Consider the following 207042-nt stretch of genomic DNA (forward strand, 5'->3'; position numbering starts at 1 on the left):
TATCCTGCCATCCGTGTGGATACAATCTAACGTAAGTCGAGATCCATAAAGGGTAATTTTAGCAGTGAGATTTTCATCTGCTTTTTCAAACGGCATTTTACCAGATAAATTATTATTTACGTTAGTAATTGCCGTTGCATTGCTGTCCGCTTTTGCCTTCACTTCATTGATAGCGGCAACCAAATTTGTCTTGGCTGCGGTTGTCAGGCTGGAAATGGTTCCTACTGCAGTTTTGATCGGTTTAACTCCGTTTGTCCAGAATCGATTTAGTAAATTAGCTGTTATAACCTTCATTTATCATCACTCCCTTACACAAATAATCCATTGATAATATTATCAATGTCTGCCGTCGTTGCAGCCGTAACATCAGCCTTTGTGGCATATCCACTCAGATCGATATTTACGGCCTTACTTGTAACTGGAAGGGCCGTATTGTTTACTTTTACGATCTCTATCACATTGCTCTGTCCTGCAGGTGTCCCCCATTTCCCATCTCCTCGGAAAAAACTTGTTTGTTCCCCTGCCGCCGGCGCCGGCACAAGTCCATGGGTTCCGGCTACCGATGAGGTTGCCCCTTTCATATCCGTGATACCCGCCAGCTTCGTCTTTTCCGCCGATGTATAGTCGTTACTGGACAATCCCTTTCCCGACTCTTTTGCCACAAATTTTCCCGTGATCTTCGTTACCAACCCCGCAGCGAAAGCTGTCAGGTTTTCAAGTGTTACATATTTAGCCATCTACTTCTTCCTCCTTAAAATAGACTATTTATAAGTTGCTCAATTTCCTGATCGGTGATTGCTACATCGTCAAATATGCCGCCATCCTCTCCGGTGTCTACGTAGTCCCCGGATATCATATTGTCAATATCCTCGTTGGTTGCCGTGTTGAACACTGCCGTAGTATCGTCAGTATCGATATAGACGCTGGCTATGATATTATCAATATCCTCAATACCCGCGACCGCATACAGGCGGATGATCATATCATTCAGTTCCGCCAGCTGCTTCCCGTCGATCCCGCCGGTATCAATGATCCTCTGTATGCTCTCGAACCACAGCACAAGGTCATCAGCCGTCTTATTGACCTCGCGGATCGCTGTGTCGGTATCCGCTTCCCTCTGTACCTCCGCTGTCTCACGCTGACTTTCAGCCGCCTGCCTTCCGTTTTCGGCTTCTACGCGTGCTGTTTCTGCATTCTTCCGGGCCGTTTCAGCCGCCTTCCTTGCTTCTTCTGCAGTATTCCGGATGGCTTCCGCTGCTTCTCTTCCTGCCTCGGTCTGCTCGATTTTAGGGATATTCTCCTGCGCCCACCGGACGAATTCTTCCAACACAACAAACTCATTTGTACTCTCTATCGCTCCGTCGTTTATATTGCTCGGCAGCACATCCAACATGGCGATCGGGCTGGATACAACACGGTTGTCTTTTACAGCCCGGATCTCCACCATAAGCTTACCTGTGACGGCAGACATTTGGCTCGTGATGTTAAAAACGGCCTCGTTATTCGAGACCGTTAATGCATTGTTATATACCAGGGTCCCATCTGGCTTTTTAGCAAAGATCCTGGTCTCTGCCCCTGTGATATCAAAAACCGTACCATTGTCCAACAGGCGAACACCGATCTGTCGGCCGGTATCGTACTGCTTGCATTTGATTATTGGGACGATCTCAGCCTTATACAGATCCACTGTTACATGTCTGACTGTTTCCACCTACATCACCTCTCTACATATCAGTTATAATCCCGCCTCTGACGGTGATCGTTCGCCCGTCAATAGTAAAAGATCCTGTTTTCCCCTGTCCGCTCCCGGTTGCAAATCCATCCTGCGCGGTGATGGTCCCCTCGCTGCGGATCGACGCCATATCGCCACTTTTCCGGACATTTATACTTCCGGCCATATCCAGCATGGGAGTATCCAAAAGCGTTGTCAGCTGGAAGATATAATTACCGGACGCATCCGCAACACGGATGTTACTTCCTACAATCTCTGTTTTCTTCCCGCTTTGCGACTGTACTCGGAATTTTGCACTTTTACCGTCATCCTCAAGGTTTATTTCTACTCCGGAAAGCTTACCCTTTTCAATGTCAATTCCGTTTACGTCCATGGTCACGATCGCAGTGCCGGCTGCATCCTTAAGCGTGATTGTGCCATCCTCATTGGCCTGGCCACCTGCGATTATGTCAGTACCTGTGATCGTGACCCCGGACAGGGTCCCACCGCTGATCCGCTCCGCCATCATCGTGCCGGCCACGATCAGATCGGCTGCAAAGCCTTTTCCTGTCCCAAACGTCCGCCAATCCCAATCACGATCATCTGCTGTCCGACCAGAGGCGATCTGGAAGCCCTGCGTCCCCAGGCACATGGCCCCAAAGGTCGGGCTGGAAGGATCCAAATCCTCAAACAAAATCGCCCTCACATCTTGCGCCGGCGCAATAGATTTTTGTGCCCTGAGCTGCGCCTTCATTGCGTCAATGACTCCGGTTATTTTTTCTGCCTTTACTTCTCCAGCGCCCGTTGTGATACCATCGATTCTCCCGGCAGTATCGCTTAGCCGGCCGAAATAATCCTCCTTAAAGTTTCCCAGCTCAACTTCGGTATTCCTCCGCCCGATGCAATCATAGACTACTCGGATCGCCTTTGCGTCTACATCAATGTCGATCCCCTTATGCCGGCAGTGTACCGTGTCGCCCAGGCCTACTGTTTCCAGAATGGCATAGTCTGCGTATTCGTCCGTGTTGGCCAGCTGGACCATATTCACCTTATAGTTTACTTCTGGTAGATCACATCCCGTCTCTGCGTACGTATCCCGTGCCCGCGCCCCAATCACACCCCGAACCTGGGAGAGAAACGGGTAAGCATCCTCATCGTTCGGATCGTCCTGCTGCCATTTGACATCCTCATATTTGATTTCACTCATATAGATATTTGCATACCGCCCGATATTCGGGCTATCCACCCATGGCGTCGCTCCGTCTAGCATCCGGCCGTTATAGGCGACCGGGACAATGCGCGTGACGATATTGTCATAGCTGATGTTCTCTTCTATGGCTTCCAGGTTCCGGCCGAACTCAACTCTGACTCCGTAATCGCCGCCGGCCCGGTCATTGATAACGACGGTATGGTTGTTGAAGATACATTCACCGCCCCAACGGTTCAAGAAACTGTTCTCGTCGTCACCCATCAGGGCATTGAGGATGTTCATCCTTACGTAATAGGCCGTATTGTGTATTGATATGTTTGAACTCCCGGTAAACTTTGTTCCAACCAGAATAATATTCAAAGCATTCTGGCCGTTTTTCCCGGTCGGTCTGACATCCAGCAGTATGGTATTCCGGCAATCAAAAAAGATCGGCCTAGCATATGCCGTTACGCTCTCCATATTCTTAACCGTTTGGTAAATCCGGAATAGCTGGCGTTCACCGACGAACGTCGGACAGCTGATCACATTGTCTGTTTTAATGTACTTCCAGCGCCCTTCATCATCGATCAGGTGCTCAAGAGTCAGTTCCCATTCTCCATTGAGGACAGCTTCCAAACTGCAGGCCACAGGTGTCAGCGTCAAATCACCGTTTTGCTCGTATCTCTCATTCTGTTTTAAATAAATCTGTATCATAGGCTCCTCCATCTCGGTTTCAATGTGACCAGAAATCCTACCGTTGTAGTGATCGTGTTCAGGCCAGGCTTAAGCCATAAATCGTCATAATCTCCGGTTGTCTCCGCATTCATAATCGTTTTGTCCTGCCGGTATGCAATCATCAGATCAGTATCGATCGTAGCATTCTGGCCAACATTGATGGATACTTCCTTCCCGTTCACAGCAATCCGGCATACGCCTTCCCCCTCAATGTAATAGATCGGATGCGATACCTCATAATTGTTATACAGATCTACTGCAGGTATTTCGTATTCCCCTTCGATTGCATAAATGTAAGGGCTACATGTGAATATTGCTGAAAACTCACCCATTTTCTTGATTGTCCGTTCCGTGTCGGTGATCTCCACGTATTTGGAAATTCGGAAGAAGTCTGGATCGTCACTGAATTGCAACCGGTTCACCCCAGGAGCCAGAAGCCATTTCCGGCATTGACGGAAGCGTTCCGCCCATTGATCCTTCGGTGCCCGGAATCCGAATGGTATTTCGATCTCTATGTCCTCATACGTTCCGGTATGGGCGATCAGTTCACCGTCTCTCCCAGGCACTCGATAGCTTTCTATGATCTCTACCGGCGCCGGGATATCCGGACGCCGGGTCACAATTATGCCTTTGTCCTTACCGGTGTAACCGGCATATTCGATATCAAACACCTGCTGTCACCCCTTTCGCCACCCAGCGATTGTTTTGTTTCCGAGATATCCCATCCCTGGCAATCTCCACGATCTCTGTCCTTGTGTACACTCCATTGTTATATATGGGCAACTCAATCACGATTTTCTCGCCTCCGGCCCCACCTGTATCACCTGGCACAGATCTCCTTCCTCTCCCGGGCGCCGCCTGGTAATCAAGTGATCTGCTGATTATCCGGTTTACATCCACCATCTTCGTTTCATATCCACGGCCAAATCCCTCCGCGGTGTATTCCCCGATTTTTGCAAATACTTTGGATGGAGACTGTATATCAAGTTTTGTCCTCGCAGCTCTAACGGCAGCATTGCACATATCCTCTACTGCTGCCACGACGCCTGATTTTCCGGCCCGGATTCCGTCTTCCAGTCCTTCCGCCATGTTTAAGCCGTCAGAATACAGACTCGGGATATTACTGGCCGCTCTATATGCATCGTTTGCAAGTTCTCTTGATGCAGTTACAGCCTTATTTCTGCCGGTGTTAATCCCCTGTCCGATTCCTTCCGGTATATTGCGCCCTGCAGGTGCGTACCGGTATGATGCACATGCCATCGTGGTGGTTGCAAACAACATATCTGTCACAGCTTTCATAGCATTCAGCACTTTATTCCGCGTGCCTGTAATCCCTTCTGCGATACCCGTCACCGCCGACACGCCAGATCCTCGGAGTCTATTGTTATCTAAGTTGATCTTCGCATTGTCAATGAGAGATTGTGTAACAGATTGGAAAGCTTCTTTTACGTCCTCCTTTCCATCGTTCAGTCCATTGATCAGCCCCAGATTCATGTTCCGACCTATCTCTGCTGTTTTCCACGATGGGGAATGCGTTCCTGCTCCTGTTGCGGTGCTATCTACAGCTGTCTGTCCCACACCTTCCCCAGCAGTTTTTACCTCCGATGTCTGGGCATTCATTGCATCAACAAGGCCCTGTACGGTATCTACTCCCATTGCCGCCATTGCCTGCGTAACATTTTCCTTTCCCCCGTTCAGTGCTTCCGTGTAGGATTCCAGCATCCCCTGAACGCTATCATCAACGCCACTTTTCATATCCAGGGATTCCGCCCACATGTCAGATGCTTTTTTAAGTTCATCATCCGACATTTTAGCGAACGCGGCCACGTAGTTGGCCCCTTCTGGCCCCATTTCTGCCAGATGTGTTAGAAGGTTATCGTTGATACCACGCTCGGACAGTTCGCCCATGTTGTCGGCCCATTTTGATACTCCGTCAATCTGTGATTGCATATTATCAAGAAGCTTTTGCGTAGAAATCTCTGCGCCGCCATTGAATTCTTCGAACATATTCATCTGGTTTTCAAGCACTCCTGACACTGTCTCCTGCATCCCGGTATAGGTATCCGCTATTCCCTGCGCTGCTGCCTGCATATTAGCCGCGGCCGTCTGCTGTGCTTCCGCCGCTATACCTGCAGCTCCGGCGTTCGTAGTCAGAGCGTCGGTGCTTCCGTTTACTGCTTCCGTATTCCCCGCTACGGATGTAGTGACGTCTCCAATAGTAATACCATACTCTGCAAGCTGCTCCTTCACCGCCTGTTCAGATACACCCAAATTATCCAGCGCCGCTTGATTGGTCAGCATAGCTTCTTCGTTTTTTTCCTGGGCCGCCGTCAGTTCTTTATAGGACTTTCGCGCATCACTTTTTCCGGTAATCCATGCTGTTACTGGTTCCATAGATGTAATGATCAGGTCATTTTCTTCTTCCAGTAGGCCGTTTACTTTACCTTGTATCTCTTCTTGCTGTTGCTGCAGCTTAATTTTTTCAATCTCAAGCTTCGTACGCTGTTTGATCATGTCTATGGCATATTCCTGCGCAGCCTGGACCTCGAGATCCTTTTTATTCAAAGAAATATGATCCCTGATTTCATCATTGGTCATATTAAGCTTTCTGGCCTGCTCGTCGTAAGCAAGATTCAAGTTTGGTACTAAGCTGTTCAATTCAGCAACATATTCCTTCATTACCGCTGTCTTTTCATTGCTGTTTTTAACATTCTTATCCAGATTTTCGATCCTTGCAGCAAGGGTTTCCGCATATTGTGACTGCGCTTGGATTTCTATTGAGTTATCAGCATATGCAGAAATCGAATCTCGTGTAGCATCCGCGGCCTGGTTCGCAGAATCGACCACCTTTGCATTTGCATCGGCCAACATCTGCACATCTGCAGAAGCCTCTCCCGCACTACTTGCATAGGCTACAACCGCTGTTGTCACTCCCACAATCGCTGTCGCAATAAGAACGTACGGATTTGCATTCGCAACCACGTTATATATCTTTTGTGCTGCTGTCGCTCCTTCGGTTGCCGTAGTCAATCCTTTTGTTGCTGTCACTACCGTACTGATTACACTGGCGGTCTCCCAGGTAGCATAGGCGGTACCAACGGCGGTAACGAGCGGAGCCAATTTATCTGTGTTGTCTATCAGAAACTCGATTCCATCTTCCGCCACCGGAAGGAATTTTTCCAGTAATGGTCTAACCACCTCTTTTTGAAACGTCCGGCCCAGCTGCTCATACTTACTTTCCAGCGTGTCATATTTTACATCTTTAATGCTTTCCATAGTACCCTTCACGTCATCATACTTGGTATTCACCTTATTCAGCGACGTGATCACCTTCATGGCGTTGTCCTCGCCTAATGCGCTCCACGTTGTGCTGGCAAAAGTTAGGGCTTTCTGTTGATTCTCTGCGTTTGCCAGATCATTGATGACAGAATAGAACACATCCCGGGCCGTTGCCTTGCCAGCTTGCCATTGCTTAAATAACCCCTTTGTCCCCGCTGAGAATGAATCCAAGTTTTCTTCAATCCGACCGTCAGAAAGTGAGATCGTAAATTCCTTCACGAAATCGTTGACTTTATCTAAGTTATAGGCACCGGAAGACAGGCCATTATCCAAGATCGCAAACATTTCTTTTGCTGAAAAACCAGCCTGTCCCCATAGTTGCCCATATTCTGTTATGTTGTCTGCAAGCTCTCCTGATTTATCCAGGCCGTTCTGTGCCCCGCTTGCCATCAGATCGAAAGCCTCTTCTGATGACAGCCCCATGTTTGTTACCAGGGAATCAACGCCGCGGATCGTCTCGCTTAGGTCCATCCCAAAAACATCATCCATGGCTATCCCGTTTTCGGTCATTTGCTTGATCTTATCCGGATCGATCTCGTTCGTGTACTGCCGGACCAGAGCCATCGACCGCGCCACGCTGTCCATACTGTCGCCGTAGTTGCTGCTGTAGATATCATCCATCACGGACCGATATTTCTTCATCTCGGCTGCGCTGGCTCCGGTACTGGCCTGCAACTGCTTCTGCGCAGATTCCAGCTGTGTTACTCCGGATAACGCTTCCCCAGTGACACTCTTTGCAAAGTCGGTCGCCGTATTGATCAGGTTCGTCTTGATGACGGTCCCATAGCTGATTGTAACTTCCTTGGCTTCCTCAACCTGTTTGCCAAATTCATCTATGCTCTTAGCACACTTATCTGTGGACTCTTCCGCCTCTTTCATGAGCGCGGCGTTTTTGTTAAGTTCGGAATTAGCCTTGATCGTCTGAGCCTTCGCTGTATTCAGCTTTGTCTCCCAGTCCTTGATCCGGCCTCCGGCCTTTTGATAGACTTGCTCACCTTTCTCTACAGCTGTGCTAAGGTCTTTTACTACTTTTTCCTGTTCTTGCAATTCATCAGCCGTACTCTCGGAGCTTTTTTTCATCTCTTCGAGCTTATCTTGGGCCGCCTTTAAATCCGTTTTATACTGCTGCAGTTTTCCGCCCACTGCATTATAGGATTCTTGGGCATGATCCAGGGCTTTCGTGATCTCGGATTCTTTCTGCTTCTGTTCGTCCAGGATTTTCCCCAGGACCGTGTGCTTCTTCTGCAGGGCTTCCAGGGAGTTTGCCTGTCCTTCACTTTCAGCCTTCACAAGACCCATTTCTGATTTTAAGGACGTCAGGCTTTTATTGCAGTTCGTCACTGCCGACTTAAATTCTTTTTCACCATCCAAGGTGATATAAGCGCCAACTTTACTTTGTTTCTTCTGCGCCATAGGCTTCCCTCCCGTAAAAATACATACAAAAAACCGCCTGCTTTCACAGACGGTTTAGATTCTTATTCGATTACTTCTTTCTTCGGTACACCGGCCTGGACATCAGGCGGCCGATCGGGCTACTAATCAGCATCACGATTCCGCCGAGCACGAACAAACTTCCAGCAGCTTTTATTGATACAAACAAGAGGACAATACAGATCACCAGCCATATACTCATGATCGGATGCATTTTCCACATCATTGACAAATATTTCATGTGATCACTCCTCCCCTTTTGTTTTATTATATCACGCCGGCGGCTATAAGTCACGCGGAGATACTCGCTTTTTTTCTTCTTCCCATAGCCCCTGCTTGGTCTTGAAATTGTGGAGTTTTCGGTACTCAGTAAATACCGCATACCACTTTTCATAATACATGTGGGAAACGTCTTCCTCTGTGTAACCCATGTCCATGGATACCGCCACTATCCACGCAAAGTTAACCTTCTGATCCTCTCCTTCCGGATCATCTGGGTCATCGTCATCCTCTACGTGGTTTCCTCGTTTTTTGGGTCTTCAAAACACCTGGAAAATTCGTCATGCACCAGATCCGCCAGCTTCATATATGGCATATCTACACAACGGAGTAGTTCTTCCCTTTTTATCTCCTTACAGGGTTCATTCTTTTTAGCCGCCTCGATATCCATACCTTCCGTGACCATCCAATACAGTGCGTCATTTACCGCCTTGACACTCGGCAGTTTTGACTTTACTTTTCGGATTCCGCTATCATTCAAGACCTCTTCTCCGTTTTCATCCAGCACTGGTTCCCATGAGATGATTTCACGCTCAAATTTTGCGATTGATCCATATTCATTCTGGATACGTTCCAGGACCAGCATATCGCACTTGATCGGGTATTCGACTCCGGACAATGTTACATGATTTAGCTTATCAAACATATTTCCTCCTTATTGGGCCGCCGATCCGACGGCCCGTAAGCATCGATTATTTTTTAGCCTGGAACACTGCATCCGCAAAGGTTAACCGGATCACACTGATGTTATCCACCCTGATCTCAAATGTATCGCCCTGCGTCACCCGGAACACATTGTATTCATCCCAGGGGATATCCTTCTTGGCCGGAGCACCATTTTTGTAGAAGGACATCTTCTCGCCCTTCTTTTCCAGACGGAACGGGAAGTAGTATCCTTCCTGCTCTTCGGCTTTCGAAGAGAATCCGGTATACCCGGTTAAATGTTTGAACGTTCCAGTGACCTTCCCATCTGAACCTACTTCCATTCCCGGCTCGATCATATCTGCAATGGACATGTCGTACAGAATCTTGGAACTGGCCGGGATCGTCACCATCCTACCAGACATTACATTCAGCCAGGAGATCGCTTCCGTCATGGTATCGAACGTTCTGACCTCTTTCCACCTACCGTCTGGCAGAGCCATAGCCTGCCCGGATACGCTTGGTGTCTGGTATTCGATATTATCACCCTTTGTACTGTAGGACTCTGCTCCCTCTGTGTATTTCGTCTTATAAAGCCACATGGCAGTATACTTCCGCTTCCCGTCTATCTTTTCTGTTACATAAAAACCAGTCCCGACAAACTCAGATTCGTCCTCTGCTCGATACGTTACACTTTGACTGGATTCATCTTCCGTAACTAAATGCCCAAACATTAGTTTATGAGCTTGCATAGGCAATGTGGATGTATTTAATGTTACTTCTGCATTCTTGAATTCTTTGTCATAATCAGCCATGATGTTGTCTGCTTGAAGGCTTCCTTCCGCATATTGCCGCGTAATTTCCACTCCTATTGCCTTTCCGCATATAAATGCATCTGTATATCTCGCCTCCTCCTCGTTTATCAGTTTTGCTATGATGGGCTTTGCTAATCCAATGTATGACATTACTTATTCCTCCATTTCTTCAATGTTACACGAGAAGCACAGATGGTAATACTTGCTGTCCTTCTCGTACATAGTTTCAATATCTGTTACCATGAACCCGGCTTTCCGCAGGGCCTTCCGGATCCTGACCCGCTGCTCAGAATAATCATGACGCGTATAAAGATGGACCTGCATATAGCAGGCCCATGCCAGGTCCTCATTATCGCCGTACACTACCGCTTCTTCAATCTCCGGGTTATAAACGATGAATTCATCCGGCGGACGTTCCTCCGGGCAGCACAGCGGCCAGATATCCGGTACGATTTCCTTTAGTGCCGTCTCGATCAGTTGATTTACTGTCACTTCCCTGTCTCCTTGTCGAATTCTTCCTGCATGATTTTTAAGCATTCCGGTTCTGCGATCTTAATTGTCTTCGTAAGTACCGCGGTCGCCGCCTGCTTCGATGTCCCATAGTGCAGATACGCCAGCTTCTCATTATTTCTCATGCCGTTCCGGTCTTTCCCTTCCGCCGACGCAGCCACATAATGCCCGCCTTTATAAGCCAGCGGCTTCCCTGCCTTAATAGAGTTCACAAGATCGCCCTTTGCGTATCCCCGGTTCGCCTCTTTTTTGACCTGCTTTTTCAGCTCGTCTTCCAGGGTTGGGACTGCTGCTGCCAGCATCTTCGGAGCGATCCGGTCGATCAGACCCAGGTTATATAGCTGCCTGGCCATATCATCAAATTTGTATGGCTCGAATCCCAAGGCTAACCCTCCTTACAAACGATCTCAATCATGGACTTCCCGGCCTTATAGGTACGTTCGATATCGTATTTCTGGCCATCATACAGTACCTTTGTTGCATATTCCGGAATTCCTGCAGCTGTCAGGTGCCTGGACAGCTCAAAGTCTTCCTGCCTCGTTTTCAGGACGGTCTTGATCTGGATCCCGGCCCTGGCCGCCTCGTAGTGTTCCGAACGTACTGCAGATTTTTCTTCCACATAGATATCTACCCGATGCTCTGTTTCAACCGGAAATCCGTTCGGGTTTTTACCACGTTCCACCCAGATCAGCGTTGCTTCCTCCATCGGCTTTTCCTCCCTGCTTATAGTCTCCGGACAGTGACATGGAATCACGGAGAGATTCATATGCTTTCTGAAACCGCTCCGCGTTATCGTCATACCCGTAGTTCCCTTTACAATACAGGCGGATCGCCTGCCGGTATAACGGATCTGTTTCATTCCCGTATATACCGACACGCATCATATCCTTCTTGCAGGACTCCACTAAATCCTTGATCTCTTCGTCCGCATCCCCTGACTTAACCCGTATATTTTTCTTTAATTTCTCTACCAGCTCATCCACGGTTTAACACCTCCAGTAATTTTGCCTTAGTCATGTTTCCGTATCCGGTTATTCCTTTGGCCTTCGCCACCTCTTTCAGCTGTGCTGCGGTGTATGAGCTGTCATAGGTTACGGTGCTATTGTTTCCCGCCGGCGCCGCACGGCTGGTTATTCCCCCGCCAAGTTAGAAGCTGGCGCAGGAGAATCCGCATATTTCAGCAGGACGTGTGCTTTGGATGTGACCATGGTTCCGTCCACAATGGCATAAGCGCAGTAGTCCGTCACCCGGTCTTTTACATGATCCTCAAGCGTTACCGTCAGTTCTTTATTTACGTTTGCCGTATAACCCCTGGACGCATTGGACATCAGGATCTCGCCATCCAGCATGGAATCGTCCTCTTTCACGGACATTCCCAGGACGTTGAACCCTCCGCCTTTGGTTACATCGGCGATCAGGATCGGCCGGCCGTTCTGGTCCTTTACATTTGCCAGCTCCGTCCAGATCGTTACCGAATTCGCATAGATGGACATTCCGCTTGTGTACCCGCTCTTTACCTTCGCCCTGGCTTTGATGATATCCGTATATCCAAGGGCGTCTTTGGTATATTCCACAATCTGCGGGGTACCGGTCTCTTTCCCCAGCGCTGTCACAATTCCCAGCGGCTCCGCCTTGAAAGTTTCTCCCGCCCCTGGCTGCCCCTTACCGTGAGTAGCGCCGTATCCGAGTGCTGCACCCATCTTCTCCGCCATCCGGCGCTGGATATACGGTAAGAATTCATCCATGGCCATTTCCTTGAGCTTCCAGGATACCGTAATCGCCCTGGACAGTTCGCACCCATTCAGGGTCAGTTCCTTAAAGGTTTCCTTCCCGTCATCTGTCTTCGTTGCTTCATCATACCAAGCTGCACCCGTGGACGTATCGGCCATAATCATGGTCAGGATCCCGTTCACGTAGGTTTTGCTGATGTCATTCCAGTACGGATACAGTTCCCCGATCTCCGTCCAGATCCCCGACGTTACCGTTTTCGGGATAACAATTCCGGTATTCCCCGTGGTATGAGTAAAAGCTTCATTGACCAGCTTATAAGCCTGGGTTTCTGCATCCGTCATGGATTTTCCCATCATGGACTTCGCCCATGCTGTTTTGTAGGACTCGGATGCATAGTCAACCGGATCCTGCTCTGTGTTGGTTCCATCCATCCGGACACCTGTACCTGTGATGGCAGGTGCCTGTACTCTTCCTTCCGCTGCAGCGTCTGTCAGGTTCTGCATATTCAGCGCCTTCGGTTCCCCTTCCAGTGCTTTCAGCTCTGCACTTGCCTTTGCTTCTGCCTCGAAGGACTCATCCAGATCTTTGATCTCCTTCATTTTCGTGTTGCCCTCTTCGATTTTCCCGGCGCTGATCAGCTGCTTTGCCTCATTCAGCATCGTGGATCGCTTGTTCATATACTCTTCTCTTGTCATTTTACTTCTCCTTCCAATTCCAATAATTTTAAGTTTGCGATTGCCTGTTCTCTTTCCGGCCACATGGCTAATGTTCTGGCCCGCTCCATCTGTTCCTTCGACGGAAGGCTGATCAATCCTGCCACCATTTGCACCGTTTTTTTCTGTTCAAACATCACTTTGTCTATCAGGCCCTTTTCCACCGCCTGCTGCGCGGTCATCCAGGTCTCGTGCTCCATCATGGCCAGCGCATCTTCTTTACCCATGCCAGACTTTTCCATGTACGCTGTGCAAAGTGCCTCATCTGCAGTTCTTAATAATTCTGCAGTATGTTCCATCTCTGTGTGATTTCCGCTTACGCTTGTGGATACACAATGCACCATCATAAGCGCTGTCGGTGACATTTCACTGTATCCCGCCATGGCGATTATAGATGCAGCACTGCAGGCCTCCCCAGTGATGTAAATCTTCACCCCTGGTCCGTGGCCGCGCAGCATCGTATATATTTCAGATCCAGCGCTTACAGCACCGCCCGGCGAATTAATATAGACCTCATGTTCTTCATGCGGTCCCTCCGTCAAATATTTCCGTACATCCTGCGGGCAAGTGCTGTCCATGCCAAATAGGCTGTAATACCATTTGTAATCATTCGGGATGATCACACCCCGGATGTCGATTCTCGCCACTTGTCTTTCCCTCCTTTCCTGCTGACAATAACTGCCGGATGATATCCGCCATCTCGTGACAGTTTTCTGTGTTCATCTTGTTCAGCGTTTCTTTTACCAGATTGACTACCTGGGTATCCAGACGCCGGATCGGTTCATCCCCGCCTTCCACCGGTGCCATGTTCATGGTCTGCCGCCATTCATTTGGTGTCATGGCTCCACGATCCACCATAGCCTGGAAGGCAAGCTTTGTGGTCAAGCTGGCACACTGCAGGTTCTTGGCCTCGTATACAATCCGGTTCCCGAACCCCCGCTCCTTCCGCGTAAACAGGCGGGTTGTATATACTCCGCCCAGCTGTACAACAACGGGTTCTATCTCCGCCTCGTAATAGGCATTCCACTCGTTTTCTGTGAAATCTGATTGAACGATCTTTTTATTCACATTAAAAAAAGAGTAGATCCTGTCGATTGTTTTGTCGGTCTGCGCGGCGTTTGGTACATAATCCTTTGGTTCGATCCTGATCGCGTCTGCTTTCGAATCTACACCGGCTGCGCCCATTGTTTCGCTCTCCACCGCCAGATAGTTTCTTACGAAATCTTCCACATTTTGCTTCACGTCTTCCGGCCTTAACGACTGCGTAAATTTTAATAACCACCGCACGATACCGCTGTTTTTAATTGCCTTAATGATTCCCTGGTCGATCGTTCCGATGACTTCCATCATCCCCTTAAGCGCAGGCGCGGGGCTTTCACCGAAAACATCGTGGCTATTGTAATCCTGCCGAAGATGTATGATATCCTCGTATGAGAATGTGCCGGTATTCCCATTTCGGTACTGGAATTTCAGATAAAGGTTCCCTTGCTTATCATAGATCGCTTCCGCATAAACACATGGTACCGGGTACAGCTGCACCGGCAGGCCGTTTTCGTCCCGGATAATCAGGATGAAGGCATTGTTATTTAAGCATAGCTGCGTCGCAATCTTCTCCTGCATCATCTGGCCAGTCATATATGGGTTTGGTTCTTCCAGTAGGAAGCGGATCCGCGCATCCGGATTTACCTTCAATCCATTTTTCGGGTCATCCCGTATATGCTTTCCAACCAGCTTCCCGATCGCCTTGACCTTCGGCCGGATGCAGGCCCGAACGATGTCACTTTCATATAGCTTTCCGTTCCAGGAGTAGTAATGCTCCTGGTAGGTGGTCAGCATTGCCAGCCGATCCTTTGCATCTACTGTCGGCTCCCGGTTCCGGTTTTTCCATCTGTCCATTAATTTCATCGGTATCCTCCTTTTTGGTACAAAAATAACGCCGTCTCAGGCGTCAGATCATTGACATATATTCATTGATGTGGTCTTCCAGCACCACATATGCATCCAGCAGGGCCGCGGTCCCATCAATCCTCCGACGTGGCTTACTGGTCTTAATTGGCTGGATGTTATCGTTTTTATCCACGTCAACCGCGGTATTGCATAGGCACCATTTATCGACCGGATTGTTATTGTATACAATCAGGTTGTTTTCCAGATCAGCCCCGAGGTTCTTCATGGGCTGCGACAAGGTTTTCTTGCCCTGGCTCACTGATATCATACTGTCGCGGCCGAAGTAATCCCGCATGTCCTCCACGAAATAGGACGCGCTCCATGCATCATATCCGATCCACGGCAGGTAAATGTCCTGCTGCTCCTGGATCTCAACGAACCACGCCTTTACATCCTTATAGGAGATCTTATTACCCTTACAGATACGGACGTATCCTTTTTCGATCCAGAAATCGTATGGAACTTTATCTTCCTGTACTCTCTTATCTACCAGGTCTTCCGGGATCCAGTACATTGAGAGCACATAGACATGTTCGTCATCCGGCACCTTAAACAATACTTTAGCTGCTGTCAGGTCCGTTGTAGCGGAAAGATCTGTCCCGCCTATACCGTAGCGCGGTTTCAGCACTTTCACATCGTAGGTCATGGTGTTATTTGCCTGTTCGAACGTCAGCCAGGCCTCCGAAGAAGTTTCCCGGATGTTAAATTCTTTACAAATCAAGTTCTTCACCAGGAGCGGGTTCTTCTTCGCCTTCTCCACTTTATCCCGCAGGGTCCCAATATTTTTGATAGTCCCAAGCCCAGGGTTCGCTTTTACCCAACACTTCGGGTCCGTCCACTCCTTGCGGCTGTCCAACTCGTAGATGAAAGCGATAAACCGTTCATCCTTATACCCATCCGGATCGAAATATCCGTTGATGACATCTGTGGCCTCATCATATTTCTGGTCGTAGATATCTTCCCGGATCGTCCCGGCCGTAGAGGTAATATAGACAAGCGGCTGCTCCCTGGCAGATACTCCGTCGGCCATGATATCGTACAGCGCCTTTCCCTGCTTCCATTGATGGATCTCATCCATGAGCACACAATGGATGTTCAAGCCATCCAGCGTGTCACTATCTGACGCCAGCGGCTTGAATACCCCATCATTAAAATCCGTATCCATTTCAGCCACCAGGGTACGGACCCGCTTTTTCAATGTCGGTGATTTATTGACCATCCGTTTGGATTCCAGCCAGATGATCTTACTCTGATCCTTTTTCGTGGCAACTGCATATACTTCCGGTCCCATCTCGCCGTCTGCGATCATCATGTAATTCCCGACGATGGATCCCAGCAGGGACTTTCCATTTTTCTTCCCGACAATCAGCAGTGATTCCCGGTATTTCCGGTTTCCTTCGATGTCGATAAAACCAAAGATGGCTGCCAGGTGAGCTTTTTCCCATAGTTCCAGTCGGACCGGCTTCCCACCGTATTTCCCTTTCGAGTGCCTGCAGTAATTTTCTGCAAACTCTAGGATGTGGTTCGCTCGTTTTGGGCTGTAAAAATATTCGTCCTGGTGTTCAATATCATAAGCCAACTTTTTGTATGTGCGCCGGATCTTATCGCACACCGTGATCTTACCAGACTGGATCCCCTCCCAATATTCCAGAATGGGGTTATAGTCTTCTGGATATTTAACCATCACGTCCATTCACAAAGTCCTCGAATCCATCCTGGTCTTCTTTCCCCTTCTGCCCTTTCGGAAGCAGATCCGTAAGCTGCTTGATGGTCCCCATGTAGTTCTTGATCATGGTATTGTAAACCTCAACCTCAGAGCATTTCTTTACCCCTTTTTGGTTCGCGCCATTCTGGTATTCTTCGGTATATCCCTTCTCGTTGATGATTTTACGCAGCTCATAAAGAGAAGCCGCCATGAAGGCAGCCTCGTTAATCAGGGAATCCGTCGATTTTTTTGTTTTCGCATCCAGCCTGGTATAAATCCCGGCAAGTTTTCGCTTTTCCGCGCTTATGATCTCATCCTTCGTCATTTCCTCATAGCTCTTTGCTTTACCCACTTAATCACCTTCTTTTCCAACCTGTATTTACCCGACACGCTCCGTTACCCGTGATTTTTCTCTTGATTTGCGCCATGGGGACCTACACCGTCGCATATGCTAACCCGTGTATTCTCTGGATGGTAGACAGTGGTCTCCAATCGAAAAAAATGAATGCTTTTTTCAGGGGGGAGTCACGGTTCGCGGCACAATCTCACCATCCACAAAGTCATATTCCACCAATCCCGGAACCTCATTAGACTGGGCATTCTCTTTTTGATGGCAGACATGACAGTCATACTTAAGATTCCGAAAGCTCAATGTAATGTCCGGATCATTGATGTTATCCGGTGTCAGCTCTGTCTTGTGGTGGACAATGTATCCAGGTTCATCATGGCAGCTCTCGCACATGCCGCCATCGATCGATACCCGATGCGCAATGTAGGCTGCCCGGCAGCGCTTCCATTGCTTACTGTTATAAAATACTTTGGCAAATTCTTTAGCCATTCTTATCATCCTTATGGCTTATCTCGAACTTTAGTTTCAATCTGCTGTCAACTATGACACACTTATGACCTGTTTTCTCTTCTAAGCGCTTTTCTTCTAAATCCCTGTCCTTTGGACTTAATGGAATCCTTGATTCAAACATTAAAACACTGTTAGCTTTAAATATCCTCTGTATGCTTAGTTCCTTTAGATAATCATACTTTTCTTCCATGACATTCCTCCCAAACAAAAAGAGCGACAGGATATCCCATCGCTCTCATACTTTGTACATAGTACCATTATAACTTTTAAATTTTACTATGTAAATGTCATCTTTTTTTCATATTTTTGTCACGATCCTGCTGCCATTACTACATCATCATTACAGCTTCAAAACCTCATATCCCCACAATAAAGGAGATAATTCTCGTAGAATACCGGTTACCCACCGGCGTGGTGAAGAATATCCACATTGTAACTCCTTCGCAATCACTTCATAAGTCTTTCCCTCAAAGAAATATAATTCGAATGCTTTATATTCTACCTCCCTCCCCTCCTGTTGCCTTCTTTTATAAATCTCATTCACCATGATATCAATATGTGAAGTCATCAGCATTGATTTAATCTTGCTACTTCTTATTGATTGGATATATGTGTGCTTTTGCGCCTCAGTCATTCCCTCTAATTTTAATTGCTCTCCTTCACATATACTTTTCTCAATATGTATAGCCACGTCTCTGTATATTTTCATAACTGCAAATGTATCATGATATTTGTCCTTCTTTTTTTCTTTAGCCTCTTCTTTTTTGTATTCTTTTATCGCCTGTTTAGCAGCCTCTTCGGCTATGTTTTTTAGTTCTTCTTTTGTCATCATCACCACGTTATTCATTTCCTCTCTCCTTCTGCTTATGCTACACATCTATTGAACATATATTGGATCTCTTCCGGCTCGATCGTAATGTAGCAAGCCTCTGTTACTTGGGTCGATGCGTGCCCCAGGATCTCTTTGATGTATTCCAGGCTGCATCCATTCCGATGCAATGTTGTGGCCAGCGTCTTTCTGAAGATATGCACCGTACAATTTTTCTGTATCCCTGCGCGGACTCCTAGGTTTTTGGTGATCTTCTCGGCGTTCTCCCGTCTCATCCGGCCGCACTTGCTCGGATCATCATAATTACGGACGAACAACGCCGGATTATTGTCCTTACGAATCTTAAGGTAGTTGATCAGATGCACCCGCGCTTTCGGGGTTAAGAACACGGTACGGTATTTCCGCCACTTCTCCCCGCAGACCTGGACCGTGTTATGGTTGAAATCAACATCCAGAATATCAAGATTAATCAGCTCTCCAACCCGAACCCCTGTCGAAAGGAGAAATTCCAGTAAAGCCCTCTCCAACTCGTTCCGACAAGCCGACCGAATATTTTCCTTTTCCTCTTCCGACAAATATATTTTTTTTCTTGCCTCTGGCTTGATATTTTTCAGGCATGCTACCGGATTAAATGATGCATACTTGTTTTCGATCGCCCAATTGTAAAAGCTTGATATGTACAGACGCTTGTTGGACTGTGTGGTAACCGATACCTTATCTTTTAGCATGTAAAAATACGCTTTTATATCCGATTTCTCCACCTGATCAAAATCCTTCTGCACGTAATCCAGCATCCGCCTGGTTTCATTGACATACTGCCTGATGCTCTTCTCCCTGACGTTCTCAAGCTTCTTGTCCGTCTCAAACTCGTGTATGATATATTCGTTTCGGCTCATACTTACTGTAGAAAGTTCTGTACACTCCTTCTCGATCTTCACCCCTTGCAGAGTTATGATCAGCACCTGTTCCAACTTCCTAAGATCCTGGTTTTCCAGTACAATCGACATAGCGGTCAGTATCTGCCTGATTATTTGTTCTTTTTCATTCATGCGCTTTTTCTCCTCTTTTGTATGTATTGCTTAAGGAGTATAAAAGTGCTATAATATCCTTAAGCAGTAGCTTGTGGTAGGTTTTCATCTTGGCGGGTGATCTACCACTATTTTTTTATTTTGTGTCCGAACATTCATTCGCAACATATGTTCGGTTCAGGCTGATTTTTTTGGTCCCAGGTAAACCGGGACCTTAGTTTTTATCCTGACATGGTTTAAGCATAACCTCTTGTTGAACCATGCTCTTCCCAAAATTCTCCATGATTTCCGAATTGGTATATTCTTCCGTTTAACGGGGATTCCGTTATTAGTAAGATTGTGCTGTCTTTCCATCCATTTTGTTTTGCCACATGTATTACCTCCTCAAATGTATAATCAAGACTTTTCTCGTTTCCAGGGAAGATCTCAACACATTTATCACTAAATATAATTTTTATATCATCTGCATATCCAATGCTGTCACAAAGGTTGATTTTACACATTATTTTTTCCTCGAAAAATTTCAGTTTAGTTAAGCAATCCATGCTTCCGGCGGCAACGCATCTGTATACCGTTCCCAGTCTCTGGATTCTTGACTCCAATCCTCTCTGGACCATCTGTCCGCACTGACTGCCTCATACAACTTTTCAATTTCTTTGACTGCCTGGAGAACCCCCGTGTTCTCATCCCGCAGAATATCAATCGCCGCTTTCAGACTGTCATACCTGCTTCGCAAACCAACGTATGCTTGATAGACCCTGAAACATTGTCTCGCCGCCGCTATCAATTCATCTTTTGTCATCTGCTTTAATTTTTTCTTCGTTTCATCCTCTGCGAAACTATCGGCACAGGATAGTCCAAAATAATCCTGTTCGAATGAATCCCATCCCAACAGACCTCCTCCTGATTCCCCGGCACCTATCGTAACAAAGAAGAGGTCAAAACAGTCTGGAACCCATTCCTCCTCTAAATCCCTTCTCATTTGTTCGCATTCAGCACACAAATCCCCAAAAGCCATTTTAAATTCATAAGCTTCATCCCCATCCCCATCAAGGGCATTGATAAGGGAATCTGCTCCATCTTCCGAATCCGTGTACCATCTAACATCTTCGCATTCACCCTGAATGTCCCATAAGTAATCTTTGATTTTGTCGATATTTAAGTCCTTTACGATTGGTTTCTTATACCGGAGATTCTTGGCTTTCAATCGACGTGTTTCCTCAGCATCTACCATGACATTTCTCCTTTAAATCTTAATATTTCTCCGTTAAAGACTTACTCCCATAAAGCAACAATTCCTTTAATATACACTGAAAATCAGCGTATAAATCAGCCAACTGTTCAAAATTCAGACACTCCGCAAATTGCTCTTCCATGAAAGCTCTGGTTTCGTCACTTACATATTGTTTCACAGTCTTTCATTTCCGGCTTATAGCCTAAACCCTAATTCTATTAGTTTACCCTTATCCAGCCAGCTAACACTTTGATTTCATCAGTCACCTCATCCCATTCTTTTACTAATCTCAAATAAGATTCTGTGATTTTTTCGCGGTTTATGATATCAACCACTGTCCCATAATTCATTCCCAAAGCATCAGCTATTGCCTTTTTAGTTGGCATTGCCTCAGATTCATAATATAGTTTTAATATCATTTCTTTTGTAGCTGGATGTGTTAACTGTCCTTTCATTTATCTCACTCCTTCAAATAACCATCGCATTCATCCAGGTACCTAAAACCAGGCTCTGCAGACTCCTGCTGCTGATCCAGTTCTTTTTCATCATCTAAATAATTTCTGCCAATCAATTTCATAAACTCCTGCCTGGTGTGTGTTACTTCGTAGAGTCTCTGAGCGTCCTGCTGCAATATCAACATATTCTCATGATTGTTGTGGACTGCTGCTGGCCCGCTAATATGGTGTTCCAGGCAGAGGAACACTTTCATACCCTCCGCCTCGGAGATCGCCCTGTTTGGTCCCCCGAAAATATGATGCTCATGGAGTACCTGGTATCTGCGAAAATCCTGATTAAGTTTCATACACAGATAACAGGTACCATCTTCGGTATGTAATATACTCGGCTTATGTCTCTTTCGTTTCTTCTTTTTTATCGGTTTTGCCAGTTTGGTCACTATGCTCATTTATTCCATTTCCTCTCAGACCATAATTTTGGTGGATTTTGGCATATAGTACAATTCCCGTCATGACAATATCCATCTTTCGCAAATATACACGGATTCCCATTTTCTGTATGCCTGCACTTGTTCTTTATGCTTCTGGCACACAAGGTTAAATATCCAGGAGAGTACAGGACGTTTCCATCCTGTGCAATCTCCTGTAGTGATTTTTTCTTTCTAAACCTCCTCAATAGTCCGGCCACGGTCATCCACCTCCTCATTCAGCCATGCTTCCCAAAATGATGTTTCGGTCATCATCTTCCATGTTTTTATTTTCATGGCCATATCAGCCAGCTCCTGTGCCATCCCGTACGCTGTGAGCGAATCTAAAAAGTCTTTCCTGCTGCCGAATGGCTTTTCAATGTTCTCTGGACTGTTCATAACCTCACATCCAGGTGCTATCTCTTCCTCTTGCGTAACTGCTGCCTCCTCTGCATCCTGTTCTCCGGTCCGATCAGCATGATCCACGCTGGAAATTTCCTTATGTTCAGCCACATTATCCTGCTCTTTTTCTAGGATTACCGCCGGTTTTTGCGCCGGCGCAATTTCCTCAGAGTGTCTCTCTTCTTCCGGTTCAGCGGCTTCTCTTGCTCCAGTGCCCTCCCCGCTGCTTTGGCTACTTTCTTTCCCTGCTGTATCATGTTCCTTTCCATCTCTTTCTCTCTCTGATCTGCTATCATCTGATTGTATTGGTTCGATGTTATCACTCCGATTTCCAGGATCTTCCTCGGACGGAGCTTTTTCACGTGTGCCTTCTTCTCCAATTCCTTTGGCGTGAGTTTCCTCCACATCTCCTGCATCACTCTCTCTGGGAGCCTCTGCGTCATCTTCTCCACCCCCAAAATAGTTCTTCCATGTCTTATGGCCTGCTGCCGCTTCTCCAAATATCTCCCGGGTGATAGAGAAGAACTCCGCCCACGTCATGGATTGTGGACTCATTCCGAATTTCTTTATCTTAATTTCTTGCTCGTACATCATCAGGAAGTACAGGCCTTTTTTGAAAGTCTTGTTCCCGCTTGGATTTACAATCTCCACCAACTTCTTTACTTCTCCCGTGGTATAGGCCTCGCTTGAAAACAGTTCATTCAACGTCTCCTGGTTCGTCTCAAAGAATTTTACAATCAACTCCCGGATGTCATCTGCAGTTCCCTCTACCGGAGTCTCCCGGTTGAATTGCTTCAATTCACGGATACCCTCCCTTGTAGCCTCCGGTCCAATCATCTCCAGATCCTGATCCGGCAGGGCTAACATCTCTGAGAGTTTACTGCTGCCCAGCTGCGCAAACTCTGGCCGGAGCTGATCGGAATACCCATCAATGGAGTATTTCTTGTTGATACTGATAAACCTTGATACGGTGGATGGGCTTAGGCCATATTCTGCCCCGGCAAATTCTGCAATGCTTTTATATCCATCCTGTTTATAGAGTTCCTGCTCCTCGATCTGCCGGAGCGTGTATCCGATCCGGACAAAGCTCTCCTGCACTCCTATGAGGTCTTTTTTCAGGCGTTCTTTCATGCTCATCCAATCGTCCAGTGTTATCTGTGTATATTCCATTAGTATCCCTCGCTTTCAGTCATTCTCGACAGTTCCTGTTCTGTTTTTCTAATCCTATTTGTTAGAATTTGTTCCATTATGTGGTCTCCCTTGGCTGTCCACATCTGCAGTTCCTTCGTATCTCTTTTGATTTTCTCTTCTAGTTCTTTTTTTGTCGGCTGTGTTCCTGCATCTATACTCATGTTCACTATTTTTGCTGGGATACCTCTGGCATTTAAACCATCTTGAATTCTTTCTAATTTGCTCATTCTCATTCTCCTTTACGCTATGGCGGCCACCTGGATTCTCACCAGAGCCTGCTGCCGTTTAATATTTTTCTTAAATTTCTCTAATACCTTGCTGATGATGGCTTGGTCCGGCTTTCGGTCAAATTCTGAATAATACTGCAGAATTGTATCATCTTTTAGGTTAATCTCTATGGTGTAATATGCTTTCTGCAGGTTTTCCTTTTTCCTCAAGAATAATATCCAGCTTTTCCCGTTTGCCATGCTCTCCATGTATTGGTCACTACTACCCACACAATGATGCAGCGTGCGCCCCTCTGTGACCAGTTCCTCACATTTTCCGGCCGGAATAATCATGTAGGTATCATCCTCCCAGAAATACCGCTTTACTTCCGGCAGATTCTTTCTGATTCTTTCATCCAATTTCTGGTATTTCTTCTTTTCCTTTTTCAGCCTTTCTGCATCCCGTCTAGCATTTATAAGCTCCACCAGCTGGTCATGCCTTGCCTTGAGGTCTTTCGGTAATCTTACAATATCGTCTGTGGTATCCATCCCCTCATCCCTGGCCATTCGGAGATAATCTCTCCATGTCTGGGCCAATGTCTTATGGCTTATATGCTGCTTTTTCATATAGTTCACCATACGGTTTACACTTCCAAGCTCTTTGAGGATATCCTCACAATCTCTCTTTGACACATCTTTTGCATTTAAGTACTCCAGAGACTCCTGGGAAATTTTAATCTTCTGGCCCATCTGCTCTCTTTCCTCCTCATACTGCAGCCATTCCAGAGTGTTCAGGCCACCATTGATCTGTTTCATCCGGTTTGTCCGATTCCCATCCAGCTGCAGAAGCCCTTTAACGCTTTCTGCATGTCCACATATGGCTTCTGGATTCCCCCACCATCCGTATTTCTCCACAATGTCTGCCACCATTTTCCCCAGTCCTGCTTTTGCCAGGTATTCCATCCAGGGGCGCTGATGGAATGTGGTAATGAATTTATTTACATTCAGCTTTTCTCTCTGCTTGGCCAGGAGATCCAATCCACTATTCTGCAGGTTTCCATATGGCAGCACTTCATCCAGATTACCTGGGTAGAGATAGGAACTCACAAAACGTTTATTGAGATTGTTTTTATCCCACCAGTCCTGTGCAAACTCATCCGCATCTGTCTCGGTTCCGTACCATACCTTTCCCCAACACTTTCCTTTAGGGATGATGGCCCGTCCCTCCTCGTAAAGCTGAATCTCTTTTGTCTCCCCGGCTTTCCATGTGCATACCGCCCTGAACTGCCGCTCTACCCATTCCTCCCCGCACGCCTGCAAGAGTATCACCGGGGTTTTTGCTGTCCGTTCCTGCTTTCTGCTGTACGCTTTCACGGATGCTCCACACTTCGGGCATGTGGTCATCTCTCCGTGTTTCCAGCCTTTTTTCTTCCAGCTGTGGCCTCCACAGGCTGTACAATGATAATCTGTTCTCTCCTTTCCCTTTTTGAAAAAGAGATAATTTCCAGGAAATATATCCTGCTGTACCCATTCCTCCATTTCATTCGGAACGCATGGTATTTTCTCCATCATCTCTTCTATACGCCGGCATTTTCTCTGGTAAGCTCTTTCGTATTTTACTTGATTCGCGCTTACTTCAAATGACGTTACATTGCATGTTCCCAGATATCCCAGTGCAGTCTGTTCGTCTTCCTTTGTTGCAAACTCCCAGTCATTCCCATAGTAATAGCTGTCACCTTTTATCGTGTCTAGGCTTTTGCATACTCTGGCCACATTGTTTATCATGCAGGTGTACCATTTCCCGTCTGCAAAGGCAGCATGGACCTTTTCTTCTTTGTCAGCAAAATATCTGCCTCTCAGCTGGCCCCCGTAGAATAGATCAATGTTCAGTATTTCTTTTCCATCAAATTCTACTACTTGGCTAACTGCCAGAACTTCATTACTACTCTTTTTAGGTGCAGCACAAGGCGGCGTATTCTTCAAAACCGCTGTCCGTTTCATCTGCTGCCACCTCCCGTGTAATACTCCCGGATGATTTTCTTTGCCCGGCCCATGCCTGGTATCCCTAAAGTGACTTTCCCTGCAGACACTCCGGCGGCCTTGATAATGTCCTTGTCCACTTCCTGCTGGTTCTTAAATGACCAGGCAAGAAGCTCCCCGATACAGTCTTTCAGGCTTCTGCCTTTCCTCCTCACATATGAGGCCAGTATCTCATCTTCCATACATTGTGCTTTCAGATATTCTACCCAGTCCTCCATGATCTCCTTTGGTTTCAGCGCCTTTGCCTCTACCTCGATCTTTCCAACTGCCGCCGTGAGTGCGTCACAGAGTACCGGCAGATCTCCCTGGACATACATTTCCACGAAGTCTTCCTGAATGCCGTTCTCCTTAGCCATCGCTTTCAGGCTATCAATATCTCCCTCGTTGAACAAATTTTCTGCTAACTCATTTATTTCTCTAAAAGAACTCAGTTCTCCAAATTTTTCAAACATTCCTGCTGCTCCTTTCGTCTATGTATTTCTGATGACAGCCATCCGGAATATACATGTTTTCCCGGTACTGTCAGAATCAGCTGTTTTTGCGCCAGCTGCCAGAGCTGAATCCATTCTTCCTGGTTTGCCACCGGCTTCCCCTTTGTTGTCAAGAATTCATTTTCGGCCCAGGTCTCCAGGTTTCGCTCAATCATGAAGAGAACAAACTCATCCTCTGTGTGCAGATACACCTCGCAGCTCTGGTTCAGCCGTCCCATGGCCTCTGTCATAGCCATGAGTATTGCCTGGTGATAGGTCCCCAGTATTTGGCCAAATCCCTCACGAGTTTCCGTCTTTCCGGATACCTCACATTCCAGTACATATCCAAACCACTTTGGCGTTGGCTTTGCGGATATGGTATCGACACCTATGTATGTGTGTACCTCAAACATGATTTATCCCTCCTGTTCAGCCGGATCATAGTGTACCTCCTGTATTTAAACCCTGTGGCTGGATTGATTCCCTCGTGGATCCTGGCAATGTAATACCCCTTTTTCGGTTTCGGATCCACCTTCCACCGGAACAGTATGTCCACATCCGGCTTTGGCAGCGGCATGTTCCGGCTGGTATTGTAGTTGGCTTCTTTCAGCCTGGGTTTTCCCGGAGTCCCGTCCGCTTTCTTATACTCATCCTTAGTCATGTAATTTGACAGCCGGCTGAAATCTTCATCATAGTATTTGCTGATCCGGATTTCTATGGACCAGGTCCCTCCCTTTTTCCATGCCCTCTGTAGAATACTGGCTGTATCTCCAATCTCATTTACGATTAGATGGATGTGCCAGGCCCCCTTTGTGCCTCTTTCTATGTTCCGGATCCAGAACAGCTCCCTGCCGCGCTTTTTGTATTCCTTTCTTACGTACCTCATCGCTTTTTGGAATTCTTTCAACGCCTCTCCCATGTTTGGCGGCCGGTTCTGAATTTCATATGTCCATGTTGCAAAACAGTCACCCGGGGAGAAATATTCCAGCATCCGCTGACGGCACCGCCTGGCTTTATTCTGTGCGTTGACCTCCCTCATCTGTTCTACTGTAGGCTTCGCTTTTTTATCTCTCTTCTTTCCGGGACCTCCGTATCTGCCGTCGTGGAACTCCTCCACATCCACTATGTCTCCATGCCTGAATCTGTATGTTTTTCTCTTTGTTGCCATAGTGCCTCGTGCCTCCATGTCCTAACTTTAATAGCTTTATCAAGCTTGAAACGGCGGCTTAATTCCCCCGTTTCCTTGACTTTTCAGGCCCACGGTGTTACTATGGTTTTGGGTTATTTCCATAGTTTTTATGGACCTGCTGGCATTTGCAGATGTCAGCTTTTTTTATCTGACGGTATCCTCTTTTTGGGAGGATACCGTTTTTCTTCTGTTTCTTTCTTATCCTGGCAATCGCATTGCTCTCCTGCATCCAGGTAAGCTCCACAATATTCGCAAATTTTAGGCGCCGTCATATTACTCCTTTCCAATTCTTTCTTCTGCTTTCCGGATCCGGCTCATGATTTCCTGGTGTCTCCGTTTAAATTCTTCATTGCCTAATTTCAACCGCTTTTCCTCGGCATCCATCATATCGTCCAGCTCCTGCTTAGTCATGCTATCATCCCCCTAACCAACCGCTCCTGGTATCACTCGGATGTATACTCTTTTCCGACCGTACTCAATACATTGACTCCTATTCTGTATGTACAGATCTACGATCCGGCCCTTAATCAATCTCCCTGTGTCCTGGGCCTCATAGATCCCTATCCACTCACCATCCTCATCCCACAACATCACCGCAGAACCGATCGGGATTACGTCGGGATCTACTGCCACCGTCACGCCCTCTCGTGGCCATTTTCCGGAGGCCGTCGGGTTCCCTGTCTCGCAGTAGGCCGTAGACATAAATGCCTCGGTGTCAGGCGGCTGATGGTCTTGTCCGGCATTTACCCGGATCGCGGCGGCGGCGATTATCATCAGAACGATGGCGATTATGATACCCCATTTAGTTTTATCCATTACTTTATCTCTTATCTCCTTATCTCTATTGAATCAGGCGAATAACTGGTTCCGCAACTCAACGAGCTTATCCAAACACTCGTTGAGTTGCTTTACTATTTCGAGCGTTGCTTTGCTATCTTCTCTAATAATTTGCAATGCTTCTTTGTATTCTTTTTCTCCCTCAATATAGATTCTTATTTTTTTATCCATCTTCTTCTCCTTACACAGCTTTTTTTCAGGTTTCTTATTGTCATTTCTTATTAAATCTCCTATACTTTAAATAAAATTTCTATAACTTTAATTATGAAAGGGGATACACCATGATTAATGCCCATTGCCGTAAATTTTTGAAATATTTAAGAACTAATTCCCCTGATTTTGAAGACCGTGTTTTTACCTATTCATATTTAGAAGCAAATTACGCGGAACCTATTGAATCGGTTTTCGCAATGGCTCGCTTTCTTAAAAAAGAAGGTTACATTGAAGTCGCCCTAAATCATGGAAATAGTTTCGGCGTTATCTTAACTGAGTTGGGGGCACATCCTCACCAATTTAAATGGGAAATTTTTAAATCTTTTTTGTTACGTTCTATCTTAGCCCCTATAGTTATTTCAATCATTACAACCTTACTAACACTGTGGATAAAAGGATTGTTATCAGGGCCGTGATCATACTCACAAATACCATCCATGCCCAATTAAATGTTTTAACATTTTGAATTTCTTCCCTTTTCGATTCGCTTATAGGTAGATAATATTTATCTATAATTGAATACGGATATCCATCACCTCTATGTTCACAAGATTCGCTAATCTCTTTTTCTGAACTGATATCTTTTTTGTGTGATATCATTCTTAATGTCTCCCAGTCATCCGCCATAAGGTCATCTGCCGTCGGATTCCAATGTCTACATGACCTTTGTTCTTCTCCATTTACAAAATGTTTAATAATACACGTATCATATGAATTTGTAGGAAGTATGGCACTTCTCCGCCCATTCGATCTACTCCAACCAGCACATTTCCTGTATATCAAAGCTCTTTCTTTGATAGCCATTTTTACCGCTTCTTGAATATTCACAATTTTTTCTCCTTAATATCTCTACTGGACTTGTTACTATTGAACCAGCAGTACAAAAGAAACTTATTTATCTAATGTTTCTGTACCCTTTTTCCCCCTTGATATAGTTCTTTATTTTTTATCCACTGCAATACACCTGCCCTTCTATTACACCGGCTCTAATCACTGGAACCCAGAATCCTGGGCTTTGTACAAATCCTAAAACTTTACCATCGTTAATAACGATAGATTTTCCCAGCCTCTTATGTAAGTCGATACAGTTTTCGATTGTAATCTGCTGCAAAGTCATGCGATATCCACTCCTCTAACCTGCTTTTTCAATTTTCTCATTCTCTTCTCTCTGCCGGAGCTGCTCCAGGCATGCTTCGGTGAAGCGCTTTTCAAATCCCTCGGTGTACGTCACCTTCACTTTGATTTCTTCTGGTATCTTCATACACTAGCCTCCTTACTAATTAATTTTCTATGTGGTCAATATCTATTACGAAATGTCGAGTGGCCTTTCCTTTAAGTTATACATTTACTATTTTTTTATTTTGTTGAGACGGTAGTCTCGGCTTTAAGAAGAAGTCCGTATTTACTCCCAAGACACCACACAAAAGCTCATATTCCTGGAATGTTAAACGTCTTTTTCCATTCAATGCAAGATTTAATTTGACCGGATCAATATTTGCTTCCTTACTTACATGTACTTGAGAAATTCCATTTTCTTCTAAATACTTTTTAATCTTCAAACCTACCTCCATATTAATTACCTCCTTTCTCACTTCGATTCAATCGAAGTTATTTTTATACTATACCGGTTATTTCGAAATGTCAATATGATTTTCCGGTTTAATCGAAATATTCATTTACAATTTCGAAATTCAGTGTTATACTCCTAATTACAGGAGGTGCTTTATGGAACTAACTTTTGGGAAAAAAATAAGAGAAGCTCGACAGGCTAAAGGTTTTACTCAAAAACAACTTGCAGAAAAAATAAAGGCAAAGCATAATTCTGTCAGTGATTGGGAAAACGATAAAAATAAGCCAGATCCTGATACAATAGAACTTTTGTGTGGAGTCTTAGAAATAACGCCTAATTATTTATTAGCAGCTTCTTCAAACGACTTTACTCCTAACGAAAAACTAATTATTGAAAAATATCGTCTTCTAGATGATTATGGTAAAGAAACGATGTCATTTGTTCTCGACCGTGAAGTTGGCCGAATTCAGCTCTTAAAAAAAGATGCTTCACCAAAAAAACAGGAGAACTCCATATATCAAGAAAATCCGAATACTCGTTTAATAACATACTATTATCGCCTGGCGTCCGCCGGAACTGGCCAAATTGTGTTTGATATGCCGCCCTCTAAATATATCGAAATCCCAGATCTGCCAGAATTCCGGCAGGCAGCATATGCTATCGGAGTAAATGGTAATAGTATGGAGCCAATTTATAATGATGGTGACATGTTACTTGTAGAAATGACAGAAGAGATCGATATTGGTGAAATAGGAATATTTATTGTAGATGGGGACTGCTTCGTTAAAAAATTAGGAGAAAATGTGCTTATATCACTTAATCCTAAGTATCCGAATATTAAGTTATGTGGATCTGTAAAATGTATGGGAAAAGTAATTGGAAAACTATAAATATTTCTTTTTTGATAGGGGGATGAATAGTATGAAAAAATATGTATTATTTCTTTTAACTATTTCTGTATTTTTATTTAGCGGATGTGGTAACGAATCTAATGTTTCACAGTCAACACCGACCACCGAATCTGAAACACCGGAGGCAGAAGAGGTTGAAATTAAGAAGGAATTTCCTGCATATTATCTAAATTTGGTAGCTCATTATAACAATATTGCAAAGGAAAACAATTTAACTTATGAGCATCCAGTGCATAAAATATTACATGAAGAAGATCCTGATAGTTCTTTCTCATATTCATATAACTTTGCAATACAAAGTACGAAAAGCGCTAAAGATTGTGAAACAGTTATGATTTATGAAAAAAAAGATGGAACATTGATAAAAAGTTTTAAGGCTAATTTTTCGGATGATTTTGATAATCAAACATTAAAAGATTTTTTATTTGCATCTATTAGTATAGCAAATAAAAATTTAAGTAAAGATAAAGCCCTAGAAGACATGCAAAGTTTGATTAATTCTTATGATGGTAAATCTATTAGTGACCTTTATCAAACTGATACCTATACAATTTTTCTCAGGCCAAGAAAGATTATAGATAATAACAATGTTGTATATATGTGTTATAATGAAGAACTTAATGTACGTGATGAATCAAAAAATTATACATCTGCAGATTTCGATATGATCTCATCTCCACTAAATTCAGGTATCGATGTAAACATAAATGCCACAGTTATATCGACAACTTATGCAAAAGATTTAGGTGCAGATATCTTAACAGTTGTTGATGAATCCGGAAATGAATTTTCGATCTATTATATGTACCAAAATTTTTGCTTTGATTTTAAAGAAAATGAATCTTATACATTCTACGGTACAATAACGAAGGATTCGGGATTACGATTAGATTATTTTGAATAGTTCGAAATTTATGCGTATTATGCGTATTTTGTCCTTGACTTTTATGCGTATTATGCGTATAATATAAAGTGTAAGGAGGTACTGGTAATGAGATTTAGAGAGTTGGAGAAAATAATTAAAAAGGATGGCTGGTATTTCATAAAACAAGTCGGATCTCATCACCAATATAAACATCCGACGAAGCCAGGCAAGGTAACGATACCAGAACATCCAGGAGATCTCGATATCAAAACCGTAAACTCCATACTAAAACAGGCGGGCCTTAAATAAAGGCCCGCGCAAGGAGGTAGATATAAATGAAATTTGTTTATCCGGCTTGCTTTTACCCATGCGAAGAACATTCAGGCTATACGGTTGTTGTACCGGATCTGCCAGGCTGTGTCACTGAGGGAAACAGTATTGCGGATGCAATCGAAATGGCTGTCGATGCTGCAAGCGGCTGGATCCTTGGCGAAATCGAGGAAGGAAACAGCTTCCCAGGACCCAGCGATTACAAAGATGTCCAACTCGATCCTGATTATGGAGATGGTTTTGTAAACCTCATTGTCCTGGATATGGATGCCTATACTGAAAAATTTGGTGACAAAGCAGTTCGAAAAAACCTTACGATTCCAGCTTGGCTAAATACGTATGCGGAGACCCATAACATTAATTTTTCAAAAGTCCTTCAGGATTCATTAATGGAAATGGCTAAAAAATAAAAAACCGCCCCGGGCGGCAACCCGGAACGGCTTATACCACTCTCCTTGCGGATAGCGATATAGATTTTACGCATTTTTATCTTATCGCACTTCCGTGAAATCTGCAAGGATTTCTTTTTTATACTCTTTTTTACCGGAGGTGCGACATGAGAAATAGAAAGAAAAAAAAGCTCCGAGCCGGAATATATGCCCGGCGTACTATTGACAGTGAGACATCAGATTCCATCCAAATGCAGGTTGATGCTTGTCATAAGTACCTTGATCTGGCCCGCCCTGGTGAGATCGAGTCAATAGTCGTTTACACCGATGAAGGATTCACCCGGCGGAATACGGATCGGCCAGACTGGGAACGTATGATGTGCGATATCGAGGCTAAAGCATTAGATCTTATCTGCACATACAAAATTGACCGGATCAGCGGAAACATGAGAGACTTTGCTCTGTTTTACACAAAAGTTGTCGATGATTTTGATATGCAGCTAATCTCTGTCAGAGAAGGTATAGATTCTTCCCTGCCTCTTATCGGAGAGGTAATGGCATACATTTCGGCCATGATGTCAACGTACGAAGTAAAGCAAGATTCTATCAGATCATTCGATAATTCCAGAAATCTTGCCGTACATGGTTTCTGGTTTGGTGGAAAGCCGCCCATTGGTTATACGCTCTTACCAGTAACAGTAAATGGTAAAATTCATAAAATCCTTGAGCCGGCTCCCGAGGATGTTGCATATAAAGAAAATCTGGTATCCATTTTCTTGAATAAAAACCTGACTCTTTCAGGTATGGAAGGATATCTAAGGCGTTCGGGAATCAAGACCAGAAACGGAAAGTTTTTTTCTACAACTCAGATATATGCATTGCTGACTGCACCTCAGTGCGTGGCAAATACACCTGAAATATATGATTATTTTGAAGGATTGGGTTGTGAAATGGAACAACAGTATTCTTCGCGGGAAAAATGGGATGGAAAACATGGAATAATCGTTTTTGGAAGAACCACAGAGCAAAAGGGGAAGCATAAAGTAAATCCGCCGGAGGATTGGTTAGTTAGTATCGGACTACACAAGCCCATCATGACTGCTGATATGTATTTACGTATCCGGGAACAGTTAGACTCCCATACTTATGTAAAGACTTGTAGCCATCCACCGGAGCTTTTGAAGGGAATACTCCGTTGTAAGTGCGGATCGATCATGAGAGTTAGTTACAAAAAAAAGGTTGATGGATCTTACAGTTCCTGGTACTACTGCCTTAGGCGAATGCGTCAAGGGGTTGAATATTGCGAAAGTCGTCAAATTAAAACAATCCTCCTGGATAATGAAGTGCTGAAAATATTCAAACAGATCAGTGCTGACCCAAAAGCAATAGACAAATATATAAACCAGGATGCAACTCGCAATAGTAAAACATCGGCTTCTAGACTTCGAAATCGAGAGAAGATATTGCAGGATAAGATTGGGAACCTGGTAGCCGCTCTTTCAAAAAACAGCGAGTCCTCAGCTTCAAAATATATTATTGAAGAAATGGAACACCTAGATCAAGAATTGAAGGAATGTCGACAACAAATTCTGTTTTCTGCCGCCGAGGAAAGAAAGGCTATTTTCGCCAAAAAGGATATACAGAAAAAACGTGAGGAAATTTGCAGTTTCATCCAGAACTTTGAACAGTTTACAATGCATGAAAAAAACGAGATAGTACGAAATGTCCTGAAGGAGTGTATTTGGGATGGCGAGGTGCTTAAAATTGTGCTTTAATTTTCCCTATATCATTCTGCGACCATCTGGTCTCATTCGGAGTGCCGCCCGGATGAGATCCCTGATCGTTATTTCATGAATCCCCTCCATATTTGCGCTTCTCGCCTCCAGCCGCACCAGGTTCTCCGCTCCCTGGATCTGTAATTCCGCGTTGTCCTCAATGACAATCAGTCTTTCATCCGCTGGGATATAACTGCTGAGCGCATTCAGAAATGTAGTTTTCCCAGATCCGGTTCCTCCGCTGATGAAGATGTTATAGCCGGCGGCCACCAGATTTTTCAAAAAGCCGGCAGCCTCTTTTGTGATGGATCTCCATTGGATAAGATCACTCATCGTTATGGCCTTATCCGGGAACCGCCGTATCGTCAAAATCGGTCCGTTGATCGCCACTGGCGGCAGCACCACATGTACCCTGGCCCCGTTTTCCAGCCTTGCGTCTGCGATCGGATTCGTTTCATTTACCATCCGGTTGGATTTTGCCACAATCTGCTGCACCACATCCTCTAACTTCTGACGGGACGCAAATTGTCTTCCCCATTTCGTGATTTTTCCATCTCTTTCGACAAAAATACAATCTGTCCCATTTACCATAATCTCCGTCACATTAGGATCGTCTACCAGTTCCTGAAGTACATCCAGCTTTCGGATCGTATGAAATATCTCCCTTCGGATTCCCTCCCGGGCAGACAATGATAGATAGGACTCTCTGCCGTATGCGACAATTACTTTGTCGATCAGATCAAGAACCTCCTCATCTTCGTATTCCCTGGACAAGTCCATCTCCGATAATACCCGCTCTCTCAGAGTCACTGTGTCCATATATTCCCCTCTTTCAAAAGCTCCCGGACATATTCCCCTATTTCACTGTGGGCCAGCTGTTCCGGCGGACATCCCCTGCTGCTGATCGTCGGAAATACAGGAAAATTCAGTTTTTCAGTTTTCGCCAGTAATTCCCCCTGATCTGCAAGCGTTAACAGTTTTTCGTATTGCTCAATTTTCGACGAAGACACCGGATCATCCCGGACCGGCATATAGATCTTTCCACACAGGTTCAATACGTGAAAGAGGTTATCCACACTCAACCCGAAATCAATCACAATCTTTTCGTATCCACTGTACAGGATCAGCTCATCCAGAAGATATTCCCATTCCCGATAGGATATTTCTCTTAAATCCATCACTGAGAGCATCGGAGGAATATAGTCCAGCGATCCGATTTTCTGCATCATACCGGTTATCCGATAAATCAGATTTGGCTTCTCCTGCCTTAAAAAATAAATCAGGTCAGACAGATTTTCCTGAAAATCCAGCCCCAAACGTTCCTGGAGGCCGGAGTATTCTTCCAGATTCAAATACAGGGTATGGTATTCCTCCGAAAGGATCTGTCCCAGAGTAATCGCAAAGGTTGTCTTAAGAGTTCTCCCGACAGGTGAATAAATTCCGATAATCTCAAGTTCTTTTCTGGCTACCGATGGCAGAACCGCATGTTCCGACTCCGAATAGCAGGCCATCACTTCCCTTAAGATCCTGCTGGCAGACTGATATTTGTACACGACAGGATATGTTTCTTTTTCCTGCGGATCGCTTCCATCCGACAACAGGATAAGTTTGCCCTGGGGGATACTCTCCACTTCCGGATTCAGCGAAGTTCCCCCGATCAGCAGAATCTCAACCGCCTGATCATCCGCAAAGACTTTCAGCTGTTCCGGATCAGAAAATGCCTGGATCTGAAACGGAAACATGGATTTCTGACTCAGGACATCCGACAGACGGCGCACATAAGACTCCTCAGCATCACAAATCGCCAAAATGCTTTTTTTCAATTAATTTCCCTCCATAAGATTTTCAATCCAAAGAAAAACGTTCCTCCTTCTGTCTAAATAATAAAAAATGGAAATCCGGTCCGAATCAGACCTTAAAGATAATAAAGCTTGTCTGCCTCTGGAACGAAGCAGCCGAAACATGTTTCTTGAATGAATTATATAGCAGTTCAATTGTGATGTCCATTGTAAAAATATCACAAAATTTGAACTGCCATAATTCCATAAAGTAACGCAAATCCAGGTATGCCGAGGCCTCCGACTGTCAAAAGGCTGGCCGGATTTAATCCCACGGCAATCGCAATATTTTGTGCCGCCAGAAACTGATTCACAAAATATATGCCGATAACCCCCATAACCATCCGCAGCAGAAAATTAACCAAAATCTCCGTGTTTTTCCGGAACATCACGATCACCAGTACAACACCACAAGCTCCCAGAATCCACCATAGTCCCTGCATCATATCCATATTTGTCACCAGGCTTGTAAATCTTCTTATTCCATATATATCACCTAACACCCGGAAATATTCTGATTTTTTATCGCTATGAGCACTTAGTGCCTGTATTCTAATGCACTTACGTGCGATGCATGAAAAATAGTCAGCAAGGTTTTTTACGAGCACTGCTATTTTTAAGTATAGATTTTCTATTTTTGACTATAATTAGTAAAAAGAGACTGTTGTAATTTTCCAGTATAAGAGAAAGTAGGGATTTGATTGAAAAACATTTTCAAAAAAGATGCGCCCGATAAAAGCCAGCTTCTGTACGATATTGACAAAACCAAGAACGCATTGGATACCGCCTATTCAAACTTTGAAAATGTAGTGGACCCTGATTTAATAGACTGTTACATTTATGAGGTGAATGCGGTACAGAAACGCTACAAATTTCTTCTGGATCAGGCCAGACGGCTTGAATTACAGGAATTGTAGATCTTATCCGGTTTATACAGAATCACCGGCCTGTTTTATAACCCATTAATTTCAGAATGTAATATACGCAGCACGGCTTTTAGTATTCACAAGGCCCTGCTGCGTATTAATTTTCTCTAATCTATATACTTTGAGGCTATATAACAGCCCTTTCCTGTGATGCACAGAAAAGAGTTTCGCTTACGATACTCTCCGCCTGCGGCGAGCCGCCTAAGACAGCTGTCGGTATTATCCCCGGCACCTACCCGATACATAAAACTGCACTGCTGTTTGCCTCCAGCCGCACTTTCCATGTACCGCTTTCCAAGGATACCTGCCCGCCCCGCACAGCATCTATACCAAAGGCAGCTGTTATCGGAATCGGTACGGATATTTCCGCGTCCTGCTCATCATTGTTTACTGCGATCAATACGGCTTTGTCATCTAAGATCCTGGCGAATGCGTACTGCCGGTTCGTTAAGACCAATTCCTTATAAATCCCATAAGAGAGCGCACGGTTTTCTTTTTTCATACGCCCAAGAGTGCGGATCCATTCCTCCAGCCCGTCTGCAGGAGCATTCCCCTTTATTTCCTCCAAATCCAGCCGGGGCCTGAGCGGATCATCATTCCCTCCCTCTTTTTTTCCCTCGATTCCCCATTCGGAACCATAGTAGATGGAAGGAACACCCGGCAGCGTGTATAAAAGTGTGTAGACAGGATTCAAATTCTCTTTTACCGTGAGCTTACTGGCCAGGCGGTCCACATCGTGATTGTCCACGAAAGAGTACAGCTTTGTATTCCGGTAAATCCCTCCGTTCTGGTCAAATTCGCGGCGGATCGTATGAGCGATTTCAAAATAGTTATGATCGTTATGCCCGGAATACAGCCCTTTATGGAGCTCATAATTAGTCACCGAATGCAGTGTTTCCGGGTTCGCCCAGCGGCTGTAATCCCCATGGATCACTTCTCCCATCAGCCAAAAATCTTCTTTTTCGGCTGAGGTTCTTCTGCGCATCTCTTTCATAAAATCAAAATTCAGGCAGTCCGCACAGTCCAGACGGATACCGTCAATGTCAAAGTCCGCGATCCATTCATGAATAACCTCATACAGATAATTACGCACTTCCTCATTGTCCAGATTCAAATTGGCCAACTCGTAACAGCCTCTCCAGGCCGCGTAAGAAAAGCCGTCATGATACGGTGTATTCCCACCAAAATTCAGGTCGCGGTACCAATATCGGTATTGGGAATTTTCACGATTCTGACGGATATCCTGAAAAGCAAAAAAATCCCGTCCTGTATGATTGAATACACCGTCCACCACAACCTTAACTCCCAGTTCATGGCAGGCTGCAACAAACTGGCGGAAGTCGTCATTGTCTCCCAGACGCCTGTCCACTTTTTTATAATCAATCGTATCGTAACCGTGTGTGGATGCTTCAAAGAGCGGACCTATATAAACCGCAGTACAGTTAAGCTCTTTTATATGATTCATCCAGGAGGAAAGCTCACGCATCCGGTGAACCACTTCTCCTCCTTCATTTACTCTGGGCGCTCCCAGCAGCCCCAACGGGTATATATGATAAAATATTGCCTCTTCATACCAGACTGACATTGATTTCCTCCTGCTGCTTCTATGATTCTTCTTCGAAATGCTTTTCTTTCAGAATGACTCTTTTCTCGTCATCATATCTCTTATTTCCGGCCAGGAATTTTCCGATTGAGAATTTGGCTTCTCTGTCAGTGGCCCGGTCCACCAGCTCCTTCACTTCTGCTACGGTCACATTATGGTCATCGGTCTGCCGGTTCCCGATCTCATTATACAGCGCCAGAATGCCCATTTCTTCAATGGAATAACCGATCTCATTGGCATAGTGTCTCGCAAACTCTATGAGCTCATCGTTATTAAATACCGGAATTTCAATGGTAGATATAAATTTTCTGGCAAACACCGGATTCTTCACCAGGCACTGATAAAGATCTTCCTTACTGTCTTCCAGCACGATCAAAGACTCCTCTGTCATGGAACACATCCACCTGTCCAGGTCATTGACTGTCTTCTCCGACATGGAGCCGGCCTGTTCGATGACCAGGGCTCCGCCGCGGATTTTTTTCATCACGTCCGCCACTTTTTTATTGTTCAATGACTTTGCCGTGATCTTCCCTACTTTGGCATCCTTCTTATTTTTGACCTGATAGATCGCTTTCACTACATCGATGGCGAGAACCGTCTTGCCTGTACCATGTTCACCGGTAATCAGAATATTTCCAGTTATCGAGGTGCCGTTTCTCTTCTTGCAGTTCCGCTCATTTTCCAGTACGGTTTCCAGCTGCTGCCGCATACCTCTTACTGGTATAAAATAGTTAAAAATGTCATGGTATTCTTTTGGCAGCGGTTTTAAGGCCAGTGGTTCTCTTACCTGTTTCATCTCCAGCTGCGCTCTCGCTTCCGTCTCCACCAGGGCCTCTATATCATCCGGTATGCTGTCTTCGATCTTCTCCTCCAAATCGTTTGCCGCATCGTCGTTCTCTTCCGGCAAAACGTCAAACCCGGGTTCCGCGCTCCCATCTTCCGTGCTATCCGCAGCATCCGCTAATTCCTGTTCCAGATCTTCGATGTCATCTGCTTTCTGTCTTTGGAGGAACTCTTCCTGATCCGGCTCATATTTTTCCAGCAGACTCTTCACATCATCCGGGATCTGAACCTGATAATCCTCATTGAGCATCTGGTCTATCTTCTCTTTTGACTCTTTGATCGCCGCGTGGGCCTGAAGCACAATGTCTTCGGACGCTTTCTCAAAGCGTTCACCCATGATCTCCTTTAAGTTATTGGCCAGTTCTTCCTCCAGCGCTTCCTCATCCAGCTTAGCGCTATCCGCTGATTTAAACGGATCAAACGCATGATGAACAACCGGCTCGGTCAATTCGTAATCCGGTTCCAGATCTATCTTCTTTTTCATGCGTTTTTTGCTGGCGGCCATCTCCACACGGCTTCTCCTGGGTAATGTCCGAAATGGATCGCTGGGAAGTCCCTCTGGCTTAGCGATAATATCCTGTGCAGCAGAATTCTCATGGCTGACAACCTGATCTTGATATGCAGTATCTGAAAAATCATCTGATACTTCCGTTGTATCCCCCTGGGAGATATTTTCGGACAGCTGTTCCTCTGGAGAATACTGCTCTTCCAATATATCGTTTTCCGCATCTGCCACTTCATCTATGTCAGTTATTTCTTCCTGATCCGCTACTTCTTCTATGTCAGTTATTTCTTCCTTACCTGTTACTTCTTCTGTATCTGTTATTTCTTCTGCTTCCGTCACTTCATCCGCAGCTCTATATTCAGATCTCACTAACGCTTCTAACTGTTCCACCCTCTGCGCATCCGCCTGCGCTTTAAAACGCTGCACTTCAGCGGCCAGATCCGGCAGTTCTATTTCTGGCTCATCAGCCGCTTCTTTTTTCTTTTTCTTCAAGAGCTGGAACTTTTGTGCCGGGATATCTTCCTCCGGGGCCAATTCTTCCCCGGGATCGTCCATAGACGGCTCCTGCACGGGGGCCGGAGCATTTTGAGATATCAAAGCCGCTTCATATTTTTCCTGCTGCAAAGGGGTCAGCGGTTTGAACATCTTCTTTAATTCCATGGCTTTTGTCACGAATTCCCCTTCGCTAAACCATAAAATCAGTTCATCACACTCTTCCACACACTTCTGTGTCATTCCCGCAGAAGCATAGAGCCTTGCCAGTTCAAAGACCCATTTTTCATCGTATTCATGCCGTTTATAGTCTTCCAGAATCTTAATCTGATCTTCAATCGCAGACCCTCTGGCCTGATATATCCTGTATTTTAAGATAAACCGGTCGGTATCATTGGGCGCCAGCTGCACAAACTCCTGAAAATAATCGATCGCTTGATCAATCTCCCCCAGCTTAACACTGAGCTCGGAAAGCCGGTATACGATTCGACGGCTGGATGGGGAATAATCATAGGCTTGTAGCAGAAGCTCACGTGCTTCTTCATATTGTCCGTTTTTTCTGTAAATCTCACTTGCCAGACAAAGCATGCGGGCATTCTTAACTCTTGTCCAATCTACGGTTTCTGCTATTTCCAAAGCGGACGTATAGTCCTTTAACTCTATTAATTTATTTATTTTTCCAACTTTTATTCGGTATTCGTTTTTATCCAACTGAATCACCTCTGCCGATTTTGCCTATTGTTTTTAGTTTATCATACTCGTTACGGGCTTGTCAAAATATTGAATAGGAAAATCCAGGTGTATTGAGCTTCATTTCACAGATCTGGGATGGTCTGAAGAGGGGCTGCTCCTTCTTTTCCCTGCATGGTGCAGGATGAATGGGGAAGTTATAGGAATGAACTGGTAAATTTTGTTATTTCATAGGTCTTTAACATCCTTGCCCCTCCATAAATTAAAATAGCCGTTATAGGTTTTCCTGTAACGGCTATTTTATATATTTAATTATATTATATTTTTATTTAAAACCGGAGGCTTTTTCGATTCTTGATTCTTGCATTTTATTTTACTGCTCTTGAACTATCTTTCTTCTTCCTTCTTCTTTTGTAACTTTTTCGTCTATGTCATCCAAAATTTCCAAAGATACTTTCTCGTCATATCTTCTTCTATAATTTCAACCTATATATAATGTATCAATCTTCTTAAAAAAACTGCTGCGGAAGACTTTCTATATTATATACGATTTACTCTTATCTTTTGATTCCCGTTTCTTTACACGTTTATCAAAAATTTTTGGATCACTGATGTGGTATTCCTTCAATATGTTGGCAAATTCCGAATCATTTTATTCTATTAACCAGATCTTTCTCTCCGATTTATTCTTATAACTTTCTCACTGGTTTATCTTCTTTTTACTATAAGGCCTTTCTCGCAAGAATTATTTGCCATACCACTAACATATTGAACCAGTTTTGTTTCTGACATGTCCACGGGACTCGACCTCCTATCCATTTCCATCAAATCTACTCATCCGCTATCGCATTCCTGATCAAAGATAAAATCTGAAAACCGAACTCTTGTCTGGTCTTACTTAAGATCTTATATCTTTCACTATGGATTACTGATCTTTCGTATCGACCAGATCACTTAACCTGCTGAATCATGACATATCATCTTTCATCATCAGTTACGAATCTAAATCTTTACTGCAAATCTCTCATCTTAGTAAACTCTTGATACTTGTGATCTTTCTTTCTGACCTTACTTCTTTTCTACTTTCTGATTCCTGTCCTTTCGTTACTGATTACTTATCCTACTGTTAGTGGAACTTTCATCTCTACTGCGGAATCTTTGATCTTTGACTGCTTTCGTAGATTTTTGATTTGAAGTTGCTGTTGTCTTTTGTTGTGATTATAGTAACACTCACCTGGTAATTTGTCAATACGTTTTCACACAATTTTAACATTTTTCTTTAATTCAAATACACTTCACATAATTCACTGTGAATTGTTCTAATTTTACGAATTTATCAGATAATTATGTTAATTGCAATTGTTCCTGCTCATAGGTAATCGGGATATATTCCAGTTCCGATTCATCAGTCTGGCTGCGATAGTCCACAACAACTGTCTGCTGCCTGCCGCTGACAAATTTCTGCCCGAGAATGTAGTTTACCTCAAACCTTCCGGTTATAGCGGGCGTCGCTCCACGGGCCGGCACGATCAACTGGACATGGTTGTTTTTGAGCAGCTGGAATATGGGTTCCCAGATGTAGATATCTTTTGCCGCACCGAATGGATTATCGATGAAAATCACTTTCCGCAGCTCTACCGGATCTGTGTTTCCCGCATAAATACTGGTGATATAATTTACAACTGCTACCAGGAACTGGATATAGATCCCCTGGGACTGTCCTGTACTCCCTACCGCTTCTTCATACCTAAGATACCGGCTTTGCTCAATCATCCGTTCCCGCTTGTAAAGGTTCAGTTTTATGGCGTCCATATCTGTTACGATGACAGCGAACAGTTTTTTCCAGGCCAGCTGGTTTTTGACATATTTCAGCCTTTCATTGGGGCTTTCTATGGCATCGGCATGCTCCGCGATCTGATCCACATATCTGGACATCGCTTCCTTGAACTGCTCTTCCTGCCGGTAAGGGATCTGGAGTGTCAGTATGGAAACCGGCTTTCCGTCCAGATTGATCTTGGAGAGTTTGGGCAGGCGCTCCAGCTCTTCTTTGATATTCATGCAGCTTTGGAGACATTGGTTTTCAAAGTTATCCTTGATTTTGGACATATCTTCTATCCCTTTGCCTACCCTGTCTTTTTCCAGCTCGATGCAGCGTATGGTCTGCCTAAGCTTTTCCGTCTGGGTGTCTACTTCCGCCGCGCTCTCGGGACTTCGGATGCTCTGCTTGATCTCCTGGGCCAGATCATAAGCTCCCAGGGTTGTCAGGATCTCGGCCAGACTGTTTTTCTCTTTCAGGAACTCTTCCTGCCGCAGCGTTTCTTCCCGTTTCATTTTCGCATATTGCTTTTTCAGATCGCGATATGTTTCTTTCAGAGAAATGCCGCTTTCCAGCAATTCCTGATTTTCCGACCGGTTGATGCCTTCGGTTTTCATCATCTGTTCCATGTCTTCCTGCATGGCTTCCAGCGCATAACACTGTGAGATCAGCTCTCTTAAGCTGTTCTCGTCTCGGACCAGATCTTCTTCCAGCTGCTTCGCTGCCTTTCTGTTTTCCGACACCAGCAGTTCCAGGCGTTCCTCCGGCAGCTCCATGTCTTCGAAAGTACCGTACTGCTGCTCTATCATGATACGGGCGTGCTGCACGCTGCCCTGCTTCTTATGGTAAGTTCCCAGATCCCTGTCCAGCTGCTTTTGCAGCTCTTTTACACGATCTTGAACCCCCTGCATGGTACTGCGTATTTTAAGCAAGTCTTCCTGACTGCTTCTTTGCATTCCCACCTCGCCGTATCTGGCATCCAGCTCTTCCAATGAGACGCTGCGGTAATGAATCGCTGCTTTTGCCCGTTCCATAACCGCCTGATAGTTTTCCAACAGCTTAAGCTTATCGGATGTGTCGGAAGATTCCGTCTCGTACGCTTCTTTTTTCCCCTTGAAAATCATCTCCAGCTCACGTCTGGTATGGGTAGGTATGGATACCTCCCCCTCCCGGTTATAAGATGCGTAGACCGCTGTCCACTCTTGCTGTATCCGGTCGAGCTCCTGACCGATATGCTCCTTTTGCTGCTGCTGATGGGTTAATTCTTTTCGAAGTTTACCTGTTTGCTCCTGAAGCTTCGTAAGTTCCACTGCCTTTTCCGCCGCCTGTTTTTCCAGTAGATAAATTTTATTTTCCCCGTCTTCCAGCGCAGCCTGCAGCTCTGTCAGGGATCTCAACCGGTTCACATCCCCGGCCAGGGATTCCCGCCTTGCTTCTTCCTCTTTGCGCTGCCCGTTCAGCTGCCTGATCCGGCTGTTCAGCTGCTCCTTTTGCAGAAGATTTTGTTCTCCCTGCTGGCGAAGTATGCGAAGCTCATGATTTAATTTTTCGAACTCTTTTTGTTTTTCCTCATAGTCGGAAACAGTCTCAAAGCTCTGCAGGAATTTCAGATCTTCTTCCATGGTCTGGGTCTGCGTTTCCATGCGCAGAAGTTTCCGTTCTTTTTCCTCCAACTCTTTCTCAAGCTTCGCAGCTGCCTGCTGCCTGCGCTCTTCGTCATAATACAGGCTTTCATCCTTCGTTACGAAGGAAATCCCACGGGCATTTGTCAGCTCCTGCCCTTTTTCAACCGCAGTCAGGGACAGCACCGGGATCGCTGTGTCTCCTATCTGTGAATATTTCAGGTTCTGATCCAACGCCACCTGATCGTATCCCTCTTTGACCAGCAGGCCGTAGGGCAGCAAAGGATAGCGTTCCAGCATCTCCTTCTGGGTTTCTTCCTCCAGTCCCCCCACATATTCACATCCGATGACGGTTTCGATGCCATGAATTCTCTCTATCTGCTCTTTCAATTTCAGAACCGCTTCGGAAGGAGTAACCGGCTGTTTGTTACGCAATGATGACAGCATTTCCTTCTGCGCTTCGAATTCGCTGCGCTTCCTCACACATACGGAGAGATTGTTCTGAAACGCTTCCCGCACCAATTCCTGCCCGTTTCCGTTTTCCGGTATCTGATATATTTCTTTTATTTTGTCCAGCTGCTGCTTTTTACCACGGTACCGGCGGAAATATCCCTGACATTCTTCTTGCCTGGAAGTCAGCGATTCTTCTTTGGAGCTCTGCTGCGCGTCGCTGATCCGTATCTTGGTCAGCTGCTCTTCCAGCGTTTTTATCTCCTCTGCCACATCACGGATACGGCGGAGAGCTTCCTGTTCCTCCGCTTGCTTTTTGGTCAGCTCCTCCCCCGCCTTTTCAAGCAATAGTAGATGGGACTCTCTGTAAAGCTCTTCTATCCTTTGCTGTGTCTGCCGGTTGTGTTCCTTTTGTAATATTCTGCTGTTTTCCAGTACGGCTGCCGCCCGGTCTGTCTCCCGTTCCCGGCGAAGTCCTGCCTGCAGCTGTTCTTCTTTTTCACTGACCTGGGCTTCCACCTGTGCCAACCGCTCTTTTAAGTCTGCCGTGTCACGGTCCATCAGGATCTTCATCTGACCGGCCAGCTCACAGAGCTGTTCTGCCAATCCCTGGTTCTGGCTCTGCATACTGTCGATCGCCACCCTGGTTGACTCGAAATGGGCCTTCGCGTCCAGATAGTCCAGGTAGTCGTTGGCGGACTCCTTCTCTGTCAACTGCACGCTCCATTCTCTTTGCTCTTCCTCCAGGCCTTCCAGTTCCTTTCGGTATTGGTCCATCTTTTGTTCCAGCTCTTTCAGTCCGCATATCTCCAGAGATACGGAGGCACTCTCCGCTTTTCTCATCAGCTCCTGCCTGCGGGCGGTTACGGATTCCCGGCGCTCCTGCAGACGCTCACGTGCCTGATTCTTTTCCTGTTCCCGGTGAAGGCAGGTATTATAGGTCCGGACCAGCTGATCTTCCAGGTCTGTCCTGGCATGGTAAATATGTTTCAAAGTACCCATCCATTTCACAAAACCCGCTATCATTTCAATCTGCCGGTCATAATTGATGATTTCATTTTTCTTGCGCGACAGCTCCAGAAGCTTGTCCCGGATATCCAACAGGGTCTGGGCCATGGACACCTCTTCTTTATTTCTGTCCATTCTGGCGAAAAAAGCCTTTTGAATGATTTCCCCGATCAGGAGGTCCTCCACTACCTTGCGCGTAGTGCGGTAATTGGTCTCAAAATAGGTTCTGACATGCCCCTCCGTTTTATTGATCCCCCGGATGATCTCCCACTCGCTCTCATAGATTCCATAATCAGCCACAAAGCTCTGATACTCTCCCTTGCGCTCGAACAGCTGTACCTGGAGACTGAAATCCTTTTTCTCCAGATCCCGGAGATAATTCTTTAGTCCCTGGTAGGTGATCCGCTCTTCCCCGCTGCAAAGCGGAAGATTGCGCAGATCATTATCATTGAATTCACGATAGAATATGCAGTAATTAAAGTATTCCACCGCGGCCGTATTCCTGTCCTGGGCAGCTTCACTGCCGTTCTCCCTGGCTTTTCTGGCACAGAATCCGGTGGTCATGTACTGAAAACCATTTTTGATATGGCAGGGATTTAATTTCCATTCCACCAGCGAGTGGATGACGGTGTTGTCATTCCCGGACCGGAACAGCTTCTCGATGGGCTGTTTCTCATCCAGTGTGCAGTTTGGCAGCATGTTCTGCAGTAAAAGAAGCATCAGCACACTCTTACCGCCGCCGTTTGCCAGGTCATAGATGGTGTTTTTACAGGAAAAACGCATGACAAAATCGTCGTAAAATTGGGTACCGAAGTTATATTTTACATTATTCACCCGAATCCGGTTGATCTGCGGCATCGTCCTCTTCCTCCTCCTGATTCAGTATCTCGTACAGCCTTCCCTGATGTTCCTCATAGTAGTTGGTAATCAGCGCCTTGAATCTGGCTGTGGGATAATAACGCTCTTCGGCCTCCGCCAGCAGCTCCTGGGAGACCAGAAAATTAAACACCAGCTTGCTATAACCCCTTTTGGAGTTTCTGGATGCACGGATACTGGTTCCCTCCTCACCGGTCATGAGCGGCAGTTCCTCCCACAGCAGCGCCAGGGTCCTGAAACTGTTCTCCTCCATCTCCTTTAACACCAGGATCTCCAGATCCGCAGTCAGCTTGGCAAAGGCCGAGTCCGTATTATGGATCAGCTCCTCGACGCCCATATATTCGATAAATGTCTCACTGGCCGAATCGTGGTAGAAGGCGGCCACCACCTGATATATCAGGAAATAACACAGATAAAGTTCCCGGTTCAGACGCAGGCCCAGCACCCGTTTGAGCTCCTCATTGGAATAACCGTAGACCCGGTTTCCCTCGCCTGCCGACACATAGATGCCGCCCTGATATTCATAAAGGCACAGATTCATCTTCCCCGCCATCAAATGCACCATATCGTAGACTTCAGCGTTGGACAGATATTCTTCATAGAGCCCTCTGTTCGCTCCCCTGTCCCTGTGAATTTCTTCATTTATTAATAACGAGGATATGATATCCATGGCTTTCTCAAGATTACGGCTGTCCATCATTGTCTCTCCTTTCGAATATCAGATTCGTCACCTCAAACAGGCCCAGGATCTGAAGGCTGGTACCGGAGTCCTTTCGCACAGCAAAGGCAAGGTCCTCATATAAGCGTTCCTCTCTCTTTTCCAGAAAAGCGTTCATCCGTTCTTCCAGAAAAGTATCGGGATTCTTCCTGATCTCCCGGACCTGGTATTCCTCCTTCAGACAGAGATGGACCAAAAATGTATAGTAGTCACCGTTTCGGAAAATCCGGTTCGTATATTTCTCTTCCAGATACCCGTTCCATTCCTTCAGGGTAAAGACCGCTTTCTGCAAAAGCCAGTGGAACAGCTCCGTCAGAAGGATTTCAAAATTCTCATGGATTCTTAGTTCTATGGCTTCGTCTAAATATATGTATGTCTCTTCGACCTGCTCCCCGATCTTCTCACCGGTCTCCTGCTGGTCCGGACGGTAAGTCAGGAGATTATCCAGGTTTGGCAGATAGAAGCTTTTCTGGATTTTCAGATTCACCAGCGGCCGGACCAGCTCCCCTAAAAGGTCGGCCCGGTCCCGGTCCATCATCCGGGACACGGCCTGCCTGAAGTCAAAAGAGCTCTTAAGGGACTGGACCCGGGCTTTTACGATCCGCTCATCGGCCTGCTTCTGAAGCTGGGTACAGGCACTGAGCAGCTCGCTGTGTTTTTGCACCGCTTTCTTTAGTTCCAGTTCCAACCCATAGATGTCATCCATGGCCCGGTAATACTGACTGTTATATTCCCCGGAGGCCTCATCCTGCGCCGCCCGTTCCAGGGCTCTGTGGATCAGTTCACTGTTTTTCCGGAACAGATGCTGCTCCTCCTTGAACCAGCGCATACCCGTGTCCAGGAATTCTTCGTAAGCCCGAATACCTTCAAATACATCCTGCCCCAGTATCCGCAGCACCTCATTTTTCCTGTTCTGCAGCCGGCTCACCTCATTGTTGATGCGGCGGACCACTTCTGCACCCTGCCGGAAGTTCTGGCTGTTGATCAGCTTTTCCAGCAATAGCTGCTCCACACTGATGGTACTTTCTTCCTTGATCTCTTTTGTGTCCAGATAGAATTCCACCGCTTCGGAGGTAATGGAATAGCGCACGACACCGTTCTGGATACTGCTCTTTAACAGGCGCATCCGGATCGTTTTCTGTTTCCGGTCTGCAGGGTCAAAATAGACATAACGAAACGGTTTCCCCTCGTTTGTGATTTTGTCAAAAATATAGGAAACCAGTTCCTTGTTTTCCTCTTCTTCCAGATAGCAATCAAAATCCCGGCGCAGCAGGGCCGTGACAAAAGTCTCGTATTCCGAATAGAGGACTTCTTTTTCTTTGAAATTATTCTCTTCTATAAAAAAACGCAGAACGGCCAGAAGTATATATCCCATATCCAGCTGGTTGAATTTTCCGTCTTTATATTGGGTAAAAGACGTCTCTGCCAGCTTAAAATACGGATAGTATTTACGTATATGGCCGATCCGCTCACTATGCTCTTCGATGATCTCATGCAGCATCATATGTGTGCCTGTCATTAAATGTTCCTCCTGATTAAAGCATGGCGATCTCCTCCATGGACGTTCACCGAAGCTTCGTTTCCCTTACCTTTTTGCGGACGCTCAATACCAGGCCCGGGGATACCGAAAGCTCATCGATTCCCATGTTCAGAAATGTCTCTGTCAGTGTGAGGTCAGCGCCCAGCTCACCGCAGATACCCACCCAGATTCCTTCCCGGTGCGCGTTATCCGCGACCATACGGATCAGGCGCAGAATCGCCGGATGGTGAGGGTCACACAGCTGCTCCAGTTTCGGATTCTGCCGGTCTGATGCCAGTGTATACTGCACCAGGTCATTCGTTCCGATACTGAAGAAATCCACTTTCCTGGCCAGCAGATCGCTGATCAGAGCCGCCGCAGGCGTCTCGATCATAATCCCCTGCTCCACATCTCCATATGGGATCTGCTGCCGCTTTAATTCCTCCTGCACCTCCCGGACAATCTCAGTGATCTGATCTACTTCCTCCACGGAAATGATCATCGGATACATAATAGATACTGTCCCGTATGCGCTTGCCCTGTAAATTGCACGAAGCTGTGTCTTAAATATCTCCGGACGGTCCAGGCAGATCCGGATCGCCCGGTATCCGAGAGCCGGATTTTCCTCCGGTTCCATCTGAAAATAATCAACCTGCTTATCTGCTCCGATATCCAGTGTGCGGATAATCACTTTACGGCCCGCCATACTTTCCGCCACTTTTTTGTATACCTGAAACTGTTCCTCTTCTGTGGGGTAATCCTCAGATTCCAGATACAAAAACTCACTTCGGAACAGCCCAATTCCGCCTGCATCATTCTGCAGCACAGCAGCCACATCCCCAAAGCTGCCGATGTTTGCGTAGATCTCTATCTTTCTGCCGTCCAGCGTAACATTTTCTTTGCCCTTTAGCTGCCAGAGCAGCTCCTGTTTCTTTTTCTCTTCCGCCTGTCTGGTTTCCAGTTCTTCTCTCACCTTGGGTTCGGGCTCCAGATAGATCTTGCCATGATAGCCGTCTACGATCCCCTCTTTTCCGTCTACGGCATCATTAAGCGGAATGCTGACTTGAAACAGCGCCGGTATATTCATCGTCCGGGCCAGGATCGCAGTATGAGAATTGGAAGAGCCATGTACGGTTACAAACGCCAGCACTTTATCTTTATCCAGCTGAACGGTCTCGCTGGGCGCCAGGTCGTCCGCGACCAGGATCACCGGTTCGGTAAGTTCCATCTGTGATCCGTTACGTCCGGCCAGTATGCCCACCAGCCGTTCGGAGATATCCCGGATATCCGCCGCCCGTTCCCGCATATAATCATCTTCCATCATGCTGAACATCTGGGAAAAATTATCGCCGGTAGAGGCCACTGCATAGGCCGCGTTCACTTTCTGGGTACGGATCATATTCGTGATGGATTCCACATAGTCCGGATCTTCTAACATCATCTGATGCACCTCAAAGATCGCGGCGTTTGCTTCCCCCACTTCCTTTAACGCTTTTTCATAAAGCAAGGTTAGCTGCCGAAGCGCTTCCCCCTTCGCCCTTTCGAAACGCAGCAGCTCTTCCTGTGTATCTTCCGCGTGCTCTCTTTTGATTTGCTGCTGGTCCTTTCTGTAGACCTTTATCTTCCCTTCTGCTATCCCGCGAAAAGCCGTTTTTCCTTCATATATCTGCATATACCGGCCACTCCTTTCGATTATTTTTATTCAGCAGGACGAGCGTTCCGGTTGAATAAAAATTTATTTAGATATATTCTTGCCGTTTTTCCGATTTTCTTCCATATAATCTTTCAAACTGGCAAGGGCATCCGCAAATTTTTTCGAAGAAGCGCTGGGATTTCGTTTCAGTATCCGGTTCTTACCTGCGTTCAGCTTTTGCTCCAGAACTTCATGTTCCGCTATAGCTTCTCTCAAACGCACACGCAGCGGCTCCCGGTCCGGCCCTAACTGCAGATCCTCCAGACGCATTTTCAATTCCTGTTTCCGCACGATCCATTGTTCCCTGGTAATCTCTTTTTTGATTTCCAGCTGCATGAGCAGATCCGACATCTCTTCCTTGGCACTGGTAATCATTTCCAGAATCTTCTTCATGCCCCATGCATCTATGATCGAAACTACTGTGTCATAGATAAAATAACCGGAAATACCAAGCGAAAGAATAATGGCGGCCATATTTGGGAGCATAAGTATCAGGTTTTCAATCGGTTTATGGATCACCTTGATCAGCAGAACCGATAAAGCGCCCCAGCAAAGCGAACTGCTCATACAGATATAACCCTTGTACTGGATCTTATGGCTGCTGTAATCCCAGTATTTCACTTTGAAAATAGACTCCATCAGGGCGCCGATGGCCAGTTCCAGCAAAGTAGCCCCGATCATACCCATTAAAAAAATAAGCGGGATATTATCCCTCACCGGCAGCGTCACGAACAGAATCATGATGGCGCCTTCCCCATAAATCGGTATGAAAGGCCCCCGCAGAAATCCCCTGTTCACAAACCGGCGCTTGCTGACGGATACTACGGTAGACTCAAACACCCATCCGAAAAAGCAGTAAAAAAAGAAAAATAAGAGCCATTCATATATTTTATAAGTATACATAATCCCTCTCCTTTTGTTCTGTGCACATGGCTGTTTTTTCGCTATGAATACTTTGCGGTATTTTAGCGGTCGATGCATGAAAATAGTCAGCGAGGTATATTCGAGCCGCGCTCCTATTCTTGTTATGTAATGTGTAGTCATTGTAATGCCAACTCGCATTTCATGTGCTTTCATTCTAACATAACAGCCAAAATTATACAATAAAACAGAATTTCACCCGGATGTTATGACTATGTATACTATTGTAAATCGTATCTTGAAGGTGAAAGTTCAGAAATATTTTTAACAGGTTCGGGTTACACTATCTGTGAGGTGATGATGATGTCATATGTAGCTCCCGCTCTCCAGGAAAAGTTTGAAACCCTTTCCGTAGATCTGAAAAATGCGATACTGGAGCGTAATGTTCAGCTCTACACTCTTCAGGATCTCATTAAATGTCTGGAAGACATTGTAAATGAGGCTGAAGGTTAATATTAAAGGAGCTCTAAAAAAACTCCCTAATTAAGCATCGCCAGTTCCGGCAAATGCCGATTCTGGCGATGCTTTGTTATCGTTAGTTCTGATGAGTCTTGCAATCATCATTCCTCTCCTGACAGCTTACATAGAAGCAAAGAAATAACCGCCGTGTCCCTGAGAAAGATCGGCGGTTATTTCTGCTAATTTTTTAACTGGGGCAACCGTCTATCGGTAGCACCTTTCATACCATTATAATAGCACTTCTACGTTTACACTGCAAGATTCTCCATAAACAAACAAGTTGATCAAGTTTAGTATTCAATTACAGATTGCGGAAACTCAAGAATGTGAATACTTGTTTTCGGCAAACTACGATGATATAATAAATACGGTGCTACCAATATCGGGTATGCGGTTAGCCCTCTTACAGAGGGACTGTGACCCTCTGATTACATAGAAACCCTCCTCACTTGTGATTAGGGAATTTGTACGAAAGAGGGTGTTTCCAATGTTGACACTTGAAGGTCTGATCGCTGTTATCGGTCTTGTACTGACAGCGTTCGGACTTGGATATGCCATAGGAAGCAATCATAAATCACAAAAATAACCGCCCTCACTGCAAATGATGCGGTTATTTTTGTAATAACTAAATCAATTTGTGGCTAACCGTATATTCGGTAGCACTTCTTTATATAACTATAATAGCACTTCTACATTCACATTACAAGATTTTACATAAACAAACTTTCCATGCCAAACAAGTTGATCAAGTTTAGTATTCAATTACAGATTGCGGAAACTCAAGAATGTGAATACTTGTTTCCGGCAAACTACGATGATATAATAAATACGGTGCTACCAATATCGGGTATGCGGTTAGCCCTCTTACAGAGGGACTGTGACCCTCTGATTACATAGAAACCCTCCTCACTTGTGATTAGGGAATTTGTACGAAAGAGGGTGTTTCCAATGTTGACACTTGAAGGTCTGATCGCTGTTATCGGTCTTGTACTGACAGCGTTCGGACTTGGATATGCCATAGGAAGCAATCATAAATCACAAAAATGACCGCCCTGTCCTGAGAAAACAAGCGGTCATTTTTGATTAAACTATTTTCTTGGGCTAACCGTATATTCGGTAGCACTTCTTTATATAACTATAATAGCACTTCTACATTCACATTACAAGATTTTACATAAACAAACTTTCCATGCCAAATTTTCATGTTGCTTTTTAATCTGACTTGACTTTTCCCTTTTCCCTGCTATACTAAAAAAGCCAAAGCCCTTACAAATACTAAGGATTCATGGCAAATAATCCGTGTGTTCGAGACCTTCCACACGTAAAACAAAACTAAAGGAGATTAAAAATGAAAAGCAAAAAGGTAGTATTTATCACCCAGGCGGCCATGATAGCCGCTGTCTATGTCGTGCTGACACTCGTATTCGCCCCGTTTGGTTTCGGGCAGGTCCAGTTTCGCATCGCGGAAGCTCTGACCATCCTTCCCATGTTCACCCCAGCCGCCATACCCGGCCTATTTGTGGGCTGTCTGCTTGGAAATATTCTGGCAGGTTCCATTCTCCCCGATATCATTTTCGGCAGTCTGGCTACGTTGATCGGAGCCGTGGGTTCTTATCTGCTGCGGAAACACCGCTGCCTGGTGCCTCTGCCGCCGATCCTGGCTAATATCCTGATCGTACCATTTATTCTGCGCTATGGGTATCTGATTATTTTACCGATCCCGTTTATGATGCTGACTGTGGGCATTGGAGAAGTTGCGTGTTGCGGAATCCTCGGTCTTGTATTAATGTTCGCACTGAACAAATATAAGCATCTGATATTTAAGAATATGTAAAGAATATTTAAGAATATGTAAAGAATATTTAAGAATATGTAAATGAACCGAGTGTCACCGGATACGTGCAAAATAATACAGCCCTGGTAAGCGGACTACATATCCTGACATATCGTTACTGCCGGACTGCCCTGCATCTTGTGAATAGGTTCCGGGGCTGTCGGGAAATAAAATTTGCCTGCCAGATATTGATGTGAAACCTGCAATCATATTCCATATCTGGTATGACTTGTTCATTTCCAGACAGCCCCGGAATTTTTTTCAATCAGATCCTCTCTCGGGGATATGTCTTACGCCCTGAAGATGTGTCTTACATCAGATTTTCCGGGTTTAAGCACTCCAGCTCGGGAAGCATGAACCTTCCGTCCTTACGGATCAGCATATCGTCAAAATAAATCTCCCCGCCGCCGTACTCCGGCCTCTGGATCAGAACCAGATCCCAGTGGATCGCCGACTCATTGCCATTGGGTGCTTCCTCGTAGCAGTTTCCCGGTGTAAAGTGGATGGACCCCATGATCTTCTCATCAAACAGGATATCCTTCATAGGCTCCAGCACATACGGGTTCACACCTATGGCGAACTCTCCCACATATCTGGCTCCCTGATCCGTATCGAAGATCTGGTTGATTCTGGTAGTATCATTGGCCGTGGCATTGATAATTTTCCCGTTTTTGAACTCCAGACAGACATTTTCGAAGGTAAATCCCTGATACGGCGAGGGGGTATTATAGGAAATCTTTCCGTTTACCGAGTCTCTGACCGGAGCGGTAAAAACTTCTCCGTCCGGGATATTCATCTCTCCGGCACAGGGGATCGCGGGAATATCCTTGATGGAAAAGCTTAAGTCCGTGCCAGGCCCCGTGAGACGCACCCGGTCGGTGCGATTCATCAGTTTTACCAGTTCCTGCATGGCAGTGAGCATTTTGGAATAATCCAGATTGCAGACTTTATAATAAAAGTCCTCAAAAGCTTCCGTGCTGGTATTGGAAAGCTGGGCCATGGACGCGTTGGGGTAGCGCAGGATCACCCATCGGGTCTTGGGAACACGGATTTCATGATGCACCGGGGTGGAATACAGCTTCTCATACAGTTTCATTTTTTCCGCCGGCACATCCGCCAGCTCTGATGAGTTGGCAGAACCCCGGATGCCGATATAGCAGTCCATTTTGGACATTTCCAGAGCATCCACCTCAGCCATCAGCTTCATCTGTTCTTCCGTACAGTTCAGCAGGATCTCCCGCTGTACGCGCTGTCCGGTGAAATGAGCGAAAGGGATTCCCTTTGCCTCATACACTTCTTTGATTACAGCCCGGGCCAGGTCTTCTGTGTCTTCTCCGATATAGTGAATATAGACCTTGTCATTTTCCTTTACCTTGCAGGAATACCGGACCAGATTCCGGGCCAGCTGTTTGATTCTTTCATCCATTTTAGTTATCCTCTTTTCATTCTTCCCACTCATATCTGCCTGCTAAAAATCAGGATACCCTGTAATGCCGCAGGCAGTCATTCGTTTTCATAGATACAGCCCGCAGTATTACTAGCTGGGTATTTCTCTGATCTATTATTTCACAGAACTGATAAATACATTCCCCGCAGCCTCAAACATTTCCGCTGAAGCCTTTAATCCTTTTTTCTCGATCGAACCGCTGGATGGGTTCATATAGCTTACACTCACCTCATCGTATCCCATCAGCAGCACCGCATTGGTCCCGTCGATCATGCCGATCACCGGCGCGCCGTTGCTGATATAATAAAAGGTCTCTTCCAGAGTACAGCCGGTCAGATCCACCGCGCGGTTTTCCAGCTGCTCGTTCAGAATATCTACCGTCGACTTCCCGCTGTTTATAAATTCCTGAGAATTAATATAAATCTCCTGTCTCTTCAGCATAACATCCAGGCATACGGAAAGGCTGGTTTTTCCCTCCTCGACCGTTTCCGCGGAAAGGTCGGAAAGCTGGGTCCGAAGCTTACGGTTGCCCCGCTCCCACACATATTTCTGATTATCCGCCACGACTACACCCATGATCTCATCCGCCAGACGAATCGCCGGACCTGCCTGCGCGCAGACGGCCTGCAGCCTGCCTCTTCCATAGACATAAAATCTGCTGCTGGGATCGGCCACTTCTTCCAGCACTACTTCTCTGGAATCTTCGAAAAGGACTTCCTTCGGGTGCAGAAGCTTGGGTTTTGTGTTTTCCACCGGCCACAGAAGGGAGATCTGATACACCGTCTCCTTTAATTCCGACACATAGCTGCCGGCATTTACTTTCTGTTCCTCCTGCGACGAATTGGTCATGATATAATCTTCATCCGTCCGGGTATATCCGCCCGCAGTGCGTTCCACCCGATACAGAGTGATTCTGTTGTTGTTCACAGCCGCATCCGAGATATACAGACCGGAATCACCATAATTCAGATCTTTGGCGACGGCACCCTTCTGTCCTGCTTCCTCATTCAGAATCACCAGCCGGTACATAGGGAACAAAATATTCCCGGTTACTTCCGTCTCCAGATCTTCCTGCCGGGCAGCTCCGTACATGAAATCCGTATCAACGAATCCAAGGGCCCGGATATAATCTCCTTCTTCCGCGTTTACCGTATGTTTGAACCCGTTTTCCAGATCCATAACCGTAATGCTGGTGGAGTGGTACGGATCGTTTTGTTCCTGCCAGGCGAACAGACGGTTGTTCTCGGACACGCTGTAACAGCCTTCTTTGATACCGGAAGCCAGTGTCTGACTATTTCCCGAAGCCAGATCGATCTGATAGAGGCTGCCGTTGATCATCAAAAACAGTTTCCCCGCCTTATTTACATAGGAAAGAACTCCCATATCCTGATCTAATAATTGATAGGATTTTGGACTGCTGATAAACGCGGTTTCCTCAATGGTATTCGACACACTGCTGAATTTGTAGACACAGACACCGGATTTCCCCTCATGGCGTCCCCGGTTCATGTATCCATAGACCATGAAATCCGTATTCCCTTCCTCGTCCACGTCTATGATCTTGATCTCATGCTGGTCACAGGAAGCCCGCAGGTCTTTTCCGTCATAGAAACTGAACACCCGTGACATCTTATCCTCGGTCTGATCATACTGCCACAGTTCCCGTTCCTGGACAAAGCTGATCTTATCTCCCTTTTCATTTGTTTTAAAATCTATCTCATGATCCCGGATTCCCAGATAAATGGACTGTTTCCCGAACTGGGCGCCTTCCTTGTCAAACACCTGCTCCATGGTCCGGTCATAGTCCAGCAGATACATCCTGTCCTGGGTATAGCGCACCCGGAAAAACTCGGACACATGATAACTCTCTGCGTTACCGTTTTCATCCGGGGCCGTTACCATATATTTTAAAACGGCCGAGGTGGCGGTGGGGCTGATCTCCTTTATGGACACTTCCACATCCCCGGTCCTTTCCGCTTCCATTCCTCCCCAGTTCACCTGCGCCAGCTTACTGTGAATGGTCACGTGCTGGAACGTGGAATTATCTCCCTGGGAATTCGGTTCCAGATATTTGGATATGTCAAAATCCGCCTCCTCTTTTTCAAAAGTGGCGTCACTAAAAGACTGCATAAAGTCCACACAGTCCTTTGCATGCATCTCCTCATCGCAGACAATGCGGGTATAGAAGTCCACCGTCGCATCTTCCGTTTCCACGATGAGTTTTAATATATATTCCTGTCCCTGCTCCAGCAGATCCTTGATCGGAAGAACCACCCGAAAATAACCGTCACTTTGGGAAAAATCCATGACCTGCGTATCTTCCACCAGACGGGTCGTGTCAATACTCCGCACTTCGTAGGAAACGCTTCTTATCTCATTGCCGTATTCCTGGATCAAAACGGCAAGCTTCCGGTCCTGGGGCAGCGGCGTGATGGAATCCCGGACATAATTGGCGTCCATCTCCTGGGTATAGCCCTGCATACGGTTCACCTGCATGCCCTCTACTTCCGTATATGCCACGGGCAACGTAGCCGACGCCATCTCTGCCGTCAGGCCGGCATTCCCTTTATCTAAAATGCTGCTAAACGCAACGATTCCACCTGCGAACACAAGCAGCAGCACGACGACCCGAATCAGTAAATTCTTCATTTGATCTTTCCCTTCACTTCAGATTGTTCACACAGCAACCTTTCCAAAGAAGGATGAACCCCCAGAAAATCCCGGCACGCCTCATACCGCTCCGGGCTATTCTCCATTTTACGCGTTTTCACAGCCCGAATCAACAGATTCTTCGGTGTATGTTCCATGTCGATAAACTCCAGAATCTGCACCCGATATCCCTGCTGCTCCAGAAGCTCTGCCCGCAGCGCGTCGGTAGCGAGCGCCGCGATCCGCTCCTTAATAATCCCGTACCGGAACAGCGGCTCCAGAACATCGCTTCCCATCTGCCCGTTCAGCTCATGCTGACAGCAGGGCACCGACAAAATCACCTTTGCGTTCCACCGGACTGCCTTGGCCAGAGCAAAATCCGTGGCCGTGTCACAGGCATGAAGGGTCACCACCAGATCCACTTCCGATACCCCTTCATAATCCGCGATATCCCCCGTCAGAAAATCCAGCTTGTCGTATCCGTACCTCCGGCTTAACTGATTACAATGGTCAATCACATCTTTTTTCAGATCCAGCCCAATAATCCGTATATCATATCCTTCCAGTTCTTTCAGATAATAATACATGGCGAAGGTCAGATAAGATTTTCCGCATCCGAAATCCAGGATCGTTAGCTGACGTCCTTTCGGCAGCTCCGGCAGCACATCCCGGATAAATTCCAGAAACCGGTTGATCTGCCGGTATTTATCATATTTGCTTTTAACCACGTTTCCTTCCCGGGTCATGACACCCAGATCCACTAAAAAGGGAACCGCCGTTCCTTCGGGCAGCACATACTGTTTCTTGCGATTATGGGACAGGTCCCCCTGCTCTTTTGCCTGTTTCAGACGCTGCCTCTTTACAGTTACCCTGCCCTTTTTGCTGACCAGTACACTCACGCTTTCCAGCTTCGTCTCCGCCTGCAGCTGCTTAAAACAATTCTCCATTTTTTCCAGGACATAGGCTCTCACCTGATCTACGTCCAGATTCTGATGGAACACCTGATGATTCCGAAATTCTTCTGCCTGAAAAAACAACTGCTCCCGCCGAAGCATCGGCCGTATTTTTATCTTTGTTAAGTCCTGCGTGCCCCTGGCTTGGCTCATCGTCACCTGTATCAAATCTATATTCATTATATCCTGCAAAACCAGCCTTAATTCCTCCATAAAATCTCCTCTGCTGTATCCTCCATCCAAATATTTCCACCATCTGAAATGATTCTTTTGCTCTCTATTGTAATAGTTTTCCCGAATTCTGTCTACTGGCGTTTTGCTTTGCGTGTTATGAGTGTTTTGTGTGTGTTTTGCTTTAAGATTTATTTTGGGATTTGTTTTCTATAGGACCGGTAAATCATGGAACCGTATAAGTACGCACTTCTGTCTGCCTGATGTTTCCGTAATTATCAGTCAGGATGCTTAGGATACGGATGGTATCACCTGTTTTGCAGTCGTTCAGCTGGTCTTGGAATTGAGCGTAGACATAGCAGTTGCTCATTACCGTTTCCTGGTAGTCGGCCGGGTTGATGTCCAGGGGTTTCTCCAGGATCGTGCGGTCGTTTTGCATCACGAGGATTTGCCATGCCGCGACCCCGCCCGAAGGGCATGCATTAAGGGATGCTGTAAAGTATACTTTTAGGCGCAGTGAGTTGCAGAACTAAAAAGCCCCCGGAATTGGATCTGCCAGTCTCCCGGGGGCAAAATAGGTTTAATCCGCTGTCTGATCACGCACCAGAACTTTTTGGATTTCCGCGATATACATGGTGTGGTAATCCTTGGCAGGATACCATTTTTCATCATTTTCCGGAGCATCAAAATTCTGCGGAGGCATCTCAGCGTGATAGAGACGTTTACAGACAAAAATCATATCCGCCTCTTCAAATGCGGCAGTCTGATCCATAAAACAGGGCGTCAGTCCGGCACATTTCACCTTGTCCTCCTCTCTGCCCGATACACTGCCGCAGATATTCAGCGCTTCCCGGTAATCTTCACTAAAAAATGCCACCGTAAAAGTGTCGCCGGCGTCCACAAATTCCTTCGTATATCTGCTCTCCCGGATGTAAACCGTAACGGTATTCTTTCCCCACAATACGCCCACACCGCCCCAGCTGGCTGTCATCGTATTAAATTTTTCTTCCGTTCCGGCAGTAATCAGCATCCATTCCTTCCCAATTTTCGTAAATGGATTAAACAATAGCTCCTCCGCTTTTATCTCCGTGAATCCCATTCTTCATCCCATCCTTTCCGGCTGTTACAATTTAATTTTTGATTTTATATTTTATTATATCATATCCCATTTATTTTCCAAAGCATTCCCGGTGAATCAGCCGCGAACCCATAACCGGCGGGGCCGATTTCATTTAGACTCCGCCTTTCCCCCACCAACTCCCAATAGACACTTCCGCCTTTTTCTGGTATCTTAGTAGATATCAGTAATCTGTAAATAAGGGGAGATTTCCATGCATACATCCGTTGAAACTCTGAACCTGGTCATCGATAGCAGTAAGGCAAAGGCATCTATGCCCTGGCGGAAGCTTCTGGCCTTAAGTATCCTGGCCGGAATCTTTATCTCCGTCGGAGCCGCGGCTTCCAATACCGTGTCCAGCACAATAGAAAATCCCGCGTTAGCCAGGCTTTTAAGCGGATTGGTATTTCCTGCGGGGTTGGCAATGGTGGTCATCGCCGGCAGTGAACTTTTCACCGGCAATCATCTGATGATGATCGGTGTACTGCAAAAACAGATTTCGCTCGGGGGAATGCTGAGGAACTGGGGGATCGTTTATCTGGGAAATCTGTTGGGTTCCCTCATCACCGCGTTTCTAGTCGTTGTCAGCGGACAGCTGAATCTGTTCGGTTATCAGACTGCCGTTGCCACCATCCGGACGGCAGCGGCCAAATGCGCCCTTGACGTACCCCAGGCGTTTGCCCTCGGCATTCTGTGCAATATCCTGGTGTGTGTGGCAGTCCTTATGACCTTCCGGGCAGTCCATGTCACCGGCAAGCTGGCGGCGTTATATCTGCCGATTCTGGTTTTTGTACTCTGCGGCTTTGAGCACAGTGTCGCCAATATGTATTTTATACCCGCGGGCCTGATGGCAGCATCTGATCCCGGGTATGCGCAGGCTGCACTGGCGTCCGGGGTATCCTTTGATTCTCTCACTGTGATGAACGGAATAAAGAATCTCATCAGCGTATCCCTGGGAAATCTGGCCGGCGGCGCAGGACTGGTCAGCTGCCTATACTGGTATTCTTACAAGCGCTGATCTTTCTTTTCCCGTTTTCCTTAATATAAGTGATAAAAGAAAAGGGCCGCCATAGCTTTCGGGAATACCGCTGCAACTTGTGGTTGCGCAGATTCCAGCCCCGCTTGGTAGCCCTTTTTACGATTATCTTCTATACTATTCTATAACTACAACAGATCGTCTGACTCATTTATAGCTGATTCGATCGATTGCCATTTAAAATATTTCCAAATTCCATTACAGGAGGATGACTCATGACTTTAGGCCAAAAGATACAGCAGCTCAGAAAAGCAAGCGGCATCTCACAGGAACAGTTAGCGGAGCAGTTAAATGTCTCACGACAGGCGGTCTCCAAATGGGAGTTGGATGACGCTGTCCCGGAACTTAGCAAAGTCCTATTGCTCTGCGATCTGTTCGCCATCTCCGCAGACGAACTCCTCAGGGATACTCCCCGGAACACCGGGCCTTCCCTTGAACCGGAGGTACCTGCATCTTCGGATACAGGTACGAATCCGTCCATCGGCAGCAGCCTGCTCTCACAGTTAGCCCACATCAATACCAGTCATCAGGAGATCCTAACCGGCTTTAAAACCATGATCCTGGGATTCTTTCTCCTGGTCATTGATTTTCTCCTCTGCTGGGCTTATCAGCTCAAAGAGCAGCTCGTTGATATGGAATGGATGCCTGACATCACCTTCTATTTCTCAAAGCAGCCTATGCCCGTGTTTTTCTTTCTCACTTCTCTGATCATTCTTGCGGGATTGATTCTTATGGGCTTTGGCTTATTACACAAGTATAAGGGAGCCCGGCCATAGTGTCATGCTCTCAGCCCTTTTTCCACCGGACCAGGGTTGCCGTGTGCCGGCCGTCCCCTTCTGACTCGATCACATATTCACCAAAATCAGCAGGAATTACCGCGGCCTGGTACAAGTTTATCTGAGTCGAATATTCCGGATTCTTTTTGCTGTAGATCCTGGCATTTTTCCCTGCGGTCAGGGTTATGATATGGCAGTATTTTCCTTGCGTATCATATTCCCCTTTGTTCTGATAGTGGATCCGCTCGATCTCAAAAGGCATCTCCGGCACGGAGGAATAGCGGTCGATATAGTATTCCCGGGTCCATTTTACCACGGAAGGTTTTGCCCGCAGTTTCTTATCCACATAATCCTCCCTGCGGTATTTCGAAACCCGGAAAGAATGGTCCAGCTGCATTTTCAGAGGCTTCCCTGTCATGGTTTTCGTCTTGTCATCCCAGGAATTTCTGGCAAAATCATAGCTGAAAAAAGAATATTCCGTGCCGGCGATAGACGGACAGGTGTCCAGTTCCAGAACCATCTGATTACCGCCATGTCCATGATCCGTGCCAGGCGGGATCAGATACAGATCGCCCACATTGGATTCCCAGTTGCAGACATAATCTTTCCAGTCCTCTATCACCTCCTGGTTATTGGACTTCCTGCATTTGGCCTCCCACTCTTCCAGATCCGCATCATTATAAAATCCCATCCAGGTGTTGGCTCCCTCGTAGGCTTCCGCGATATAATAGGTCTCATACCTTCCGATCGGCTCATTAAAGTTCGTTTTTACATAATCCGTACTCGGATGCGTGTGGATCGGCATGGAGATCCGCTCCGCAGGCTGTTTATCCGGAAAATATCCGTCATCCAGCCACGCGTCCAGCGGGAACAGGTGCGGATAAGTCTCGCTCAGATACCGGCCTAACAGCTTATCCGGGTACTGCATCAGATTCACAAACGGAAGATTCAGCTGCTCTTCACGGCCCACATCAATGAGGATGGATAATTCCGGCCCGGCCAGCTCATTCCAGGCATTACATTCCAACCCCGGGATGTCCCAGAAATCTTTATACCGATACGCGCCCCAGGGACCAGGCTGATAGATCTCTACTTCTTTTACCGGATATTTCAGCATCGTACGGATCACCTCATCATAAGCTGCTTTCGGCAAAATCTTTAATTCTTCCGTTTTAACGGCCTCCACATAATAGTCCATTTTTTCGATTATAAAATGTTTCTGGAAGTGCAGTAAATAGTAGTCACAATAATAATATTCCTTCCAGTCATATTGAGGGTCCGGCTGATCCAGGGCAAACGGAATTAATTTTCCGTCCCACATACTCCACAGTAAAGGTTGTCTGGTCATATCAAAATAGTAGGTACGCGCATAGGAATCATACAGCTCCGGAACCGCAGCGCCATACCCGTATACGACAGTTCCCTTGCCTAACCGGTTCTTTAAATCCTGTATTTTCTCAGGGTCCATCAAATCAGAGATTTTCCCCTCCCTATTACAGTAACCAAAAGAGGGGTCCTCCGTAATATATTCCTTTTTATACTCCCGTATCTTCTCCATGGGCAGATACATCGACTGTGCCGGTATAAATTCCACCTCCGGACACAATTCCTTCAGCTTATCCAGAATCTCTGCAAAATCCACCCCGTACCAGCCGTCCAGGGCCACGGCGCCTTCCGCTCCCAGTATCTCTTTTGCCATCCGGCAGATGCAGTTCTTCTCCCCCATCACAATGGCGTTTTTTGCATCCTGCGAAATCTGAATTTTGTTCGACGCGTTGTGTCTTCCTTCATATAATGGCATCTTGTTTTCCTCCTATTTTTTTTTTGTGATTTTTAATTTACTGAGCATTAAATTCCCGAACATGGGCATTCCCATAACCGTACAGACTTCTCCGAAGAGAAACAGGCCAGGGGACAATGTTACAATTTCTTTTTCCAGCATACCTTTTATTCCCGCGCACCCGAAAACCAATGAATCCGGCTCCTGATAAAATTCGTTTACCGCATGCTGGACTTCTTCCGGCCTGATGTATCGCAGCTGCATTTTTTCTTCCAGATTCCTTCCGCTGACGATCTCCCCGTTTTGTACACTCAAATGGGCATTCACACCGTCAAATGTGGTCAGCGTCATATGTTCGAAATCCGTTTCCGCAAGCCCTGCCTCCGCTTTCTTTTGCGCCAGCCAAGAGGCTGCTTTTGCTCCGTTGATCTGCAGCACTTTCCGCTTGCCGCCAAGTTCCAGACGGACCTCTTCCAGAACCTTCGGATATATGTTTTTCATGCTTACCTGATACTCATACCGGTCATCCGTTATCAAAAAGATATTTACCTCTGTGCCATGGCTGATCAGTCCGCTTCGCCCATGCGCATCCATAGCAGCGCCGCCGCCCACCGCCGGACAGTTCAGCACATCCGAGAACATTTCCAAAAACCATTCTTCCCTGCCTGCATTTCCAAACAGGATAATGGCAGCCTGAATCGAACTCTTTTCCGGTAATTTTTTAAGCTGTTCCATAGCTTCGGAATAGGTCCCGTAAATGTGGCAGCCAGCCAGATCATAGGGCAGCAACACCCTATCCGGCTCCCCGCCTTCGGATCGTCCGGTCATTCCAAGACTTGCGCATCCAAAGACTCCTTTCAGCGGTTCTTTGTCGGGCAGATAAAATCCTATTTTCATTTTTTTGTTCAACCTTTCCCCCTGGTATGTTTTATGTGTTGATAATCAAAATCGGTTCTTTGTTCATTGACTGGACCACATCCGGCAGTTCCTCACTTTGGAAGCCGCCGTCTGCCAGCACCTCATAGCCAAACTCCATGATACCGCAGCTGTTGCAGACGAAATTCGTATCCCATGTATTATCAAAGATCATAGACAAAAGCCGGTCCGGATGCTCCGGCAGCTGTGACACACGTTCCGCCACGTGCGGCTCTCCAAGCACCATCAGTGAGGTGTCTATCCCGTTAAAAAGCCAGCTGTGTCCCTCCTGCTCATACCAGGCAAATCCATCTGTCGCATAATAATCCATACAGCTTCCCGGCAGCTGTCCAACTCCCGGCAGATAAGGCAGATCTGCATTATAGAATAGCGGAATCGTATGGACCGGGGACTGAAAAGCCAGATAAAACACCTCGGGATCAAAAGATGATTTCCGGTTAAACTTCACGTTCAGCCTTGCCCTGTTCTCCTTCTTATATAAGATAAGCTCCCGCTGTCCCCATTCCAGGGAGGGATGACTGAATTCCTGCCGGTATGTGACCGTATATTCATTATCCTCCGTTTTGACCGCGTCCTTTGCCTTTGCCGTGATGGTCTCCAAGGATTGTTCTCTCATCCGGGCTCTTTGCTTCTCATCATCTGCCAAAAAGATATCCTTCAGCACCCAGCGGGGAGCAAAACCTTTCGGACGGCAGGACAAAAATGATCCAAATTCTCCTTCTACAACAACCGCTCCTTCCCGGCACACACGGCAAGGCCAGTGCCTGTGATCCAGCTCTATCTCCAATGGTGCCTCTGCCTCTTGTCTGCAGGTTATGTCCTCCTCTTCACCGGTCAGCAAGCGATATCCTCTCTCTTCAAACGGGTCAAGGCGATCCGCCCAGAATCTCGCCACCTGTCCGGGAACACAGTCGCTGAAGGTCTTTGAGACATTTTCTTTGCTCAGATGGGATTGTGCTTCCGGGCGTTTGAAGTTGGAAGGACCTTCTTCCAGAATAAACGGGTATTTCTTATGACTCTTCAAGTCTTCCACACCGAAATAATTTCCTCTGAGGCAATGATAAGGGAACCGGACCCAGTTACTCACCGGATACCTGCCGGGGTTGATCAGACAGACCTCTTTGGCTGTTTCCCTGTTTCTTAATAAATCCGCAGTCAGATTTTCCGATAGGGCCAAAGCCCGATAGGCAAATATATTTTTTTCCGCCGCCATCATTCTGGTATCCACGGAATACGGTGAGGCCACCGACTGCCAGGAACCGTAGGTATGCTCATGGAACATGCACAGCTGTTCAACCGCATCCTGATAGTCGTCAAACTGTTCCGGTGACATCCCCAGCGGTTCCTGCCACCCGGTATCCTGCTGTACTGCCGGTCCGTTCTTTGCCAGCATATCCACTGCTTTCAGATTCACAGCCGCCTTTTTTCCCACTGCCAGTTCCACCGGCGCACTGACCGTGCCGTTGGCCCACCAGTCGACCCATTCTCCTTTTTTCACCGGAATGTTATCTTTATTTTCCTCTTCCAGGCACCGCATCGCTTCTGTGGCTGTCGTCATCCGGATCTCAGGCTTTAAGCCCAGTTCCCTCCATTTCCGCACGAATTCGGCAATGGGGCCGAAAGGCGGGTCATTGTCAACCCGATAGTTGTTCGTCACCGAAACTAAAAGCCGTTCATAGGGGTATCCGCCATATATTTTATTCTGTGTGAACCCATCCCTGGACTGCTCCATGTTTTCACCGCTTTTTCCCTCCAGCAGCCGTATGGTTTCCACACACCGCCGGTGGGCCGAACGTACGGATTCCTCGTCGGCTTTCCAGATATCACCAGGACCGGGAGGACGGTAGCACAGATCCGACACGGCCGGTACCGGTCCGATCCGCCAGTTCTCGTTAAACAGGAAATAGCCATCGCAGTATCCGGAATTCAGCCACACGAACATTCTTCTGCCGTCCGGCATCTCCCAATAAAAAGCGGAGGGAGTGGGGCATGGCGGCAGCGCGTTATATGTGTTGGGCCCGATCCAGAGCGCGTTCATGCCCTGATCCAGCGCCCGTGTCAAAGCGGCCCGGGGCATACCGTTTACATCATTCTGCATAAGGGAGGCAGGCTTCCACCGCTTTGTTAATTCACAGGGCAGCCACTTTAAGATACGATCCCATTCCCCGGATGTGTGGAACGCAGTCGTATTAAACGCCATCCCGCATATATCCAGTTTCCCGGCCTGCAGCGCTGTGACCAGCCGTTCACGGTCACATGCGGCCGCGCTCTCCCACCAATCCGCTGCCGGAAGCGCGGTTTCCGCCGTCCAGTAAAAGTCGGGATCTTCCATAGCCAGCTCAAGCGCCCGGCCCACATATTCCTTTTGCAGCCTTCGCGCATATAACGGGTGATCCGTAAAACCAAAATCCGTATGAGAATGATGGATGATATCGATTTTTTGAATTGACATATGTACACACTTATCCTTTCACCGCTCCGGAGGTCATACCCTCGATAATATATTTCTGGCACAGGAAGTATACGATCAGCACCGGTATAATCGTGAGGATCACATCCGCGAATACCAGGTTCCATTCCGATGCGTATCTTCCGCAAAAATTATAGATCGTCATCGGCAGTGTCCATTTTTTCGGATCACTCATAAAATATAACGGCAGCTGAAATTCATTCCAGACCGACAAAAACACTGTTACAATGATTGTGGCGTTTACCGGTTTCAGAAGCGGAAATACCACCCGGAAATATACCTGCAGCGGATTACAGCCATCTATGACTGCCGCCTCGTCAATCGTGGTGGGGATCGACGGAAAGAAACCGTGATAAATAAAAATACAAAAGGATACCGATGTAGCTACTTCCAATAAGATCAGGCCGGCCAGCGTATTCATCAGATGAAGCGTCTGCATGATCTTAATCGTGGGTATCATGGAAATATTAAATATCAGCCCTAAAATCAGCAGATAATATAGAAAACGATTCATTTTTGACCGGTTTCTGGAAAGTACATAAGCCGCCATGGAGCTTAAGAGGACACAGAAGATAACCGCAGTTCCGGTTATGAGCATGCCGTTTCCAAAGGCCCGTAGCACATTTGCCTCTTCAAATACTTTTACATAATTTTCAAAATGCAGGCTCTGCGGCAGGGATATACTCAGCAGATCCGCTTCTGCCGACGTTTTCAGGGAATTAATGACTGCCAGAGCGATAGGGTACAGTACCGTCAGGGAAAGTATCCATAGAAATATCTCCAGAAGCACACGGGCAAACCGGCTTTTCTTCGTTCGTATGCCCATCAGAACTCCACCTCCCTTTTTTTCAGCAGGCTTAAGCCCGCGAAGGCAAATCCCGCAATCAGAATGTTCAGCATCAGCTCATAGGCCGTAGCCATACCGTATCTGCCGGATGACAGTTCCTTGTAAACCATGGTGGCCAGCACCTGCGTCTGAGTGCCCGGTCCGCCTTTGGTGATCGAGATAATCAGGTCGAAGATCTTCAGGCCGCCCACAAAACTCAGAAATAGATTAATTGTGACAGAAGAGATCAGAAGGGGCAGCGTGATCCGGAAGAACCTCTGTACTCCGCCTGCTCCGTCGATGGCAGCCGCCTCATAGTAGTCTTTCGGAATTCCCTGCAGCCCGGCGATATAGATTACCGTGGAGAACCCCACTCCCTTCCAGATGCCCGCCCAAAGAACACTGTTCATGGCGGTCGCCGGGTCCGCTGTCCACTGTCGGGCGAGACTGTCAAGCCCCATCCCCCTTAGCATCGTATTGATAATACCGTACTGGGGATTATACATTGCCGTGAACAGCAGGCCGATCGCCAGGGGGCACAAAACAACAGGGATAAAAAATACAGTTCTGAGCCATGTCTGTGATTTCAGACCCTTGTTCAGTGCCAGGGCCAGCATCAGCGCAATCACATTGGTAAGTACCAGTGTGCCTATGGCATAATAGATGGTGTTGCCGATGGACCTCCAGAAAACCCTGGACATGGACGGATCTGTAAATATCTGTATGAAATTGTCGATTCCGTTAAAATGGATCTCCGATACGTAGATATTCCAGTCCGTAAAGGCAAACACCTCCCCGAAAGTAATCGGTATCAGATAAAAAATACCATATAGCAGAAGAACCGGTATGGCAAAATACAGCGGGTAAATTCTGCTTTTCTTCACTCACAGCACCTCCTTTATCTGTTTTTCTTTATCATACCGATCCTGGCTTTTTTCTTAAATAGACAATCTGAAGGTCGATATGGACATTCTTAATTTATGCCCCCTATCCCCTATACTCCCTCCCGGACCATTGTTATAATATAGACAGAGTATTACTATAAGACTTACCCGCTGTACCGGTCACGCCGGCCAGAAACTGAGAATGGAGTGAAATGAACTTGAAGACGATCATGAAGAGACGGACACTTCGAAAAAATTTGTTCCTGTCGTTTGCGCTGATAGTTATAGCGATCGCAGGCTTGTACCTGCTGCTCTTTTTTGGCAGGGATTACAAAAATTCGAAAGAGCGGTATCTGAAGGATTGGGAAAGGCTTGTCTCCCAGATCGCAAGCCAGACCGATGATTATTTCACTTCCATGAACAATATTACAGTTCAGCTGGTATACAGCAATATCATCTATGAGTCCCTGGTCGCTGCCAATGCGGATGCAAGCAGCTCTAATTTCTTTGATGACAACTCCCAGATCAAGAAAAATTGTTCCCTGCTTATGTCGGCTTACAGTTCCATTACCAACCAGGCTTCCAGAGTGAGTATTTTTGGTATGCAGGGGGATTATTGTTCGGTAGGTTCATCCAGGCGGAATCTTCGTACATCCGATATCTTACAGCTGGATCTGTTGAAAGCTTCTGAAAAGAAGGGAGGAGCTCTGTGTATCCTCGGTCCGTTTCCCGACCCGCTGTCAGAGGACAGGAATGACGACAGGTACATCTACAGCGCTTCCAGAATCATGAAATATGGTTATGGTTCCTATGGTTATGTTGAGGTACAGCAGCCTTATGAAATATTAAATAAAATATGCAGTGTATCTCCGGATATGGAAATCTTTGTCTATGATGACAGGGGAAATATGCTGTATCCTGTGAATACCCGGACGCCGGACTCTTCGGAACAGGAGCTTTGCCGTCTCAGGCTGCAGAAGGTGAAACAGCAATTGGCTGCCGCGGATTCCTGCCTGTTAAAAACAGGGGATGAGATCCTGGGCGGAGCCAAGCTTAAGAATAACCTGATTCTGGTCGCCGCGGAAAAGCAGTCCATGCTGTTTTCCGATCTTTATCAAGTTCGGAACAATACCGTATTTTTTACATTGATCGTATGTTTTCTCTGCATCCTGATCGTGTACTCCGTAAGCGGCTATACTTCCAAGTCTGTGGAAAAATTAACCCGCGCCGTAAAGAATATTGATTTTCAGGATTATACGCTTCCCATAAGCCCGGATGAATGTACCACGGATGAGACAAGGCAGCTGGCGGAAGTAACCGGGCATATGTTACAGAAACTAAAGCAATTCGCCACGCTCACCTCCGAAGCCCAGGCCCGGGAACTTCAGGCTACGATAGCCGCGCTCCAGTCTCAGATCAATCCGCACTTTATGAACAACACACTGGCCGCCATCAGTTCCTCCGCCCTGGAAAGCGGAAATATGAACGTAGTCTATATGTGTTCCCACCTGTCACGCATGCTTCTCTACACCCTGGACGCGGAACAGGAATCCACTCTGGATACGGAGGTGGAGTATACACGGCATTATCTGGAGCTCATGCGATACCGTTATGACGGGGAGTTGAAATATGACATTGAAATTCCACCGTCCCTCCTGTCGGTCAGGGTACCGCGGCTGATTCTTCAGCCTCTGGTTGAGAACTGCATCTATCACGGCTTTGACTGTGACCGGGAAATCAGGATCATACAAATAAAAGGGGAGCAAAAGGACCAGCTCTGGACCGTCCGTGTGACGGACAACGGATGCGGTTTTTCCGGGGAAGCGCTGCAGCGGATTACCGCCGAACAGGAGAAAATCCGGGCGCTGCTGGACAGCGGCCGCTCTTCCTTTATGAGATCGGAAGAGCTGGGCGTCTTAAATACTTTTTCCCGCCTTTACATTCTTCAGAAAACCCATACGGTATTTGAGATACATTCGTCACCAGCCGGCGCAACGGTTATCATAGGAGGACAGATTCATGATTAAAGTATTTATCGCTGAGGATGAAAAGTTATTGTTAAACGGACTGATTACGTTTCTGAATTCGTCGGACGTGCCTTTGAAAATTATCGGCTCCGCCTTAAACGGGCAGGATGCATGGGAACAAATCCGGAAGAATCCCCCCGACCTGCTCATCACGGATATCCGTATGCCTGTGATGACCGGCCTTGAGCTGATTGAACGGGCCACCAGGGACTACCCCGAAATCATGACCATCATCATCAGCGGTTACAGCGACTTCGAATACGCCAGAACATCTCTGCGCCTGAATGTGTCCGATTATCTGTTAAAACCGCTGATGCCGGACGAGGTGATCCGCACACTGTCCGATGTGGCCGCTGTCATTGAAGGACGTAAGCAGCAGGAGGTCACGAATTATTTCCGGCTGGCATTTTCCCAGTCCACGCAGCCGCCCCGTATTCCCACTGCCCTGGACGCGATCCCCTTTTATCTGTGCGCCTATTCCTGCGCAGGTCCCATCGTGACAGAGGATCAGTTATCCATCCTGGAAGCGATTCCACAGTATACCGGACAATTCCGTGATATGGTACAGCAGCTGCTTTCGGATGCCGTATTCTGGATCGTCCGCGGCAAATATACCAACGAGAGCGTCATGATCCTGGGATTTGAAGCAGATCCTTCCGTCTATGAGGATACGCTTACGAAACTATGGGAGCGGCTTATGGCTTTTATCCCAAATAACACCATGGTGATTGGCCGTCCCCTTGTAGACAGTCATGGGATTCTGGATGAGATCCGCAGGCTGCGGGCCTCCCTGAAACAGCATATCATACTGGGCATCTCGCAGACATTATACTACGACTACGAATCCGACAATCTGGCCTATCCCTATCTTCCAAAAGATACGGAGTCCAGGCTGTCCTTTGCGATCTCCTCCAATCAACAGCAGAAATTTGCCGCGGAATATGCCCGGTTTCTGAAGAACTGCCAGGGTGAGCATTACTCTCAGCTTCAGATAGAGATCCTTCTGCGCCAGATTTTACATTTGTTCAAATTCAGTTCCACTACGCTGCATGCGGATCTGGAATTGGATCTGATGCAGGCGGTGAGCTCGTCTTCTTCCTTTCAGCAGCTTCTGGAGCAAACCAGCCGGATCTATCAGATCCCGTTCCAAAAAGATGAGACCGCGCCTTTATCCGCAGTCTCCTCTTATGATTTTGCTTTTCAGATTAAAAAGTACCTGGAAGAAAACTATAACAAGCCGATCTCATTAAATGACCTTTCCGAAAAATTTCATTACTCCGTAGGATATCTGTGCAATGCCTTCCGTAATGCCTATCATGTCACACCTCTGCGCTGCCTGAACCAGATCCGCATCTCCCATGCAAAGAAGCTGCTGAGCGGGAATATCGATATCCTCCTTAAAGATGTGGCGTCCTGTGTGGGCTTTGCAGATCCGCTTTATTTCAGCCGGCTGTTCAGGAAAGAGACTGGGATGTCTCCTACGGAATATCGGGACAAATGGGAGGGGGGGAATAAGTGGATGGGGCCGGCCGGAGCGGGCCGGGATTTTCTTTCTCCGCACCGGGAGGGGCCGGCTTTTGCGGGGGTGGGGCCGGGCGGCAATTCTCGCGGGTAGAAATCACTTCGGCCGGGCCTAAGAACAGGTAACTCCGATGGTGGGAGAACCTCTTATTGGCAGGGCCTGGAACAAACTCGCCAAAGGACGGCTCGAACAGTGTTCCAGGCCCTGCGAGGTTCTCCCATCATCTGCGTAACCTGTTCTAAGACCCGGTCTCAAGTGATTTCTACCCGCGAGAATTGCCGCCCGGCCCCACCCCCGCAAAAGCCGGCCCCTCCCGGTGCGGAGGAAGAAAATCCCGGCCCGCTCCTACTTTGGTGATGTTTTATTATACTTTAAGGGGAAACTGGGGGATGATTCATGGAGTTCTTGAATCTGGCTGTTATGCCTGTCTGGGCTGCGGTTTCATGGGGATAATTATAGTCACAGGGCTTTTTATTTATTGTATTGGAATGAATTTGATTTGTTTGGAATCGTTTTTCCTGCATGATGTTGTGGTAATGGATCGGGACTACGGTCTGATATATGATATTTTCCCGTACTTCTATACCGCCGCTGGCTTCATCCATATAGATGCCGCCGGGGAAGCCTTTTTGGCAGGTGTATTCTTCATGCTGGTGCCCTTTCCAGGAATTGTGGACCATTATTTCTTTTGGGTAGGAGGGGCCCTGGTAATTGCCCGCTATTAGATTGTGGGTTATTTGGGTGCCGGGCTGCAGTCCTAAGGTGTATATTCCGGCGCCGTCGTGCAGTTCTGTCAGCACGTGGTGGATGTAATTATAACGGACTTCATGTTCCCGGCAGACGCTTTCTTCGCTGTAACGCTTGAAATGGGGCAGCGGCTTGTAGGAATAGCGGGTGTCGGAATCGGGGTCTACATAACCCCAGCCCCAGCCGAGGGAGATAGCGGAGTAGGGAAGGTCGCACAGTTCATTGTGTATGATGTGGAGACTCTTCGCGTAGCCGCAGAGAATGGCTGCGGAGCCCTTGAACTCTGCTCCTGCGTTGTGGATATAGCAGTTTTCCACATGGTTGTCCCGCACGATCTCACGGCTGTCAGACGGATGGGCATCGGTCTCCTGAAAATCTCCGGCCTGGATGCCGTTTCCGCTTATATCGCTGATTTCACAGTAGGTAAGACGGTTATCTGCGGAGCCGTGCTGCAGGTCCACCGCTCCGTTTCCCAGATGTAAGAAACGGCAGCTGTCAAATAGAATTCCCTTTGCATGGTCCAATATGACGCAGGATTTCGTTTTTTTAAAATAGGAATAGGTGAGCTCGTCATCATCCGGGTCTTTTAAAATGTTGGCCTGTACGTCGGGATGTCCGTTGATTCCTGGATCGAGGAATGTCGTATATTGGAATGTAAGGTCCTGAAAGACCAGGTTTTTGATTGGTCTGTCTTTTTCTCCATGGATGACCAGCAATTGTTCGGCTATCGGAAGTTCTACTTTCCGTTCTGTTATGGGAACCCCCTTTGGATAAGCTACATAGAGAAGGTGCTCTTGTCTGTCCAGATACCAGTCGCCGCCTGCGCCCAGCAGTTCGTATAGGTTTTCTGCATAGCTGGGGCCGTCGATCTGCATGCCGATCTTGATTTGGCAGTCTTTAAAACACGGCTGTTTCATTTTCAGGAAAATACCTTCTTTTGTCTCGCTGACGGACTCTACCGGACAGATGGAGTGTGTCCAGCCCACGTCGTAGACAAATTCGATGTCCTGGGGATTTCGGCATGTGAGGAACATGGGGTCCTGTGTCAGGTATCCCTCGTAAATATCGCACTGCCGCTCTCCGTTATAATGGCTGCCTGTTTTCCGGTATCTTTGGAAGGTGTCCGAATGAACCGTTTCCCATGCCCTGTTTTTTTGTGTTCCGGTCCTGGTTCTGGCAGCCCGCTGCCCGTCTATGTAGAGATGTCTGGAATACACACCTTCCGGAACTTTGGCTTTCCATATGGTGTATTCCTCCTGTTCAGACGCCTTTTCCCAGCCGGAGATAGGGATGGAGCCCCCAATGCAGGGCTGTTCGCCCGGATATGCCTGGTAAGTGATTTTCGTTCCATCTATGGCGGAGTCATCTGCCGTGAAAATCTCCGGGGTCTGATACCGGTATTCCCCGCCGCGCAGATAGACGGTGATGTCGCAGCCGTATTCCTTCTGCAGGTCTTTCGCTTTTTTCTTTGCCGCGCTAAGGTCCGGGAACGGGTCTTCCTTTGTGCCTGCGGCACCCGGATTCGCTCCGGGTGCCACGTAGATTTCCAAATTCTTCACATTTAGCCTCCATGTATGCGAATTCTGTTACTATTAACCTCCAATGACAGAGGTGTTTATCTATAGGGGCCTTTGCCCGGGCCGCTGTCACCAGCCGGGAATTCCCTGTGCTTTGGCGTTCTTGGCTATCTCATCGTCGATGGCTTTTAACACGTCAGCAGGCCCGCAGTTGCCCAGGAACATTTCCTGGATCTGCTCGAAGGATGAATTCCCATAACTTGCCGGGATAAAGTCAAACCAGCTTACTCCGCTTTTGCCGCTGCGTACCGCTTCCTGTGCTTCTTTTATCTGGGGAAGCAGACTGTCGATCGATACATTGTCAAACCAGGGCGACTGTTGTTTCGCGGTATACATTTTCTCGACAATATCCGGCCGGGCCAGGAAATTGAATAATTGGAGCGCTTCGTCGATATGTTCGCTGTTCTTGTTGATGTACAGGGAATTCGATGAGGTGACACCATAACAATCGCTTCCGTCAACCGGGAAAGGAATAAAGCCGAGTTTTTCCGCATAATCCGGATATTTTTCCATTCCTTCGCCAAAACAGGAATCATTGAACACTAACATGGCTGCCGTTCCTTCATATAATGCGCTGTATTGGCCGCTCCAGGTATCCGACATGGCAGTCTCTCCGAAATATCCCTTTTTGTAAAAATCATTCTGGCGTTCCAGACATTCCACCGCCTCCGGCAGATCGGCAAGTTTTATCTTATTTTCCCCGTATTGTTCCCAGAAATCGGCAGTCTTTGCCGCTATGTAGGACCCCCAGTACGTATCCATCCATGTCTCTACCGGCCATACATCGCCTCCTGCCAGGTAAATCGGTGTGATTCCCTGATCTTTGATTTTCTGGCAGACATTTTCCAGCTCTTCAAAGGTCTTCGGAATCTCCAGATTCAGGTCTGCGAATATCTGCTTATTGTAATAGATTCCCCAATACTGCGCTCCCGCAATGGGGAAACCATAGACTACACCATCCCACTTGGAAAACTTATCCAAAAGATCCTGATTCACATTTTCAAGGCACGGATCACTGGTGATATCCAGGAAATTCTCTTCGGCCAGCAAAGCCGCCTCTCCTGTCCCGCCATTGTAATATTCCACGATATCCGGCAGCTCTTTTGTGGCGATTTTGGCTCCCATAATATTGTTATTCATATCATCAGGGTTCGTGATCAGCTCCACCTTGATTCCTGTCTCTTCTTCAAACTGCTGATAAACTTCGTTGTCCACATCCTTAAACCAGCTTTTAGAACCCATAAGTGTCAGTGTAACGCCGCTGCCGGCTGTCTGTGAATCTTTGGCCGCCGGCTGTTTGTTTTCGTTCGGCTGCCCCTCCTGCTGCGCGGATTCCTGTGACTGATCTTCCGGCTGCGCAGCAGCACCGCTGTTATCCGAACCGCAGGCGGTCAGAGAAAGGGTAAGGACCAGTGCCAGTAACATACTGCATGTTTTCTTCATTCATAATACCTCCCGTTTATTTGATGTGTTTATTATATCTGTTTTATTTTTAAAACCAAATGGATAATATTTCGATGAGTATAGACAATCTTAATATCCCTTATCCATTTGCTTTCCCATTGCCAAATGGCGTGCTATACTTGCGCTAACCTATAGTATGTGAGGAAGGGGAAAGGTATATGCAAAATACGCAGCTTCAGCAGCAGCTAAGTGAAGTCATCGATTTTATCTGTTGCCACGGCAGTTCCATCCGTTTCTTATCCTCCGGCGTCTGGGTGGACCGGGAGTGGGATACCCCGAGACAGAGCACCGGTCCAATGTTCGAGTTCATATATCTGATGAGCGGGCAGACAAGGATATACCTAAACGGTATCACCCATTCAGTCAAAAAAAATGATCTTCATCTCCTGGAGATCTCTGGCAGCAGTACGGGGGAAGGCGGACATTTTCAGATGTATTATCTGGACTTCTGCTTTGATAACCCCACTCTGGCCGACCGGTTTTACGGCTGCTGCAGCCGTCTGTCGGCATACTCGGAGTGTATGAATCTGGCAGGCCTGGAGTCCTATTTTCTGGAGATACATTTTGAAAATATCGCCGGTCAGGAATTCCGGCATCAGAAAATGCTGTGCATTCTTAAGGATCTGCTCATCTGCCTGTACCGCCGCTGCGCTGTCTCAACGGATCATTCCTCAGGCCGGACCGGCAGACAGCAGTTTCTCCATGATGTGCTGAATTATCTGGAACAGAACTATATGTACCCGCTATGTCTTAAGGATGTAGCGGATCTGGTACATCTGAATCCCAGATATTTAAGCAGGCTGTTCAAATAATGAGGTGTGATAGCGATAGCGGCAAAAAGCTAATAAAATCAATGGTTTTGCGGACAGCGGATAGACAGGGAATGTGTTAAAAACTGAATACGCACACAAACGGCGTTACCTTAACCCCTTTGGGGGAGAAAGTAACGCCGTTTTTTTATGCCCGCAGGAAAGGAGGTGCAGCCGGAATGTATTTCACAAAGGGCAAGCAGCGGGCGTTTGAATTGCTCATGCAGCAGAAGCCGGGATTTGACCGCTATCAATCCGGTTGTGCCGGAGATGATGAAGATTGCGGCACTTGCCGTTTCTACCGCCCCGGGTGGAAATATGAGTTTTGCGTTTTCAAAGAGTGTCCCTATTGCCCCGGCAAAAGGACGCGGAAAACGCACGCCAGCATGGACAAATAGACGGGCAAAAGCCCTTGTGCCATGCGGCTTTGCAGACGCGAAAACGGCAAAGGGCATATTGCAATACCAAAACAGCCGAAAACGGCTTTCTAATTGTCCACGCATACCAAGAGAGGAAGTGAGGAAATATGGCAGTTTTCAGAGTGGAGCGAAATACGGGATATACCGTTATGAGCAACCACCACTTGCGAAACAAGGAATTGTCCTTAAAGGCAAAGGGCTTGTTGTCGCAAATGCTTTCGCTGCCCGAAGATTGGGATTATACCCTTGCGGGCTTATCCCATATCAACCGGGAGAAGATCGACGCAATCCGCGAAGCGGTCAAAGAACTTGAAAAAGCCGGATATATCGTCCGCAGCCGGGAACGCGACGAGAAAGGACGTTTGCGCGGTGCGGATTATGTCATATACGAGCAGCCGCAGCCCAAAGAGCCGGAAGCAGCTACCAGCAGCGAACAGCCGCCTACATCGGATTTACCTACATTGGAAAATCCAACATTGGATAATCCAACGTTGGAAAAACCTACGTTGGAAAAACCTACGTTGGAAAATCCAACGCAATTAAATAAAGATATATCAAGTAAAGAACAATCAATTACTGATTTATCAAGTACCCATTCCATTCCTTTCCATTCCCTAAATCCCTTGCCTTATGAGCAGGACGAAGCGGCTACGCCGCCGGAAAGGAAAAGAACGGAAGCGAAAACAAACAGCGCAATAGAGATTTATCGGGAAATCATCAAAGACAACATCGACTATGACATTCTCATTCAAGACCCCAAAATGGATAAAGACCGTTTGGACGAGATTGTAGAAATCATGCTGGAAACCGTCTGCACAGCCCGAAAGACAATCCGTATCGCCGGGGACGACTACCCCGCCGAACTTGTCAAATCAAAGTTTATGAAGCTGAATAGCAGCCACGTTGAGTTTGTTTTGGACTGCATGAGGGAGAACACAACCAAAATCCGCAACATCAAGCAGTATCTAAAAGCGGTGCTGTTCAACGCACCGAGTACCATTGACAGCTACTATACCGCCCTTGTCAATCACGACTTTTACGGCAGCAAATGAGCATAGCCGCAGTTTACCGGGAAAGGAGTTGATACCTTGCAGGAGGAAGTAACCCAAAAAACGATTGCCCTATCCGTCAATGTGGGAAAAGGCGCGGCAAGGCTTACCGAACAGGCGTTGCAGAAAGCAATCAAGAAGTTTTTGGAGCAGAAAAGCAAAGCCCCGCATGGGAAACAGACCATGCGGCAGCTTATGAAGCAAAATGCGGGTGTTTCCAACATCGAGATCACCGACAGCAATATCAAAGCCTTTGAGAGTACCGCGAAGAAGTACAACATAGATTTTTCGCTGAAAAAGGTTAAGGGCGAACAGACCCGTTACCTTGTGTTTTTCAAAGGCAGGGACGCGGACGTTATGACCGCAGCGTTTCAAGAGTTTTCCGCAAAGAAGCTGAACAGGGATAAAAAGCCCTCTATCCGCAAAGCCCTTGCCGCAGCAAAGGACAAGGCGAAGCAGCTTAACGCCGCCCGCGACAAGGTAAAGAAAATAGACAGGGGGCGCGAGATATGAAGCAGATGAACTACAAAAAGTTGATAATCCCGAATATCCCCTATGTGTTCTTTGTCTATCTCTTTGATAAGGTGGGACAGGCGGTGCGGCTTGCCCCCGGCGCGGATATTTCCGAAAAGATACTCAATATCACACAGGGATTTTCCGAAGCGTTTTCAAATGCCTTGCCGAGCGTTCACCCGTTGGATTTGCTTATCGGCATTGTCGGCGCGGTGGTTATCCGTCTGATTGTCTATGTCAAAGGGAAAAACGCAAAGAAATACCGCAAGGGCGCAGAATACGGCAGCGCACGTTGGGGCAACGCCGAAGATATAAAGCCCTACATCGACCCGGATTTTCAGAACAACATCATTTTGACGCAGACCGAACGCCTTACCATGAACAGCCGCCCGAAGCAGCCGAAATATGCGAGAAATAAAAACGTCGTGGTGATCGGCGGCAGCGGCAGCGGCAAGACAAGGTTTTTCGTAAAGCCTAATTTAATGCAGCTTCATTCTTCCTACGTCTTGACCGACCCAAAAGGCACCGTCTTAATCGAGTGCGGAAAGCTCTTGCAGCGCGGCGGCTACAAGATAAAAGTGCTGAATACGATAAACTTCAAGAAATCCATGCGATATAACCCCTTTGTGTATATCCGCAGCGAAAAGGACGTGTTAAAGGTTGTCAATACCCTTATTGTCAATACCAAAGGCGAGGGAGAAAAAAGCGCGGAAGATTTTTGGGTGAAAGCCGAGAGATTATTATATTGCGCGTTGATCGGCTACATTTGGTATGAAGCCCCCGCCGAGGAAATGAACTTTACAACGCTGCTTGAACTTATCAATGCAAGCGAAGCACGCGAGGACGACGAGGAATACCAAAGCCCCGTTGATCTGCTCTTTGCCGATTTAGAAGAACGCAGCCCCGACCATTTCGCGGTGAAGCAATATAAAAAATACAAATTGGCGGCGGGCAAAACGGCAAAGTCAATCCTTATTTCTTGCGGTGCGCGTCTTGCCCCTTTTGATATAGAGGAACTCCGGGAACTCATGTCCTATGATGAATTGGAACTTGATACATTGGGCGACAGGAAAACCGCGCTTTTCCTCATAATGAGCGATACCGACGACACCTTTAATTTTGTTATCGCTATTCTGCAATCGCAGCTTTTCAATTTGCTTTGTGATAAAGCGGACGACGAATACAACGGCAAATTGCCTATTCATGTCCGGTTTTTGCTTGATGAATTTGCCAACATCGGGCAGATACCCCGCTTTGATAAGTTAATTGCGACCATTCGCAGCAGGGAAATGTCCGCTTCTATCATTCTGCAATCGCAGAGCCAACTAAAAGCCATTTACAAGGACGCGGCAGAAATCATACTTGATAATGCCGACAGCACCTTGTTTTTGGGAGGACGTGGGAAAAATGCAAAGGATATTTCGGATAACTTGGGACGGGAAACAATCGACAGTTTCAATACTTCCGAAAATCGCGGCACGCAGGTTTCTCATGGACTTACTTATCAAAAATTAGGAAAGGATATGCCATAATTCATGGTGACGAGTTCAGTTGCCTTGAATAACAGATGAACAGGGACACGATCAACTGGATTCGGATAAAACGAAAACAGGAGGTCGCTATGAAGAAATTGAAAAAGCATATCCATGATGACAGTAACGGTCTGGACTATGTTCTGGTCGGAGACTACTATATTCCAGACTTACAGCTGCCGGAGGAAAGCCGCCCAATCGGACGGTGGGGACGGATGCACAGGGAATATCTGCAAGAGTATTGTCCCGACCGGTACAATGAATTGCTTCTGTCTGGAAAGCTGTGGACATATCTTGCCGATCTGGATGAGCAGGCACAGAACCGTCTGGATTGTATCATTGCCCAGATAAAAGAAACAGAGGGAGTCACGGAGGAATTGAAAGCAAAAGACCAGCTTGCATGGGTCGGTCACATGAACAGCATACGCCACCGGGCAGAGGAAGTCATTCGGTCTGAGATGATTTTCGTCTGAGAAGGTGGAAAAACTGAGGCCATTCACTTTTATAGTGGATGGCCTTTTTGCTACCTGCGCTTTTTCTTTTTTGGCATATAATACGGCTGTGACTTGGCTTTTCCCCGCATATTGTTTGGGTTTTTAAGCAGTTTGGACAGGCTCAGTATCCGCAGAAAAGCCGAAAAGTCCTCGGATGAAATTTTTTCAAAAGGAATCTGCATTTTATCACAGAACTCATGGATCATAGCTTCTGTGTCGGTTCCCATCTGTATGGCCTGTTCAAAATTCTCTTTGACCTCATCCAGTGTTGGCTGTGGGTCGGCTGTGGTCTTGTCTTTCAAATGGGCTTCCCGTATATCCCGGACAATGCTGTCCAGATCATCATGAAGGATATGGCTGTAAAAATCGTTCTCCTGTACCTGACCCAATTCCAGCGTCCGCATATACAGATCATTTTCTCCAGGTGCGTGTTCTTTCAGAATGGTCTGCCGGGTAGCTTCCAGAATCAGATTCATCTGGTTCACCCGCATATCAGCGAGCTGGTCAATAAAGATTTCCATATCAACCATCAGCCGCAAAAAATTTGGATGAGTCGCCAGTTCACAAAGCAGGCGGTTGTTGATCTTTCCGCTGCTCAAAAGTTCCACCATAGCGTCACTCAGATGCAGAGCTTGAAGCTCCGTGTTTGGGTGATTTTTATTTTCTGACACGCCCATCAGATAATCAGTGGACACTCCGTAAAACTTTGCCAGTGTCGCAATCGCAAATGGGCTGATGTCTTTGTAGTCATCGCTCTCATATTTCCCCAGTGCCGACTTAGACAGGCCGGTCTGTTCTGCCAGCTGTTCCAGCGTCAGGTGCTTATCCACCACTCGCAGGTCTTTGAGCCGTTCCGGGATTGACAGTTTTGTGTACATCAAAGCACCTCCTTGCCATCGGTTTTTGTTTTTCATTATAGCACATTTCCGAGAGCGTGGAAATATGCGGTTTTCATGTGTTTTTCCTGCGTCTTGGACATACGGGAGCAGCCCTCTTTTTTCGGTAAACTGGTTCTTGTCAGGAGACATAGAACCTTGAAAAATGAATGACCGACTGCAAGGGGGACGACCTCCGGGGAAGTGACGCCACGATAAGAGCGCACCAAAGAGGACAATACGCTGGGAGAGAATCCGGGCAGGAATATTTTGCAGACAGACCGGCAGACAGAAAAATAAACGATGCGGAACATACCGCATCAAATGAATGGAGGTAGATCATTATGAAACTGAATATGAAGGAAAAGAAAATTCTTTACGCTTACGCCTGCCCCAGCCATCACAACACAGTGACAAGGCTGAAATGGCTGACAGCATTGACTGTTGACCCGGAGGCGAAAAGCCAGATGCTTCATCTTGCTCGTAAAATTGAGACAGAGACAGAGGAAAGGTGGTACGAAGCCTTTTACCATCATCTGCGTATGGAGATGGACGAATACCGCCGGATTAGACGCAGTCTGCGTGCGCTGAAAGCAAACACCGATTATGAGGAGGAACTGTATGAGGAAGCTGTCTAAATATGAAAAAGAAACCATCATCAACTGGAATGAGGGCGAGACGATTGCCAGTATCTACACCTTCAATGCCAGCTTGAAACGCAGACTGGAGGATTTCAGCCGGAAGTACCCTCTGCTGTGCCGCTTGGAACGCAGTACGCCGGAAGGTAGCGTGACCTATGTGATGGACAAGTCACGACTTTCGATCCGGCTGGTGCCGCCGTACAGCGAAGAACGGCTGGCAGCTGCAAGGGAGTACGCAAAAGAGCATGGCTTTCAGGTCATACAGACAGAAGAAAAAATCGCTTAAAATGAGGGCGATTTACGAAAAAATATCGGGTCTGCACCCGCTGTTTTGATCGGCAATTTCCGCAGGCGTATTCTGTATCCACTTCTCGCCTATGGGCGTAAATGTACGGATACGGAGCCGGTGAAACTGGCAAAAACCGCTTCTGCGGTGAAGGCCAGCTTCGCCGGTGCGGGAGTACAGAGGGCAGCCAGCCCTTTGTGCCGGGGTGCAGGGGCGGCAGCGCACTGCTGGGGTCAAGGGGCAATGCCCATTGGCGGGTTGAGGGCAGCCAGCCTCATCGGGTCAAGGGTGAAACGCCTTGCCCAGGGAAAGTTGATGCCTGCGTCAACTTATACTGGGTATTACCTGACGCAAAACTTCGCAGGTCTGGCGGCTTTGCCGCCCTCCCCAGCCCAGAACATCTTTGCAGGAAGGAGGAAAAATGTTTGAAATTAACAAGACACAATGGACGATCTGGGAAGCATGGCACTTACAATCCCCGGCACAATGACCGTCGGTTCGATGTAGAAAATAGCGAACACATTGACGCTGAGCGTGCCAGACAAAATGTGTACTGGGACTGTTACCGGGGCTTTACCACCCACGACTTTCGGGAAAACCCAGAGCAGCCGGATTTCAGCTTTGAGGAAATTGAACGGATGTATTACTACGAGCATTATGCCGACCATGTCAATGCTCAGAACGCCCGGAACGAGAAAACCCGGCACATTGAGCGCAATCGCACTGTGGATGATCTTTTGAAAAATAACAAGACCTGTCCAGAAGAAAGCATCTACCAGATCGGCACTATGGAAGAATCCGTTCCGCCAGAGACTTTAGCGCTCATTGTCAGTGAATTTTATGAGGAATTTGAAAACCGTTTCGGTTCTCATATCCACATTTTAGACTGGGCGCTCCATCTGGATGAAGGAACTCCGCACATCCATGAGCGCCATGTATTTGACTGTGAAAATCGGTATGGAGAGCTGTGCCCCCAGCAGGAAAAGGCGTTGGAGGAACTGGGTATCCCTCTCCCTAAACCGGAACAGCCAAAAGGAAAGCACAATAACCGGAAACAGACTTTTGATGCAGTCTGTCGGATAATCTTATTTGACGTTGCCAAACGGCATGGGCTGCATCTGGAACAGGAGCCGTCTTATGGTGGGCGTGACTATTTGGAAAAGCAGGATTATATCCTGATGAAGCAGAAGGAGCAGCTGGCGACACAGGAACAAAAGCTGGAGGAACTGACGCTAAAAATTGAGGATGTAGAAACCTTGCTGGAAGATGTTTCCGGTGCAGCCTATGACAAGGCGGTGGAGGTTGTGACCGACAAGGTTCGGGAACAAACCCAGCTTGAAGATATGGAAGTAATTGAGAAATATCGAAAGAGCGTGGTATCGCCCAATGCCAAAAATTCGCCAGAAGTTGTGAAGATAGCGAACACTCTGCTGAGTAGGGTGCGAGAAAAATTACAGCAGTCTGCTGAAAAAGTTCTCAAAAAGGTACAGGCGGTGCTGTTAAAACCGGAGGTCAAACAGGCTGGCAAAGAGCAGATCAAAAATAAAGCCAGAAAATCCATTAAGGAGAAGCTGGCACAAGGCAAACTGGACGCTGATCGGGAGAACCGGGAGCGCTGGGAGCGTGAAGGACGGATTGCTCCAACAAGAAAACAGGATATGGAATTGTGAGGCATCTGATTTTCTATGGAAACCGGATGCCTTTTGCATTGTTTGGAGGTGGAAGAAACGAATGTATTTGAAGCAGTAAAACAGTCTGTTACCACAAGGCAGGCTGCTTTGGTTTATGGAATTTCAGTAGGACGCAACGGGATGGCTTGTTGCCCGTTTCACGATGACAGGCATCCCAGCATGAAGGTGGACAGACGGTTCCATTGTTTTGCCTGTCAGGCAGATGGAGATGTGATTGATTTCACTTCCCGTCTTTTTGGACTAAGCAGTAAAGAAGCTGCCTTAAAGCTGGCAGAGGACTTCTCAATCAGCTTTGACCGCAAAGGCCACGATCCGCCACAAAAGAGAGTAATCAAAAGAAAAATCAGCGAGGAAATGCGATACCGGCAGGCAGAGCAGAAATGCTTTCGGGTGCTGTGCGACTACCTGCGTTTGCTGGAACGATGGAAAGAAGAATATGCGCCCAAACAACCGGAGGATGACTGGAATCCTTTGTTTGTGGAGGCTCTGCACAGGCAGCCATATATCGAATATCTGTTGGATCTTCTTCTGTCTGACAGCATAGAAGAACGAGCTTTTGTAGTTGCGGAGTATGGAAAAGAGGTGAGGAAAATTGAACAGCGAATATCAGAGTTTATCGCCAGCCACCCAGCAGGCTGTGATGAGCGCAGCCGAAGCCATAGCGCCGGAACAGAGCGTTGATAAGGTGCGGCAGAGCCTTTCTGTTACCGACAAGGGAAAAACAGCCAACACCATCGACAACTGCCGGATTGTGTTCTGCTGCGATCCACTCCTGCGGGATGCCATCCGGCTTAATCTCCTGACAGACCGGGTAGACATTGTACAGGACTTGGGCTGGCGCAGGAATACCAGCGCTCTGACGGATACTGATGTGAAATATCTTCTCCTCTATTTTGAGAGAAACTATGAGCTGACCAGTGAGAAAAAGATCACGGCTGCCCTTTCTATCGTAGCAAACGAAAATTGTTACCATCCAATTCAGGATGTGCTGAACAGTCTTGTCTGGGACGGTACACCACGCATCCGATCCTGTCTGCACCATTTTCTTGGTGCTGATGAAAGTGACTATGTGGAAGAAATGCTGAAACATTTCCTGCTGGGTGCTATACGCCGGGTATTCCGTCCCGGTTCCAAATATGAAGAAATGCTTTGTTTGGTGGGCGGTCAGGGTGCCGGGAAGTCCACATTCTTCCGACTGCTGGCGATCCGGGACGAATGGTTCTCTGATGACCTGAAGAAGTTGGATGACGACCGGGTATTCCAAAAGCTACAAGGTCACTGGATCATTGAGATGTCAGAGATGCTTGCCACCAGCAGCGCAAAGAGCATTGAAGAAATCCGTTCCTTTATTAGCCGACAGAAGGAAACCTACCGGACACCTTATGAATCTCAGCCTAAAGACCGGCTTCGGCAGTGCGTGTTCGGTGGTTCCTCGAATACCCTGGACTTTCTGCCGCTGGATCGAGCCGGGAACCGGCGCTTTCTCCCAATCATGATTTACCCGGAGAAGGCAGAGGTTCACATTTTGGAGGACGAGGACGCTTCCAGAGCGTATCTGTTGCAGGTATGGGCAGAAGCTATGAGCATTTACCACAGCGGCAAGTATTCCATGAAATTCAGCAAGTCCATCCAGCGTCAACTGGTGGAGGTGCAGAAAGACTTCATGCCGGAGGACACCGAAGCTGGACAGATACAGGGATTTCTGGAACACTACACCGGAAACATGGTCTGCTCAAAACAGCTGTTCAAGGAGGCGCTGGGACATACCTTTGATGAGCCGAAGCGGTGGCAGCTCCACAATATCAATGAGATCATGAACACGGTCGTGACCGGTTGGAAGCCTTTTTCCAATCCCCGGATGTTTGCCGGATATGGCAGACAAAAGGGCTGGGAACGGGACACTTCCGGCAACGAACTACCCAGCAACGAAGGTGGATTTGTAGAACTGAGTGAAGAAGAATGCCGTCAGCTGGAACTTCCGCAGGAGTGGATCGCCTGACAAGGACGGTCTGTTGCCGGGATAGTTGCCAGTTGGTTGCCGGGTTCGTTGCTGATAAATTTATGGTTTTGATATGGAAAAAGCCCGTAAATAAAGGATTTTTATTATCTATCTATGTTTCCGGCAACGAAAGCAACGAGATTTTACAAGAAAATTTGAAAAGTAAGAAATCAGGGTCAGACGATAGTTTACAGGTTTTTTGATGTCCGTTGCCGGACTTCGTTGCCACAGCTACCGTCTGATCCCCTATTCTATGGAGGTAGCCTATGGAGAAAAACAAGAAGCAGAATAAAAAAGTCCAGTTTGTAGTGGTTCGTGAGTTTTCTGGGGACAAAACCATGCGGGAAGCCTTTGAGCAGCTGATCGAGCGTCAGACCTGCGAACACTTCGAGGAATGGTTAGAGCATCAGGAAATGGCACGAAAAGCGGCGTAAAGCAGTTGAATCATGGACAGGGGCATGGTATTATAATGGTATCGTGTCCCTGTTCATAGAAGGAGAACACTATGAGCAGGAAAAAACAAGTGAATCAGAAAATCACAGCCCTTTATTGCCGTATCTCTCTGGAGGATGGCGGCGATAATGAGAGCATGAGCATCAGCAACCAGAAACTTATGCTCCGGGACTTTGCCGAAAAAAACGGAATGTTCCAGTATGAGTATTATGTGGATGACGGTTATACAGGCCGCAATTTCAACCGCCCTTCTTTTCAGCGCATGATTGCCGATATTGAGGCGGGAAAGATCGGCTGCGTTATCACCAAAGACCTGTCCAGACTGGGCAGGAATTATATCGAAGCTGGCAGCTATATCGAAATCTTTTTCCCAAAACACAATGTACGCTATATCGCCATTACAGACGGAGTGGACAGCCTGACCCGTCAGGAAATGGACATTACGCCGTTTAAGAATATCCTGAACGATATGTACAGCCGGGATATTTCCAAAAAGGTGCTGGCAGGGCGTATGACCCGTTCCCGGCAGGGGAAGTTTTGTGGTGGGCAGCCGCCCCTCGGTTTGATGCGTGACCCGGAGGATAAGGGGCATTTGATCCGTGACCCTGAGACAGCACCGGTAATCCGAAAAATCTATGATATGGCGCTGGATGGCTGGGGATGTATGCGGATTGCAAAGCAGCTCATGGATGATAAAGTCCCAATCACCAGAGTAAAAAGTAACACAGAATGTGATGTAAATTACTATTCATGGGGAAGTGCAAGAATCAGCCATATCCTGCGGAATCCCTTTTATAAGGGCGCACATCTGGTCTGCCGGACACATCAGAAAGGGATTCGCTCCAACACCTATGATATTATCCCTCGTGAGGACTGGGAAATTATCGAGGATTGCCATGAAGCAATCATCTCCCCGGAAGAATGGGAGCAGGTGCAGGAAATCATTGACCGCAGACCAACCATTATGAAGGGCAACTCCTGCCCCTTTTATAACCTGTTCCACGGTATCATTTATTGTGCGACTTGCGGAAAGTCCATGCAGGTGCGGTATGAAAAGGTTGGCAGAACCGGAAAGAACCGTTTTACCGGCGAACAGCGGGAACCGATTGATAAGGCGTATTATATCTGCCAGACCTATAACAGGCTGGGCAAGAACGCCTGTACCAGCCACAAGATCGAAGCCAGAGATTTATACAATCTTGTGCTGAAAGATATTCAGGAGCTGGCAAAGACTGCGCTCAAAGATGCCGATGCTTTTTATCAGCGGCTGAGCAGCCGGATGGAGCGCCGGTATCTTCTGGACGCTTCCCAGACACAGAAGGAATGTCAACGACTGGAAAGCAGGAATTGTGAAATTGATGAGATGTTTCTGAGCCTATATACCGATAAGGCAAAAGGAATCTTGACTGAGCAGCGTTTTATGAAGCTGACAGCAACACTGGAGCAGGAGCAGGAAGCTAACCAGAAGCGCCTGCGAGACCTGCTGTTGATGATGCGCCACTCTGACGAACAGGAAAATGAAGTCCGCACCTTTATCAAAGAAATCCGGCGTTATGCAGCCATTGAAGAACTGGATGAAGCGGTGCTGAACCGGCTCATCAGCAAAATTTTGGTGGGCGAAGTCAAGAAGATTGACGGACAGAAGGTGCAGGAAGTCAGAATCGTTTATAACTTTGTCGGAGAAATCCCGGAGATTACAGCATAATCATTTCGCCTCATCTCTCAATCAGCGAGGGATGAGGCTTTTCTTTTTGTAAAATTGCAATAGATATATTCATAATTTATTTACAATTAAATTCCTAGCCGTACAGCAGAAAAATGATGACGAAAGATCATGCAAATGCTATAATGTTTGCATATAGATATGACAATTTGACCATATCGGAATCTTTATTCAAACAGATGATTGGAGATATTGCTATTATGAGAAATCCATGGCCAATTTTCAGCATTGCGGCTCTCTCCGGAGCTGCGTGCTTGATTTATGATCACTTTTTTTCTTACGAGACTATGTGGATTGCTGTTGTAGTGTTCCTTGTGCTGCTGGCTCTATGCTTTTTCGCATATTGCAAATATGAACACTGGCTGGCAAAGAAACTTAACCCCTATGTGGTGGCATATCAAAGCGATCACAACCTTGAGAATTTGAAACATGGATTGGATCGCTGGCGTCCTTGGGCACTCAGCAAGCATTCCAAAAACATCATTACAGCGAACTGGTTCTCCGCTCTGCTGGAACAACAGCGCTGGACAGAAGCGGAAGAAACTTTGGAGCAGTTTTTGCATCGAGCAAAAAATACGCAGGATAAACTGGGGTATCACCTACTTCGTGAAGATTACGCAAGGGCGATCGGAGACACTGAATTAGAGAAGCAGGAACGACTTCTAAGCGAACAGCTAAAAACCCAGCTTGGAAATAAAAAGGGAGAATCAAGAATACCCGCAAGCGCCAAAGAGAGTAAATATGCTTTCTTTTGCTGGCTCTCTTTCAGCGTTGGTCTGGCACTGTTCGGAATCATCAGCAATATCGCCACCGGGGACTCAATCCTTGGATCGTTTGGAGCCGGAGTTTTTATTTTGGGCTTGTTCTCGTTCCCAGTCTGCTTGATCTGGCTGATTCTCTGGTTGATCCGGCGCAGAAAGGAGGCTGCTAAATGACTTATATCCTCCCGGTACTCTATGTAATTGTGTCTTATACATTCTTTCTTTTGGCAGTTCATTTTGGCAATGCAATCACATTGCAGATAGTATCGATCCTTCTGCCCTTTATTATGGGGATCGTCAATTTGATTGTTGTGCTGACCGTAGGAAGAAAGTGGTCGAGAAAAACATTGCTGAACTGCACTTTGATTATCAAGTATGGACTAATCCCGTTCTACCTGATCGGAGGGAGCATCACCGTATATGTAACGCTGATGGCATTCTTCCCATTGCCGCTGATGGCGTTGTTCGGACTGGTAACCATTGTTTTTTTGATTTTGGGATACGGGATTCTATTAGGGGCAGCTCCCTATGCTATCGCTTATCTGATAAAGTCATGCAAAGACGGCATACATCCGAAATGGTTGGCGGTTTTAGCTGGAATCTGCCAGTTCTTCTTTTCCTTTGATGTACTTGCAATGATGGTTCTGACATTAAAGGAGCGGCACAGGGTCAAAACGACGATTGCCGTTTTCTGTGCAATGTGTCTTGCGCTCCTGCTTATCGTACTCTATGTGGTCATGACGCTGATAGGGGCATAATCGACCTTTATATAGGATATGAGTTGTTCATACATAAAACAAATTTGATAGAATCGCAGAAAGGATTTACGCTTATGAAAAAACAATGGATTGCTTTACTGACAGGATGTGTGCTGGTATGCAGTATGCTGGCCGGATGCGGCTCAAAACCTCAGACATCAGCTCCGGCAGCTGCGGGCAGCGATAAAGGCTGTACGGATGAGGCCATTCTGTCTCAGCTGAAAAATGACGGGACACCTGAGTTCGTACTGGATGGTACTTACTATACGCTTCCTTTGGAAACTTCCCAGCTGATACAAGCCGGCTGGAGTTTGGAAACGGAAGAATATGATGCAGCAGAGGTTTCTCTGCAACCCGGCGAGCGTATTTATGGGGAACTTTCCAAAGACGATCAGGAAATAGATGTTGCAATCGTAAATGCCGGGACAGAGCCATGCAAGCCTGCTGAGGGCGGAACGGTGGTAGAACTGGAATACTCTGCCGATAAGGATCAACCAAATCCTGATTTCTTTGTAACGCTCAATGGGATCAACTGTGCGATGTCCAACGCAGCTTTACAAAAGGCGCTGGAAGGTGTAGACGGATATGAACTGAATTCCGCAGGAAATATCGACATCAATCGTACTGTTGATGATGATGAAATTGCTGTTTATAAAGTCATTCTGGATGATGACTACACAGCAATCACGCTTGCTTCGGACAATGTTTTTGAATACAAGGATTATCAGCCGCAAGAGGTAAAAGAACAGGCATCTAATGAAAAGATTGCCGCTTACAAGGATACTACAAAAGCCGAGATGGAGCCGTATGCTCAGGATTTCAATGCGATCATCGAGGGATATGAAGAAAATATGGTCGTTGGATTTTACAGTGAAGGTACTATTTGGGGCGAAGAAGTCGGTGAATATAAATCTATTGCCGGAACGCCACTCGCTACGGATGTGTCTCTCTATATCGCAGAGGATACAACCGGCCAGCTCTACTGTATTTCTAACCAGCTTTTGAATGAAGATGGTACTGTAAGCACTGCCATTGAGCTTGAGGAAGGCGATCAGGTCAAGGTTTGGGGTTATGCTTCACAGTATCTGGAATTGCAGGAAGGTCTGAAAATCGTCGTGGTTCAGCCTGGTATCATTGAACGCAACGGCGAACTGGTGATCCTGGACGAAAATTTGAAAGTAGACTAATGCTTTTGAAGAACGCCGGGTGCATATATCAAAGGATTGCATCCGGCGTTCTCAACTTAAAACAATAATCAGGAGGAACAATTATGCTTACAATGAATGAAAAAGATAAAAATGAAATGCTGGAAGCCATTTTGAAGAAAAGCGAAGCCTATCAGTGCAAGTTATGGGCAGTCATCATGGCCGGGGCTGATACCTATGCACTAATTGGGGGACTTTCTACACTGACGGGGGGTGCTGCCGCTGCATTGGGCGCACTGAGCAATGCTTACTGCTATCTGGGAATTACCGAGAAACACCTGAATATGGTCATTGTAAATTCCGTCAATGTCTCCAAAATTGAAAACCGGCTTTCTCTGCCCCTAAACAGCATAACAAAGGCAGAGGTCAAGGGTGGGTTGCTGCCCGGAAGAAAAGTCGTAATGCTGCATTTTGGAAAAGAGAAAATGAAAATTTCTTTGATGAACAATGCGATTGGCTCTGATATTCAGGGGCAGAAAGAAAATGTTGAGATGTTCTGCCAGATTGTTTCCAAACTCGGATAACCCGTATTATAAAGCGAGAGGAATCAGAGCATGAAAAAAATCTTAATTGTGTTATTAGCTATGGTGCTGCTCCTTGCTGGATGCGGTAAAAATGGGACTTCATCGCCACAATCTCCCTCTGATGAATCTGTGGCGGATCAGCAGGAACCTTCTTCTTCCGAAACCGAAATATCATCTGAAGATTATGCGATTCCCGGAAGTTATATCGTCCCGGATGGATGGGAGAAATCTGAGAAGCATTCTACTAATTCGCAGATTTTCTATATAGAGGAAGGCCACGAAAATGATGAAAAGCCGGACAACATCTCCATCCATGTAGGAAAGAACAAATATAGTCTGGATGAGCATGAGCAGTTTCGGGATGCGATCGTCCAACAGATTTTGATGCAGCTGGATGGTATTGAAGCACAACTGAACGGGGATGGAACCTATACCGAGCAGGGGGATCTGCTTTATATCTTTACTATCGACGAGGGCGATATTGTCACCACGCAATACTATATTGTAAAGGATTACGGGTTCTGCCTGATCCAGCTTACAAATTTCAGCGGATCAGAAACCACTGAACAGGCCGCCAGGGACATGGTAGATAGCTTTGTTTGGGATACAGAAGGATAAATTGATACAGGAACCGTGATTTTATAGGAAAACGACGAAGATGGAGAAACGAAAACTTTCAGGAAAAACAATTTTGAAGCTGGTAGGGGCACTTTTGGCTTTGGCTTATTTGGGATTTTGCCTCTATGCAGGTATTACCGGGAAATTTCCGAATATGCACAGAGTCGAACATGTGATGCGTTTTGGCGACCTTAAAAACTGGGTGTCCGGCGGAATATCGGCTGTGATGATTTTTGCCCTGTGCATTACTTCTGCTTTCAATGACCTAAATCTCCAGAAGGGACGCAAAAAATCATTTTTACCACTTTTTCTCACCATGATTCTGCCCATTATCCTTTTACTGCTTTTGGAGTCTTATCTGGATATTGGTTGGATCGGGATTGCCCTTTATGCCGGTATTGCAGTTTTTCTATTTGGCGTTGCATGGACTCCACAACTGTTGAATCAGTGGATCACCCGCCGACTTTTACGAAATGAACCGATGAGCGGCAAGCAACAAGTGCGGATCATTGAGTGGATTCATTTTCATCCACTGAAAAAGTTGCTGGTTTTCGGGTTGTGGGGCTTTGGCGTTGTACTGGTTCTGCGTGGCATCTGGGTAACGGCAACCGGGAAAATCGAAATGGATGGAGAGCTTTTTCTGTTTTTACTTGGCACAGCAGTTCTGGTTGTAGCGCTGTTTCAGAAAATGAGACGCTATATCTGCACGCCTTACCGGAACATACCGGTACTGAATCAGATTCTCAGCAAAAATCAGCTGGAACAGCTGCTGGATGGAGAACATTTTGAACCAATAGAGTTTGAAGATGAGGGCATGAAAAAGTATCTGGAAATATACCAAAGCCAGAACTGGATGCTGATTGGCGGTAAGCTACTCTCAAAAAAGCTGGCTTTATGGTTCACAATGAATCGGTTCAGGAACCATACTTCCCTGAAGGTACTTTACCTGAACGGCATGACTGCCAAAGCAAAGGTCGATCTGGATATTCGAGGGGACCGGTACACGGAGTTTACTGCTGTGCTGAAAGAATTGATTGGATACGAAGGCACACTTAAACTGTATGAAAAAGAAGAACAGCTGGCACAGAAATTTGCATCCTTTTTCCCAGAGCAAACTTCCGAACAGGACCGTGTCGCTGCTTTTCTTTCTCTGGATGTGACAGCGATCCGGCAGGACTATATTCAGACCTTCTCTCCACCGCCAGATCCCCGAAAGAAAAAACGGAGTAGACGGGAACGGGAATAAAAGGTTTTCTTCAATTTCAATAGAGAAAGGCTTACGAAAATAAAGAGGATATAACTTGGAGGTTACCTATGAACTATGATATGAATATGATTAAATACCGCAAAAGTGGGTTTTTCAGAATTGCAGCAGCTATTCTGATGATCTGTTTTACACTATTTGGGCTTACCGCTTGCGCCGGTACTACTGACAGCAAAGATAATAACGATGATAATGCACTGATACAAGGGACATGGGAAATAGATACCGGCTCTGGTGCTGGTTATAAATTCGTTGACGATAAGTTTATGTGGTTAAAATCCATCGAGAATGTTAACGATAACTACTGGTACGGAGATGTTGAGTATTATAAAGGTGCTGAAGCAATGGAAATAGCAGGACTAACAGAGGAGGAACTTCAAAGCAGCCTGCCAGGTCTTAAACCTGAAAACATTTTTGTAACAAAATTAGATCCCGAAAAAATCATTACCGATGGTGAGGATAAAACTGCTACCAATATGAATGACCAAACATTATGGACTCGCTTATGGCTTATTGAAGAAAATGAGGACAATGTTGTTGCGGTAGTGTTTGATTTGGAAACTTTTAGTATGGAGAGCTACACTAAAGTTGAGTAAAAACCAGAAATTAGAATTTGGAGTAAACTTATGGACTATATAATACGAGAAATGAGAAGCGAAGAATACTGTTTATTAAGTGGTTTTTTATACGAAGCGATTTATATTCCGGAAGGTATTGAACTTCCACCTAAATCAGTAATAGAATGTCCGGAATTACAAGAATATATCGTCGAGTTTGGAAATCGAAAACATGATAAAGCCTTAGTTGCAGAGATTCAGGGAAATGTAGTAGGAGCTATTTGGGTAAGAATTATGAATGACTATGGACACATTGATAATGATACTCCATCTCTTGCCATGTCTGTCTGCCCCCAATATAGAGGGTTAGGCATTGGAACTTCATTATTGAAACAATTATTACAAGTGGAAAGATTAGCTGGATATTCAAAAATATCCTTATCTGTTCAGAAAAGTAATTATGCAGTGAAGATGTACGAGAAAGTGGGATTTACTGTTGTTAATGAAAATAGCGAGGAATTTATTATGATTGTAAATCTATAACAGAAATTCCAGTTTGCATAACTGGCAACCCAACCACAATTAAATATTCACAGCTCTACTAAGCAGGAGATCCGAAAAGGTCTCCTGCTTTTTTGCACCCTAAATTAAATGTATCACAGCTAAAACTATCGAAAACAAAATAGGCAGATACCATAAAAGAAGTTTTTCTTTGGATAGTGCTTGTCTTTTTTGAATTCATCACTTGACATTGTGGCAAAGAGCTGATGACACAGGACGAAATAGCAGTTATGGACGGTGGGAAATGTATTTTGCAGCTACGCGGTGTGCGTCCCTTTTTAAGCGACAAATACGACATCACGAAACACCCGAACTACAAATACCTTTCCGACTTCGACAAAAGAAACGCTTTTGACGTGGAACGGTATATGTCTACCCGTCCGGCAATCGTAAAGCCCGATGAAGCCTTTGACATATACGAAATAGATTTGTCCGACGAGGACGCAGCCGCCGAGGAATAACGGCGGCATTTTCATTTTCAACAACTTTTTTTGAGCCGCACAGCGGCAGAAAGCGAGGTTTATATGGAGTTTTTCAACAGCGCAGTTGGTGTATTGCAGACTTTGGTTATCGCGCTTGGCGCAGGTCTTGGCATTTGGGGTGCCATTAACCTCATGGAGGGTTACGGCAACGACAATCCGGGCGCAAAGAGCCAGGGCATGAAGCAGTTTATGGCTAATTAAAGGGAACAAAAAGAAAGGAAAAGCACAATCCAGACGGTATCAGCGGCAGGATACAAGAATAAATTGTGATTACACAAGATTGGTGTTATAATAAGAGAAAAGTTCCTGCCGGGGCAGCCGCCCCGGTGGTATGGATAAAAAGGCAGGAAAACAATATGCACATCAGCTATAAACCACTCTGGCATACACTGTTAGAGCGTGATATGAGAAAAGAAGATTTAAGGCTTGCCGCCGGTATGACAACGAATATGATTGCCAACATGAGCAAAGAGGGAAAGCACATCAGCATGGATACATTGGCCCGTATCTGCGAAACGCTGAATTGTGAGATTACCGATGTGATTGAGTTAGTACCAGACGAGCCTGCTTCCACAGGAGGTAAGGAACATGAGCGAATTGAAACCAAGAATAACGGAAAACGGAATTGATTATATCCTTGTCGGAGATTACTATATCCCAGATTTGAAGCTGCCGGAGGAACACCGCCCTATCGGAAAGTACGGACGGATGCACCGGGAATATTTAAGAGAAGCCCACCCAGCCAGATTGAACACATTGACACTGACCGGGGAGTTATGGACATATCTTGCAGACCTGAACGAACAGGCACAGGAACGGTTAGACACCATCATGGAGCAGATGAAGGCTGCCGATGGTGTGACCGAGGAATTGAAGCGTACCCATCAAATGGAATGGGTGCAGCGTTGCAATAACATTCACAACCGGGCAGAAGAAATTATTTTGCAAGAGATGATTTATTCATAACGGTATGGTAGAATGATTATGACAAATCGAAAGTTGACAAGGAGTTTTGATAGCGTGAAAAAGTTTATGGAAGAAGTTTTAATTGATGATAATATGGTTTTTGATATTGATAATTTAAAAGGATTTCTTAATGATACCAGTTCATTTGGGTTTATAGCTAAAGAAAATAATAAAATTATAGGATTTGCATATTGCTATACACTTTTAAGACCTGATGGAAAAACAATGTTTTATTTACACTCAATAGGAATGTTACCTAACTATCAAGACAAAGGTTATGGTTCAAAATTATTATCTTTTATTAAGGAATATTCTAAAGAGATTGGTTGTTCTGAAATGTTTTTAATAACTGATAAAGGTAATCCTAGAGCTTGCCATGTATATGAAAAATTAGGTGGTAAAAATGATTATAAAGATGAAATAGTATATGTATATGATTATGAAAAAGGTGATAAATAAATGAATATAGTTGAAAATGAAATATGTATAAGAACTTTAATAGATGATGATTTTCCTTTGATGTTAAAATGGTTAACTGATGAAAGAGTATTAGAATTTTATGGTGGTAGAGATAAAAAATATACATTAGAATCATTAAAAAAACATTATACAGAGCCTTGGGAAGATGAAGTTTTTAGAGTAATTATTGAATATAACAATGTTCCTATTGGATATGGACAAATATATAAAATGTATGATGAGTTATATACTGATTATCATTATCCAAAAACTGATGAGATAGTCTATGGTATGGATCAATTTATAGGAGAGCCAAATTATTGGAGTAAAGGAATTGGTACAAGATATATTAAATTGATTTTTGAATTTTTGAAAAAAGAAAGAAATGCTAATGCAGTTATTTTAGACCCTCATAAAAATAATCCAAGAGCAATAAGGGCATACCAAAAATCTGGTTTTAGAATTATTGAAGATTTGCCAGAACATGAATTACACGAGGGCAAAAAAGAAGATTGTTATTTAATGGAATATAGATATGATGATAATGCCACAAATGTTAAGGCAATGAAATATTTAATTGAGCATTACTTTGATAATTTCAAAGTAGATAGTATTGAAATAATCGGTAGTGGTTATGATAGTGTGGCATATTTAGTTAATAATGAATACATTTTTAAAACAAAATTTAGTACTAATAAGAAAAAAGGTTATGCAAAAGAAAAAGCAATATATAATTTTTTAAATACAAATTTAGAAACTAATGTAAAAATTCCTAATATTGAATATTCGTATATTAGTGATGAATTATCTATACTAGGTTATAAAGAAATTAAAGGAACTTTTTTAACACCAGAAATTTATTCTACTATGTCAGAAGAAGAACAAAATTTGTTAAAACGAGATATTGCCAGTTTTTTAAGACAAATGCACGGTTTAGATTATACAGATATTAGTGAATGTACTATTGATAATAAACAAAATGTATTAGAAGAGTATATATTGTTGCGTGAAACTATTTATAATGATTTAACTGATATAGAAAAAGATTATATAGAAAGTTTTATGGAAAGACTAAATGCAACAACAGTTTTTGAGGGTAAAAAGTGTTTATGCCATAATGATTTTAGTTGTAATCATCTATTGTTAGATGGCAATAATAGATTAACTGGAATAATTGATTTTGGAGATTCTGGAATTATAGATGAATATTGTGATTTTATATACTTACTTGAAGATAGTGAAGAAGAAATAGGAACAAATTTTGGAGAAGATATATTAAGAATGTATGGAAATATAGATATTGAGAAAGCAAAAGAATATCAAGATATAGTTGAAGAATATTATCCTATTGAAACTATTGTTTATGGAATTAAAAATATTAAACAGGAATTTATCGAAAATGGTAGAAAAGAAATTTATAAAAGGACTTATAAAGATTGATTATATAATATATGAAAAGCTATTATAAAAGACATTAGTATTAAATAGTTTAAAAAAATGAAAAATAATAAAGGAAAAAAATATTTCTTAAAATTGTGATAGGGGTTGTTCTTGCTTGTATTTTATTTGTTTGTTTTCTTTATACGAACAATGAGATCGGCGTGACTTCATCTAAGCTGGAGGCAGATATTCGTTCGTCGCAGAAGATTAAGGATGATTGGACGGTCGATGGAAGCGTTTCCAGCACGATGGCTGCATATATTTCTTACCCTCAGGATTTGAGTGACCATTCTTTTTCCGTCTATGTCAATCGTCCAGGACTTTCCTTCGGATATTTTTTCCGTGGAGGTGGAACTCTTTCGGGGATTCAAAGAGGAATTGTGGAGTTTACTGTAGAGGGATATAATGAACGAGCATTTATTTCTATGAATCAACAGCAGGTGCAACAACTTGAAATAGATGATGGCAACACAATTCAAGTGGTTGATATTGACCGCAATAAACCTTTTGCGATTGTCTTGCCTATAAATGCGGGTAATATTACTTTTTATGATGTAAATAGAAATACTGTGGAATATTGGAATAATCCTCTTTGACAAATTCCAGTTTGTCGTGCTAAAAATTCAACTGAATAATCCCAGCAAAAACCGCTGCTACATGGAAGCCAACAAACCATGCAACAGCGGTTTTTCTTTATCGTTTTTTCCTCTGGCTGATAGGCGTTCCCATTTTCTTTGATTTTTTGAGAATCCGAATCAGCCAGCGAAATTCTTCATCTGACAGATTTTTATAGTTGATACCAAGCTGCTTACAGTAAAGGACAACCAGCTTTTCATCACGGCTGCCCTTGAAATTTTCAACCGCTTCCAGATTTTCTTTCAGTTCATCGGCAACGGTGGTCTGAGGTGCACTCTCGCTGTCCTTTTTATGGGCTTCCCGAATATCCCGGATAATCAGGTTGAGGTCATCCCGTACCATGTGACTGAAATATTCATCATCACTGATATGGGCGGCTTGCAACACTTTCAAATGGGGGTCATCTTCGCCGGGGCGATACCGTTCAATGATTTCATGCCGGACGGTATCGACAAGGGCGTTGAGGTTTTGAATCTGCATGGTGGCAATCCCATCCACATAAATCTCAATGTCCGCAAGAAACTTGATAAAGTCCTTATGGGTGGCAAGTTCGCACAGCAGACGGTTGTTAATCCGACCGCTTTTCAGAAGTGCTACCATCTCATCACTCAAATGCAGCTCCCTTAATGGCGTGTTGATCTCCGCCCGGTTCTCTGTCCGGCAAAAGAGATAATCGAGGGACACCCCATAAAAATCTGCCAGCAGGATAAGGTTGCCATGATTGATTTCCTTATAGTCGTCTTTTTCATAACTGCCAAGAGCCGATTTTGAAATACCCGTTTGCTCAGCCAGTTCTTCCAGTTTTAATCCTTTGTTTAATCGTAAATCTTTTAGCCGTTCCTGTATTGTAGTAGCTCCGTTCATTGAAGCAGTTCCCCCTTTCTAACGACATTTATAACCGTTGAATTGATTATACCATATCAATTCCGCAATCGTGGAAATTTCTGATTTTTACCCCGAATTCCTACTTTGTGGACATACGGCACAGGGCACAAAAATGTTCTATGATACAGGTAGTTCATCGATGGATTATTCCAATCGAATGACCAGCCTGTGTGGGATATGCTTCCCCGGCGATGTAGCGTCATGACTTTTGGCAGGGATATGGAGGAACCCTGACCAAAACGAGCGTACCAAAGGGAGCGATACGCCGCTGTGAGATTCAGGGGAGGAACGACACCGGGGAGAACTGGCGAACTGACACCGAAATGATACCGAAACACAACAATCTGATAGGGGGACAGTCTACCCTATCGCTGATACTTCGGGAGATTTTAAGCGGCTCTATGGCTGTAATTTTACCGAAAATCGCCCCGAAACCATACACTAAAACGGGAGGAAGCGCAATATGCCGAGAATGAGCAAAAAGAGGAAGTATGAGCTTTCCTTTTACCTCAATGACCGGGGGCGTGTCACTTACAACGAATTATGCCGGAAATGCCAGCATGGGTGCAAGCAGAGCTTCCGGGCGGTTGTGATTGACTGCCCCTGTTATTTATCCAAACGAGCAAAGAAAAAGGAGGAACACACAGAATGAATTTTGAATTTATGACGATAGACACACCATTGCCGCCCTGTATGCCTTTTCCCAGAGCGTTGACAGGATTTCCAGTCAGCAGCACCGCAAAGGTCATGTACTGCCGGATGCTGGACGCTATGCTCTCCAAAGGGCAGGAGGACGAGAACGGAATCCTCTTTGTCTGCTTCCCTGTCACAGCCATTGCCGCAGTCCTGTCCCGCAGCTCCATGACGGTCAAGCGTTCTCTGAATGAACTGGAAACTGCCGGACTTATCATGCGGGTGCGTCAGGGCATTGGAGAACCAAACAGGATTTATGTGCTGATACCGGGAAAGGAGGACGCTGCCCTTGCCTGATACATCAAAGCTGGAAAAACTCAATCGGGAGTTGGAAAAAAGCGAAAAGAAACTGCGGAAAGCCATCAATGATGAAAAGGCATTGCAGCATCAGCTGAAGCAGCTTACCCGAAAAGAACGAACGCACCGGCTCTGTACACGTGGCGGTATGCTGGAAAGTTTTCTGCAAGAACCGGAACGCCTGACAGATGATGATGTCATGCTGTTGTTGAAACTCATTTTTCACAGACAGGACACGCAGGAACTATTGAAAAAACTGCTGGAACGGGAGATGCCGGAACCCCCTTAGTTTACTAAGGGCGCAATTATACACCACCCAGAGGTTGGTGCATTGCGTTCTCCGAAGGCTCCTCGCCGGAGGGCTGTGATTTTCCGCAGTCATGGTCTGCTTCAAATCAAACAGGGGACGCTACGCTTCCCCTGCGCTGGCTGCCGCCAGCTACCCTTTTGTGAACTTGCCATCTGGGGACACCTTGCGTTGCAAGCTGTTCCCAGCCGACAAGTTTTACAAAATCTCTCTATACTTTGACGGTCGAATAAAGTATAATGAAGTCAACGACTAATCGGAATTTGTGGAGAGATTTCCTGAACTTTCCTTATTTTACAGGCTTTTCAGCCCATTAAATAGTGAAATGATATGTATTTTCCCTTATTTTTGCCCTTATGCGGAATCCGCAAGGGAAATAAGGGAAATTTTTAGTTAAGCATTGCTCGCTACTTTATCAAGAAGTCTTGCGGAATCCCGTTTTGCTTTTCTTGTTGAGTGAGCGTAAATATTCATTGTGGTACTGACATCAGAGTGTCCTAACAGTTCCTGTACATCTTTCGGTGCAGCTCCATTGGAAAGCAGATTGCTGGTATAAGTGTGACGCAACTGGTGAAAATGGAAATCTTCAAATCCTTCCAGCTTCTTTGCCACTGATCTGCATACAATGCTGAGTGTACTCGGCAGTTCCAAAGAGCCATCTGGTCGCAGGCAGACAAAGGAGATTTCTTTGTAATCTGTCGGGACTTCCTGTGTTCCGTCAAGATGATAGTATTCATAATATACCCTGTTTTTCACATGCACTTCTTTGTAGTAATTGCGGTGATATAATTCGCCATACTGCATCCGGTTTTTGAGCTGTTCTTTTCTGGCAGCTTTCAGTATTTCAGTCAGCGTATCTCCAAAATCAACAATCCTTACTTTTTTCCGTTTCGTTGGTCCGATAATATTTTTGTGTTTCATGCCGTCGTAGCGGATACTGCGTTTTATGGTCAGGCATTGTTCCTCAAGGTTAATGTCCTGCCATGTAAGACCACAGGTTTCCCCGATACGGAGCCCGGCATAATACGCAATTTGAATCGGAAGAATAGCAGGTGGATTTTTCTTTTCCAGATATTGGATAAGCCGTTCATAATCCTCATGTGAAATCGGCTGTGTACCTTCTTCCACTTCATCATCGGAAAAGAGGTCAACTTCCTCTGCCTGCTTTTTCAGCTTAATATACTGCATCGGATTGAAACTGATTAACTGTTTTGGAAATACTGCAAAACGGAATGACTGCTGTAACACTGCGGAAAAAGAATGGATATAATCTTTGCTGTATCCCTTTTTTACTTTCCCGTCTGGAAACTCACCACCGAATGTAAGCAGATCAAGAAATGCCTGTAAATGTTCGGCAGTAACTGTTTTCAGTTTGCGGTCTGCAATCGGGTGTTTTTTGATACATCGGATTGCACCAAGATAATTTTCCACTGTACCGTTGCTGAGTGTCCCAGTTTTCAGTTCTTCTTCTGCCCACATATCCAGAAGTTCCCCTACGGTAAGATTATCTGCCTTTGCAACAAACTTCTTATCTTCGTAGTCTTCCAGTGCCTTGCGGAGAAGCTTTTCCGTCTCACTTTTACTTTCGGTTCCGGCGTATTCTTTCTGAACCATTTTACCGCTTGCATCTTCTACATAGAAACGATAGTACCATTTTTTTCCTTTTTTTCTAACAGATCCTTTTGCCATAATCGTATGTCTCCTTTCGATATCAGACAATCGGAACTGCTGAAATGCTTCTTGCGTGTAGGCATCTTATGGACAAGTCCATAAGCCAATTCGCCGCTCGTCAAATCTGTAAACAGCTTGACTCGCTTGCGCTCATTGTATCATAACTCCGATTATCTTACTATACCGATTCAGAATCGTCATACATAACTTCGGATAAAAGATTTGCAAGCCTTTGTTCTGCCGCTTCCGGTTTCTTTGAATAGAGCCTTACAACATCTGCCATATCATTAAATGCGTTGACAGTATGTGTGATCTCCCTGAGAAACATAATCTCATTATATTCATCTTTCGATTCAAATCCCATTACTTTGGCAATGTCCGCATCTTTGGTACTGCCTTTGTAATTTTTACAGGCGAACTGAAACGAATCCAGAAACAGTTCATATTGCTTTAACATTAACAGCAGTAAGTCTTTAGAAAAAGCGTCTTCTGTTTTATTGAGGTCAAGAGGAAACTGTTTGAGAATGTCGCCCATCGCATCACGAATCTGCAATTCTTTCTTATCCGTAATATCAGTTTCATATTCATCGGTTTCCCCTTTGAGCCATTCAATCGATACATGAAGTGCTTCCGAAAGACCTTCCAGTACCATCTTTTTGGTATTGTCAATCGAACCATTCTCATAACGCAGGATTGTGGAAGCGGTAACTCCCATCTTCTCTGCGACATAAGGCTGTGTCAGATTTAATTCCAGACGGCGCTGTTTTGCCCTGCTGCCAATCAGCTTGCGTAGTTCTTTATCTTTCATGCTGATGTGCCTCCTTTTTCGGTATGTCATTACTATACCACGCAACAAAATATATTGCAATATGCAATTTTAAGAAAAGCAGAAAAATTTCATAATGCTTGACAAAGCAATATAAACACGCTATACTGACAGCACAAATGAAATTGCATAATGCAATTCGAAAGGAGGTGGTCATATGACGCAAAGAAAGATTGCCTTATCTATTGAGGAAGCTGCTGATTATACGGGAATTGGCAGGAACACCCTGCGAAAGTTGGTAGAGTGGAAGAAACTTCCGGTATTGAAGGTTGGGAGAAAAGTCCTGATCAAAACGGATATGCTGGAACTTTTTATGGAAGCCAACGAGGGCAGGGACTTGAGGGATAAGGGAAATGTGAAAGCAGTCACAAGAAACGGTTCAACTTAAAAAAGCGGTTCCCGAAGAAACCGCCAAAGGTTCTATCAGACCGGAGTCATGATATACCTACACGCAAGCAGATTATACCATGTACTTCGTCTGACAGACAACAGGAAACTTATGTTTGGAAAAAAAGAAAGGACGATGATATTTATGGCAAGATCAACAAAGAGTTATGAGGAGCGTATGCTCCAGTTGGAAAAGAAAGAACAGGAAAGCCTTGAGAAAGCAAAACAGTATGCAGCACAGAAACGGGAACTGAAGAAACGTCAGAAAGATGTGGAAACCAAAAAACGGACACACAGGCTCTGCCAGATTGGCGGTGCAGTGGAATCGGTACTGGGTTCTGCGATTGAGGAAGATGATATCCCAAAGCTGATCGGCTTCTTAAAAAGGCAGGAAGCAAATGGGAAATTCTTCTCAAAGGCAATGCAGAAAGAGCCAGTTGCAAATACGGAGGAAGTGTAATGCCGGAGGGAGTGGAGTTTCCATTCCCTTCATTGCTTTTTTATGAAGGGCGCACTTATGGACAACCAGAGGTCGTCCGTATAAGTTTGCCACAGGTGGCAACCGGTCTGCGCTTACGCTTGCCGGGCTCGTTCCGTCGGCGGGGCTTTCAGCCAGACCTGCTCATGCCGCAGGAGGCACTCTTCGCCAGAGGGGCACATTCCATGCAGGCTGTTATGCACAGGGCACTCTTACGCAGAGGGTGCTCCGGCAGATACCATTTTCTTTTAGGAAAAACGTTACCTGCCGGAAATCAAAGCCGGATACGGCAGAATGGGGGAAACGGAGCATGGCGATTTTTCATTATACAGTAAAGATTGTTGGACGCAGCAAAGGAAAATCCATCATATCGGCGTCTGCTTATCTCAATGGCGATGTGATGAAAAATGAAGAAACAGGCAGGATCAGCTACTATACTTCAAAAAAAGAAGTCGTTTATACCAGCCTGCTGATGTGTGAAAATGCACCACAGGAATGGCAGAATGTACCTGCTGAAAATATCAGACGGTTCCAGAAATCTGTCCGATATAAAAGGGCAGATAACCAAAATGCTGCACTGGAAAAATTCAAACTTACTTTTCAGAAGCAGCGTTTATGGAATGAAGTCTTGAGGATAGAAAAAAGTTCAGATGCACAACTCGGCAGGTCATTTGAGTTCTCACTTCCGAAAGAATGGAGCCGACAGGAACAGATTGATTATACAACTGAATATATTCAAAAGACCTTTGTAGATAAGGGAATGTGTGCGGATTGGAGTATCCACGATAAAGGAGATGGTAATCCCCATGTGCATTTATTGGTGACGTTGCGACCATTCAATTCAGACCACTCATGGGGTAACAAAGAAATCAAGGATTGGGAGTTTGTCAGAGATGAAAATGGAAATATTGTGGTGGATGAATCCCATCCGGACTGGTGGCAGGATAAAAAGAACCCTGACCGTCATGGAATCCGAATCCCCGTACTTGATGAAAATGGAGTCCAGAAAGTCGGGACAAGGAACCGCAAACAGTGGAAACGTGTATTAACCGATGCTACCGGGTGGAACAATCCGAAAAATTGTGAGCTATGGCGGAGCGAATGGGCAAACGTCTGTAATGCACATTTGAAAACGGAAAATCACATTGACCATCGTTCTTATGCAAGGCAGGGAAAATTAGAGATACCGACGATCCATGAGGGCGCAGATGCCAGAAAAATTGACGAGAAATTTCAAAACGGACAGACATCCTCTACTTCATGGAAAGTAGAGGAAAACCAGATCATAAAAAGACAAAATGCACTGCTGGATAAAATACAGATTTCTTTTGGAAAAGTATCCAGTGCATTAACACAATGGAAGGAGCGATTGCGTGACATTAGAAGAAAGCCGGGAAGTCATTCCCATGATGGAGACAATGATAAACCAGATCGAGGAACAGCAGAATCTTATGGCAGAGATGGTACAGGAATTGCAGGAACGGGACAGGCAGCTCCTGTCTTTTCAGGAGCAGAACCAGAGTTTAAAAAGCTTAAACAGCGAATTATCCAGGCTGCTAAATCTTTTGCCAGATACAGAAGAACTGCTCTCACAGATCGAGCAACAGAAAACCAGAATCGAACAGTTGGAAAACGAGAATCAGCAATGGCAGGAATTAACGCAGAAGCTGAACAACGAGAACAGCTTATTGCAGAAACAGAACAGCGAATTGCTGACCTTAAACAGCAGATAGAGAAAGCGAGGGAGATCGATGAGCGAATGCAGAAACTTAGAGAACGTCGGGCAGGTGGAAGAACTTCTGCTGATGACCGAACAGATGCAGGACGAACTGGATCAGAAAGACCAGACAATCCAGGAACTAAACAGGCAGCTAAGCGAATCGCTGACCTTGAACGAGAAATTGAACAGCGAAAACAGAGCCGAGAATATCGAAGCATTGCGGACAAGATTAAGGCAAACAGAGGAACGATTGACCAGCGAGACAGACAGCAGGAAAAGAGCCGACGCAGAAGCCGTGGCATGGAAATTTAAGTATGAAAAAGCAGAGCAGGAAAAACTTTATGCACAGACACACCAAAAGACGGTAGAGGTAGCTGTTGAGAAAAAAGTGCCTTATGAGAAATGTGAAAAATGTGACCGTACTGCTTACCGGAAAGCAAAAGAAAAATGCGATAGCCGTAAAAGCCAGTTAGAAAAGAAATATAAAAATATGACGATTGGTTATGAAAGTATCTTGTTTCTACTGGCATGGTACAGCATAACAACAACACTGTTTACTGCGATTCTTTCGCCGGTTTTCCTTAACGACTGTATCGTCTTTTTCGGTGCGTTAGGAAAAGGAATGGGAAGTTTATTTCGGGAGTTTGTGACAGGTGCAGACTCTTTCGGACAGTTAAGCAGTGGAATACCTAACAGTATTCTTTCCGGGATTGTGTACTGGCTGATTGCCGGTACTGTCATGGCAATTTTATTCGTAATAACCGGGTGGCTGATAATCGGGATTGGTTATCAGGTAGGAAAAATCTACCGGAAATATTGTTGGGATATCATCAGTATCGTGGTAGCGATAACGAGTACAGCTGTTGTAATTTACTTTGGAGAATGGATTAAAAACGCTAATCCGATAAATCTTATTGTATTGCTATTACTGTCGCATATTATTTATATTGGAATCAGATGTTATGTGAAAGACTGGATGGAAGAACGAGGATATTATTAAAAGAGGACAGGGAAATTTCATAATCTTCCTGTCCTTAGTAAGGGACTATTGATTGTTTATATAAAGAAAAAGTATATAAATAAATCTTGACAATTAGTACGAACTCGGACTATAATACAAAAGTCCGGATTCGTACTAATTTAAGGAGGAAAAAGATGAGAAAAGATAATAATATGATAATACAGTTGCAACGATATTATGCTTTATGGAAAGAATGTACAGCAATGTATGAGGAATGGTCAAAGGATCAGGGACTGTCTTCAAATGGAGTTTTTGCTTTGTATTCATTTTATGAAAGTAATGGAAGATGCACGCAGAAAATGATAAGTGAAAAATGGAATATACCTAAGCAAACGGTAAATACGATACTAAAAGATTTTCAGAAAAAAGGATACATCAATATGGTATCTGATGATTCAGACAAGAGAAATAAGCTGATATGCCTCACAGAATCAGGAATGGAATATACGAAAGATATCATAGAAAAACTGCACTCAAAAGAAATATATGTAATCGAAAAAATGGGATTAGAGAATATAGAAAGTCTTAATGATAATACAGAGCTGTTTATCAGACTTTTCAAGGAAGGAGATTGTAAGAAAAATGAATCATAAATCATTATTTTTTAAATATGTTATTCCATCTATTATAGCATTTGCATTATCAGGAATATATGCGATAGTGGATGGATATTTTGTAGGCAATACCATAGGAGATGCTGGACTTTCGGCTATTAATATTGCATATCCGATTGTGGCTTTGATTCAGGCTCTTGGAACAGGAATTGGTATGGGAGGAGCTGTTTATTACTCAATTAATGCAGCAGAAAAGAAAGGAAAACGGGCAGAAGAATTTATTGCTACAAGCTGGTGGCTTCTTGTAATAGTAAGTGTTATCAGTACCATAATTATTTACTCCTTTTCGTCTAAAATTTTAGGATTGCTTGGAGCAGATGGAATTATATTAACAAATGCGACAGATTATATCAAAATTATAGCACTTGGAGCAATATTGCAGATTCTTGGAACTGGAATGATGCCATTCATTAGAAATTATGGAAACTCTTTCTGGTCAATGTTTGCGATGGTTGGTGGATTCATAACCAATATTGTTCTGGATTTTATCTTTGTATGGATATATGAAATGGGCATGAAAGGTGCAGCCACAGCTACAATAGCCGGACAGGGTGTGACTGCAGCAATTGCAATCATATACGCATTATATAATAAAAAGTTTTATGTGTATGTATCCTTAAAAAATGTAAAAGAAATGTGTGGCGCTATATTCAGAGTAGGTCTTGCACCGTTTGGGCTAGCATTGACTCCTAATATTTCATTGGTGTTTATAAACCGATTCTCCGCTTCTTATGGGGGAGAAAAAGCTATTGCAACTTATGCATGTGTATCCTATATTATCTGTATCATATATCTCATATTGCAGGGCGTAGGTGATGGAAGTCAACCTTTAATGAGCCGTTTTTATGGTGAGAAGGATCAAGAAAGCCTGAGAGGAGTTCAGAGAATGGCATACATTTTTGCAATAATTCTTGCTGTTTGTGGTGGAATTATCATGTATGTAAACAGAGCAAATATTGGAGGGGTTTTCGGAGCTTCTTATGAAGTAAGTATTGAGATTTCTAAAATTGTACCTATATTTTTAGTGTCATTACCATTTGTTGCGATTACCAGAATAGCGACAGCTGGATTTTATGCTACTGAAAAAAGTGGATTGTCATACATTCTTACATTCATTGAACCAGTATTGATGCTGATATTTATGCTTGTTTTACCACCTTTATTTGGTGGACAGATTATGATATGGTGGAGTACGGTATTGGCACGTGTTTTTTCAGCGATTCTGGCATTCATACTAATAAAATATTGCGAAAAGGGAGATTTGCAATATGGAATACAGAAAATTTAACAATCAGATAGTAGCAAGAATAATCTAGGTTTATCTATTGTATTTTTAAGGACAGCCTCATAGCAATAGGGCTGTCCTTTTAAAATTATGAAGCTAATTTTTAATAAATTCTAGTAGATTTTGATTGGAATAATCATAACTCTAATGAATCTTCAGCATCTACCCACATCTGTAAATTCCCATCAAGATATAACCTTGCATATTCTAATGGCTCATCGATTGCAAGCGATGTCAAAGCACAATCAGATCCAGGTGTGGTTCTTAAATTTTTTTCTGCTTCCCAACAATCAATACGGAGTATATAGCCCGTATTAGTATATACATCAATGCTGTTGCACTGTGGATTGTATTCTGCAAATATTGTTCTCATCGTATCCCATCTCCTTATCATTTAATCAATCAGTAGTAGCAAAAATTAAGAAGCATTTCAATCAGTTCACCATGTCACTTTTATTTTGTGTTATACTGTCTTATAGATTTTTCTTGCCCTTGTATTTGCCCTTATCAGAGTGCATAAACACTGATGGGACGATATAACACAAGGGAAATAATAAGGGAAAGCTCACCTGCGACAAATCCAGTGTTTTCAAGGGGTTGCGAAGAATTTAATAATAAAATATAACAGTTATTAAATTTCTTAAAACAGGTGAAATCTCAATCGGAATTTGGAGGTAATATGCTTATGAAAAAATTTCTTTCTTTGTTTTTGTGTCTTACTTGTGTACTGACTTTAGTTGCGTGTGGAAAAAAGGTAGCTCCTATTACGTTACCTCAAACCGACGAGATTACATCTATTGATATAACTTTTGGGGAAAATACAGTAAGTCATTCAGACAAAACTTGGATAAGTGAAATAATCGCCGATATTTCCAGTTCTGAACCGACTAAGAAGGAAAGTGTTCAAGACTGTCCACAAGTGGAAAGTTATATCAAAATTGACTTCCAGTTTGAGACAGGAACAAGTACTATCTTTGCGTATGAGGATAGTGGTAAATACTATATTGAACAGCCTTATCAAGGAATTTATAAAATTGATAGCCAACTATTCGAAAGGTTACAAGAAACTGATTAATTCCAGTTTGCCACCCACACATCGGGTCAACTTGTCCCGAACTTTTACAACTAAATACCCGCCGCCCACACAGCGGCACACCGAGCAGGAAATCTGAAAAAGGTCTCCTGCTTTTTTTCTGCCCAAAATGGGGTGGCAAAACGCCACCCCATCCACCGATTACCGAAAGGAGTGATACGAAATGCCCTGTCCGCACAACGAAATCACGATTGTTCAGCGCAGCCAGCGACAGTCTGCTGTTGCCGCCGCTGCTTACCAAAGCGGCGAAAAGCTGTTCTGTGAATACGACCAGCAAGTGAAGCACTACCCGGAAAAGCGTGGTATCGTCCACAATGAAATTCTGCTCCCGGCAAACGCCCCACGGTCGTATGCAGACCGCAATACCTTATGGAACGCCGCCGAAGCGGTGGAAAAGCAATGGAACTCCCAGCTTGCAAGGCGGTGGGTGCTTACCATCCCAAGAGAGATACCACCCGACCAGTATGCTGTCCTTGTCCGGGAGTTTTGTGAGCAGCAGTTTGTTTCCAAAGGCATGATTGCTGATTTTGCAATCCATGACCCCCATCCGCCGGGACACAATCCCCACGCCCATGTCATGCTCACTATGAGGGCAATGGACGAACATGGAAAATGGCTTCCCAAGAGCCGCAAGGTTTATGACCTTGACGAAAACGGGGAACGGATCAAACTTCCGTCCGGCAGATGGAAAAGCCACAAGGAGGATACGGTGGATTGGAACGACCAGAAGTATTGCGAAATCTGGCGGCATGAATGGGAGGTCATCCAGAACCGCTATCTGGAAGCCAATGACCGCCCAGAGCGTGTGGACTTGCGTTCTTATGCCAGACAGGGGCTTGATATTATCCCTACTGTCCATGAGGGAGCTGCTGTCCGGCAGATGGAAAAGCGGGGTATCCAGACGAACATCGGCAACCTGAACCGGGAAATCAGAGCCGCCAACCGCCTGATGAAGTCTATCCGGCAGCTCATTCAAAACCTCAAAGGCTGGATTACCGAGCTGGGAGAAAAACGAAAAGAACTGCTTGCACAAAAGGCGGCGGAGGAAGCGACACTTCTTCCCAATCTGCTGATGAAGTATATGGAGATACGAAAGGAAGAACGGAAGGACTGGACAAGGGCTGGACAGAACCGGGGGACTTCACAGGACTTAAAGGCAGTCAGCGAAGCCCTGTCCTATCTCCGTCAAAAGGGGATTTCTACTGTGGAGGACTTAGAAGTATTTCTGGAATCTTCCGGGAAATCAGCCGCAGATTACCGCAGTCAGATGAAGCCAAAGGAAGCCCGCAGCAAAGTGATTGACGGGATTCTTGCCAGCCGGACAGACTGCAAGGAATGTAAGCCTGTCTATGAGAAGTACCAGAAGATATTTTTCAAGAAAACAAAGGAGAAATTCAAACAGGAACACCCGGAGGTCGCCCGGTATGCGAAAGCCACCGCCTACCTTGCCAAGCACCCGGACGATAAGGACAGCACCCAAAAGGAACTGCAACAGGAGCAGGAAAAACTTCTCAGCGAAATCGCAGAGCTGAAAGTACCGCTGACAGAGGTACAGGAGGATTTGAAGAAGCTGCGGGACATCCGCTACTGGGTACGGAAAGCCACCCCCGGCACAGAAGAAAGCAAAGAGCCGCCCAAGAAGCAGCCCCTCAAAGAAGTCTTGCAGGATAAGGCGGACGAGAAAAAAGCACAAAGAACTGCCCCGGTGCAGACAAAACACAAACAACAGGATATGGAACTTTAACAGGCACTTGCCATTTTCAGATTGAGAATGTCAGGTGCTTTTCTTTTTTTCAAGGAGGGATAGATTTGAATGTATTTGAAGCTGTGAAGCAGTCCGTCACAACAAGACAGGCTGCGGAGCATTATGGAATCCATGTAGGTCGGAACGGGATGGCTTGCTGCCCGTTCCATAACGATAAAACCCCAAGCATGAAGCTGGATCGGCGTTACCACTGCTTCGGCTGCGGTGCGGATGGGGATGTGATTGATTTTGCCGCCGCCCTGTATGGGCTGGGAAAGAAAGAAGCCGCCGTACAACTGGCACAGGACTTCGGGCTTTCCTATGAGGACTGGAAGCCGCCGGGAAAGGAAAAAAAGCCAAAGCCCCGGCAGAAATCCCCGGAGGAACAGTTTCAGGAAGCAAAGAACCGCTGCTTCCGTATTCTTGCTGATTATCTCCATCTGCTTCGGGCATGGAGAACGGACTACGCCCCACACTCCCCGGAGGAAGCCTTTCATCCCCGGTTTATAGAAGCCTTACAGAAGCAAGACCAAGTGGAGTATCTGCTGGATGTGCTGCTGTTCGGGGAAACAGAGGAAAAAGCGGCTTTGATTACGGACTACGGAAAGGATGTGATACAGCTTGAACAGCGAATGGCAGAGCTTGCCGCCGCAGACGCAGCAAGAACTAAAAAACACCATGAACGCCATGCAGCCACCCCAGAGCATTGAGGAAATCAAGGAGGGGCTGGAAACTACCGAGAAAGGCGGTGTCCGTCAGAGCATACGGAACTGCCTGACTGTATTCCAGCGTGACCCGCTGCTTTCCGGGGCTATCGCATACAACATCCTGACTGACCGCAAGGACATCATAAAGCCCATCGGCTTCCACAGGGAAAGCACCGCCCTGAACGATACAGATATGAAGTATCTGCTTCTTTATCTGGAAGAAACCTACGGGCTTACCAATGAGAAAAAGATTGATAACGCCATCGGGATTGTGGCGAATGAAAACAAGTACCACCCCATCCGGGATTATTTAAGTTCCCTTGTGTGGGACGGGACAGAGCGAATCCGCTTCTGCCTGCGGCACTTTCTGGGGGCTGACGCAGACGATTACACCTATGAAGCATTGAAGCTGTTCCTGCTGGGTGCAATCTCACGAGCCTTTCAGCCGGGGTGCAAGTTTGAAATCATGCTCTGTCTGGTCGGCGGTCAGGGGGCTGGCAAGTCCACTTTCTTCCGTCTGCTGGCAGTCCGGGACGAGTGGTTCTCCGATGATTTGCGGAAGCTGGACGATGACAATGTGTACCGCAAGCTGCAAGGTCACTGGATTATCGAAATGTCGGAAATGATGGCAACCGCCAACGCCAAGAGCATTGAGGAAATCAAGTCATTTTTAAGCCGGCAGAAAGAGGTTTACAAGATACCTTATGAAACCCACCCGGCAGACCGCCCCCGTCAGTGCGTGTTTGGCGGCACTTCCAATGCCCTGGACTTCCTGCCCCTTGACCGTTCCGGCAACCGCCGCTTTATCCCCGTCATGGTGTACCCGGAGCAAGCCGAGGTTCACATTTTGGAGGACGAAGCTGCTTCCAGAGCCTATATCGAGCAGATGTGGGCAGAAGCGATGGAGATTTACCGAAGCGGCAGGTTCAAGCTGGCTTTCAGCCCCGCCATGCAGCGCTATCTCAAAGAACACCAGCGGGATTTTATGCCGGAGGACACCAAAGCAGGGATGATACAGGCGTATCTTGATAAGTACACCGGGAGCATGGTCTGCTCCAAGCAGATCTACAAGGAAGCCTTGAACCATGCTTTTGACGAGCCGAAGCAATGGGAAATCCGGGAAATCAACGAGATTATGAACCAGTGCATTTCCGGCTGGAGGTACTTCCCGAACCCAAGAATGTTTTCAGAATATGGCAGACAAAAGGGCTGGGAGCGTGAAAACCCGGCAACGGACTTAAGCAACCCGTCTGAAAAAACGATGGACGGTTTTGTGGAGGTCACAGAACAGATGGAGCTTCCATTCTGAAAAGGACAGCCCGTTGCACCCCCTGTTGCTATCCCGTTGCCGAGCCGGTTGCCGGGGAAAAACCTTTATTTCCGGGCTTTTCTCCCTTATAACAACCAAAACAACAGAAAAATAAAAGAAAAGTATAAATAGTAACCATCGCCAGATTGAGATTGTTTGCAAGGTCTTTTGAAGCCCGTTGCCGGACTTCGTTGCCGACACCCTCTGTCTGGCTATTTTCATGTATGGAGGATAACTGCCTATGGCAAAAAACAAAACAGAGATTCATGTTACAACGGTGTTTGACGGGGAGCTGGACGCAACCGATGTGTTCGTCAGCCTGATTTCCCAGAAATACGGTAAGACAAATACGAAAGAATATCTTGCTAAAAAGAAAGATATGGGTTATAATGAAGATGAGGTTCAAAAGAGCCAGATACCGTCTGGATTGTGTGGGTAAATGGCTATGATGAACGAAATGGAATACAGAACAATCGGTTCGGCACTTGCCGGAGGGTATCGTGCAGCGGTCTATTGCAGGCTGTCAAAGGACGATGACCTGCAAGGCGAAAGTGCCAGTATCGCAAACCAGCGTGATATGCTGGAAAAATACTGCGAAAAGCAGGGATGGGAGGTTGTGGCAGTCTATCAGGACGATGGCTTCACAGGTCTTAATATGGAGCGTCCTGATTTACAGAGAATGTTGAGAGCCATTGAGCGCAGGCAAATCAACCTTGTCATCACGAAAGACCTCAGCCGACTGGGGCGTAACTATCTGCAAACCGGGCATTTGATTGAGGACTTTTTCCCAAGAAACGGTGTCCGCTATATCGCCATGAATGACGGTATCGACACCCTGCGGGATAACAACGATATTGCCCCGTTCAAGAATATCCTGAACGAGATGTACAGCAAGGATATTTCCAAGAAAGTCCATTCCTCTTATCTTCTGAAAGCGCAGAAAGGACAGTTTACCGGGTGTCTTGCCCCCTTTGGGTATCGGAAAGACCCAGAGGACAGAAACCATCTGCTCATTGACGAGGAAACCGCCCCGATTGTGCGGCTGATTTTCGGATATGCCCTGAACGGTCATGGTCCGAACTATATCCGCAGACGGCTGGAGGAAGAAAAAATCCCCTGCCCCACATGGTGGAACCGGGAACGGGGGCTTCGCAATACCCGCACCAAATGGGAAAAGAAAGACCCAGAAAACGGACGGTATATGTGGGACTTCTCCGTTATCAAAGACCTCTTGATGAATCCCGTCTACACCGGGGCGATTGCTTCCCAGAAAAAAGACTACCGTTTCAAAATCGGCACGATTGGAGAAAAGAAGCCGGAGGACTGGATTGTGGTGGAGGGACAGCATGAACCGCTGATTGACCGCATGAGCTTTGACATTGTGCAGAACAAGCTGAAATCCCGCCAGCGTCCGGGGCAGACCAATGAAATCAGCCTGTTTGCCGGACTGATAAAATGCGGCGAGTGTGGGAAGTCGCTGACGATACGCTACACAAACGCAAAACATCCCCAGCAGATTTATTCCTGCAAGACCTACAATGCCTTTGGAAAGAACCACTGCACCCAGCACCGGATTGACTATGACACCCTTTACAGCCATGTGCTGCGGAAAATCCGGGAATGTGCCAGAGCTGCCCTGATGGACGGGAAAGCGGTTGCCGACCGCCTGACTAATACCTGTGAAGCCGAGCAGCGGGAACAGCGGGAAGCAATGGAACGCTCCCTTACAAGGGACGAGGAACGGATTGAGGTTCTGGATAAAATGGTCATGCGGCTTTATGAGGATATGATTGCAGGGCGTATCAGTGAGCAGAATTTCAACACCATGCTGGAAAAGACACAGACCGAGCAAGCGGAGCTTAAAGCAAAAGTGTCCGAGGGCAGAAAGCGGCTGTCCGATGAAGTCCAGCTTGCCAATGACGCAAAACAATGGGTGGAAGCCATTCAGGAATACGCCAATATCACAGAGCTGGACGCAGCCACCCTCAACCGCTTAATCAAAGAAATCGTCGTGCATGAGCGCATTGACGAAGATAAAACAAGACACATTTCTATCGAAATTCATTTTAATCTCAAACCCATCCCAGAGGTGGAACAGGTCACTGCCTGACCTGTCCCGCCGGGACGGTTCTCTTAAAAACACCATATAGATTTTTTGTACGCCGCCGCCCGCCATCGAGCAGAGTTTTACACCTAATTGGGGATAAAACAGCTCATGGCGGGCGGCGGCGTCGCTTTGATCGGCGGCACCCTTGTTCCCCTGCTTTCTCAACTTTTTGGATAATGCCTAAAACAAATACCACCCGCCGCGCCCTCTCGGAAACGGGAGGGCGCGGGAAAGGAGGGATTAACTTTTGATATGGCAGATGATTGAAGATTGGTTTCGCGGCATTTTGACAGACGGGATTTTATCGAACCTTTCCGGCTTGTTTGACAGCGTAAATACAGAGGTTGGAGAAATCGCAACACAAGTCGGCACGACCCCCGCCGGGTGGAACGCGGGCATATTCAACATGATACGCAGCCTTTCGGAAAACGTCATTGTACCGATTGCGGGCGTTATCATTACCTTTGTCATGTGTTATGAACTAATCCAGCTTGTAATTGAAAAAAACAATCTGCACGATCTCGACACTTGGATTTTCTTCAAATGGATTTTTAAGACCTTTGTTGCGGTGCTGCTGGTAACAAACACTTGGAACATCGTCATGGGAGTTTTCGACGTTACGCAGAGCGTCGTCAATCAGAGCGCGGGGGTTATCATATCCGATACAAGCATAGACGTTACCACCGTCATTACCGACATTGAAGCAAAACTCGACGCTATGAGCGTGGGCGGTCTTTTGGGGTTATGGTTTCAATCCCTCTTTGTAGGGCTTACCATGAAAGCCCTGTCAATCTGCATTATGCTTGTGGTGTATGGGCGCATGATTGAAATATATCTTGTAACGAGCGTTGCCCCTATCCCTATGGCAACAATGGTAAATCACGAATGGGGCAGCATGGGACAGAATTACTTAAAATCTTTGCTTGCGCTTGGTTTTCAGGCGTTTCTGATCTTGGTGTGTGTCGGCATTTATGCGGTGTTGATACAAACAATCGCAGCGACCGACGACATTTCCGGCGCGATCTGGGCTTGCATGGGCTATACCGTCCTCTTGTGCTTTACGCTTTTCAAAACGGGAAGCCTTGCAAAGAGCGTCTTTTCGGCACATTAAGGGGGTGAGTTATGATTTGAAAATCGGTTTAATCGACGTTGACAGCCATAATTTCCCCAACCTCTGCTTGATGAAGCTATCCGCGTATCATAAAGCAAAGGGGCATACGGTGGAATGGTGGAACGCAAAGGGGCGGTACGACCTTGTATATAAAAGCCGCGTCTTTACGGACACCTATTCCAAAGACACGATAACCGTTACCAACGCGGAACAAGTTATTTTCGGCGGTACGGGCTACGACACGAAAAACCGCTTGCCGCCGGAAGTGGAACACAGTTACCCGGATTATTCTATCTACCCGCAGTTTTTCGGGATTGCCTACGGCTTTTTAAGCCGGGGTTGTCCGAGAAATTGCGGGTTTTGCATTGTCAGCAGTAAAGAGGGACGCAAAAGTGTTAAGGTTGCGGATTTGTCCGAGTTTTGGAAATGGCAGCCGGAAATAAAAATCATGGACGCTAATCTGCTTGCCTGTCCCGACCATGAAAATCTCATTGAGCAGCTTATACGAAGCCGCGCATGGGTGGATTTTTCGCAAGGGCTGGATATTCGCCTTGTGAACAGGGATAATGTCAGCCTGTTAAATCGGGTACGGATAAAAGCGGTACATTTTGCATGGGATAATCCCGACGAGGACTTAACCGGGTATTTCCAACGTTTTTTGGATTTGACCGCCATTAAGAGCAGCCGCCAGCGGCGCGTGTATGTTCTTACCAACTACGGCAGCACTCACGAACAGGATTTATACCGCGTGAACACCTTGCGGGCTATGGGCTTTGACCCGTATGTGATGATTTACGAGCGTCCAACCGCCCCGCCTGTTACCCGCCATTTGCAACGGTGGGTAAATAACAAACGGCTTTTCTATGCTGTCCCCCGTTTTGAAGATTACATTCCGGGCAGAAAGGAGGTTTGAAATGGCGTATGTAACCGTCCCAAAGGACTTAACAAAAATCAAAAGCAAGGTAATGTTCAACCTTACGAAACGACAGCTAATTTGTTTCAGCGCGGCGGTAGCAATCGGACTGCCGCTGTTCTTTTTGGTAAAAGACAGCGTTGGAACAACCACAGCGGCATTGTGCATGGTGCTTGCCATGCTGCCTATGTTTTTGCTTGCCATGTACGAGAAAAACGGGCAACCGCTGGAAGTGATTATTCGGCAATTTGTGGAAGTGAAGTTTCTTCGCCCCAAAGAGCGACCTTATCAGACCAACAATTTTTATGCCGCCCTTGCGCGGCAAGAGCAATTAGATAAGGAGGTACGGGCGATTGTCAAAGGAAAAGAAAAACACCCAAAACGAAAAGCGTAAACTTTCCCGACAGGAAAGAAAACAGATAGATACCCTTATCCGACAGGCAAAGGGCGACGGGAAGCCCCATACGGCGCAGGACAGCATACCGTTTGAGCGAATGTATAAGGACGGGATTTGCCGCCTTGCAAACGGGCGGTATTCCAAGTGCATTGAGTTTGAGGACATCAACTATCAGCTTGCGCAGCCGGACGACAAAACCGCCATTTTTGAAGCCCTTTGCGATATGTATAACTCGTTCGACGCTTCTATCAGCGTGCAGCTTTCCCTAATCAGCCGCCATGCGAACAAGGACGATTTCAAGAACAGTATCACGATTGCGCCGCAGAATGATGACTTCGACAGTATCAGAGCAGAATACACCGAAATGCTTAGGACGCAGCTTGAACGCGGAAACAACGGGCTTATCAAGACCAAGTTTCTCACCTTTACCGTTGAAGCAAAGGACATTAGATCGGCGCGGGCGCGTCTTGCCCGCATTGAAACGGACACCCTCAACCATTTTAAGGTGATCGGCGCGGCGGCGCGGGTATTGGACGGGAAACAGCGTCTTGAAGTGCTGCATGGGATTTTCCACCCGGACGGGGAACGCTTTAACTTTGCGTGGGAATGGCTACCCGCAAGCGGTCTTTCTGTCAAAGACTTTATCGCGCCGTCCTCTTTCCGATTTGGCGACGGGCGAATGTTTCAAATGGGCGGCAAGTTTGGCGTAGTTTCCTTTTTGCAGATCGTCGCGCCGGAACTCTCCGACCGTATGCTTGCCGACTTCATGGACGCGGAAAACGGGATTATCGTCAATCTGCACATTCAGAGTATCGACCACAACGAAGCAATCAAGACGATTAAGCGCAAGATTACCGACCTTGACCGTATGAAAATCGAGGAACAGAAAAAAGCAATCCGCAGCGGCTACGACATGGATATTATTCCGTCCGACCTTGCCACCTACGGCGGGGAAGCAAAAAACCTACTCCGCGATTTGCAGAGCCGCAACGAAAGAATGTTTCTGCTTACGCTGCTTGTCTTAAACCTTGCAGATACCAAGCAGAAATTGGATAACGAAGTATTTGGAGCGGCGGCAATCGCGCAGAAATACAACTGCATTTTGACCCGCCTTGACTACCGGCAGGAACAGGGGCTTATGTCCTCTATCCCGTTGGGGGAAAACCTTATCCATATCCAGCGCGGCTTGACGACCAGCAGCACCGCCGTTTTCGTTCCCTTTACGGTGCAAGAGCTGTTCCAAAGCGGCGAAGCATTGTATTACGGCTTAAACGCCCTTTCCAACAACATGATTTTGTGCGACCGAAAGAAGCTGAAAAATCCCAACGGCTTGATACTCGGCACACCGGGCAGCGGCAAAAGTTTTTCTGCAAAACGCGAAATCACAAACGCTTTTCTTATCACGTCCGACGACATTATCATTTGCGACCCCGAAGCCGAATATTACCCCCTTGTCGGACGTTTGAAAGGACAGGTTATCAAGGTTTCGCAGAACAGCACGCAGTACATTAACCCTATGGATATTAACCTCAATTACAGCGAGGGCGACACGCCCATAGCCTTAAAGAGCGATTTTATCCTTTCCTTTTGTGAGTTGATTATGGGAGGTAAAAACGGGCTGGAAGCTGTCGAAAAGACCTTGATTGACCGCGCTGTTATCAGCGTGTACCGCAACTACCTTGCCGACCCGAAGCCGGAGAATATGCCGATTTTGGGCGACCTCTACGACGAGATCAAGAAGCAGCCGGAAAAGGAAGCGCAGCGTATCGCGGCGGCATTGGAACTCTATGTAAACGGCAGCTTGAACATTTTTAACCACAGGACAAACGTTGACATTCATAATCGCCTTGTCTGCTTTGATATTAAGGAACTCGGTACGCAGCTTAAAAAAGTCGGTATGCTTATCGTCCAAGACCAAGTATGGAACAGAGTAACGGTAAACCGCAGCGAGGGCAAGGCGACGCGGTATTACATCGACGAATTTCATTTACTCTTGAAAGAGGAACAGACCGCAGCATACAGCGTCGAGATTTGGAAGCGTTTTAGGAAGTGGGGCGGTATTCCGACAGGTATCACGCAGAACGTCAAAGACCTTTTGACGAGCAGAGAAGTTTCAAACGTTTTTGAAAACAGCGATTTTGTCTATATGCTCAACCAAGCACAGGGCGACAGGGAAATCCTTGCAAAGCAGCTTAACATTTCGCAGCAGCAAATGACCTATGTAACCCATTCCGACGCGGGCGAGGGGCTTATTTTCTACGGCAACGTGATTTTGCCCTTTATTGACCGTTTCCCGCAGGATACGGAACTGTACCGCGTCATGACGACCAAACCCGGCGAGGTGTCGGCATGAGGATAGAAACGGACAAAATCTATTGCGGCGACAGCTTGCAGGTGCTTCAAACCTTGCCGGAAAACGCAGTTGATTGTTGCGTAACGTCCCCGCCCTACTATGCCTTGCGGGACTATGGCGCAGACGGGCAGATCGGACGGGAAGCAACGCCGGAAGAATATGTTTCCCGCATTACGGCGGTATTCCATGAGGTAAAGCGGGTGCTTACGCCGGAGGGGACTTGTTGGCTGAATATCGCGGACACTTATTGCGGCACAGGCAGCAAAGCCGACCACCAAGACCCCAAATATCCCAAAGGCAGGAACGGGCAGCAAGTGGCGTTCAACCACCGCGCCCCCGGCTGTAAGCCCAAAGATTTAATCGGTATTCCGTGGCTTGTAGCCCTTGCCTTGCGGGGCGACGGTTGGTATTTGCGCAGTTCTATCATTTGGCACAAAACAAACCCCATGCCAGAAAGCACGCGGGACAGGCCGACCCGCTGCTATGAATATGTGTTTCTGCTTACCAAGTCAAAGAAGTATTACTACAATTGGCAAGCAGTAGCCGAGCCGATAGCCCCCACAACGGCGGGGCGGCTGAAAAGCGGAGTTAGCAAAGGAAACAAGTATAACGTTACTGTTCCGGGGCAAAACCAGCCGCAGAAAATCAACCGCCCCCGCGAAAAGGGCGCATACGCCGACGAGTTGATTTGTCCCGTCCGCAGCCGTCGCAACGTTTGGCAGATCAACAATGTCGCGTATCATGGCGGGCATTTCGCAGCATACCCGCCCAAACTTGCGGAAACGTGCATTTTGGCGGGCTGTCCCGTGGGCGGGATTGTCCTTGATCCGTTTTTAGGCAGCGGCACCACCGCAGCGGCGGCAAAGCACCTTTCCCGCCGCTATATCGGCATTGAGTTAAACCCCGACTATTGCACCCTTGCAAAACAGCGGATTGGAGGTGATGAAGATTGAGCAAGGAATGGAAAGCCCCCGACAAGGTAACGCAGAAAATGACCCGCGACGGGGCGGTTGCGGAAAACCTCACGACGGGCGAAACAACGAGTATCAGCGAAAGGCCGCAGGAGGAAAACTATTCCCAAGCCCCTACCGCAGCGGCAGAAAAGGCTGTTGACCGTATCGGCGCAGAGGTTGAACGGCAAGCGGCAAAGGGCGCAGGGAAAAAAGCCCTTGACGCGGCGCAGCTAAAAACCCATACTTCCCGCTTGCAGTTTTCCGAAGCGGAACGGGCAACGCCGGAATTGCAGAAATCTATCCGTAAATCCGAGAAAGCGGCAGACCGTTTAGACGCAGCGCGGGCGGCTATCCCCAAGCAGACCAAAATCAAGAAAGAGCGCGTTTTTGACGAAGCGAAAGGCAAGGCAAAGACGCGCCTTTCCTTTGAAAAGACGGATAAGCCCCCAAACGGCAAGTTGCGGCATAACCCCTTGTCCCGTCCGGCGCAGGAGTTGAACAGCACCGTACATGGGAAAATCTACGAGGTTGAGAAAGAAAATGTCGGTGTGGAAAGCGGGCACAGGGTAGAACTTGCGGGCGAGAAAGCGGGCGGTATGGCGGCGCGGACGGTAAAGCGCGGCATACGCAGCCACAAGCTGAAACCCTACCGGGCAGCGGCGGCAGCCGAGAGAAAGGCGGTAAAGGCAAACGCCGATTTCCTCTATCAAAAGGCGCTGCACGATAACCCCGCCCTTGCGCACTCAAACCCGATTTCCCGTTTTTGGCAGAAGCAGCGCATTAAAAAGCAGTATGCAAAGACGCTGAAAGCGGGCGGCAAAGTGAAAAAGACCGCCGAAGCCACCGCAAAGGCGGCGAAGAAAACCGCGCAGGAAACCAAACGGGCGACGTTCTTTGTCGTCCGGCACTGGAAAGGCTGCTTGCTTGTGGGCGGGATTGCCTTTATCGTGCTTCTGCTTTTCGGCGGCTTGTCCTCTTGCTCCCTCTTTGGCGGCAACAGCGGCAGCGGCTTAATTGCGTCGTCCTATCTTTCCGAGGACGCGGATATTACAGGCGCGGAAAGCGCGTATGCCGCTATGGAAGCCGAGTTACAAGATATGCTGAATAATATCGAGCGCGAATACCCCGGCTATGACGAATACCGGGTGAACGCGGACGAGATCGAGCATGACCCCTATGTGCTAATCTCTATCCTTTCCGCGCTGCATGAGGGCGTGTTTACCCTTGATGAAGCGCAAAGCACCCTTGAAATGCTCTTTGAGAAACAGTATATCTTGACCGTTGAGGAAGAAGTACAGGTACGATACCGCACCGAAACGAGGACGGACAGCGAGGGCAACGAATATGAGGTTGAAGTACCCTACAACTATTACATTCTCCATGTGGATTTGGAAAACTTCAACCTTTCCCATGTCCCCGTCTACATCATGGGCGAGGAACAGCTATCCATGTACGCTATGTATATGTCGTCGCTGGGAAACCGCCCCGATTTGTTCCCGTCGTCCGGCTATGTGTCTAAATACTATGAAAACCCGCCCGCCGATTATGAAGTACCCGCCGCGCTGCTTAATTCCGATGAACAGTTTGCGCGGCTCATAGAGGAAGCGGATAAATACGTCGGCTTTCCCTATGTGTGGGGCGGCAGCACCCCGGAAACCTCTTTTGATTGCAGCGGCTTTGTGAGTTATGTATTGACGAACAGCGGCCTATACAATACGGGCAGACTTGGGGCGCAAGGGCTTTACAACATTTCAACCCGCGTTTCCAACCCGCAGCCGGGGGATTTGGTTTTCTTTACGGGTACATACGACACGCCGGGGGTATCTCATGTGGGTATCTACGTTGGCGAGGACGGGGACGGAAGCCCCGTCATGCTGCATTGTGGCGACCCGATACAATACGCAAAACTTGATACAAGCTATTGGCAATCCCATTTTTACGCCTATGGGCGGCTACATTACAACTGACTTTGAAAGGAGTTTATTTCTATGGCAAACACGAAACTTGACCGTATCGAAAGGGATATTGAGAAAACGAGGGCGAAAATCCTTGAATACCAAAAAAGGCTGAAAGACCTTGAAGCGCAGAAAATCGAGGAAGAAAACGCGCAGATCGTTCAAATGGTGAAAGCGGTACACCTTGACGGGGCGCAGCTTGCCGCGTTCCTCTCCGCTTACGCCAGCGGCGAAATTGCCTTGCCACAGCCGGACGCAGACTACACCGACGAACAGGAGGAAACCGAAGATGAAGCATAAAAAACTGTTCCGCAGCGTTACCGCTTTGCTTGCCGCCCTTGTACTCATGGGCGGCTTTTCTGTTACCGCTTTTGCGGGCGGCGGTGATGTGAGCGACGAGCCGCCTACCCCCGTAACCGAAACCGAGCCGGAAGAAACGACGGGCGGCTATGAGCCGCAGCCCTTAACGCCGGAGGGCAACATGAGCCTTGTGGACGACATAACGGGCGAAGCGTCCGGCGATAAGCAGTTTATTACCGTCGTTACGAAAAACGGAAACTATTTTTACATCATCATTGACCGCGCCGAGGACGGGGAAAATACCGTCCATTTCCTTAACCAAGTGGACGAAGCGGATTTAACCGCCCTTATGGAGGACGGGCAGACCGAAGCCCCCGTTTGTAGCTGTACTGAAAAATGCGTTGCCGGAAGCGTCAACACCGATTGTCCCGTTTGCAGCGTCAACATGAGCGAGTGCGCGGGCAAGGAAGCCGAGCCGGAGCCGGAAGAAACCGAGCAGCCGCCGGAAGAAGAAAAAGGCGGCGGCATGGGTATTCTGCTTGTCGTGCTGCTTGTTGCCGCAGCGGGCGGCGGCGCGTTCTACTACTTTAAGATTTTGAAGCCCAAAAAGGACGCGGCGAAAGGCAGCAGCAGCCTTGACGACCTTGATTTTGACGAGGACGACGAGGAAACGGAAGTAGTCGAAACCGAACAGACCGAGCAGGAGGACGATAATCTATGAAACTTGTAATTGCAGAAAAACCGAGCGTCGGGGCGGCGATTGCCGCCGTTATGGGCGCGAATGAAAAGCGCAGCGGATATTTTGAGGGCGGCGGCTACCTTGTGTCGTGGTGTATCGGGCATTTGATTAGCCTTGCAGACGCGGCGACCTACAATGAACAATTCCGTAAATGGAAGTACGACGATCTTCCCATTGTCCCGCAGGAGTGGCAGTTTATTGTTGCCAGCGGCAAGGAGCAGCAGTTTTCCATTCTCAAAGACCTTATGCACCGCAGCGACGTTACCGAGATTATCAATGCTTGCGACAGCGGGCGCGAGGGGGAACTCATTTTCCGCTTTGTCTATGAACAGGCGAATTGCAAAAAGCCCTTTTCCCGCCTTTGGATTAGCAGCATGGAAGCAAGTGCAATCCGCGAGGGCTTTTCAAATCTCAAAGACGGGCGCGGCTATGACAACCTCTATCAATCCGCGCTTTGCAGAGCAAAGGCCGATTGGCTCATTGGCATTAACGCGACCCGCCTTTTCTCTATCCTCTACCATAAAACATTGAATGTCGGCAGAGTGCAAACGCCCACCCTTGCTATGCTGGTAAACCGCGACTATGCAATCAGCAGCTTTAAGAAAGAGAAATATCATGTCGTCCGGCTGGACGTTGGCGGCGTTGCCGCCCTTTCCGAAAGGCAGGACGACGAAGCGGCGGCGCGGCAGATGAAAGCGGCTTGCGAGAAATCGCAGGCCGTTTGTACTTCCCTTAAAAAAGAGAAAAAGACCGCAGCCCCGCCGAAACTGTTTGACCTCACCGCCTTGCAGCGGGAAGCAAACCGTTTGTATGGGTTTACGGCGAAACAGACCCTTGACTATGCGCAAGCCCTTTATGAAAAACGGCTTTTGACCTATCCCCGCACCGACAGCAAATATATCACTTCCGATATGGAGGGCAGCACAAAGGAACTTATCACCGGCCTTTGCGCTGCTCTCCCCTTTATGCAGGGCGTGAAGCTGCAAGCCGACCTTGCGAGGATTTGCGACAACAGCAAAGTAACCGACCATCACGCCATTTTGCCGACAGCGGAGTTTGTGAAAACGGGCTTTTCTTCCCTTGCCGAAAGTGAGAAAAAGCTAATGACCCTTGTGTGCGCAAAACTGCTTTGCGCCGTTGCCGCGCCCTATGAGTATGAAGCGGTTACGGCGGTTTTCACTTGCGGCGGCTATACCTTTACCGCAAAGGGCAGGACGACGCTTTGCGAGGGTTGGCGCGAGATTGAAAGACTATCCCGCGCCGCGTCCGGGGAACAGGACGAGGACGCAGAGCCGGAAGCGGTTTTACCCCCGCTTGCCGAGGGGCAGACCTTTGACAATCCGGCAGCGGAGATCTCCGAACGTTACACGCAGCCCCCAAAGGCATTTACCGAAGATACGTTACTTTCGGCTATGGAGAGTGCGGGAAAGGAGGACACGCCGGAGGACGCGGAGCGCAAAGGGTTAGGCACCACCGCGACGCGGGCGGGTATCATTGAAAAACTCATTAGCGCGGGCTTTGCCGAGCGCAAGGGCAAAAAGCTAATCCCCACAAAGGACGGGTATAACCTTGTCGCTATTCTGCCCGACAGCCTTACGTCCCCGCAGCTTACGGCAGAATGGGAAACGCGCCTTACCGGGATTGCAAAGGGCAGCGACAGCCCCGCCGACTTCATGCGCGGGATTGAGGAAATGACAGCGGGGCTTGTCAAGACCTATTCCGCGATTTCCGAGGATAAAGCGAAGCTGTTTACCCCGCAGCGGGAAGCAATCGGCACTTGCCCCCGTTGCGGCGCGGCGGTTTACGAGGGCAAGAAAAACTTTTACTGCTCCGACAGGGCTTGCAGCTTTGTGATGTGGAAGAATGACCGCTTTTTTGAGCAGCGCAAAAAGGCTTTCACAAAGGCGATTGCCGCCGCCCTTTTGAAAGACGGAAAGGTAAAAATCAAAGGTATGTACTCGACCAAGACGGGAAAGACCTTTGACGGAGTTGTGCTGCTTGCCGACACAGGCGGCAAGTATGTAAACTTCCGCGTCGAGCAGAACCGAAAATGATAAGGCTTGATGAAAAGCAATACCGCGCCGTAAAGAAAATGACCCGCGCCGCTTGTGCAAACAACGATTGCGGGAATTGTCTGCTGCTGGACGACGGGGAAACTTGCGTTTGTGTGCAGAGTATCAGCTATTCGCTGCTATGCCGCTATTTCCGCGAAGCGGTATTACCCGCCGACAGGCAGCTTTGCGAACAGATCACCCGCAGCGGGGAAACCGATTTGAAGCGTTGCGCGGTATGCGGCAGCACGTTTGCGGCGGGCAGCAACCGGGCGAAATACTGCCCCGATTGCGCGGCAAAGATACGCCGCAGACAGAAAGCCCAAAGCGAGAGAAACAGGCGTTTACGGATAAAAACAACTACATAGCAAGCACAGCAAACGAGTACCCGTTTGCGAGAAATGCCCGCGCTTCCCATAGAGAGCGCGGGCATTTTGCTTGTTGGGATAGTCCCAAACCCTTATATGACCGAGAAAGGACGTGATGAAAGAATATGCCGTATTCCTCATACGACCATGACAAATTAGAAGCCGCCGAAACCATGCGGATAGAACGCCGGATATATTTTGAAGCAAAGGACAGGGAGATTGCCCCTTATGCTTCCTTGCCGATTGCGCAGCTACTTTCCATGCGCAGCGAAAGCGCGGCGGCAGAACAGGCGATTTTTGACGACCTTAAAGAACGCGCCGCCGCATGGGAAGAACAGGCGGGAAGAACGCTTTTGCTGGATAAAACACTTGAATATGTGAGAACGCCGCACGTCCAGCACACCGCTAACGAGTGGCAGACCACCGAGCATAACCGCCATATTCGCAGCAACCGGGTATATCAGATGAATTACCACATTTACGAAAACACCCGTTACGACAGGGAGAAGCAGCAAAGCGTCCCTTACTCCTATTCTCTCACATGGGGCGTTTATACCAACAGCCCGAACAGGAACGGGCAAGCGAAGATTGCCGGACAAGATAGAAAGGTTTTCACCGACAAGGCAGCTATGGAAAAGTATCTGAATGGGCGTATCAAAGCGTATGACCGCTTGTTTACGGAAATCTCCCCGCCTATCCCGCAGGAGTACGCCGACTATTTCAAAGTAAACGGTATGCTCATGCCGGACTACACCATAGAGGGCGAAGAACCCCCGCAGCAGCAACAGGCGGCAGCTATCCCCGAAAATACCGGGCAGGAAAAGGAGCGTGAACACATGAGCGAACAGTTTTCTATTATGATAGGCAACCGCAGCCGCTTTGACGCGGGCGACCCCGGCGGCTATTGGTTGGATATGCCCGCCACAAAGGAGCAGTTGCACGAAGCTATGCGGAACGTCGGCATTACCGCCGACAACCCGCAGGATTTTTCCATTCGCGGCTATTCCGACGACCCGGAGAAACATATTGCCTTGCCTTATGAAATGGTATGCGCCGCCGACGTGGACGAACTCAATTTTCTTGCGGCGCGGCTCGAACAGCTTGACCCCGCCGAGGTTGGCAAGCTGAACGCAGCTTTGCAGCAGAAAAACGGGCTTGCAAATATTGGACAGGTAATTGACTTCACCTACAACGTGGATTTTTACGTCCATATCCCCGAAGTACATAACTACCACGATTTGGGCGACTATTACTTAAATCAATCCGGCATGGTACAAATGCCCGAAGAATGGAAAGGCGGCATTGACCTTTCTACTTTTGGCAGGAACGCTGCCGCGCAGGAAAAAGGCGCGTTTACCGAGTACGGCTATATCGTGGAAAGCGGCGACGAGTGGGAACGGCAGTTTGAGGGGCGCGAAGTGCCGGAAGAATACCGCATTATGAGTTACCCGCAGCCGGAGCGCGGCGAACAGGACAAAGCCTATATGGACGCAGCCGAAACGCAGCAAGCAGACGCACAGGCCGCAGAGCCGCAGCAGCCCCGCCCCGTCGTCCCCATTATCCTTACTTCCGAAAAGCCCGCCGAAAAGGTAAAGGAGATCACCGCGCGTTTGGAACAGGGCGTACAGGCGATTTTTGACAGCGACCGCTACAAAGAGTTTCTAACCGCTATGTCAAAGTTCCATGATTATAGTTTGAATAACACTATCCTAATTGCTATGCAGGGCGGCAATTTGGTAATGGGCTTCCGTCAATGGGAAAAGGAGTTTGACCGCCATGTAAAGAAAGGCGAGAAAGGCATTAAAATCTTTGCCCCCGCGCCCTACAAGGTGAAAAAGCTGGTTGATAAAATCGACCCCGAAACGAGAAAGCCCATGCTTGACCGCGAGGGAAAAGTGGTAAAGGAAGAAAAGGAAATCACCGTCCCCGCCTTTAAGGTTATAACCGTCTTTGATATTTCGCAGACCGAGGGCAAGGAGTTTCCCGACCTTTCCGTTAAACCGCTGCTTGCCGATGTGGAGCAGTACGAGGATTTTTTCGCCGCCCTTGAAAAAGCGTCCCCCGTCCCGATTGCATTTGAGCAGATCACAAACGGCGCAAATGGGTATTTCAGTTTGACCGACAAGCGTATTGCAATCAAAGAGGGCGTGAGTGAATTACAGGCGGTAAAGACCGCCATTCACGAAATCGCCCATGCGAAGCTGCACGACGTAGACTTAAACGCCCCGCCGGAGCAGCAAAACCGCGTTGACCGCCATACCTGCGAGGTAGAAGCGGAAAGCGTCGCTTATACGGTTTGCCAGCATTTCGGCCTTGATACTTCCGATTACTCTTTCGGCTATGTGGCTGGTTGGAGCAGCGGCAAGGAAATGACCGAGTTAAAAGCGTCCCTTGAAACAATACAGACCACCGCAAAGGAACTCATTACCGAGATTGAGGGGCATTTTACCGAGTTGCAGCAGCAGCGGCAAGCCGAGCAGGAGCAGGGCGATACCTTTTCCATTTATCAGTTAAAGCGCGGGGACGAAACAAGGGACTTGCGCTTTGAGCCTTATGACCGTCTGCAAGCGGCTGGACTTACCATTGACCGGGTAAATTATGAACTCGTCTATACTGCACCGCTTACAAAGGATATGACGCTGGGCGACATTTGGGAAAGGTTTAATATCGACCACCCCGCCGACTTTAAGGGGCATAGCCTTTCCGTTTCCGACATTGTTGTGCTTCATCAGAACGACGAGGACACCGCCCACTATGTAGACAGTATCGGTTTTCAGCAAGTGCCGGAGTTTTTGCAGGAGCAGCAGACCCCCGTATTTGACAAGCTGCCGCCCGAACAGCAGCAAGCCTTGTCCGACACCGTACAAGACACTTTGCAAATGCTGGTTGACGCAGACAAGCGGATTTATGGCGACGTTACGGGCAAGACCCTTGAAGCAATCGCGGCGCAAGGATATTCCTACAAGGACGGGCAGCTTGAAAAGCAGCAGCCGGAAGCGACCCCCGACAGCCTTTTGACGGGTGAAACCGTTAGAACGCCGAGGGGCAATTTTCATATTACCGATATGAGCCGTGAACAGATCGAAGCGGCGGGCTTTGGTTTTCATCATGCGTCGGAGGACGGGAAGTATCTCATTATGGGAAATGGCACACAGGCTTATGCCATAGCCGCCGAGCAGCCGCAGCGGGATAATCCCTTAAAGCACGTCGAGGACACCATAGAGCAGAACGACAACAATTTTGACGGGCTTATCAATAATACGCCGCAAACGCCCACCGTCGCGGATTTTGAGCAGCGGGCAAAGGCGGGGGAAGCGATTTCCGTTACCGACCTTGCAAAAGCGGTAAAAGCCGAGAAACGGGAACAGCCGCAGAAAAAACCGTCCATTTTGAAGAAGCTGGACGAATACAAGAAACAGGCGGCGCAGCAGCCGAAAGATAAACAGAAAGAGCATAAAAAGGATTTGGAGGTTTGATAGCATGAATACCCGCTTTACCATTGAGGAAGAAAACATTGTTGCGATCTACGCCGAGGACAGCCGGGAAACAACGCTTGAAAATATCCTTGCCGCCATGCCCTACATGGACGAGGATATGCGCCAGCTTGCCGCCGCAGCGGTGAACAAGCTGCAAGCCATGACGGACAGCGAGTTTTCCGAAAGGGAGTTTATCTTGACCGACGAGGAATAGCCCATAGAGAACAGGGGCGCGGTTGCCGATTTCCGGCACCGCGCCCCTGTTCTTTTTTTGTCCTTGCGTGGACAATTAGAAAGCCGTTTTTGCGGGTTTGAATATACTTTATCGTCTATGTCGTTTTCATGCGCTGGAAGCCGCAGAAACACAGGCGTTTTCAGCCCTTAACATTCCACTTGCCACCCCATGTTTTGCGCCTTATCGCTCCTGCTCCCGCGCCCTGCTTTGGGACGGGTAAAGAATACTATCGACGTTCTTTTTGACAACGCCGTATTCCTGCATTTGCTTCTTGGCTTGCCGATAATCTTCATACAATTTGGTTTTCCTGTCGTTTAAGCTTCTATACTCCTTGCGCAGCGCGGCGAGATCGGGCAGCTTCTTTATCTGCATTTCCTTTAATGCCCTTGCCGCAGCTTCAAACAGGATAATTTCGCTTTCATGTCCCCGCAGATACTTTTCCTTGTCCGGCGATTTTCGGTATTCATCGTAAATCGGTTTTAACTGTCGGTATGTGGTGGTGTGCTTGATAAGCAGCGACAAATCAGACATACGCTGTTCCACTTCCTTAACCGCCTTTGCCGCCGCGTCATGGGCGGTCATAATATCCGCGATTTTGCTTTCAAGTTCGCTGTAATACTCAATCTTATTTTCGGTTAGGAAGTTCATGCTTTTAGCAGCCTGTTTCAGATTATGGATTTTCGCCCACCGTTCATAGCCCGCCGACTGTTGGGCTTTGATACTGTTTTCAAGATCAACGACAAGCCGGATTTTTTTATCTTCCCGCAGCGTTTTTGTTTTGGCAACATACACGCCCTTGATACGCTCCTTTATCGCTTCTTCCGTATAGGCCGCGCCGAGCGTCTTTGTGCGGGTAAACCGTTCCTGTCCGGCGGCGCGGAAAGAAATGTATTTGCCCTGTTTGATTTCATATCCCATTTCCTGCAAGCGGCGCAGCAGTTCGTCAAAATCTTTCACTCGGGGAATGAGGTTATCTATCGCCGTTTTCAGCTTGGCTTTATAGCTTGTACCTTGCTTTTCGGCGGTATATTCCGCATAGCTTTTCCCTCTGTCCTGTCCCGGCACGACGACGGATAGCCCATGCTCTTTACATATCCTGTCGCTGGTGCGCCGGATATGGTAATAGCTTTGTTTGTTGGAATGGTACTTTTTGTAGTCAACGAAGCTGACCGAGTTAAAAATCAAGTGATTATGCAGATGGTCTTTATCGACGTGAGTTGTCAAAACAAACTCATACTTGCCGCCTAATACCGCCCCGGCAAGTTCCATGCCGATTTTGTGCGCTTCTTCCGGTGTGGTTTCTCCCACCGCAAAGGATTGTATCAAGTGCCGCCCTAAATGTGTGCCGCGATCTCCGGCAGCTTCCCGCGTCCATGCAAACTCAATATCGGCGGTTTCCAGCCCGCAGCCGAAAGAGGACGCAAGCAGCTTCCCGTCTGTCTTTTCGGGATTTAAGATATAGTCTATCGCAGCCTTTAAGGTTGATTTAATAGGGTGCGTCTTTGTAACCGCCATATCTCGTCCACCGCCTTTTTAATGTCCTCTATATCCTGCCTGTAAACCGTCCCCGTCGCATTGGCGCGTTTTGCAATTTGGTTGATGTTCCGGCTCACCGCTTGCAGTTCCCGGATATATGCTTTTGTGTCGCTTCGGTCAACGACAAGAATATACCCGTCTATCGCCATTTTACGGAAGTATGCCCCATACTGCTTTATGGGAAGCTGCTTCATCTTCTCGTCGATCAGCCGCTTTTCTTCTTCCGTAACGTAAAACTTCATCTGTATATTTCTCTTTCGGTTTTCCATTTCCGCACCGCCTTTCGGTATAAGGGTTTGGGATTATCCCAACAAGCATTTTCCGCAAACGGGTACTCGTTTGCTGTGCTTGCTATCTACTCCATACCCCCACCGAAAGGCGGTATTTGTTGCGCGTTCCTTTGATTTTGGACGCAAAAAAAGATTGCAGCCGCCATGCGCTGCAATCTCCCGATTTCTCATATTGTGAGGTTAATCCTCTGCTTTTTCGACTTCCGTTATCTCCCTTGCTGTTGCGGTTACAATCCGTATGCCTTTATCGCTCATACCGTCCAGCAGCGCGTCAAGCTGCCGCCGCCCGGTGGATTTCTCCGCATTGCTGTTCGGGAAGAAAAATTGATCTACCGAAATATGATACCGGGTTACAAGGTCATAGAATACCTGTAAACTCGGCTGTTGTCCCTTGTTCTCGATATTCGCAAGGTAGCGCGGGGAAATATATAACTCGTCGCTTACCTTTTTGCGGCTCTCGCCGTATTCATTTCTCGCGGCTTTTATAGCTGCCCCGAAAGCCTTAAAGTCGTACAATGGTACGGGTCTTTTTGCCATTTTCATTCACCCTGTTACATTTTACAGTTCACCTTTCTTTTTGGATATGTCCACACAATTCATATCATTAGGTTAAATACTTCCTGTTGTGTATTGACAGTAGACTGATTTTCTGATAAAATAAAATTTATGTAAAAGGAGGCGGCGTTTATGTTGCATAGCATGCGTATTAGATAAGCATTGAAAAAAAGGATTTTCCCATTTTCAACATGGGCTTTTTTGTCATGCTTATTTTGCGGATGCTATACAAAAAACTAACGACGTATAGATATAGTATAGACATAGTGCAAGCTATGCCTTAGTTTTGTTGTACTGCTCTGTGCATTATAAATGCAGGTCAATGCTCATGTTGAGGATTGACCTGCATTTTTTTGTGTAAAAAGGACGAGTGAAATATAATGCTTAAAAAATATTGGATAAAATGTCCGATTTGTAACGGAAAGACGAGAGTTCAAGTATTTCATAATACTGTATTAAAAGATTTTCCTCTTTTCTGCCCTAAATGCAAATTGACGCATATCATTGATGTAGAAAAATTAGAGATTGTAATCAAAAATACAGAAAAACAAACTTTTATTATTTAGAAGAAAGGATATAAAAATGAAACGTTTACCTAAATATACGCCTGCGGAAGTACGGAATGATCCATACGGATTTACTTACAAAGAAATGTCGGAAGTTATTGGCGAGAATGAAGCAAAAGCCTTATATGAAGAATTATATAAGCAATTACCACGCAAAAAAAATCTATCAATGTTGGTAAAAAATATTTGCAAAAGCAGTGATACTGAAAAGTATGTTTACGAACTGAAAGACAACAAATACATTGAAACGGTTTTTATCAAGCGGCGAGATGGTGGAACTGTTTGCGTGAGCACACAAGTCGGTTGTCCTGTTGGTTGTATTTTTTGTGAGTCCGGGCGAAATGGCTTTGTTCGTAATCTAACATCGTCAGAAATCGTACAACAGATTATATTGTTGCGTCGAAAAGTAAACCGTATCGTTTTTATGGGTATGGGAGAGCCTTTATTCAATTATGACAACTTGATAAAAGCAATCCATATTCTCCGAGATAGATATGGGCTCAACTTTCCAACCGACGGCATTACCATATCAACAGTTGGTCCGGTCGATCAATTAAAAAAATTGCGCGAGGAACATCTTAAAATTCAGTTGACAATATCTTTACACGCAGCAACACAATCTGCAAGAAATCGTATTATTCCTCACATGCGCATATATGCTATTGAAGATGTTGTTAAGCAAGCCTTATCCTATTCTGAAAGGCATAATCGCAAAATTGTCTTTGCGTATTTGCTTTTACCGGGTATAAATGACCGGCCCTCAGATGTAAGACAACTTGCAAAATGGTTTCGGGGCAAAAAAGTTATGATTAACGTGTTACAATACAACCCAACAAGCAATTCAAGAATTAAAGCACCACAGAAACGGGAAATAGTTGCATTCAAACATCAATTAGAGCAAGCAGGACTTGAAGTTACTATGAGAGTTTCTCATGGCAGAGAGATTAACGCGGCTTGTGGACAGTTAGCTAACACATATAATAAATTCAAAAAAAAATGATTAAAAGTGCCAGACGCATAGACGCAGAGCCGATAACGCATTAGGTCAAAAAACCTATGTGTTATCGGCTTTTTTATTTAATATTGCGCAAAAGCCGCTGTTCCCTATTATAGAATGGATTGCGGGTAGTGTATTAAAGTCGCCCTTTTTTAAGGATACGGCGGTATCGGGGAGGTATCGCCGTGTCCATTTTTATTTACTGTAACCCGCCTAATGCTTTGCGGTCAAAAAAAGCTATGCTCCGCAAGCGGGATATTCCGGCTATGAATGTGAACTGTCAATACATTTAGCTACTGCTTACATTTCCTTTGCGCCCGTCCGCGTCTTGCGGACGGGCGCATTTTGCTTTTTTCAACTTTTTTCTGAAAAGCGCACTCAAGAGCCATCTCCCGAACGGGTACGGAGCGAAAGGGGCAGAGAGGACAAGCCCTTAACTCCCGTCCTCTACTCCACGCGGGAAGGAGGTGAACTCTATGGAGCTATCTTCTTCCGACAAGGAAAGAATACAACATCAGTACGACGCATTAGCAAAGAAAACTTTGGTCGGCGAAGCGAAAAGCCACCGCCGCACTCTTGCGAAACGCGCAGCACGCGAAGTTACTTTTTCGGATTTGAGCGAAAGCGAACTCGCGCAGCTTTTCACAACGGACGAATACGAAAGCGATTATTTCCGTTTTCAAGTGTCCGGCTTTGATGTACTCGTCAAAAATGAACTGCTTGCCGAAGCCCTTAACGCTTTGCCCGAAAGGAAACGCGACATTATCCTTTTGTCCTACTTCTTGGATATGAGCGACGCGGAAATTGGCGAACTGCTGAATGTTGTACGCACGACGGTTTTCCGGCACAGGAAATCCGCGCTTGCGAAAATCAAACAGTATTTGGAGGGAAAAGCAGATGATGAATACCGTTAGGAAGTCTGAAAATCTGTTGCCGTTCCCTGTCATTTCCGCAGCGGCAAACGGCGACACAACCGCCATGTGCGCGATCTTGAAGCACTACGAGGGTTACATAGCGAAACTTTGTACCCGCACGCTGAAAGACGACGCGGGCAATACCTATTCCTATGTGGACGAGGAAATGCGTAACAGGCTGCAAGTGCGCCTTATTACCCGCACCCTTGCTTTTCATGTAGGATAATCTTTTAGCCCATGCGGGGAGCGTGTCCCCTTTCCACGCTTTCCGTTATGGGCTATTTGTCGTTCCGCAAAAGCATATCCGCTGTTGATGTGCTTTTGCAGGCCGACAAAGCCTATTGTTCTTTGACAAAGAAAGCGGCCTTTGGTGCGCAGCATAACAGGCAAACGGGTACATTCCGTCTGTACCGAGCCAGTCGGCGGGTACGCCATGACAGCTTTTCCCCATAGGGGAAAAGCCGAGCGAGAACTACCGCGCCGTAAAACAGGTTTAGCAGCTTGTGGGCGACGACATACAAGGCGGCACAATGATACTCCCGCGTTGAACACCCTCAAAGTATTGCGCGGCGCACCCATAAGCATGGGCCGGGGTGAAACTCCCGTGAGGTTGCAGCTAACAACCGCCCGTTTTTGCCTTTTGACGAATATAGTTTATCCATACAGGAAAAGGAGGTTTTTCTAATGGATAAAAAACAGACAATTACAACCGAACGCAAAATAGGGAAAATCACCTATCTTGTTCAAGCGTTGCCGAGTGAAAAGGCAACCGATACAATCCATAAAAAGATTGAGAAACTCATTGTAAAGGATTTGCAGAAAAAGCCCGGAAATCCGGGATTTTTAGCGTCCGAGTAGTGCATTAGGCGGCGGGATATGGTATAATGATAGCAACACATTATACCTGTTTATTCGGCTGTCGGAAAGGAGGACTAATGTTACAGTCGAATAAAATCACCGCCCTTTACTGCCGTTTAAGTCAAGAGGATATGCAAGCCGGAGAAAGCGGAAGCATACAGCACCAAAAAATGATACTTCAACGCTATGCGGACGAACACCATTTTTTGAACACAAAGTTTTTTGTGGACGACGGATTTTCCGGCGTGAGTTTTGAGCGCGAGGGGCTGCAAGCGATGTTGCAGGAAGTGGAAGCCGGACGAGTGGCGACGGTCATTACCAAAGACCTTTCCCGTCTTGGCAGAAACTATCTGAAAACGGGCGAACTCATAGAGATTGTATTTCCCGAAAACGGAGTACGCTATATCGCGATCAACGACGGAGTTGACACAGCGCGGGAGGATAACGAGTTTACCCCCTTGCGGAACTGGTTTAACGAGTTTTACGCCCGCGACACAAGCAAGAAAATCCGCGCAGTTAAACAGGCACAGGCGCAAAAAGGCGAGCGCGTCAACGGGGAATATCCATACGGCTATATCCCAGACCCGAACAACCGCCACCACCTTATACCCGACCCGGAAACCGCGCCGATTGTCAAACAGGTTTTCGCTATGTTTGTTAGCGGCGTGCGTATGTGCGAAATCCAAAAATGGCTTGCGGAAAACAAAGTCTTGACGATTGGAGCGTTGCGCTATCAGCGTACAGGACAGGCGCGGTATCAGCGGGCAATGATCGCCCCCTATACTTGGCCGGACAAAACGCTCTATGACATATTAGCAAGGCAGGAATATTTAGGGCATACCATAACCGCGAAAACTCACAAGGTATCCTACAAGTCGAAAAAGACCCGGAAGAACGAAGAAGAACAACGCTATTTCTTCCCAAACACCCATGAGCCGCTTGTTGACGAGGAAACCTTTGAACTTGCGCAAAAGCGGATTGCTACCCGCCACCGCCCGACAAAAGCAGCGGAGATTGATATTTTTTCCGGCTTGCTGTTTTGCGCTGGTTGCAGACATAAGATGTATTACCAACAGGGCGTAAATATCGAGCCGCGCAAGTTTTCCTATTCTTGCGGCGCATGGCGCAACAGGGCAAGGACAGGCAGCGAGTGTACCTCTCATTATATCCGCAAAAACGTACTTCTTGATTTAGTGCTGGAAGATATGCGGCGGGTTTTGCGGTATGTTAAGGAACACGAACAGGACTTTATCTGTAAAGCTACCGAGTACGGCGACATGGAAGCGAGAAAGGCATTAGCGCAGCAGCAAAAGGAACTTTTCAAAGCACAGGCGCGTATGACCGAACTTGACACGCTTTTCCGCAAGCTGTATGAGGACAACGCATTAGGCAGACTGACAGATGAACGGTTTGTGTTTCTAACTTCCGGCTATGAGGACGAAAAGAAATCCCTTGCCGCAAGGATAGACGAGTTACAACAGCAGATCGCAACCGTTACCGAGCGAAAAAGGGATATATCAAGGTTTATTCAGATTGTCGGGAAATACAGCGACATACAGGAATTGACCTATGAAAACGTCCATGAGTTTATCGACCGTATTTTGATACATGAATTAGACCGGGAAACCAACACCCGGAAAATCGAAATCCATTATAGCTTTGTCGGACAGGTTGATACCGAGCAGGAGCCGACGCAAGTTGTCAACCATGACCGCCGCAACATGGTAGATGTAAAAAGTATCGCTATCTAACCCCAGCAAAGAAGCGACCGGACTGACCATGCAGCAATATCTCATCCGGCTGCGGATCGGAAAAGCCAAAAAACTTTTATGCGCCACTTCCCACAGCATAACGGATATCGCTTTGGAGACCGGTTTTTGTGACTGCCAGCATTTCTGCAAGGTCTTCAAACAACTGGAAGGGATCACGCCGACCCAATTCGGCCGCAGTGTCCCTTCCCGATAACATGTGATATCCTTTACTGCCCAAGGGCTTCCAGTTTTGCTTTCAGCTCAGCCCATTCTTCCCGTGTGGAGAAAAACCGGATGTCCAGCCGGCATACCACCTCTTCCTGTGGTTCCAGCCAGCGAAGCGTACCGTTTCGTTCTTCAGGCGAGGTTCCTCTGATATGATTGTTACACGGTTCCAGCGCCATAATATAATCCCTTTTTTTCGGATACATCCACTGGCCAAGATACGGGAGATTTGCCTGTTGATATCTTACTTCCACACCGCAGAAACTGTCCTCCCTCTCCTTCCACAGTAAAAAACCAGTGTTGCCTTCGCTGTCCGTTTGCAGCTCATGCAGATAAGTATAGTGCGATGCCTGGGCTTGCAAAGACGGCATGCCCTTCCTCTGTTCCATGTGCTGCTGCGAAAAATCATCCCAGCCCTGCGTATGCCGTGCCGGTATATAGATTCCGGTATCCGGACTCAAAAACGGATATCCGAAATTCATATGATACAGCAGCATAAAAGGGGTCCGGTCTGCGGACAAATTGCTGATTCTGTCCTCTAACTGTATGCGGCCGCTTCCCAGACTGGTCTTTACGGACCTTCTGACACTCATCTGTACTCCCTGGTGCCGGGTCTGATCAACCCTGCCGGCCACTTCCATCACATAGTCCTCCCCCTGCCAGTCCGCTTCACACCGTTCCAGTCTCGCGGGGAGGTTGGAAACCTGGCCGTGGAGGCCATAGGGCTGTCCTTCGAACACACAGGGATCCCCCACCTGAGTCAGGCCGCAAGTGGTCAGAAAGCCCCCGCCAAAGCTCTGCAGCCATTCTTCGCCCCGCTCATTGTAATACTGGGGGGCGGTAACGCCCGCGGCCGCCTGGAAAGTAAACCCACAGTCCCGGTACACCAGTCTTCCCAGATCCATACCTCTGTCGATTAAGACCGTGTAGCGCAGGCCGCATCCGTCATCCACGTCGACCGCTTCCACTCCCTTTGCCTTCCCCTCCAGCATCTGATAGCGTTTTATGCCGCCGATCTGACTGATATCCCCAAGATAATCCAACCATTTCCTGTACGCCATAATCAGTACTCCTCCTTATTCAAGGGGTTCTTCCGCAGATTTATTTTTCGAATTCGATCTCCCACAGGGAGGTACCTGTAGCAAACAGCCTGGCCCGCCGGCCTATCCGATCGTCATTGTCGTAATCTTCAGCCGGAAATACGCTGACATACCACCCGGTCATACTGCCGTCCGGCGCGGTTGCCTGTCTGGCTTCTTCCCCGTCCAGAACTTTTACCGGTTCAGACCATCCCAGCGGATTGGAAATATCGGGATTAAAGGATACATAATATCCTTCCATGTTCCAGGTCCCGTCATTTACCCGGTTCAGGAACATGACATAGGTGTTAAGCCAGGTATTCCAGTGGACAACCGGCCCCCAGAACGCGTTGGCCTGTTTGCTGTGCCAGTCCTCGAACACCGGAATGACCGGCTGGGCGTATCCGCCGATTCCCGGTTCCTGCCAGGCTCCGTCTCTCCATTTCCAGACCTTCCCTACCGGCTGATCCAGATCCTGAAGGCTCATCCGGGCAAATCCCAGCCCCTGATTCTCCTTTCCCCCGTAAAATGTGGTGATAAAAAAGTATACATACTCTTCTTCCTTATCCACACAGGTTCCAAAGTCTCCTTCGCCTCCAAAATACCAGGCATCCGAAGATTTGGTGGATACCAGGTCATCCGGCGCCGAAAGAACAAAGCCCAGATCCTTCCAGGTTTTTCCTTTGTCCTCCGATACCAGGGCGCCGACTTTGGGCTTCGTCGGGTACCGTTCAAAGAATTTGCTGCCCGGCGGAATACTCATCGTACGCAGCGTCTCTGTTTTTTCCTGCTGCACCTGGCTGCTATCGTAATAATCTCCAGGCTTTTGCAGGCCGTCCGGTTCCAGATGGTACCACCCATAGAGTTTCCCACCCGGAACCTTCCAGATCCCTTCCAGCCACTCGCCGCCGTTTTGCAGTACATCCAGGGTCACTGGCTCACTGGGCCCCAGTTCATCGAGGCTGGTTCCGGAAGTCCTCCAGGGCAGCTCCCAGGAATTAAAAATATACAAACGTCCTTCTTCTGAATCCCAGAATCCAGGACTGTGGCAGTCCGTTTGACTCTTATCATTTACTTCCGGCACTCTGGCTCCCGGGTAGACAATCTTCGGGGCAGGTATTACTTTTACTGATGGCATTTTCTACCTCCTATCTCTTCTTTTCTTCAGCCTTTTTTCCACCGCAGCTGTACCACAGTGCATCCGCCCGCTCCCTCGTTGACCAATTCATAATCACCAAAACAGGCCGGAACGATCACACTCTGCCATTTTTCAATCTGAGACTGGTACTGGGGATTCTCCTTGGATCTGATCACTACTTTATCCCCCACCGTCAGTGTCAGGATCTGCATATATTTTCCCCCGGTCGAGTTCTCCCCATGCTTCTCAAAATGGATTCTTTCAATATGAAACGGCATTTCCGGTACGGTATCATATTGATCCATGCTGTACTCTTTGTTCCAGTCCTGTACCCTGGGTTTTGCCAGCAGATGATCCTTCACCCATTTTTCCCTGCGGCACTTATCCATGCGGAATCCATGTTCGGTATGCATCTTCAGCGGCCGGCCCGTCATATCCTGTGTGGAATCCTCCCAGGACTTTCTGGCAAAATCATACAGGAAAAAAGAATATTCTGTTCCCGCATTGCTGGTACAGGTGTCCATCTCCAGGATCAGCTGGTTCCCGCCATGTCCATGGACCGTCCCCGGAGGGATCAGGTACAGATCCCCTTCGCTGCTGTCCCAGCGGGTGACATAATCCCGCCAGTTCTCAATTGGGGTCTGGTTCCCGGATTTCCGGCAGAGCCGCTCCCATTCCTCCATATCCGCATCCTCCCGGTAACCCAGCCAGGTATTCGCGTCCTGATAAGCTTCCGCCACATAATAAGTTTCATATCTCCCAAGGGGCTCTTTAAAATTACGGCGCACATAATCCGTGCTGGGATGCAGATGAATGGGCATGCTGGTGCGCTCGGACGGCTGAGGGGTATCAAAGTAACCGTCATTGAGCCAGACATCGAAAGGCAGGACACCGGGATAGGTCTCATGAATATAAGATCCGACGAACTCTTCCGGATACTGCATCAGATTCATCACCGGCATCTGAATCATTTCATCGTTCCCGATATCAACCAGAATGCTAAGCTCCGGGCCGGCCGTTTCATTCCACGCATTGCAGCCCAGGCCCGGTACATCCCACAGATCTTTGTACCGGTATGCTCCCCAGTTACCGGGCTGAAAGATCTTCACCTCTTTGACCGGATAGCGGACAAGCGTTTGGATGATCTCATCGTAACTCTCCCGGGGCATACATTTCGGATGCTTTGCATCCACACACTCCACGTAATAATCCATACGCTGCAGCGCGTAATCCTTTTGCCGCAGAAGGAGATAGTGATCTATGTAATAGTATTCCTTCCAGTTATAGTCCGGGTTACTGCTCTCGAAGCCAAAGGGTACCAGCTTGCCGTCCCACATTTTCCAGAGAAGAGGCTGCCTGGTGAAATCAAAATAGAAATACAAATCGTATAAATCATCCAGTTTCCTGCTGCCTGATCCGTATCCGAACACGAGGATCGCAGAGCAGTCCTCCGAACGCTGATCCCTGCGGATCATCAGTTTTTCCCGCAAGGCTGCACATTTCTCTTCGTCCAACAGATCCTCGATCACGCCGTCCTCGCACACGATGCCGAAACTGGGATCTTCTGTCAGATAAGGTTGTTTGTACTGCCCGATGCTTTCTTTCGATTGAAACAGGCCGGCTGCCGGAACCGGCTCCACCGCGATCTTCCTGCTCTTGCCCAAGCTGCTTAATTCCTGTAGAAGCACAGTCCAATCTACTCCGTACCATCCTTCCATCGCTACCAGAACCGTACTTTTTGAGGACTCATACTTTTCACGGATCTGGTCCAGAATAAAACCAGCGACCGCCCCGCTTCCACTGACAACAGACGCGGCTGTCTGTTCGGATACCCGGATTCGGTTTTCCGCATTGTGTGCGTATTCATATAATGGCATTTGTTTTACCTCCTCTGCTTTATCGATATATAGAGGATATAGGAAAACAGAATTTTTTTATTGAATCAGAGTGTATTTTTAGTGTATAAAAGTAACTCTTATGAATGAAGCGTCGGCATACGAAAAAAAAGACCGGCATATGAAAAAAAGACCGGCATCCGGCCATTGCCGGATACCGATCCATTTTTCTATGTTCTTTTAATACCATCCCCTGCAGTTTCTGTATCTGCAGCGTCTCCTATGCATTTCATTCACCAGCATAATAGCGATCATGTCTTCCAGCCAGTTATTTCTGGGGGGTCTCCGGTAGTTCATGGAAGTGACATCCTCTGTCTCTTCCGTCTGCACCTCAACCGCCTGCACTCCGCCCTCCAGATGTTTTACTCTGTTGTAAATGGTTCCGCAGATCTTCCGGAACATCAGCTGATCGGGATATTCGTCAAACATTACGCTGCCATCGTATTCCAGCTTATCGCATTCGTCCTCCACGACCGTCTGGACCTCTTTCGCCACATTCGGATACAGGTTCTTAAGTCTCTCCATATCCCAATCCTGCTCCAGACCCGCATAATTATATACCGGCTCCGGATAGTTCATATAAAAAGGGGTAAACTCCATGTTCATGAGAGAGCTCCTTCACACTAACATATACCTTACTATATGCAGCATTCCTCAAAAAGGTTCCCTCTTAAGACCACTGAAAATCTGCAGGGACATCAGGCTGCAGCTTCCGCAAGGAAGCCGGCCTCCCAACTACCGGCAGCCCTGACAGCTTCCCTCGATCACATGGCTCATATTGTACATCCCTGCCGGTTTGCCGGCCAGGAACTTCGCCGCCTGAACCGCGCCTTTTCCAAAGATAGCCTTGGAATAGGCGGTGTGTTCAAAGGTAATCACCTCATCCGTGCCGGCGAATATCACTTCATGCTCTCCAACAATCGAACCGCCCCTCACAGCCTGAATGCCTATTTCATGGGAATCTCTCTTTTCCCGTTTCTGGCTGCGGTCATATACATAGGTATATTCATCCGGAAGCGCGTCCCTTAAGGAATCGGCCAGGGCCAGCGCTGTCCCGCTGGGAGCGTCCACCTTCTGATTGTGATGTTTTTCTACGATCTCCATATCAAATCCCGCCGGCGCCAGCACTTTGGCCGCCTCCTGGATCAGCTTCAGCAGGATGTTGATTCCCATTGACATATTTGCGGATTTCAATACGGCAACTTTTTCACTGGCCGCATTTACCTTCTCCAACTGCCCGCCGCTCAATCCGGTGGTGCACAATACCACGGGAATCTGTCTTTCCACACTGTAATCAAGCAGCGCATCCACTGCTTTTGCCGATGCGAAATCGATGATCACATCCGCCTCCACATCACAGTCCTGTATGTTCTCAAATACCGGATACTCATTCGCAACTCCTGTAAAAGGGTCCACACCGGCCACGATCCGTGCCTCAGTGTCTCCTTTGAACAGTCCGGTGATCACCTGCCCCATTTTTCCATTACAGCCATGCATAATCACCTTTATCATGGTACGCTCCTCCTTACGCAAGCGGGATTCCGAATTCCTCCATCGCTTTTCTTAAATTCATCTGATGTGCATCTTCCATAACCGTCAGCGGCAGTCTTAAGCCTCCCACGTCAACCCCCATCATATTGACAGCCGCTTTAACAGGGATCGGATTCACTTCACAGAACAGCTGGTCAATTAACGGAATCGCTTTCAGCTGCATTTCCATGCTTCCCTTTGCATCGCCTGCCATATATTTCGCCACCATATCATGGGTAAAGCGGGGCGCTACATTGGACAGAACCGAGATCACACCCTTTCCTCCCAGAGATAACAGCGGCACTACCTGATCGTCATTGCCGGAGTACAGATCCACGGTAACTCCCTGCTCCCGGGCAAGACTCATGATCTTCGCCACCTGTGAAATATTGCCGCTGGCTTCCTTCACTCCCACAATATTATCCACATCCCGGATCAAATCCACTAAAGTGGACGGCTGGATGTTGACTCCGGTACGTCCCTGGATATTATATAGGATAACCGGAATCTTTACGGAATCCGCGACCGCTTTGAAATGCGCGTACAATCCCTTCTGTGTAGCCTTATTATAGTAAGGCGATACGACCAGCAGACCGTCCGCCCCTCGCTTTTCCGCTTCCTGTGACAGATAGACAGCCGTGTCGGTCCAGTTGGAACCGCTTCCCGCGATCACCGGCACCCGGCCGGCGACTCTCTCTACAGTATACCGGATACATTCCAGATGTTCCTCATGGGTCATAGCGGAAGCCTCACCGGTGGTACCGCAGATAATGATACTGTCGGTCCCGTTTTCGATCTGGAAATCAATCAGTTCCCCAAGTTTGTCGTAATTCACCTTTAAATCTTCTGTAAACGGTGTGATGATTGCCACACCTGCTCCTTCAAATAATGCCATGTAAATCCTCTCCTTTCTTATTTGGCGAATGAATTAAAATAGGGTTTCCCCTGCGGTATCTTCCTTTCCGCCGCAGTGCGATCCTGCGGAGCGTTTTTGATTTCATAGGCACACTTTCCCATGAAATCAAATAAGGCAGACTGATGAGTCTGCCTGTAAAGAAATCTACGCCGTAGAATAATCAACGACCTTGTTCTTTGGATAGCGCCCCATCTTTTACGATGACAGTCATATAACTCTTAATTATATGCCCAGGCAACAAATCATCAGGAAATCTGCCCCTTCGGCGTTCGTCCCTTTCCATACCTTCTTACGTGCCTGACCACAATCCGGTAATGTACTCATGAAAAACGCAACCTCTATCTAACCCGGTATTTAATTTAACGCTACTATAGCACAAGTTCCGCTCAGATGTCAATCACGGATTTGGAGTTTTAACGGTTTCTATACGATAAACCGCATCGGCGATACCGATCATTTTCTCGCAGGCATGGATACCTGTCATAATCAATTCCGTCTCCTCATCCATGGCATCGATCAGTACTTTCACATCATCCAGGCCTATAATCTCATGATCCAGCAAGCCCAGAATCTCATCCAGAATCAGAACATTACATTCCCCGGTAACCAAAACCTTTTTGGCAAAATTCATACCGTTCTTGATGTTCATGATCTCTTCATTTTTACTTTCCTCATCGAGCTCATCAAAACACACTTCATTCTTCTCAAACCGGAACAGCTTAATCTCCGGTTCAAGACGCCTGATAAAGTCGATCTCTTCTTCATTCTTCCTTTTCAGGAACTGGATTATAATCACGGATTTGCCTTGACTTGCTGCACGAATTCCTTGTCCCAGAGCTGCCGTGGTCTTTCCCTTGCCGCCACCGCAGTAAACCTGTACGAGTCCTCTATTCATAATGCACCTCTTCATTCCGTGGAAGTAAAACCTACTGTAAACATTTTCCCTTATGTTACTATATATTCACAGAATTTGCAAATCTTTTCTATTCGGCACACTCCGGTTTGCTATTCGATATATTCCAGTTTGCTGACGGAAACTTCATAGGCGATGCGTTTCTCCGCATCATTTTCATCTATTTTCTTCATATATTCCCGGCTCTGAATCCTGCCCCAGATCTCCACATGTCCTCCCACCTCAAACCCGGAGGCATACCTGGCATTTCTGCCCCAGCAGATACACGGAATATAGTCCGATTTACCATACGGCCTGTTGACTGCCAAAAGCAAATCCGCGATCTCCCTTCCCAGCGGCGTCTTGCGGTAAACCGGCGGTTTACAGATATAACCGTCCAGGAAAATCTGGTTCGTCTTGGCATTTTCAACTTCCTCAGAAATAAATTCCAGCTCTCTTACAAAAACGGATAAAACCAGTCTGTTCTTTTTCTCCTCGTGTCTGTTGTAGGATCGAAACTGTCCGGCCACCTGTATGGATTCTCCCCGATAATCCCTGGTCACATCAATGAGCCTTTCAGATACCATCAGCGGAATACAATCATAGGAATCACTGAGTCTTCTCACGTTCACATCCACCATGTAGAAGCCCTCCCCGAACACCTCATGGCTGAATGAAAAATCCGAAATAATCTCCCCTATAATAGTCACCTGATTGTTTTCGATTACCCTATCGATTACCTTATCTGTCATGAAATTTTACTCCCTTCCTCTTGGGACAGCATCACACTGTCCGACGATGTACCTTGTTTTTCTTATAGTTAATAGAATATATATGCCGTAAAATTTACCTTTAGAACTCAAATTACGAAATTTTTTACAATTATTTCCAATTTATTAAAGCTTATTCATCTTTTAAAAAATTATTACATTTCTCTTTCTATTTTTCCCTGGTAATTTTTACCATTTCCCTTCCGTGTCTCATTTCTAATCTCTCCTCTAAATCTTATATCCCTGCTCCAATCCATCAATTCCATCAATCTGTCTCCCCCGTTAAACGCCCCAAACTTAACCTTCTATATCCTCAATCTAATCTTCCAGTCCAACTTCCTATATAAATGTACCCGTTTCCCCCTTCCTCAAATTTTTACTTAGCAGCTGCACAGCATCCAACCCTAAGCCCGCAGGCAGCGTTCTTGCGCAGACCGTCAGATCCGCCCCCAAACCTCTCCCCGCAGTGCTTCCGGGTTTTCCGCCCCCGCGCAAAGCCTCCCTAAAATTTTCGACTTTATTACCGCAATGCCTTGTAATCTCGCCAAAATGTGGTAAACTAAGTAAGTTGCAATGCTTAATTTTGTTAATTAGTAAGAAAGAAGGACATTTTATGAAAACCAAACGTGAGGATATTCGGAATATCGCAATCATCGCCCACGTAGATCATGGTAAAACCACACTGGTAGACGAGCTGCTTAAGCAGAGCGGTATTTTTCGTGAGAACCAGGAGGTCGCAGAACGGGTCATGGACTCCAATGACATCGAGCGGGAACGCGGAATAACCATTTTGTCTAAGAATACCGCTGTTCATTATAAAGATACTAAAATCAACATCATCGACACGCCCGGACATGCGGACTTTGGCGGTGAAGTGGAACGTGTTTTAAAAATGGTGAACGGGGTTGTGCTGGTCGTGGATGCATTTGAGGGACCTATGCCTCAGACCAAATTCGTATTGATGAAAGCGATGGAGCTGAATCTGCCGGTGATCGTCTGTATCAATAAGATCGACCGCCCGGAAGCACGTCCGGATACTGTCATTGATGAGGTACTGGAACTGTTTATGGATCTGGACGCCTCGGACGAACAGCTGGACTGTCCGTTTGTCTATGCCTCTGCTAAGGCCGGCTATGCGATCCTGGACCTGACTGAGGACCCCCAGAATATGATTCCTCTCTTCGAGACGATTCTGGATTATATCCCGGCGCCTGAGGGAGATCCCGATGCGGATACTCAGGTTCTGATCAGTACCATCGATTATAATGAATATGTGGGCCGGATCGGCGTGGGTAAAGTAGATAACGGTTCCCTTAAGGTAAATCAGGAAGCGGTTCTGGTGAACGCCCATGAACCGGAAAAGAGAAATAAGGTTAAGATCAGCAAGCTTTATGAGTTTGACGGTTTAAACCGGATCGAAGTATCAGAAGCGGGCATCGGTTCGATCGTGGCGATCTCAGGTATCGCGGATATCCATATCGGGGACACGATCTGTTCTCCGGATAATCCGGTAGCCATTCCATTCCAGAAGATCAGCGAACCGACGATTTCCATGCAGTTTATCGTTAATGACAGTCCTCTGGCGGGACTGGAGGGTAAATATGTCACATCCAGGCATCTGAGGGACCGTCTGTTCCGGGAGTTGAATACGGACGTCAGCCTTCGCGTGGAAGAGACGGAAACCACGGAAGCCTTTAAAGTTTCCGGCCGGGGAGAGTTGCATCTGTCCGTATTGATTGAGAATATGAGACGGGAAGGTTATGAATTCGCAGTCAGTAAGGCGGAAGTAATCTACCATGAGGATGAAAAAGGGAAAAAGCTGGAGCCCATGGAGCTGGTTTATATCGACGTTCCGGATGAATTTTCAGGCAGCGTAATTGAGAAGCTGGGACAGCGAAAAGGTGAGCTGCGGAATATGGGAGCGTCTAACGGGGGGTATACCCGTCTGGAGTTTTCGATTCCTTCCAGAGGCCTGATCGGTTACCGCGGGGAATTCATGACGGATACCAAGGGCAATGGTATCATGAATACGATCTATGACGGCTATGGGCCTTATAAAGGAGATATCCAGTATCGTAAGCAGGGATCTTTGATTGCCTTTGAGACCGGCGAGTCGATCACTTACGGATTGTTCAACGCCCAGGAGCGCGGTACTTTATTTATCGGCCCAGGCGAAAAAGTATATTCCGGTATGGTAGTCGGACAGAATGGAAAATCCGATGACATCGAAGTAAATGTCTGCCGCAGGAAGCAGCTGACCAATACCCGCGCGTCCGGTTCGGACGAAGCGCTGAAGCTGTCGCCTCCTAAGATTATGAGTCTGGAACAGTGTCTGGAGTTTATTGACACCGATGAGCTGCTGGAGATTACTCCGAATCATCTGCGAATCCGTAAGAAAATTCTGGACCCCAAACTTCGGAAACGGGCCAGTCAGAAATAATAAAATCCCTTCCAAAGGTACGTTACGGTACCTTAGGAAGGGATTTTTTTCATGGTATGTTGTATGATCCGGTCATAGAGGGATCTTCGATCGGTTTCTAATATCGGTGTGTTCATGAAAATGTTCCTTTTCTGCGATCAGCCGCCGCTGCTATTTTTTATAAACCGTTTGAAGATCATGGGATACAGGACGATCACCCACATCACCAACAGGAAGTAACGTATACAATGTGCCGGAAGGGTGGTGCCAATCACCAGCTTAAGCCCGTTCTGCAGCATTATGGCTACGGCCAGCCCGATCAGCGCCTTAAGAATCTGCGCCGGAAGGGAAGCCCTGGTATCAAAATTGATAAAGCGCCTCTCGATGTACCATCCCACGGAAAAGCCCAGTCCTGCCCCGGCCGCCTTGCAGCAGTCTTGTGCATAGCGGAATTCCAATATCCCGCTGCCATACAGGAAAAGGGCATAGAGGATGATCACAACCGAGAATATAAACATAGCCGCCGATATTTTCAGATCGTTGCGGCGATTCAGCAGATAGCTGCCCAGCTCTTTATTTACCAGCCACGCAATCGCCAGCGACAGAACCATGGCCGTGAATACGTCCTTGGGCGTATGGACCCCCAGATACATGCGGGACAAGCCAATCATAAGAAACATGATTACGCACACGATTCTGATCCACTTCTTCTTTGAGGCAAGCGCAATGGTACCGAACAAAGATGTGCTGCCCTGGGTATGCCCGCTCGGGTAGGAATAGCCGGTCGCCGTTCCCACCGCGGATTCCACCGGTTTGAAATTCGGATCGATCACCCAGGGTCTGGGAACCCGGAATGTAATCTTCATAGCCTGCACCATCAGGCCTGCGGCGAAGTAGGAAAACGCCACTTTGTAGGCCAGAATCTTATCCACGCACCAGTAGAGCAGGCAGATCGCGGCGATCACAAACAGTTCCTCACCGAAAAAGGTGAAAAACTGGAACAACGCATTTAACACGGGATTCCTGATCCCTTCCAGAAAATATAAAAATGACATCTGTCTCTCCTACCTCCTCACTATAGAAGAAATCCTCTTCGATTCCTTCCTCCGCCAGTTACTTCATCCACCGTTTCAATTCAGCAGCAATCACTTCTCCCAGCAGCTGATAGCCCTCTGCATTAGGATGCAGGCCGTCCTCCAGGTAGCTGTCCGCATTGTCGGCCGTAATTCCGCTTCCATTATACAGATCGATCACCGGAATCCCGTAGCCGCCGCAGACCGCTTTCATCGCCTCCCCATAATCGGCCAGCATAAGACCTGCCTCGTTAGGTCCGGGACCATAGGCACTGGTTCTTTGAATCGGCGTGGCAAATACCAGAAGGGCGTCCGGATAATCCTGTCTAAGACCTGTGCACAGCACATTCAAAGCTCCGCAGAACTCCCCCGGATTCACCGAATCGGCCGCCCCAAGAGGAATATTCTGATAGAAATCATTGGTTCCGCCGAACACGAAGATCAGATCACTGTCCGCCGGAATACTCTGGTACCGGGCGTAAAACGGGTCCTTATCCGTGTCCGCGATGGTCGACTGGGCGATCCCAAGATTATACATCTCCTCAAAGGAAAGCTTCCCCTGCACCGCATCGATCCATATCCCGCCCCAATCGGTGATACTGTCCCCCAGGCAGGCCATCTTTACCCAGGACTTTGGAGCAGGCTTGACCGTAGGCTCAGGCGTCATCCCGGAAGGCTCAGGCGTCATCCCGGATGGCTTCGCTGTTTCTTTTGCCTCTTCGGAAGGCTTCGATGTATCCGCAGGTTCCGCCGACGGGGATATGCTGGGAATGGGCACCTCCGTTTCCGGCGGGGCCGGCGTGTTGGACGGTTGTACCCCCTCCCTGCCGCTCCCCTCCTGCTTAGAGCAGCCAACGGCCAGAAGGGCTCCCGCCAGAAGAATACTGACTGCTCCTATTCTGAAGTAATCCCATATTTTTCTTCGCATAATGTTCATTCCTCATTCGTATTTATATTCATTCTTGGATTATTTTAACACAAGGATAACCTGATGAAAAGCATAATATAGGAGCACCTTTCCACAAATATAGGCGCACCTTTCTATTATATAAAAAGAATGGACGCGGATTTTGCCGACATAGGTGAAGAGCACCCCGATAGTAAAATCGGGAAGCTTTGTATGGATAATCCGCTGTTCAGGCACAGGGGATAAAGATAACCATAGAATAAGCCTGAAATTACTCTGTGGAATCGGTTTTTTGTATTCCGGCAGAAGCAGTAATATCAGGCTTTCTTTATGATATTTATGATTTTCTCCTCAGGCTTAGCTCAACTCGGCAATCCTGGTGACACCCACGTAGATTTCCTGTATCTTAAACCAGGTTGCATAATCCGTGATACCGGTTTGGGGCAGCCCAAAGATGGACTGGAAAGTGCGTACCGCATTAGCGGTGGATTCCCCGTAGATTCCGTCTACCGCTACGGTGGGAATAGCGCTGTAGGTGGCGGCTATGGTATTCAGCTGTTCCTGGAGCTGGGTCACCTTCGGACCCGACGCTCCGATATCCAGGTTATAACCCGGCCAGGAGGAAGGAACTCCAGCGATCTCCTCCGCCACATTGATGTACATGTTGTCCCCGTAATAATAACGCAGTATCTCGATAGGCGTATACCCCTGATCGCCCAGGTACTTAGATCCCCACTGTGTCATCCAGTTTGGACAAGTGACCTGTCTTCCGTCACAGTACTGGGTCAGGATCGGCTGCTTTACATTGGGCCGGGACAGATAGGAGTTAAAGATCTCATCCACAATTACCGAAATACTGTCAAATGTATTGCGGCCAAAGATCCATTTGTGATCAAAGGCGGTAGACGACGTTATGGTGAAATCAAACCCTTTGTTCCGGTACCACTCGGTATAGACGCGGTTCAGGGTGAATGACATGATCGCCAGTACATTCGCGCGTATGGTGGCATCCGGCCAGGTGGCATAGATCTCACTGGATGCCACATTTTTAATGTAATCCTTATAACGGACCCAGTAGTCTGTAGCGGTAGTATCCCTGGGCGAACCGTCATGGACAATTACGAACTCCGGAACGACCACGCGGCTTAATACGATTTCACCGCTCTCGTTGACAGGTTTGATCTCAGCCTCCGCTATTTTCGGAGGATAATTCGCAAACAGGGTGTGCGGGCCGATCACGATCCGGTCCAATGCTTCCTGCCCCTCCATGGGGCGCAGTTCTATCCCCTGCAGGGAGGTGGTATCCGGCAATACTTCCGAACCGGCGACAGTGGCGGATTCATAACCGGGAGCCTCGACCTGAATCGTGTATTCGGCGTAAGGCTGATTGTCGCTGGGTTCCATACTGTATTCCAGGGGCGGGGCCGGCAGATCAAGCGTTTCTGTCTGACCGGAGCTGTTGGTGGTCAGATGTTCCACCGGGCTCTCGGGATCTCCGGTATAAGAAATACTGATAGTAGCACCAGTGATGGGAACCCGTCCGATGGTAGATGTCACCTGTACCTGCAGACGTCCGCGGTCAGGGGACTCGGTCTGCATACTTCTCAATGTCTGGTTTGACATAGGTACCTCGATAGATTTGGTGTTACTATCAGTATATGTAGTTGGGAATTCAGTTGTGCCTGTTTTTTTACAGGTATATGGCCTGCTTGTGTTACTCCCGTTCCCCTGTATTTCATATTACACTATTGGGAACTATTCCTGTACAGCAGCTGTTGCACGGTTCGTAACTATTCCTGTACAGCGACTATCGCGTTATTGGTAACAGTCATCGTTGGAATGTCCTGGTTATGGAGCTTATAGGAATATACAAAGCCAATGGCCATGACGGCGATGATACCTGCACAGATGATCAGTAGATTCATTTTATTTATCTTTCGGTCCAGATGTTCAAAATCATTTGCTCTGTTTCTCATACGATACCTCTTTTCTAAAGACCCGGATGGTCAACTATCATGTTCGCTTATTATTGTAACATTTCAGTGTGAAGATAGTTTTAACGAAAACAGTGTATTTTCTTAACTTTTTCTTATATTTTATAAACATTATGTGAATTGAGGCCGTATCATACTATGAAAAAGAGTTCCGCTGGAATAAGGAAGCGCCGTCCCCAAACCGATCATCCGGTTTGGAAACGACGCTTCTGTTTATTTCCAATCGTAGCGGGTCAGATGCCCCTCCATCTGCATATGGTCAAAATGGTTCTGGCGAAGAGCCTCATAGAGCACAATCGATACAGAATTGGCCAAATTCAAAGAACGGATCGTGGGAAGCATGGGAATGCGGATGGCGGTCTCCTGATTTTCCAGAAGAATCTCCTCGGGTATCCCTCCGCTCTCTTTTCCGAACATGAGATAGCAGTCCGGCTCATACCGGACTTCCGTGTAGACAGAGGGCGCCTTGGTGGTGGCCATATATACTTTGGCTCCGGGGTTCCTGTCACAGAAGTCCTGATAATTTATGTAACGGGTAACATCCAGGTGTTCCCAGTAATCCATGCCGGCCCGTTTGATGGATTTCTCGTTCAGGCGGAACCCCAGGGGTTCGATCAGATGCAGTCTCGTCCCGGTAGCCACGCAGGTGCGGCCGATATTGCCGGTATTGGACGGGATCTCCGGCTCGAATAAAACAATATTTAACTTTGCCATAATTCTTTTTCTTCCTTTAATCCCTTCTTGCCGGTTTAACGCCCCTGTGCAGCGCGGAGTCGCTGGATAAAGGAGCGCAGGCGACCGATGGCTATTTTCAGATTCTCCAGGGAATAGGCGTAGGAGATACGCAGGTATCCCTCCCCGCAGTCTCCAAAAGCTGTTCCGGGCACCACCGCCACTTTTTCTTCCTGAAGGAATCGGGTGGCGAATTCATCGGAGGTCATGCCGAATTCTTTGATACATGGAAATATGTAGAAGGCTCCGAAGGGTTCAAAGCATTTCAGGTTCATTTCACGGAATTCATGGATCAGGAAACGCCGGCGCTGGTCGTAGGCTTCGCGCATTTTCGCCACTTCCCCGTCCCCGTTCTTTAACGCTTCCACCGCTGCATACTGGCTGGTGGTTGGAGCACACATGATGGCAAACTGATGCAGTTTGATCATCTGCTCGATGATATTCGCCGGTCCGCAGGCGTATCCCAGTCTCCATCCCGTCATCGCATAGGATTTTGAAAATCCGTTGATCAGGATGGTGCGTTCTTTCATGCCGGGGAACTCCGCGATGGAAACATGATCCCCATGGTAACTTAACTCCGCATAGATCTCATCAGTCATGACAATCAGGTCATGCGCAATGATAAGATCCACGATGCCGGCCAGATCCTCTTTTGTCATGACAGCACCGGTGGGATTATTGGGGAAAGGCAGGATCAGTACCTTGCTCTTCGGGCTTAGGTGAGCTTCCAGATCAGCTCTGGTCAGCTTGAACTGATTCTCTTCCTTCAGCTCTACCGGTACAGGAACGCCGTCTGCCATGACGGTACAAGGCAGATAGGACACGAAGCTGGGCTGCGGGATCAGCACCTCATCGCCTGGATTAATCACACAGCGCAGGCCGATGTCGATCGCCTCACTTCCGCCGACCGTTACGATGGTTTCTTTATTCGGATCATAGGTGAGGTTCATCCGCCTTTTCAGATAGAGGCAGATCTCTTCTTTCAGCTCCTTTAACCCCGCGTTGGAGGTGTAAAAAGTCCGGCCCTGCTCCAGGGAGTAGATCCCCTCATCCCGGATAAACCACGGTGTATCGAAATCCGGTTCCCCCACACCCAGGGATATGGCGTCTTCCATCTCCGTAACAATATCAAAAAATTTGCGGATGCCGGACGGAGCAATGTTTACGATTTTTTCAGATAATGGATTTTTCACGGTGAGACTAACATCCTTTCATCTTTTGACATTTTTCCTATAATGGTTCCATGGTCTTTGTATTTTTTCAATATAAAATGGGTCGCGGTGCTGAGTACGGAGTCCAGCGTCGATAATTTGTCGGACACGAACTGGGATACATCCCGGATGGATTTCCCTTCCAGGATCACCAGCAGATCGTAGCCGCCCGAGATCAGATATACGGTATTTACTTCCGGGTAATTGAAGATCCGCTCGGCGATCTTATCGAATCCCTGGCCCCTCTGAGGGGTAACCTTTACTTCAATCAGAGCGGTCACTTTATCTGTGTCCGTTTTGTCCCAGTCGATCATCGTGTGGTATCCGCAGATAATCTTCTCCCGCTCCATGGCCGCCAGCTCATTTACTACGGCCGCCTCGTCAACTCCCAGGATGATGGCCAGTTCTTTCAGATCAAACCGGCTGTTCTTTTCAATAAAAGCTAAAATCTTCTCTCTCATGATTTCCTCCATTCAGTGCGTTTTTTTGCACATACAGGTATACCTTGACAGGTACTCTTAATACATGCCCTACGGGCGGGTTTGCAGCAAAGCTGCAAAACAAGGTATGGGTGAACATCTTTTGGTTCAACCGTTCCTCCATTCAGTGCGTTTTTTTGCACATGCCTATGTTTCATAGATTCGATACAGTTCATCCGTCTTGGGACGCTCCAGATATGTGATTTCGCCTTGATTCCGGACTATCCGGGCCTTGCCTTCCGTCACCTTTCCGATCACGGCGGCCGGGATACCCTCCTGCTTTAAGGCCCTGACCAGGCCATAACCGTCCGGGCCCGACATAAGCATACAGCCGCTGGAGATCAGATAGTACGGATTCAGGTCAAAATATTCGCAGATCTCTATGGTCTCCTGACGGACAGGGATATCCATCAGATCAATGTCCAGTCCGACACCAGATGCTTCCGCCAGCTCCCAGAGGGCCCCGTAGATTCCTCCCTCCGTCACATCGTGCATGGCACTGACACCGGACTTAAGCGCGACAGCCGCATCCCTCACCACGGAAATATATTGATCAAACTCCCTGGCTGTCCGGACCAGCTGTTCCGGATAGCGGGTCAGCAGCTGGGCTTCTTTTTCCTTCGCTATGATCGCCGTCCCCTCGATACCGATCCATTTCGTTACCACCACGTCATCACCCGGCTTCGCCCCGCCGGTGGTGATCAGGCGGTCTTTTTTTACTTTCCCCACACCGGTTACGGTGATCAGCGGCTGCTGTACCGCTCTGGTCACTTCCGTGTGTCCGCCCATCACCTGAATATGGAGTTCTTCACAGACTTCTTCTACCTGAGCCATCATCTCCCGGAGTGCCTCCTCTTCCATATCCTCCGGAAGAAGAGCCGTAAGCAGCATTCCCACGGGTTCGGCTCCTGCGGAGGCCAGGTCGTTGGCCGTGACATGCACACACAGACGCCCTACATCCTGAACCGTCCCGGTAATCGGATCTGTGGACAGCACAAATACCTCATCGGGTTCCAGCTGCATCACGGCGCAGTCCTCCCCCACGCCGGCTCCAACCAGTACCTCTGGCCTCTTTGTCTTTATTTGTTTAAACACGGAACGCTTTAAAACAGATTCCGGCACTTTTCCTATCTTCATAGTTTCCTCCATTTGTGCATCTTTTCAGCACATTTAGGTATACCTTGACAGGTACTCTTAATACATGCCCTACGGGCGGGTTTGCAGCAAAGCTGCAAAACAAGGTATGGGGGAACTGCTTTCGGTTCCACCGTTCCCTGCTATATTACGGACAGTATAGGAATGGAAGTCTGAGTACGGGATACGTACAATCAGACTTCCTCTGCCTGTCATTCTCAATTTTAGATCCGCTCTGTTATTCTCCGCCTCCGATACCACCGAGTACCGAGTTCAGATAAGCCTCGTCACTGACCGTGACTGCATCCTGCAGCTGCTGCGCCAGATTACCATCCTCTGTAGCCAGGCCGATGGTGATGTATTTGGGTGACGGCTGATATTTGCTCTTATTAAAGATTTCTCTTGAAACCTCGGTTCCGTTTTCATAGACAACCTTCCAAAGCTGCGCGGTACAGCCTCTGTGCGCGGACTGTGTGGTCTTCTTATAGCCGGCCGGAAGAGCGGGATCACCGATAATCTTAGTTCCCGGATCCACCGTTTCCAGCGTCTCGCTGACGAATTCAATCTTACGTGAGCTGGGTCGGTATTCCTCCCCGTAAATGTTAAAGGTAATGGTCTTGCCCTGGGTAAAGCCCTCGATGTAGATGGGGGCATCCGTATTATTCTTAAACTTCAAATCCTTGTAAGTTCCCGCGATAGCAGCGTCCATAGACGGCTGTACATAATCTACCAGCATGGAATGCGGAGAACGCTCCGTCACTTCCAGCTCGGCACGGATCACCGCGTTGTATAAGGTCGTCGACACCTGGCAGATACCACCGCCCAGACTGTCTACCACCATACCGTTCTCGTAAGCACCGGCCATCCGGTATCCATTCTTCTCCGTAAACGGGCTGACCGCCCCATACACTGAGAACTCATCCCCCGGATATATGACAGAAGCATTGATGTGCTTCGCCCCTGAGGATACATTAGTGACACGGTCCGAGGAGGAATTGGGGAAGCTGGTGCTAAATGATCCCAGCAGATCCTTAACCCGGCTCAGCTGTTCCGCCGTTCCCTTCGGCTCATCCACTTCCACTGCCAGTTCCAGCTGACCTGTCCCGTGATCCCATTCGTTGGAAATGTAGTCCAGTATCAAATCAACAGAAGTATCTACATCTACTTTCAGTCCCGTCTTTCCGGGAATTACATTAAACGTACTGCCATTCTTCTCTAATCCTGCGTTTTCCGCATCCACGTTGAATTTCGTGCATTCTTCTTCCACCAGCGTTTTTACGCTCTGCTCATCGGGCTCCACTCGCAGTTCATAGACTTTCTGCTCATGCTCCAGATCCTTTAAAGCCTTATAGCGCTGAACAATATTTCCGGATTTCCCGAGGCTTAAGGCCTCGTCCAGTATTTCCTCATTAGACAGCTTCAGCCCCAGCTGGCCGGCTGTAATCTTCATTTCATCTTCATTGATCCGGAGGGTGATCTCTTCCTTGTCCAGGTCCGCGATATAGTCGTCAATCGCGTCCTGTGCCTCCTGTTTGGTCATTCCTCCGGCATCGATATCTCCCAGAAATACTCCTTTATTAATGGTATCCCCGGAATCGCCTGCCGCATAAGCAGGTTTTTCCATTATTATGGTACAGGTCAGCGCCGCCAGCAAAACAGCGCCGGCCCCCAGTAGTTTCTTTATTTTCATTCTATAATCCTCCTGCAGCACACTAGTTACATCTTATTCCTGGTCTCACACTACGGACAGAATCATAGGCACCACCATTGCCAGTACAACGATTATGATGATGACGCTTGCAATGATTCTTCTCGTTTTGTTATCATTAAAATTGAACAATCCTATCACCTCGTTTTGATCTTTCCATATTCCAAAATGATCTTGTCGATCACACGGGACGCTTCGTTTTTAGTCAGGCTTTCTATCTGCAGACTTGTATCTATTTTATGATATTTTATCAAATCAATCAAGTATCGTTTTTGTGAATTTGTAATCGGTCCCTGTTTTTTAATCTGATAGACCAGAGGCCGGGGCCGGAACACCTCGGAATGCTCCGGATAAAACTGCTCCAGCAGTTTACCATAGAGACAGCTGCTGGCCTTCGCGTCCTCATATGCGCGGTGTCTCTTCTCCTGTGTTATATGATAGTAATCGCACAAATATTCCAGGCTTCTGCTTTCCAGATCAGGAAGCAGCTTTCTGGCTATCTTCAGTGTATCCACTCCCTGCTTGTCAAACACCATATCGCAGTTCACCGCGGTGCGCTTGATAAAGCTGTAATCGAAAATAATATTATGTCCCAGCAGATCCAGGTCCCCGCAGAAATCGATCAGTTCCCGTACCGCCTCTGCAGGCGGCGCTGCGTCCGCCGTCATCGTATCATCGATTCCGGTCAGTTCAAAGATCTTCTCAGGTATCGGAACTCCGGGATTAACAAACGTCTGATATGTATCGGTAATTCTTCCGCCGACCACCTTCACCGCTCCGATCTCCAGGATGCGGTCCCTCGACGGATTTAAGCCCGTTGTCTCCAGATCCAGGGCCACGTAATCCATTTTCATTTTATCCTCCGGGGCGCTCTTATTTTCGCCCGTTCTTCCTCTTTCCATTGTATTCCAGACAATAGTCCCTCAAAAAACACGCTTCACATTTCGGGCTTCTGGCAAAACAGATGGCCCTGCCGAATGTGATAATCTGTATATTATATAAAATCCAGTGGTCTTTTGGCAAGACTTTCATCAAATCATATTCGATTTTTTCCGGATCTTCTTCCTTTGTCAGCCCCAGCTTCCGGGAAATCCGCTTTACATGGGTATCCACAACGATGCTGGGCTCATGATAAATGTTCCCTCTTATCACATTGGCGGTCTTACGTCCCACCCCGGCCAGGGAAGTCAGATCTTCTATAGACTCCGGTACCTCCCCGCCGAACTCCTGCACCAGCCTTCTGGCACAGGCGATAATATTTCTGGCCTTATTGTGATAAAATCCTGTAGGCTTAATATCCTGCTCCAGCTCTTCCAGGTCCGCGTACGCGAATTTTTCCAGGGAATCGTATTTCCGGAACAGATCTTTCGTCACGATATTCACCCTGGCATCTGTGCACTGCGCGCTCAGCATCGTGGCGATCAGCAGCTGCCAGGGCGTCTCATGGTTCAGATAACACTTATATTCCGTAGTATATGTCTCATCCAGTAAATCCAGGATCGCTTTTGTTCTCTTAGTCATACTCTCTTCCATCCATATCCTCTACCTCCAAAACCAGAGCTTCGTTCGTCAGGGGATTCTTATGTTTATAGTCAAAAAGCAGCACTGTCAGCCCATTTTTCTTTTTTCCGGCCCCGTTCACTGGATAACGGAAGTACTCCAGATGAGTCATCCTGGCCATTTGTGCGGCATCATATCCCTCATAATCCCGCAGATAAGAACGCCTCTTCTCCTCCCGCCGGTAAAAATTACGGCTCTCCTGCTTCCATTGCTCCTGTGAGGGCGCCCATTTTGGACGGCTCTTTACATTTTCACGCAGATACAGGTCATATAATAAAAGTTCCCGGTACAAAGGCTCCCGCTCCGGATCCACGTTTACGGAAAACGCAAGCAGGATGTCATACTTCTGCAGCCTGGACTGGCTGACCCGGTCATACCCCTGTTCTTCATAATAATCTGCCAGGCCCTCATACAGGGCAAAAGGATGCTCAAAAACCGTAACCAATTCCTCCAGCACATGACGGAACTGCCCGCTGTTATAATAAGTCTCCAGCACCCGTTCCACAGCCTTCAGTCTCAAAACCTCTCCATAGGACAACCATCTGGTACTTAGCACCTCATATACGGGCTTCTTCTGATAGACCAGCCCATATTCCGCGGCCTTCTCGTGCATCCTCGAACCCTTCAGCACCTTCAGGAATCCCAGCTGCAGCTGTTCCGGCCGCAGTCCATACACATCGTTAAAGGAGCGGATAAAGCTCTCCATCCCTTCAAACGGCAGTCCCGCGATCAGATCCAGATGCTGATGAATGTTCCCCGCCTGTTTTATTCTGCGCACCCGGTCCGACACCTTTTGAAAATCCATACTTCTGCGGATCTCCCGCAGGGTATCCGGATTCGTGGACTGCACACCGATCTCCAGCTGGATCAATCCCGGCCTCAGCGTCTTAAGAAGCCCCATTTCCTCTTCTGTCAGAATATCCGCCGCGATCTCAAAATGGAAATTCGTCTTTCCCCGGTCATGCTCCGCCAAAAAGCTCCAGACCGCCATAGCAAAATCCGGTCTGCAGTTAAACGTCCGGTCCACAAACTTCACCTGCGGCACCTCATACCCGATCAATACCAGCAGCTCCTTCTTCACAAGATCCAGATCCCGAAACCGCAGCCGCTTATCCACCGAAGAGAGGCAATAACTGCAGGAAAACGGGCATCCGCGGCTGGCTTCATAATAGATGATCCGGTTCCGGAACCCGTTCCTATCGGTGTAAATAAACGGAATACGGTTCATATCCATAGGTTCTCCGGGCGGGTTCACCTGAATCTGCCGGTCCTTCCCGCGCCACACGATCCCCTTCAGCTCCTCAAGCTTACTGTTTCCTTCTATATAATGCCGGGCCAGCCCCCGAAAGATCTCCTCTCCCTCGCCGACCATGATCCCGGTAACTTCCGGCATCCGTTTAAGCTCCTGCACCGGATCAAAGGACACCTCCGGCCCGCCAAGCCACACCGGCACCTCCGGCATCACCTGTTTGAGATCCGCCACCAGATCCCTGATCAGATCCATATTCCAGATATAACAGGAAAACGCCAGCACATCCGGGCAGGCCCCATAAAGCCCGGCCAGAATATCCTCCCTGTAATGATTAATCGTATATTCCCGTATCTCTATAAATTCCTCATATTCCTTCGCATAAGCCTTCAGGCTATACACCGCCAGATTTGAATGGATATACTTCGCATTCACGGCCGCCAGCACTATCTTCATCTTTTTATTCAACCTTCATTACCCCTTATTATCACCTTAGTATATCCCATTCCCTTCTGATCCGCAATGGATATTTCCGGTAGAGCTGGGGGGGATTGGGCTAAGGGCCGGGATGAGAGGGAACGGGCGTACCCGGGCGGCACCAGGCGGCAATTCTCGTGGGGCCAAATCACTTCGGCCGGGCCTAAGAACGGCTAACTCCGAGGGCGGGAGAACCTCTTATTGGCAGGGCCCGGAACAAACTCGCCACAATACGGCTCGGACAGTGTTCCGGGCCCTGCGAGGTTCTCCCGCCCTCTGCGTAAGCCGTTCTAAGGCCCGGCCTCAAGTGATTTGGCCCCACGAGAATTGCCGCCTGGTGCCGCCCGGGTACGCCCGTTCCCTCTCATCCCTGCTTAACTAATGGCCTTTACCAGGTTCCGTTAGGGTTAGGAAGTGTCATACATGGTGAATGGCTGCTGCCTGTTCTGTTAAAATGAGAAGATTGGGAGATCGTATTTTATAAAATTTATAAGCCCTTGAATCCTGCGAACTGATTATTAAATATTACCGTGCTGTCCGGACCAGCTGTTCCGGATAGCGGGTCAGCAGCTGGGCTTCTTTATAAATACAAGTTATAGATGCTGGGAGTCGCAGTGACTGTGATAGCAGCGCGGATAGAAACCGTTTGATTCCCTCTCATTTCATCGTTCAGGCAGCTATCGCTCTGAAGATGACACGCATAGTATCCTGGAACATGGAACATGGCTTATAGTACAGCAGGGCTGAGCGGGGAGGGGCGTGTCTTTGGGTGCCGGGCGGCAAATCCCGCGGGGCCAAATCACTTGAGGCCGGGCCTTAGAACGGCTTACGCAGAAGGTGGGAGAACCTCGCAGGGCCTGGAACACTGTCCGAGCCGTCCTTTGGCGAGTTTGTTCCAGGCCCTGCCAATAAGAGGTTCTCCCGCCTTCGGAGTTAGCCGTTCTTAGGTCCGGCCGAAGTGATTTGGCCCTGCGGGATTTGCCGACCGGCACCCAAAGACACGCCCCTTCCCGCTCAGCCCGGCCCCACCTCAAACATCCCACCCCCCATAAACAGTAAATCGGCAGCCCAAAATACCATAAATTTGAAAAAATGTCTTGCACTTTAAAAAAAGCTATGGTATAGTATGTAACTGTCAGGACGCTGGTTCTGGTATGGATGGATTCCCGAGTGGCCAAAGGGGGCAGACTGTAAATCTGTTGGCAACGCCTTCGAAGGTTCGAATCCTTCTCCATCCACTGGTTTTGCCCAGATAGCTCAGTTGGTAGAGCAGAGGACTGAAAATCCTCGTGTCGCTGGTTCGATTCCGGCTCTGGGCATTGTGTTTTACGTTTTTTGGAATGATGCAGGTGTAGTTCAATGGTAGAACACTAGCCTTCCAAGCTAGATACGTGGGTTCGATTCCCATCACCTGCTTTTGAAAGCTTCCTATTTGTATGTAGTATTTGCGCGAGTGGCTCAGTGGTGGAGTATCGCCTTGCCAAGGCGAGGGTCGCGGGTTCGAATCCCGTCTCGCGCTTTTTTAATTGCTGAAATCGCCTTGTTTCTTGAGGGATTTCGGCTTTTTTGTTCTCATTGTTGACAACATTACAACATTATATAGATTTTTAAAATATATCGCTTGTTTATACAACAAAAAAGTTGTATAATATATTTGGATAATGAAATACTATATTAAGAGGAATTATATGAAAATACACAGTTACCTATCAGCTGGTGGAAAAGATTTAATAATGGAATATATTATGAATCTTACTGAAGATGAAAAAGTAGATGGACTATCAGTTCTTGAAGATATGGAGAATGGAAAAACTGATTGTTTAGTAATGAAAAGATGGGATGGGAAAATATGGGAAGTATACTTTAGAAAACATAATCGTATCTTCTATGTTACTGTCGATGGAATAGGATATCTACTTATTACATGCTTGCAGAAAACAAAAGAATAAAACAGAAAAGAAAGATAAAAGCATTATATTAAAAAGAGCGAAAGAGTTGGGTAAGCTCCTGAAAAAAACTTTTATATAATAGGAGGTGTGTACTATGCCCTTTGCAGAAATAAATATAAAGGATACAATAGTTAAAGAAGAGCAGCGTAATCCGGAATTTGCTAAAAAATGGAATGAAAGCAGAACCGAATACAAATTGCTCGCTGAATTAGTCCGGATACGGAAAGAACAAAATATGACCCAAAAGGAATTGGCAAAAATTACCGGAAACAAACAACAAGTGATATCAAGAATTGAAAAACGAGAGAATAGCCCCACGTTGAAAACATTCTGCGGATTATTAAATACTCTTGGATATGAGTTACAAATTGTGAAACGTAAAAAAGTTTAAGTGCTGTAGTTGCTTAGAGGTTGATAGAAAAACAGTTCTACCAACCTCTATTTATAAGGTGTTAGTTTTTATGTTGCAGACAGCCTGCGGCACAGAGGATAATGAGCGTTAAATGGTTAAGGACCTGATGGAATTGATATCCACCGGGTCCTTATTTCATCTTTATCTGTATTTTTTAGTATCAGCTGCCGGCCTATAGGAGGCTTTCCAGTTCCTGGTATAACTGGTTGATGTCGATTGGCTTTACCAGGTAGCTGTTGATGCCCGCTTCCTGGGCTTTGCTTCTGTCATCATCGAATGCGTTGGCCGTCATAGCTATGATCGGAATCGTGAGGGCGTCGGGACGCTCCATCTGCCTGATCATCCGGGAGGCTTCCAGTCCGTCCATAACAGGCATTCGGATGTCCATCAGGATGGCCATGTATTCTCCCTGGGCGGCATGCCGGAACGCTTCTACAGCGAGGACCCCGTTGACAGCTGTGTCTACTTTGATGTCCTTTAGTTCCAGTAAGGATTTGGCAATATCCAGGTTCAGCTCATTGTCTTCCACCAATAGAACTTTTTTTCCCTCCAGATGGAACTGCTGCTCTTCCCTCCTTTTTTCATGAGGGGTCACCCGCAGATTCAAAAAGGTATCACATATCGTGGACTCAAACAGGGGTTTGGATATAAAGCAGCTGGCTCCGGCGGCCCTGGCCTCGTCCTCTATACTATTCCAGTCGTAGGCGGAGATAATAATGATCATGGTGTCCGGACCCACCAGTTTGCGGATTTCTCTGGTGGTCTCTATTCCGTCCATTCCCGGCATCATCCAGTCGATCATGGCAATATCATAGACTTTGCCGTCTGTCAGGGAACGGCTGACCTCTTCCACCGCTTTTTTCCCGCTGTCTACCCATTTCGACGCCGCTCCGATGTCTTCCAGGATCAGGGCGGTCTGCTCGCCGATCATGGGGTCGTCATCCACGACCAGTATCTGTATTCCCTTTAAAAGTTCTCTGGTCTTTCTATCCGCTTCCGCATGCTCATCATCTTCCGTGAGCTCAAAGGGCAGTTCCAACCGGAAAGTGGTTCCCGCGCCCTTTTCACTTTCCACACTGATACTTCCGCCCATCAGCTGGGTCAGATTGTATACGATGGATAAGCCAAGGCCGCTCCCCACATTGTTTCTGGCAAAATCTCTGGACTCTTGCTCAAAAGGCTGGTATATTTTGTGCATGAAGTCTCTGGACATACCGATTCCTGTATCTCTCACAATGAACTTCAGGTAAGCAAAACCATTGGTTCTTCTGTCTTCTTCAATGGAGATCATTATCTTACCGCCGGCTGGTGTGAATTTTATGGAATTTGAGAGTAAATTCACCAGGATCTGATTCAGGCGCAGCGCATCTCCGATATAATACCGTTCCAGCGGCTCCTGGTGGTACACATCGAATATAAGGTTCTGGGCCTGAGCCTGGGGATAAATGATGGTATTGATTTCATTCATGAACTGCATAAAATCGAACTTTTCATGGGAAATGGTCATTTTTCCGCTCTCGATCTTAGACATGTCCAGGATGTCGTTGATCAGCGACAAAAGGTACCGGGAGGATGCGTCTATCTTTTCAAAACAGTCCTTTACCCGGACCGTGTTTTGTATTTTCAGCTGTCCGATCGTGCTCATCCCGATGATGGCATTCATCGGTGTCCGGATATCGTGGCTCATACGGGACAGGAAATCAGATTTTGCATTGTTCGCCGCTCTGGCCGATTCCAGCGCATCCCTTAAGAGCTGTTCCTGCTTCGCCTGTTCCGCCCGCTGTTCATCTAATACTTTTAACAGTAAAATAGCCAGCACATCATCGTTATAGGGATTATCCACATGAATCACATGCAGCGCAACCCAATGATACTCGCCGTCATCTCCCCTTTGGCGGATCTCAAGATAGCTCTCCTGATTTCCCTCCCGGAACCGTTTTATCAGCACTTCCCTGCTGAGCGCGCCGGCGAAATCCGCTTGATAGGAGGAATAGACCGTACTCTTTGTAAAGGCCATCAGATCATCAAAATTACCGCTGGGAATGGTTTGGATGATGAAATTGTCCTCTATAAAACAATCAAAGGTATTCTGTGTCAGATTCACACTCATAATAACCGGGTAAGCGGTACATATCGCCGCCCGTAAAGAACGGTTTTCTATCAGCCGCTCTTGTTCCTGCTCCAGCTGCAGCTTCTTGTTCTCCGTAATATCCACAAATACGGCCTGATTCACTTCCAGCCCATCCGTATTAATCACCCGGCCCACGGTCGCATTGATCCAGCATACACTTCCGTCTTTGCGCCGGCCCTCCCGGTTATAAGAGATCGTCTCCCCGTTCAGTTTGAGACCTTCCACAGCCTTCCGGGTTCTGTCCAAATCCGGTTTTTCTACCAGCTCGAAGGGGCTTTTAAAATTCTCCCAGTATTCCTCCCTGCTGTATCCGTAGATCTCCCAGGTCATACGATTGGCATATACTGTGCGGTGGCTGGGATCCGTGGTAAACTGCAGGATTCCGCAGGGTACGGTATCATACAGCCGGGTCAGGAATTGTGCCTGACGTTTTACTTCTTCATCTGCCTTCTGGATCAGGAACTCCTGCTCCTTACGTTTGGTAATGTCGGATATAAAACTGTAGATCACCTCTTCCCCGTCAGTGTCGGTTAAGTATTTCCCCTGCTCCAGAACCCAGATCACTTCTTTATTTTTCTTCAATACCCGGTATTCTACCGAGTAGGTATCGTCCTTTGCGAGGCTTTCATCCACCTGCTTTTTCATGGGAGCATAGTCCTCCTCACAGATAAACCCCTCACAGCAGAAACGGCACCCCGCCAAACACTCCTCCATCGAGGAATAACCCAGCATCCGGCTCAGGCTCTCGCTGATCCATTTAATCCCATAGGTGTCATTATTGTAACAGATCTGCATACCTCCGGGAAGCTGGTTCATCATCAGATCGATCTGCCGGTCTTTATTCACCACCATCTTCTGCAGCTCTTCGTAGGTTTCCTTCGCAGCCTGAATCGGAAACAGCTCATCATCCTTTACAGCCGAAAACGGAAGGGAATTGTGAATATGTACAGTCTGATAGGTATCTCCGGCTTTCTTAAAAATGAAGCTGATTCTCTGATGCACCTTCATCTTAGCCTCAAGTTCCGGCACGGTTTCCACCCAGCTCATACCTTCGCACAGATAATAGGAATCCCCCAGCGGAACCGTCACATACTCCGCATCCCACATCCGGCATCGCAGGAGATCCCCTTTTCCATCCCGGAAACATTTTGCGACATTGTCTTTCCCTTCCGCTTTCTGGAATTCTCCGCCGCCCAGCCATACGATTTCCGGTGCAAAAGTTGAAATCAGGAATTCCACATCACTTTCACAAAAATACTTGCGCAGCAGCTTATCGGCTAATTCTTCTACTTCCTGAATTTCCTTTGACTTCATTTCATTACTCCCTTTTCTTATTTCATCCATGCCGATTGATAAGAGGAGCAGAAATTCATAAGCTCCTCAAAAGGCACTGCAGGACTGTACAGATAGCCCTGGAACATTGTACATCCCAAATCCAGAAGAACATTCCGAATCTCTTCATTTTCCACCCATTCCGCCACAACACGGAAGCCCAGATTTTTACCCAGACTAATAATAGATCCCACGATCTCCCTGCATCTGGCATTGTCCACAATCTGACGTACCAGGCTGCCGTCCAGCTTCACATAGCGGAACCGGTTGGAGCGCAGATATTTGAGCGAGGTCTGACCCATACTGAAATCATCGATCGCCATAAAAATCCCATTTTCACTGAGCAATTCAATATTTTCTCCTATATACGGCAGATTCACCAGGGATGTCTCCTCCGTCACTTCCAGGATCAGCTGATTATTTACACCAAAATCCGCGGCCAAACGGATCATATTGCGGATCAGCTTTTCGTTATTCAGCTGTTCTGCCACAATATTCGCGGATATCTGGAAATCCGGCTCCACCTTCCCGCGAATCCGGTACAGATCATGGCATACGGTAGTCAAAATACACCAGGTCAGCGCTTCATAGCAGCCGTCCTCTCTGGCCAGGGCTATGACTAACGGCGGGTACACGGTCTCCTCCTTATATTTCCAGCGCAGAAGCGCTTCGGCTCCAATCACCCGTCCCCGATCATCCACCTGCGGCTGATAAAAGACAGGGACCGCTTTATTTTCCACATCACTTCTGAGCTGTTCCGCCATTGCCTTAGCTATCATACCAACACTGTCATTCCGCGAAAGATAGTTCATATCCGAACCTTCCTCTTCGCCGGTCCGGAAACACCTCGTCAGCTCAGCCACCATATACTGGCTTCCGTCCGCCTGCACTCTCTCCCACAGCTTTACAAAAGGCAGATAAATGCCGGTTCCAACCACCAGTATGATCAGCTGCACCAGCATTCCCCGCCAGGAACCCGTAGCCAGGTAACCGCTGAAAAAAACCGGAGTCGTCCAGGTAACCGACTGGGTCGCCGGCGGCATAAAACCCACCGTCACTGCGGTATAGGCGATAATGAGAGATAACACAGGCACCAGAATAAAAGGTAGGATCATAACCGGATTCAATACAATCGGCAATCCAAACACAAGTATTTCATTTATATTAAATAAACCAAGGGGGGCTGCAGAGTACACCAGATTCCGGTTACTCTTAACCTTTGAAATCAGGATCAGCGCAAGCAGAAGGCAAACCGTAGTCCCACTGCCGCCGATCACTGCAAAGTTATCCAGAAATGATTTTGATATAATCGTTTGTTCTCCTGTAAACACAGTCTGGGCGACCGTGTCCAATGCGTTTCCGCCATGGATTCCAAAAATCCACAGTAAATTCTGAAGAAAGGTAAACAGTACTCCATTCGCCAGTTCCCCATGCAGATTACCAAAAAGTGACTGCAGAAGGGTACTGATCAGATCGTTGAGATTCGCAACATGCAGAAGCGTATCCATCAAAAGATTACTCACCGCAAATACGGCGACACTAACCGCCATTGGAAGGATAGCGGTCATGGAACTACGGAAATGGATATCCACCCCGGCCGCGTAGGAGCGGAACCTCCGAAAGACATTTAATTCCATGGCAAAGAACAATCTGGTAGCCAGAATCGAACAAAGCATCGCAGTGAATACTCCGATTGTTCCAAAGCTCTCAAGCTCCAGTGAGCCGCTGGCTCCTCCAAAGGACGCAATGAAACAGGCCAAAGCCGTCGTCATAGCCATCAGCCGAAGCCCTGTATTCCCCGCCACAAATTCACCGGAATAATAATAACTGATTCCCAGTACCAGATACAGGGAAACAAATCCTGAAGTCGAATCAAAAATAAAGTTCATCAGGCGCAGCAAAAAGCCCCCACCAAACTCGGCGATCCATTCCTGAAACGCCGGGATCGGGAAGCTTCTGATCAGAAGCGCAAAGGAGCCGGTCAATACAATCGGTATCACCAGCAGAAATCCCTTCTTAACCGCAGCAAATACAGTATGATGCTCTAACGCATACATCCAGCCCTGTACTCTGTCATACATCTCTAAGTCCTCCCCAAAGCTCTGTCGATAACAGTATCCTTATCATAACATATTCTTTGAAAAGAAAAAAGAATTCTTTCGTGACAACTGGCTGGCTGCGGGTTGGCGCTCCTTATCCTACCAGATTTCCAAAAAGTACTGCATGCACAGGCTGACACAGGTGATTCCCACCCAGCAGCAGAATCCCATCAGGATCGGTTTTCCCCCTGTTTTTATCAGGCGGATGATGTTGGTATTCAGCCCAATGGCTGCCATGGCCATAATGATAAAGAATTTACTCAGGTTTTTGAGCGGGGATGTTACTATGGCCGGCAGGTTGAATACGGTTGTGATGACAGAGGCCAGGATAAAGAACAGAATAAAGACCGGAAAAATCTGTTTTAACTGGATGTTGGCTGTGTCCTTGTTTTTTTCGGTTTTCACACGGATAAAGGCCAGCATGAGAGAAACCGGGATAATGGCCAGTGTTCTTGTCAGCTTTACAATAGTGGCGGCCTGCAGCGTGTTGCTCCCGTGTATACCGTCCCAGGCGGAAGCGGCAGCTGTCACGGATGATGTGTCATTGATTGCCGTGCCGGCAAAGAGGCCGAAACCTTCATTGCTTAACCCCAGCAGATGGCCCAATGTGGGAAAGAGCAGCGCGGCAGCTATATTAAACAGGAAGATGACGGATATGGATTGGGCGATCTCTTCATCGTCCGCGCCCACGACAGGCGCAGCCGCGGCTATGGCTGAACCGCCGCAGATCGAGGAGCCTACCCCCACAAGGGCCGATATCTTATAAGGCATCTTCATCAGTGCGAACATCAGCGCCGCTATGATCAGTGACGTAGATATGGTCGCGATGATGATCGGCAGCGACTGTTTCCCTTTTAGCAGGATATCGGTCAGGTTCATGCCGAAACCTAACAAAATGACCGCGTATTGCAGTATCTTCTTCGATGTGAAGCCGATTCCAGGCTGTACCGCCTGCTTATCCTTCAGCAGAAGTGTAACAACCATACCGATCAGGATCGCGAACACCGGTCCTCCCACCACCGGAAGCAGCGTTCCCAGGAACCAGGCCGGTATTGCGATGAGCAGACATAAAAGTACCCCTTTTGCATTCTTTTTCATAATTTCCTCCCACACGCATGGAATGCGTCTAAACTTATTTCCTCATTTTTCCATTTTCACAAGGGAGAGTATATCATGGAATAAGAATAAGATAAAATTATATATATTTATCAAATGATAAATATATGTTATGATTAAACAAAGAGGTGATCTTATGTTGGATTTTCGAATCAATACGTTTCTGAGCGTATGCAGGCATATGAGCTATACAAAGGCCGCCGAGGAGCTCCATATTACACAACCGGCCGTCTCCCAGCATATCCATTGTCTGGAAATGGATTATCAAACGAAATTATTCCGGTACGCGGGCAAAAAGCTCAGCCTCACAGATGCCGGCAGCCTGCTTCTGAATACCGCGATTACGATGAAGCATGATGATGTACATCTGAGAGACCAGCTGCACCAGCTGCAGGCCGGGAAGTCGAGCCTGACGTTTGGGGTGACTCTGACGGTAGGGGAATTCCTGATTCCCCATCATATCGCTTCTTATCTGAAAAATCATCCGAACACATCGGTCAAAATGATCGTGTCCAATACGCAGGACCTGCTGGCCAAGATTAACCAGGGAGAGATTGATTTCGCTTTGGTAGAGGGATTTTTTAATAAAAGCGAATACGACTATCTGGTTTATGCCAAAGAGCCGTTTATCGCGGTCACCGCTTCTGATTACCAGTTTAAAAAACCAGTGCATTGTATTGAAGATCTGCTGGAAGAGCGGATTCTGCTCCGGGAAGCCGGCTCGGGAACCAGAGGGGTATTGGAACGTTATCTGGAAAGCTGTAACCTGACGGTCGGCGATTTTTCAAATACCGCACAGATCAGCAGCATCCGCGCACTCCTTTCTCTGGTAAGAGAAGGCTGCGGCATCACATTTTTGTATGAAGCCGCAGCCATGGAGGATCTGGAAGCCGGCCGGATGCAGCGCATCCCGCTTCATGATTTCCGGATCACTCATGATATTACGTTTTTATGGCGAAAACAAAGTATTTTTAAAGACTATTACGAAAATCTATTCCAGGAGCTGTCCGCTACAAAAGACCAAACTTCAGACAGCAATACCGATTATTAAATGCGATCCATGCAGGTGCTATAATAACCGGCTATGTCCGTCTTCTCAGGATTACGGAGGAAAATGGCGGCAGCCTTAATTCCAGCCTGCCTTCCATGGCCCTGTACCTCTCCGGTTCCGTCGTATGACCCTCCCGGGTGGTCAGCATCAGCCGTTCCAACTCACATTCCAGGGGAATCCCGGTCTCCCATACGGATATCTCCATGAGGGCCTCCTCTTCCCGGTTGTTCATGGCGATAACGATCTGCTGTCTGCGGTCGAACCTGGCATAGCTCACCATGTTCTGCTCCGCCGCCAGCAGCAGGATCGATCCAAAAGTCAGCACTTTATTTTCTTTGTGGATGCGGATCATCTCTTTGTGGAAATCAAGCAGCTCCAGATCCTCTCTTCCCCAGGGATAGGATCTGCGGTTATCCGGATCTGTAAATCCGCACAGCCCCGCTTCGTCCCCATAATAGATCGTAGGAGCTCCGGGCATGGTAAATTGAGCCACCACAGCTTCCCGGAATACGCCTTTATTTATCCCCTCTTCGGCCTTCTCATGTCCCAGGCGGCCCACACGGCCCACCACATGATTCGTGCGGGTCAAAAAGCGGGAATGGTCATGATTCGACAGCTCATTCATGGCTACCAGCATGGACGGCATCAGGAAATTGGACATATGGTGTTTTAACGCGCCCACCAGGTTTTCCGCGTTTCCCAGCATATCAGGCCGGAACTCATCACTGTGCTTTTCCATTCCCGTCAGAAACCAGGTAATCGGCTCCATAAACGCGTCATAGTTCATTACCGTATCCCATTCGTCGCCCTGGAGCCAGGCTCCGGGATTCCCATAATGTTCGGCCACGATCAGCGCCTGCGGATTCGCCTCCTTCACCACCCTCCTGAAATCCTTCCAGAACTTGTGGTTGAACTCGCCGGTATGACCCAGATCCGCAGCCACATCTAACCTCCAGCCATCCGCCGAGAATGGCGGCGACACCCATTTTACGGCCACTCCCAGCACATAATCATACAGTTCCCGGGATTGTTCATAATTTAGCTTCGGCAGTGTGTCATGCCCCCACCACCCGTCATAGTACGGATTATAGGGCCACTCATGCTCATTATTGAATTTAAAGAAATTCCGGTAAGGACTGTCCGCAGACACATAAGCACCGGGCGCATATCCCTGAGCCCCCTCATAGATCCGCTCCCTGTCCAGCCATTTATTAAAGGAACCGCAGTGATTAAACACCCCGTCCAGAATAATCTTCATACCCCGTCTGTGAATCTCTTCGATCAGTTTGATCAGCAGTTCATTGCTGGCCTCCAGGTTCTCCCTGTCAGTAACCCGCTGTATATATTTGGACGCTCTCGCATTATCATTCTCCCATTCAGGCAGCGGTTCGCCCCCGTCATTTACAATAACGCCGAAATGCGGGTCCACATAATCATAATCCTGGATATCATACTTGTGATTGGATGGGGATACGAAAATGGGGTTCAGGTAGACGACCTCCACCCCCAGTTCCTGCAGATAATCCAGTTTCTCCATAACGCCCTTTAAATCACCGCCGTAGAAGGATCTGACATCCATCGCGTCCGGAAGCTGGTACCAGTCGTCTACCTTCTTGGTTCCTTCTTTAATATAGATATATTCCCGGTTTTCCACATCATTGGAGGGATCTGCGTTGTAGAACCTATCCACGAAAATCTGGTACATCACCGCGCCCTTGGCCCAATCCGGCGTCTTGAAACCCGGCACGATGCTGAACATGTAATATTCCTGGAGATCTTTAGAAATCCCGCGTTCATTGTAAAAACACCGTATCCGTCCTGCATTAATCTCAAAGAAATAAAGAAGCGGCTCCTGCCCTACCGTTATTTCCACCTTATAGTAATCAAACGGCCCCTCCGTCAGTTCTTTTTCCATCAGCTGCCGCACCTGTCCGCTGATAAAATATACACTGTCCACATTATTTTTCCCCGTCCGGCACCGGATCGTAACAGTTTCCCCTGGCTCCGGCTCCATAGGATTCCGATAGGTAAGCGTCCCATCGCTGAAAATCGCTTTTTTATTCAAAATGGGATTCAGGCTGTTGATATATTTCTGCTTTTTCTCCAATATTTCCAAGTCTTCCAAATACATCCCGATACTCCTTTTATATCATTATATGTCAGCTTATATTACTTCTATTCTATAGCAGAGGATAGCTTTATGCAAACTTATTCTTTCCAAAGGAATACGCTTGCTCCAATCATTCCTGCAGCGGATACATCCTCCTACCTATCTGTAACCGGTAAACGGCACGCTCTAGGGATCACTCCTTGTCAAATAGTTTTACCAACCCAAATTTAAAATCAGTTATTGTATTGAATTATCCATTTTGCATGTTAATATTAAAGATAGTTATGATTAACGGGTCCCAAAAAACCGCAGTAATTATTTTCCCTTATTAATCAGGAAGTATGAGGGGGGCGTCAATTGAAATATTTCATTCGGGGTAAAAAATCTGTTGTTATTTTCTTGATCAGTTTTATTATTTTTAATTATCTTTGTAGTTTCCTGAAATATTATGTTTGTTTTACAGGTAAGATAGAATATAGCGGTTCTGTTTTAGAAGGTTTAAATTTTATTTACTTTTTTATTTTTATTATATTTCTTTATTGTAACTTCATAATATTAAAACTGTCTATGGCATCAGGTAATACGAGCATATATTTTGTTTTACTTTATTGGCTTATTACATTGATTCATCAAATTTCATTTCCTCTCAATGCTTTGGTTTCGAGCTTTCATTGGATTCCTACCAATTTAATATTTTTATATAAAGATATCATACAATTAATATCAACTATCTCAGTATTTATAAACTATTCATGGGAGTTGTTTAGCATTCCTGTATCAGTGAATATAAATTTATTTGGTTTTATAAATAATCCCTACGCAGACTATCTTTTAAGGATTTTTATCAATATATTTTTTATTGGCTATTCTGGTTATTATTCCATCAAAATTTTTAATAAAAAACGGCATATAAAATAGCGATGCCTAACTTAAGAAATACAGAGGTGTTAAAATGAAAAATAAAAAATTCACTGCGCTATTAGTCCTATTTGTTATATTTAATATAATAACAAGATATTGTAAATACGATTTAGATATAGCGGTTAATGATAATAAAGTTTTCGGTATACTGTTATTTATCGTATTTATAGTATGGAATATAGTTATCTTATATAGTTCGGTCAAATCTCAAAATTCCAGTATATATTTTATTCCTTTATACTGGCTCATTACAATTTTGGCGCAGTTTGAAAAATATGTTAGACATGCGCTATATCCCATGGAAGTCTCATTTATAGAATTTACCAGCAAGACAATATATCGATTAATTTTAGAACTCTCTGTCTTTATTAACAGTGCAGGTAAAGCGTTACATCTCACGAAAGAAATTAAAATTACTTTCTTTCGTGAGACTCTTGTATTGCCTTTCGATTTGTTTTTAAGATGTATGATTTTTGGTGCTTTTTTCGTCTGTTCTGTCTATTTTTCTGTTAAAAGATATTTGAATATGAAACAATCGGATATATCCTCTCAAGACTGATCGAGGGCTATTGAGCGCTTTTTTTACACATATAATATGCTATCCTTATAGTCTTTTATCAGATAAGTACTTCAAGAGCCAATCACGCATCCCTCTGATGTGACAGTAAATTTTACAATTAATAATTAAGTTAGAAATAGGACATTAAACTTGTACACTTTATCTCATATATATTTTAATATTATATAAACATGGAATCCCCCTCATCCCATTAAAACCCCAAAGTAAAGAAGCCAGCTGGCGCTGGCTTCTTTGGAGAAGGTATTTCTTTCTTATGGGGTGTAGCAAAAACTATATAATGTATTGGGGGGGGTTTTTACAATGATTATTATAGCATTGAGGGGCGGATAAGTGTGCACAAACTTTACAAAAATGGATATGTTTTTTTGTGAGAAATTGACAAGGGACTTTCGGCATTCTGACGAAAGTCCCCGTTTTATTGCACAGAATCAGGCTTCGGGCTGGAATAAAGCTTCAAATTCATCGCGGTTGATTTTTTCCTTTTCTAACAGGAGATCGGCACAGCGGTGCAGCACTTCTTCGTGCTCTTTGATGATTGCTTTGGCTTTCGCGTAGCACTCATCGATGATTCGTTTTACTTCATTGTCTATCTTCTGGGCTACGGACTCCCCGTAGGCTCTGGTGTGTGCCAGATCCCGGCCGATGAATACTTCGTCTTCATCATTGTCGTAGCTGATCAGGCCTACAGCCTCTGACATGCCGTACTTGGTGACCATAGATTTGGCGATTCCGGTGGCCTGCTTGATATCCTGTGAGGCTCCGGTGGTGATATCGTCAAAGATCAGTTCCTCTGCCACCCGGCCGCCCAGATCTACGATAATATCCTGGAGCATGCGGCCCTTTGTGTTGAACATCTCGTCGCTTTCCGGCAGGGGCATGGTGTAGCCGGCGGCACCCATTCCGGTGGGAATGATGGATACGGTGTAGACCGGGCCCACATCGGGCAGTACGTGGAACAGGATCGCATGGCCGGCTTCATGGTAGGCGGTAATGCGTTTTTCTTTTTCTGTGATTACCCGGCTTTTTTTCTCCGCTCCGATTCCGACTTTGACAAACGCACGGCGGATGTCCTGCTGGATAATGTAATCCCGCTCTTCCCGGGCCGCGAAGATGGCCGCCTCGTTTAAGAGGTTTTCCAGATCGGCCCCGGTGAATCCGGCGGTGGTCTGGGCTATCTGTTTTAAATCGATATCATCGCCCAGGGGTTTGCCCTTGGCGTGTACTTTCAGTATTTCTTCCCGGCCTTTTACATCAGGCCGACCGACTCCCACCTTACGGTCGAAGCGGCCGGGGCGTAAGATCGCGGGGTCCAGTATATCCACACGGTTGGTGGCGGACATTACGATGATTCCCTCGTTGACGCCGAAACCATCCATCTCTACCAGAAGCTGGTTTAAGGTCTGCTCTCTCTCGTCGTGGCCGCCGCCCATACCGGTACCACGGCGCCTGGCTACCGCGTCTATTTCATCGATGAAAATAATACAGGGGGCATTCTTCTTGGCTTCCTCGAACAGATCGCGGACACGGGACGCGCCCACGCCAACGAACATCTCCACAAAATCCGAACCGGAGATGCTGAAAAACGGAACCCCCGCTTCCCCTGCCACCGCCTTAGCCAGCAGAGTCTTACCGGTTCCGGGCGGGCCTACCAGCAGAACTCCCTTGGGAATCCTGGCACCTACCTGTATATATTTTTTCGGAGCTTTCAGGAAGTCCACGATCTCCTTTAACTCCTCTTTTTCTTCATCCAGACCGGCTACGTTCTTAAACGTTACCCGCACAGTGGAGTCATTGGCCATCTTGGCGCGGCTCTTGCCGAAGTTCATCATCTTCGTTCCGCCGCCTCCGCCTGCCTGCCGGTTCATCATCATAAACAGGAAAATGACCAGCCCTGCGGTTACCAGGATCGGCAGCCCGATGGTTAAAAATTTATTATCCCTGGCCACGTCTGTAAGAATCGGGTCGATTCCGTTGTCCCGAAGAAGCACTTCCGTCTCGTTCACATCTGATACGAACAGAGTCTTTACTTCGTTGGAATCCAGATACAGTTCCACCTTACCGGTAGGGACTTCCTGATTCTGCTGGATTCTGGCGTTCGTAACCTTGCCTTCCTTCAGGTCCGTGACCATCTGCTTATAGGTGTAGTCATCCGTACTGCGCATATTCTGGTTCAGCATCATGAATACGAACAGCACTGCCACAAGGATCAGCAGATAGAATCCCATCCCCTTTGATTGCTTATTCAAATGTCAAATCTCCTTTCACTGCTCAATTACTCCGATATAGGGGAGATTTCTATATTTCTGAGCGTAGTCCAGGCCGTAGCCCACCACAAATTTATCTGGAATATTGAATCCGACATAATCCACCTTCACATCCACTACTCTGCGCTCCGGCTTATCCAGAAGGGTACAGAGCCTTAAGCTCGCCGGGTTGCGCTTCTTAAGGATCTCCATCAGATAGTGAAGAGTCCGTCCGGAATCAATAATATCTTCTACAATTATCACATGCTTGCCTTCCAGCAGTTCATCCAGATCTTTCACGATCTTCACAACACCGCTGGAGCTGGTATCGTCTCCGTAGCTGGAGACATCCATAAAGTCCAGAGATACGGGCACGGTGATCCTCTTGGCCAACTCGCACATAAAGAATACGCCGCCCTTCAAAATACAGATCAGGTGAACGTCCTTACCTTCATAGTCCCTGCTGATCTGCATACCGATTTCTTTGATCTTGTCATCAACTTCCTGCTCCGTCAATAACACGCTTATTTTATCCGCCATCTCAATTCTCCTTTTCTACCTGTACTTCTAAGATTCTTTTTGTATCTTTGGTGATCTTATACCACTCGCTGATACGATATCCGATAATCCATATGATATGATCCGCATCCGCCAGAAGCGGGATGCTGTCCCTATTCTCCCTGGGGATCTTCCGGTCGATAAAATAGGATTTCAGTTTCTGGTGATCCCCCCCCGAATTGACAATCATGTAATCTCCCGTCTGCCTGGTCCGGATCCGGACACCATTTTTTATTTTATCATAATCAAACCATTTCGTATAGTTCTTTTCCGGAAAAGCTTCGGAATTCTCGCATTTCCTGACCTTAAACAGGAAGCGGTAACCCGGTAATTTTAAAATTCCACGCTCCTCCGGATCAACCGCCACTCCGCCCGGAACCCGATAATCAAATGCCGCCGGCACCGCGCCTCGCATCTGAACGCGTTCCCTGCTATCAGAATGGTCGAATTGGGGTTCTGTAAGCGGCATGATCCGGACCAGATCGATGTGATCATAACCACGCCGTCCGATGATCCCGTAAGGCAGATGTACTTCCTTCCCCACCCCCGCTCCTGTAAGCTGATCCAGCATCTCAATATGCCTGGCAGTGATGTCCTTCATCTGTCCAGCCAGCAGCTCCGCTGCACGGCGCAGCAGGAGGCGGCGGATCACAGGTTTTTCCGCAGACATGGCTGAGACATCCAGCCTCACGGTCCTATCCGCACAGTCCTTATGATCCTGTATCGCAGCACAGGTTTTAAAACGCTCGCCGGCATAGGACTCCAGAAACTCCTGGGCTTCCCTTATCTGACCGGCAGCCTTTACGATATGCTCTACTGCCTTTGTATTGATTTCACGTGCAGCATAAGGCAGTATATTCAGGCGGACCTTGTTCCGTACATACTCCTCCGTAAGGTTGGTCGCATCTGTGCGGTAGGCGATTCCACGCTCTGACAGATACTGCTCGATCTCCTGTCTGGAAACGCACAGCAGAGGACGGATGATCTTCCCTCTTACCGCCGGGATTCCGGCCATTCCCTTAAGTCCGCTTCCCCGGAACAGATTTAACAGCACAGTCTCCGCGTCATCATCCATATGGTGTGCCACTGCTATTTTATTCGCTTTATACTCCCGGCATGCCTCTTCAAATGCCTGATAGCGGAGTTCCCTTCCGGCTTCCTCCACGGACTGCTTTTTTTCCCTGGCGATTTCAGCCACACGGTAACAGTATTTCCGAAAAGGGATATCATATTCCTGACAGAGCTGTTGTACATACCGCGCATCCTCCTCGGAATCCGCGCCCCGGATACCGTGCTCCACATGTACCGCCACCAGTGTCAGCGGAATCTCCCTGCGAATTTCCATCAGCGTAAAAAGCAGGCATACGGAGTCCGCTCCTCCAGATACGCCTACAATTACCCTGTCATTGGCCTTCAGCATGTCATTTTCCGTGATATATTTCCATATTTTGTGTATCATGTCCCGAAGCTCCTTCTCATCCTTTAAATATATAGAGTTCCGGCAGAAAATGCAAGCTGGCTTTTCCTTTTTCCCTCCTCTTTATTTTTTCCAGATTCCGATAGCCAGAACCGTCATATCGTCTCTGGCCTTATTGTCATTATATTCTTTTGCACGCTCCAGAATGCGCCTGGACAGCTCTTTTGGATTATTTGTATCCGCTTCCATAATAATCTCCCGGATCAGCGTATCCTGCTCCTCGATGGGCAGAGCGTCCAGCACGCCGTCAGTGACCATAATGACAAAGTCACCGTCATACAGTTTTTTATTCGTCGAATCAAAATCCAGCTGATGGAAAACACCCATGGGAAGACTGGTGGAGGTGATGGCCTCCACCCAGTGGTCCCGTTTAATAAAGGTTGTGGAGGCTCCGACCTTCAGGAACTCACACACCCCGCTATATAAGTCAAATGCGCTGATATCGACCGTGGAGAAGGTCTGTGCATCGGTCCGTATGACCAGCGCAGAATTAATTAATTTAATGGCTGTCTCTTTGCAAAACCCAGCCTCCAGGAACTGCTCCAGCAGTTCGATCACCTGCTCACTCTCCTGGCAGGCGGGGATACCCGATCCCATACCGTCGGACAGACTGACCACCAGCTGTCCGTTCTCTGTTTGAGTAAATGCGAAATTATCTCCGGAGATCTTTTCGTCTTCTCTGGTAGACCTGGCCACCCCGTACAGCACTTTGAAATTTGTATCCTCCACAAACTGAGTCGTCCCATATTCCTGCCCTACGAAATTCCGGCTGTCCCTGGCCGGCACCATGGGCTTCTTTATCACTTTGGATAGCGCATTTGCGATCTCTTTGGTCGAGATACATTTTCCCCGCTGTTCTTTCATGGTCAGGTACACCTCCTGCCGTTTTTCCCTGTTCTCCAGCATGGAGACGGAAGAAACCGACACTCTCATACTTCTTAACTTTTTTCGGATCATATCCTCTAAGTCTTCATTCTGCTGTTCCCCCTCCTTCATATCGTCCGCGACCGTGACCATGATCTGGGCCACCTCGCTTAGCTGCGCCGCTACGGCCTCTCTGTTTTCCATCAATTTATTATTCCAGAGCAGGTTCTGCCTGGCTCTCTTAAAAATATCCACGGTCTCTTTCAGGAACCGCTTGCTGTGGATACAACGGTGGGAAAACTGCTGCTCTATGCCCGGGCTTAGGCGTTCCCCATTTTGTTCGATATCCGTAAAGATCTCGTATGTAAGCTTGTACGTATCCAGAAAATCATTTTTCCAGCATTTCTGCTTCCGCTCGCAGTTCTGGCAGATCCGGTCCGCGATCTCATCAAACATCCGTCCCACGTCCTGCTCCGATAAAGTCTCCTGGTAGCTGGGCATCTGGGAAACCGTGCTGGCCAGATTCTGAAAGGACTCTGCCAGGCCCTTCATCTTCTCCCGCACCGGATTATACTCTTCCACGTTCTCTTCTTTCTTCCGAAAGGAAAAATATAAAAACTTGCCGATCATAATATCAAAGATAACCGTCAGTGAGAATACAAGGACTCCCTCGCAAATGCCCCGAATCAGGTCGCCAACCGGCCGTACCATCAATAAATAATCGGTAAACTCCATTGCAGCGATCCCGGCTCCGGCGAAAAAACCCACTGCCCACTTTCCGACCCGTTCTCCTCCATTTTCCAGAAGGTTGGTCAATACCACGACGATCACCATACAAAGTCCATACTTTGCCACCTGCAGCAGCGTCCCCTGGGTAGCAATTCCAATCAGTACCGCCGGAAAAATCAGGGCCCGGTACGCGTTCTCCAGATATACCGCCGAGAACCAGGCCAGTCCCACTGGGAAATACCCCATCACCGCCAATCCTCCCGCACCAAATCCTGCCACCTGCAAAGCCAATTTCCTCCAAGATACTTTTTTCATGACGATCAGCCTCCCCTTTCCATGTTTCATACGATAACTCTTTCTTACGATATGCTGGTTCTTACAATATGCTGTTTTTTGAGTCATGCTCACCCACGTCCCATCCCCGGGCCGCAGCCGGCATCTATATGTAGTTGTCCGCATTTCCACACCTCTTTGTACCGCTTTCCCGTGTCGTGTACGCTATGCGTTGTGCTCTTCTTTCCTGGCACCATTTGTTCCGTGCGATACGTGCGCTGTGTCATGCGCCTGTTGGATCAGCGGCAGATGTACACCGTCATCCCTCCGGCGTTATGCGCTGATACTGCGGTATTATAGAGGCTCCCATCTGAAATCTTTGTCAAACGGAAGACCGATTTTCAAAAACTTTTAGACAAATATTTTCGGTTTTGCCTGACAAAGTCGGATGGAGGGACCTCATTCTTTTTAGGAAATTAAATTAAAACGACGCATAATCGCCCGTATATGCCTCGGGGAAAACCTTTGAACATCGGATTTCCCGGAGGCATATGCGGGCGATAAAGCATCGCTTACGCTTACTTTTATTTCTAAGATAAATATGATAATTGTTCGATTCCTCAATCTATCGTGTCAATTCACAATGAACACGCACGTATTCCGTCACTGCCTAATTATGTTCCTTTTCAGGTATGCTTATACTTCCCATAGAAATCGAAATCCGCAAAATAAAAAGCCCTTCTCAATCCACATAATTGTTGATTTCGAACGGCTTGTGAAACAAAAATATAATGTTGTTAAAATATGGAAAAACTCCTCTGCTGAAAACCTATCAGGAACATTGGTCGTTCCAGCAGCTGCAAGCATGCTATTTGCTGTCTTCCGGCTTGAAGATAATCTCGTCATCATAGACGAGCCCAAGCTTGTCCTTAGCTACCTCTTCGATATACTTTTTGGTATTCACGTATTTCTTCAAGTCTTCAATCTCTTTTGTCCTTTGCTTTTCTTCATCTATCTGTGCGTTGAGCTGATCGGCACGTTCCTGGTATGTTCCGCTTTTCGCACGCAGGTTCATACTGTTCGCATTGACCACTACCACGAGTGCCAAAACGACTACCGCGACGATTCTCATTCCGATTTTGTTTTGATTTCTTCTTTTCTTTCTTCTCCTGGCCATATGTATACCTCGCTGTCTGAAAACCCTGATTAATGTCTGCGTATTACTATTTTAACTTCTTTGCCCAGTTTTTTCAATCGTTTCCCAAAAAACTTTCTAAGTTTTTTCAGACGTTTTCCGACATGTTTTACCGGCTTGGCCGCCGTTCTTCCCATCCAGCGGAATGGACGCAGAATCAGGCCTATGATTTTTAGTATGGTGCGGACGATAAAGTTTAACGCGGCTGAGATGTATTTCACGAAGAATGGGCTGATGCTTATGTTGTAGAGGAGCATTCCCAGCACAATGGCAGCTATGGAGAATCCCCGGATGATTCCGTCGTTTTCCGTATAGAGCATCTTAAAAATCAGCAGCCCGCTCATGACCCAGAAGCACAGGTCCTCAAAAGCAGTAAAGATTACTCCGTGTTTCACCACCCGCCGAAAGATCCTCAGCACATCATAAATGAATACGATAAAAACTCCCGACAGGACGCAGTTTAAGAAAAAACGGGTTTCCCGCATGATATCCTGACTCATAGGCCGCCTACTTGAACAGTCTTCCGAGCAGGGATTCACCCTTATTTGCATAACCACTGACGTCGGAATAGGTCAGGCTGTCGATCTGCCCCTCGATATCGACCTCCCCTTTTTCCAGTGTCAGTCTGTTCACGTGCAGATCGTTTCCCTTAATCATCAGCATACCCTGGTCTGTCTCTAACAAAATTTCCTTAATATCAAAGGACAGCACGTCCGAAACACCACTAATCGTTCCCGATTTGCGGTTGTTTAAGATTACTTTGTGAGCTCTTTGCGTCTGTCTTTCTTCCACGATAGGACCCCCTTTTATTAAGATAAGAATTTCACTCGCGTAGCTTTCCGCCTGTGACGGGCCGCGCAAGCGGCATATTCGTCTTTCGTAAATTCTATGAAAGGGGACGTCCATTTATAACCTGATTATAAATATTTAAACAACTCAGCGGCCTCGTCCTTCTTAACCGTTTCCTGCACATCCAGAACTTCTATCTTCACATTCCTGGTTCCGAACTGGATCTCAATAATATCTCCAGCCTTGATGTCTACACTGGCCTTTGCCACTTTCCCGTTCACACTGACCCTGCCCGCGTCACAGGCTTCATTGGCCACGGTTCTGCGTTTGATCAGTCTGGATACCTTCAGATATTTATCTAATCTCATATTGTCTTCTCCTGTCTGCTTCCTGTTTTTTAACCCGTACTACTTTTATACCATATCATATACCATACCACATTATATCCCGATCCATCAACTCCTGGCAAGGCACTCTTCCTGCAGCCAAGCTCATCCTAAGGTTTATTCAGACAGTTACCGCCAGGATTTCCATATCACCGTCCAGTAGATAGGTTCCTTCTCCCGATTCCAGGAATAAACTGTCCCCTTTCTTTAACGGATATTCCTGTCCTTCCGACAGGAGTAAGCCCTTCCCTTCGATACACATGAGTGCGCAAAAAGAATCCGGCGATAAGTTTCCACATAATTTCCCCTGAACCTGATATTTATCCAATACCTGACGTCCTCTTTTATTCAGGTACTCCTCCAGGGGTAACCCGGTATAAGGCCCCCCTCCGGACACGGTTCATTCCGTGGCGGAAAAATGCGTACTACACGATGTTCTCACCCAATAAAATTTTGGGCATTGTGGTTAGGCAGCGGTTCCACCTTTTATAAAATTGCTCTAATCCAAGTTTTGAAACACGGGCATGAGTTTCTTCGTCCTCAAGTGTCCAGTGCAAAATATATGTGACTTTACCTACCCATTTTGTCAAGCGAATGGGTGGTTTTCCTTCCCTGACAGCGTTGAAACTCTCTTGCCGGTGTGTTCGTTTGATATACTTCACATCGATTACTCCGGGTTGCGAAAGATAGAACTCGGCAACCTCTTTCATTAAAGTTTCAATTTCCTCTTGTTTATCAATTTTTGCTTCATAAATGCAAATTTCATTAAACATCCCAATCCCCCCCTTTTTATAGCTATGAACACTCCTGGCTCATGATTGCATGAGTAATTAATTCAACCGCTTTGTCCACTCCGCCCTCTGCCTGTATTTTTTTTGATATTTCCTCCGCCTTTTTCCTCTTTTCATCATAAACCTGCTGCATTTCATTTATTGCCCCGATAATACGTTCTTCACTTAAATCCTTTGATCGTATCGGTTTTACAGAAACATCAAGTTCACTCAGCCGCATAGCAAATCCCATTTGGTCGAGTACATGCGGCACCGGTATCGATGGGATTCCATAGATCAGGGATGCTGATGCCGTTCCAAAACCACAATGATGGATAACACAATAGCCTTGCTTAAACAGCCAACTGTGCGGAACCGACCCGCATGCTATCATAGTATCCGGCAATTTGTAATTTTGTAACGATTTCTGGAATCCCTGGATAACAGCTCTTTTTCCACACGCTCTGAACGCGCGGATAAACATCCCGAGTTTTTCTCTTTCTTCTTTATCTTCAAAAGCCATTGCCCCGAGCGCAAGAATTATGGGCTTGTCTCCGTTTGCCAGGAAATCAGCCATTTTTCTTTCAGGTATATAATTTTTTTCATCCTCATACCAGTATCCAGTTAATATGTGGTGGCTTTCCCAATAGGGGTTTCTCTCTGTTACATACTTACTGATCGGTATCATATTTAATTTTTTAGACATTATTTCGTCTGATGATTTCACTTTAGGCAGTCCATAAACTTTTCTGATTTTGTTATATGGTTTTGCCATCTGTACACTTATCAGATTACCAACTAATTTGCCTGCCCACTTCTGTTTTTTCAGTTTCTCAGCAATCATTTCGGTCTGTAGGGTTACATTTACTGTAGGTATGCCGAGCGCTTCTGCTTCCGTCGCGCCCATTTGACTGTGTGAAACGATAATTAAATCGTTTCCTTTACATGCTTCATATATTTCATTTGTTGAATTTCGTATTATTTTAAAAACAAAATTCATTGTCTTCAACATGCTAACTATAGGATTCGAATTTTTACCCCGTATAATAGCTGCCGTCTTTTCTATATTTATATCAGGCCCGATTGGCTTAAAAGTAATTCCTCCGTGTTCTATTAACTCCTTCCAACATGGATGTGAACCAATTAGCGTTTCATACCCATATTTATTTAAAGCCCTGGCCAAGTAGATATATGGTTGTACATCTCCTCTTGTTCCCATAGTAAACATGGCTATTTTTTTCATAGTATTCCCCCGCAAACTAAAATTGTTTTTAAAATTATACCATACTCTTATCGAAGGAGTTATTCTTTTATTTGTTCAAAGTTCTGCTGGATCTTAGGCTGCGATCCTTCGGCCTCAGACTATCAGGTGCTGAAATATCTGTTCCAGGCTACCAGAAGGCACCCATTACCCCAAAAAAGGGCTGTCCACACTTTCGTGTGACAGCCCTGATCAGTTCAAATCCTGAGGTAAACAGAATTATGCGTTTACAGCATCTTTTAAAGCTTTACCAGCTTTGAATTTCGGCATTTTGGAAGCCGGGATGGTCATGGCCTCGCCACTGCGGGGATTACGTCCTTCTCTGGCTGCTCTTTCAGCAACTTCGAAAGTTCCGAAGCCTACTAACTGAACTTTTCCGCCTTTTACTAATTCTTCAGATACAACATCGATAAACGCTTTCACAGCTTTTTCTGCATCTTTTTTGGATAATCCTGTTTTGTCGGCCATAGCCGCTACTAAATCTTGTCTGCTCATGGATGAACTCCTCCTCTGATTTCTTACTGCAATAGTAGTATTAAAGCTATAAACACTTCAAAATTAGTTATAACTGTTTCCGCCCTATTTGTCAAGGAAATTCGTGATGTTTTGCCGCTTTTGCGGCCTTTTCTGCTTTCTTGATCTCTTCCCAGTTTAAAAGGACCTCTGCGGATGTGTCGGCATGTCCATTGCCAAATACATGCGGATGCCTTCGTACCATTTTCCGGGATATCCCGTTGATGACATCATCGATGGTAAACCGGCCTTCTTCTTCTGCAATCTGGCTGTGCATCAGGACCTGTAACAGTACATCCCCCAGTTCCTCACACAGGTTCTCATCATCCTTATTGTCTATGGCCTGCAGCACTTCTTCACATTCTTCCGTCAGACATGGCTTCAGGCTCTCGTGAGTCTGCTCCCGGTCCCAGGGACAGCCGTTCCCGGATCGCAGATGCCGGATGATATCCACCAGTTCCGCAAATGAGTAATTTTTCTCCATAGCTTCCATCATACCTCTCATAGGATAACCGCTTCCGTGCGAATGTTATGATTCACGGCCCCGCTGCCTCGGTTCTACAGCATGCATTCTACCATGGCCAGCACTTCTTTGCCAAGAGCTTCCGACTTCTGATCGGCGTCTTGCATGGAGCTTCCTTTGATCCCATAGTAGAATTTGACCTTAGGTTCCGTACCGGACGGGCGGACACATACCCACGCATCGCCCTCCAAATCGTAGTATAGGACGTTCGATGCGGGCAGGCCTGTGCCGGTAACCTCCCCGGTTTTCATATTCCTGACCGTGTCCAGCTTATAGTCTCTGGCGGATAATACCTGATAACCGCCGATGGCGGACGGAATCTCCTTGCGCAGATTTTCCATGATCTCCTGGATCTTCGCCAGCCCTTCGATCCCTTTGAGGGTAATGGACTTGACGTCGTCTTTGTAGTAGCCGTATTTCTCATACATATCGATCATGGCATCCCACAGGGTCTTACCCTGCGTCTTATAGTAGGCGGCCGCTTCGCACAAGGCCATGGTGGCGACGATGGCGTCCTTATCCCTTGCATGGGTGCCGATCAGGCAGCCGTAGCTTTCCTCGAAGCCAAAGAGATAGGTTCCTTTGCCGCTGTTCTCAAATCCCAGGATCTGCTGGCCGATGAATTTGAATCCGGTCAGCACCTCAATCAAGCGGATGTTGTAATATTTAGCGATCGCGTCTGCCATATTGCTGGTAACGATCGTCTTGATCAGGGCGCCGTCCGCGGGAAGGCCTCCGTTTTTCTCCCTGCGCTGTCCGATCTCGTATTCTGCCAGCAGGCAGCCGGACATATTTCCGGTAAGGGTGATGTATTCCCCTGTTTTGGTGTCTTTTACATAGACGCCCAGCCGGTCGGCATCCGGGTCGGTGGCCAGGACCAGATCCGCGTCCAGCTTCGCCGCCAGATCCAGCGCCAGCTTAAATGCCGCTTTATCTTCCGGATTCGGGTAGCTGACCGTAGGGAATTCTCCGTCGGGCAGTTCCTGTTCCGGTACCACGTAGACATTTTCAAAGCCCAGCTCCTTTAACACTCTTCTGGCCGGGATATTGCCTGTCCCATGAAGGGGGGTGTAGACGATCTTCAGATCCTTCTGCGCTGCTTTGATCGCTTCCGGATGGATCACCTGCTTTTTCAGCTCTTCAATATAGGGGTCGTCCACTTCACTTCCGATGACCTGATAGAGGCCGGCTGCCTGGGCGGCATCCTTGTCCATGGTTTTCACGGTGCTGTAATCGGTCACTTTCTTCACTTCCGCCATGATTCCGGTGTCGTGGGGCGGGGTGATCTGGGCTCCGTCTTCCCAGTATACCTTATAACCGTTATATTCCGGGGGATTATGGCTGGCCGTGATGTTAATTCCGGCGATGCAGCCCAGTTTCCTGACTGCGTAGGACAGTTCCGGGGTGGGACGCAGTGTTTCAAATATGTAAGCTTTGATGCCGTTGGCTGCCAGGCACAGCGCTGCTTCCTGGGCAAATTCCGGGGACATTCTCCTGGAGTCATAAGCAATTGCCGCTCCCTTGTCCTGAGCGCCGATACCGTTGATGTAATTGGCCAGTCCCTGGGTGGTTTTACGCACCGTATAAATATTCATACGATTGGTTCCGGCTCCGATTACTCCGCGAAGTCCGGCCGTTCCGAATTCCAGATCGGTATAAAACCTCTCCTTAATCTCATTTTCATCGTCAGCAATACTCTTGAGTTCTTCTTTCGTAGCTTCGTCAAAATAAGGATTTGCAAGCCACTCCTGATACAATTCCTTGTAATCCATGGTAGAACCTCCTTTATGATCTCTTACTCCTCCCGCACTGTCCGGCGGAGTATATAGAAAGGTGCCATCGAAGGTTCTGGCTCATCGATGGCACTTCCCTGCTAGAGACATTATATAATAAAAAAGCAAAAAAAGAAACTCTTTCATCGCGAAACTCAGGAAAATAGTTCCTGCAAAAACCGCTCCCGTTCGACATTCTGACGGACCAGAATCTCCAGTTTCTCTGTATTTTTATCCGGTATCCACGCCTTGTTGCCATTGTAATAATGATTGGCCACCTTCCAGAACTTCTCCGGATAGGAAAGCCGCAGCCGCAGATTCTGAAGCTCACTTTTATCCGTTGACCTCACCTTCACATACTGATCCACCATCTTGCTCCCAAGGGAGGCGTCCCAGTCATGCTTCTCCAGGATCTTCCGCATGAAGTGATAGAGATCGCTGATCTGCAGGTCCACACAGCATTTGTCAAAGTTGGTCACGATCACACCCTCCCGGCAGTAGACCAGGTTATGGTGGTTAAATTCTCCGTGGCAGACTTTTCCCTCGTTTAAGGCGTTCTCCCACAGTTTTTCATACCCTGAGTTCTTTATCTGATCGAGAATCTCCTCTCCTTGTTCGTAGAATTCCTGATAATGATTCAGGTAACACAGTTCAAACTGGGACTTCCTTCTCTTGCTGCGTATAAAGTTCCGGACTTTTTTCAGTTCTTTGTTATGCCGGTCATATTCCAGGATCAGGTTTTCCGCGCACAGCCTGTTCCGTTCTTCCAGGTTTAAAGTCTCAAACTCTTCAAACTTCATATACTTATGTAGGGCGGCCAGCTTCTTCACCGCAGCCAGAATGTCCTGCTCACTCTTGGTGTCGCACTCCCGGCCCTCAAACCATTTTTTAACGATATAGGGGGTTTCGTCACGATCTAAGGATATGAGTTCTCCTTCTTTATTTTCGACCAGGGTATCCACCGGAAATCCTTCAGCTTCCAGGTTCCTTAACATCTTCTGCTGATATCCCAGCTTAAACCTGGACCCCTGAAATTCTTTCAAAAGCTTATTTCCCTGATCAGTCTCACAAATGAGGGCCCCTCTTCCCCTGCGAGTCGTGAAAATCTGTAAATCATATTGTTCTAATACGCTAAGGCCCCTGTCATTCACTTTCCATCCCCCCGTTGTTTTCCTTCTAAGGTGTTCTTTCTATTCTATGAAAGGGCGGGGAAAAGTATGCAGACTGGGAAAGGAATAGATCTTCATGCAGCCGTCTGCCTGGCTGATCCTGACACATATGTACCGCCAGACGATAAAGCGGCAGATTCAGATCCCAACTCAGATCCAAAAGTACCGAAAAATCCACATACTTGTATTGTTTTGTGCATGGTTTTTCCTGTATTGCCGATATATACTAAGTATAAAACAGCGGTTTGGGCCGGTCCCACAGGCGGATAAAATTCCTCGCGGCCAGTACCTCCCGCATAAAAATGGAACCTCTGAAGGAGTTCAATCTATGATAAAGATCAAAACACGCTTACTGCTTCTCCCCCTGACCATGATATGCCTGATATCCTCCGGCTGTCAGAAACAGTCTCCCGGCACACGAGACACAGATGCACACAAAGCGGAAACCATCACGTTAATGGCCTCACGGAACTGGATCAGGGATGTCGATCTTGAATTATTTGATAAATATAAAGAAGAAACCGGTGTTACCGTCACCGTACTCACTCCGCCGGATCACGGCTACGACTCACTGCTCATCTCCTCTCTGTCAGGAGGTACTACCGCGATCGACATGTTCATGTTCCACAGCGGATCTGTCGCCCGGTCAGCGGGAATTCCCTCTATCGCGTTAGATCTGAGCGGGGAACCCTGGGTAGGCCGTCTGGAGGAATGGGCCAGAAGTACGAATACCCACGACGGCAGGCTCCTTGGATTCAGCACCTGGGGGATTGATTACGAAGGGATTCTATATAATAAAACATTCTTTCAGGAAAATGATCTGGCTGTGCCGGATACATGGGACGGCTTTCTCTCCCTGTGCGGACAGATCAAAGCACTGGGAACATATCCGTTATATGAAAGTATCAACAGCAACTGGCACGCGCAGGAATGGTTCTACGCCGCCACCCCCATACTCAACCGGGAAAATCCCAACTTCGTTCACCAGCTGAATCTTTCCGTGGATAACAAATTTTCTGAACTCTCCGGGCTCAAGCCCGCGCTGGAACAGATTCGCGCTCTGATGGCCGACACTTCGCTGTATACCCATGAAGATACAGCCGACGACTGGCTCGGCAGCTACCGGGCTTTGAAAAACCGGGAAGCCGTGATGATGGCCTCATACTCGGCCATCGCCTCGGAACTGGTGGATGATTACGGGAGTGAAGACGAATGGGGAATGTTCCCGATTCCCCTCTGTGACAATACCGTCGCCGTATCGAATGGAGGCGGTCCCTCCAAATATATTAACAAAAACAGCCAAAATATCGACATCTGTCTTGATTTTCTGGATTTCATGGCACGGCCTGAGAATCTGGAGATTTATTACGAATCCAGAACAGACCTGGTAAGCGCGGCGTTTCAAAATGTAAAGGCGGCAAAACCCACCACCGCAACTACGGAAATACTGGAGCGTTCCACACAGACTCCCCAGACCATGATGATGAAAGAACTCCTCCACTGGGATCCCAACATATATCAATATATGCAGGGCTTTGCCAATGAAACTTTGAGTGTGGACGAATTTATTGATCATATTGACAGGTACCGTGCTTCGATGCTGAAGACCGATACGGGGACAACATTTAAAAAGCTATATTAAAGGAGGAGATTATGGCAAAAAAGCAATCTATTTCCTCCCGGCTGTTCCGGCCTTATGCACTGCTGTTCGGTCTGTTTTTTGCCGTTCTGGTCGTTATATTTATCATCTATACCACATACAGCATCGAGGGGAAGCTGGTGGAAACCCAACGGCAATTATCCGATAATATCCGGGAGAACATTGAGAATTATTTCATGAATATGAATGACTTTTCCATCTCTTTGATGAACTCCACGGAATTCTGCCAAATTGCGGTTCAGGATCTTCCGCAAGCCTACGTCTCAGGTCAAAGCGATCTGACCGGAATTCTGTTCAGTGAACTGTATCTTCGGGCTTATCAGATGTTTGAGCGGGGCTATCAGATCGGTATCCGGACAGATTCCGGGTATTATATCTGGATGGGCAACACGTATTTTATCAGTCGTATCGATGGTGACATCCCTGACATTTATCAGGATTATGACGGCAGCAGCCATATGATGCTGATGAAACTTGACGCCAATCCCTATCTGCTCCGGGAAATCGAACACTCGGATGACAAATATCTCACCGATCCCGGGCCTGTCATCACCTTATCCCGAAGCATCAACAGCCTGAATGTATTCGGTTACAGGCAGGCGATGCTGGAGATCCAGATCCCGGCCGGGGAGCTGGATCGTCTGCTGGCACGGCTGGTGGTTCAGTCCCAAAACGGACTGAAGGTGAACCTCTATGACGCTTACGGGGATCCCATTTATGAGCAGCTTCCCATGAAAGACCCAAAGCTGGTGGATGGACTGCTCAAACAGAAACAGCATAATCTGGGAGAAAATATTGTGGAGGTTATGCCGTTGCTGGACGGAAATCTGTACATGGTGTCCTTCATACCGGTATCCCAGCATTACGCCAATATGGCCCGCTTTCTGGCGTTGGCCATCCTGATCGGCGCCTCCTTGATCCTCCTTATGCTCTTTATCACCTATAAGATCTCCAGCCGCATATCCGGACCCATAGGAGAGATGTGCCGGCAGATACAGAGGCTGGATTATGAAGTGGCGGATACGGACAGCCTGAAAAAGGTTTCTACGGATATCCATGAACTGGATTTTCTGGCCCAGACGATCAGCGGTCTGCATCATAAGCTCCGTGAATCGCTGGGACAGATCGTTCAGCTGGAATCTTACGAGATTCAGTCACAGCTGCTGGCTCTTCAGGCGCAGATGCAGCCCCATTTTCTGTACAATACGCTCATGACCATGTCTGCGATCGCACAGTCCAACGAGGATTATGAGGTGACACAGATCTGCTATAATCTCACTGGTATGCTCCGGTATATGGCGGAAAAAAACAGCGACGGCGTATCTATCGCAATCGAACTGCAGCACCTGGAAAATTACATCCAGATCATGAGAATCCGTTTCCCGAACCTGGATATAGATGTCCGCATCCCAATGTCCATGATGGCAATTCAGATCCCAAAGCTGATTATACAGCCGTTAGTTGAAAACAGCCTGAAATACTGTAACCGTGAACAGTGCCGGATCGAGCTTAAGGGCAGCGTGTCCGAAGGCCGATGGCGAATCCGGATCTGTGACAATGGAATTGGCTTTACCGGGGATAAAATCCGGCAGTTATATGAACAATTTGACAGGATAAGCCGCGACCATACATTAGCCAGCCGGAAAATCGGGGGGCTGGGGTTGGAAAATATCTATATGCGTCTTAAATTATTCTATAAAGAAGACATGCTTTTTACCATCGCCGACCGCCCGGAGGGCGGAGCCTGTATCGAAATCGGCGGATTAACAAAAAAGGAGAATGGCCAATGAATTATAACCTGCGAGTCATCGTTGCGGAGGACGAACAGCGGATCCGCGCTCATATTACTGAAACGCTTCAGCGCGCCTGCCCGGAAGTCCGGCTGGTAGCAGAGGCGGGCAACGGAGCAGACGCGCTGAAGCTGGCGGCAGATCTGATGCCTGATGTCATCTTGACGGATATTAAAATGCCGGTCATGGACGGACTGGAATTAGCCCGGCAGCTTCATATGAGATACCCAAAGATTATCGTTGTCATTATCAGCGGTTATTCGGAATTCGAACTGGCACAGCAGGCCATGCGCTTTGGCGTGTTTAACTATCTGCTCAAGCCTTTGGAACCGGATAAACTAAAGGATACGTTTCAGGATATTCAGGAAGAATGGCTGTCCAGCCATTCCCGGCGAAAACGTTCCTTTTTACTGCCGGAGGGAGTGCGCACGGGTCAATCCGGAACCGATCTGTTAAATCATGACCGCTACCTGATGTGTTTAGTCTGTATCGGCAATCTTTGCAGTGTGGGATATGACGCAACGTTAGATGACTATTTTGAGGATCTCTTTATGCACATCGATTGGGATGGTGTGCTCGGGTTCGATCCTTCCCTGACCGGGTGGATCTTATCCGATGAGCCCGCAGTAAACCAAAAGTGTCTGATGATCCCCCACGATCCGCAAAATCATATCAATGTCCTGCTGTTTGTACAACGTCTGCAAAAGGCTTTGAGACAGACCCTTGTATACAGTAACGTCACCATATGCTTCACTCCCGCACCCGTGCCGCGCGGCGAAGTGTGGATGACCGCCCAGCGTCTGCGCCATGTGATCCAGAATCATCTGGTATTGGGCGGGTCAGGTCTTTTTACCGCGGACCAGCCGGACCCAAAGGAGATTACCGAATTATATAACATCGCCCGAATCCGGGTCGAGAGTATTATCCGTTCCGCGATCCGCACGACGAACCTCCAGCAGCTGCACATAGAACTTCAGGAAGTTTTGGATTTTGCGAAAGATAATCATTTTCCGCAAAAACAGTATGAAAAACTCTTTATGCACACCTTCCATATCCTGGAATTTTCCATGAGGCGATATGATACCGGCACCGTCGAAAAGTTGATGGAACAGCTGAAGCAGGAACTGTGCCTCGAAATGGAATCAGAGACCATCGATCAGCTTTTTTTCCATTGCGTCGACAACTTTCTGAAATCGCAGGTTCCCTCGATGAACAAGGAAGAAATGCAGCTGTCCCTTTTAAAATATGTGGAGGATAACTATCAAACCATCGAGAACGTGGAGGACCTGGTATCCGTATTTAACTACAGTTATACCTATATCACCCGCATTTTCAAACAGTTAACCGGCGTTACCGTGAACAAATACATTACGGATAAGCGGATCACTGCCGCGAAAAAAATGTTTGACTGCAATCCGGATATCAGCATCAAGGATGCGGGAAATTGTGTGGGCTATCATGATCAGCACTATTTCAGCCGCATCTTCAAACAGGTCTGCGGTATCAGCCCAAAACAATATAAAGCGGAAACCTTGCAGGACCGTGACCCGGCAGCCGCCCTGCTTCAGGCAGGTCAGGATCAACTCACCTGATGATACCGGATTGTCCACATAAGATTGCCGGATAATGCATAGAAAAGATCTGAGGTGAATGCTACTATATTGGCGTATACAATCTATGGTTCTCAAATTCAGGAAAAGTAGGAACTTTCCATGATCAGTTACCATAGGAAAAATGAGGAGGAAAATGTACATGGTTAAGGTACGATGGAAAAAACTGATCGTCATGCTTATGGTGATCTCATTGCTCCCCTGGGGTACTGTGCAGGCGAAGGCCAAAGGAAATGCGGCGCCGGATAACTGGGAACAGCTGAAGGGAATGCTGGCGCAGTACGGCGGTACATGGGAACAGCCCGACTTTAGCGGGGCAATCACTAATTTGATGCCAACAACCGCTCTGCTGGGAAATGGCGATATGGGAGCCGTCTCCTATGGGAATTCGCGCGAAAAGACTTATCTGATTACGAAGGGGGATTTTTGGAACTGCGGCGATCTGTCTACCAACCAGTTAAGCGGGACCAATCCCAAGAGAATTTCCCCGCTGACGGTTGGGGGACTTTCGATCCGGGAAAAAAGCGGCGAAGATATTTCGTTGGAGCCAACGGTTACGGCGTGCGGATTTATAGACGATTCTGATCCCGCCTGGAGATACAAGCCGGAAGGTATTCTCGACGGCAAGATGAGCGCGGATAATGAAACATGGGCATGTAAAGAAAATCATGGAGTTTCAGGGGAACATTGGTTTCAAATCGACTTAAAACAAATCAAAAAATTATCTTCTTATACGCTGTATCATCAGGGAGCATTTAACGCAGCCGGAAGCGCCCACAATACGGTGGACTTCACAGTAAAAATCAGTACAAATGGCGAGGATTGGACGGAAGTACAGAAAGTAAACGGGAACACCTCCAAGGTAACACAGAAGGATTTTGATGAACCCGTTGAGGCGAAATATGTAAGGGTTGAGATAACAAAACCCTCCTCAAGAGATCATACTGCGAGAATACCGGAAATGAAGCTCGTGACAGAAGAAGTGCAGGTTTCTGTCGACGCATGCGGCTTTATAGATGATCCGAATCCTAACTGGCAGTATAAACCAACCGGTATTATCGACGGAAAATGGTCCGCAGACAATGAACTGTGGGCTTGTAAGGAAAATCACGGAACCCTGGGAGAGCACCATTTTACCATTGATCTCGGTTCCGAAAGGGTATTGAAAAAATATACGATCTATCACCAGGGCACCTTTAGTTCTGCGTCCACGGATCGGAATACCAGAGATTTTACAGTTTCTGTCAGTACGAATAAGGAACAGTGGACCGAAATTGAGAACGTAACGGGCAATGAAGCTAATGAGACGACGAATGTCTTACCGGAAGCCGTCAGGGCCAGATATGTCAAAGTGCATGTTACGGATCCGGCTGCCAGAGAGGGAGATGAAACGGTCCGTATATGCGAGATGAAGCTCTATGATGATGAGGGGACCAACCTTATTACCGGCGAAAAAAGCGATTCGGCATTTCAGGAGCATCAGGACATTACAAATGGGGTACTGACTACGGACATGACATTTTCAGATGTTCCGGTTACGATGAACACGCTGGTGTCGGCAAATGAGAACCTGATGATAACGGAAGTGACATCAAACGGCGATCATCCCATCGAGCTGGAATCAGAGATCTGGACAAACAACGACGTAGCTTTATTCCCGACAGAATCCAATGTGGATGGAAATCGTATCTGGGCTGCCAGAAAAAGCTCCAATCAGGCAAAAGAGAACGAGATATCCTGGACGTCTGAGGTGGCTCTGTACGCACAGGTACTGAACGCCAAAAATGTGCAGGCCGTAAAGTGTGATGAATCCGGCTCCAAACTGACCTTTACTCTGGAACCAGGCAACACGGTATATCTGGTAACTTCTGCCGGAGGCGGCGGTAAGACATACAATCATCTGGATGAGCTGGCTGGACCGGATCCAAAACAGGAAGCCGCGGATCTGCTGGATCGTGCGGGCACTGAGGACGCGGTTGCAGACATCAGGCAGAACAGCTTCAACTGGTGGCAGGACTATTGGATGAAATCCTACATCAACATAGGGGATGATCTGTTACAAAAATACTATTATGGTTCTCTCTACCAACTGGGAGCCGGCGCAAGGGGCGACAAACTGCCGCCCGGTATATTCGGAATCTGGAACACCACGGACGGAGCCATGTGGAATGGCGATTATCACATGAATTACAATTATATCGCCCCGTTTTATGGAATATATTCCAGCAACCGCTGTGAAATAGCAAGATCTGTGAAAGACCCGCTGCTGGATTATATGGAAGAGGGAAAGAGAAGAGCGAAGACAGATATTGCCAAAATATTCCCGAACTACATAAATGGCGGGGCGGGAACTGCCGATTCCGGCGTGACCTTCCCGGGCAGAGAGGATCTGAAAGACGGAATCGACGATGCGGTCCTCTATCCGGTGTCGCTTGGGCCCTGGGGAACATCCGCATGGCAGGATGCCAACGGCGGATATCTGATGCAGATGTATAACGCTCCTTTTTCCAGCCAGGCAATTACCGCGTATTATACCTATACGCAGGATGCGGCATATCTTCAGGAAGTTTATCCGCTGCTGCTGGCGGAGGCGAATTTCTTTGAGAAATGGTGTGAAAAGGAAGAGCTTGATTCCGGTGAATACCGGTATAATATCTGGACAGGCGCCCATGAAGATACGTTTGACTTAAACGCGCCTACGGCGACGGGAACCGTCAAAAACATTTTATCCTGTCTCCTTGAGGGGACGAAAGCGGGTGCGATCGATCCTCCCGCTGATAAGGTGGCCGTATGGGAAGATATGTATCAGCATATGGCCGATATACCCATTGAGACTTATACAAACGGAAGCTTCAGCAAGCCGGTCATCCCCTTAAGTGAAAAAGGGGTAAAGCTGTGGCCCGGTTCTGCAACCGTTAATCTGGAATTTATCCATCCGGGCGAGCAATTGAATTTTGACTCTTCTCCGGAGCTGTTGGAAGCCGCCAGGAATTCCGTGGAACAAAAAGAACTGGTCAATTCCAATATCTGGAACCAGATTAATAACACGCCCAAGATTTATGTTCAGGCCATCCGGGCCGGGTATTCTCCTTCCTATGTCATGGAGAAATTCAAAACCCACCTAAACGCGATGGAAAAGAACTTTGCGGTGGTAGATGGGTATCACGGGATCGAAAAAGCCGGAGGCATCGAATTTATAAATAACATGCTGCTGCAAAGCGCTGACGGGATTATCAAAGTATTTCCGAACTGGACAGGAGCGGATGCCGGTTTTACCTCTCTAAGGGAAAAAGGGGCATACCTGGTGTCATCGTCTCTAACAAATCAGACGGTCGACTATGTGGATATCATCAGTGAAACCGGAAATCCGATACAACTGATATGTCCCTGGGAAGGCGCGCAGGTCACGGATGAAAATGGTGGCATTGTAGAATTTGAATATCTGGAGACGGGGAATTCGAAGGAAAAATATATAAAATTCCAGGCAGAAGCCGGTAAGAGCTATCATGTAATACAGGGTGATACGCCTGTCGTACCGGACAAAACCGCTTTACAGGATTTGTACAATTCGTCGCTTGAGAAAAACGAAGAGACCTATACCGGACAGAGCTGGTTGGATCTCATCGCTGCCAGGGAAGAGGCGGAGAATGTCCTTTCTAATCAGGACGCGGACCGGGACATGATCACAGCTGCATATGACAAACTGGTAGAGGCGATACAGGCACTGATCGAGAGAGCGGATCTGACCGAACTGCAGGGCCTTTATGACCAGCATCTGCCGAAGCTGGACGAAGAAAAATATACGCAGGACAGTCGAAACATCCTCCGGGAAGCGTTGGAAAATGCGGCGAATATTATAGGAAAAGGAATCGAGGCCGGCAGAAAGGAAGCGCAGGAAGCTGCAGCCGGTATAAGACAAGCCGTTCTGGATCTTGAGTTTCAGGATATTGACTATGAAGCATTGCAGGAAAAGATAAAGGGGGCGGAAGAGATTCCGCAGGATAAGCTGACCGCCGGCTCTCTGGAGAAACTATTGGCCGCTTTGGAAGAGGCGAAGAAGATCGTTCCGGAAGCTGCTAAGGAAGAGCTGTGGAATGCGGTGAACAGTCTCATGTCTGTCGTCAACGAATTAGAGTATATGGCCGACTTAAAGGGACTGCAGGCACTCTATGATAAACTCTTTGCAGAGTCAGGGACATGGACGGATTATACCGATGAGACTGTGGCGATCCTGCAGGGATTCATGACGCAGGCGGAAGCTCTGCTGAGCCGAACGGATCTCACCTCAAAAGACCAGGCAAATATCGATGATATAGCAGCGAAATTAGAGCAGAGCGCCAAGGGGCTGATTCTCAAGCCCGCGGATAAGGCGGTTCTGGAGGAAGCTATATATAGAGCGGAGTCCATCGACTACACGATCTATACGAGTTCTTCCGTGTCAAAAGTGAGCGCTAAGTTAAAAGCGGCGAAAGAGCTGTTCATCAATACCGAACTGACGATCCGGGACCAGCAGAAGGTTCAGGATATGGCCGATCAATTAAACATTGCCCTGGATGCGCTGGACAAAAGAGCGGATAAGGCAGCGCTTAACAAGCAGATAGCGCGGGCAGAGTCGCTTTCTAAAGATGAATATACAGCAAATTCATGGAAACTGTTAAGTGATGCACTGGAAGCCGCCAGAAATATTCACAATGATGACTCCATCGGAGAGTCCGGCCAGGACCGGGTGGATCAGGCGGTTCAGCAGCTGACTGATGCTATAGATGGTCTTAAGAAAAAGCCCCTGGAGCCGGAACCGACTCCCACCGTGAAACCGGAACCTTCTGTACAGCTGGAGATCCAGCACGGTAACAACGTACCGGCTCTAAATCTTGGCAAAGACGCCGATCTGTCCAGGGCATTTCTGAGCGAAGAGGAGCAAAAGATGATGGCGCAGGGCGTCAGCGCGACAGTCCGGATCCTCATTGAAAATGCCAATACCAAAGCGGAAGAATTAGAGCAGCTCAACCGGGTCCTGGGTGAAAACAATCTGGCAGATATCTGGAATATTCAGATCCTCAAGCGAATCGGGAATGGCCAGGAAAGCGGGGTTCATATACTCAATCATCCGATAAGATTCACGCTGGAGATTCCCGAGAACCTCAGAACCGGTACCGCTTCACGTAAATTCTATCTGTACCACCTTACAGAAACAGGTATCGATATACTGGAAGATCTGGATCAGGATGCCAATACGATCACAGTGGAAAGCGGAGAATTTTCCCTATATGCACTGGTTTACAAGGATGATAAGCAGAAGGAGGAAACCACCGATGACAAACCTGTATCCAACGACAGCGGTTCAGGGGATAACAGCGCCGTTGATCCGGCTCAGACCGCGGATAACTCACCGCTCCTTATCTATATCATTTTGATGGCGATTTCCATACTGGCCGCTGCTGCCTGTTATATCACCAGAAAAAGTCATAAAATAAAGGAAAAGTATTGATAGGTGTTTGGGATATCTAATCCTTCCCGCCGTAGTGCGATCCCCGCGGAGCGTTTTATTTCATAGGAGCACTTTCCTATGAAATAATATTCCCACAGGAATCAAGGATTTGTTATACTTGATACTCCTGTGGGAATTTTCTTTTCTCTAAATAATCTTCTGTCCAGCGTCGGCTATGGCTTCCTTAAACGGCAGCGTCGGCTCTCTGAAAGGAAGGATAGCGCTGTTGTAAATTGTACTGTTAGGTTTACTGCCGGATATCCACCAGGCCCATGTCCAGACTGGAGTCTGAGAATTCATAGGTACCGCCATAGGTGTCCAGGTTCAGATACAGCATACCCAGTTCGTTTTCGTTAACCACGTATGCGATATGGACGGTTGCGGTCTCACCTGGTTTGATGCTGTTGATATAGTTTTTGTTTTCTGATCCGCCCAGGACATCATGGTAGGGCATTTCCAGATTCTGCAGCGGGCTGGTCCCGGAGCTTACGTTCCATTGGTCGCCGTCCTTGGGCGTCTCACCCTGGTAGATGGCGTAGTTGTCTGTATTTTCCTGTATTTTCATAAGGCTTGCGAAATACAGGACGTCCTTTAGCTCGGTACCACCGGTATTTTGGTATTCTACCGTAACATACACCAGTTTTTGAGGGACTTCCCGGGTTTCTATGATTTCGTCCAGGGAATCTACGCCATTTCCGGTTTTTATATAGTTGATCGTGTTGGGAAGCAGCTTCCCGCCGGCATCAACGGCTCCGTCGAATGCGCTGTCCATGTAGGCCGGTTCCAGAAGGCTTACATCGTCTGTAATCTGTACATCGGTTACTTTAATCTTCAGATTAGACGCCAGTTCAGAATCCAGGGAATCTGAGGGAGAGAAGGAATCACCTATTTTGTGGACGTTCTGCATTTTTTCTTTGGGTACGGTAAGGCACATCTCCCATTCGCCGGATTCGCTTAATTCTTCGTTCTCCTTCACGGAAGCGGCATAGTCGCTCCATGCAAGAGCAGATGTACCTTCACTTCCGTCTTCGGCCGGGGTCAGACGGATTCCTTCGGCTATCTTCAAGGCCTCTTCCCTGGTTACATCCTCACCTACGAACATCTGGACAACGTGATGGACTTCCGGGAAGGAAAGGTAGATTCTCTGGTTAAAATTAATACTGCCGTCGTTTCCTTTCTGCATTTCCAGGTAAACACCATCATGTCCTCCGGCCAGGATATTCTCACTGTTCAGGACCCCTGTATCCAGTACCCGGAATGCGTCGTCTCCCTGGTCCATACTATAAAGGACAATACTTACCCCACCGATATGCAAAGTATCGGCGTAGCTGTATTTCCCTTCTTCCGTCCGGACCATTCCTTCGGGGAGATAATCGACTTCTAATGTTACAGAAGGTATATTAAGCGGAGTGGACTGACCCTGTGCCTGTGTTCCCGCTTCCGTCACGTCCGCCTTCTGAATCGTGGTCTCTACCGCATATTCTCCCGCCGCTTCCCGGTTCATCTGGTATAGCTTAACTCCCGCGAATACGGTGGTTCCCAGTATCATCACGGCTGCTGCGGATGCTACTGCGATCTTAGCGACCGAAAAATGGGGTTTCACGGTTTTTATCTGCTTTGCTACTTCCCGTTCTACCATAGCTCTCATATCTACCGGCATTTTGGGGAATTCCTGTTTCATGTCTTCTAATCTCATCACAGCGCCTCCTTAGCTTCCAACTCATTTTTTAATCGTGCTCTCGCTCTGGCCAATCGGTTTTTGACTGCACTTTCCGAGAGATCCAGCAGCTGCGCAATCTCACGGACGTTATATCCATCTACATAATACAGGATGATGGTCAGTCTCGCGTCCCTGGGCAGCAGGCCGACTGCCTCGTACAGATCGGAGTAATCCCTGGTCTGTGCCTCCATATCTTCCGGCATATAGCTTTCCAGCGAGACGATCCGTTTTTCTGTCCTCATAATCTTGTAGCATTCGTTGATCAGAATTCGGATCAGCCAGGTCCGGGCATAGGCATCTGATTTCAATGCGTGTAATTTTGTAAATGCTTTCACGATTGCTTCCTGTATGGCGTCCGCACAGTCCGCGTCGTTGCGCAGCAGCGTCCGCGCCACATGATACATGGTGTCCTCGGAAGCAATGATCAGCTCTCCTAATTGTTCCTTCTTCATGTTTGTCCTTCCTGCCGGCCGGCATTTCTTTTTGTTTCATAAGTTAGATGCACGAAGGGGGGATTCGGTCCCATGGATTTTATTATTTTTGACTTTTATGGTCCGGGAAGAACCCTGGGGGCGGGATGGGGGACTCCTGTTTCGGGCGGCGGGGCGGGCTTCTGGCCTTTGGCGGGCGGAGGGCTGTTTGCTGGCAGCTGCTAAGTGGAATCCGGCGGGCAGACTCAGGACCCGGTCCAATTCACCGGAAACGCATGATGCGTTTCCAGTTCAGTGGACCTTGCCCGTCGGACGTGAAGTCCGCCGGGCATCCTGAGTCTGCCCGCCGGATTCCGCTAAGCAGCTGCACAGCCGCCCTATGCCCGCCAAAGGCCAGAAGCCCGCCCCGCCGCCCGAAACAGGAGTCCCCCATCCCGCCCCCAGGGTTCTTCCCTGCATTGGTGAAGGCTAAGTAGTTAATGCGTAATATTTTTACATGTTGATCTCATAAGTTTGTTCATGTTAGGTCGTATTTTTAGGGATTTGCCCTGTAGCAGTATTAGATTCTGCCTTTTACGTCCGTGTATGATATCTGCCAGCTTATCAGGGATTTGCTATTTGGGCTGCCAGTTCCAGCAGTTTTTCTTTGTCGTTATAGTCCGGATTATCCAATACTGTGTTTAATAATCTGCGGAGGGTTTCTCCGACAAGGCGGCCCTGGGGATAGCCAAGGGCCAGCAGGTCTTTTCCGTCTACCGCCAGATCTTTTAGAATTACACATTGGCCTTTGGCCAGAACTGTATGATATAGTCCGGTGATCTGGGCTAGTTTTTCCAGGCGGGCTTCGATAAGCGAAGGGTTCTGAGACAGGTAGTCGGCCTTCCTTACCTGAAGGAAAAGAGGAAAATATTCCGGGCCGATCTGGTTCATCGCCCTGCGGACACTCCTGGCATTGGGGGCCAGCTGATAGTCGTGGTATTTGACCAGATGGGTGACCGTGTGTACCGTGTCGTTGTCAAAGCGAAGACGGTTCAGGATCGTTCTGGCCATGCGCTCTCCCTGGACGGCATGTTTGTAAAAGTGATCGGTTCCGTCGGCATCCGTAGTTTTGGTTACCGGTTTGGCGGCATCGTGGAGCAGCATGGTGAGGCGAAGTACCTTATCTGCCGGAACCATCTGGATCGACTTCAGAAGATGTTCTCCTACATTATAATTATAGCCGGGATGATTCTGTACCGTTTTCATACAGTTGTCGAATTCCGGCAGGATCACGGCTGTAATCCCCATGTCATAAGCCTGCCGGAGAGTCTCCGGATGGTCGGAGACCAGCAGCTTGACCAGTTCGGTCTGGATTCGCTCCACACTGATATAGACCAGGTTCGAAGCCATACTGCGGATGGCGCGGCAGGTGTCCTTCCCGATATGGAATCCAAGCTGAGCCGCGAAGCGGACCGCTCTTAAGATGCGCAGGGCATCTTCGGTAAAGCGTTCCGCGGGATCGCCTACACAGCGGATGGTTTTATTTCTAAGGTCGTCAAGGCCGCCGAACAGGTCGATCAGGCCGGCTTCCTCATTGTAAGCCATGGCGTTGACCGTAAAATCCCGGCGTTTCAGATCTTCTTCCAGTTTTTTGGTAAATTTTACTTCTTTGGGGTGGCGGCTGTCCTCGTATTCCCCGTCGATGCGGTATGTGGTGACCTCGAAATTCTCCTTATTCAGACGCACCGTAACCGTACCGTGCTGTATGCCCGTATCTATGGTGCGTTCGAATATCTGCTTCACCTGAAAAGGAGTCGCAGACGTGGTGATATCCCAGTCTCCCGGCTCCTTTCCCAAGATAGAATCCCGGACACAGCCGCCTACGGCAAAGGCTTCATGGCCCTGTGCCGCCAGTGTTTGCAAAATCGTGCTTACTTTTGCAGGCAGTTGTATCTTCATATTCAATTACTCCTATATGATTCTCTTACTTTTCCTTATTATAGTTGATTTTTACCTGGATAAACCGGAACTAAATTTTTAATACGCTTTGCCCCAGTATACCATGGTTTTTGCGGGTTTTCCGCAGCATACGCAGGTGTCCGCGATATGCTCCTGCTCGAAAGGCATGCATCTGGAGGTGGCGGTGGTGTCTTCCTTGATCTTCAGCTCACATGCCTCGTCCCCGCACCACATGGCTTTGACAAAGCCAGGTTTGCTGGCGATCAGGTCTTTGAATTCCTCGTAGCTGGCTGCCTGATAGGTATGAACATCCCGGTGGGCTCTGGCACGCTCCAGCATTTCCTGTTGCATAATTTCCTGAACCTGGACGAGCTTTGTCTCGATCTCATCTAATGATACTACGATCTTCTCTCTGGTATCCCGGCGGACGATAACCGCCTGGTTGGCTTCCAGATCCTTCGGGCCGATCTCGATCCGGGTGGGGATGCCGCGCATCTCCTGTTCGCTGAACTTCCAGCCGGGGCTCTTATCAGAATCGTCTACCTTTACGGAGAAGGTCTTAGCAAGGCGGTCTCTCAGTTCATAGGCCTTGTCCAGAACACCTTCCTTGTGCTGGGCGATGGGTACGATCATGACCTGTACGGGAGCAATTCTGGGCGGCAGAACCAGGCCGCTGTCATCGCCGTGTACCATGATGATCGCTCCGATGATTCTGGTGGACATTCCCCAGGAAGTCTGGTGGACATACTGGAGTTTATTATCCTTATCCGTATACTGGATATCAAAGGCATGGGCGAAACCGTCACCAAAGTTATGGCTGGTGCCGGACTGCAGCGCCTTGCCGTCGTGCATCAGGGCCTCGATGGTGTAGGTGGAGTGGGCGCCGGCGAATTTTTCTTTGTCTGTTTTCTTCCCTTTGATCATCGGGATCGCCAATATCTGCTCACAAAAATCCGCGTATACATTCAGCATCTGGATCGTACGCGCTTCGGCTTCTTCTTCGGTAGCGTGAGCCGTATGGCCTTCCTGCCACAGGAATTCCATGGAACGCAGGAACGGTCTGGTTGTCTTCTCCCAGCGCACTACCGAACACCACTGATTGTACAGCTTGGGAAGATCCCGGTAGGACTGGATGATATTGGAATACATATCACAGAACAATGTTTCGGAGGTGGGGCGCACACACAGGCGCTCCTGGAGCGGTTCCATGCCTCCATGGGTTACCCAGGCTACTTCCGGCGCAAATCCTTCTACATGGTCTTTTTCCCGCTGCAGCAGGCTTTCCGGAATGAACAGCGGCATATATACATTCTCAACGCCGGTTTCTTTGAACCGCCGGTCTAATTCTTTCTGGATGTTTTCCCAGATGGCGTAACCATTGGGGCGAAGGATCATACAGCCTTTTACATTGGAATATTCTATCAGCTCCGCTTTTTTTACTACATCGGTGTACCATTGCGCAAAATCTTCCTCCATGGAGGTGATGGCTTCCACCAGTTTCTTTTCTTTCGCCATGATCTTTTCTCCTTTATAAGTTCTCCTTCCTTTAATTATTACTATCCGTTAAGATTTGTCAAGTTCTTTCAAAAGAAATTGATGCGTTTTTGTTATCATTTATGATTAACTTTGGTAAGTGGGGAGTATTTGACAAAGGGTCGGGATGGGAGGGATGGGGTACGAACCTTAGTATAATGGGAAAGGGGACATGTCCATTTCGGTTTGGCCATGTCCCCTTTTGTCATTCAGTATAGACTGGCTGCATCACAGCCTGTGATGATTCTTATACCAGCTCATAGAGGCCCGGTTCTGCATTTTTCCATTGTGTAAAGACCCTGCTCGTCCAGGACTTTTCTATTATCCTTGTATGTATAACCCATTTTTTAAAATTGGCAGACGGTTATGGATGCGCCGATTTCTATTCGCTTGGCTCTCCGAAACGGCTCATCCTGCTCCAATGTATCAATGATAATTCTTCCAATGCCCTGCCCCTGGTATTCCGGAAAAACAAAGATGGTCACCAAACCGCATTCCTTCAAACTTCCATCCAGACTTTTAATAGACCGGTGCCTATAAGGTTAGGACGACTTTTTTGTCAAAATATCTCCGGATCTATTCCTGCGGTCCGGCCGTCTTATGCTTGGAAAGCGGCATAACGTGAATATTAGCGCGCTGCTCATTCTCTGCCCAGTAGATATCGTCTGCCATCTTGGCTTCCGGATTGAACTCCACACCTTCGAAGATATGCTTCACAAAGGTTTTGTATCCGGCCCGGTCGATCAGATGGCCGCCATGCAGGTATTCCGGTTTGTAATCCAGAGCCCAGGCGGAGAATTTCTGCCAGTTGGCGAACATGCCCAGCAGCACATCTTCCGTCACCCAGTTCAGGAACAGCTTCCCGGCACGGGGATTCTGCTT

195 protein-coding genes, 4 tRNA genes, 4 pseudogenes and 1 riboswitch are annotated in these 207042 nt (G+C 47.1%); of the genes and pseudogenes, 88 read left to right on the top strand and 115 right to left on the bottom strand.

Annotated elements, in window-relative coordinates:
- From ABC831_RS08150 to ABC831_RS08320, 35 genes are all read right to left on the bottom strand, one after another.
- The coding region (locus ABC831_RS08150) for a hypothetical protein (RefSeq protein ID WP_343247719.1) at window positions 1-294 on the bottom strand (294 nt) is incomplete at its 3' end.
- Between the two features lie 14 nt (window positions 295-308).
- Window positions 309-737: a hypothetical protein gene (locus ABC831_RS08155; RefSeq protein ID WP_343247720.1), complete on the bottom strand. Its 429-nt coding sequence runs from the start codon at window positions 735-737 to the stop codon at window positions 309-311.
- Between the two features lie 14 nt (window positions 738-751).
- Window positions 752-1711: a BppU family phage baseplate upper protein gene (locus tag ABC831_RS08160; RefSeq protein WP_343247721.1), complete on the bottom strand. Its 960-nt coding sequence runs from the start codon at window positions 1709-1711 to the stop codon at window positions 752-754.
- Window positions 1712-1724: 13 nt separating this feature from the next.
- A complete protein-coding gene (locus ABC831_RS08165; RefSeq protein ID WP_343247722.1) occupies window positions 1725-3614 on the bottom strand; it encodes a phage tail spike protein in 1890 nt (629 codons plus the stop codon).
- Complete coding sequence (locus tag ABC831_RS08170; protein WP_343247723.1) at window positions 3611-4306, bottom strand: distal tail protein Dit; 696 nt, start codon at window positions 4304-4306, stop codon at window positions 3611-3613. Before ABC831_RS08170 ends, ABC831_RS08165 begins: the two co-directional genes overlap by 4 nt.
- Entirely contained in the window at window positions 4299-8387 is a 4089-nt protein-coding gene (locus ABC831_RS08175; protein WP_343247724.1) for a phage tail tape measure protein, read from the bottom strand. The genes ABC831_RS08170 and ABC831_RS08175 overlap by 8 nt, the downstream gene beginning before the upstream one ends.
- Before the next feature lie 70 nt (window positions 8388-8457).
- Window positions 8458-8646: a hypothetical protein gene (locus ABC831_RS08180; protein ID WP_343247725.1), complete on the bottom strand. Its 189-nt coding sequence runs from the start codon at window positions 8644-8646 to the stop codon at window positions 8458-8460.
- 270 nt (window positions 8647-8916) lie between these two features.
- Window positions 8917-9330, bottom strand: coding sequence for a hypothetical protein (locus ABC831_RS08185; RefSeq protein ID WP_343247726.1), 414 nt, complete (start codon window positions 9328-9330; stop codon window positions 8917-8919).
- Window positions 9331-9376: 46 nt separating this feature from the next.
- Complete coding sequence (locus ABC831_RS08190) at window positions 9377-10291, bottom strand: major tail protein (protein WP_343247727.1); 915 nt, start codon at window positions 10289-10291, stop codon at window positions 9377-9379.
- Window positions 10292-10294: 3 nt separating this feature from the next.
- Window positions 10295-10633: a hypothetical protein gene (locus tag ABC831_RS08195; protein WP_343247728.1), complete on the bottom strand. Its 339-nt coding sequence runs from the start codon at window positions 10631-10633 to the stop codon at window positions 10295-10297.
- A complete protein-coding gene (locus tag ABC831_RS08200) occupies window positions 10630-11034 on the bottom strand; it encodes a hypothetical protein (RefSeq protein ID WP_343247729.1) in 405 nt (134 codons plus the stop codon). The genes ABC831_RS08195 and ABC831_RS08200 overlap by 4 nt, the downstream gene beginning before the upstream one ends.
- A gap of 2 nt (window positions 11035-11036) precedes the next feature.
- Complete coding sequence (locus ABC831_RS08205; RefSeq protein ID WP_343247730.1) at window positions 11037-11357, bottom strand: hypothetical protein; 321 nt, start codon at window positions 11355-11357, stop codon at window positions 11037-11039.
- On the bottom strand, window positions 11320-11634 hold the full coding sequence (locus ABC831_RS08210) for a head-tail connector protein (protein ID WP_343247731.1): 315 nt from the start codon (window positions 11632-11634) through the stop codon (window positions 11320-11322). Before ABC831_RS08210 ends, ABC831_RS08205 begins: the two co-directional genes overlap by 38 nt.
- A 147-nt stretch (window positions 11635-11781) precedes the next feature.
- Window positions 11782-13077, bottom strand: coding sequence for a phage major capsid protein (locus ABC831_RS08215; protein WP_343247732.1), 1296 nt, complete (start codon window positions 13075-13077; stop codon window positions 11782-11784).
- Window positions 13074-13742 carry a head maturation protease, ClpP-related gene (locus ABC831_RS08220; protein WP_343247733.1) on the bottom strand — a complete coding sequence of 223 codons (669 nt, stop codon included), beginning with the start codon at window positions 13740-13742 and terminating at the stop codon, window positions 13074-13076. Before ABC831_RS08220 ends, ABC831_RS08215 begins: the two co-directional genes overlap by 4 nt.
- Complete coding sequence (locus tag ABC831_RS08225) at window positions 13702-15000, bottom strand: phage portal protein (protein WP_343247734.1); 1299 nt, start codon at window positions 14998-15000, stop codon at window positions 13702-13704. The genes ABC831_RS08220 and ABC831_RS08225 overlap by 41 nt, the downstream gene beginning before the upstream one ends.
- A 43-nt stretch (window positions 15001-15043) precedes the next feature.
- The gene (locus ABC831_RS08230) at window positions 15044-16735 is read right to left on the bottom strand and encodes a terminase large subunit (RefSeq protein WP_343247735.1); all 1692 of its coding nucleotides are present in this window, start codon (window positions 16733-16735) and stop codon (window positions 15044-15046) included.
- The gene (locus ABC831_RS08235; protein WP_343247736.1) at window positions 16719-17099 is read right to left on the bottom strand and encodes a hypothetical protein; all 381 of its coding nucleotides are present in this window, start codon (window positions 17097-17099) and stop codon (window positions 16719-16721) included. The genes ABC831_RS08230 and ABC831_RS08235 overlap by 17 nt, the downstream gene beginning before the upstream one ends.
- Before the next feature lie 162 nt (window positions 17100-17261).
- Window positions 17262-17585, bottom strand: coding sequence for a hypothetical protein (locus ABC831_RS08240; protein WP_343247737.1), 324 nt, complete (start codon window positions 17583-17585; stop codon window positions 17262-17264).
- Window positions 17578-17796 carry a hypothetical protein gene (locus ABC831_RS08245; protein WP_343247738.1) on the bottom strand — a complete coding sequence of 73 codons (219 nt, stop codon included), beginning with the start codon at window positions 17794-17796 and terminating at the stop codon, window positions 17578-17580. The genes ABC831_RS08240 and ABC831_RS08245 overlap by 8 nt, the downstream gene beginning before the upstream one ends.
- A gap of 150 nt (window positions 17797-17946) precedes the next feature.
- Entirely contained in the window at window positions 17947-18453 is a 507-nt protein-coding gene (locus tag ABC831_RS08250) for a hypothetical protein (protein WP_343247739.1), read from the bottom strand.
- Window positions 18454-18470: 17 nt separating this feature from the next.
- Window positions 18471-19484 (bottom strand): tyrosine-type recombinase/integrase, encoded by a 1014-nt coding sequence (locus tag ABC831_RS08255; RefSeq protein ID WP_343247740.1) that lies wholly within the window; start codon window positions 19482-19484, stop codon window positions 18471-18473.
- Window positions 19485-19699: 215 nt separating this feature from the next.
- Window positions 19700-20008 carry a hypothetical protein gene (locus tag ABC831_RS08260; RefSeq protein ID WP_343247741.1) on the bottom strand — a complete coding sequence of 103 codons (309 nt, stop codon included), beginning with the start codon at window positions 20006-20008 and terminating at the stop codon, window positions 19700-19702.
- Window positions 19996-20697 carry a hypothetical protein gene (locus ABC831_RS08265; protein ID WP_343247742.1) on the bottom strand — a complete coding sequence of 234 codons (702 nt, stop codon included), beginning with the start codon at window positions 20695-20697 and terminating at the stop codon, window positions 19996-19998. Before ABC831_RS08265 ends, ABC831_RS08260 begins: the two co-directional genes overlap by 13 nt.
- A 218-nt stretch (window positions 20698-20915) precedes the next feature.
- Window positions 20916-21152 (bottom strand): hypothetical protein, encoded by a 237-nt coding sequence (locus ABC831_RS08270; RefSeq protein ID WP_343247743.1) that lies wholly within the window; start codon window positions 21150-21152, stop codon window positions 20916-20918.
- Window positions 21153-21157: 5 nt separating this feature from the next.
- Window positions 21158-21601: a hypothetical protein gene (locus ABC831_RS08275; RefSeq protein WP_343247744.1), complete on the bottom strand. Its 444-nt coding sequence runs from the start codon at window positions 21599-21601 to the stop codon at window positions 21158-21160.
- A gap of 213 nt (window positions 21602-21814) precedes the next feature.
- Window positions 21815-23191 (bottom strand): hypothetical protein, encoded by a 1377-nt coding sequence (locus tag ABC831_RS08280; protein WP_343247745.1) that lies wholly within the window; start codon window positions 23189-23191, stop codon window positions 21815-21817.
- The gene (locus ABC831_RS08285) at window positions 23191-23439 is read right to left on the bottom strand and encodes a hypothetical protein (protein WP_343247746.1); all 249 of its coding nucleotides are present in this window, start codon (window positions 23437-23439) and stop codon (window positions 23191-23193) included. The genes ABC831_RS08280 and ABC831_RS08285 overlap by 1 nt, the downstream gene beginning before the upstream one ends.
- A 12-nt stretch (window positions 23440-23451) precedes the next feature.
- A complete protein-coding gene (locus ABC831_RS08290) occupies window positions 23452-25419 on the bottom strand; it encodes a PcfJ domain-containing protein (protein WP_343247747.1) in 1968 nt (655 codons plus the stop codon).
- A complete protein-coding gene (locus ABC831_RS08295) occupies window positions 25416-25910 on the bottom strand; it encodes a hypothetical protein (RefSeq protein WP_343247748.1) in 495 nt (164 codons plus the stop codon). The genes ABC831_RS08290 and ABC831_RS08295 overlap by 4 nt, the downstream gene beginning before the upstream one ends.
- The gene (locus ABC831_RS08300) at window positions 25886-26341 is read right to left on the bottom strand and encodes a ribonuclease H family protein (protein ID WP_343247749.1); all 456 of its coding nucleotides are present in this window, start codon (window positions 26339-26341) and stop codon (window positions 25886-25888) included. Before ABC831_RS08300 ends, ABC831_RS08295 begins: the two co-directional genes overlap by 25 nt.
- Window positions 26317-27096: a rolling circle replication-associated protein gene (locus ABC831_RS08305; RefSeq protein ID WP_343247750.1), complete on the bottom strand. Its 780-nt coding sequence runs from the start codon at window positions 27094-27096 to the stop codon at window positions 26317-26319. Before ABC831_RS08305 ends, ABC831_RS08300 begins: the two co-directional genes overlap by 25 nt.
- Before the next feature lie 294 nt (window positions 27097-27390).
- Window positions 27391-27528, bottom strand: a complete 138-nt coding sequence (locus ABC831_RS08310) for a hypothetical protein (RefSeq protein ID WP_343247751.1) — start codon at window positions 27526-27528, stop codon at window positions 27391-27393.
- A 12-nt stretch (window positions 27529-27540) separates the two neighbouring features.
- Window positions 27541-27933, bottom strand: coding sequence for a 3D domain-containing protein (locus tag ABC831_RS08315; RefSeq protein WP_343247752.1), 393 nt, complete (start codon window positions 27931-27933; stop codon window positions 27541-27543).
- Between the two features lie 33 nt (window positions 27934-27966).
- Window positions 27967-28125: a hypothetical protein gene (locus ABC831_RS08320; RefSeq protein WP_343247753.1), complete on the bottom strand. Its 159-nt coding sequence runs from the start codon at window positions 28123-28125 to the stop codon at window positions 27967-27969.
- 110 nt (window positions 28126-28235) lie between these two features.
- On the opposite strand from ABC831_RS08320, the gene ABC831_RS08325 reads away from it, so the two are divergent.
- Complete coding sequence (locus ABC831_RS08325; RefSeq protein ID WP_343247754.1) at window positions 28236-28583, top strand: hypothetical protein; 348 nt, start codon at window positions 28236-28238, stop codon at window positions 28581-28583.
- On the opposite strand, the gene ABC831_RS08330 is transcribed toward ABC831_RS08325, so the two are convergent.
- The 3 genes from ABC831_RS08330 to ABC831_RS08340 form a co-directional block, all read right to left on the bottom strand.
- Window positions 28534-28995, bottom strand: coding sequence for a Thoeris anti-defense Tad2 family protein (locus tag ABC831_RS08330; RefSeq protein WP_343247755.1), 462 nt, complete (start codon window positions 28993-28995; stop codon window positions 28534-28536). The two genes, ABC831_RS08325 and ABC831_RS08330, sit on opposite strands and share 50 nt — an antisense overlap.
- A 304-nt stretch (window positions 28996-29299) precedes the next feature.
- Window positions 29300-29428, bottom strand: coding sequence for a hypothetical protein (locus tag ABC831_RS08335; RefSeq protein ID WP_343247756.1), 129 nt, complete (start codon window positions 29426-29428; stop codon window positions 29300-29302).
- Between the two features lie 76 nt (window positions 29429-29504).
- Entirely contained in the window at window positions 29505-29738 is a 234-nt protein-coding gene (locus tag ABC831_RS08340; RefSeq protein WP_343247757.1) for a helix-turn-helix domain-containing protein, read from the bottom strand.
- Between the two features lie 154 nt (window positions 29739-29892).
- On the opposite strand from ABC831_RS08340, the gene ABC831_RS08345 reads away from it, so the two are divergent.
- The 5 genes from ABC831_RS08345 (at window position 29893) to ABC831_RS08365 (ending at window position 34007) form a co-directional block, all read left to right on the top strand.
- Complete coding sequence (locus tag ABC831_RS08345) at window positions 29893-30627, top strand: XRE family transcriptional regulator (protein ID WP_343247758.1); 735 nt, start codon at window positions 29893-29895, stop codon at window positions 30625-30627.
- A gap of 31 nt (window positions 30628-30658) precedes the next feature.
- Entirely contained in the window at window positions 30659-31552 is an 894-nt protein-coding gene (locus tag ABC831_RS08350; RefSeq protein ID WP_343247759.1) for a hypothetical protein, read from the top strand.
- Between the two features lie 87 nt (window positions 31553-31639).
- The gene (locus ABC831_RS08355; protein ID WP_343247760.1) at window positions 31640-31822 is read left to right on the top strand and encodes a type II toxin-antitoxin system HicA family toxin; all 183 of its coding nucleotides are present in this window, start codon (window positions 31640-31642) and stop codon (window positions 31820-31822) included.
- Window positions 31823-31848: 26 nt separating this feature from the next.
- The gene (locus ABC831_RS08360; protein WP_343247761.1) at window positions 31849-32253 is read left to right on the top strand and encodes a type II toxin-antitoxin system HicB family antitoxin; all 405 of its coding nucleotides are present in this window, start codon (window positions 31849-31851) and stop codon (window positions 32251-32253) included.
- Window positions 32254-32399: 146 nt separating this feature from the next.
- Complete coding sequence (locus ABC831_RS08365; protein WP_343247762.1) at window positions 32400-34007, top strand: recombinase family protein; 1608 nt, start codon at window positions 32400-32402, stop codon at window positions 34005-34007.
- Between the two features lie 6 nt (window positions 34008-34013).
- On the opposite strand, the gene ABC831_RS08370 is transcribed toward ABC831_RS08365, so the two are convergent.
- The 3 genes from ABC831_RS08370 to ABC831_RS08380 all read right to left on the bottom strand — a co-directional run bounded on the left by ABC831_RS08370 (window position 34014) and on the right by ABC831_RS08380 (window position 36453).
- Window positions 34014-34826, bottom strand: coding sequence for a TadA family conjugal transfer-associated ATPase (locus ABC831_RS08370; RefSeq protein ID WP_343247763.1), 813 nt, complete (start codon window positions 34824-34826; stop codon window positions 34014-34016).
- Entirely contained in the window at window positions 34814-35830 is a 1017-nt protein-coding gene (locus ABC831_RS08375) for a P-loop NTPase family protein (protein WP_343247764.1), read from the bottom strand. Before ABC831_RS08375 ends, ABC831_RS08370 begins: the two co-directional genes overlap by 13 nt.
- Window positions 35831-36024: 194 nt before the next feature.
- Window positions 36025-36453 carry a pro-sigmaK processing inhibitor BofA family protein gene (locus tag ABC831_RS08380; RefSeq protein WP_343247765.1) on the bottom strand — a complete coding sequence of 143 codons (429 nt, stop codon included), beginning with the start codon at window positions 36451-36453 and terminating at the stop codon, window positions 36025-36027.
- 93 nt (window positions 36454-36546) lie between these two features.
- Here ABC831_RS08380 and ABC831_RS08385 point away from each other — a divergent pair, with 93 nt between their 5' ends.
- Entirely contained in the window at window positions 36547-36762 is a 216-nt protein-coding gene (locus ABC831_RS08385; protein ID WP_158342088.1) for a YaaL family protein, read from the top strand.
- Window positions 36763-37003: 241 nt separating this feature from the next.
- On the opposite strand, the gene ABC831_RS08390 is transcribed toward ABC831_RS08385, so the two are convergent.
- The 7 genes from ABC831_RS08390 to ABC831_RS08420 all read right to left on the bottom strand — a co-directional run bounded on the left by ABC831_RS08390 (window position 37004) and on the right by ABC831_RS08420 (window position 51509).
- On the bottom strand, window positions 37004-38356 hold the full coding sequence (locus tag ABC831_RS08390; protein WP_343247766.1) for an alpha-amylase family glycosyl hydrolase: 1353 nt from the start codon (window positions 38354-38356) through the stop codon (window positions 37004-37006).
- A 19-nt stretch (window positions 38357-38375) separates the two neighbouring features.
- Window positions 38376-40925 (bottom strand): tetratricopeptide repeat protein, encoded by a 2550-nt coding sequence (locus ABC831_RS08395; RefSeq protein ID WP_343247767.1) that lies wholly within the window; start codon window positions 40923-40925, stop codon window positions 38376-38378.
- Window positions 40926-42248: 1323 nt separating this feature from the next.
- Window positions 42249-46658: a coiled-coil domain-containing protein gene (locus ABC831_RS08400; protein ID WP_343247768.1), complete on the bottom strand. Its 4410-nt coding sequence runs from the start codon at window positions 46656-46658 to the stop codon at window positions 42249-42251.
- On the bottom strand, window positions 46627-47373 hold the full coding sequence (locus ABC831_RS08405; protein ID WP_343247769.1) for a DUF6063 family protein: 747 nt from the start codon (window positions 47371-47373) through the stop codon (window positions 46627-46629). Before ABC831_RS08405 ends, ABC831_RS08400 begins: the two co-directional genes overlap by 32 nt.
- The gene (locus ABC831_RS08410; protein ID WP_343247770.1) at window positions 47360-48913 is read right to left on the bottom strand and encodes a hypothetical protein; all 1554 of its coding nucleotides are present in this window, start codon (window positions 48911-48913) and stop codon (window positions 47360-47362) included. The genes ABC831_RS08405 and ABC831_RS08410 overlap by 14 nt, the downstream gene beginning before the upstream one ends.
- A gap of 46 nt (window positions 48914-48959) precedes the next feature.
- A complete protein-coding gene (ptsP, locus tag ABC831_RS08415) occupies window positions 48960-50585 on the bottom strand; it encodes a phosphoenolpyruvate--protein phosphotransferase (protein ID WP_343247771.1) in 1626 nt (541 codons plus the stop codon).
- Window positions 50586-50648: 63 nt separating this feature from the next.
- Window positions 50649-51509: a putative ABC transporter permease gene (locus ABC831_RS08420; RefSeq protein WP_343247772.1), complete on the bottom strand. Its 861-nt coding sequence runs from the start codon at window positions 51507-51509 to the stop codon at window positions 50649-50651.
- 321 nt (window positions 51510-51830) lie between these two features.
- On the opposite strand from ABC831_RS08420, the gene ABC831_RS08425 reads away from it, so the two are divergent.
- Both ABC831_RS08425 and ABC831_RS08430 read left to right on the top strand, forming a co-directional pair.
- On the top strand, window positions 51831-51980 hold the full coding sequence (locus ABC831_RS08425) for a molecular chaperone GroEL (protein ID WP_343247842.1): 150 nt from the start codon (window positions 51831-51833) through the stop codon (window positions 51978-51980).
- A 1354-nt stretch (window positions 51981-53334) separates the two neighbouring features.
- Window positions 53335-53820 carry a QueT transporter family protein gene (locus ABC831_RS08430; protein WP_343247773.1) on the top strand — a complete coding sequence of 162 codons (486 nt, stop codon included), beginning with the start codon at window positions 53335-53337 and terminating at the stop codon, window positions 53818-53820.
- 310 nt (window positions 53821-54130) lie between these two features.
- Here the strand turns inward: ABC831_RS08430 and ABC831_RS08435 are convergent, their stop codons facing one another.
- The 5 genes from ABC831_RS08435 to ABC831_RS08455 all read right to left on the bottom strand — a co-directional run bounded on the left by ABC831_RS08435 (window position 54131) and on the right by ABC831_RS08455 (window position 60139).
- Window positions 54131-55246 (bottom strand): aminopeptidase, encoded by a 1116-nt coding sequence (locus tag ABC831_RS08435; protein WP_343247774.1) that lies wholly within the window; start codon window positions 55244-55246, stop codon window positions 54131-54133.
- Window positions 55247-55381: 135 nt separating this feature from the next.
- Entirely contained in the window at window positions 55382-57916 is a 2535-nt protein-coding gene (locus ABC831_RS08440) for a hypothetical protein (RefSeq protein ID WP_343247775.1), read from the bottom strand.
- Window positions 57913-59082 carry a class I SAM-dependent methyltransferase gene (locus ABC831_RS08445; protein ID WP_343247776.1) on the bottom strand — a complete coding sequence of 390 codons (1170 nt, stop codon included), beginning with the start codon at window positions 59080-59082 and terminating at the stop codon, window positions 57913-57915. The genes ABC831_RS08440 and ABC831_RS08445 overlap by 4 nt, the downstream gene beginning before the upstream one ends.
- 184 nt (window positions 59083-59266) lie before the next feature.
- A complete protein-coding gene (locus ABC831_RS08450; RefSeq protein WP_343247777.1) occupies window positions 59267-59479 on the bottom strand; it encodes a hypothetical protein in 213 nt (70 codons plus the stop codon).
- Window positions 59480-59620: 141 nt separating this feature from the next.
- Window positions 59621-60139, bottom strand: a complete 519-nt coding sequence (locus ABC831_RS08455) for a flavin reductase family protein (RefSeq protein ID WP_343247778.1) — start codon at window positions 60137-60139, stop codon at window positions 59621-59623.
- Window positions 60140-60371: 232 nt separating this feature from the next.
- On the opposite strand from ABC831_RS08455, the gene ABC831_RS08460 reads away from it, so the two are divergent.
- A complete protein-coding gene (locus ABC831_RS08460; RefSeq protein ID WP_343247779.1) occupies window positions 60372-61175 on the top strand; it encodes a formate/nitrite transporter family protein in 804 nt (267 codons plus the stop codon).
- Window positions 61176-61408: 233 nt separating this feature from the next.
- Window positions 61409-61969 (top strand): helix-turn-helix domain-containing protein, encoded by a 561-nt coding sequence (locus ABC831_RS08465; protein ID WP_343247780.1) that lies wholly within the window; start codon window positions 61409-61411, stop codon window positions 61967-61969.
- A gap of 10 nt (window positions 61970-61979) precedes the next feature.
- On the opposite strand, the gene ABC831_RS08470 is transcribed toward ABC831_RS08465, so the two are convergent.
- The 5 genes from ABC831_RS08470 to ABC831_RS08490 are packed head-to-tail and all read right to left on the bottom strand — an operon-like array spanning window position 61980 to window position 68865.
- The gene (locus ABC831_RS08470; protein WP_343247781.1) at window positions 61980-63770 is read right to left on the bottom strand and encodes a hypothetical protein; all 1791 of its coding nucleotides are present in this window, start codon (window positions 63768-63770) and stop codon (window positions 61980-61982) included.
- Between the two features lie 12 nt (window positions 63771-63782).
- Window positions 63783-64658, bottom strand: coding sequence for a hypothetical protein (locus ABC831_RS08475; RefSeq protein ID WP_343247782.1), 876 nt, complete (start codon window positions 64656-64658; stop codon window positions 63783-63785).
- Window positions 64659-64677: 19 nt separating this feature from the next.
- Window positions 64678-67137, bottom strand: a complete 2460-nt coding sequence (locus tag ABC831_RS08480; RefSeq protein WP_343247783.1) for a glycoside hydrolase family 38 N-terminal domain-containing protein — start codon at window positions 67135-67137, stop codon at window positions 64678-64680.
- 10 nt (window positions 67138-67147) lie between these two features.
- A complete protein-coding gene (locus ABC831_RS08485) occupies window positions 67148-67981 on the bottom strand; it encodes a carbohydrate ABC transporter permease (RefSeq protein ID WP_343247784.1) in 834 nt (277 codons plus the stop codon).
- Window positions 67981-68865, bottom strand: coding sequence for a carbohydrate ABC transporter permease (locus tag ABC831_RS08490; protein WP_343247785.1), 885 nt, complete (start codon window positions 68863-68865; stop codon window positions 67981-67983). Before ABC831_RS08490 ends, ABC831_RS08485 begins: the two co-directional genes overlap by 1 nt.
- A gap of 230 nt (window positions 68866-69095) precedes the next feature.
- On the opposite strand from ABC831_RS08490, the gene ABC831_RS08495 reads away from it, so the two are divergent.
- Window positions 69096-70892, top strand: coding sequence for a sensor histidine kinase (locus ABC831_RS08495; RefSeq protein ID WP_343247786.1), 1797 nt, complete (start codon window positions 69096-69098; stop codon window positions 70890-70892).
- Window positions 70885-72507 carry a response regulator transcription factor gene (locus ABC831_RS08500; RefSeq protein WP_343247787.1) on the top strand — a complete coding sequence of 541 codons (1623 nt, stop codon included), beginning with the start codon at window positions 70885-70887 and terminating at the stop codon, window positions 72505-72507. Before ABC831_RS08495 ends, ABC831_RS08500 begins: the two co-directional genes overlap by 8 nt.
- A 278-nt stretch (window positions 72508-72785) precedes the next feature.
- Here ABC831_RS08500 and ABC831_RS08505 read toward each other — a convergent pair whose 3' ends face one another.
- Together ABC831_RS08505 and ABC831_RS08510 are read right to left on the bottom strand one after the other, a co-directional pair.
- Window positions 72786-74720: a right-handed parallel beta-helix repeat-containing protein gene (locus tag ABC831_RS08505; RefSeq protein WP_343247788.1), complete on the bottom strand. Its 1935-nt coding sequence runs from the start codon at window positions 74718-74720 to the stop codon at window positions 72786-72788.
- 87 nt (window positions 74721-74807) lie between these two features.
- Window positions 74808-76181 carry an ABC transporter substrate-binding protein gene (locus tag ABC831_RS08510; RefSeq protein WP_343247789.1) on the bottom strand — a complete coding sequence of 458 codons (1374 nt, stop codon included), beginning with the start codon at window positions 76179-76181 and terminating at the stop codon, window positions 74808-74810.
- Window positions 76182-76360: 179 nt separating this feature from the next.
- Between ABC831_RS08510 and ABC831_RS08515 the strand changes: the two genes are divergently transcribed.
- Window positions 76361-77014, top strand: coding sequence for a hypothetical protein (locus ABC831_RS08515; protein ID WP_343247790.1), 654 nt, complete (start codon window positions 76361-76363; stop codon window positions 77012-77014).
- A gap of 110 nt (window positions 77015-77124) precedes the next feature.
- Here the strand turns inward: ABC831_RS08515 and ABC831_RS08520 are convergent, their stop codons facing one another.
- The gene (locus ABC831_RS08520) at window positions 77125-77514 is read right to left on the bottom strand and encodes a hypothetical protein (protein WP_173018957.1); all 390 of its coding nucleotides are present in this window, start codon (window positions 77512-77514) and stop codon (window positions 77125-77127) included.
- Window positions 77515-77537: 23 nt separating this feature from the next.
- Between ABC831_RS08520 and ABC831_RS08525 the strand changes: the two genes are divergently transcribed.
- From ABC831_RS08525 to ABC831_RS08540, 4 genes and pseudogenes are all read left to right on the top strand, one after another.
- Window positions 77538-78482, top strand: a complete 945-nt coding sequence (locus tag ABC831_RS08525; RefSeq protein WP_055143522.1) for a DUF6017 domain-containing protein — start codon at window positions 77538-77540, stop codon at window positions 78480-78482.
- 36 nt (window positions 78483-78518) lie between these two features.
- Window positions 78519-78992: a PcfB family protein gene (locus tag ABC831_RS08530; protein ID WP_006775667.1), complete on the top strand. Its 474-nt coding sequence runs from the start codon at window positions 78519-78521 to the stop codon at window positions 78990-78992.
- A 5-nt stretch (window positions 78993-78997) separates the two neighbouring features.
- A pseudogene (locus ABC831_RS08535) lies at window positions 78998-80518 on the top strand (VirD4-like conjugal transfer protein, CD1115 family); the annotation flags it as partial.
- A gap of 95 nt (window positions 80519-80613) precedes the next feature.
- The gene (locus ABC831_RS08540; RefSeq protein ID WP_119251489.1) at window positions 80614-80997 is read left to right on the top strand and encodes a TnpV protein; all 384 of its coding nucleotides are present in this window, start codon (window positions 80614-80616) and stop codon (window positions 80995-80997) included.
- Between the two features lie 50 nt (window positions 80998-81047).
- Here ABC831_RS08540 and ABC831_RS08545 read toward each other — a convergent pair whose 3' ends face one another.
- On the bottom strand, window positions 81048-81896 hold the full coding sequence (locus ABC831_RS08545) for a helix-turn-helix domain-containing protein (RefSeq protein ID WP_055271594.1): 849 nt from the start codon (window positions 81894-81896) through the stop codon (window positions 81048-81050).
- Window positions 81897-82237: 341 nt separating this feature from the next.
- On the opposite strand from ABC831_RS08545, the gene ABC831_RS08550 reads away from it, so the two are divergent.
- The 22 genes and pseudogenes from ABC831_RS08550 to ABC831_RS08655 all read left to right on the top strand — a co-directional run bounded on the left by ABC831_RS08550 (window position 82238) and on the right by ABC831_RS08655 (window position 98877).
- Window positions 82238-82531 (top strand): hypothetical protein, encoded by a 294-nt coding sequence (locus ABC831_RS08550; RefSeq protein WP_002594258.1) that lies wholly within the window; start codon window positions 82238-82240, stop codon window positions 82529-82531.
- A complete protein-coding gene (locus ABC831_RS08555) occupies window positions 82515-82820 on the top strand; it encodes a hypothetical protein (protein WP_055271589.1) in 306 nt (101 codons plus the stop codon). The genes ABC831_RS08550 and ABC831_RS08555 overlap by 17 nt, the downstream gene beginning before the upstream one ends.
- A 425-nt stretch (window positions 82821-83245) precedes the next feature.
- Window positions 83246-84490: a plasmid recombination protein gene (locus ABC831_RS08560; RefSeq protein WP_118437749.1), complete on the top strand. Its 1245-nt coding sequence runs from the start codon at window positions 83246-83248 to the stop codon at window positions 84488-84490.
- Between the two features lie 15 nt (window positions 84491-84505).
- The gene (locus ABC831_RS08565; protein ID WP_004612786.1) at window positions 84506-85192 is read left to right on the top strand and encodes a CHC2 zinc finger domain-containing protein; all 687 of its coding nucleotides are present in this window, start codon (window positions 84506-84508) and stop codon (window positions 85190-85192) included.
- Window positions 85152-86510 (top strand): virulence-associated E family protein, encoded by a 1359-nt coding sequence (locus tag ABC831_RS08570; protein ID WP_118359278.1) that lies wholly within the window; start codon window positions 85152-85154, stop codon window positions 86508-86510. Before ABC831_RS08565 ends, ABC831_RS08570 begins: the two co-directional genes overlap by 41 nt.
- Window positions 86511-86776: 266 nt before the next feature.
- Window positions 86777-86944, top strand: coding sequence for a hypothetical protein (locus ABC831_RS08575; RefSeq protein ID WP_004612784.1), 168 nt, complete (start codon window positions 86777-86779; stop codon window positions 86942-86944).
- Window positions 86945-87015: 71 nt separating this feature from the next.
- Entirely contained in the window at window positions 87016-88668 is a 1653-nt protein-coding gene (locus ABC831_RS08580) for a recombinase family protein (protein ID WP_118263090.1), read from the top strand.
- A 116-nt stretch (window positions 88669-88784) separates the two neighbouring features.
- The gene (locus ABC831_RS08585) at window positions 88785-89621 is read left to right on the top strand and encodes an AAA family ATPase (RefSeq protein ID WP_227166639.1); all 837 of its coding nucleotides are present in this window, start codon (window positions 88785-88787) and stop codon (window positions 89619-89621) included.
- The gene (locus tag ABC831_RS08590; RefSeq protein WP_004613375.1) at window positions 89618-90205 is read left to right on the top strand and encodes a DUF6652 family protein; all 588 of its coding nucleotides are present in this window, start codon (window positions 89618-89620) and stop codon (window positions 90203-90205) included. Before ABC831_RS08585 ends, ABC831_RS08590 begins: the two co-directional genes overlap by 4 nt.
- 74 nt (window positions 90206-90279) lie before the next feature.
- On the top strand, window positions 90280-91392 hold the full coding sequence (locus ABC831_RS08595; RefSeq protein ID WP_117505369.1) for a hypothetical protein: 1113 nt from the start codon (window positions 90280-90282) through the stop codon (window positions 91390-91392).
- Window positions 91393-91484: 92 nt separating this feature from the next.
- A complete protein-coding gene (locus tag ABC831_RS08600; protein ID WP_425524575.1) occupies window positions 91485-91934 on the top strand; it encodes a hypothetical protein in 450 nt (149 codons plus the stop codon).
- Between the two features lie 30 nt (window positions 91935-91964).
- Complete coding sequence (locus ABC831_RS08605) at window positions 91965-92552, top strand: hypothetical protein (protein WP_195384493.1); 588 nt, start codon at window positions 91965-91967, stop codon at window positions 92550-92552.
- A gap of 40 nt (window positions 92553-92592) precedes the next feature.
- Entirely contained in the window at window positions 92593-93798 is a 1206-nt protein-coding gene (locus ABC831_RS08610; protein ID WP_257349064.1) for a hypothetical protein, read from the top strand.
- Window positions 93799-93866: 68 nt separating this feature from the next.
- On the top strand, window positions 93867-94412 hold the full coding sequence (locus tag ABC831_RS08615; protein ID WP_257349063.1) for a hypothetical protein: 546 nt from the start codon (window positions 93867-93869) through the stop codon (window positions 94410-94412).
- A 30-nt stretch (window positions 94413-94442) separates the two neighbouring features.
- Entirely contained in the window at window positions 94443-94916 is a 474-nt protein-coding gene (locus ABC831_RS08620; protein WP_343247792.1) for a GNAT family N-acetyltransferase, read from the top strand.
- Between the two features lie 212 nt (window positions 94917-95128).
- Window positions 95129-95395: pseudogene (locus tag ABC831_RS08625) on the top strand (hypothetical protein); the annotation flags it as partial.
- A 63-nt stretch (window positions 95396-95458) separates the two neighbouring features.
- Window positions 95459-95617: a Maff2 family mobile element protein gene (locus ABC831_RS08630; protein WP_107000665.1), complete on the top strand. Its 159-nt coding sequence runs from the start codon at window positions 95459-95461 to the stop codon at window positions 95615-95617.
- Between the two features lie 155 nt (window positions 95618-95772).
- Entirely contained in the window at window positions 95773-96045 is a 273-nt protein-coding gene (locus tag ABC831_RS08635) for a helix-turn-helix domain-containing protein (protein WP_002593556.1), read from the top strand.
- On the top strand, window positions 96005-96382 hold the full coding sequence (locus ABC831_RS08640) for a TnpV protein (protein WP_003533403.1): 378 nt from the start codon (window positions 96005-96007) through the stop codon (window positions 96380-96382). The genes ABC831_RS08635 and ABC831_RS08640 overlap by 41 nt, the downstream gene beginning before the upstream one ends.
- 54 nt (window positions 96383-96436) lie before the next feature.
- Window positions 96437-96841, top strand: coding sequence for a GNAT family N-acetyltransferase (locus tag ABC831_RS08645; protein ID WP_425323656.1), 405 nt, complete (start codon window positions 96437-96439; stop codon window positions 96839-96841).
- Window positions 96842-98281 carry a bifunctional aminoglycoside N-acetyltransferase AAC(6')-Ie/aminoglycoside O-phosphotransferase APH(2'')-Ia gene (locus tag ABC831_RS08650; protein ID WP_001028144.1) on the top strand — a complete coding sequence of 480 codons (1440 nt, stop codon included), beginning with the start codon at window positions 96842-96844 and terminating at the stop codon, window positions 98279-98281. It begins immediately after the preceding gene.
- Window positions 98282-98376: 95 nt separating this feature from the next.
- Window positions 98377-98877: a hypothetical protein gene (locus ABC831_RS08655; protein WP_330670570.1), complete on the top strand. Its 501-nt coding sequence runs from the start codon at window positions 98377-98379 to the stop codon at window positions 98875-98877.
- Between the two features lie 97 nt (window positions 98878-98974).
- Here the strand turns inward: ABC831_RS08655 and ABC831_RS08660 are convergent, their stop codons facing one another.
- Window positions 98975-99781: a helix-turn-helix transcriptional regulator gene (locus ABC831_RS08660; protein WP_006573790.1), complete on the bottom strand. Its 807-nt coding sequence runs from the start codon at window positions 99779-99781 to the stop codon at window positions 98975-98977.
- 484 nt (window positions 99782-100265) lie between these two features.
- On the opposite strand from ABC831_RS08660, the gene ABC831_RS08665 reads away from it, so the two are divergent.
- The 3 genes from ABC831_RS08665 to ABC831_RS08675 are packed head-to-tail and all read left to right on the top strand — an operon-like array spanning window position 100266 to window position 101081.
- Entirely contained in the window at window positions 100266-100454 is a 189-nt protein-coding gene (locus tag ABC831_RS08665) for a hypothetical protein (RefSeq protein WP_005927683.1), read from the top strand.
- Window positions 100451-100792: a DeoR family transcriptional regulator gene (locus tag ABC831_RS08670; RefSeq protein ID WP_005927681.1), complete on the top strand. Its 342-nt coding sequence runs from the start codon at window positions 100451-100453 to the stop codon at window positions 100790-100792. The genes ABC831_RS08665 and ABC831_RS08670 overlap by 4 nt, the downstream gene beginning before the upstream one ends.
- On the top strand, window positions 100785-101081 hold the full coding sequence (locus ABC831_RS08675) for a DUF3847 domain-containing protein (RefSeq protein ID WP_005927679.1): 297 nt from the start codon (window positions 100785-100787) through the stop codon (window positions 101079-101081). The genes ABC831_RS08670 and ABC831_RS08675 overlap by 8 nt, the downstream gene beginning before the upstream one ends.
- 411 nt (window positions 101082-101492) lie before the next feature.
- Here ABC831_RS08675 and ABC831_RS08680 read toward each other — a convergent pair whose 3' ends face one another.
- A complete protein-coding gene (locus ABC831_RS08680; RefSeq protein ID WP_009321335.1) occupies window positions 101493-102788 on the bottom strand; it encodes a tyrosine-type recombinase/integrase in 1296 nt (431 codons plus the stop codon).
- A 160-nt stretch (window positions 102789-102948) separates the two neighbouring features.
- Window positions 102949-103578, bottom strand: a complete 630-nt coding sequence (locus ABC831_RS08685) for a helix-turn-helix domain-containing protein (RefSeq protein WP_009243739.1) — start codon at window positions 103576-103578, stop codon at window positions 102949-102951.
- 175 nt (window positions 103579-103753) lie between these two features.
- Between ABC831_RS08685 and ABC831_RS08690 the strand changes: the two genes are divergently transcribed.
- The 6 genes from ABC831_RS08690 to ABC831_RS08720 all read left to right on the top strand — a co-directional run bounded on the left by ABC831_RS08690 (window position 103754) and on the right by ABC831_RS08720 (window position 109104).
- On the top strand, window positions 103754-103984 hold the full coding sequence (locus tag ABC831_RS08690) for a helix-turn-helix domain-containing protein (RefSeq protein WP_002578307.1): 231 nt from the start codon (window positions 103754-103756) through the stop codon (window positions 103982-103984).
- 144 nt (window positions 103985-104128) lie between these two features.
- Window positions 104129-104443 carry a DUF3847 domain-containing protein gene (locus tag ABC831_RS08695; RefSeq protein ID WP_002578306.1) on the top strand — a complete coding sequence of 105 codons (315 nt, stop codon included), beginning with the start codon at window positions 104129-104131 and terminating at the stop codon, window positions 104441-104443.
- A 328-nt stretch (window positions 104444-104771) separates the two neighbouring features.
- Window positions 104772-106493, top strand: a complete 1722-nt coding sequence (locus ABC831_RS08705; RefSeq protein WP_109214826.1) for a MobA/MobL family protein — start codon at window positions 104772-104774, stop codon at window positions 106491-106493.
- Window positions 106477-107181 (top strand): DUF6040 family protein, encoded by a 705-nt coding sequence (locus ABC831_RS08710; protein ID WP_021369328.1) that lies wholly within the window; start codon window positions 106477-106479, stop codon window positions 107179-107181. Before ABC831_RS08705 ends, ABC831_RS08710 begins: the two co-directional genes overlap by 17 nt.
- Window positions 107182-107336: 155 nt before the next feature.
- Window positions 107337-107795 (top strand): MarR family transcriptional regulator, encoded by a 459-nt coding sequence (locus tag ABC831_RS08715; protein ID WP_108817235.1) that lies wholly within the window; start codon window positions 107337-107339, stop codon window positions 107793-107795.
- Window positions 107785-109104, top strand: coding sequence for an MATE family efflux transporter (locus tag ABC831_RS08720; protein WP_109214827.1), 1320 nt, complete (start codon window positions 107785-107787; stop codon window positions 109102-109104). The genes ABC831_RS08715 and ABC831_RS08720 overlap by 11 nt, the downstream gene beginning before the upstream one ends.
- Before the next feature lie 133 nt (window positions 109105-109237).
- Here ABC831_RS08720 and ABC831_RS08725 read toward each other — a convergent pair whose 3' ends face one another.
- On the bottom strand, window positions 109238-109474 hold the full coding sequence (locus tag ABC831_RS08725) for a DUF6061 family protein (protein ID WP_002578301.1): 237 nt from the start codon (window positions 109472-109474) through the stop codon (window positions 109238-109240).
- Window positions 109475-109786: 312 nt separating this feature from the next.
- On the opposite strand from ABC831_RS08725, the gene ABC831_RS08730 reads away from it, so the two are divergent.
- The 4 genes from ABC831_RS08730 to ABC831_RS08745 all read left to right on the top strand — a co-directional run bounded on the left by ABC831_RS08730 (window position 109787) and on the right by ABC831_RS08745 (window position 113954).
- A complete protein-coding gene (locus tag ABC831_RS08730) occupies window positions 109787-110176 on the top strand; it encodes a DUF5301 domain-containing protein (protein WP_029731695.1) in 390 nt (129 codons plus the stop codon).
- A gap of 181 nt (window positions 110177-110357) precedes the next feature.
- Window positions 110358-111938: a MobQ family relaxase gene (gene mobQ / locus ABC831_RS08735; RefSeq protein WP_117534042.1), complete on the top strand. Its 1581-nt coding sequence runs from the start codon at window positions 110358-110360 to the stop codon at window positions 111936-111938.
- Window positions 111939-112003: 65 nt separating this feature from the next.
- Window positions 112004-112648, top strand: coding sequence for a CHC2 zinc finger domain-containing protein (locus tag ABC831_RS08740; RefSeq protein ID WP_117534040.1), 645 nt, complete (start codon window positions 112004-112006; stop codon window positions 112646-112648).
- On the top strand, window positions 112617-113954 hold the full coding sequence (locus ABC831_RS08745) for a virulence-associated E family protein (RefSeq protein WP_117534038.1): 1338 nt from the start codon (window positions 112617-112619) through the stop codon (window positions 113952-113954). The genes ABC831_RS08740 and ABC831_RS08745 overlap by 32 nt, the downstream gene beginning before the upstream one ends.
- Before the next feature lie 28 nt (window positions 113955-113982).
- On the opposite strand, the gene ABC831_RS08750 is transcribed toward ABC831_RS08745, so the two are convergent.
- Window positions 113983-114222, bottom strand: coding sequence for a hypothetical protein (locus ABC831_RS08750; RefSeq protein WP_021682886.1), 240 nt, complete (start codon window positions 114220-114222; stop codon window positions 113983-113985).
- Here ABC831_RS08750 and ABC831_RS08755 point away from each other — a divergent pair.
- The 15 genes and pseudogenes from ABC831_RS08755 to ABC831_RS08825 all read left to right on the top strand — a co-directional run bounded on the left by ABC831_RS08755 (window position 114196) and on the right by ABC831_RS08825 (window position 130891).
- Complete coding sequence (locus tag ABC831_RS08755) at window positions 114196-114393, top strand: hypothetical protein (RefSeq protein ID WP_109258351.1); 198 nt, start codon at window positions 114196-114198, stop codon at window positions 114391-114393. The genes ABC831_RS08750 and ABC831_RS08755 overlap by 27 nt on opposite strands.
- Window positions 114394-116064, top strand: a complete 1671-nt coding sequence (locus tag ABC831_RS08760; protein ID WP_007887864.1) for a recombinase family protein — start codon at window positions 114394-114396, stop codon at window positions 116062-116064.
- Between the two features lie 90 nt (window positions 116065-116154).
- A pseudogene (locus ABC831_RS08765) lies at window positions 116155-116238 on the top strand (Maff2 family mobile element protein); the annotation flags it as partial.
- A gap of 82 nt (window positions 116239-116320) precedes the next feature.
- A complete protein-coding gene (locus tag ABC831_RS08770) occupies window positions 116321-117172 on the top strand; it encodes a VirB6/TrbL-like conjugal transfer protein, CD1112 family (protein WP_003431220.1) in 852 nt (283 codons plus the stop codon).
- A 16-nt stretch (window positions 117173-117188) separates the two neighbouring features.
- Window positions 117189-118085: a radical SAM protein gene (locus ABC831_RS08775; protein WP_007860209.1), complete on the top strand. Its 897-nt coding sequence runs from the start codon at window positions 117189-117191 to the stop codon at window positions 118083-118085.
- Between the two features lies 1 nt (window position 118086).
- On the top strand, window positions 118087-118479 hold the full coding sequence (locus ABC831_RS08780; protein ID WP_007860207.1) for a PrgI family protein: 393 nt from the start codon (window positions 118087-118089) through the stop codon (window positions 118477-118479).
- Entirely contained in the window at window positions 118439-120835 is a 2397-nt protein-coding gene (locus ABC831_RS08785) for a VirB4-like conjugal transfer ATPase, CD1110 family (protein WP_055143062.1), read from the top strand. Before ABC831_RS08780 ends, ABC831_RS08785 begins: the two co-directional genes overlap by 41 nt.
- Window positions 120832-121788 carry a DNA-methyltransferase gene (locus tag ABC831_RS08790; RefSeq protein WP_055143064.1) on the top strand — a complete coding sequence of 319 codons (957 nt, stop codon included), beginning with the start codon at window positions 120832-120834 and terminating at the stop codon, window positions 121786-121788. The genes ABC831_RS08785 and ABC831_RS08790 overlap by 4 nt, the downstream gene beginning before the upstream one ends.
- Window positions 121785-123755 (top strand): C40 family peptidase, encoded by a 1971-nt coding sequence (locus tag ABC831_RS08795; RefSeq protein WP_055143066.1) that lies wholly within the window; start codon window positions 121785-121787, stop codon window positions 123753-123755. Before ABC831_RS08790 ends, ABC831_RS08795 begins: the two co-directional genes overlap by 4 nt.
- Before the next feature lie 21 nt (window positions 123756-123776).
- Window positions 123777-124043, top strand: coding sequence for a DUF4315 family protein (locus tag ABC831_RS08800; RefSeq protein ID WP_003508256.1), 267 nt, complete (start codon window positions 123777-123779; stop codon window positions 124041-124043).
- Complete coding sequence (locus ABC831_RS08805; RefSeq protein ID WP_055143068.1) at window positions 124033-124764, top strand: DUF4366 domain-containing protein; 732 nt, start codon at window positions 124033-124035, stop codon at window positions 124762-124764. The genes ABC831_RS08800 and ABC831_RS08805 overlap by 11 nt, the downstream gene beginning before the upstream one ends.
- Window positions 124761-126836 carry a type IA DNA topoisomerase gene (locus ABC831_RS08810; protein ID WP_002584963.1) on the top strand — a complete coding sequence of 692 codons (2076 nt, stop codon included), beginning with the start codon at window positions 124761-124763 and terminating at the stop codon, window positions 126834-126836. Before ABC831_RS08805 ends, ABC831_RS08810 begins: the two co-directional genes overlap by 4 nt.
- On the top strand, window positions 126833-127201 hold the full coding sequence (locus ABC831_RS08815) for a cysteine-rich VLP domain-containing protein (protein WP_002584962.1): 369 nt from the start codon (window positions 126833-126835) through the stop codon (window positions 127199-127201). Before ABC831_RS08810 ends, ABC831_RS08815 begins: the two co-directional genes overlap by 4 nt.
- A 125-nt stretch (window positions 127202-127326) precedes the next feature.
- Entirely contained in the window at window positions 127327-130677 is a 3351-nt protein-coding gene (locus tag ABC831_RS08820) for a YodL domain-containing protein (RefSeq protein WP_117471272.1), read from the top strand.
- Between the two features lie 4 nt (window positions 130678-130681).
- Complete coding sequence (locus tag ABC831_RS08825; protein ID WP_002584960.1) at window positions 130682-130891, top strand: transposon-transfer assisting family protein; 210 nt, start codon at window positions 130682-130684, stop codon at window positions 130889-130891.
- 201 nt (window positions 130892-131092) lie between these two features.
- Here ABC831_RS08825 and ABC831_RS08830 read toward each other — a convergent pair whose 3' ends face one another.
- From ABC831_RS08830 to ABC831_RS08840, 3 genes are all read right to left on the bottom strand, one after another.
- Complete coding sequence (locus tag ABC831_RS08830) at window positions 131093-132427, bottom strand: relaxase/mobilization nuclease domain-containing protein (RefSeq protein ID WP_055143071.1); 1335 nt, start codon at window positions 132425-132427, stop codon at window positions 131093-131095.
- Complete coding sequence (locus tag ABC831_RS08835; protein ID WP_002584958.1) at window positions 132388-132717, bottom strand: plasmid mobilization protein; 330 nt, start codon at window positions 132715-132717, stop codon at window positions 132388-132390. Before ABC831_RS08835 ends, ABC831_RS08830 begins: the two co-directional genes overlap by 40 nt.
- Window positions 132718-132918: 201 nt before the next feature.
- Window positions 132919-133275: a helix-turn-helix transcriptional regulator gene (locus tag ABC831_RS08840; protein WP_002584957.1), complete on the bottom strand. Its 357-nt coding sequence runs from the start codon at window positions 133273-133275 to the stop codon at window positions 132919-132921.
- A gap of 398 nt (window positions 133276-133673) precedes the next feature.
- Between ABC831_RS08840 and ABC831_RS08845 the strand changes: the two genes are divergently transcribed.
- From ABC831_RS08845 to ABC831_RS08875, 7 genes are all read left to right on the top strand, one after another.
- Window positions 133674-133859 carry a cysteine-rich KTR domain-containing protein gene (locus ABC831_RS08845; protein ID WP_003431289.1) on the top strand — a complete coding sequence of 62 codons (186 nt, stop codon included), beginning with the start codon at window positions 133674-133676 and terminating at the stop codon, window positions 133857-133859.
- A gap of 16 nt (window positions 133860-133875) precedes the next feature.
- Entirely contained in the window at window positions 133876-134859 is a 984-nt protein-coding gene (rlmN, locus tag ABC831_RS08850) for a 23S rRNA (adenine(2503)-C(2))-methyltransferase RlmN (protein ID WP_002584956.1), read from the top strand.
- A gap of 473 nt (window positions 134860-135332) precedes the next feature.
- A complete protein-coding gene (locus ABC831_RS08855; RefSeq protein ID WP_002604474.1) occupies window positions 135333-135770 on the top strand; it encodes a sigma-70 family RNA polymerase sigma factor in 438 nt (145 codons plus the stop codon).
- On the top strand, window positions 135754-135996 hold the full coding sequence (locus ABC831_RS08860; protein ID WP_002604473.1) for a helix-turn-helix domain-containing protein: 243 nt from the start codon (window positions 135754-135756) through the stop codon (window positions 135994-135996). Before ABC831_RS08855 ends, ABC831_RS08860 begins: the two co-directional genes overlap by 17 nt.
- Window positions 135997-136454: 458 nt before the next feature.
- Entirely contained in the window at window positions 136455-136628 is a 174-nt protein-coding gene (locus ABC831_RS08865; protein WP_002604472.1) for a transposon-encoded TnpW family protein, read from the top strand.
- A 77-nt stretch (window positions 136629-136705) separates the two neighbouring features.
- Entirely contained in the window at window positions 136706-138379 is a 1674-nt protein-coding gene (locus ABC831_RS08870; RefSeq protein WP_002604471.1) for a recombinase family protein, read from the top strand.
- Between the two features lie 28 nt (window positions 138380-138407).
- A complete protein-coding gene (locus ABC831_RS08875) occupies window positions 138408-138593 on the top strand; it encodes a helix-turn-helix transcriptional regulator (protein WP_343247793.1) in 186 nt (61 codons plus the stop codon).
- Between the two features lie 13 nt (window positions 138594-138606).
- Here the strand turns inward: ABC831_RS08875 and ABC831_RS08880 are convergent, their stop codons facing one another.
- The 8 genes from ABC831_RS08880 to ABC831_RS08915 form a co-directional block, all read right to left on the bottom strand.
- A complete protein-coding gene (locus ABC831_RS08880) occupies window positions 138607-139665 on the bottom strand; it encodes an aldose 1-epimerase family protein (protein WP_343247794.1) in 1059 nt (352 codons plus the stop codon).
- 40 nt (window positions 139666-139705) lie between these two features.
- A complete protein-coding gene (locus ABC831_RS08885; RefSeq protein WP_343247795.1) occupies window positions 139706-140821 on the bottom strand; it encodes a hypothetical protein in 1116 nt (371 codons plus the stop codon).
- A 26-nt stretch (window positions 140822-140847) separates the two neighbouring features.
- On the bottom strand, window positions 140848-142698 hold the full coding sequence (locus ABC831_RS08890) for a hypothetical protein (protein WP_343247796.1): 1851 nt from the start codon (window positions 142696-142698) through the stop codon (window positions 140848-140850).
- A 198-nt stretch (window positions 142699-142896) separates the two neighbouring features.
- Window positions 142897-143322: a hypothetical protein gene (locus ABC831_RS08895; protein WP_343247797.1), complete on the bottom strand. Its 426-nt coding sequence runs from the start codon at window positions 143320-143322 to the stop codon at window positions 142897-142899.
- 129 nt (window positions 143323-143451) lie between these two features.
- Window positions 143452-144228: a 4-hydroxy-tetrahydrodipicolinate reductase gene (dapB, locus tag ABC831_RS08900; RefSeq protein WP_343247798.1), complete on the bottom strand. Its 777-nt coding sequence runs from the start codon at window positions 144226-144228 to the stop codon at window positions 143452-143454.
- 13 nt (window positions 144229-144241) lie between these two features.
- Complete coding sequence (gene dapA / locus ABC831_RS08905) at window positions 144242-145141, bottom strand: 4-hydroxy-tetrahydrodipicolinate synthase (protein WP_343247799.1); 900 nt, start codon at window positions 145139-145141, stop codon at window positions 144242-144244.
- A 194-nt stretch (window positions 145142-145335) separates the two neighbouring features.
- Window positions 145336-145511: riboswitch (Lysine riboswitch) on the bottom strand.
- A 48-nt stretch (window positions 145512-145559) separates the two neighbouring features.
- The gene (locus ABC831_RS08910) at window positions 145560-146057 is read right to left on the bottom strand and encodes a cob(I)yrinic acid a,c-diamide adenosyltransferase (protein ID WP_158351401.1); all 498 of its coding nucleotides are present in this window, start codon (window positions 146055-146057) and stop codon (window positions 145560-145562) included.
- A gap of 110 nt (window positions 146058-146167) precedes the next feature.
- Entirely contained in the window at window positions 146168-146806 is a 639-nt protein-coding gene (locus ABC831_RS08915) for a single-stranded DNA-binding protein (RefSeq protein ID WP_158342185.1), read from the bottom strand.
- A 631-nt stretch (window positions 146807-147437) separates the two neighbouring features.
- On the opposite strand from ABC831_RS08915, the gene typA reads away from it, so the two are divergent.
- Complete coding sequence (typA, locus tag ABC831_RS08920) at window positions 147438-149264, top strand: translational GTPase TypA (RefSeq protein ID WP_343247800.1); 1827 nt, start codon at window positions 147438-147440, stop codon at window positions 149262-149264.
- Between the two features lie 137 nt (window positions 149265-149401).
- On the opposite strand, the gene ABC831_RS08925 is transcribed toward typA, so the two are convergent.
- The 12 genes from ABC831_RS08925 to ABC831_RS08980 form a co-directional block, all read right to left on the bottom strand.
- The gene (locus ABC831_RS08925) at window positions 149402-150298 is read right to left on the bottom strand and encodes a phosphatase PAP2 family protein (RefSeq protein WP_343247801.1); all 897 of its coding nucleotides are present in this window, start codon (window positions 150296-150298) and stop codon (window positions 149402-149404) included.
- Between the two features lie 58 nt (window positions 150299-150356).
- Complete coding sequence (locus tag ABC831_RS08930) at window positions 150357-151244, bottom strand: SGNH/GDSL hydrolase family protein (protein ID WP_343247802.1); 888 nt, start codon at window positions 151242-151244, stop codon at window positions 150357-150359.
- A gap of 336 nt (window positions 151245-151580) precedes the next feature.
- Window positions 151581-152846: a peptidoglycan-binding protein gene (locus ABC831_RS08935; RefSeq protein WP_343247803.1), complete on the bottom strand. Its 1266-nt coding sequence runs from the start codon at window positions 152844-152846 to the stop codon at window positions 151581-151583.
- A 167-nt stretch (window positions 152847-153013) separates the two neighbouring features.
- The gene (locus ABC831_RS08940; RefSeq protein WP_343247804.1) at window positions 153014-153199 is read right to left on the bottom strand and encodes a hypothetical protein; all 186 of its coding nucleotides are present in this window, start codon (window positions 153197-153199) and stop codon (window positions 153014-153016) included.
- A gap of 231 nt (window positions 153200-153430) precedes the next feature.
- Complete coding sequence (locus ABC831_RS08945; RefSeq protein ID WP_343247805.1) at window positions 153431-153931, bottom strand: tRNA (cytidine(34)-2'-O)-methyltransferase; 501 nt, start codon at window positions 153929-153931, stop codon at window positions 153431-153433.
- Between the two features lie 35 nt (window positions 153932-153966).
- Complete coding sequence (locus ABC831_RS08950) at window positions 153967-155142, bottom strand: aminotransferase class I/II-fold pyridoxal phosphate-dependent enzyme (RefSeq protein WP_343247806.1); 1176 nt, start codon at window positions 155140-155142, stop codon at window positions 153967-153969.
- Window positions 155139-155621: an Lrp/AsnC family transcriptional regulator gene (locus ABC831_RS08955; protein ID WP_343247807.1), complete on the bottom strand. Its 483-nt coding sequence runs from the start codon at window positions 155619-155621 to the stop codon at window positions 155139-155141. The genes ABC831_RS08950 and ABC831_RS08955 overlap by 4 nt, the downstream gene beginning before the upstream one ends.
- A gap of 165 nt (window positions 155622-155786) precedes the next feature.
- Complete coding sequence (locus tag ABC831_RS08960) at window positions 155787-156776, bottom strand: AIR synthase family protein (protein WP_343247808.1); 990 nt, start codon at window positions 156774-156776, stop codon at window positions 155787-155789.
- Window positions 156777-157011: 235 nt separating this feature from the next.
- Window positions 157012-158463: a VanW family protein gene (locus ABC831_RS08965; protein WP_343247809.1), complete on the bottom strand. Its 1452-nt coding sequence runs from the start codon at window positions 158461-158463 to the stop codon at window positions 157012-157014.
- Between the two features lie 155 nt (window positions 158464-158618).
- Complete coding sequence (locus ABC831_RS08970; RefSeq protein WP_343247810.1) at window positions 158619-159335, bottom strand: 3'-5' exonuclease; 717 nt, start codon at window positions 159333-159335, stop codon at window positions 158619-158621.
- 19 nt (window positions 159336-159354) lie between these two features.
- The gene (gene nth / locus ABC831_RS08975) at window positions 159355-160002 is read right to left on the bottom strand and encodes an endonuclease III (protein ID WP_343247811.1); all 648 of its coding nucleotides are present in this window, start codon (window positions 160000-160002) and stop codon (window positions 159355-159357) included.
- Entirely contained in the window at window positions 159995-161758 is a 1764-nt protein-coding gene (locus tag ABC831_RS08980) for a B12-binding domain-containing radical SAM protein (RefSeq protein ID WP_343247812.1), read from the bottom strand. Before ABC831_RS08980 ends, nth begins: the two co-directional genes overlap by 8 nt.
- 1165 nt (window positions 161759-162923) lie before the next feature.
- Here ABC831_RS08980 and ABC831_RS08985 point away from each other — a divergent pair.
- The 6 genes from ABC831_RS08985 (at window position 162924) to ABC831_RS09010 (ending at window position 164107) form a co-directional block, all read left to right on the top strand.
- Window positions 162924-163005: transfer RNA gene (locus ABC831_RS08985), tRNA-Tyr, on the top strand.
- 8 nt (window positions 163006-163013) lie between these two features.
- A tRNA-Phe gene (locus ABC831_RS08990) sits at window positions 163014-163086 on the top strand.
- 26 nt (window positions 163087-163112) lie between these two features.
- Window positions 163113-163183 (top strand) — tRNA-Gly (locus tag ABC831_RS08995).
- A 31-nt stretch (window positions 163184-163214) separates the two neighbouring features.
- Window positions 163215-163286: transfer RNA gene (locus tag ABC831_RS09000), tRNA-Gly, on the top strand.
- A 169-nt stretch (window positions 163287-163455) separates the two neighbouring features.
- Window positions 163456-163716, top strand: a complete 261-nt coding sequence (locus tag ABC831_RS09005) for a hypothetical protein (protein WP_343247813.1) — start codon at window positions 163456-163458, stop codon at window positions 163714-163716.
- A 94-nt stretch (window positions 163717-163810) separates the two neighbouring features.
- Complete coding sequence (locus tag ABC831_RS09010) at window positions 163811-164107, top strand: helix-turn-helix domain-containing protein (protein WP_343247814.1); 297 nt, start codon at window positions 163811-163813, stop codon at window positions 164105-164107.
- A gap of 193 nt (window positions 164108-164300) precedes the next feature.
- On the opposite strand, the gene ABC831_RS09015 is transcribed toward ABC831_RS09010, so the two are convergent.
- The 3 genes from ABC831_RS09015 to ABC831_RS09025 form a co-directional block, all read right to left on the bottom strand.
- Window positions 164301-167573: a response regulator gene (locus tag ABC831_RS09015; protein ID WP_343247815.1), complete on the bottom strand. Its 3273-nt coding sequence runs from the start codon at window positions 167571-167573 to the stop codon at window positions 164301-164303.
- Between the two features lie 17 nt (window positions 167574-167590).
- Window positions 167591-169672 (bottom strand): PTS sugar transporter subunit IIC/EAL domain-containing protein, encoded by a 2082-nt coding sequence (locus tag ABC831_RS09020; RefSeq protein ID WP_343247816.1) that lies wholly within the window; start codon window positions 169670-169672, stop codon window positions 167591-167593.
- A 117-nt stretch (window positions 169673-169789) separates the two neighbouring features.
- Entirely contained in the window at window positions 169790-170788 is a 999-nt protein-coding gene (locus ABC831_RS09025; RefSeq protein WP_343247817.1) for a YeiH family protein, read from the bottom strand.
- A gap of 154 nt (window positions 170789-170942) precedes the next feature.
- On the opposite strand from ABC831_RS09025, the gene ABC831_RS09030 reads away from it, so the two are divergent.
- Window positions 170943-171857, top strand: coding sequence for a LysR substrate-binding domain-containing protein (locus tag ABC831_RS09030; protein WP_343247818.1), 915 nt, complete (start codon window positions 170943-170945; stop codon window positions 171855-171857).
- Window positions 171858-171888: 31 nt separating this feature from the next.
- On the opposite strand, the gene ABC831_RS09035 is transcribed toward ABC831_RS09030, so the two are convergent.
- Window positions 171889-173988 carry a glycoside hydrolase family 13 protein gene (locus tag ABC831_RS09035; RefSeq protein ID WP_343247819.1) on the bottom strand — a complete coding sequence of 700 codons (2100 nt, stop codon included), beginning with the start codon at window positions 173986-173988 and terminating at the stop codon, window positions 171889-171891.
- A 931-nt stretch (window positions 173989-174919) separates the two neighbouring features.
- On the opposite strand from ABC831_RS09035, the gene ABC831_RS09040 reads away from it, so the two are divergent.
- Window positions 174920-175447, top strand: a complete 528-nt coding sequence (locus ABC831_RS09040) for a hypothetical protein (protein WP_343247820.1) — start codon at window positions 174920-174922, stop codon at window positions 175445-175447.
- A 449-nt stretch (window positions 175448-175896) separates the two neighbouring features.
- On the opposite strand, the gene ftsH is transcribed toward ABC831_RS09040, so the two are convergent.
- From ftsH to ABC831_RS09115, 15 genes are all read right to left on the bottom strand, one after another.
- The gene (gene ftsH, locus ABC831_RS09045) at window positions 175897-177693 is read right to left on the bottom strand and encodes an ATP-dependent zinc metalloprotease FtsH (RefSeq protein ID WP_343247840.1); all 1797 of its coding nucleotides are present in this window, start codon (window positions 177691-177693) and stop codon (window positions 175897-175899) included.
- Between the two features lie 36 nt (window positions 177694-177729).
- A complete protein-coding gene (gene hpt / locus ABC831_RS09050) occupies window positions 177730-178251 on the bottom strand; it encodes a hypoxanthine phosphoribosyltransferase (protein WP_343247821.1) in 522 nt (173 codons plus the stop codon).
- A 1-nt stretch (window position 178252) separates the two neighbouring features.
- Window positions 178253-179728, bottom strand: coding sequence for a tRNA lysidine(34) synthetase TilS (tilS, locus tag ABC831_RS09055; protein ID WP_343247822.1), 1476 nt, complete (start codon window positions 179726-179728; stop codon window positions 178253-178255).
- A gap of 81 nt (window positions 179729-179809) precedes the next feature.
- Window positions 179810-181654 (bottom strand): SpoIIE family protein phosphatase, encoded by a 1845-nt coding sequence (locus ABC831_RS09060; protein ID WP_343247823.1) that lies wholly within the window; start codon window positions 181652-181654, stop codon window positions 179810-179812.
- Window positions 181655-182480: 826 nt separating this feature from the next.
- A complete protein-coding gene (locus tag ABC831_RS09065) occupies window positions 182481-182744 on the bottom strand; it encodes an FtsB family cell division protein (RefSeq protein ID WP_343247824.1) in 264 nt (87 codons plus the stop codon).
- 74 nt (window positions 182745-182818) lie between these two features.
- Complete coding sequence (gene yabQ / locus ABC831_RS09070) at window positions 182819-183307, bottom strand: spore cortex biosynthesis protein YabQ (RefSeq protein ID WP_343247825.1); 489 nt, start codon at window positions 183305-183307, stop codon at window positions 182819-182821.
- 7 nt (window positions 183308-183314) lie between these two features.
- Window positions 183315-183599, bottom strand: a complete 285-nt coding sequence (gene yabP / locus ABC831_RS09075) for a sporulation protein YabP (RefSeq protein ID WP_158348604.1) — start codon at window positions 183597-183599, stop codon at window positions 183315-183317.
- Between the two features lie 125 nt (window positions 183600-183724).
- Complete coding sequence (locus tag ABC831_RS09080; protein ID WP_343247826.1) at window positions 183725-183964, bottom strand: RNA-binding S4 domain-containing protein; 240 nt, start codon at window positions 183962-183964, stop codon at window positions 183725-183727.
- A gap of 139 nt (window positions 183965-184103) precedes the next feature.
- Window positions 184104-184310, bottom strand: coding sequence for a hypothetical protein (locus ABC831_RS09085; RefSeq protein WP_343247827.1), 207 nt, complete (start codon window positions 184308-184310; stop codon window positions 184104-184106).
- Window positions 184311-184407: 97 nt separating this feature from the next.
- Window positions 184408-184755: a hypothetical protein gene (locus tag ABC831_RS09090; RefSeq protein WP_343247828.1), complete on the bottom strand. Its 348-nt coding sequence runs from the start codon at window positions 184753-184755 to the stop codon at window positions 184408-184410.
- Window positions 184756-184777: 22 nt separating this feature from the next.
- Entirely contained in the window at window positions 184778-185995 is a 1218-nt protein-coding gene (locus tag ABC831_RS09095; protein WP_343247829.1) for a glycosyltransferase, read from the bottom strand.
- Between the two features lie 237 nt (window positions 185996-186232).
- Window positions 186233-186508 (bottom strand): HU family DNA-binding protein, encoded by a 276-nt coding sequence (locus ABC831_RS09100; RefSeq protein WP_158348602.1) that lies wholly within the window; start codon window positions 186506-186508, stop codon window positions 186233-186235.
- A gap of 91 nt (window positions 186509-186599) precedes the next feature.
- Window positions 186600-187031, bottom strand: a complete 432-nt coding sequence (locus tag ABC831_RS09105; protein ID WP_425524576.1) for a MazG family protein — start codon at window positions 187029-187031, stop codon at window positions 186600-186602.
- 53 nt (window positions 187032-187084) lie between these two features.
- Window positions 187085-188821 (bottom strand): phospho-sugar mutase, encoded by a 1737-nt coding sequence (locus ABC831_RS09110; protein WP_343247830.1) that lies wholly within the window; start codon window positions 188819-188821, stop codon window positions 187085-187087.
- A gap of 155 nt (window positions 188822-188976) precedes the next feature.
- A complete protein-coding gene (locus ABC831_RS09115) occupies window positions 188977-189972 on the bottom strand; it encodes a CotS family spore coat protein (RefSeq protein ID WP_343247831.1) in 996 nt (331 codons plus the stop codon).
- A gap of 346 nt (window positions 189973-190318) precedes the next feature.
- Here ABC831_RS09115 and ABC831_RS09120 point away from each other — a divergent pair, with 346 nt between their 5' ends.
- From ABC831_RS09120 to ABC831_RS09135, 4 genes are all read left to right on the top strand, one after another.
- Window positions 190319-191632, top strand: coding sequence for an ABC transporter substrate-binding protein (locus ABC831_RS09120; RefSeq protein WP_343247832.1), 1314 nt, complete (start codon window positions 190319-190321; stop codon window positions 191630-191632).
- A gap of 11 nt (window positions 191633-191643) precedes the next feature.
- A complete protein-coding gene (locus ABC831_RS09125) occupies window positions 191644-193440 on the top strand; it encodes a sensor histidine kinase (RefSeq protein WP_343247833.1) in 1797 nt (598 codons plus the stop codon).
- Window positions 193437-195032 carry a response regulator transcription factor gene (locus ABC831_RS09130; RefSeq protein WP_343247834.1) on the top strand — a complete coding sequence of 532 codons (1596 nt, stop codon included), beginning with the start codon at window positions 193437-193439 and terminating at the stop codon, window positions 195030-195032. The genes ABC831_RS09125 and ABC831_RS09130 overlap by 4 nt, the downstream gene beginning before the upstream one ends.
- Before the next feature lie 160 nt (window positions 195033-195192).
- The gene (locus ABC831_RS09135; RefSeq protein WP_343247835.1) at window positions 195193-200538 is read left to right on the top strand and encodes a discoidin domain-containing protein; all 5346 of its coding nucleotides are present in this window, start codon (window positions 195193-195195) and stop codon (window positions 200536-200538) included.
- A 247-nt stretch (window positions 200539-200785) separates the two neighbouring features.
- Here the strand turns inward: ABC831_RS09135 and ABC831_RS09140 are convergent, their stop codons facing one another.
- From ABC831_RS09140 to ABC831_RS09160, 6 genes and pseudogenes are all read right to left on the bottom strand, one after another.
- Window positions 200786-202234 carry a DUF4367 domain-containing protein gene (locus ABC831_RS09140; protein WP_343247836.1) on the bottom strand — a complete coding sequence of 483 codons (1449 nt, stop codon included), beginning with the start codon at window positions 202232-202234 and terminating at the stop codon, window positions 200786-200788.
- Window positions 202234-202710 (bottom strand): RNA polymerase sigma factor, encoded by a 477-nt coding sequence (locus ABC831_RS09145; RefSeq protein WP_343247837.1) that lies wholly within the window; start codon window positions 202708-202710, stop codon window positions 202234-202236. Before ABC831_RS09145 ends, ABC831_RS09140 begins: the two co-directional genes overlap by 1 nt.
- Window positions 202711-203292: 582 nt before the next feature.
- Window positions 203293-204627, bottom strand: a complete 1335-nt coding sequence (locus ABC831_RS09150; RefSeq protein WP_343247838.1) for a CCA tRNA nucleotidyltransferase — start codon at window positions 204625-204627, stop codon at window positions 203293-203295.
- A 78-nt stretch (window positions 204628-204705) separates the two neighbouring features.
- Entirely contained in the window at window positions 204706-206142 is a 1437-nt protein-coding gene (gene proS / locus ABC831_RS09155; protein WP_343247839.1) for a proline--tRNA ligase, read from the bottom strand.
- A gap of 365 nt (window positions 206143-206507) precedes the next feature.
- Window positions 206508-206663, bottom strand: a complete 156-nt coding sequence (locus tag ABC831_RS26505; RefSeq protein ID WP_425524577.1) for a GNAT family N-acetyltransferase — start codon at window positions 206661-206663, stop codon at window positions 206508-206510.
- A gap of 73 nt (window positions 206664-206736) precedes the next feature.
- Window positions 206737-207042 (bottom strand): annotated as a pseudogene (locus ABC831_RS09160) (sulfite reductase subunit C); the annotation flags it as partial.

The sequence above is a fragment of the Diplocloster hominis genome, assembly GCF_032380655.1.
GTDB lineage: Bacteria > Bacillota > Clostridia > Lachnospirales > Lachnospiraceae > Diplocloster > Diplocloster hominis.

Excerpts from the sequence above, each read along its gene's own strand:
- ABC831_RS08155 (WP_343247720.1), bottom strand. The coding sequence starts at position 737 with ATGGCTAAATATGTAACACTTGAAAACCTGACAGCTTTCGCTGCGGGG.
- ABC831_RS08165 (WP_343247722.1), bottom strand. The coding sequence starts at position 3,614 with ATGATACAGATTTATTTAAAACAGAATGAGAGATACGAGCAAAACGGT.
- ABC831_RS08175 (WP_343247724.1), bottom strand. The coding sequence starts at position 8,387 with ATGGCGCAGAAGAAACAAAGTAAAGTTGGCGCTTATATCACCTTGGAT.
- ABC831_RS08180 (WP_343247725.1), bottom strand. The coding sequence starts at position 8,646 with ATGAAATATTTGTCAATGATGTGGAAAATGCATCCGATCATGAGTATA.
- ABC831_RS08185 (WP_343247726.1), bottom strand. The coding sequence starts at position 9,330 with ATGTTTGATAAGCTAAATCATGTAACATTGTCCGGAGTCGAATACCCG.
- ABC831_RS08190 (WP_343247727.1), bottom strand. The coding sequence starts at position 10,291 with ATGTCATACATTGGATTAGCAAAGCCCATCATAGCAAAACTGATAAAC.
- ABC831_RS08205 (WP_343247730.1), bottom strand. The coding sequence starts at position 11,357 with ATGGAGGAAGCAACGCTGATCTGGGTGGAACGTGGTAAAAACCCGAAC.
- ABC831_RS08215 (WP_343247732.1), bottom strand. The coding sequence starts at position 13,077 with ATGACAAGAGAAGAGTATATGAACAAGCGATCCACGATGCTGAATGAG.
- ABC831_RS08225 (WP_343247734.1), bottom strand. The coding sequence starts at position 15,000 with ATGAAATTAATGGACAGATGGAAAAACCGGAACCGGGAGCCGACAGTA.
- ABC831_RS08230 (WP_343247735.1), bottom strand. The coding sequence starts at position 16,735 with ATGGACGTGATGGTTAAATATCCAGAAGACTATAACCCCATTCTGGAA.
- ABC831_RS08240 (WP_343247737.1), bottom strand. The coding sequence starts at position 17,585 with ATGGCTAAAGAATTTGCCAAAGTATTTTATAACAGTAAGCAATGGAAG.
- ABC831_RS08245 (WP_343247738.1), bottom strand. The coding sequence starts at position 17,796 with ATGGAAGAAAAGTATGATTATCTAAAGGAACTAAGCATACAGAGGATA.
- ABC831_RS08250 (WP_343247739.1), bottom strand. The coding sequence starts at position 18,453 with ATGAATAACGTGGTGATGATGACAAAAGAAGAACTAAAAAACATAGCC.
- ABC831_RS08255 (WP_343247740.1), bottom strand. The coding sequence starts at position 19,484 with ATGAATGAAAAAGAACAAATAATCAGGCAGATACTGACCGCTATGTCG.
- ABC831_RS08260 (WP_343247741.1), bottom strand. The coding sequence starts at position 20,008 with ATGGATTGCTTAACTAAACTGAAATTTTTCGAGGAAAAAATAATGTGT.
- ABC831_RS08265 (WP_343247742.1), bottom strand. The coding sequence starts at position 20,697 with ATGGTAGATGCTGAGGAAACACGTCGATTGAAAGCCAAGAATCTCCGG.
- ABC831_RS08270 (WP_343247743.1), bottom strand. The coding sequence starts at position 21,152 with ATGAAAGGACAGTTAACACATCCAGCTACAAAAGAAATGATATTAAAA.
- ABC831_RS08275 (WP_343247744.1), bottom strand. The coding sequence starts at position 21,601 with ATGAGCATAGTGACCAAACTGGCAAAACCGATAAAAAAGAAGAAACGA.
- ABC831_RS08280 (WP_343247745.1), bottom strand. The coding sequence starts at position 23,191 with ATGGAATATACACAGATAACACTGGACGATTGGATGAGCATGAAAGAA.
- ABC831_RS08285 (WP_343247746.1), bottom strand. The coding sequence starts at position 23,439 with ATGAGCAAATTAGAAAGAATTCAAGATGGTTTAAATGCCAGAGGTATC.
- ABC831_RS08290 (WP_343247747.1), bottom strand. The coding sequence starts at position 25,419 with ATGAAACGGACAGCGGTTTTGAAGAATACGCCGCCTTGTGCTGCACCT.
- ABC831_RS08295 (WP_343247748.1), bottom strand. The coding sequence starts at position 25,910 with ATGTTTGAAAAATTTGGAGAACTGAGTTCTTTTAGAGAAATAAATGAG.
- ABC831_RS08300 (WP_343247749.1), bottom strand. The coding sequence starts at position 26,341 with ATGTTTGAGGTACACACATACATAGGTGTCGATACCATATCCGCAAAG.
- ABC831_RS08305 (WP_343247750.1), bottom strand. The coding sequence starts at position 27,096 with ATGGCAACAAAGAGAAAAACATACAGATTCAGGCATGGAGACATAGTG.
- ABC831_RS08310 (WP_343247751.1), bottom strand. The coding sequence starts at position 27,528 with ATGACTAAGCAGGAGCTGGACGATATGATGGATGCCGAGGAAAAGCGG.
- ABC831_RS08315 (WP_343247752.1), bottom strand. The coding sequence starts at position 27,933 with ATGGATAAAACTAAATGGGGTATCATAATCGCCATCGTTCTGATGATA.
- ABC831_RS08320 (WP_343247753.1), bottom strand. The coding sequence starts at position 28,125 with ATGGATAAAAAAATAAGAATCTATATTGAGGGAGAAAAAGAATACAAA.
- ABC831_RS08325 (WP_343247754.1), top strand. The coding sequence starts at position 28,236 with ATGATTAATGCCCATTGCCGTAAATTTTTGAAATATTTAAGAACTAAT.
- ABC831_RS08335 (WP_343247756.1), bottom strand. The coding sequence starts at position 29,428 with ATGAAGATACCAGAAGAAATCAAAGTGAAGGTGACGTACACCGAGGGA.
- ABC831_RS08340 (WP_343247757.1), bottom strand. The coding sequence starts at position 29,738 with ATGGAGGTAGGTTTGAAGATTAAAAAGTATTTAGAAGAAAATGGAATT.
- ABC831_RS08345 (WP_343247758.1), top strand. The coding sequence starts at position 29,893 with ATGGAACTAACTTTTGGGAAAAAAATAAGAGAAGCTCGACAGGCTAAA.
- ABC831_RS08350 (WP_343247759.1), top strand. The coding sequence starts at position 30,659 with ATGAAAAAATATGTATTATTTCTTTTAACTATTTCTGTATTTTTATTT.
- ABC831_RS08355 (WP_343247760.1), top strand. The coding sequence starts at position 31,640 with ATGAGATTTAGAGAGTTGGAGAAAATAATTAAAAAGGATGGCTGGTAT.
- ABC831_RS08360 (WP_343247761.1), top strand. The coding sequence starts at position 31,849 with ATGAAATTTGTTTATCCGGCTTGCTTTTACCCATGCGAAGAACATTCA.
- ABC831_RS08365 (WP_343247762.1), top strand. The coding sequence starts at position 32,400 with ATGAGAAATAGAAAGAAAAAAAAGCTCCGAGCCGGAATATATGCCCGG.
- ABC831_RS08370 (WP_343247763.1), bottom strand. The coding sequence starts at position 34,826 with ATGGACACAGTGACTCTGAGAGAGCGGGTATTATCGGAGATGGACTTG.
- ABC831_RS08390 (WP_343247766.1), bottom strand. The coding sequence starts at position 38,356 with ATGTCAGTCTGGTATGAAGAGGCAATATTTTATCATATATACCCGTTG.
- ABC831_RS08400 (WP_343247768.1), bottom strand. The coding sequence starts at position 46,658 with ATGCCGCAGATCAACCGGATTCGGGTGAATAATGTAAAATATAACTTC.
- ABC831_RS08405 (WP_343247769.1), bottom strand. The coding sequence starts at position 47,373 with ATGGACAGCCGTAATCTTGAGAAAGCCATGGATATCATATCCTCGTTA.
- ABC831_RS08410 (WP_343247770.1), bottom strand. The coding sequence starts at position 48,913 with ATGACAGGCACACATATGATGCTGCATGAGATCATCGAAGAGCATAGT.
- ptsP (WP_343247771.1), bottom strand. The coding sequence starts at position 50,585 with ATGCAGATATATGAAGGAAAAACGGCTTTTCGCGGGATAGCAGAAGGG.
- ABC831_RS08420 (WP_343247772.1), bottom strand. The coding sequence starts at position 51,509 with ATGTATACTTATAAAATATATGAATGGCTCTTATTTTTCTTTTTTTAC.
- ABC831_RS08425 (WP_343247842.1), top strand. The coding sequence starts at position 51,831 with ATGTCATATGTAGCTCCCGCTCTCCAGGAAAAGTTTGAAACCCTTTCC.
- ABC831_RS08430 (WP_343247773.1), top strand. The coding sequence starts at position 53,335 with ATGAAAAGCAAAAAGGTAGTATTTATCACCCAGGCGGCCATGATAGCC.
- ABC831_RS08435 (WP_343247774.1), bottom strand. The coding sequence starts at position 55,246 with ATGGATGAAAGAATCAAACAGCTGGCCCGGAATCTGGTCCGGTATTCC.
- ABC831_RS08440 (WP_343247775.1), bottom strand. The coding sequence starts at position 57,916 with ATGAAGAATTTACTGATTCGGGTCGTCGTGCTGCTGCTTGTGTTCGCA.
- ABC831_RS08445 (WP_343247776.1), bottom strand. The coding sequence starts at position 59,082 with ATGGAGGAATTAAGGCTGGTTTTGCAGGATATAATGAATATAGATTTG.
- ABC831_RS08450 (WP_343247777.1), bottom strand. The coding sequence starts at position 59,479 with ATGCAAAACGACCGCACGATCCTGGAGAAACCCCTGGACATCAACCCG.
- ABC831_RS08455 (WP_343247778.1), bottom strand. The coding sequence starts at position 60,139 with ATGGGATTCACGGAGATAAAAGCGGAGGAGCTATTGTTTAATCCATTT.
- ABC831_RS08460 (WP_343247779.1), top strand. The coding sequence starts at position 60,372 with ATGCATACATCCGTTGAAACTCTGAACCTGGTCATCGATAGCAGTAAG.
- ABC831_RS08465 (WP_343247780.1), top strand. The coding sequence starts at position 61,409 with ATGACTTTAGGCCAAAAGATACAGCAGCTCAGAAAAGCAAGCGGCATC.
- ABC831_RS08470 (WP_343247781.1), bottom strand. The coding sequence starts at position 63,770 with ATGCCATTATATGAAGGAAGACACAACGCGTCGAACAAAATTCAGATT.
- ABC831_RS08480 (WP_343247783.1), bottom strand. The coding sequence starts at position 67,137 with ATGTCAATTCAAAAAATCGATATCATCCATCATTCTCATACGGATTTT.
- ABC831_RS08485 (WP_343247784.1), bottom strand. The coding sequence starts at position 67,981 with ATGGGCATACGAACGAAGAAAAGCCGGTTTGCCCGTGTGCTTCTGGAG.
- ABC831_RS08495 (WP_343247786.1), top strand. The coding sequence starts at position 69,096 with ATGAAGAGACGGACACTTCGAAAAAATTTGTTCCTGTCGTTTGCGCTG.
- ABC831_RS08500 (WP_343247787.1), top strand. The coding sequence starts at position 70,885 with ATGATTAAAGTATTTATCGCTGAGGATGAAAAGTTATTGTTAAACGGA.
- ABC831_RS08510 (WP_343247789.1), bottom strand. The coding sequence starts at position 76,181 with ATGAAGAAAACATGCAGTATGTTACTGGCACTGGTCCTTACCCTTTCT.
- ABC831_RS08515 (WP_343247790.1), top strand. The coding sequence starts at position 76,361 with ATGCAAAATACGCAGCTTCAGCAGCAGCTAAGTGAAGTCATCGATTTT.
- ABC831_RS08520 (WP_173018957.1), bottom strand. The coding sequence starts at position 77,514 with ATGCGTGGACAATTAGAAAGCCGTTTTCGGCTGTTTTGGTATTGCAAT.
- ABC831_RS08525 (WP_055143522.1), top strand. The coding sequence starts at position 77,538 with ATGGCAGTTTTCAGAGTGGAGCGAAATACGGGATATACCGTTATGAGC.
- ABC831_RS08540 (WP_119251489.1), top strand. The coding sequence starts at position 80,614 with ATGAAGAAATTGAAAAAGCATATCCATGATGACAGTAACGGTCTGGAC.
- ABC831_RS08545 (WP_055271594.1), bottom strand. The coding sequence starts at position 81,896 with ATGTACACAAAACTGTCAATCCCGGAACGGCTCAAAGACCTGCGAGTG.
- ABC831_RS08550 (WP_002594258.1), top strand. The coding sequence starts at position 82,238 with ATGAAACTGAATATGAAGGAAAAGAAAATTCTTTACGCTTACGCCTGC.
- ABC831_RS08555 (WP_055271589.1), top strand. The coding sequence starts at position 82,515 with ATGAGGAAGCTGTCTAAATATGAAAAAGAAACCATCATCAACTGGAAT.
- ABC831_RS08565 (WP_004612786.1), top strand. The coding sequence starts at position 84,506 with ATGGAAACCGGATGCCTTTTGCATTGTTTGGAGGTGGAAGAAACGAAT.
- ABC831_RS08570 (WP_118359278.1), top strand. The coding sequence starts at position 85,152 with ATGAGCGCAGCCGAAGCCATAGCGCCGGAACAGAGCGTTGATAAGGTG.
- ABC831_RS08575 (WP_004612784.1), top strand. The coding sequence starts at position 86,777 with ATGGAGAAAAACAAGAAGCAGAATAAAAAAGTCCAGTTTGTAGTGGTT.
- ABC831_RS08580 (WP_118263090.1), top strand. The coding sequence starts at position 87,016 with ATGAGCAGGAAAAAACAAGTGAATCAGAAAATCACAGCCCTTTATTGC.
- ABC831_RS08585 (WP_227166639.1), top strand. The coding sequence starts at position 88,785 with ATGACGAAAGATCATGCAAATGCTATAATGTTTGCATATAGATATGAC.
- ABC831_RS08590 (WP_004613375.1), top strand. The coding sequence starts at position 89,618 with ATGACTTATATCCTCCCGGTACTCTATGTAATTGTGTCTTATACATTC.
- ABC831_RS08595 (WP_117505369.1), top strand. The coding sequence starts at position 90,280 with ATGAAAAAACAATGGATTGCTTTACTGACAGGATGTGTGCTGGTATGC.
- ABC831_RS08600 (WP_425524575.1), top strand. The coding sequence starts at position 91,485 with ATGAATGAAAAAGATAAAAATGAAATGCTGGAAGCCATTTTGAAGAAA.
- ABC831_RS08605 (WP_195384493.1), top strand. The coding sequence starts at position 91,965 with ATGAAAAAAATCTTAATTGTGTTATTAGCTATGGTGCTGCTCCTTGCT.
- ABC831_RS08610 (WP_257349064.1), top strand. The coding sequence starts at position 92,593 with ATGGAGAAACGAAAACTTTCAGGAAAAACAATTTTGAAGCTGGTAGGG.
- ABC831_RS08615 (WP_257349063.1), top strand. The coding sequence starts at position 93,867 with ATGAACTATGATATGAATATGATTAAATACCGCAAAAGTGGGTTTTTC.
- ABC831_RS08620 (WP_343247792.1), top strand. The coding sequence starts at position 94,443 with ATGGACTATATAATACGAGAAATGAGAAGCGAAGAATACTGTTTATTA.
- ABC831_RS08630 (WP_107000665.1), top strand. The coding sequence starts at position 95,459 with ATGGAGTTTTTCAACAGCGCAGTTGGTGTATTGCAGACTTTGGTTATC.
- ABC831_RS08635 (WP_002593556.1), top strand. The coding sequence starts at position 95,773 with ATGCACATCAGCTATAAACCACTCTGGCATACACTGTTAGAGCGTGAT.
- ABC831_RS08640 (WP_003533403.1), top strand. The coding sequence starts at position 96,005 with ATGAGCGAATTGAAACCAAGAATAACGGAAAACGGAATTGATTATATC.
- ABC831_RS08650 (WP_001028144.1), top strand. The coding sequence starts at position 96,842 with ATGAATATAGTTGAAAATGAAATATGTATAAGAACTTTAATAGATGAT.
- ABC831_RS08660 (WP_006573790.1), bottom strand. The coding sequence starts at position 99,781 with ATGAACGGAGCTACTACAATACAGGAACGGCTAAAAGATTTACGATTA.
- ABC831_RS08665 (WP_005927683.1), top strand. The coding sequence starts at position 100,266 with ATGCCGAGAATGAGCAAAAAGAGGAAGTATGAGCTTTCCTTTTACCTC.
- ABC831_RS08670 (WP_005927681.1), top strand. The coding sequence starts at position 100,451 with ATGAATTTTGAATTTATGACGATAGACACACCATTGCCGCCCTGTATG.
- ABC831_RS08680 (WP_009321335.1), bottom strand. The coding sequence starts at position 102,788 with ATGGCAAAAGGATCTGTTAGAAAAAAAGGAAAAAAATGGTACTATCGT.
- ABC831_RS08685 (WP_009243739.1), bottom strand. The coding sequence starts at position 103,578 with ATGAAAGATAAAGAACTACGCAAGCTGATTGGCAGCAGGGCAAAACAG.
- ABC831_RS08690 (WP_002578307.1), top strand. The coding sequence starts at position 103,754 with ATGACGCAAAGAAAGATTGCCTTATCTATTGAGGAAGCTGCTGATTAT.
- ABC831_RS08695 (WP_002578306.1), top strand. The coding sequence starts at position 104,129 with ATGGCAAGATCAACAAAGAGTTATGAGGAGCGTATGCTCCAGTTGGAA.
- ABC831_RS08705 (WP_109214826.1), top strand. The coding sequence starts at position 104,772 with ATGGCGATTTTTCATTATACAGTAAAGATTGTTGGACGCAGCAAAGGA.
- ABC831_RS08715 (WP_108817235.1), top strand. The coding sequence starts at position 107,337 with ATGAGAAAAGATAATAATATGATAATACAGTTGCAACGATATTATGCT.
- ABC831_RS08720 (WP_109214827.1), top strand. The coding sequence starts at position 107,785 with ATGAATCATAAATCATTATTTTTTAAATATGTTATTCCATCTATTATA.
- ABC831_RS08725 (WP_002578301.1), bottom strand. The coding sequence starts at position 109,474 with ATGAGAACAATATTTGCAGAATACAATCCACAGTGCAACAGCATTGAT.
- ABC831_RS08730 (WP_029731695.1), top strand. The coding sequence starts at position 109,787 with ATGAAAAAATTTCTTTCTTTGTTTTTGTGTCTTACTTGTGTACTGACT.
- mobQ (WP_117534042.1), top strand. The coding sequence starts at position 110,358 with ATGCCCTGTCCGCACAACGAAATCACGATTGTTCAGCGCAGCCAGCGA.
- ABC831_RS08745 (WP_117534038.1), top strand. The coding sequence starts at position 112,617 with ATGAACGCCATGCAGCCACCCCAGAGCATTGAGGAAATCAAGGAGGGG.
- ABC831_RS08755 (WP_109258351.1), top strand. The coding sequence starts at position 114,196 with ATGGCAAAAAACAAAACAGAGATTCATGTTACAACGGTGTTTGACGGG.
- ABC831_RS08750 (WP_021682886.1), bottom strand. The coding sequence starts at position 114,222 with ATGAATCTCTGTTTTGTTTTTTGCCATAGGCAGTTATCCTCCATACAT.
- ABC831_RS08760 (WP_007887864.1), top strand. The coding sequence starts at position 114,394 with ATGGCTATGATGAACGAAATGGAATACAGAACAATCGGTTCGGCACTT.
- ABC831_RS08770 (WP_003431220.1), top strand. The coding sequence starts at position 116,321 with ATGATTGAAGATTGGTTTCGCGGCATTTTGACAGACGGGATTTTATCG.
- ABC831_RS08780 (WP_007860207.1), top strand. The coding sequence starts at position 118,087 with ATGGCGTATGTAACCGTCCCAAAGGACTTAACAAAAATCAAAAGCAAG.
- ABC831_RS08790 (WP_055143064.1), top strand. The coding sequence starts at position 120,832 with ATGAGGATAGAAACGGACAAAATCTATTGCGGCGACAGCTTGCAGGTG.
- ABC831_RS08800 (WP_003508256.1), top strand. The coding sequence starts at position 123,777 with ATGGCAAACACGAAACTTGACCGTATCGAAAGGGATATTGAGAAAACG.
- ABC831_RS08805 (WP_055143068.1), top strand. The coding sequence starts at position 124,033 with ATGAAGCATAAAAAACTGTTCCGCAGCGTTACCGCTTTGCTTGCCGCC.
- ABC831_RS08810 (WP_002584963.1), top strand. The coding sequence starts at position 124,761 with ATGAAACTTGTAATTGCAGAAAAACCGAGCGTCGGGGCGGCGATTGCC.
- ABC831_RS08815 (WP_002584962.1), top strand. The coding sequence starts at position 126,833 with ATGATAAGGCTTGATGAAAAGCAATACCGCGCCGTAAAGAAAATGACC.
- ABC831_RS08820 (WP_117471272.1), top strand. The coding sequence starts at position 127,327 with ATGCCGTATTCCTCATACGACCATGACAAATTAGAAGCCGCCGAAACC.
- ABC831_RS08825 (WP_002584960.1), top strand. The coding sequence starts at position 130,682 with ATGAATACCCGCTTTACCATTGAGGAAGAAAACATTGTTGCGATCTAC.
- ABC831_RS08830 (WP_055143071.1), bottom strand. The coding sequence starts at position 132,427 with ATGGCGGTTACAAAGACGCACCCTATTAAATCAACCTTAAAGGCTGCG.
- ABC831_RS08835 (WP_002584958.1), bottom strand. The coding sequence starts at position 132,717 with ATGGAAAACCGAAAGAGAAATATACAGATGAAGTTTTACGTTACGGAA.
- ABC831_RS08840 (WP_002584957.1), bottom strand. The coding sequence starts at position 133,275 with ATGGCAAAAAGACCCGTACCATTGTACGACTTTAAGGCTTTCGGGGCA.
- ABC831_RS08845 (WP_003431289.1), top strand. The coding sequence starts at position 133,674 with ATGCTTAAAAAATATTGGATAAAATGTCCGATTTGTAACGGAAAGACG.
- rlmN (WP_002584956.1), top strand. The coding sequence starts at position 133,876 with ATGAAACGTTTACCTAAATATACGCCTGCGGAAGTACGGAATGATCCA.
- ABC831_RS08855 (WP_002604474.1), top strand. The coding sequence starts at position 135,333 with ATGGAGCTATCTTCTTCCGACAAGGAAAGAATACAACATCAGTACGAC.
- ABC831_RS08860 (WP_002604473.1), top strand. The coding sequence starts at position 135,754 with ATGATGAATACCGTTAGGAAGTCTGAAAATCTGTTGCCGTTCCCTGTC.
- ABC831_RS08865 (WP_002604472.1), top strand. The coding sequence starts at position 136,455 with ATGGATAAAAAACAGACAATTACAACCGAACGCAAAATAGGGAAAATC.
- ABC831_RS08870 (WP_002604471.1), top strand. The coding sequence starts at position 136,706 with ATGTTACAGTCGAATAAAATCACCGCCCTTTACTGCCGTTTAAGTCAA.
- ABC831_RS08875 (WP_343247793.1), top strand. The coding sequence starts at position 138,408 with ATGCAGCAATATCTCATCCGGCTGCGGATCGGAAAAGCCAAAAAACTT.
- ABC831_RS08880 (WP_343247794.1), bottom strand. The coding sequence starts at position 139,665 with ATGGCGTACAGGAAATGGTTGGATTATCTTGGGGATATCAGTCAGATC.
- ABC831_RS08885 (WP_343247795.1), bottom strand. The coding sequence starts at position 140,821 with ATGCCATCAGTAAAAGTAATACCTGCCCCGAAGATTGTCTACCCGGGA.
- ABC831_RS08890 (WP_343247796.1), bottom strand. The coding sequence starts at position 142,698 with ATGCCATTATATGAATACGCACACAATGCGGAAAACCGAATCCGGGTA.
- ABC831_RS08895 (WP_343247797.1), bottom strand. The coding sequence starts at position 143,322 with ATGAACATGGAGTTTACCCCTTTTTATATGAACTATCCGGAGCCGGTA.
- dapB (WP_343247798.1), bottom strand. The coding sequence starts at position 144,228 with ATGATAAAGGTGATTATGCATGGCTGTAATGGAAAAATGGGGCAGGTG.
- dapA (WP_343247799.1), bottom strand. The coding sequence starts at position 145,141 with ATGGCATTATTTGAAGGAGCAGGTGTGGCAATCATCACACCGTTTACA.
- ABC831_RS08910 (WP_158351401.1), bottom strand. The coding sequence starts at position 146,057 with ATGAATAGAGGACTCGTACAGGTTTACTGCGGTGGCGGCAAGGGAAAG.
- ABC831_RS08915 (WP_158342185.1), bottom strand. The coding sequence starts at position 146,806 with ATGACAGATAAGGTAATCGATAGGGTAATCGAAAACAATCAGGTGACT.
- typA (WP_343247800.1), top strand. The coding sequence starts at position 147,438 with ATGAAAACCAAACGTGAGGATATTCGGAATATCGCAATCATCGCCCAC.
- ABC831_RS08925 (WP_343247801.1), bottom strand. The coding sequence starts at position 150,298 with ATGTCATTTTTATATTTTCTGGAAGGGATCAGGAATCCCGTGTTAAAT.
- ABC831_RS08930 (WP_343247802.1), bottom strand. The coding sequence starts at position 151,244 with ATGCGAAGAAAAATATGGGATTACTTCAGAATAGGAGCAGTCAGTATT.
- ABC831_RS08935 (WP_343247803.1), bottom strand. The coding sequence starts at position 152,846 with ATGTCAAACCAGACATTGAGAAGTATGCAGACCGAGTCCCCTGACCGC.
- ABC831_RS08940 (WP_343247804.1), bottom strand. The coding sequence starts at position 153,199 with ATGAGAAACAGAGCAAATGATTTTGAACATCTGGACCGAAAGATAAAT.
- ABC831_RS08945 (WP_343247805.1), bottom strand. The coding sequence starts at position 153,931 with ATGGCAAAGTTAAATATTGTTTTATTCGAGCCGGAGATCCCGTCCAAT.
- ABC831_RS08955 (WP_343247807.1), bottom strand. The coding sequence starts at position 155,621 with ATGAGAGAGAAGATTTTAGCTTTTATTGAAAAGAACAGCCGGTTTGAT.
- ABC831_RS08960 (WP_343247808.1), bottom strand. The coding sequence starts at position 156,776 with ATGAAGATAGGAAAAGTGCCGGAATCTGTTTTAAAGCGTTCCGTGTTT.
- ABC831_RS08965 (WP_343247809.1), bottom strand. The coding sequence starts at position 158,463 with ATGAAAATAAAGAAACTACTGGGGGCCGGCGCTGTTTTGCTGGCGGCG.
- ABC831_RS08970 (WP_343247810.1), bottom strand. The coding sequence starts at position 159,335 with ATGAAAATGGATTACGTGGCCCTGGATCTGGAGACAACGGGCTTAAAT.
- nth (WP_343247811.1), bottom strand. The coding sequence starts at position 160,002 with ATGACTAAGAGAACAAAAGCGATCCTGGATTTACTGGATGAGACATAT.
- ABC831_RS09005 (WP_343247813.1), top strand. The coding sequence starts at position 163,456 with ATGAAAATACACAGTTACCTATCAGCTGGTGGAAAAGATTTAATAATG.
- ABC831_RS09010 (WP_343247814.1), top strand. The coding sequence starts at position 163,811 with ATGCCCTTTGCAGAAATAAATATAAAGGATACAATAGTTAAAGAAGAG.
- ABC831_RS09015 (WP_343247815.1), bottom strand. The coding sequence starts at position 167,573 with ATGAAGTCAAAGGAAATTCAGGAAGTAGAAGAATTAGCCGATAAGCTG.
- ABC831_RS09020 (WP_343247816.1), bottom strand. The coding sequence starts at position 169,672 with ATGTATGACAGAGTACAGGGCTGGATGTATGCGTTAGAGCATCATACT.
- ABC831_RS09025 (WP_343247817.1), bottom strand. The coding sequence starts at position 170,788 with ATGAAAAAGAATGCAAAAGGGGTACTTTTATGTCTGCTCATCGCAATA.
- ABC831_RS09030 (WP_343247818.1), top strand. The coding sequence starts at position 170,943 with ATGTTGGATTTTCGAATCAATACGTTTCTGAGCGTATGCAGGCATATG.
- ABC831_RS09035 (WP_343247819.1), bottom strand. The coding sequence starts at position 173,988 with ATGTATTTGGAAGACTTGGAAATATTGGAGAAAAAGCAGAAATATATC.
- ABC831_RS09040 (WP_343247820.1), top strand. The coding sequence starts at position 174,920 with ATGAAAAATAAAAAATTCACTGCGCTATTAGTCCTATTTGTTATATTT.
- ftsH (WP_343247840.1), bottom strand. The coding sequence starts at position 177,693 with ATGGGATTCTATCTGCTGATCCTTGTGGCAGTGCTGTTCGTATTCATG.
- hpt (WP_343247821.1), bottom strand. The coding sequence starts at position 178,251 with ATGGCGGATAAAATAAGCGTGTTATTGACGGAGCAGGAAGTTGATGAC.
- tilS (WP_343247822.1), bottom strand. The coding sequence starts at position 179,728 with ATGATACACAAAATATGGAAATATATCACGGAAAATGACATGCTGAAG.
- ABC831_RS09060 (WP_343247823.1), bottom strand. The coding sequence starts at position 181,654 with ATGAAAAAAGTATCTTGGAGGAAATTGGCTTTGCAGGTGGCAGGATTT.
- ABC831_RS09065 (WP_343247824.1), bottom strand. The coding sequence starts at position 182,744 with ATGAGAATCGTCGCGGTAGTCGTTTTGGCACTCGTGGTAGTGGTCAAT.
- yabQ (WP_343247825.1), bottom strand. The coding sequence starts at position 183,307 with ATGAGTCAGGATATCATGCGGGAAACCCGTTTTTTCTTAAACTGCGTC.
- ABC831_RS09080 (WP_343247826.1), bottom strand. The coding sequence starts at position 183,964 with ATGAGATTAGATAAATATCTGAAGGTATCCAGACTGATCAAACGCAGA.
- ABC831_RS09090 (WP_343247828.1), bottom strand. The coding sequence starts at position 184,755 with ATGTTTAATGAAATTTGCATTTATGAAGCAAAAATTGATAAACAAGAG.
- ABC831_RS09095 (WP_343247829.1), bottom strand. The coding sequence starts at position 185,995 with ATGAAAAAAATAGCCATGTTTACTATGGGAACAAGAGGAGATGTACAA.
- ABC831_RS09100 (WP_158348602.1), bottom strand. The coding sequence starts at position 186,508 with ATGAGCAGACAAGATTTAGTAGCGGCTATGGCCGACAAAACAGGATTA.
- ABC831_RS09105 (WP_425524576.1), bottom strand. The coding sequence starts at position 187,031 with ATGAGAGGTATGATGGAAGCTATGGAGAAAAATTACTCATTTGCGGAA.
- ABC831_RS09110 (WP_343247830.1), bottom strand. The coding sequence starts at position 188,821 with ATGGATTACAAGGAATTGTATCAGGAGTGGCTTGCAAATCCTTATTTT.
- ABC831_RS09120 (WP_343247832.1), top strand. The coding sequence starts at position 190,319 with ATGATAAAGATCAAAACACGCTTACTGCTTCTCCCCCTGACCATGATA.
- ABC831_RS09125 (WP_343247833.1), top strand. The coding sequence starts at position 191,644 with ATGGCAAAAAAGCAATCTATTTCCTCCCGGCTGTTCCGGCCTTATGCA.
- ABC831_RS09130 (WP_343247834.1), top strand. The coding sequence starts at position 193,437 with ATGAATTATAACCTGCGAGTCATCGTTGCGGAGGACGAACAGCGGATC.
- ABC831_RS09135 (WP_343247835.1), top strand. The coding sequence starts at position 195,193 with ATGGTTAAGGTACGATGGAAAAAACTGATCGTCATGCTTATGGTGATC.
- ABC831_RS09140 (WP_343247836.1), bottom strand. The coding sequence starts at position 202,234 with ATGAGATTAGAAGACATGAAACAGGAATTCCCCAAAATGCCGGTAGAT.
- ABC831_RS09145 (WP_343247837.1), bottom strand. The coding sequence starts at position 202,710 with ATGAAGAAGGAACAATTAGGAGAGCTGATCATTGCTTCCGAGGACACC.
- ABC831_RS09150 (WP_343247838.1), bottom strand. The coding sequence starts at position 204,627 with ATGAAGATACAACTGCCTGCAAAAGTAAGCACGATTTTGCAAACACTG.
- proS (WP_343247839.1), bottom strand. The coding sequence starts at position 206,142 with ATGGCGAAAGAAAAGAAACTGGTGGAAGCCATCACCTCCATGGAGGAA.